This is a genomic window from Sodalis sp. RH24 (assembly GCF_047324145.1).
Taxonomy (GTDB): domain Bacteria; phylum Pseudomonadota; class Gammaproteobacteria; order Enterobacterales; family Enterobacteriaceae; genus Acerihabitans.
In genome coordinates this window covers 3,444,725-3,675,410 of sequence record NZ_CP178729.1, presented here as the reverse complement: position 1 = coordinate 3,675,410, position 230,686 = coordinate 3,444,725, and the positions used below count along the sequence as shown (strand labels likewise).

The following is a 230,686-nucleotide window of genomic DNA, read 5'->3' as shown; positions in this document are numbered from 1 at the left end:
GGCCAGCGTCAAATGGTTGCTTTGATGGCCCGCCATCAGATCGTCGCGCCCGATGCCGTCCAGCACCGCATTCAGCAGCGGCCATTCATAGTTGGTGGCGCGGCGGCGGCGCTCGAATTCCTCCGGCGGCAGCTCAACGGCGGTGCCGGTGCCCATATGCATGACCACCTGCGTGCCTTCGTAATGGGCGCGCGCCCAGATAAAACGCCCGGCTTTGCCCTGCCCGGCGATGGTGGAGCCGCCGTAGGGGAAAAACATCGCCGGCTGACGATAACCGGTGGCCCCGGCGATACCGCCCTTCAGGTGGGCAAACGGCACCGCGCCGGAGATTTCCAGATCCCAATAAAACGTACCCTGGTAGTCGCTGCCCCAGCGGATATCGTGCAGGGTGGTCTCGGCGGGCAGGCCCAGGCCATCCAGCAGGCGCCACATCATCACCTGCGGGATGGCGCTGCCCATATCCACTTCATTGATGCAGGGAATGGCCTTGCCCGGCCAGATAATCCCGCCCTGCTCATCCGGGATGGGAAACCGCTCGGCGTTGCCGATAGCGCCTTCGGCAAAATCGGACGCGGCGCAGCAATCCTTCAGGCCCTGCTGATATTGCACCCCCACCGCCGCCAGACCGAAGCGCTGCACGAAACGCGCCATGGCAATCATCATCGCGCACTGTTCCAATACCTGCTCACGCGTCAGCGACTGGGCGCCGTCCGTGCCGAAATCAAATGTCATGCCGCGCTGCTCATACCAGGCGAGGCACTCCTCGCGCAATGACGCCGGCACCTTGGCCATTTCCACCAACAGCGCCGATTGCGACAGGGATTCCAGCGGGATGCCCGCGTTTACCAGCGCCTGCTGCGGAAAGACCCCATTAATCATGCCCATGCAAAAGGTATCGAACAGGCCGATAATCGCCTTATGACGCAGAATGTATTCCCCCGCCGCCCGGCCGATTTGCCCGGCCGGGCTTGCCATCAGCGCATGGGTGGGCGCGATATCGCGCAAATAGCCGGTCTTATGGCTCAACGCGCTGTCGCGCAGCCAGGTGCTTAATCCCTGGTAGAACAACTCGTCGTCAAAATTTTCCGACCACAGGCGGGAATAGGCGGCGCCCAGGCTGGTCAGGGTGCCCGCCATGCAAAGCATACCCACCAGGCCCGGCCAGGTGCCGTCGAAATTGGCCAGCAGTAATACCGGGCCGCGATGATGCGCCAGCGATGGCGCGATATGATGGGAATACTGCCACGCGGTCAGCAGCACGATAACCGGCGCGTCGGGGTCAATGGCGGCGAACAAATCGCCGCCTTCTTTCTGGCTGCTGATAAAGCCATGGCCGCGATCGGCATGGACCGGATGGGCGCGCTTGATGCGGTATCCCAGCTTTTCCAGCGCCGCCTGCAGCTTTTGTTCATAATCCTGCTGGGTCGGCCAACAGGTGACATTAGCCGGTTCACGCAAATCGGCATTGGCGACCAGCAACACTTCCCGATTGCCTGCCTGGATCATCGCCGGTGAAGGCGGAAGGGTAAATTTCAACATGGTTTGCTCCTGGTAAATAATAAGGTCAGCGCCAAACGCGCATGTCGTTTTCGGCCCGCTGCGCATCGTCATAAAGCCGCAGGTAAACCTGGTATTTCGCCTGATGGAATGCCGCGCTGCCCGCATCGGCGCGGATCACCTCGCCGGGACGCACCAACGCGCGCGCCGCGTCGGTCAGGGTGGGAAAGACACCGGCCGCCACCGCGCCCAACAAGGCCGCGCCGAGAGTGACGGCGTCATCCTCGGCCGACAGCTCGATATCGCAGCCGGTGACGTTGGCGTATTCGCGCAGCCAGAGGGGGTTTTTGGTGGCGCCGCCGCAGATCAGCAGCCGGGTAATATGATGACCGGCCTGGTTCATGGCGTCGATAATATGGCGGGTGCCGTAGGCAATGGCCTGCAGGGTAGCCAGGTAGAGCCGGGCCAGCGCATCCGGTCCCTGCTCCAGCGTCAGGCCTATCACCGCGCCGCGGGCGAGCGGATTGGCGCGGGGCGAACGGTTGCCATGATGATCCGCCAGCACATGCAGATGGCGGGTGGGGAACGGATCGCGCCGTTCAAGGGCGTCCACCCAGGCATTAAGCAGCTCATAGTCGCTGCACTGCCGCTCACGGGCCTGCTGTTGCAGCAACGGCCAGGCGGCATGCCCCCGCAGCGTCCATTCCACCAGCGCGCCGGCGGCGCTCTGGCCGCCCTCGCTCAGCCACCAGTCCGGCAGCATCGCGCCCCAATAGGGTCCCCATACGCCCGGGACATGAATCTCACGCCGGTTAACCAGCATATGGCAATTCGACGTACCGCTGATAATGGCCAGGGCGCCCTCGGGTTGGGTTGCCACCAGCGCCAGTCCGCCCGCATGGGCGTCGATAATGCCGCCTGCCACGGTCACCGCGGTGGTCAGGCCGCACTCCCGCGCCGCCCGGTCGCTGAGTCGCCCTGCGGGCCGGCCCAGTTCCAGGATCGCCGGCGGCACCTTCTCCAGCAGGTCTTCCAGGTCAATCGCCCGCAGCAGCGGGGCGCTGAACTGGTTTTCATGGGCCAGGTAATTCCACTTACAGGTCAGCGTGCAGGTGCTGGCGGCATCCACGCCCGTGGCGCGCCAGACCAGGAAATCCGCCAGATCAAACAGTCGCCAGGTCCGTTGGTAACGCTCGGGAAAATGACGCTTCAGCCACAGGACTTTCGGCAATTCCATTTCCACGCTCACCTCGCCGCCGACATAGTCCAGCGCCCGATCGCCTGTGGCGTTGATATCCTGGGCTTCCCGCACCGCCCGATGATCCATCCACATAATAATATCGTGCCCGGCGGCGTTATCTTCGGCCAGCGAAACCCCCTCGCCGGCGCTATCCACCGCCACCAGCGAACAGGTCGCGTCAAAGGCCAGGGAAACCACCGATTCAGGCGCCACGCCTGCGGTGGCCACCGCCTCTTGAATCGCCGCGCAGGCCTGCGACCAGATTTCCTGTGATGATTGTTCGACCACATCCGGCCGGGGATGGAACTGACTGATAGGGCGCACGGCAAAGCCCAGCCGGGCGCCTTGCTTATCAAACACGCCGGCCCGGACGCTGGCCGACCCCACGTCCACACCGATAAAGCACTGGTTTTTCATGCTTGCCCCCTTTGCTAAGTCGAGTTAGCAATTTAAGCAAAGGTATTGGCGGTGACAAATGAATTTTATGGGATTTGTGAGCTGGATCGGGAAGCGAGACGTAAGGCGATGATAATCAAAAAATTATAACGGCCAGATCTTTCTTTACCGCCGGGCGCGGTAGGCTCTTTGCGCACCGGACCCGCCGGACAGGCCAAGCAGCACGCCATAACATTGATAGCCGGACCTTTCTCCCGCATTTAAATGCGGAGCAGCCAGCCTTGGCAGGGGTTTCTCTTGAGCTTGCGGGGGCTTATGTTGCCGCGGTGTGGGCTTCGCTTGCCGTGCGTTAAGGTGTTTTATGAGCGGCCAGGGGGACCCTGCATACGGCTCCCCTGGTCGCTTGCCCGCGCCGGGCAGTTCATCTCTCCGCCCGGCATATGGCAAGCGAAACCCGCGCCGAAGCGACATAAACGTGGCGGCATTCATCTTCGCGGGCACCCCATATTGCCAGGCCACATCAGCCCATAGCGCGCCAAGCGGATTAGTACGGCGCCACCGGCGTCAACAGCGGCTTGCCCGCCAAAAACGCCGCGATATTATCAAACACCAGATCCGACATCGCGCGCCGCGTATCATGGGTTGCGCTGGCCATATGCGGCGTAATCACCACATTCGGCCGGTTAAACAACGCCGCGGGCACCTCCGGCTCGTGGCTGAACACATCCAGCCCCGCGCCGCCGATAATCCCCCGCTCAACCGCCTCGATCAAATCACCCTCATCCACTACCGTACCCCGGGCGATATTAATCAAGATCCCCTGGGCACCGAGGGCGGCCAATACCGGCGCGTTCACCAGCGAACGGGTTTTCTCCCCACCGTTAACGCACACCACCAGGAAATCGCTGGCGGCCGCCAGTTCCACTACCGAGGTATAAAACGGCCAGGGACTGTCAGGCAACTGACGATAATCATGATATGAAATCGCCATATCAAAGGCCGCGGCCCGCCTGGCAATCGCCTGGCCGATACGCCCCATGCCGATAATCCCCAGCCGCCCGCCGGATACTTTTTTGGTCCAGGGATACCCCCCGTCCCGCCAGCCGCCCTGCTCGATAAACCGCTGCGCGCCCACGATCTGCCGTGAGGTCGCCAACAACAGCCCCATCGCCATATCCGCCACGTCCTCGGTCAGCACGTCAGGCGTATTGCATACCGCAATGCCCCGACGCGTGGCCGCGGCCACGTCAATACCGTCATAACCCACGCCGAAATCGGCAATCAGCTCAAGCTGCGGGAATTGCGCGATAAACGCCTCGGTGACGGTGGATTCGCCGTTCACCACCAGCACCCTGGCCTGCCGCGCGGCCGGCGGCCGTTCCGGCTCCGGCAGCGAGGAATAATCCACCATATGGAATTGCTCTTCCAGGCGGCGCGTCAGCGCGTCGGGTAACATGGCGGCCTTGATAACGGAATAAGTCATAAATAATCCCTGCGATTAATGTGATAACGGTGATACGGCGCCTGGCTTTACCGCAGGCGTCCGGGTCCGGCCGACAAAGATGCCCACCACGCCGCCAATCACCAGCGCGACGGCGATAATCATCAGCCCGTAATGATAACTATTGGTCAGATCCTTGATTTTCCCCAGCAGCGGCGGCAGGCCCAGGCCGGCGAAATTGGCGATGGCATTGATAAAGGCAATGGAGGCCGCCGCCGCCACCCCGGTCAGTTTCTCGGTGGTCACCGCCCAGAATATCGGCGTCAGGGCAAAGTTAAAGCCCACCGTCAATACCAGCAGAATATAGGCCAGCCACAGGTTGGCGGTAAAAATGGAGATGCCCAGCAGCAGCCCGGAGATGATCAGCGGTACGCCCAAATGCAGCGCGCGCTCTTTGGTTTTGTCCGAATGACGGCCGTTGAGATACATAAACAGGCAGGCGAAGACAAAGGGCACCGCCGCCAGCACGCTGATAACAAAATTGCTCTTGTCCGCCACCATGCTTTTTAATATCAAGGGCAGGAATAAGGTAATGCCGATGGAGCAAAACGCTTGCAGGAACCACACCAGGCTCAACAGCCACACCACTTTATTTTTCAGCGCGCTGCCCCAGGAATGGTCCTGGCCCACGACCGCGTCGGCGTTATCCGCCGCCAGGGTCGCCTTCAGCCAGCTTTTTTGCTCCGCACTCAGCCAGTGGGCTTTATCCGGGCTGTCGGAAAGGTAAAACAACACCATCACGCCCATCACAACCGCGGGGATGCCTTCAATAAAGAACAGCCAGCGCCATCCCTCGATACCGCCCAGGCCATGCAGACCCAGGAGACTGCCGGAAACCGGCAGGCCGATAATCGACGCCAGCACCGAACCCATATAAAAAAACGACATGGCCCTGGCCCGGTTGCTTTTCGGGAACCAGCAGGAAATATAATAAATAATACCGGGAGCAAAACCCGCCTCCGCCATCCCCAACAAGAAACGCATGACATACAGCTGGGTCGGGGTATGGATAAAGCCCATGCCGGTGCTGACCAGCCCCCAGGTTATCATGATGCGCGCAATCCATAATTTGGCGCCGACCTTCGTCATTAAAATATTGCTGGGCACTTCGAAGAGAATGTAGGAAATATAAAACATGCCCACGCCCAGCCCATACATGCTGGTGGTCAATCCCAGGTCGGCGTTCATTTGCAACGCCGCCACGGAAATATTGGTTTTATCCAGGTTGGAAATAAAATAGCACAAGATAATAAACGGGATTATTTTTAAATTCAGCTTGGCCAGGGTAGAGGTACTTAAATCGATATTCATATCATCACCTTTAGGCCACGCCCGGCCTGGGAGCACAGGACTCCTGACTGGGCGTGGTGAAGCAACGCGGGATGGTACTGCTTAATATTATGGCATTACTATAATGGCACTCATCTATAGCGGGTAATTACCACTCCGCCACCGCACCGTCAGGATAACGCCATACCGGATTACGCCATTCACCGGCGTTTTTACTGCGCTCAATCACCAGTTCCTCATTAATTTCCACGCCCAGACCCGGTTTATTTAATGGATAAAAATAACCGTCAGTCATTTTAAAGTCATCTTTATTAATCACATAATCCAGCAGTTCCGCACCCTGGTTATAATGAATACCCATGCTTTGTTCCTGCAAAACCGCGTTATAGGAAACAAAGTCCACCGCCAGACAGGACGCCAGGGCAATAGGGCCTAACGGGCAATGCGGCGCCAGCGTGACATCGTAAGCCTCCGCCATTGACGCGATTTTCAGGCATTCGGTAATGCCGCCCGCATGGGACAGGTCGGGCTGGGCAATCGCCAGGCCGCCGGCCGCCAGTACGCGTTTAAATTCAAAGCGCGAGAACATACGCTCGCCGGCGGCGATGGGGATCGAGGTTTGCGCCGCCAGGCGCGGATAGTACTCCGCCTGTTCCGCCAGCACCGGTTCTTCGATAAACAGCGGCCGGTAGGGCTCCAGCTCCTTGATCAGCAGCTTCGCCATTGGGGCGTTAACCCGCCCATGGAAGTCGAGGCCGAACTCGATATCATTACCCATGGCTTCACGCACCTGGGCCGCCACCGCCACCGCCGCATCCACCTTGCGTGAATTGTCGAGCAGGCCCATCTCTTCGCAGCCGTTCAGCTTAAAGGTATCAAAGCCAATCGCGGTGAGTTTTTTCATGCCCGCAATCACATCGGCCGGGCGATCGCCGCCGACCCAGCTATAGGCCTTGATGCGATCGCGCACCAGGCCGCCCAGCAGTTGATATACCGGTACGCCCAGCGCCTTGCCCTTGATATCCCACAACGCCTGATCGATGCCGGCGATGGCGCTCATCAAAATTGGCCCGCCGCGGTAAAAACCGGCGCGGTACATCGTCTGCCAAATATCGTTGATGCGCGCCGGATCCTGGCCGATGACATAATCCGCCAGTTCATGCACCGCGGCCTCGACGCTCTTGGCGCGGCCTTCAATTACCGGCTCGCCCCAGCCGACGATGCCCTCGTCTGTTTCGATTTTCAGGAACATCCAGCGCGGCGGCAGCCGGTAGGTGGTGAGTTTGGTGACTTTCATACTCTGTTTTCCTCTCAAGCCTGACTTTAATGACTCCAGCCTGCGGTGTGAAGCAGCGCTATCATGCCCATGATTGTAGCACCATCATTTTATATTGTACTACAATCTGGATCACACTTTAGGCAATCCAACGGCGGGAAAACGCCGGCGCCCGGGACTGAAAACGGCGTATTCTGGACGCCAGGCATAAAAAAGCCGGTCATATTCTGACCGGCGGGACGAAAAAGGTTTGCGGGCCGGGTGAAACCCTGCCCGGCGCCCAGGCGCGTTACAACACTGAAAGCCATCCGCCGTCGACATAGATGATCTGCCCGCTGACATAGTCGGACGCCGAAGAGGCCAGGTATATGGCGGTGCCGATCAGCTCTTCCGGTTTACCCCAGCGTTTGGACGGATTGCTGCTTTTAACCCAGGCGTCAAACTCCGCGTTGTTCACCAGATCGGTATTCATTTCGGTAATAAAATAGCCCGGGCCAATGCCGTTGGCCTGGATATTATACCCGGCCCACTCCGCCGCCATGGCGCGGGTCAGCATCTTGATGCCGCCTTTCGCCGCCGTATAGGGCGCAACGGTTGCGCGCGCGGCCTCGCTGGTCAATGAACAGATATTGATAATTTTACCGCCGCCGCCTTTGGCGATCATCCTGGATGCCGCCTCGCGGGATACGATAAATGCGCTGGTCAGGTTGGTGTCGATCACCCGCCGCCAGTCGGCAAGCTTCAGGTCGACCAGCGGCTGGCGATGCTGGATACCGGCATTGTTTATCAGGATATCCACGTGCGCGCCCTCGTCATCCAGCCGGGCGAATACCGCCGCCACCTGCTGCTCATCGGTGACGTCAAACGCCATACCGCGCACGGCCAGCCCTTGCCCGCGGAGCTCGGCCACCGCCGCCGCCAGGGTATCCTCATGCCGGCCGTTAAGGATCACGGCGGCCCCGGCCCCGGCCAGGCCCTTGGCATAGGCAAAACCCAGGCCGCGCGCCGATCCGGTGACCAGTGCGGTGCGCCCGGACAAATCAAATAAACCCGTCATGGTATTCCCCCCTTTCCGTTAAGCGTAACACAGCCTTGGTCGCTTCGCCGGGCGCACGGAAGAGCATCAAGCGGCTAGCCGCGCGCCGGACGGCGGGACTAGCGTGCCTGCGCCGCGGCCCGGTAAGCGGCGACAAAAGCCGCGGCCTGCTCCCGCGTGCGGCCGACCGGCTGGCCGGCGCGGTAAAGATCGCTACCCAGGCCCGCGCCGATACATCCGGCCTTCAGGTAGAGATGCAGATTTTCCGGCGTAATGCCGCCGACGGCGAATACCGGTATTTCCGGCGGCAGTACCGCTTTCAGCGCTTTAATATAATCCGGACCGAACGACACCGACGGGAAAATTTTCAGCGCCTGCGCACCGGCGTCCAGAGCGGTAAAAGCCTCGGTGGCGGTGGCGCACCCGGGACATACCGCCATGCCATGGCTTACGCCGCGGCGGATCACGTCAGGCTGGATATTGGGCGTGACCAGCAGCTTGCCGCCCAGCCATGCCAGCTCGTCCACCTGCGCGGGCTTCAGCACCGTGCCGCCGCCGATCAGCGCGCGGTCGCCAAACGCCTGCACCGTTTTGCCGATACTTTCCTGCCAGTTCGGCGAGTTCAAAGGGATTTCCACCGCGTCAAATCCCGCCGCCAGCAGCGCCTCGACATGCTCCAGCACTTCGCCGGGCGTAATACCGCGCAGGATGGCGATTAGGGGAAGTTTATCGTTCCAGTTCATTGACTATGCTCCTTATGCCGGCCTGGAATGACGCATCGCCATCCAGTAACCGGTCGTTAAGACCCGCATATTGCAGCGCCTGACGATAGCGGGCCGCAAGCGACGGATTGCCGATAATGGTAATGGTTTCACCGCCGCCGATGGCCCAGCCGCGCTGCATCTGCGCCACTTCATTGCCAATCAACAGGCCGGAGAGCCATTCGCTCACCGCGCTGGTATCCAGCTGGCCCAGCACGTGGGCGGCGCGGGTTTCGAACAGGCACCGCAGAATATGGCTTTCACGGAAGCCCTGCTCCATTCCCTGGCGGAAAATATCCGGGTTCGGCCGCTGTTCGCCGACGCCGACGCCCACCAGCGACTGCTTCATCAATAAATGGTGCAGTTCTCCGGTCATCACCGTGCGGAAATCATCGATCACGCCGTCATTGACGCGCACCCATTTACTGTGGGTGCCGGGCATCAGGTACAGGGCGCCGGGCTGGGAACAGTAGGCCCCGAGAAGCTGGGTCTCCTCGCCGCGCATCACGTTGCAGTTGCCGTCGCCGATAATGCTGATGCCGGGAATAATCCAGGCCTTCCGCGGCGCGGCCTGCGCCACCAGGGTCAGCCGTCCGGCCAGGTCGCCCAGCCGCGTGGGGCATGGCAGGTAGGGCACCGGCACCCAGCCGGCATTGCTGCCCACCATGCCGGCCATCACCACCGGCACATCGTGCTGCCGCCAGGGCGCCAGCACCTCATGGAATACCTGCTCCGCCGTGCGCGAGCCCAAACGGGTGACCCCGGCCTCGGACTGCTGGCTGCCGGCCAGTTCGCCGTCCAGGTACAGCCAGGCGCGTAAGTTTGTCGATCCCCAATCTATGGCGATATAACTGTTGCTCATGTTATGTCCTTCAGCCTTTTGGTCGAGCTGGCAATCATGGTGACCGCCGCCTGCTCCGCCGCCTCGCAATCCTGATGCCTGATGGCGTCGTATAAGTTTTTATGCTCTTGCAGCGTGCGCGGCATATTGCCTTCGTCCGCCATATAGGTGCGCTCGAACACCGCGCGTTGCAACGAGCTGATGGCCACGCCCAGCTGTTGCAGCACCGGATTATGCACCGCGCTCAGCACCGCCTGGTGGTAACGGATATCCGCCTCATTAAAGGCATCACGATCGTGACTGTTGGCAATCATCTCGTTCAGCGCCGTCTCGATAACCGCCAGTTCGCCGGAGGTGGCCCGCTCGGCCGCCCACCGCGCGATGGTCGGTTCCACCAGATGGCGCACCTCGGTCAGCGAGGCGATTAACCGCGGGTCATAATCCAGCGCCAGCACCCACTGCAAGACATCGGTATCCAGGTAATTCCACTTATTGCGCGCGCAAACGAAGGCGCCGCGATAACGAATAATCTCGATTAAATTCTTGGCCATCAGGGCGCGCAGCACTTCACGTATGATATTGCGCGAGGTTTCGAACTCCTCGCACAAATCCGCTTCCGACGGCAGTCCCGTTCCGGGGATATACTTACCGCTGACGATCTGCTGGCCCATTTCATGGATGATGCGATCGGTTTTGCTGAGAGCCTGACGGTCCATAACATTTCCCACAAAGTGATAAAAATAAGGCCACTTTATCATTTAATGGTTTTATGTCGCGGCACTGCTGCACAATTTTGCTTTAAGCGCTAAGAACCTGTGAACTATTGTAGCACCATATTTTTATATTGTACTACAATCTGGATCACGTTTTAGACATGCCATGGGCGGCGAACGCCACGCGCATGGCCGGAAGATGGAAAAGCGGGGAGGATACACTGCTACGGTAAACCGCCAATGCCGCGCGGGCTACTTCCCGTCGTCGAACAGGCGATCGTAGACATGCTGCAGATGCAATTCCATGCACAGCCTGGCACGCGCGGCGTCGCGCTCGATAATCGCCTGGGCGATATCATTGTGATCGCGATTCATGGACAACGGAAAATCGTTATCGGCATAATGGCTTTCCAGCCGGACAAAACGCGAGCTTTTACGTTTGTTCCACAGATATTCCATCATATCGCGCAGCACTTCATTGCCGGTCATTTCACTGATCAGCACATGAAAACGCTTATCCTCGCGCAGGAATTTTTCATCGTTGACATGCAGCTGGGTTAAATCGTGGGTCACTTCCCGCAATTCGGCGCGTTGGTCATCGGTGCCGTTGCGCGCGGCCAGTTCCGCCATCGTTGACTCGAAGATTTGCCGCGCCTTGATCAGGGATTTCAGGCTGAACTCTTCATCGGCGTGGGGCTGGGAGAGTTTGGGCAAGGGATCGGCGACAAAAACGCCGTTGCCGGTGCGGATTTCCACCCAGCCGGTAATTTCCAGCGCAATCAGCGCCTCGCGGATGGAAGAACGGCTGACGCCGAGCTGTTTCGCCAGTTCCCGCTCGGCGGGAATCATTTCGCCTGGCTTGAACTGACCGGTATTGATACACCCGATCAGTAAATTGGAAATCTGCCGGTAAAGACGTTCAACTTTAAGCGTAGGTAATTCCATATTGCCTCCAGCGCAAAACCCGTATCGCCGGCACGTCAGCCGTTAAATTGGCGAGAGCTTAACACAGCGGCCGGGACGGCAAAAAAAATTAATCGCCGCGGATCTCTGCGCTTAAGACGATTAATGAGATCTGCATCACGGAAATCAACCAAATGTTAAGGAATAGTAGCCAGGTCCAGTGGCCTGACCACCAGACCTTCAGTCCTTTTCCCTGTAACCATCGTGAAGTGATTCTCTTACAGGGTCAATAAGACAACAAAAAAATCGCTGTGAGGATCCTTGTATGCCCACCATTGCCCTTGATCAATTGCAGCCGCTGCAAAAAACGGCCCGGATCAAAAAGATCCAAACGGTCTCGCTGATTTTATTATTTATCGCCGGGATCATTAACTTTCTCGATCGCGGCTCGCTGTCCGTCGCCAACCAGGCGATCCGCGGCGATCTGGGATTATCCGCCACCGAATTCGGCGTCTTGCTGTCGGCCTTTTCGTTATCCTACGGCATAGCCCAATTGCCCAGCGGTATCCTGCTCGACCGCTTTGGCCCGCGCATCGTGCTTGGCGGCGGCCTGTTCTTCTGGTCGCTGATGCAGGCGCTGGCCGGTTCGGTGAATTCATTTTCCCATTTTATTATGCTGCGCATCGGCCTTGGCATCGGCGAAGCGCCGTTTATGCCCAGCGGTGTAAAGGTGATCGGCGACTGGTTCCATCCCAGGGAACGCGGCGTGCCGGTGGGCATATTCAATTCCTCCACCACCCTCGGGCAAGCTTTTGCCCCGCCGATCCTGGTTGCGCTCCTGCTGGCGTTCGGCTGGCGCACCATGTTTGTGATGATTGGCGTCGCCGGCATTGTCATCGCGTTATGCTGGTGCGTCTGGTATCGCAACCGTGAGCGCTTTCCGCTTACCGCCGAGGAGCAGCAATACCTGGATGCTTCCGCCACGCCGCGCAACGTCACCCGCCTGTCCTTCGGCGAATGGGGCGCGCTGTTTAAACGCCGCACGGTATGGGGCATGATCCTGGGTTTCAGCGGCGTGAACTATACCGGCTGGCTGTATTTGTCCTGGCTGCCGGGCTACCTGCAGGCCGAACGCGGGCTAAGCCTGGCCAATACCGGCTGGGTGGCGGCAATCCCCTTCCTGTTCGGCTCCATCGGCATGCTGGTCAACGGCGTGGTGGCCGACCGGCTGGCCAAGAAAGGCTATTCCCTGATTAAAAGCCGCAAGACGCTGATCTGCTTTGGCCTGGTGTGCTCCGCCGCCTGCACCCTGCTGGTGGTACAATCCACGTCCACCACCATGGCGGTGGCCTTTATCAGCCTGGCGCTGTTTTTTATCCATTTCGCCGGTACCTCCGCCTGGGGGCTGGTGCAGGTCATGGCGCCCTCGCGCATGGTGGCGTCGGTAAGCAGCATCCAGAACTTCGGCAGCTTTATCTGCGCCTCTTTTGCGCCAATTGTGACCGGCTGGGTGGTAGATACCACCCACTCGTTTAATCTGGCCTTGATTATTTGTTCATGCGTCACTTTCGCCGGCGCGTTATCTTATTTCTTTATCGTCAAAAATCCGATTGAAGAACAATCCGCTGCGTAGCCCTTTGCGGCTCAAAGCCCGGCTACGCACCGCTACGTTAAACAGCAAGGAGTGAATTATGGAACATACATGGCGCTGGTACGGCCCTAACGATCCGGTATCGCTGGACGACGCCCGCCAGGCGGGAGCCACCGGTATCGTTACCGCCCTGCACCATATTCCCAACGGCGAAATCTGGACCGTCGAGGAAATCAAGAAACGCCAGGCCATCCTGGCGGAAAAAGGACTGGTATGGTCGGTGGTGGAAAGCGTCCCGGTGCATGAGGATATCAAGACCCACACCGGCAATTACCGCCAGTATATCGCCAATTACCAGCAGTCCCTGCGCAACCTGGGCGCCTGCGGCATCGACACCGTTTGCTACAACTTTATGCCGATACTGGACTGGACCCGCACCGATCTGGCCTACCCGATGCCCGACGGATCCCGGGCGCTGCGCTTCGACGCTATCGCCTTCGCGGCATTTGAACTGCATATCCTCAAGCGTCCGGGCGCCAAAGAGGACTATAACGCCGATGAGCAGCGCCAGGCAGCGGAGTATTTTGCCGCCATGAGCCAGGAACAAATCGACCAGCTGACCGCCAATATCATCGCCGGCCTGCCGGGCGCCGAGGAAGGCTACACGCTGGAACAGTTCCTGGCGCAGCTGGCGCGCTACGACGGCATCGATAAAGCCAAACTGCGCGAACATATGGCCGAATTCCTCAAGGCCATCGTGCCGGCGGCGCAGGAATCCGGCATCGTGATGGCGGTACACCCGGACGATCCGCCGCGTCCGATCCTCGGCCTGCCGCGCATTGTCTCCACCATCGAGGATATGCAATGGCTGAAAGAGACCGTCGACAGCATCAATAACGGCTTTTGCATGTGCACCGGTTCCTACGGCGTGCGCGCCGATAACGATCTGGTTAAGATGGCCGAAACCTTTGCCGACCGCATCCATTTTGCCCACCTGCGCGCCACCCGCCGGGAGGAAAACCCGAAAAGCTTCCACGAGGCCGATCACCTGGACGGCGACGTGGATATGGTAGGCGTGGTTAAAGTCATCCTGGCCGAAGAGCAGCGCCGGCGCAAACAGGGCAATACCCGCGCCATTCCCATGCGCCCGGACCATGGCCACCAGATGCTGGATGATTTAAAGAAAAAAACCAATCCCGGTTATTCGGCTATCGGACGGCTGCGCGGATTGGCGGAAGTGCGTGGCGTCGAGCTGGCGCTTAAGCAGACTTTTTTTAACGACTAAGGCGTATCACCGCTGAATGCCGCCCGTTCCCGACCGGGGGCGGGCGCTCTCCGTTCCACACGCCTCACGCGTCCAGCACGAGCTGGCGAATGGCCACCGCCACGCCGTCTTCCCAATTGGTTTTAGTGACAAACTGGCTGGCCGCCTTGATCTCGTCGATGGCATTGCCCATGGCGACGCCGGTGCCGGCGTAGTTAATCATCGCCAGGTCGTTGGCCTGATCGCCAATGGTCATGACCTCGTCCGCCGTCAGGTGCAGATGCTCCGCCAGCGCTTTAACGCCCTCGCCTTTATTAGCCTGTTTATTCAGCAATTCCAGATAGTATTCGGCACTTTTCATAATGGTGTAGCGCTCATACGCCTGCGCGGGAATGTGGCTAATCGCACGATCCAGGATGGCCGGCGGGTCAATCATCATCACCTTCGGAAAGCGCATAGCGGGGTCCATTTCATCCACGCGGCGGAATTTAAACGGCATACCGGTTAGATAGGCTTCATGAACGGTATAAGGGCTGATATCCCGATTAGCGGTATAGAGGGTATCGAAGTCCAGCGCGTGAAAATGGACGTTCAGTTGTCGCGACAGCGCCTCCAGATAGCGGTAATCGTTGATATCGAGCGTGGTCTGCGATATGCATTCACCGTTTACCGTTTTCTGCACCAGGGCGCCGTTATTGGTGATGCAGTATTGTCCTTCGCCAAGCAGATTTAACTCCAGCAGATAGCGCTGCACCCCGATAAAAGGCCGGCCGGTGGCCAGCGCCACATAAACGCCTTTCTTTCGCGCCGCGTCTATGGCCTGCCTGACCGCCGGGGTGATCTCATGCTGCGGGTTCAGCAGCGTCCCGTCCATATCAATTGCTATCAGTTTTATCGCCATCTTATCCTCGTTATATAATATCATCACGACCTGAACACCGCCGTGGCGTACCGCTTTCAGATTAGCGCGCTAACGATATAATAATAGCTCAATTTGATGTTATAAAAATAGCAATTTATCACGCCGAATGCTGCGGGTTAAAGAATTCTCCGGCGCGTGGCATCTATATTCGGGGGTTCATTGCCGTGGATCTTTGATTGCTCGCATATCCTAACGCCCATTTGCGGCTATTCATTGCGACAGAATGGCTTTTTAATATTACCTCGATATCTTTGCGTTGGTTTTTTACCGCCAACCCTAAGGCTGTAAAGCCATTTTTTTCGGCGATATGTATATCAATTTCCTCACAGTCTAATAAATTCAACACCATTTTTGTTTCTCCCTTAACCACAGCCTGCATCAGGGCGGTAACGCCGAAGTTATTTTTACAATTTATAATAACATCAAGTTTATCCTTCACATAATCGTACGCATTATCGTCATTATGGCAGACGGCGGCATGAAGAAAGGTATTGCCATTTTTATCTTTATTAAGAGGATTTACCTTTCCATTAATGAAATACCATTTATACAACGCAAAAATATTTTCTTCCATAAAATCATTTAAAACACTGTAACGATCGCCGCACCAGTCTAAACAAAAATTATTGAGCAGCAATTCCGACGGTGTATTGATAATAGCAAAGCGGAGTAGATCGTCGTCTAAAACGCCTTGAACCTTTTCCGAACACAATGCCACCAAGGTTAACGGCCCTCTAAAGACACTTTCGTACTCCACCCAAAAAAAACCATTAAATGATTTTACAATAATTCTACCAAAAATAAGAACATGCTTAATATGAAATACAATCTCTTTATTATTTTCCGCCGCCAATGCTTCCGCTAAAGCGCCATAAATAGCATCGGCATCCTTAAGTAAGAAGGGCCGATTGTTATCCACATTGCGCGCCAGGACCGTGTTGAGATCGACCGGCGGGCTCGATAATTGCGCAAATTTTTCCACCGCCTGATGACCGCACTCGCTAAAATACCGCATCCCGTCGATGTCCAGGTGATGCCCCGGCTCATTAAGGATCTTCTCTATCCTATGGCGTATCATGTTGCCAATGTCTTTAATAACACTGACAATATCTACTGCCCGGTTAAGTTGTTCAAGCAAAGGCAAGAAATAAGGCTCCGTCTCGGATAGTATATACTTGCCGACAGTGTTATTTTTATATAAATATTGATATAACCAATTAGCTTTTGTCAAATGACCTTTGTACGCATTAATGTATTGCTTCCTTTTGCCATCATCAAAATATTGATGATGGCATGCGACATGTTGTGCCAGCATGGCGTTAATGATGTCGCACCTTCTGGTGTATACATGCCCGCTAACCGCTTTAAAGCCATCAATCGCCGAATCCGCAAGTAAGATGGCGGTCAAAACTTCCCCTACGTTTTTTTTCAAACTTTTGAAAATATCGCCAAACGAGTCTTTAATATGAACGTTTGCAATAGAAAAACAATTGGAATTTAACTGTCTAAAACTATGCAAACATTGGTTAAGATTGATGTACAGAAGCCTTTTTGATTCAGCACTGAAATTTTCATAATGATTTAATTTTTCGCAAAAACTGATGATATCTGTACGGAATTGATCATGGCACTCCAGAAGTTCCGCAATAGCGATTAAATCATTCTCTGTTTGCTTAATATAGTGTTTGAACGCGTCGCTCTTTTCAAAATGCTCATAACTGCCGTATTTTTCCGCCGTATAAGTTATTCTTTCCATCGGGTGATTCTGTTCCAGGGCTGAGTGTTCAGAGGCGGAAGGGGGGTAATAAACAGACGCTGTTATAACCTGCATAAGCTCTCCTGATGAGACATTTTAAATTAAACGGAAACGAAACAAATGATGCATTTTTAATTAATTTGACACGGTTAGACTGGTTGGAGATAAACGCAGATCTTACCCGTTTCATTATGATGTGCGTTACTAATAGTAAATACAAGATGTGATAGAACCCCAGATTGTTTCTTTTAAGGTTGTTGTTATATTATTTATTCTTTAATGCCCAGACAAAAAACAACCGCAGCATATAACGGATGCCAAAAAAAACCCGTGCAGCCAAAGGCGCACGGGCATTTTATCTTTAGCATAATATCAGATATCGATATTGGCCGCCTTCAGGGCATTCTCTTCAATAAAGGCGCGGCGTGGTTCCACCGCGTCGCCCATCAGCGTGGTAAACAGCAGGTCGGCGGCAATGGCGTCCTTGACCGTGACACGCAGCATACGGCGGCTTTCCGGGTCCATGGTGGTCTCCCACAATTGCTCCGGGTTCATTTCCCCCAGGCCTTTATAGCGCTGGATAGCCAGCCCGCGACGGGATTCCTTCACCAGCCACTCCAGCGCCTGCTCAAAGGTGGTCACCGTCAAACGGCGTTCGCCGCGTTCCACAAAGGCGTCTTCTTCCACCAGGCCGCGCAGTTTTTCACCCAGGGTGCAGAGCTTGCGGTATTCGCCGCCATGGACAAATTCAAAATCAAGCACATAGTCGGTATCGACGCCATGGGTACGGATGCGCAGCACCGCCTCATACTGCTGACGCTCGCGGTTTTCACGAACTTCAAAACTGTAGTTGCTACCGTGCTTTTCGTTCTGGTTCAAATCCGCCACCAGCGCGGCAATCCAGGCGGTCACGCGGTCCCGGTCGGCCAGATCCGCTTCATTGAGCGAAGGCTGGTAAATCAGGTGATTGAGCAGCGCGCGCGGGTAGCGGCGTTCCATGCGGCCAATCATTTTCTGTACCGCATAGTGTTCGGCCACCAGGCTTTCCAGCGGCGCGCCGGCCAGCGACGGAGCGTGCTCGTTGGTATGCAGGGCCGCGCCGTCCATCGCCAGGGCAATCTGGTATTGGTCCATGGCGTCATCGTCCTTGATGTACTGTTCCTGCTTGCCTTTTTTCACCTTATACAACGGCGGCTGGGCAATGAACACATGGCCGCGCTCGATGATTTCCGGCATCTGACGATAGAAGAACGTCAGCAGCAGGGTACGGATATGGGAACCGTCGACGTCGGCATCGGTCATAATGATGATATTGTGATAGCGCAGTTTATCGGGATTATATTCATCCCGGCCGATGCCGCAGCCCAGCGCGGTAATCAGCGTGGCCACCTCCTGGGAGGAGAGCATCTTGTCAAAGCGCGCTTTCTCGACGTTGAGGATCTTGCCCTTCAGCGGCAAAATCGCCTGGTTTTTACGGTTACGGCCCTGCTTGGCGGATCCGCCGGCCGAGTCCCCTTCCACCAGGTACAGTTCTGATAAGGCCGGATCGCGTTCCTGGCAATCCGCCAGCTTGCCCGGCAGGCCCGCCAGGTCCAGCGCGCCTTTGCGGCGGGTCATTTCACGCGCTTTGCGGGCTGCTTCACGGGCGCGCGCGGCGTCAATGATCTTGCCCACCACGATTTTGGCGTCGGTGGGGTTTTCCAGCAAATAGGCCACCAGACGCTCGTTCATCTGGGTTTCCACCGCGGTTTTCACTTCCGACGACACCAGTTTGTCCTTGGTCTGGGAAGAGAACTTAGGATCGGGCACTTTCACCGATACCACGGCAATCAGGCCTTCGCGGGCGTCGTCGCCGGTGGCGCTGACCTTGGCCTTTTTGCTGTAGCCTTCTTTATCCATGTACGAATTCAGGGTACGGGTCATGGCGGCGCGAAAGCCGACCAGATGGGTACCGCCGTCACGCTGCGGGATATTGTTGGTGAAGCAATAAATGTTTTCCTGGAAACCATCGTTCCACTGCAGCGCGATTTCCACGCCGATACCGTCTTTTTCCGTGGAGAAATAAAACACGGTGGGATGGATCGGGTTTTTATTCTTGCTCAGGTATTCCACAAACGCCTTGATGCCGCCCTGGTAGTGGAAGTGATCTTCTTTATCGTTACGCTTGTCCTTCAGGCGGATGGACACGCCGGAATTCAGGAAGGACAGTTCGCGCAGGCGCTTGGCCAGGATTTCATATTGAAATTCTACGTTATTGGTAAAGGTGGCGAAGCTCGGCCAGAAGCGGATGGTGGTGCCGGTCTGGTCGGTTTCACCGACCACCGCCAGCGGCGCCTGCGGAATCCCGCCCAGGTAGGTCTGCTCATGGACGCGGCCTTCGCGCCGCACCACCAGTTCCAGCTTTTCCGACAGGGCGTTGACGACGGAAATACCCACGCCGTGCAATCCACCCGACACTTTATACGAGTTATCATCGAACTTACCGCCGGCATGCAGTACGGTCATGATCACTTCTGCGGCGGAAATGCCTTCTTCTTCATGGATGCCGGTGGGGATCCCACGCCCGTCATCCTGGACCGATACGGAGTTATCTTCGTGGATTGTAACCACGATTTCTTTACAATGGCCGGCGAGGGCTTCGTCAATTGAGTTATCCACAACCTCGAATACCATATGGTGCAGACCGGTGCCGTCATCCGTATCACCGATGTACATCCCTGGGCGTTTACGCACCGCGTCCAGTCCTTTGAGTACTTTGATACTTGAGGAGTCATAAGAATTCGACATCAACGTTTCTCGCTCATTTTAAACTTCGGATTGAATACGTATTTTACCTTGTTCCACCTGGAACATCCTGCCCTTTTCGTCCGTAATATCACGGATTTGTTCAGCGCTCAGCGCGCTGACAAACACCTGTGCCCGGGTGGCTTTCAGGCGCTCCGCCAGTAACCGGCGCCGGCCGGTATCCAGCTCGGAAGCGAAGTCGTCTATCAGGTAGAGACACCGCCGCCCGCTCTGGCGGGTGAGAAATTCGCCCTGCGCCAAACGCAGGGCGCACATCAATAATTTAAGCTGCCCGCGCGAGAGGATATCCTCCACCGGCACCCCGTCGGCGCGAATGCGAAAGTCCGCTTTATGCGGGCCGGATGCAGTATAGGTCAAGGCCCGATCGCGCTCAAACTGACGCTCCAGCAGCTCGCCGTAATCGCTCTCGCGATCCCATCCGCGCTGGAAGCTGAAATCCAGCTGGAACTCCGGCAAAAACTGGGCGCAGGTGGCGGTGATATCCACCGCTATCGCCGCGCTGTAGTCGGCGCGCCATTGGCTAATCCTGGCGGTCAGGGGCACCAGTTCCTGATCCCAGGCGCGCAGCTGCGCGTACCGGCTGACCTGGCGCAGCGCCGCATTCCGCTGCCGGAGCAGGCGCTTGAGGTTGCTCCAGGCATTGAAAAAATCGGGATCGTGATGAAAGCACCCCCAGTCCATAAAGGCGCGACGGTATTTCGGCCCCCCGTTAAGCAGGGTGAATCCTTCGGGAGTAATCAGCTGCATCGGCAGCAGTTGGGCCAGTTCGGCGATTTTATGGCCGTCGCTGCCGTCGATGCGCACCCGGCTATCGCCCTGGCGGCTTTTACTTAAGCCCACCGAGGATTGGCGGTCGTCCGCCGTATTGCCGTCAATGCGGCCATGGAGGGTAAATTCCGGCTGCTCATGGCGGATAACGCGCCCGATCTGCAAACTGCGGAACGCCCGGCCGTGCCCGAGGGTGTAAATGGCTTCCAGCACGCTGGTCTTCCCGCTGCCGTTGGCGCCGACCAGAAAATTAAAATCGGCCGCCAGGGCCAGATCGGCGGACTCGATATTACGAAAATCACGGATAAGCAGGCGGGACAAGGCCATTTAACACACTACCTTACCACATCTCTAGAGACGCATCGGCATAACAACATATGCTGCCGCCTGGCTGGCGCAGTCTTCGATCTGCACGCTGGACACCCCATCGGTAAGCAATAAACGGACGTTTTCGCTTTTCAGGGCGTTAAGCACATCCAGTACGTAGCTGACGTTAAAACCAATTTCCATCTCGGTTCCCTGGTAAACAACGTCCAGGATTTCCTCGGCTTCTTCCTGTTCGGGATTGTTGGCGGTAATTTTCAGCTGATCGGTGCTGAGGTACAGCCGCACGCCGCGGAATTTTTCGTTGGAGAGAATGGCGGCGCGGGCGAAGGCCTGCTTAAGCACATCGCAGCCCGCTTCCAGGGTTTTATCGGGATTTTTCGGCAATACGCGGCGATAATCCGGGAAGCGTCCGTCAACCAGCTTGGAGGTAAAAATATAATCACCGACGCTGGCGCGAATATTGTTGGTGCCTATCTGCAGTTTCAGCGGCGTTTCGCCGCCGTCCAGCATCCTGACCAGCTCCATGACCCCTTTACGCGGCACGATCACCGAATGGGTGGGCAATTGCTGGCCGACCGGCATCGAACACACCGCCAGACGATGGCCGTCGGTGGCCACGGTACGCAACTCTTCGCCTTCGGTTTCAAACAGCATGCCGTTGAGGTAATAGCGCACATCCTGATGGGCCATGGAAAACTGAGTCGATTCAATCAGGCGCTTAAGCGTGGACTGGGGCAGGGTGAATTCGACATCGCTCTGCCAGTCGTCCAGATTGGGAAAATCGGTCGCCGGCAGGGTCGACAGCGAAAAACGGCTGCGCCCGGAGCGGATCAACATGCGATCGCTTTCCAATATCACCGTGATCTCCGCCCCATCGGGCAGGCCGCGGCAGATATCAAAAAATTTCCGCGCCGGCACGGTGGTCGCCCCCGGCTCATGGGGCTGGGACAGGGCCACTTTCGCCACCATCTCCATTTCCAGGTCGGTGCCGGTCAGCAACAGACTGTCTTCGGCGACCTGCAATAACAAATTGCCCAGGATCGGCAGGGTGGGACGGCCGCCCAGCGGGCTGCTGACCTGTTGCAGTGGTTTAAGCAGATGCTCTCGTTCAACGATAAATTTCATAGTTTAGGAAGATAATGTTCTGATTAAGTTGGAGTAATCTTCTTTGATATCGTGGCTCTCTTCACGCAGCTGCTCGATTTTCCGGCAGGCATGCAGCACCGTCGTATGATCGCGTCCGCCGAACGCGTCGCCGATTTCCGGCAGGCTATGGTTGGTCAGCTCTTTCGACAGCGCCATCGCCATCTGCCGCGGACGCGCCACGGAGCGGGATCGCCGCTTCGACAGCAGATCGGCCACCTTGATTTTATAATATTCCGCCACGGTTTTCTGGATATTATCGATGGTGACCAGTTTTTCCTGCAGCGCCAGCAGATCGCGCAGCGCCTCGCGCACAAAATCGATGGTAATGGCGCGGCCGGTAAAGTTGGCGTTGGCGATTACCCGGTTCAGCGCGCCCTCCAGCTCACGCACATTGGAGCGTAGCCGTTTGGCGATAAAAAAAGCCACTTCCCCCGGCAGGCGGATATCGTTCTCGTCGGCTTTTTTCATCAGGATCGCCACGCGGGTCTCCAGCTCCGGCGGTTCGATCGCGACCGTCAGACCCCAACCGAAACGTGATTTCAGACGATCCTCCACCCCGTTGATCTCCTTGGGATAACGATCGGAGGTCAGGATGATTTGCTGATTACCTTCCAAAAGCGCATTAAAGGTATGGAAAAACTCTTCCTGCGAACGCTCTTTATTGGCAAAAAACTGGATATCATCGATCAGCAGGGCGTCGACGGAGCGATAGTAGCGTTTAAATTCTTCAATGGCGTTGTTCTGCAGGGCCTTCACCATATCCTGCACAAAACGCTCGGAATGCATATACACCACCCGGGCATTGGCCTTACGCGCCATGATGCCGTTGCCCACCGCCTGCAGCAGATGGGTCTTGCCCAGGCCGGTACCGCCGTACAAAAACAGCGGGTTATAAGCGCCGCCGGGATTGTCCGCCACCTGCCGCGCCGCCGCGCGCGCCAGCTGGTTGGATTTACCCTCGACGAAATTATCAAAATTATGTTTCGGATTTAAATTTGAACGGTAGGACAATTCAGGCTGCACCGGCGAGCTGTCCCAGCTTGGCCGCGCGGGCCTGGGACGGGACGCCTGCACCGGCGCCTCGCTGGCATGGTTGACCGGCTGCTGATGGGCGACCACCACCGATAACGGCGGCTTGCTGCCGACTTCAAAACGCAGCAAAGGCGCATCGGTGCCGCAAAAATCGTTTAACAACCCATTGATATTATTCAGATATTTATCGCGCACCCAATCCAGGACAAAACGATTCGGAGCATATAGCGCCAGCGTGTTGTCGTTGAGCTCCGCCTGCAAAGGGCGAATCCACATACTGAATTCTGTGGCAGGTAATTCATCCTGTAGTCGGGCAAGGCATTGCTGCCAAAGCGAAAGTGACACGGCGGACTCCAATCGAACAAGATCAACAAAAGAAAAGAAACACAACTGTATGATTCAGGATCATCTTTTTGACACCGGCTACCGCGATGGCAGCCCGCGAACCGCCTTTAACGGTTTACCGCGACGAAATCCCCGGAGGATCCCCGTCAGGGACTGCGGATCATAACGCAAAGCGCGTCCAAGATCCTCCTCTTCTACACAGTTTTGATCCTTTTTATCCACAGGCTCCCAGGGGCGCGAAAGAGTGTAACCGATTCTCCATTCGCTGGATAAAATGTAACTCTTATATCAGTGAAATTAAGCATAGTCTGATTTCCGACCACTGCCCGCCGCCGCGGGATCCTAATAATAATGCGCTTGATCCCGGCAGATCCTTGCGCTTTGCCCCGGAACCCGTATAATTCTCAGCCCTACGCGTGACACCTGGTCAGCTTGTCTGGTTAAGTTTGATTTTCAGACGGGGTTGCCGGGATGGACACGGGTATCCAGGTGGGTAAAACGTGATGAGAATTGACTCAGGACTGTACAATTATTACAATCCCCGCCTCTTTGTCCTTTGATGCGATTGAGGCGTCGGTCTTTTTCACGCCGAGTAGCCAAACGCGTTTACTGTGAAGTCACACATTTGTTAGGTATAAATCGCTATGAAACGCACTTTCCAACCGTCCGTCTTGAAACGCAACCGTACCCACGGTTTCCGTACTCGTATGGCAACGAAGAATGGTCGTCTGGTTTTGGCACGTCGTCGTGCTAAAGGCCGTACACGTCTGTCCGTATCTTCTAAGTAATAAAGCTAACCCCCCCGGTGGTTAAGCTAGCATTTCCCAGGGAGTTACGGTTGTTAACTCCCAATCATTTTACTTTCGTCTTCCAGCAGCCACAACGGGCCGGCACGCCGCAAATCACCATCCTCGGCCGCCTGAATACGCTGGGGCATCCCCGCGTCGGTCTGACGGTCGCCAAAAAACATGTCAAACGGGCCCATGAACGCAACCGGATCAAGCGGCTTACCCGCGAAAGTTTCCGGACGCACCAGCACGCCCTGCCCGCCATGGATTTTGTCGTCATCGCCAAGAAAGGGGTGCAGGATTTGGATAACCATGCCTTGACGGAAGCGTTGGAAAAATTATGGCGCCGCCATTGTCGCCAGTCTCCTGGTTGTTAATCGGGTTGATACGCGGGTATCAACTGTTTATCAGCCCGTTGCTGGGATCTCACTGCCGGTTCCAGCCCAGTTGCTCGCAGTACGGTATTGAGGCGATACGCCGGTTCGGAATGTTAAAAGGCAGTTGGTTGACATTGAAACGCGTATTAAAATGCCATCCTTTGAACCCAGGTGGCGATGACCCCGTGCCGCCGAAAACCAACGATAACAGAGAACATTAAAGATGGATTCGCAACGCAATCTTCTTGTCATCGCTCTGCTGTTTGTGTCTTTCATGATCTGGCAGACCTGGCAGACGGACCACAATCCGCAGCAGCAGGCCGTCACGACAACGCAACAGACAGCGAACACGGCAACCGGTGACGCAGCAGTAACTCAGGGACTACCCGCCAGCGGGCAGGGGCAACTGATCAACGTGAAAACCGATGTGCTTTCACTGACCATCAATACCCGCGGCGGCGATATCGAGCAGGCCCATCTGCTGACTTATCCGGATAAACTGGGTTCCGATCAGCCGTTCCACCTGCTGGAAACCTCCCCCGAGTTTGTCTACCAGGCGCAAAGCGGCCTGACCGGCAAAAACGGCCCGGACAACCCGGCCAACGGCGAGCGCCCGCTGTATAACATCAACCAGGACACCTATGTGCTGGCCGATAACCAGGGCGAGCTGCGCGTGCCGCTGACCTACACCGGCGCCGACGGCGTGGTGTACACCAAGACCTTTATCCTGAAACGGGGCGACTACGCGGTGGGCGTCGAGTACGCTGTTAAGAACACCGGCGATAAGCCGCTTGAACTGGCCCTGTTCGGCCAGCTGAAGCAATCCGTCGATTTACCCAAGCATCGCGATACCGGCAGCAGCAACTTTGCCCTGCACACCTATCGCGGCGCGGCCTACTCGTCCAGCGACACCAAATATAAGAAATACAGCTTCAGCGATATTAAAGACGGGCCGCTGAGCATCAATACCCAGGGCGGCTGGGTAGCCATGCTGCAACAATATTTCGCCACCGCCTGGATCCCGGGCACCCAGGGCACCAATACGTTTTTTACCACCCATATGGATAACGGCCAGGCCGCGGTGGGGTTTAAATCCTCGCCGGTCACCGTTGCCCCGGGCGGTGAAAGCACCCTGGACGCCACGTTATGGGTCGGCCCCGAAATCCAGGACAAGATGGCGGCCATCGCCCCGCATCTGGATTTGACCGTGGACTACGGCTGGCTGTGGTTTATCAGCCAGCCGCTGTTTAAGCTGCTGAAGTTTATCCACAGCTATGTGGGTAACTGGGGCTTCTCGATCATCGTCATCACCTTTATCGTCCGTGGCATTATGTACCCGCTGACCAAGGCGCAGTACACCTCCATGGCGAAGATGCGCATGTTGCAGCCGAAGCTGGCGGCCATGCGCGAGAAAATCGGCGACGATAAGCAGCGCATGAGCCAGGAAATGATGGCGCTGTATAAATCCGAGAAGGTCAATCCGCTGGGCGGCTGCCTGCCGCTGGTGGTGCAGATGCCGATATTCCTGGCGCTGTACTATATGCTGATGGGCTCCATCGAGCTGCGCGGCGCGCCGTTTATCCTGTGGATACAAGACCTGTCCGCCCAAGACCCGTACTATATCCTGCCGATCCTGATGGGCATCACGATGTTCTTCATTCAGAAGATGTCGCCGACCACCGTCGCCGATCCGATGCAGCAGAAAGTGATGACCTTCATGCCGGTCATCTTTACGGTGTTCTTCCTGTGGTTCCCCTCCGGCCTGGTGCTGTACTATATCGTCAGCAACATGGTGACCATTATCCAGCAGCAGCTGATTTATCGCGGCCTGGAAAAACGCGGCCTGCACAGCCGGGACAAAAAGAAATAACCCCAGTCGGTTTTCCGGACGCTAAACCCTGCCAAGGCGGTCATCTGACCGCCTTGGTTTTTTTAAGCGCGCCAGCGGCGCGAAGAGAGAACAGTATGAGCCAAATGGATACCATCGTTGCCCAAGCGACGCCGCCCGGACGAGGCGGGGTAGGCATGCTGCGCGTTTCCGGGCCCATGGCCGCGGAGGTGGCGCGCCAGGTGCTCGGCACGTTGCCCAAGCCCCGTTATGCCGATTACCTGCCGTTTCGCGCGGTGGACGGCACCACGCTGGACCAGGGCATCGCACTGTTTTTTCCCGGCCCCCATTCCTTCACCGGCGAGGACGTGCTGGAGCTGCAGGGCCACGGCGGCCCGGTGATACTGGATATGCTGTTAAAACGCATCCTGGCCCTGCCAGGGCTGCGTATCGCCCGTCCGGGAGAGTTCTCCGAGCGCGCGTTTCTCAATGATAAGCTGGATCTGGCCCAGGCCGAGGCCATTGCCGACTTAATCGACGCCAGCTCCGAGCAGGCGGCCCGTTCGGCGGTAAACTCGTTACAGGGCGTATTTTCCCAGCGCGTGCATCATTTGGTGGAAGCACTTACTAACTTGCGCATCTATGTCGAAGCGGCCATCGACTTCCCGGATGAGGAAATTGATTTCCTTTCCGATGGCAAAATCGAAGGCAGCCTTAACCGCGTCATGGACGACCTGCGCCAGGTGCGCTCAGAGGCCCGCCAGGGCAGCCTGCTGCGCGAGGGCATGAAGGTCGTCATCGCGGGGCGGCCCAACGCCGGCAAATCCAGCCTGCTGAACGCCCTGGCCGGGCGCGAGGCGGCTATCGTCACCGCCATCGCCGGCACTACCCGCGACGTGCTGCGCGAACATATCCTGCTCAACGGCATGCCGCTGCATATTATCGACACCGCCGGCCTGCGCGAAGCCGGCGACGAAGTGGAGCGCATCGGCATTGAACGCGCCTGGCGGGAAATCGAGCAGGCCGACCACGTATTGCTGATGGTGGACGGCGCCCGCACCGCCGTTAACGACCCAGACCAGCTGTGGCCGGAACTGATTGCCCGCCTTCCGCCGGCCATGCCGCTGACGGTAATCCGCAATAAGGCCGACCTGACCGGTGAAGCACCGGGTATCACCGAAGTAAATGGCCACTCACTTATTACCCTTTCCGCCCAGTCCGGCGATGGCGTTGATCTGCTGCGCGCGCATTTACAGCAGAGCGTGGGCTTTAACGGCAGCCTTGAGGGCGGGTTCCTGGCCAGGCGGCGGCATTTACAGGCGCTGGATATCGCTGGCGCGCATCTGGTACAGGGTAAAGAACAGTTAGTAAGTGCTTACGCGGGGGAGTTGCTGGCGGAAGAACTGCGGCTGGCGCAGCAGGCGCTCAGCGAAATTACCGGGGAATTCAGCTCGGATGATTTGCTGGGGAGGATATTTTCGAGTTTTTGTATCGGGAAGTGAGAACGGAAAGGTAATCTTGGAAAAAATAACATCTTTTGCTTTGTTGGACGCCATCATGTCAACACCCGCTATCCCTCTCAAAATCGACGACAGGCTTAAAACGCGTGTCAAAGAGTGGGCGGATGCACGCGAGAGTTTTAAGCGGGAAGCCATCGACTCTTGGCATCACTACCAGGAGAGCGGTTTGCATCTGACCGGTGATGAAATCAACGCCTGGCTGCGTGATTGGGGAACAGAAGCGGGCAAGGATAGTCCTGAATGCCACAACTCATCATCTCAGAGCGAACCGCAACCCCGTTAATTCGCCGCCGTGAGTTTATTACCCAAAATAAATTTTTAAATCAATTGCATATACATTTTTTAGCTTCTGTAAGAAGGGACGCCCACGCTATGGCGTATTTGCTGCGCGAGTTCGCTCACTGCACGTGGAAGCTGTCCTTTCGCGTGGTAAAGATTGATGGCGAACAGGGGAAGTTTGGGCAGGTTCTCGCCAAAGGGCAGAATGCTGAAATCGGTCGGAACGGTCGAGGCCAGCCACACCGTTACCGCCAAATCAGCCTGAACCGTGGCCCGTGTCGCATCAATGCTGCCGCTCTCGAACATCGTTCGCCAGGCAAGATCGCATGCGCTGAGCGCCTGCAAAACAACGGGGCGAAAAGCGCAGGTTTCCGCGACCATGGAAACCGGAAGCGGGTTCTTCAGATACGCCGCGCCGCCCTTCGCGCCGACCCAGACCAGACGATCCACCGCCAGGCATTCTCCCCCCGACGTCCCGACCGGCTCCTCGATCAGGGCGAGATCTATTGCGCCATCAGTAATGGCGGTCAACAGTTCAGGGGAAGCAAGACAAACAAGTTTGATATCCACCTGCGGATACGCTTGCGAAAAAGCCTTCAGGATCGGAGGTAGCCAGGTTCCGACCAGATCATAAGGCGCGCCAAGGCGGACGAGGCCATCTATGGGTCCTTCCGCCATCTCGGCCCACAGCTCGTCATTCAAAGTGATAAGGCGCCTTGCCTTTGCCAGGAACCGCTCTCCGTTTGAGGTCAGGCGAAGAGCTCTGTTCTGACGTATAAATAATGCGCCGGATAAGTCCTCCAGCCGGGCAATCTGCTGGCTGACCGCGCTCTGCGTAAGATGCAAAGCATTACCGCCCGCTGTCATGCTGGCGTGATCGGCGACGGCGACGAAGGTGCGAAGTAGAACGATATCGAGATTGCGAGCCATGGCATGCATTATGACTTGTAATGCATGCCATGCACAATATGAGATTCAATTATGCATGGCGCCGCGATAGAGTTCCCCAATACGTTTGAGATGCGTGGGGAGAATTGCATGTCCATCGCTGAGTTTCTGCCATTGGTTCTGTTTGTCATGGTCTCGACGATAACGCCGGGCGGCGCCACGACGTTAGCTACCGCGTCCGGCGCCCATTTTGGCTATCGCCGCTCCTTGCCATTGATGTGCGGGATCGCGGTGGGTCTTGCCGCCATGGCCGCCGGTGCCGCTGCCGGACTAGGAAGCGTTATTTTGGCGTTTCCATCTCTCCAGCTTGCCATGAAGCTCGTCGGCACCCTTTACCTGTTATGGCTCGCATGGAAAATGGCGCGCAGCGGCCCGCCACACCTGCATTCGAACATTGCCAGGCCCACGGGATTCTTCGGCGCGGTCTGGCTGGTCTGGCACAACCCGAAAGGCTGGGCGATGACCTTAGGCGCCGCCGCCTCCTTCGCCTCGCTGGCGGCCGGGCCAATTCATCTCGCCCTCACCCTCGGAGGTTCGTTCGGGCTGGCGGCGATCCTTTCCCTGTCCCTTTGGTGCATCGCCGGCTTGCTACTCGCCCGCCTGCTTCGGACAGATACGCAATGGCATGCGCTCAACGCTTTATTGGGCATTCTGCTCGCTGTGTCCATTATTCCGATGTGGCTAGAATGAATAATACTCTTCGCCTTGAGCGGCGCGGCAAAACACGAGCGGAATAACACTGTCTGTGTTACCGATGAAGAAATGACAAACCCACTAAAATCAAAAAAGCCGATCGAACGACGAAAGTCAGCTATTAAATAATGGCATTATCGCATTAATTTAAAAAATAATTATCAAACATACAGGAGCGCGCGCATAGACGTTTCATTAAAATGCGCACCTCCCCACAAATTGATATCGGCCTCCCTCCCCCCGCAATGGCGTTTATATCCTGTATACCATAACGCCGCTACAGTACGCCGATGAAAACATTCCCCACACCCCATGATTCGTTATTCAGGCAATTTTTTAGCGATATCGGCGTCGTAACCGATTTCCTGCACATACATTTGCCGCCGGTGCTGCGGGAAATGTGCGACTTAGGGACGCTGGCCATCACCTCCGGCACCTTTATCGAGGACGATATGAGCACACAGTGCTGCGATATCCTTTACAGCCTGCGTACCACGGCGGGAGCGGGGTATATCTATTGCCTGATTGAGCATCAGTCCAGCGCCGATGAGATGATGGCGTTTCGCCTTCTACGCTATAGCGTGGCGGCGATGCACCGCCACCTTGCCCAGGGCAATAACACGCTGCCGCTGGTGATACCGCTGTTGTTCTACCACGGGACCCGCAGCCCCTATCCCTACAGCACCCGCTGGCTGGACGGCTTTCACGACCCGGCGTTGGCGCAGGCGCTGTATTGTCAGCCGTTTCCCCTGGTGGATGTGACGGTTATCCCCGACGATGAAATCAAAACCCACCGTAAAGCGGCGTTGCTGGAGTATGTACAAAAGCATATCCGGGACAGGGATATTAACCTTCGGCTGCGGGATATCGCCTTATTGCTGGAGTTGGCGCCTCCCGGCAAAGAGCTGGTGGTATGCCTGATGCACTACCTGGCGCAGGAAGCGAATAGCCTTGACCCGGAGATTTTTTTCCGTAATCTGGGAAGAAATACGCCACGCTACAAGGAGGAGATGATGACCATCGCAGAGCACTGGGTATTGAAAGGACGACAGGAAGGACGAAATGAAGGACGCAGCGAGCGAGATAAAGAAATCGCCCGTAACATGCTGGCCATGGGCCTGGATCGGGCCACGGTATCACAGGTTACCGGCTTGGGCGACGCGGAACTTGATGCCCTGGCGGACGCCGGGGCATAAAAGCGACATTTCCGCCCCGGGAACATGCCGCCAGCAGTCTGCCGCTGCCTCTTGATACAACTTATCATGGCGGCTCAATAACGTGAAAACGCCCCACGACCTATCCAGTAGTAAGATAAGCACAAGCCGCGTTTAGCCGCCGACCGCCCTACTGCTCCAGCAGCGCGACATCTTCCGCCGATAGCCGCACTTCGGCCGCCGCCAGATTTTCCCGCAGATGCGCCGGCGACGACGTGCCGGGGATCAGCAAAATATTCGGCGAGCGCTGCAACAGCCAGGCCAAAGCCACCTGCATGGGGGTGGCATTCAGCCGGCGCGCGACATCATTGAGCGCCCCGGATTGCAGCGGCGAAAATCCGCCCAGCGGGAAAAACGGCACCAGGGGAATACCCTGGGCGGCAAGCGTATCAATGAGGGCGTCGTCCTGGCGATTAGCGAGATTATAGAAATTCTGTACACAGGCGATGGGGGTGATCTTCCGGGCATCGTCTATCTGCGTTGGCGTGACGTTACTCAGGCCGATATGGCGAATCAGGCCGCGCTGCTTTAACTCGGCCAGCGCGGTAAGCGGCGCTTCCAGGGAGCCCTCCACCGGATGCTGAATATCCAGCATACTGCGCAGGTTGACCACCTCGATCACATCCAGCCCAAGATGACGCAGGTTATCTTCGACCGCTTGAGTGAGCTCTTCCTTTGAAGAGGCCGGGTGCCAACCCCCCTTGTCATCCCGGCGCGCGCCTACCTTGGTAACAATACACAGATCGGCGGCATAGGGGTGGAGCGCGTCTTTGATCAGCCGGTTGGTGATGTGCGGCCCATAAAAATCGGAGGTATCAATATGGTTGACGCCGGCGGCCACCGCGTCTTGCAGCACGCGCAGGCACATGGCGGGATCCTTGGGTGGGCCGAATACGCCCGGCCCCGCCAGTTGCATGGCCCCATAGCCGATACGGTTGACCTGGCGGTGGCCGAGTTGATAAGTGCCGGCGGCGGTGTTGTTGTTTGTCATAGTGGCTCTCCTGTGCAATATATCCACCATTGTAGGCGTTGCGGTCCTGTGCGACTATAGGGTTAAATAGAGACGGGCTGTGCGGGATTCTGGACAATGCAAATCGATCTTGGGCTGCTGAACGCGGTAATGGCAGTGGCCAAAGCCGGCGGTTTCCGGGAAGCGGCCCGGGCCATCAACAGCAATCCCTCGCGCCTGAGCGATGCCGTGCGCCGCGCCGAGCAGCAGCTCGGCGTGCGGTTGTTTAATCGCACCACCCGTTCCGTGGCGCTGACCGCCGCCGGAAAGATGTTATTGGATCGGTTGCTGCCGGCAATGAACGAAGTGGAATCGGCGCTTGATGCCGTCAACGCCTTTCGCGATACCCCCAGCGGCACCCTGCGGCTGAATGTGCCCGTCAGCGCGGTGCGTTTGGTCTTACCCGGCATCATCCCGGCGTTTCTGGCCCGATATCCTGAAATACAGCTCGAAATAATGGCAGACAGCAATGTGGTGGATATCTTTTCCGCCGGCTGCGACGCGGGCATACGCTACGACGAAAAGCTGGAGCAGGATATGATTGCCGTCCCCATCGGCCCCAGGCGACAGCGTTTTGCCGTCGCCGCGGCGCCCGGCTACCTTGACCGCCGGGGCCGGCCGGCGCATCCCCGGGACCTGCTGCGCCACGCGTGCCTGCGCGGTAAATATGCCAGCGGCATCATGCCGGAATGGGAATTTGCCAAAGATGGCGAAAGGGTCAGGGTGCAGCCCTCGGGACCGCTTATCGTAAGCGTAGGGGCGGCGGTGGATCTGGCGGTGGAAGCGGCGGTGGCGGGCATCGGGGTGATCCAGCTGTTCGAAGAGTGGCTGCGTCCCCATCTCGCCAGCGGCGCGCTGGAGCCGATACTGGAATCCTGGTGGACGGATTTTTCCGGTCCTTATCTGTATTACCCGGACCGGCGGCTGGTGCCGGCGCCGCTGCGCGCCTTTATTGATTTTATTCGCGAGTAGCAACAGTAACTCTATATAGCGACATAATAAGTCAGACCATTCATTAATAAAAATTGATATTTAAGAGACTAAAGAATAAATTTATTTAATAAACAGCCGCCCGTTTAATATTAATTGTGCTTTTACCGGCAAGCACCGTCCCCGTTCAACCAGGCTCACCGAAAAATATCCGGCTAATTAATTATTACACTCCTGTTAATAAGCTGACCGATCTCTCATTGATAACGGCATGAGGCTGTTATTATTAGGTTACTTTTCATCGCCTTTTTAATACCCAAACGCCGCCGTCGGCCGGGTGTGGCCACGCGGCGGGTCAATGTTATTTCGCTGCGGAATAAAACAACGCGTCATTGTCTTGTAAACATAATCTATTATTTGTTTGCCCTTTGGAGGTCATTACATGGCTACCGCACCGGTAAAACCATCTGTTTCACCAACGAACCCGGACCAAGCCTGGTACAGGCTGGATACGAAGGAAACGTTGCGCCAGCTTGACACCACCGATGCCGGATTAAGCGCGCATGAGGCCGCCGAACGCCTGCGCCGCCATGGCGCCAATGAACTGCCCGCGCGCAAAACCCGGCATCCGTTATTACAATTCCTGGCGCACTTTAATGATGTGCTGATTTATATACTGCTGATTGCGGCGGTATTAAAAGGGATTATGGCGCAATGGGTCGATATGGTCATTATCCTGGCGGTGGCGGTGATTAATGCGCTGATTGGTTTTGTGCAGGAAAGCAACGCTGAAAAATCGCTGAAAAGCATTCAGGGCATGCTGTCCAGCACGGCGGTGGTGATTCGCGCGGGGATTACCCAAACCATTGCAGCCCGGGATTTGGTGCCCGGCGATATCGTCGCCCTGCGCCCGGGCGACAAAATCCCGGCCGACCTGCGGTTATTGGAGGCCCATAACCTGCTGGTGGAAGAGGCCATTCTAACCGGTGAATCGACAGTGGTGGCCAAACATATCGGCGCGATTGATCGGGAGGTGACGATTGGCGATCGCGTTAATTTGCTGTTTTCCGGCACCACCATCAGCGCGGGCACGGCCAAAGGCGTGGTGATAGCCAGCGGCGGCGATACCGAGTTAGGCCATATTAACCAGATGATGGCCGCCATCGATCCGCACCGCACACCGCTGTTGACGCAAATGGATCGCCTGGGCAAAGGCATTTTCATGCTGATCCTGGTGATGATGGGGCTGCTGTTTATCTTCGCTTTTTTCCTGCGCGATATGCCGTTCACCGACTTGCTGCTGGCGCTGATAAGCCTTGCCGTCGCCGCGGTGCCCGAAGGATTGCCGGCGATCATCTCCATTATCCTGTCGCTGGGCGTACAGTCCATGGCGCGGGCGCGGGCGATTATCCGCAAGCTGCCGACGGTGGAAACCCTGGGAGCCATGACCGTGGTCTGCTCCGATAAAACCGGCACGCTGACGATGAATGAAATGACGGTAAAAGCGGTGGTGGTGGCGGATCGCAGCTATCGGGTGGCCGGGGAAAGTTATGAGCCGGTGGGTAAAATTTACCCGCAGGAAAGCGAGCAGGCGGTGGCACTGAGCGAGGATGCCGCCCTGGCGCGCTTTATTACCGCGGTGGAATTGTGTAATGACAGCCAAATCCGGCAGGACGAACGGGGCCTGTGGGGCATTACCGGCGGGCCGACGGAGGGCGCGCTGAAGGTACTGGCCGCTAAGTCCGGCCTGCGGCTTGGCGAGGTCAGCCTGCTGGATAAAATCCCCTTTGACTCCGCGTATAAATATATGGCGACCCGCCATCAGATCGGCGATGAGACCCTGGTTTTCCTTACCGGCGCGCCGGACGTGCTGTTTACCTTCTGTCACCAGGAACTGGCGCAAGAGGGATTACGCCCGTTTCGCCGTGATTTCTGGGAAGAGGAAATGGCGCGCTATGCCAGGCAGGGATTGCGGATGGTGGCCGCCGCCTTTAAACACCCCATACCAGGAGAGACGGGCCTGGAGCATGCGGATATCCAGCGGGGCATGGTATTTGCCGGCATCGCCGGCATGATGGATCCGCCGCGTCCCGAGGCCATCGAAGCCATCGCCCTGTGCCAGCGTGCCGGCATCCGCGTGAAAATGATTACCGGCGACCATCAGGAAACCGCCATGGCCATCGGCGCCATGCTTGGGATCGGCAATGGGGTTGAATCCATTACCGGCAGCCAGCTGGAGCATATGGATGACAACCAGCTGGCCGGCGCCGCGGTGCATTATGATATTTTTGCCCGCACCAGCCCGGAGCATAAGCTGCGGTTGGTCAAAGCGCTGCAGGACAAAGGCGGGGTGGTCGGCATGACCGGCGACGGCGTTAACGATGCACCGGCGCTGAAACAGGCCGATGTGGGTATCGCCATGGGAATTAAGGGTACCGAGGTCACCAAGGAAGCGGCGGACATGGTATTAACCGATGATAATTTCGCCACTATCGCCAACGCGGTTAAAGAAGGGCGACGCGTTTACGACAACCTGAAAAAAACCATCCTGTTTATTTTGCCCACCAACCTGGCGCAAGGGCTGTTGATTATCTTCGCCATCCTGGCCGGCGCGGTGATCCCCCTGACCGCCCTGCAAATATTGTGGGTGAATATGGCCACGTCCACCACGCTGTCGTTCGGCCTGGCCTTTGAACCGGCGGAAAAAGGCGTGATGCTGCGCCCGCCGCGCGATCCCGCCCGGCATGTGCTGGACGGCCATGCCATCTGGCGTATCGCTTTTGTCGGCACGCTTATCGCCTGCAGCGCCTTTTGGCTGGAATCATTGCTGCTGCCGCGCGGCTACAGCGGCGAATTTATCCGCACGCTGGTCATGCAAACGCTGGTCACCGCGCAATGGATTTATATGTTCAATTGCCGGGTAATGGACCGCTTCCCATTGAACCGGGAAATATTCCTCAACCGGGGATTATGGCTGGTCACCGGCGTGCTGATAGTGCTGCAACTGGCCATTATCTACCTGCCGTTTATGAATCGGGCGTTCGGCACCGAGCCGCTGCCGGCTTTTTACTGGGGCGTTACCCTGCAGGTCAGCATCGGTATATTCATTATTGTTGAAATTGAAAAATGGGTGTTTGCCCGGTTAAGAACCACGGCTAACGCGGCCTAAGTCCAAAGGCCCGGCCATCGGCGCCGGGCTGGCATACCAAACACAGGATTAACCGGATCTTTTCGTCCCGGCCGTCACTGTAAAAGGGGCGTGCCGGGCAATCATCCATAGACCCGTAAACAGGCGAACAGTAGCGCCAGCATCACGATAATAAGCCCGCTGATCAAAGCCAACTGTTCGGCGACACGTCGTTGCATAATCTATGTTCCTCAAGCGAAGTTATAGCGTTCGGTATGGTATTTGGCCATCGGCACATCCATCTCGGACAAGGCGTGTTCAATGGCATCCATCATCACGTTCGGCCCGCAAATAAAGTATTCATGCAAATTATACGGCGGCGGCAGGTGACGCCTGAACAAGGCGGCGTTAATAAAGCCGGTCTCTCCCGTCCAGCCCTCATGGGGGTGGGACAGAACATGCACCAGCGTCAGATCAAGCCGTGCCCGCAAGGCGTCCAGCTCCTCGCGAAAAGTAATGGATTCCCAGTCCTTGCTGCCGTATATCAGTACCACCGGGCGTTTATCGCCACGATCGGCCAGGGTGCGCAACATGCTCATCATGGGGGTAATACCCACGCCCCCGGCAATCAGCACATGCATGTCGGCCGGGTTGCCGATGGTGAATGCTCCGTAAGGACCGTCGAGATACACCCGTTGTCCGGCGGTAACCCGGGCGATTTTAGCGGTGAAATCGCCCAAGTTGCGGATCGACATCTCTACGCGTCCGCCTTCCGCCTCCGCGCTGGAGGAGAACGAGAAGGGATGGCCAGTAATATTAAACGGACCCTTCCACAGCGTCAGCCAGCCGAACTGGCCCGGCGTAAAACCAAACCCCTTATGTCCCTCCGGCATCATCACCAAGGTGGTGGTGGCGCCGCGTTCGGCTTTCACCTGCGTTACCCGGTAGGGCCGGCGTAGCATAAAAAGAGGTTTTACCAGGCGGACATACAGCAGCAACGCCAGCCAGAACAGCATCAGCCCGCACCACAACGCTTTTTTTACCGGGTCATTAAGATAAAAGCCCCATGCGGCCATATGCAAAAGTCCCGCCGCCACGGCCGCCACAGCCAGGATGATATGGGTGATGTGCCACACCTCATAGCTGAGCCTGAGTTTCACCCGCCATAGCGCCATGACGATCAGGGCAATCAGCGAATAGGTGGATATCGCCGCCAGCCTGGCGCGCCAGGGGGCCGCGAAAAAATTAAGCAGCGCGAGCAGCTCCGGGCGGATAATAAACAAAATCAGCGGATGGGCCAGCACCAGGCCAAGGGCGATTAACGAGATGCGCCGGTGGAAATGATAGATAACATCCTCGCCCCAGGGTTTGGTTACCCAGCGAAAGCGCGCCGTCAGGCCGAATTGCAGCCCCATGATCGCTAATCCCGAATATCCCAGGGCCATGGATAACTCGGTCCAGAAATCACGCGCGGGCGGCAGCGAGCCTAACAGCAGGACAAACAGCGGAGCCGAAATAAAGAACAGATAAACCAGCAGCCACAGGCTATTACGCAGCGCAAAGGTAAGCATGGTTAACTCCCCGCACAGATCATTATTATCAGATTTCGGTCAGTATAAGCCTGTTTAACCTGGCAAAAATTGCGTCAGCTCTCCGTTTGTAAATAATCTCTATTAAAAAATAGAGTTCATCTCGAGTAAAAATTAAATTGTGATCGCGGTATGGAATAAGAGTAATTATTCTTAATATTCCAATGGCAGAGAGAGTTAAATAAATAACCTTGTTATTAATATTCCATTGATAATTTTATTTATAAGCTTTTTTTATCGTTTATCCGGGTGGCATAACGCATTTTTTATAATATTACCGCCGGACGCAATGATGGCGTCAGACGTCCCCGGCCAGCGCCGTTACCCGCTGGTAAATAACGAAGATACTTGCCGCTGAGCCAGAAACTAATACATGCCGCCGGGCATTTTAGCCCCGCGGCATGGCAGAACGTAATCACCCGCGCGTTGTTCATGCGGCCATCCCGTCAAACGGGCTTAGCGCGGCAACGTCTTATCGGTAAAGGCGGACAGATCGCGGTTAAAGCGCTCCGGCTCCTCGATAAAAGGCGCATGGCCCGAATTGGCGTAAAGCTTCTTTTGTATCGCCGGATTCAGCGCCTGCGCGCGGGCCATGGTCGTCGTTGGCCGCACCAGCGCGTCCCGGGCGCCATAAATCAGCAGCACCGGCACCCGGACCTTGCCCAGGGCCCTGGCCGCATCGACCGTTATCGACATCACGGCTCGCTGCATATCCCATGAGGCCATGGCGGCATTGGCGTATAGACGCCCGAAAGTGGCCGCGTCCGGCTGGGTATAGAAGCACAGGCTGAGGAAATCACGTACGGCGTCGAGGTGGGCCTTTAAATCAGGCGCATTCAAATCGCGATAGACCGCAGGATGCGGCGGTAGCTGATCGGGCTTAAGTTCAATCACGCCGTCAACATAAACCGCGCCGGCGATAGGACTATCGCCGTACTCTTCCAGATAATTGGAGATAACGACCCCGCCCAGCGACCACCCCACCAGCACCGGTTTTCGCGCATGCGACGTTTTGATGACCGCGGCGAGATCTTCCGCCCAGCGCCGTCCGTCGGTGTAAGACGCGGCGTCGGTGGGCTTACCGGACAGGCCGTGGCCGCGCATATCGTAGGTAATCAGACGATAGCGCGCAAGCTGCGGGCTGTTGATTTGCCCCTCCCAGTTAAGATGGCTGCCAAGCAGGCCATGGATAAAAATAATGGCGGCGCCGTCGGGATTGCCCGCTTCCTGGACGGCTATTTTTACGCCGTCCGGCGCGGTAATAGTGTAGTTTTTCGTGTCGGCTAGCGCTGCCGGGGGAAAAGTGAACAGCGTGGCGGTCACCACCAGCGCGGACAAGATGCGGCTAAACGTAAATGTGGACATAAGCAATGCTCTTCGGTTGGACAAGAGCCCACAGACTCAACCCTCACACTGATGTCAGGGTCAAGGTAAAAATGTGCTATGCTGTTGCCATGAATAAAACGATTCCGCCAGACTCGCTGACCGTTGGCCAGCTCGCGCGCGCAACCGGCGCCAGCGTACGCTCTATCCGCCACTACGATGAGCAGGGGTTGCTCACGTCCATCCGCACCTGTAACGGCTACCGGTCATTTCCCCCGGCGGCGGTGGCTCAGGTCAGGCAGATCCAGCGCATGATCGCCACCGGCTTTAGCCTGGCGGAGATCCGCGCGTTCCCCGACTGCATGCGGATGATCGAAGGGGCGAGCGCCTGCCCCCAGACCACCGAGGTCCAGCGCAAGCGCCTGGATTCCATCGAGCGCCAGATAGCCGACCTCGAGCGCCGCCGCGCGCGCCTGCTCAAGACGCTGGCCGAGGGCGTTATCCCTCCCCTGGACTGATTTTCTTGCGGCTGGTCATCCCGACCGATCCGATCTGTCTTTGCTACTAACGCTATAACTTATGGCGAAAACGAATTTCACCCGCGCGGTGTTTATGCGCTACTTTCGAAGGGCCGTTCTCATATGCTGGTGCAATTGCGCGTGTTTACTCCGCGACAATAGCGGCTGATGGGCCTAAGTCAATGATTATTGATGTTTTATATTGTTGGCATAGAAATTGTATATACCTGTCTATTCACACAACTCATTCTACTCTGGAAAAAAATGCGCATAACCCCCCTTAAGCAGATGGTATTTTTCATTGCCGGATTAAGCGCCTTAGCGTCAGCGGCCCAGGCAGCGGATTTTATCGTCGGCAGCAAGAGCTTTACCGAACAGTATATTCTGGCGGAAATCTATGCCTCGGCATTGGAGCAGGCGGGTATTCCGGTTGAACGCAAAATTAACCTGGGCGGCACGCTGATAGCGCAGGCGGCGCTGGTAAAAGGCGATATCGATATGTATCCCGAATACACCGGTACCGCCCTGAGCGCGGTGGTGAAAGGTGAATTGTCATCCGACCCGGACAAAGTCTACCAGCAGGTCAAAACCGCCTACGCCGAGAGATATCAGCTTACCTGGCTGGCCCCGGCCAGGCTGAACAATGGCTATGCTCTGCTGGTCAGTAAAGCCACCGCCGATAAATATCGCTTAAAAACCCTCTCCGATCTCGCCAAGGTGGCGCCGCAACTGACCATCGGCGCGGGGGCGGAGTTCGGCGATCGCCAGGACGGCCTGAAAGGACTGGAGCAGGTTTACGGCATTAAATTCAAATCCTTCCGCCAGTTCGCTAAAGTCGGCCTGCGCTATGATGCACTGGCCGCCGGACAGATCGATGTCGCCAACGGTTTCGCCACCGACTGGCAAATCGCCGATGGACAATATGTCTCGCTTGCGGACGATAAGCATCTCTTCCCACCGTATTTCGTCGCCCCGGTGGTCCGCGACCAGGCGCTAAAGGCCTACCCCAACGCGGAAGCGGCGCTTAATAAGGTCAGCGCGCTGCTTGATAACGCCACCATGCAAAAACTTAACGCCGCGGTGGAAAAAGACAAAGAAGAACCGGCCGACGTCGCGCAAGCGTTTCTGCGTGAAAAAGGCATTGTGAAACCCTGACAACCGGGCAAAAGTGATCATGACGTTTCATCTCGGTGGCGACAGTGCTTTAACCGTGGCAACGCTTGCGCGCATAGCGCGGGAAAATCAGCCGGTGGCGTTTAGTCCGGCGGCGCTTGAGCGCATAAAAAACGGCTTTTCTTTTCTTTACCAGCGCATAGACGCCGGCGATCGGATCTACGGCGTGACCACCGGCCTGGGCGCCGGCGTGGATACCGCGGTGCTCAATGGCGCCGACGGGCGCCAGGATAGCGCGCGCCTGCACGCCATCCAGCAGCGTATTCCACTGGCGCGCGCGGTAGGCGTCGGCCCGCTTGCCGATAGCGTACAGGTCAGGGCGATGATGCTGGCGCGGCTTGCCGGCATTGCCGAAGGGTATTCCGGCATCTCATTGCCGAGCGCACAGGCCTTACTTAATTTATTAAATCTTGGCGTGCATCCGCAGGTGCCATTGCTGGGTTCGATCGGCGAAGCCGATCTGGCGCCGCTGGCGCATATCGGCTGCGCGCTGGCGGGCGACGGAGAGGCGGAATACCGGGGACAGGTCACCGATATCCGCGCGCTGGCGCGCACCCTGGGTTTCACCCTGCCGGCTCTGACCGGCAAGGATGGACTGGCGCTGGTTTCCTCCAATGCGGCAAGCGTCGGCCTGGCCGCCTTGCTGCTGGCCGATATTGCCCAACTGGTTAACGTCCAGGCCGGCGCCATTGCCCTGTCGTTTGAAGCGTTCCGCGCCAACATCTCCCCGCTGTCGTCATGGGCCAGCCGTATCCGCCGGCTGCCGGGAGGAGCGGAATGCGCGGCCCATCTGCTGTCGCTGCTGGCCGGCGGTGTTTTATGCCAGCCCGGCGGCGCGCGTCTGCTGCAAGACCCGCTGAGCTTCCGTTGCGCGGCGTCGGTGCTGGCAAGCGTCTATCAGGCCTTCAACCTGGCCCGGCAGGCGACTGAACTTGAGCTGAACAGCGCTGATGATAATCCGGCCCTGATAGCCGAGGCCGGGATGGTGTTGGCCAACGCCAATTTTGACGCCACGCATTTGGCGCTGGCATTTGAAGCCCTGGGTTTGGCGCTGGCGCGCCAGGCCAGCTGCGCCGCTGAACGCATGATGAAACTGATGTCCGAGGGGGCCAGCGGGCTGCCGCGCTTCCTGACGCCGCACCGCGGGCAGACGGGGTTTGCCACGCTGCAAAAAACCATTTCCGCGCTGACCGGCGATATTGTGCATCAGGCCAATCCGCTGTCCGCTATCACCATACCGGTGGCCGATCGGGTGGAGGACTACGCCTCGCAGGCCATGGCCGTCATCAGTAAAACGGCGCGCCTGGTGGAAAGCCTGCGCTATCTGGTAGCCATTGAATTGATGGTGGCGGCGCAGGCCGTCGATTTGCGCCAGGACCCACAGGCGCGGCTTGGCCAGGGCAGCGCGGCCGTTTATGCCCGCGTGCGCGGACGGGTCGCCGTATTGGATCAGGATCGCTCCACCGCCCGCGATATTGAAAATCTGGCTAAGGCCATTACCGCCCCCGGCTGGCTGAACGCCGGCGAACAGCTTCTGGAGACTGAGTGCCATGCGTTGGGCTCCCAAACACCTTGATGATATCGGCCTGGCCTTATGGCAACATCTTTACCTGGTGGGCATATCGATAAGCGGCGCCTTCATCATCGCCATGATATTAGGCATCTGGAGCGCCCGCCGGCCCAAAACCTATGCGCTGGTGCTGACCTTCACCGGCATGCTGTTTTCCATTCCCAGCCTGGCGCTGTTCGCGCTGTTTATTCCATGGCTGGGAATTGGCCTGCTGCCGGCGATTGTCGGCCTCACCGCCTACGCGCTGATGATCATGGTGCGTAATATCGCTACCGGCTTTCACGCCATTGCGCCCGACGTGCTGAATGCGGCGCGCGGTATGGGTTATGGCTACTGGCGCATGCTGTGGGAGATTGAGCTGCCGCTGGCGCTGCCGTTTATTATCACCGGGCTGCGCATCGCCACCACCACTCTTATCGGCATCGCCACGGTGGCCGCCTATATTAACGCGGGCGGTCTGGGCACCATTATTTTCGCCGGGCTGGACCAGCGTTATCCGGAAAAAATCCTGGTGGGCGGCGGCCTGACCTCTTTGCTGGCCATCGGTGTCGACGCGCTGTTCCTGCTGCTGCAACGGCGCCTGGCGCGACGCGTCCATGCCGTCGTTCGCGTGGAGGCAAACGCATGATTTTTTTGGATGCGTGGCGCTGGATTGCGGCTAATCCGGATCAGTTCCTCGACGCCCTGCGCCAACACCTGGTGATGTGCGGGCTGGCGCTGTTGTTTTCGCTGCTGCTGGCTATTCCGATTGGGGTGAAAGTGGCGGCCTCGCCGCGCGCCACGTTTATCGCCACCAATATCGCCAGCACCCTGAGAACCATTCCCAGCCTGGCGATCCTGGCGGCGGCGCTGCCGTTTTTGGGCATCGGGCTGCTGCCGTCGGTGGTGGCGCTGGTGATTCTCGCCCTGCCGCCGATCCTGCTGAATACCTGCACCAGCATTCAGGCGGTGGATAACGACACGCTCTCCGCCGCCAAGGGAATGGGGCTGACGCGCGCGCAAACAACGCGCCGGGTCATTCTGCCGCTGGCGGCGCCCGGCATTCTGGCGGGCGTGCGCACGGCCGCCGTGCAGGTGATCGGCGGCGCGGCGCTGGCCTCCTTTATCGGCGGCGGCGGGCTGGGTGATTTTGTCACCACCGGCATCGCCATTATGGATATGTCGCGCCTGCTGGTGGGCGCCATCCCCATCATCCTGTTGGCCATCGGCGCCGAACTGCTGTTCGGCGCCGTTGAAAAAATCGGGTTCAAACACGTCCCTAAAGGGTAAACCCCATGATCAGACTGGAAAATATTACCAAGATTTATCCCGGGACAACGGCAAAAGCGGTATTTGACCTGACGCTTGAGATTCCGGAAGGTTCCACCACCGCGCTGATTGGCCCCTCCGGCTGCGGAAAAACCACCACCATGCGGCTGATTAACCGGCTGGAGGACGCCACCCGGGGACGCGTCTTCGTTAATGGCGAAGATGTGACCGCCGTCGATCCCGTGCAACTGCGCCGCCAGATCGGGTATGTTATCCAGAACGTCGGCCTGTTTCCGCATATGAACATCGCGGACAATATCGCCACCGTGCCGCGTCTACTGGGCTGGGATCGCCGCAAAACCGACGCGCGTGTCGATGAGTTGCTGCATCTGGTCGGTCTCGATCCCGTCGATCGCGGCCGCTATCCGGCGGAACTGTCGGGCGGACAGCGCCAGCGCGTCGGGGTGGCCAGGGCGCTGGCGGCCGACCCGCCGGTCATGCTGATGGATGAGCCCTTCGGGGCCATCGATCCGCTGGTACGCGGCCGGTTGCAAAACGAATTTAAGCAAATCCTGCAGCGGGTTAAGAAAACCGTGGTAATTGTGACCCACGATCTCGACGAAGCCATCAAGATGGGCGATCGCATCGCCATTATGCGCGACGGTAAACTCTGTCAGTACGACACGCCCGTGGCTATCCTCAGCAAACCGGCCGATGACTTTGTCGCCGCGTTTATCGGCAGCGACGCGTCGTTAAAACTGCTGGCGCTGACGCCGGTCGGTCATGCGATGACGCCCGGCGCCCAAAGCGGCTATACCCTCTCGGTCAACGCCCGGGCGAGCCTGAAAGACGTGCTGGCCCTGATGCTGGCCCAGGATGCGCCAGGCGTGCGCATTACCGATGACCAACACCAGGTGCTGGGGGAATTAAACCGTCAGCAGCTTTTTCATTATCAGCAAACATTGCTTGCGGCCTGAGCGCCGGACTAAGGGAATTAAATGACTGCACACGTCAATATCAGTTACCTCAATGGCCCGGACATCCAGCAACTGGCGATGACCGACAGCGAAATCCTCGCCGCCGTCGAAGCCGGACTGCTGGCGCAGGGGCAAAACCAAACGGTCATCGAGCCCCGCATGCACCTGATCCCCGATCCGGCGTTTAACGGCCATTTCAACGTACTGCGCGGCTATATCGCGCCGCTTAACCTGGCGGGCGTGAAGGTGGTGGGCGACTACGTGAATAACTACCAACTGGGCCTGCCGTCCGAGATGGCGATGCTCAATCTATTTAACCCGCGCACCGGCATGCCGGTGGCCATCATGGACGCATCGGCCATTACCGATATGCGCACCGGAGCGATTACCGCGCTGGGCGCCCGCCATCTGGCGCGTAAAAACAGCAAAATACTCGGGCATATCGGCGCGCGCGGCACCGCTTACTGGAATGTACGCCTGCTGGACAGTCTGTATGACTTCGATGAAATCCGCGTTCACTCCCGCCGTCCGGAAAGTCGCAACGCCTTCGCGCAGCGCCTGGAACAGGATTTGGGCAAAAAGATTATCGTCACCGCCGATTGGGAAAGCTGTGTGCGCGATGCGGATATCGTGGTCGAGGCGTCACGGCTGGAAAAGCCGGCGCCCATGCTGAAAACCGCCTGGATCAAACCCGGCGCATTGGTCGTGCCCTACGGCACGATGAGCGCGGTTGAGCTGTCGCTGACCGACATCATGGATAAACTGGTGGTGGATGATTGGGGCCAGTGCAAAGGCGGCATGTTTGGCTCCCTGCGGGCGCACGTTGAAGCCGGCAAGCTTAGCGGGGAAACGCTGCATGGCGAATTGGGCCAGATCGTCGCCGGTGTTAAAAGCGGACGCGAGAACGACGATGAAACTATCCTGTTCTGGCATCGCGGTCTGTCGCTCAGCGATATTGCCCTGGGTCATGCGATGCTGGAAAAGGCGCGCAGGCTTGGTATCGGACAGGAGTTACGCTACGCATGATCGCCAACGGACGTATGTATTCGGTCACCGCGGCGGCGGCGGCGGGCTGGAAAACGCTGCTGCAGGCGGTCTACCGGCGCGCCGGCATCTCTGGGGAAGTGATTGATTATCCGGCCCCTGCCCCGCTGGAAGCGCTATGGCAACGTCCGGATCTGGCCGGGGTATTTATGTGCGGCCTGCCGTTTTCGCTCGGGCTGTTTCCCGTCGTGGCCATTGCCGCGCCGGTTCCGCTGCATTCGCTGCCCGATGGCCCCGGCAGCTACCGCAGCCGCCTGATCGTCGCCCGCGATGCGCCCTACCGGCAATTGCGGGATACCTTCGGCGGGCGCCTGGCGTTTACCAACCCGGAATCGCACTCCGGCTACAGCGCCCTGCGCTTTCACCTGCTGCCGTTCCTGCGCCCCGGGCAAACCACATTGTATCGCGAAACCACCGGCCCGCTGGTGACCCCGCGCCGGGTCGTGGAGGCCGTCGCCGGCGGCGACGCCGATATCGGCCCGGTGGACAGCTATGCCTATGAACTGCTGGCGCGCGACGAGCCGGCGCTGATAGAAAAAGTACGGGTGATAGATCACACCGCGCCGGCTCCGATGCCCCTGCTGGTGGCGTCGGCTTCACTGCCGCCGGCCGCGCTTGCCGCCCTGCAACGCGCGTTTATCGCCTTAGCCCAGGACAGTAACGGCTCCGCGCTGCTGGCGGCCCTGCAGCTGCAAGGATTTAAGATCCCCGACCCACGCGACTATCAGTTGCTGGCGCGGCGGGCAGCCGCCGCTGAACAGGCGGGATACCGGCTACTGCGCTGACGGGCCGCGCTCATCTTTATACGGCAGGTCATCACGGGTAAGGCCGATGTCCCGCAATTGCGCGTCATTAAGCGACCTCAGCGCCTTGCGGCTGCGGGAGTGTCGCCGCCACTGTTGATACCGGCCATATAACCGCCGCCACCAGCCGGTATTGCCGCAAGCGATGCGCTCAGGCGCGTTATCAGGGTCCGCCGTAATAAGATTCTTCATGGCTGTCGTCCATCCGCAATTGATGGCAACAGCATGAATCCTTTGCCTAAAAACGAGTAGATTCAACCGATTAATGGTTTGTCATAGACAGATGGCGTCACCATGACACATTATGTTATTTATAGAGGCCATCTGTATCCTTTTCCTGGCTGACCGCTACCAACATGGGTTAATTGACGACACGCATATGGCTATGACCCGCTACCACAATCTGGCCGCCCTGCTGGGCCAGCGTATTGAACAAGGTTTATATCCCATCGGTGTTCGCCTGCCCTCTATCAGGGTGCTCAGCAAAGAGCACGGGGTCAGCATCACCACCGTACAGCAGGCTTACCGCGAGCTTGAAGAACAACAGTTGGTCGAGGCACGGGCTAAATCCGGCTATTTTGTCGCTCACCGCAAACTGCGCCCCGGCCTGCCCGCCGGTTGTGATATGACCCAATGCTCGCTGGCCATCCCGCAGTGGGACCTGGTGCTTGGCATGGCCGGCCCGGCGCAGGCGGGCGAGACGGCCTTTGGGACCGCCGCGCCCGACGTTACCGCCAGTAGCCTCAAGCCGTTAACCCGGGCGTTGAGCCATGTGAGCCAGCGGCAACACCTGCGGACGTTCGATGACGAGGATATCCGGGGTAGCGTTGAGCTGCGCGGGCAAATCGCCCGGCTGATGATTGACGGCGGCAGCCGCATGGATGCCGGCAACATCCTGATTACCGACGGCGGCCGGGAAGCGCTGTCGATTGCGATTCGCTGCGTCTGCAAGCCAGGGGATCTGGTGGCGGTGGAAAAACCCTGTTTCCCGGCCGGTTTGCAACTGTTGCACGGACTGGGCATGCATATCCTGGAAATCCCCACCGACCCGGTAACGGGCATCAGCGTCGAGGCGCTGGAACTGGCGCTGGAGCAATGGCCGGTAAAAGCCATCCTGGTCACGCCCACGGGGCAAAACCCGCTGGGCTGCCATATGCCGATCGCGCGCCGCAAGGCGCTGCTGGAGCTGGCTCAGGGACATGATGTGGCCATCGTTGAAGACGATGTCTACGGCGAGCTGTCTTATCCCTATCCCCGGCCGGCCACGATTACGTCAATGGATTTTTCCGGCAATGTGCTGTTATGCAGCTCCTTTTCCAAAACCCTTGCGCCGGGCTTAAGGGTCGGCTGGCTTGCCCCCGGCAGCTATATGAACCGCGCCGTCCATATGAAATATATCGGCACCGGCCCCACCGCCAGCCTGCCGCAGCTGGCCATCGCCGATTTTATCAGGCAGGGGCATTACCTCAAGCATGTCAGGCGTATGCGTGGTCAGTACCAGCATAATCGGGATGTGATAACCGGATGGGTGACGGATTATTTTCCCTGCGGTACGCGGGTAAGCCGCCCGCAGGGGGGCTTTTTATTATGGATTGAGCTGGATCGCCGTATCGATGCCCAGCGACTGAACCAGGCATTATCAGACCAGGCGGTTTCCATAGCCATCGGCGCGGTGTTTTCCGCCGCCGGTAAATATGACAACTGCCTGCGGATAAATTACGCGCGCCCGCTTTCAGACGAGATAAAGCAGGCCATACGGCAGATCGGTATGAAGGTTCAGCAGTTGCTGGAGCAACCCTGATTTCGTCCAGACCTTAAACAGCCAATGATTTAGTCAGCGTGATAAGCGCCAGATCGTCGCGTAAAGGCACGCCCACGTTGGGATCATTATAGGGAAAGGGCTCCGTATCACCGGTTTTGGCAAAACCGCGCCGTTCGTACCACGCAATCAGCTTATCCCGCACATTGATAACGGAAATCTTGAGGCTCCCGGCACCCGCGTCGCGGGCAAATTTCTCCGCGCCCGCCATGATGCTTTTGCCGAGACCGGCGCTTTGCGCATGCGGGCTTACGGCCAGCATCGAGAGATACCATTCGCCTTGATCCAAGGGCGTGAGCGCCACGCACCCGCATAATTCGCCGCGAGCGGGCTCCACCGCCAGAAGAATGATCGACGCGCCATTCTCTATCATGTCGGCCAGGTCGCGCCGGCTGGTGCGCGGCCCGTCGATCAGCCCGACTTCAGTGGTCCAATCCGGCGCCGAGAGGCCTCTGTAGGCCTGGTTAACCAGTTCCGCCACGCCGTCCAGTTCTTGTGCCCCTGCGATGGATAGCTCCATGTTTTCCTCTGCTTTCTGGCCGTTTTCCAGTGCTTATTAAAGCCGCATTATCACCGGCCCGTCAATAAAATCGGTCATGAGCAGAGGCCGGTATGACGCCCCCTAGGCGGCCACATCAGCGCAGGCGCGCGGTTTTGCGCATTGTCGCCTGACTTACGGCTGTTCAGGCGTGGGAAACCGGCCCAACTGCTGAAACAAACCGAACCAGTCCTCGAGATGCCAGGTCCTCTTAATGCGCGCCCCTTCGAATTCGTGGAATTCATGGATAGCAAAACCGACCTGTTTGCCCGTCGCCGGAATGCCGAACAAAGGCCCTAGATGGGTGCCGGTAATTTCCGCCCGCACCCCCATGCGCCCGGCCGTCTGGATGACATCGAGGATAGTGATTTTGACGTCGGGCATCGCCGCGATAAAGGCGCGGATAATCGGCTTAAGACCATCGGGGCCGGGACCCTGGCCGGGCGCCAGGGGAATATCGTCCCAGTCGGCGGTGACGGCGATATCCAGCAAATCCGGGTTCTGGTCGTTAAACGCACGGTAGAGCATGTCGACCGTTTGCCGTTCAACACGCAGTTGTTCTGTTTCAGCGAGCGCGGTGGAGGATGTCATTTGCGGCCGTTCCTTTCTGATAAGTGGAAATATAAGGTTGGAGTCTGATGAATCCGCTATTATTTGTCCAACAGATATAAAATATGAATGAGTATTTGATTTATGGATTTCCACGGTATCGATCTGAATTTGCTGGCCGCCTTTGACGCGCTGATGGACGAGCGGAACGTCACCCGCGCGGCGGCGCGCGTAGGGGTAAGCCAGCCGGCGATGAGCGCGGCGCTGTCGCGTCTGCGCGCGTTATTTGGCGATCCGTTGTTCCTGCGCAGCGCCGAGGGGCTGCTGCCCACGCCGCGCGCCAGGGATATCGCGCAACCCATCGCTCAGGCGCTGCGGCAGATAGAAGCGGCCCTGGTGGCCAAACCGGCGTTCATGCCGGCGAAGGCGTCGCTGGCCTTTACCCTCGGGGTGCCCGACTATCCGGCCTTTGTGCTGCTGGCGGCCCTGGTCACGGCGCTGGAAAAGCAGGCGCCGGGCGTGTCGTTAAACGTGCGCGCCTTTACCGGCCGGGATAGCGCCGTCGATCTGCTGGACGCGGGCACTATCGACGTCGCGGTCGGGGTCATGCCCACCCGCCCGGAGACCCGAATAATGACCCGGCCCATCCTGCGGGACGAGTTTGTCACCATTACCCGCCGCGCCGGCGCGGCGGTGGAAGACGCGATGACATTGGCGCGCTTCCTGGCCCTGCGCCATGTTCTCGCGTCCCCGGAGGACGACCGGCACGGCCTGGTGGATCAGGCGCTGGCGCAGATGGGCAAACAGCGTATCCTGGCGCTGACGCTGCCCCAGATGTTCGCGGTGCCCGGCGTCGTGGCGCGGACCGCATTGACGGCAACCCTGCTGCGGCGGGTCGTGCTGAATTCGCCCGTCCGGCACGAACTGGCCTTGTTTGCGCCGCCGGTGGTCTTGCCGCCGATAGAATTCCACCTGATCTGGCACCGGAAAAGCGATCAGCACCCGGCCCAGCGCTGGTTCAGGGAACTGATCGCGTCACATGCTTTAGCGTTGCAATAACCATTTGCCTGGCGGGCAAACCGGCGTTACGGTAATTCAGCGATTATTTTTCCCGCGAGGACATGATGACGGCAAAAAACAGTGAAAACGACAACCCCGCTTCCTTATCGGCCATCGCCCTGGCGCAAAAATTACAGGCTTTGGCGCAAACCGGGCTGACCTATACCAAAGATCGTTATGATATCGAGCGTTACCTGGAGCTACGGAATATCGCCGCGCAGCTGACAGCCGACGTATTGGCGTTAGATAAGCCGCCGGTATTGGACATGTTCAAACAACAGGAAGGGTATGCCACGCCAAAGGTCGACACCAGGGCGGTAATTCTGCGCCAGGGTAAAATACTGCTGGTGAAAGAGGCCGATGATCGGCTGTGGAGCCTGCCCGGCGGCTGGGCCGATGTCGGCGATAGCCCGTCCGACGCGGTGTGTCGTGAGGTCTGGGAAGAAACCGGCCTTACCGCCAGCGTGGAGCGCTTGCTGGGCGTATGGGACCGTAATCAGCATGGCCATCCGCCTTATCCCTGGCATGTCTATAAGCTGATATTTCATTGCCGGGAACTGGGCGGTGAAATCCGCTTAAGCGAGGACTCGCTGGACGTTGATTTTTTCGACCCCCTCGACCTGCCGCCGTTATCGTTAACCCGCATCGTGCCGGTAGAAATTGCAACCAGCCTGGAGATTATAAAAAACAATAAAAGCACCTGGTTTGATTAGCGCCAGGGGAAGAATATCCGCGGGTAAACATCGCCACGGATTTCTTCCGGCGGGATATTATTCCCTATTTTCAGCGGTATTCCCGGCTTTGCGTTGCGATATTTCACCCGCCGGTTTCCGGCCCGTCTTCTGCCAATAAGGCGGTAGCAGAAAGCTGGCCACGGCAATAATGCCCAGCCCCGCCCCCGCCAGCAATAATGTTTGGGCGCCGTAGTGATCCATCCAGATTCCGCCCGACATGGCGCCGGCGCCGATGCCGATATTAAAGGTCATCACGTACAGCGCCGACGCCGCCTCCGCCTGCCCCGGCGCCAGCTCTATCACCCAGCTCTGCAGGCCGATAATCAGCATGGCGATGGATGCGCCCCATAGCGCCATTACCAGCCAGGAAATACCCGGCAGCCCGGCGAAGCACAGCATCAGCAGTTGGCTGATAACAATACCGATGGCGGAAACCACCGCCAGGCGCATCGGCCGTGGTCCCAGCCAGCCGGCCAGCAGCGTACCCGCGGCACCCGCCAGGCCGAAGACCAGTAACGCCAACGGCAGGCGCGCGCCGCGCATCCCCAGGGTCTCGGTCACCAGCGGGGTGATATAGGTATAGCCGTTAAAATGGGCGGTAATTATCAACAGCGTTACCGCGGCGGCCCCGTAGAGCGGCCAGTTGCGATGGGGAAACCCCGCGCCCTCGCCGCGCGCCGCCACGGCCATCGGCGGCAACCAGAAATAGCCCATGATAAGGATTATCAGCCCGAACGCGCCGAAGATCGCGAAGCCCTGCTGCCAGTCAAAAGCCTGCCCCAGGGCGGTTGATAACGGCACGCCGGCCACGATGGCCAGGGAAATCCCCGAGAACACCCAGGCGGTGGCGCGGCTGGCCGCCATGCTCGGCGCAATTCTGACCGCGTAGGACGCCAGGCTGGACCAGAAGACGCCATGCCCCAATGCCGCCACGATCCGCAGTCCCATCAGCTGTCCCCAGGAATGGGTTATCAGGGCCAGGCCGTTGCACAGGGTAATAATCCCCAGCAGGACCAGAAATAGCGGCCGGCGATCAATGCGGTTGGTCGAGAGCGTCAGGGGGATTACCGTCAGGGTAATGATCCAGGCATACCCCGTCACCAGCGAGCCGACCGCGGCGTGGGAAACCCGCAGATCCGCGGCAATGCGCGACAGCAGTCCAATAGGCAGGTACTCGGTGGTTTGGGAAACAAACGCGCCCAACATCAATACCAGCAACGCACGTATCATCTTTTGAATATCCAGTAATGCACGGGAGGTGCGTAAAGACCGACGGATGGCGTTAACCATAACCGCTAAAGGATTAAAGAAAAATACGATACTATTCACTTCTCAGATGACATTTAAGTCATGAATGGAGGGAGCATGGGCTCTTTAAACGGCCTGGAACTTTTTGTTCAGGTGGTCAGAGCGGGCAGTTTTGTCGAGGCGGCCCGTCTTTGCGGCCTGTCGCCCTCGGCGGTGAGCAAAGGCATCGCCCGGCTGGAGGCGCGTTTAAGCGTCCGTTTGCTGAACCGAAGCACCCGCAGCGTCGCCCTGACGGCGGAAGGCGCCCGCTTTTACGACAGCAGCCAGACTATCCTGCGCGCTGTTGAAACCGCGGAAAATGAGCTGACCCAGATAAAGGAATATCCCCGGGGCAAGCTTAAGGTCAGCCTGGCGGATGAAAGCATGGTATTGCCCCGCCTGGCCGACTTTGCCCTGGCCTGGCCGGCGATAGAGCTGGAACTGGATTTTTCCGATCGCATGGTGAATGTTATCGCGGAAGGCTTCGACGTGGTGGTGCGCAGCGGCGCTATCAGTGATTCCCAATTGATGGCCAAAAAACTGGCGGTCTTCAGTTCAAAAGTGGTCGCCTCGCCCGCTTATCTTGCCAGGGCCGGCATTCCTCTGCATCCGGATGATTTACAGCGCCATGCCTGCCTGCATTACCGTTTCCCCCACAGCGGCAAACTTGAATCCTGGCAATTGCTGGGCGTGGATCCGGCATCGGCCAACCCGCTGCCTGTCGCCATGGTGTGCAATAACACTCAGGGACGGCTGAGCTTTGCCCGGCGCGGCGCGGGGCTGGCATGGCTGCCGGATTATATTGTCCGCCCCGCGCTGGATGAGGGCGCCCTGGTCAGCGTACTGGATGAGTATGCCGTCAGGGCGGAGCCGTTATGGCTGTTATGGCCTTCCGGGCCGTACCTGCCGTTAAAGACCCGGGTTTTTATCGATTATCTGGCCGGGTGTTTCCAGCCCGGCGCGAACCTTGCCGGCGGATAGCGCTGTGATGGGCCAAGCTCATGCCGGCGCGCGCGCCGGGCCGGGCTCGGAATCACCCGCCACGGTCGGACGCCGGTGCGCGGCAAAACCGGACTGCCCCGGCGCAATCTCAGGCCGCAGCGTCAGTTCGGGGATAATATACTCGCCGCCGTTCTGCGCACGAAAAGAGAGGGGCGGGGTGCGCCACAGGTTGTCCAGGCGTTGCGCGAGCGTGTCGCTGATAGCCGAAAACCGCGCCTCGTCCATGCGGCCGGTGCGATAGACCAGGAAGGGCGGCAAGACGTCGAACCCGGGATAATAGAGGATCCCGTGTTGGATCGGGAACAAAATATCCTCCATCGGGCCATTGATGCCGCGCGGGCTATAATGCGGCTCCCATCCCCCCGTGGTCACGATCAGCATCGCCCGTTTTCCCGCCATGGCGCCTTCCCCGTAGCGATCGCCCCAGCGCGCGTCGGAGTGTTCTCCCACACCGTAAGCGAAGCCATACGCATAAACGCGCTCCACCCAGCCCTTCAGGATGGCCGGCATCGAGAACCACCACAGCGGAAACTGCAAAATCACCGCATCCGCCCAGCGCAACTTGTCCTGCTCCTGGGCGATATCCGCGCTTTGCCGGCCGTTTTCGAAGGCGAGCCTGGAGTCCAGCGAGGGATCGAAACGCGCGCCGGCCGGTCCGTCCAGGCTATCGTTGGCGTCAAGCGCGGCTTTCCACTTCATGGCATAGAGGTCCGATACCTGGACCTGGTGGCCCGCCTGTTCTAAATGGGTAACCGCGAAATTTTTCAGCGCGCCGTTTAAGGATTGAGGCTCGGGATGGGCATAGACGATCAGGATATTCATAGCAGGACCTTGGTGATGGCAAAAAGGCAGAATAGGCCGTGTTCAGGTATAGTAGAAATTAATTTATTCTATTCCGGGTATAGCGATGATTAATCTCCAACGACTGGATCTTAACCTGCTGGTGACGCTGGATGTGCTGCTCGCGGAACATAACGTTACGCGCGCGGCGCGGCGGCTGAACCTGTCGCAGCCCTCGGTCAGCGTCCACCTCGCCAAATTAAGGGAAACCTTTGGCGATCCCCTGCTGCTGCCGGGACCCAGGGGCATGATCCCCACGCCAAGGGCCGAAGAGCTACGCGCGCCGTTACGGCAAGCGCTTGACGCGCTTTCGCATGCGATGTCGCCCGGCGCGCCCTTCGACCCCGCCACATCCAGCCATACCTGGCGCGTCGCCGCCTCCGACTACAGCGAATCGACGGCGCTGCTGCCCGCGCTGCCGGGATTACGCCTGATGTCCCCCGGCAGCAGGCTGGCGGTGCTCGCGCCGGTGCCGTCGCTTATCGCCCGGCAAGCGGAACAGGGTGAAATTGACCTGGCCTTTCATACCAGCGAAGGATCGCCGCCCGGCCTGCATCGCCGGGTGCTGTTCGCGGAGCGCTATGTACTGGTCGGCCGCGCCGGTCATCCGCGCTTGAAAAAACCGCCGACCCTGGCGCAGTTCTGCGAACTCGATCAGGTGATCGTATCGCCGGACGGCGGGGGATTTTACGGCATTACAGACAAAACGCTTGCCGATCTGGGGCTGGCGCGCCGGGTGGTGCTGTCAGTGCCCCATTTCCTGCTGGTGATGGCGGTGCTGGCCCGCACCAATCTGGTGGCCATGCTGCCTTCGCGCCTGGTGCGCGACGCTACCGCGCTGCGGGTGACCGAACCGCCGGTGGAGGTCGAAGGATTCGAACTGGCCATGCTATGGCACGATCGCGCCCATCACGACCCGGCGCATCAATGGCTGCGCGGCCATATCGCGGCGTCGGTGTGAACAAGGGCCTCTTCTCATCCGGCCGGATATTTTGAGGCTTTATATCCCGCTGAAAAGTGATCTGTCGCAAAGGTTATTATGGCGATGGTTAAAGAATGTATACTGTAAATATAATCTATTGAATATAGATATTTTATTGAACCAACCCTATCCAGCCGTTTATTTATAAAAATTGTATTAGCCACATTATTTATTTTTTTGCGGAGGAATGATGAAAATATTAACCACTGTTGTGCTGGTCCTGTTAATCATTGGCGGACTGAACTGGTTACTGGTCGGACTGTTTCAATATGATCTGGTCGCCGCCCTGTTCGGCGGACAGGCCGCCGTCGTATCACGGATTATTTATGCGCTGGTGGGGCTATGCGCTATTTACACGATCGCGCTGTTGCCGAAACTGCGCACCGCCTGCCACCACGCATAACAACACCGCCTCCCGTCCGCGGCGGGACGGGAACAATAATGACTCTCCCGCCGCGCAGGATGGAAAAACCGATAAATACCCCCGCCCATTCCGGGCCGGGGATATTATTATCACGATTTAAAAATCGACGTTGACCCCCACTTGGAACGAGCGTCCCGGCTCGACGGCCAGCGCCTGGTTGGCGAAATCCTGCCGGGTGACATTGGTTAACTGGCGGCTGCTCAGATAATCCCAGTATTTGCGATCGGTCAGGTTATAAATGCCGCCGCTGAGTTTGACGTTTTTCGCCACCTGCCAATAGGCGGTAAGATCCACCAGGCCGTAACCGGGAATACGCATATAGTCCGTGGTGGCGTCGGTTAATGCGCCACCGCTATTGGTATAGCTTTGGCGGTTGGTGGCGGTGGCTTTTTTCCCCTTCTGGAATGTCGAGGTAAGGGCGGTGCCGTAGCGCCGGCCCGGATCGTCCCAGGCCAGTCCCACAATGGCTTTCATCGGCGCGACGCTGTCTAAATCGACATAGTCGTCGCCCATATAGCTGGATTTGGACTTGCCCTTATTATAACCGAACGCGACGGTGGCGCTTAAGCCATTGACCGATTCAAACCAGGTGCCGAAATTAAATTTACTGCTGAATTCTCCGCCGTAGATATAGGCTTTGTCGCGGTTCTCAGCTTTATAAGCGACAAAAATATTGCCCGGAACGCGGGTAAATTCCCCCGGATTGGCGCTGCGGGTATAGCGGGTATTGGCAATAAAGTTTTTATAGGTGTTGTAGAACAGCGCGCCGTTAAAGGTCACGCCGGGAGTAATATCGCCTTTCAGGCCCCATTCAAAGTTATTACTGGTCTCCGTTTTCAGATCGCTATTGCCAATCAGGGCATATTGCTGGCTGCCGGCATAGCTCGAGCCGAGATTCCACGACCCATATAACTGGCTGGCGTCGGGGAACTGCGCGCCGCGTTTATATTGCAGGTAGGTGGTCATGGCCGGGGTGAGATCGTACAGGAAACTCAGGGACGGCAGTATCTGGGTATCGCTGTTGGTCTTGCCGTACAGGGATTCCACCTCGCCCGGAGTGAGCACCGCGCTGCCCGAGGCCAGGCTGGACAGGTTGGTGGGTTTACTGTTCTGGTAGACCGCCCGCGCCCCGGGCACAATGGCAAAGCCGTGCCCGGCCAGGTCAAGGCTGATGCGGTCCTGAACAAAACCGCCCAGGGTGTAGGTGCGGCTGTCGGCCTCGGGCTGCATAATGGCGGTATAGATGCTCGGGGCCGGGAATTGCGCGAACGGCCGCTCTGTTTCTGATTGACGCGCATTAAGGCCGGCGCTCAGCGCATGAATGCCGACGGTTTTCAGCCAACGGCTATCAAAGCCCCAGGTATCGACATTGTAATCCGACTGCACCCGCTCGCGCGTGGCGGCGGTCAGCGGCATGTCGGTGTTGTCGTGGGCCTCGGCGTTCTGGTAATAGAGCTGCGTATCCAGCTGGTCTACCCAGCCCACGTCAATCGGCGTCCAGCGATCCTTCACGCTCAGGCTCCAGCGGCGGGTATCGCTTTGCTGCCGGGACGTGCCGATCACGCTGCTGCCCGCGCTGTTCCAGGTATCAAAGTGGGTATGGTTGGTCTTATCGTAATATTCCGCCGTCCCGGTGAACTGATGCTCTTCGTTGGGTTGCCAGATGCCGCTGGTCATGATGGCGGTGGAATGCCAGTTGGCCGGGAAGGCGTCGGCGCTGTCGCTATTGGTCCGCGTCTCCTGTCCGTCCCGACGGCTTATCACCACCAGGCCCCGCAGCTCCTCATCGCCCGCCGCGGCGGTAATGCCGTTGTGCCAGGCGCGGTTGGCCGAATCATAATCGCTTTGATAACCAAAATAGGTGTTCTTTTTATAGCTCAGGTAATCGTCAGGCGACTTGGGCAGGAAGGATACCGCGCCGCCGATGGCGGTGTTGGCGCGTGCGATGGGGGTGGCGCCGGAGGCGATATCCACCTGGCCGTACATATAGGGGTCGATATAGTCGCGGCCGATGCCGAAGGTTCCCAGGCCGGCGCGGCTGGCGTAGGCGCGGCCGGTGGCGTTGGGCAAGGGGATGCCGTCCACGTCGATGGCGACGCGGTTGCTTTCCAGTCCGCGGATGTTATAGCCGGTATAACCGCTGCGATCGAAGCCGCTTTTACCCGACGACGAACCGGCGCTTGAACCGGTGGCGCTGATTAACGGCTGGTAGCGCATAATGGTGCCGAAATCATTGCCGCCGTGGCGTTGCATATCCTCCGCGCTGATGCGCGTAGCGGTGCCGGCCTGTTTCACCAGGCGGGGCGCATTGACCTTCATGACATCCTCAACGGCGGCCGGTTCTTTTGCCGGCTGCCCCTTGGCGTCATTATCCGAAGCGGCCGGCGGCACTTTGTTTTCCACGGCGCTTGCATGCCAGGCCGGCAAGGTAAATAGCATCGCCGAAATAAGGGCGTTAAAAGGCCTGTTTCGCCTTTTTTCAGTGAACATAATAGAGCCTCAAAGCGGTCAAATTATAAGTTAATGCTCAACCATTGCCGGAGTATTAGTAAGGGAATAGCTATCCCAATTATTATTATTGCTAAAACGCACTGCATTTAATGACGTAAAAACCCTACGGAAATAAGCAGTATTAGTCTGGCTACCCGTTATAAAAGTCAGGTTTTTGCTTTCCTATTCGCTGACGATAACATTATTTTAATTACGGTTATCTGACGGCTTCAGGCGTTGACGCTTGCTGGCGTGGTGTTATATCCCTAATAAAAAGTGGTGAGCCGAAGGCATATTCACAATTGATAACGATAATCTTTACGATAACAGAAATCATTATCATCTTTATACATTTTTAAGTTATATTTGCAACAGTTTCACTGCGAATGATTTACACGCCCGTTAAGCAGGCCCATTCGCAGCCGTATCCCGCTAACATCCGCTTTCGCCGGCACAAAAAGGAACCCTGAATGAACCAGCGTTATCAGCATTACCTTGAGCTAAAACAGCAGCATCCGAAAAAATATGCCCGGGAATTGGCGCAGTTGCTGAATATCAGCGAAGCGGAGCTGGCCTGGGCCAGGGTCGGGCATGACGCGCGGCGCCTGGACGGCGATATGCCGGCGCTATTGCAGGCGCTGGCCGCCGTGGGCGAGACAAAATCCATTACCCGTAATGAATATGCGGTACATGAACAGATCGGCCATTACGACAACCTGCGTCTCGGCGAGCACGGCGGCCTGGTGTTAAACCCGCGGGCGTTGGATCTGCGCCTGTTCGTCGGCCAGTGGAACTGCGCCTTTGCACTTATCGAATCGGGTCCGCGCGGCGAGCGCCAAAGCCTGCAGATTTTTGATCATCAGGGCGACGCGGTACTGAAAATCTATGCCACGGAGCAAACCGATCGCCATGCCTGGGAACAGCTTATCGCGCGTTTCGTCAGTGAAGATAATGCGGCGCTGGCGCTGGCGGCGGCGGCGGATAAACCGGCGCACAACGACAGTCCGGATAACCGGCGCATCGAACTGGACTGGCGCGCCATGACCGATGTGCATCAGTTTTTCCCCTTGCTTAAACGCCACAACATTACCCGGCAGCAGGCGTTTCGCGCGGTGGGCGACGACCTGGCCATACGTGTGGATAACCGGGCGCTGAGCCGGGTATTGCAAGCGGCGCTTGCGGATGCCAACGAAATCATGGTGTTTGTTGGTAACCGCGGCTGCGTGCAGATATTTACCGGCGCCATAGAGAAAGTGGTGCCGATGGAAAAGTGGATCAATATCTTTAACCGCCGGTTTACGCTGCATCTGGTGGAAGACGCCATTGCCGAAACCTGGGTAACGCGCAAACCGACCCGGGACGGCATGGTCACCAGCCTGGAACTGTTTGCCGCCGACGGCACGCAAATCGCCCAATTGTTCGGTCAGCGCAGCGAAGGGCAACCCGAGCAGATCGCCTGGCGCGGACAAATGGCCCTGCTGACGCAAAAAGGCCTACCGGCATGAAAAAATGGCTTATCGTTTTGCTGGCCCTGCCGATGGCGGCGCTGGCGCAAACGCGGGTGGTCAGCATCGGCGGCGATGTAACGGAAATCATCTATGCCCTCGGCGCGGGCGACCAACTGGTGGCGCGCGACAGCACCAGCCAGCATCCCGCCGCGGCCGTCGCCTTGCCCGACGTGGGTTATATGCGCATGCTCAACGCCGAGGGCATCCTGGCCATGCACCCCGGGATGGTATTGGCCAGCGATCAGGCCAAACCGTCGGTGGCGCTGCAACAGGTAGCCGATAACGGCGTCACGGTGGTTACGGTGCCCGGTACGCCCGATATCGCCGTCATCGACATTAAAATCGCCCGCATCGCCTCGGCGCTGGGCCGGCAAACGCAGGGCGAGACGCTGCGCGCGGATATCCGCCGCCAGATGGCGGCCATCCCCGCCACGCCGCTGCCGGTAAAAGTCTTGTTTATTTTCAACCATAGCGGCATGACCACCATGGCCGCCGGCCAGGAAACGGCGGCCGATGCGGCCATTCGCGCCGCCGGCCTGCAAAATGCCATGCAGGGATTTAAACATTACCAGCCGCTGTCGCAGGAAGGCGTCATCGGCAGCGCGCCGGATCTGGTGCTGATTACCACCGACGGGGTAAAAACCCTGGGCGGCGAGGAGAAGGTCTGGGCGCTGCCGGGGCTGGCATTGACGCCGGCGGGCAAGGCGCGACGGCTGCTGGTGCTGGACGATATGGCGCTGCTGGGGTTCGGCCTTGAAACGCCGGCGGCCATTGCCCGCCTGCGCCAGACCGCTGAAACGCTGCCATGATGCGCCAAGCCCGACCGGGACGGTTTTTACTGTTGCTGGCACTGGTGCTGCTGGCCATGGCGGCGCTGGCGGTAAATGTCGGCGCGATGCATTTGTCGCTGGTTAGCCTCTGGCGCCGGCCTTTTGACGCGGCGCTCTGGCATATCTGGTGGCATATCCGGCTGCCGCGCATCCTGCTGGCGGTGATCATCGGCGCGGCGCTGGCGCTGTCCGGCGGCGTGATGCAGGGGCTATTCCGCAATCCGCTGGCCGACCCGGGCCTGCTGGGCATCAGCAGCGGCGCGGCGCTGGCGGTGGCCCTGTCGGTGGTCCTGTCCGTGACGCTGCCGCCGCTGCTGGCGCTTTATTCTCCCATGCTGGCGGCTTTTATCGGCAGCCTGGCGGTGACGCTTATTATTTTTTCCCTCGGACGTCCCGGTCATCGCTCTTTGTCGCGCCTGCTGCTGCTGGGCATTGCCATTAACACCCTGTGCGGCGCTGCCATCGGCGTCTTGTCCTGGATAAGCGACGACCGGCAGCTGCGGCAGTTGTCGTTATGGGGCATGGGCAGCCTGGGGCAGGCGCAATGGCCGACGGTACTGGCCTGCGCCTCCCTGGTGCTGCCCGCCGCCCTGCTGGTGCAGCGTCAGGCGGCGCGGTTAAATCTGCTGCAACTGGGCGACGAGGAAGCTCATTATCTTGGCGTGGACGTGAAACGCACCCAGCGGCTGTTGCTGATGCTCAGCGCGCTGCTGGTGGCGGCGTCGGTGGCGGTCAGCGGCATTATCGGCTTTATCGGCCTGGTGATCCCGCATCTGGTGCGCATGTGCCTGGGGGCCGACCATCGCTGGCTGTTGCCGGGCGCCACCCTGGCCGGCGCCGCCCTGCTGCTGCTGGCCGATACCCTCGCCCGCACGGCGGTGGCGCCGGCGGAAATGCCGGTGGGATTGCTCACCAGCCTGCTGGGCGGCCCCTGGTTTTTGTGGCTTATCCTGCGCCGGCGCGGAGGCGAAAATGAATAAGGGCTTAACCGCCGAAGGCGTGGGCTATCGCATATCCAACCGGACGTTATTAGAGGATATCTCGTTATCGCTGGCCCCCGGCGAGCTGGTTGCGCTGATAGGCCCCAACGGCGCCGGAAAATCCACCCTGCTGCGCCTGTTGACCGGTTACCTGACGCCAAGCGTTGGGGAATGCCGCCTGCTGGGCCGCCCCCTGCGCCAATGGCCGGCGCAGGAACTGGCACGGCAGCGGGCGGTCATGCGCCAGCAAAGCAGTCTCTCCTTTCCGTTTACCGTGGCCGAAGTGGTGGCCATGGGCCGCGCGCCCTGGCAAACGCAGCCAAACCGCGACCGCGTGGCGGAAATCATGGCGTTTACCGGCTGCGATGCCCTGGCGGGGCGCGATTTCCGTCGTCTGTCCGGCGGCGAGCAGCAGCGGGTGCAGCTGGCCCGCACCTTGGCGCAGCTGTGGCAGGACGACGGCCCGGCCGGCTGGCTGTTTCTGGATGAACCCACCTCCGCGCTGGACTTATATCATCAGCAGCATATCCTGCGCCTGCTGCGCCGGCTTACGCAGACCGGCCGCCTGACGGTCTGCTGCGTACTGCACGATCTGAACCTGGCGGCGCTGTGGTCCGATCGGATTTTGCTGTTGCATGAAGGCAGGCTGGCGGCAAGCGGCGCGCCGGGCGATGTCCTGACCGAAGCGCGGCTAACGCGGTGGTATCAGGCGGATCTGGTGGTGCGGCCCCATGCGGAGTATGGGGTGCCGCAGGTTTCGCTGAAACGGTAAATAAGAACGCTCTGGCATCTGTGACCAGTCATGACTCGCGCACAGATGCTGCGCCCTGTCCTCTACGATATTTTCTCCTGCAAACGCTGCGTTATGAAAGCTGTGGCGACCAGCCGCGATGCCGGAGCGTTAGTCTGGACATCATAGCCGTCGCCTATCGTCAGCCCTGGCGGGTACCGCCCACCACCAGGTTATCCACCTTAAGCGTCGGCTGTCCCACGCATACCGGCACGTTTTGCCCCGCCTTGCCGCACACGGCGGTGCCACGATCCAGCGCCAGGTCGTTGCCGACCATGCTGATTTGTTGCAGGGTTTCCGGGCCATTGCCGGTCAGGGTGGCGCCTTTGACCGGCGCGGTGATTTTGCCATCCTCAATCAGGTACGCCAGGGCGGTCTGGAAACTGTATTGCCCGCTGACGATATCCACCTGCCCGCTGCCCAAGTCAGCCAGATATAATCCGCGTTTGACCGAGGCGATAATCTCACCTGGATCATATTGCCCGCTGCGCATAAAGGTATTGGTCATGCGCGGCATCGGCAAATGCGCATAGGACTGGCGCCGGCCGTTGCCGGTGGGCGGCAGCTTCATCAGGCGCGCGCTCAGGCTGTCGTGCATATAGCCTTGTAAGACGCCATCCTCGATAAGGGACGTGCACTGTGTCGGCTGTCCCTCGTCGTCCACATTCAGCGACCCGCGTCGTCCCGCCACCGTGCCGTCGTCGACGATATTGACCCCCGGCTGCGCTACCCGTTCGCCGATGCGCCCGGAATAAACCGAGGTGCCCAATCGGTTAAAATCGCCCTCAAAGCCGTGCCCCATGGCTTCATGCAGCAACATACCGGGCCAGCCGGCTGCTATCACCACCGGCATGCTGCCGGATGGTGCCGCTACCGCCTCCAGGTTAATCAATGCCTTTTCAACCATAGCGCGCAATGAGACCTGCAGCGCGACGTCATTGAACATGCCGAAATCCCCGCGCCCGCCCATGCCGGTACCGGCCGATTCCTTATTGCCGCGCTGCTCGACCACCACGCCGACATGCAATACCAGCATCGGCCTGATATCCGCCGCCTGATGGAAATCATGACGCAGAATATAATTGACCGAATGGGTTAATTCCAGGCTGGCGGTAACCTGGACGACCCGCGGATCGAGAGCCCTGGTCATGCGGTTAATTTTTTGCAGCAAGCCGATTTTCTGCGCCGCGTCGCACGCCAGCAGCGGGTCATCGTCGATAAAACGCAGCCGTGCCGGGGGGTAAGCCGCAGGCGCTGGCAAAGAGAGCCGGCCCGGCACCGCGATACTTTTTACCGAGCGGGCGGCCTCTTGCAAATACTTAAGATCAATATGCTGAGAATAAGCGAACGCGGTCTGGTCATGTTCGACCGCACGCAGGCCGAAGCCCTGGTCGACGTCAAAAGAGCCGAAATTCACCACGCCGTTCTCCATGGCCCAGCTTTCACGTCTCAGACTCTGTACAAAAAGATCGGCGTAATCCACCCGGTGCGACAGCACCTGATCCATCACCTCCTGTAGTTGCCCATCGGATATGCCATGCGATTCCAGCAACTGCTGTTTAGCCGGCGCCAGATGGGAGGTGGCTAGTGTTTCAATCATGATAAAACTCCTTTGGCTTAGCGTCCTGCCACCTGCAGGCTGTTGATTAACACGGAACCGCTGGTAAAGGCGCCCTGGGTGAAATTATCGGTGCCGACAGCGGCAATATCGCGGAATATATCCGCCAGGTTGCCCGCCACGGTCACTCCATCGACGGCATGGCGTATTTCACCGCCCTCGACCCAAAAGCCACGCAGGCTGCGGGAGTAATCACCGGTTATCAAACGCGCTCCGCCGCCGCTAAATCCGGTAATCAGAAGACCTGTATGCAGTTTTTTCACCATGGCGGCAAAGTCATCGCCAGGCTGGGTCAGGCTGCTGCGCAGCGTCAAATTGCCCGGTCCCCAACCGTTGCCGGTGGGCGTCATTCCGAGGCGCCGCGCCGCATAGGCCGACAGAAAAAAGCCTGTAAGGTGTCCGTCGTCCACCACCCGCCGCACCGCACCGCCGATACCGTCGCTATCGAACGCCCGGCTGGCGAGCCCCTGCGGGATAAAGGGATTTTCCTCAACGGTGATATGCCCGCTAAAGATCGCCTGGCCAAGCCGTCCGGCGAGAAAACTGTTACGGCGATACAACGCCGCGCCGCCGGCGGCCTGCACCAAATGATCAAGCAGCGTGAGGGCGCAAAGGGGATCGAACAACACCGGACAGCGTCGACTACCGGCCAGCGGCGCGCTATCCAGGGCGGCCAGCGCACCGCTCGCGGCCCGGCGCCCAATAGCTTCCGGCGTCATCATCGTCGAAGCAAGATGGGAATGGGAATTACAGAAATCCAGTTGGCTGTGGCCCTGATTTTTGGCCAGCGCCTTGGCGCTCATCACATGGTCGGTTTGCCGCTGGCCCTGGGCGAAACCACGGCTGTTCATCAAAAACCAATGGGACTGACCGGAACGTATCCAAACACCGTCACTCATCGCGCCCTTGCCCGCTGATGAAATACCGGACTCGATACGATGAGCCAGCGCTTGCGCACCGGGCTCGTCCAGATCCCAGGGATGCCATAAATCGAGCTGTCGCGGCTCCCGACATAACAACTGCTCCGGTGGCAGGCCGGTAAATTCATCCTCGCCGGTATAACCGGCGATACGACATGCCGCCTGCACCGTTTCGCGCAGGCGCGCGGGTGAAAAATCGGTGGAGCCGGTGGTGCCCTGATGCTGTCCGCGATAGACGGTGAGCGACATGCTGGACTGCGCATCGCGGGTGCGCGCCCGCAGCCGGCCCTGGCGCATTTCAATCAGCAAGCCGTTGCTTTCGGAAAATATCACCTGCGCATCGGATGCGCCTTCCCGGACAGCCTGCGCTATGACGCTATCGGCCAGTTCAGCCAATTGCTGCTGGCTGTGCGCAAAAGTATTCGGCATGGATGCCTCCTGGTCAAAGGTCATGGTTTAAAAGTCCGGCGCCTCGGCCAGCAGCCGGTTCAACGCCCGCTGGATCTGGGTATTTATTGGTTCGCTGAGCTGGTTGTAATTTTGATGAAAGGCCTTTTCTTTGGCGATAAACGCCGGATTTTGCGCCAGCCACTCCTCTCTTAACAAAGTGATTTCCTCCTGGCTAAGCTTGCCGGCCGGGGACAAACGCTCTTTTTCGGTAAACCAGGCGAAACGTATATCGGGCGTGGCGCGATCATCGTCGCTCCACCCTGCTAGGATCTGCAATTGCTGGAACTGGGCCCAGCTTACGCCAAGGGCTATGTTGCCCCATTTTTCGTCATCGCCGGCGGCGGGCAACGACGAGAGGTGCTGCAAAAGCGTGGCGATGATTTTTTCCAGCTGGCGTTCCGGCTGCTGGTAATCATGCAGCAGCAGATCCGCCTGCGCCTTGATGGCCGACCAGTCGCCCGGTGCCGTCTCACGCCCCGCGAGCCGCCCGGCGCTCAATGCCAGCCAGCGCATGAGCAATTGCCCCAGCCTAGGATCGCGCAGGTAATGAGCCCATGGCGCCGATTCCTCACTCAGCCACCAGTGCATAAATCGCTGCGGCACCAGCCGGTAATCCTTGCCTGGGCGTAACGCGGCGAACAAACCGCCGATCTGCTCCGGGGTCAGGTAGCCGCAGCGGTCCAGCAGCCTACCCAGAGCAATCGGTAACCCGGTAATACGTTCAAAGGCAACGCTATCCGGCTGATGAATCATGGCCGCCATAGTAGTGCCTTTGCCGTCAAGCCAAAAGCTCCCGGGGGCAACAGTAATATCCCCGGCCTTAGCATGTCCGAGGGTGCGTTGCGCGATAAAACCATGCAAGCCCTCATCGCCGTAAAAACTGCTCCACTCCAGCGCCTCCGTCTGACGTACCGGCGGTTGCGAAACGACGTCCACCTCATGAGCCGCCAGCCAGGCATTCAACTGGCCCAGGGATTGGGCACCCACCTGGCGTACCGGTTCCGCCTCGCCTCTGAACAGCAACAGGGTGGGAATGCCGCGCACGCCATAGCGCTCCATGATGGCCGGGTATTTTTCCACATCAATCTTGGCGACCACTAACTTGCCTTTGGTATTATTGGCCAGCTTATCGATAACGGGCGCCATGGCGCGGCAAGGTACGCACCAGGGCGCCCAGAAATCCACCAGCACCGGCAGTCGCGCGCCCGCCAGGTAATTATCAAAATTGCTATCGGTTAACTCGTTGGGTTTGAGCGACATATAGGTTCCTATAAAATGTTAGCGACCCTGATCGGGTGTCAGGGTTAGGACATGCTGGTGGAAGTGTTCCAGCTCTTTGCGATGGGCCACGCTGATAATGGTGCTGCCGGGCAATTGATCGATCAGCGCCTGGTATAAACGGCGTTCTGTTTCCGGGTCCAGGGCGCTGGTCGCCTCGTCAAGGAAGAGAACCTCCGGGCGATGCAGCAGTACCCGCGCCATGGCCAGCCGCTGCTGCTCGCCGCCGGACAACACCTGCTGCCAGCGGTCGGACTGGGTAAGCGAATCGGCCCGTTCCGCCAGGCAACAGTCCGTCAGCGCCTGGCGGTACTGCCGATCGGTAAAAGCCTCCGGCTCATCGGGATAGGCCAGCGCGCTTTTTAATGTGCCCACCGGGATATAGCTCTTTTGCGGTATAAATAGACTACGCGCCGTATCCGGCCGGATGATGCTGCCTTCCCCAAAAGGCCATAACCCCGCGCAGGCCCGCAGCAAGGTGCTTTTGCCGCTGCCGGACTGCCCGCGAATCACCCAGCGTTCGCCGGCCTCGACCTGCCAGCGCGCCACTTGGCATAACGCCGCGCCGTCCGGACGCCGCAGGGTCAACGCCTCGCAGCAAAGCGCTGTGCCCTGGCGCATTAGCTGAATGCCATGGGGCTGGTCGCGGGCTTTGTTTAACGCCCACAGCATATCCCGCAGCCGGTTGGCCAGCGCTATCCAGTTAGTAAAGGATTGATAAGCCTGCGGGAAAAAGGCCAGGGTGCTCAATAGCGTACCGTAAGCCATGGTGATCTGGGTCAGGCCGCCGAGGGTAATTTTTCCCGACAGCAGTAAGGGCAGCGCCAGCAGGGTGGGCAGCGGGGAAAATATCTGGGAGAAAATGCTCTGGAAGAAATTCAGCTTAAAGGTTTTACGCATCATCAATAGGGTATTATTCCGTACCCGTATAAAACGGGACAGTAATCTTTCCCCCTCGCGCTCGCCGCCGCCAAAAAAAGCGATTTGTTCGGCGTTTTCCCGCACCTGCATGCCGAGAAAACGAAAATCGGCTTCTACGGTTTGTTTATTCATATTCACGCCGATCAGCACCTTACCCAGCCAGTGGGCCAGGGCGAGATGGGCAAATGAATAAAGGTACACGGCAAACACCATATAGCCGGGGATAGACCAGGTCCTGCCGCCAAGAGGAAACGACAACGTGCCGGAGAGTCCCCAAAGCATAATAGTGAAAGTGACGACGCTGACCACGACGTTGATAATATTGGTGGACAGGTTAATCGTCACATCGGTAAAGAGATTGATATCCTCGGCGATACGCTGATCGCCGTTGCTGATTAAATTGTCGCGCTCCAGTTGGTAATACGCTGGATGACGGGTCCAGCGTTCTACAAAGCGGGCGGTCATCCAGGTACGCCAGCGCAGCGTCAAGTAATTAATCGCCAACACACTGACCAGCGGCAATAATACCGTTATAGTGCCAATGGCCAAGCTTCTTACCATCGTAGCGCTGATGAGGCTCCAATTCAGCGCCACCAATGCGTCGGTTAACTGCCCCTGCAGTTTATTTAAAGCCACAAACGCATAGGTGGTGGTGAAATTAATGGTCAGGATGACGGCAATTAATAATATGGCCAGCCACTTTTCCGGCGATACCCAGAAAGGACGGATTAATTGCCATATCCCCGGTCGATTACCATCATTGGGTATTTCTTTTGTAAACTTTTGAGCCGTCATAATGTCCATTACTTAGAACGAATAGGTCACCGATAACCTGGCGGTACGGCCTGGCTTGACGCCGATATACGTTGGTGTGGTCGAGTAATAATACAGATCGCGGTCAAAGATATTTTTCACGCCCAGGGTGACGGTATATTTCGGCTGATGGTAAAAAATAGAGGCGTCGGTCTGGGCCCAGCCACCCATTTTGAAGTAATTACCCGTATAGCCGTTGACCGTGTTGCTGGCCGCCTCTACGCCTACGCCGGCGCCCAGGCCTTGCAAACTCCCCTGCTGTAGTTCGTAGGTAGTCCAGAGGCTACCGGAGTGTTTGGGCTGTGCGGTAACCTTGGTTTTATAGCCGGTAAGATCGGTGGTATCCGGATCCTTAGGCTGGGCAAAGGTGTAGCTGGTGGTGATATTCCATCCCGGTAAAATCTGGCCGTTTAAATCAAAATCGAAGCCTTTGGTTTCCCGCCCCTGCGCGCCGACCGCGTCGCCGGCGATATTGTAGACCACCACATTGTCCTGCACGATATGGAATACCGCTGTGGTAATGGTCAGGTTATCGTCCAGCAGGTTAAATTTAAACCCAGCCTCCTTGGATTTACCGGTCGACGGCGCCAACGGTTTACCGGTAAGGGTATTGATCGTGCCGACGGTTTCGAAGCTATTAAGCAGGTTGGCATAGACCGTCACTTCCGGCGTGATATCATAGCTGATGCCATAGCTGGGTATCCATTTGGTCTCATCTGAAAACGAGGTCACATGACGGGTGGCGGAGTAATTCGCCGTGCTTTGCATCGTCCATTCAGCCCGCTTAGCGGAAAGCTGGAGATGCAATTTTTTCCAGAAATCGATCTGGTCTTGCAATATCAGCCCCCTTTGATCCTGGGTGTTTTTATAGGATTTAAAGGTGGGGTCGGGGATATCGGGAAACGACAGGCTGTCGGGATCGTTGTAGTTGGCGGTGGTGAAAATCCTGCCGTCAGATAAATCCCAGCTGGTGGTTTTTGAATGCTGATAGTCGTAGCCGACCAAGATATTATGGGTTAACGGGCCCATATCAATCTTGCCGCGAATATCGTTTTGCAGGCTTAATGAATTTAAATCCTGCTTATTGCCCAGCTCATGAGTGACCAACGAGCCGTTGGGGTACGCCACGTAAGTCTCATGAATGCGATAATTAAGGGTATTATCAAGATAGGTGGCTTTACTGTTAAAAGACCAGTTGTCGCTTAAATTCTGGTTGAATTCATAATAGGCGGTTTTCGCATTGCCCGCAAAATGATTATCTTTATCCCCCAGACGATATTCCGGCAGGCGCTGAATACGGCCGTTGTTATACAGGGTCGCCGCAGGTCCTGAGGTTCTGCCGGTACTGAATTCCGCGCCTACTTTAAATTTGGTTTTATCCGTTACCCAGGCCAGCACCGGCGCGACATAATCGGCGCGCTTGCCGTTAAAATCAGGAAAGCTGTTATCTGCCCGCATAGTGGAAGCGTTAAAACGGTATTGAAAGGTTTTGTCATCGTTTATCGGGCCGCCGAGATCGATGGCGGTTTTCACTTCGCCATACTTGGCGACCTCGAATTTTAGCGTATGCAGCGGATCGGCCGTGGGGGCTTTACGCACTATGTTGACCGAACCGGCGGGAGAACTGTTGCCCGCCAGCACCGCCTGTGGCCCTTTCAGTACCTCGACACGCTCGATACCGTCGATATTGGAATAGCCGGTGGCGCTGCCGTTCATGGTGCTGTTGGGGTTGGAAACGCCGTCCGTAGAGCCGGAGGTGACGTTAAATCCACGAATATTTATCGAATTAATACCGCGATTACCGCCCTGCATCGTGACGCCGCCGGCGTTGCGCAACGCATCCTCCACCGAGACCGCCTGGCGGTCTTCGATCAGTTTGCGGCTGACCACCTGCACCGACTGCGCGGTATCCTGCAATGATAAATTAGTGCGGGTGGCGGAACTGGACATTGACGGATTATAGACCGTGGCGTCTTCGCTTTGCTCGGCGCCGCCGCTGACGGTAATAGTCGGCAGCGTCTGGCCGCTGTCCTGCGCCGCCTGTAAATCCGACGAGGCGGTGAGCGGCTTGGCCGTGGTGACGGCATCAATGGTCAGGGTGCCGTTGGCAGTGGTGGTGACAGACAGCGGCGTACCCTGCAACTGTTGTAAAATGACCTGTTCCAGGGTATAGCGGCCGTCAACGGGTTTAGCCTGGTAAGGGGCCACCAGTTTAGGATCAAATGAGATGGTCTGTTGGCTTTGCCGCGCTATGGTTAATAGCCCTTGCTCCAGGGAACCCGCCGGTACTGAATAATGAGCTAAAGCCGCCGGCGCGGCATAAGCCGTTTGCGGCAATATCAGCGCCATACCCGCCACGGCAAATGTTAAATCAATCGCCAACGCCAGCCGGCCTGGGGTAAAACGAGTTTTCCTTGCGCGTTGCAGTACTGCATTCATTGTTACGGCTCCCGGAGAAAAGGCAAAGGTTAAGCGACGCCAGTTTGGTAGGGGTCTGCGTTTCATCTCAGTGGGTATGTGCAATGAGGGAAAAAATGTGTCACCGGGTTATATTTATTTTTTTGCGACTTATCGGGATTTTTAACTTAATTTATTAATTACATTACTGTTTTTATTTTAACGGATAAAGTTGTTGCGCGTAGACTTTCGGTTAACGCTCAAAAGCTGAGGGTAAAATGGCTTCTGCGGTACTGAATTGGTGCAAAAAAACGTGCATTGATCGACAACAGTGCACGTTGGTTTTCGTTTGTTGTACAAAACGGCTTGCAGTTACGGCCTTATAACAAAAGCGGCCTTAGTTAATAAAAAAATATACTTATACTCTATGGATATAACCTAGATGTAAAAATTATTGGCTCGCTTATTGCTGGCCAGGCTTGAATGCTCATTCCACTCCCCCCGCGCTGACACGCAACGCAGGAAAGAGCGGCAAAACTGAGGATTGGCCGTAACGGTCCTTATTTGAAAGCCTGAGAAAGGTATTTACGTTAGATTTAGCAAGACGGACAAGACGATGCCTGGCGAATTTACCAACCGTTCAGATGTATTAACGTTTATTTTTCGCAGTGATTACCGTTGGCTCACTGACAAATTAAGACGGCGTATCAGCCATGGCACCGGCGCGGAGGATATTGCGTCCGAGGCGTTTGTACGGCTGGCGGCAATTCCTGAACTGCTCAATATCCGCGAGCCGCGGGCCATGCTCACCACGCTCGCCCAGCGGGTGTTGTATGAAAACTGGCGGCGCCGCGACCTGGAGCAGGCCTATCTGAAAGCGTTAGCGGGCAACCCGCAGCTCTGTCATCCTTCGCCGGAAGAACAGGAACTGGTAATTGAGTCTTTACTGGCCATTGACCGGGCGCTGGACGGTTTATCCATTAATGCCCGCAAGGCGTTCTTGTTTAATCAGCTTGACGGCATGACCTATGCGGAAATAGCACAAGAGCTGGGCGTCTCCACCAGTATGGTGCGCAAGTATGTGGCGAAAGCGCTCACCAGCTGTTATCTGATAACCGCTGGCCAACATGAATAACCGGTTGAACAACGCATGATAAAATTAACCCAGCATCCCGACGCCGCCGCCCAGCACGCCATTGAATGGATGGTGCTGCTGCGTTCCGGCGAAGCCACGGAGGAGGATTTCAGGGAATATGAACGCTGGCGTTATGCCGATGCCAGCCATGACGCTGCCTGCGCCAAAATTGAAACCACCCTGGGTAAAATCCAGTTCCTGACGCACGCCATGCCGCCGGAAAACGTGCGCCAGACTCTGCTGGCGCCTTCCAGCCGGCGTAAATTCCTGCAAAACGCGCTGGGCGTGGCCGCTATTGCCATGGTCGGCGGGACGGTGGTAAACCAAAAATACCCTTTGCCCTATCTGTTGACCGATGTGCATACCGACACCGGCCAACGGCGGCGTATTGAGCTCGATGACGGCAGCACCCTGGATTTGAACGCCCGCACGGCGCTGAATATTTCCCTCAGCGAGACCGTGCGCAGCGTTGAGTTACGCACCGGCGGCATTATTGCCCGCGTGGTGGGCGACGGCAATCGCCCGTTTAGCGTCAATACCGCCATGGGACAAATCCTGGCCGGGGAGGGACTTTTTCACGTACGCCAGGAATCCGGGGGTATTCATCTGGCGGTGCTGGAGTCGGTGGTAAAGGTGACGAACCGGCGCGGCGGCAGCCAACAAGTCGGGGCCGGCCACGGCCTGTGGTTTAATCAGCATACGTTGATGCCGGTGGGCATTTCCCCTTACGCGGAAATAGCCTGGACCCAGGGCAGGCTGGAAGTGAGGGATACGCCGTTAAGCTCGGTGATCGCTGCGCTGAAAAATTACAGCCCGGCGGTTATCCGCCTGGATCCGGCGATAGCCAATCTGCGCGTCAGCGGCAACTTCCCGCTGGACGATGTACCCTATGCGCTCGACGCCTTGGCTCAGACCATGCCGATTGCCATTACCCGCACCACCGGCTATTGGATCCGCATCACCGCGGCCGACGCATGATTTTTTTCAATTCTGCGCTTTTTTTTGCCAACGCCGGTGTCACTTTTTATTCCTCGTTGCACATAGAAAATAAGTCTTCCAGAGATTGCTGGTAATACATATTTGCGGGCAGTCAGGATTTATCACGAGGTAGGGGTGAAAGCACAGCACCGGATGTTGAAAGATAAAATCGAAGTGCCTGCACTGACGGCGACGGCGACGCTGTTGTCCGCGCTCGCCTCGGCGCCGAAAAAAAATCATCAGCCTAAATTAACCATTGCCGCCGTGGTGCTGGCGCATTTGGCGCTGATTGCCGTGGCGATTACCCATACCACGCAATATCGACCGCTGGACATCATCAATCCCGCCGAGCAGACCAGCGTCGAGGTGACCATGGTCGAAGCGCCGCAGCCCGAGGCGCCGCCGGTGCCCCAGGTTACTGAAACGCCGCCGGTGCTGACCGCGGATAACGGCGAACGCGACGTGGCGCAAACCGAGGCGGCTCCGGTTGTGGCTGCGCCGGAAATCAAGCCGGAAACACCGCCGCCGCCAAAACCGCAGCTCAAGCCGAAACCCAAAATCATCGTAAAACCCAAGCCTGAGCCGGTGATATCTCGTTCGCAAGCACAGGCAAAGCCGTCACCGCTACAAAATGCCAAGGTCGCCGACCAGGCGGCCCTGCCGGCGACCTCTCAGGGTGAAATGCTGAAAAGCGTGCCCAATGCCGTGCCGAAGACGGTTTCCACCGTCGGCTGCCAGGTACCGGCGCCAGACTATCCGCGCAAGGCAAAACGGCTGCAGGAGGAAGGCGAGGTACTGATCCGGCTGGTGATCAACGCCAACGGCACCCTGGGCCGCAGCGACGTTGCGCGCAGCAGCGGTTATGACGACCTGGATCAGGCGGCAATGGCGGCAGTATCCCGGATACGCTGCAACCCCTATGTGGAAAACGGCCAGGCGATCGCTGTTATGACGGTGCAGCCCATTACGTTTAAATTAACCCGCTAGCTCTCACGGGCGGCGCATGAATATTACCGATAGCCTTTTTTGATAATCGAGGTAGCAAAATGAATGAGTTTGGCATTGAGCACGTTTGGCAGCAGGGCGACATAATCACCCGCGCGGTGGCCCTGGTGCTGCTGGTCATGTCCGTAATGTCCTGGTCGGTGATTGTGATTAAATGCATCCAGGGAGCGGGACTGCGTAAAATCGCCCAGCGCACTAAAAACCGGTTTTGGAGCGAAAAGAATTTACCGTCCGCCATTGATTCATTGGGCGACGGCGGCAACAATCCGTTTCGCGAACTGGCGATCGCCGGCCATGCCGCGATGTCTCACCAATACAATGTAGAGACCAGTATCAGTAATAATCTGGATATTAGCGACTGGCTGGCGCGCGGCCTGAAAAACAGTATCGACGACAGCAGCGCGCGTCTGCAAGCGGGCCTTGGCATCCTTGCCTCCATCGGCAGCACCGCGCCGTTTGTCGGGCTATTAGGTACCGTCTGGGGCATCTATCATGCGCTGCAGTCCATCAGCCTGGCGGATCAGCCGGATCTGGCCCACGTCGCCGGCCCGGTGGGCGAAGCGTTGATCATGACGGCGTTCGGCCTGTTCGTCGCTATTCCGGCGGTGCTGGGATTCAACACCATCAGCCGGCGCAACCGCGGCCTGCAGCATGCCATCGCCCGCTTCGCCCACGATCTGCATGCCTACTATCTCACCGGCTCGCGTATTACCACCGGCGATGTCACCGAACTGCGGGCCGGCGACGCCACGGCCGGTAATCGTGTCCAGCCGTTTCGCGCCGGTCAGTCGATGTAAAGGCAAGTGAGAGGAGTAAAAATGAGCATATCCGGTAATTCACAATTCGAGATAGACGAAGAGCCCCTGGTCAACGATATTAATATGACGCCGTTTATCGATGTCATGCTGGTGCTACTGATTGTATTTATGATCACCCTGCCGGTGATCAATCACTCGGTAAAGGTAAATCTGCCCAAAGCCAATGCCAGCGTGGTGGATAAAGACGTTAAATCCGTTGATATCTCGGTCATGGCCGACGGCAGTATCGCCTGGGATAAGCAGGCGGTGGATGACGCTACCTTTAAATCCCGGCTGGAAGAGACCGCAAAACAGCCGCAACTTCCCCACCTGCGCATTTACGCCGATAAAGCGTCGGAATATGGCCGCGTCTCATTTATCATGACCAGCGCACAGAGCGTCGGTCTGACCAAGTTTGATTTTATCGTCGATAAACACGGTGCCTGAGCTCGCCGCCGTCAGCTTTGCGCCAACCCCATCCGCTGCGGGAAGTAGATCGACGGCGCATGACCCAGTTCGCGTCTGAACATGGTGGCGAACGCGGCGCTGCTTTCGTAACCGAGATCGAAGGCGATGGCGGTGACCGGTTCGCCGTCGGCGAGCCGGGCCAGCGCCAGTACGACACATGCCCTGCGGCGCCATTGCGCGCAAGCCATGCCGGTTTGCTGGCGGAAAAAACGCCTGAAGGTGCTGATGCTCATAAAAAACCGCGCCGCCCATTCTTCCGACGGCTGGTGTATGGTCGGGTGTTCGAGGAACTGCCGGCACAGCGCCAGCAGGCGCGCATCCTCCGGCAAGGGAATATCAAACGGTACGCCGGGCATTAGCGCCAGCTCATGCAGCAACAGGTTAATCAACTGTCCGTCGCGCCCCGCCGGATCATACAGCGGCGTTACGGCCACCGCCTCGATAAGCAGCTGGCGCAGCAAGGGGGATACCGTGACGATACGGCAACGGTCTATGGCAAACAGCGGCCGGACCGATTCCGGTTCGATATACAGGCTGCGGGTGGAAACCCCCTCGAAACGTACGCTGTGCTCCATCTCCGGCGGCACCCAGACCGCATGCTGCGGGGGCACGATCCAACTGCCGGTACGGGTGCGGACATGCATCACGCCCGACGCGCCGTACAGCAGCTGCGCGCGCCGGTGCCGGTGGGCGGGCAGGAAAAACCCCCGCGGATAATCAGTGCCGATGGCGACGACCGGACGCGCCACATGATCGACATCGTTTATGGCAATATTGTACATTCACCGCCCGGCATGACGTGAAATGACCGAATCTTGATGATAGTTGATTGGTAATATCAAGTAAACGCCGCCACGGACGCCTATTATCCCCCTGCCCCGTATAAACCCGCCCGGAATAACCCCAAGCCTTGCTTATTCACCGCCAGGGCTATCAGGCATCATTAACCGCAGGAAATAGGATATGAACGAAATCATCATCATACTCGCCGCCGGCTTGCTCACCGGTATTACCACCATTATGTTCGGCTTCGGCGGCGGTTTTGTGGTGGTGCCCTTCGTTTATCATCTGGTATCGGCCACGCCCGGGCTATCTCATGAGGCCATGCATATCGCGGTCGCCACCTCGACGGCGGTGATGGTGGTGAATTCAGGTTATGCCACTATCATGCAATGGCGCGCGGGGGGCCTGCTAAAAGAAACCGTATTGCCGATGATCTATTTTATTGCCGCGGGTGCGCTGGGCGGCGCGCTATTATCCTTAATATTAACGGATCGGATCATCCGGGTATTGTTTATTCTCTATATGCTGCTGACCCTAATGGATTGTGTTTTTCGCCGCGGTTTTCTCGACCGTCCGGCGGAAAAACGCTTGTCAGGCACCGTCTCGGCGGGAGCGGGTCTCGCCATCGGCGCCGTTGCCGCCATGCTGGGGGTGGGCGGCAGCGTTATGACGGTGCCTTTACTGCGCCGGCACGGCTACGCGATGAAGCATTGCGTCAGCGCCGCCAATCCTTTATCCCTGCCGGTGGCGCTGGCGGGTTCGGCGATATACGCCGTTGCGGCGTGGGGCCGCGACCGGGGCCTGGATTATATCGGTTTTATCAATCTCAAGATCCTGGGTTTGCTGATTATCGCGGGTTTTAGCGGCATCTGGCTGGCGAAAAAGTGTATCCCGCCGGTAAACGACGCGCTACATGCCGGGATATACGTCGGTTTACTGGCGGCGGTGCTGCTGGCCATCGCGCTCTAGGATGCGCGGCGACCGTCAGAGCGCCTGGATATCCTCCTCATGGATAGCGCCGTGCTCCAGGCGGAAAAGGCGATTGCACAACCGTTTGACCAATCCCAGGTCATGGGAGGCAAAAACAAAAATATCGGTCCCGGCAATCCAGTCCTGCATGCGCGTCTCGGCCTTATGCCGAAAAGCGGCGTCGCCCGTGCCGAACATTTCGTCAATCAGCAGGATATCGGGCCGCACCGAGGTGGCCACGGCAAACATCAGCCGCATGGTCATCCCCGATGAATAGGTGCGCACCGGCAGGGCCAGAAAGTTGCCCAGTTCGCTAAAATCCTCGATATCCGCCACGGCGGCCCTGGCCTGTGCCCGGGAATGCCCCATCAACAGCAGCATGCGCATGATATTTTCATAACCGGACAGTTCGGGGTCCATGCCTGCGCCCAGCTCGAACACCGTCGCCACCGACCCCGTGCGCGTCACCACGCCGGCGGTAGCGCTGTAAATGCCGGCCATGGTTCGCAGCAGGGTGCTTTTGCCTGCGCCGTTATGTCCAATCAACCCCACGGCATCGCCGCTCTGCAAGCGAAAACTCACCCGATCCAGCGCGGTCACCGTGACGATGGCGCCGGCGCCCTTGCCGATGCGGCCGCCGGTGCCGATCCTGACCAGCTGATTACGCAGGGATTGCGCATGGGCGTTGTAAATCGGATACGCGACCGTGACATTATCAAAGACAAGAGAAGCCATAAGAAGAGTTCCACCCCAAAGAACCGCGCGGTTAAATCCAAAATGCCAGACGCGGAGCGCGGCGGTTAAACAGTATCAGCGTCGCCGTCCAGCCCAGCACGGCCATGGCCCCCGCCGTCAGGTAGACAAAGGCCCCCGGCGCCGCGCCGAAAAGAGGTTCACGCACCAGGGCGATAAAATAGGTAAAAGGATTCATCCAGATAATCGCCTGGTTCACGCCGGCATGGCCCGCCTTATAGATAACCGGCGTCAGGAAAAAGACGATCGGCATCAGCGACTGCACGATTTGCTCCACGTCGCGGAACCGGGCGCCGATTAACCCCAGCAGCACCGACATCCACAGCAGGTTAACCAGCACCAGCGCCAGGCCGGGCAGGCAGAGCAACGTGACCCATCCCGCCGGCTGGGGATAGACCAGCAGCACCAGGACCAGCACTATCAGGTTATGCAGCAGCGTAATGGACTGGCGCGCCATCAGCTGGATGGGATGGATAAAAAAAGGCAATTGCAGGTTGCGGATAATCTGCGCCTGGCGCACAAACACCGAGGTGCTTTCCGTCACGCAGCCTGAGATGAATTGCCATAACAGCAATCCCACGGTCAGCGAAGGGATAAGCTGGCTGCGCTCCTGGTTGAGCAGCTGGCTCCAGACCAGGCCCAGGCCGACCACGCCGATGGCCGCGCCAAGCGTGAGCCACAGCGGCCCCAGCATGCTGCGCTTATACCGCGCTTTGGTGTCGCTGTAGGCCAAATGGCCGATCAGCGGCAGGTGGCGCAGACTGTTAAGCAAGTCGTTAAAAGCAAAGTCCATTGCGGCGGCTCATCCTAAAGCGCGGTGGTAGAAAGGATAAAAATTCACGTCCGGCATTGCCCGGACCCGGGGGCGTCATCAGGTCCCGCCTCCGTGGCACCCAGTGTAGTGATTTACCGGCACGCCACCAATTGCTATAGCCGCAATATCTTTTTCACCCGGGTAAACACTCTATTCCCTGCGCCGGCGACCATTCCTGTACTAGCATTTTCGCAATGGATGCCTGCCTCATCGCCGTATCGAGGCCATTATTTGCCGGAGAGGGAGAGGGACTCGTTTGGATACCTTGCAGCCGCAGAACGCCGACAGGAATAAGGTCGCAATAGTGATGGGCACCTACAACGCCCAGGAATTTCTTGCTATGCAATTGGAATCCATTGCGCGGCAAACCTGCAATGATTGGTCGTTATGGATTTCCGACGACGGCTCGCAGGACGCAAGCCTGGCGATAATTTCCACCTTCGCGCAACGCTGCGGCGCGCGCAGGCTTACCCTGCTGGCAGGTCCGCGCCAGGGCTTCGCCGGTAATTTCCTGTCGCTGATATGTAACCCGGCAATCAAGGCGGATTATTATGCTTACGCCGATCAGGACGATATCTGGGAGCCGGATAAACTGGCGCGGGCGCTGGCTATTCTCGCGCCCAAAGGACAGACGGAGCCTGCCATGTACTGCTCCAGAACCCGGCTGGTGGATGAATGCAACCGTGAAATCGGTTTTTCGCCGTTATTTCGCAAGCCGCCGAGTTTTGCCAACGCGCTGACGCAAAGCCTGGGCGGCGGCAATACCATGATATTTAACCACGCGGCGCGCGGCCTGCTGCTGGAAGCCGGGCGGGTCAATATTGTCTCCCATGACTGGTGGACCTATCTGCTGGTCACCGGCTGCGGCGGCTGCGTGATTTATGACGACTATCCGTCGGTACGCTATCGCCAGCATGCCAATAATCTGGTGGGCACCAATAAAGGCGTTAACAACAAAATACGCCGCCTCAAGATGTTATGGCGCGGCGAATTTCGCCAGTGGGTCGATCGCAATATCATGGCGCTGCTGCTGGCCAAAAATCAATTGAAGCGGGAAAATATCGGGCTGCTGCATACCTTTATCCGCGGCCGTGATGTGCCCTTGTTCGCCAGGTTGAAAGTGTTAAAGCAGACCGGCATCTATCGTCAGACTCTATTGGGAAATATAGGGTTATTTTTCGCCGTGATTTTCAGGAAGATTTGAGGCTATGAGTATATTGGTAACGGGCGGGGCGGGATTTATCGGCGCGAACTTTGTCCTGGATTGGTTGGCGCAGCACGACGAACGGGTAATCAACCTCGACAAGCTGACCTATGCCGGCAACCGGCAAAACCTGGCGGGACTGGCCGACGATCCGCGCTATATCTTTATCCGTGGCGATATTGGCGATCGCGATGTGGTCGACAGTCTGCTGAAAATCTATCAGCCCCGGTGCGTGGTCCATTTTGCCGCCGAAAGCCACGTCGATCGCTCCATTCTCAACCCCGGCGAGTTTATCCAGACCAATGTGGTCGGCACCTTCAATTTACTCGACAGCGTGCGGTTATACCTGGACTGCGCCGATAGCGCCGTCAGGACCGGTTTTCGTTTTATTCACGTGTCCACCGACGAAGTCTACGGCACCCTGGACGCCGGCGCGCCGGCCTTTCGTGAAACCGATAACTATCTGCCCAATAGCCCCTATTCCGCCAGCAAGGCGGCAAGCGATCTTTTGGTGCGGGCCTATTGCCATACCTACGGCCTGCCGGCGATTACCACCCATTGTTCGAACAACTATGGCCCGTATCATTTTCCGGAAAAGCTGATCCCGCTGGTGATCCACCAGGCGCTGGCCGGCAACCCCCTGCCGGTCTACGGCGACGGACGGCAAATCAGGGACTGGCTATACGTGAAGGATCACTGCGCGGCCATTCGCTGCGTCCTGGCCTCCGGCCGGGTGGGGGAAACCTATAACATCGGCGGATGGAACGAGCATAGCAATATCGATGTAATAACTAAAATCTGCTTCCTGCTTGATACGCTGCGGCCAAGGGCGGACGGCAAGCCTTACGCCGGGCAAATCCGCTTTATCAAAGACCGGCCGGGGCACGATCGCCGTTATGCCATCGACGCCACGAAGATCGAGGCCGAGCTGGGCTGGCGGCCGGCGGAAACCTTCGAGACCGGCATCCGCAAGACCGTACAATGGTATCTGGACCATCAGGACTGGGTCGGCAACGTCGTCAACGGCGCGTATACCCGCTGGGTGGAGAAACAGTATTTATGATGTTGCCCCTGATGTCCGTGGATACGCGTCGGGACGTATAGAAAAATGGCTTCGCCTTGTGTTGGCGCGGTAATCGTCACCTATCATCCCGACCCGGACGTGCTGTCCGAACTGCTCGCCGCCGTCGGCGGGCAGGTACAGGAAGTGGTGATCGTCGATAACGGATCCGCCGCCGCATGCGTAGCGGGCCTGCTGGCATTCGCCCACGGCTCGCCGCGCCGGCATATCCTGCCCCAGCCCGGCAATCTCGGCATCGCCGCCGCCCAGAACCGTGGCATCAGGCGGGCGCTGGACCTGCATTGCACCCATGTGTTGCTGCTGGATCACGACAGTATCCCGGCCGCCGATATGGTGGCGCAGCTGTTGCTGCTGGAAACCCGGCTCTTAGCCGACAATATCCAGGTCGGCGCGGTCGGTCCGACCCAAGTGGACAGACGCACCGCCACCCGTTCAGGCTTCGTGCGCAAACAAAGCCTGTTTATTCGCCGCCGCTATCCCCGCCGCGGGGGCTACGCGGAAACAGATTTCCTTATCTCCTCCGGCATGCTGATCCGCGCCACGGCGCTGCGGGAGATTGGCCTGATGAACAGCGGCTTTTTTATCGATCACGTCGATACCGAATGGTGCTTTCGCGCCGCTCACCGCGGCTACCGCCTGTTTGGCGCGCAGCAGGCGGTTCTGCGCCATACGTTAGGCCACGGGGTAGTCAAAATCTGGTGCGGCCGCTGGCGCGAGGTGCCGCAACATAACCCGCTGAGAAATTATTATCTCTTCCGCAATACCCTTGTTATGGTACGCCGCACGCCGATGAGCATGACCTGGCGTCTCGCCCATCTTTATCGCCTGGCGCTGTTCCTGGTCTTCTTCCTGCTTGCCGGCAAGCGTCGGGCGCGGCGCCTGCGCATGATGCTGCGCGGCATCCGGGACGGCGTAATGGGGGTGGAGGGTATGATTGACCGCGGCAAGATTACGCCGGGCGAATAGGCCCGGCGCGGTTGTCCCGCGCCAAGCCGGGTGGGAAAACAGGCTCTGTCATCCGCTATTAGCCGCGACGTACTCATAGATGTCCGTCATCTGCCCTTCCCAGTCCAGCGGCGCCATGGCGGCCAAACCGCCGTCCGCCAGGGTTTGCCGCAGCATGCGATCGTGATAGAGCGCGGTAAACGCCTCCAGCATGGCCTGCGGGGTGGGATCCGCCAGCCAGGCGTTGACGCCGTGGCGGCAAAACCACTCCACCTGCGGTCCATTATTGGAAATAACCGGCACGCCGCAGGCCATTAACTCCACCGGCAGGTACGACAGATTAGTACCGGAGAACGCCATGCCCAGATCGCAGGTGCGATACAGATCCCCGGTGTCTTTAAGCGTCATATTGCCCAGCAGGGTGGCCGGGAACGGCGGGCGGGCTTTTAAGTCCAGGCCGGCAATCACGATGTCGACATCGGGGAAATGGCGGGCGATTTTCTTCAGCGACGCCATGCCCAAATCGAAGCAGCGGCGCTCCGTAGACGGCCGGCCGTAAAAGAACAGCCTAGATACCGTCTTGCGCACCCTCGGTTCGCCCGCCGCCGGATAAAAGATGTTGCGATCGGCGGCAAACACATAGTTCCGCGCGCGGCCGCCATGGGACTCGTAACATTGCTTAAGCCAGCCCCCGCCGGTAATACCGGTAAAACCAAAACCATAGGTGGCGTTGGCCTGCATGGACGCCGTGCCATAGGCATAAAACAGGCTTTCATAATCCTGCATAAAATAGAATTTCTGGCGCGCGAAAGGGAATGCCCGCACCTGGTATGCGGATTGCCAGGTGGTGGCGATAGCGCCGGCGCACGCGGGAAGCAGGGCGGGGTCGGTAATCACTTCCAATAAACAGCCGGGCAAGGCTTGCATTAACTCCTCCTGTAATTGCGCCGGAGAAGCGTGGCGTTCATTGTTATAAATAAATATAATATTCCGGGTATCATATTTAGCAAAATGGTTGGCAAAACGAAATAAGGTATAATGGCCCCCGCCCCAGACATTAGACCAATCCGGGACAAACCAGATAAAGGCCGGCCGTTCCTCTTTACTGCGGGCGGCAACCGGCGCGCCGCCATAGGCGGTCCAGGGGATATAATCCAGCACGGCGTTAGCAGAAACGACAGGGTCCACCGTCGCCATTTCCGGCCACACCGTATTCGTGCCGGCATTGACTTTTTGATGCAATAAAACAAAAAAGCGGGGACAGAGCTTGAATAACGAAAATATCAGCGCGTTGCCATAGCCAAATTCACGGGCATAGTGAAAAAAATAGTGCATTTTACTTTTTATCATGCCGTTTCATCCCTGAAATGAGGCAACATAGCTTGCCAGATCATCCTTCCAATAACCCGGTGCGCACGCAGTATCCAACGACGGAAGATAAATGGATTGGATGCCCTCGGAAAAGGGACGCGGCGCGGACAAAGGGAATCGGGACGACTCCACCGGCACGATATCGCCCTGGAACTTTAATATATCGCCGATGGCGCGCGCGATATCAAAACGACTGATGGTACCGTGGCTGGCAAAATGAAAGGTTCCCGTCTGGCGATGGGCCATCGCATTCATAATAAAAGCGCTCAACTGACCGGCGGAGGTAATACTGCCCAGACGATCGCTGACCGCTTTAAGTTCGGTAGCGCCGTCCTTGATTTGCCGGACAATCTTGCCGACAAATTTATGATCCTTCCCCGGACCGCCACCTATCATCCAGCCGGCGCGCAATATCAGGTGATTATCCGGACAGTTGGACCTGACCGCCTCTTCGCCGTTAAGTTTCGAGCGTCCGTAATAATTGGTCGGCAGGGGGATATCCAGTTCGTTATAGCTTATCTTGCCCTCGGCGCCAAAAACGTTCGACGAGGAAATATATAACATCCAGGCACCGCAGGCCTGGGCCGCCCTGGCGATTTGTTCCGTTGCCAGGTGATTGCAGATGCCGGCCCGCGCCGGTTCGCGCTCACAGAGATCCACATCGGTTTCGGCGGCAAAATGCAGGACCACATCCGGCGCGATCTCTTTTACGTAGTCATAGATGGCCTTGTGATTGGCTAAATCGAAATGGCGGCGATCGGCAACGATAATCTCGTAGCCGCGATCGTTAAGCGTGACGGTGACATAGCTACCGAGCATGCCGGTACCGCCGGTAAGGAATATTTTTTCCATAACGTTAAAATACCTCGGCATCGGCCAGCAGGTTGCCGCGCTGGTCCTTGGCGGATAATGTCGGTTCAACGGGTCCGCCGTCGGGCGCCGTGATCTCCCGCCATGTCACCCGGATATCGGGATCGTCGAAACGGATGCAGCGGTCGTATTGCGGACACCAGTAATCGGTCACCATATATTGCAGTTTGGCCGTGGCGGACATGACCTGGAATCCGTGGGCAAACCCCTGCGGGATCCACAGCTGGTGGTGATTGTCCGCGGACAGCAGCGCTCCCGTCCAGCGGCCGAAAGTCGGTGACTGGCGGCGCAAATCCACCGCCACATCAAACACCTCTCCCGCCACCACGCGCACCAGTTTGCCCTGCGGCCGGTGAATTTGATAATGCAAGCCGCGAATCACATGCTGCCCGGAAAAAGATTCATTGTTCTGGACAAAACACAGGTCGCGCTTAACGGCCCATTGGAATTTCTCCAAATTAAAACTTTCATAAAAATAACCGCGTCCATCTGCAAATAACGTGGGTTCAATTAACACGACGTCGGAAATAGACTGGGGGGTGAATTTCATGGCGTATTTTCTTCCAGTAAAAATTTCAGATATTGTCCATAACTATTTTTCATTAACGGCCGGGCCAGCGCGGCAAGCTGCCGTTCGTCGATCCACCGCTGTTTGTAAGCAATTTCCTCCGGGCAAGACACTTTTAATCCCTGCCGGCTTTCAAGCGTGGCGATAAATTGCCCCGCCTCCAATAACGCCGTATGAGTGCCCGCGTCCAGCCAGGTGTATCCCCGGCCCATGACGTGCACCGTCAGCGCCTCTTTTTCCAGATAGAGCCGGTTTAAATCGGTAATTTCCAATTCACCGCGCGGTGAAGGTGTTAACGTTTTAGTTAATTCACAGACCTCCTCATCGTAAAAATACAGTCCGGTTACCGCGCAGGTGGAATTAGGATTGATCGGTTTTTCCTCGAGACTGACGACTTTTCCTCCCGGGCCGAATTTTACGATACCGTAGCGTTGCGGGTCATGGACGTGATAAGCGAAGGCGCAGGCCCCCTTATCGCAACCCATGGCTGTATTCAGTAGTTTTGGCAAATCATGACCGTGAAAGATATTATCCCCCAGGATCAGCGCGCAGGGGTGGCCATTCAAAAATGATTCCGCCAGGATAAACGCCTGCGCGAGGCCATCGGGGGAGGGCTGTACCTGGTAATTCAGATTGATTCCCCATTGTTCCCCGCTGCCTAACAATTGTTGGAAGCGCGGCGTATCCTGCTCGGTGGAGATAATTAATATATTTTTTATACCGGCAAGCATCAGGGTGCTTAGCGGATAATATATCATCGGTTTATCGAATACAGGCAAAAGCTGTTTAGAGATGGCCAAGGTGGCAGGATGCAAGCGTGTGCCCGCACCGCCGGCGAGAATGATTCCTTTCCGTTCCATTTAAATAGTCCTCAACGCTCGGAGCGCACCCTGCCCAGGATATGGGGATAGAGTTTACGGAAATATTGCAAAAAATTGATGATTAACTATTCGTTACCTATTTTCTTTAAATACAATTTTATTGGTTGCGGTGCAATTCCCTTAATATAGCGTATTTGGCGAGAATAAATACCCGCGCGCCGGAAACTTATTATTATCTCAATCGGCCGGACGTAATAACGGACCGAATTCCGCGGCCGCCTTATTCAGCGCAATGGATGCCGGGGCGAGGGCGCTGAACCGCGCCTTAAGATCGCTAAGCGGGGCAAAATAGCCGATGCTGATGGCCGCCAGCTGCTGGCGGGAGCCGGGATCCAGCGCCTCGATTTCCACCGACGCCCCGCCCCGGTCCAGGGGCGCGGCAAACATCGCCACGCTCAGCACGTTTAATGAGGGGGATACGGTGGCGATATCGGTGATCGCGGCGCGGATTTCCGCCGGGCGGCCTTCAGCCGCCGCCGGCAGGCGGTTGATCTGCGCCTGGAGTCCCGCGCGCAGTTCGTTGAGCAGCCTGGCGCGCTCGAGCGGGGACAGCGAATCGCCCTTCTTTACCCGCCATTCCACCGTGGCGATAACCGTATGCGCCGGATCCAGCGCATACGGCGTGCGCAGCCTGCGTTGGCTGCCGTCGGGCGATGGCGCCAGGCGATCGTAGGAACCGAGAAACCCACTGGCTTTGGTCGGCATGGTGGTGCTGCAGGCCGATAACAGCAGGACCGCCGCTGCCAGGCTTAATGTCCGCTGACGCTGATAACGCATATTGACTCCGGTGATAATGCCTGGCCGCTTGCCGCGCCGATGCCCACCAAATTATCATCCGCCGCCGGAGAAAGCGACCCCGGCCGCCGGCGCCGGCGAATTACCGCCATGGGGCGCGTCCGGCCAACCCCTGGCACCCGCCAGGCATTGGCCGCGTGAGCTGTTTCACACATTCCCACCCGCCCCGCCCCGTTTACTTGAGTGGCCTCACAAAAGCGGCGCAAATGAATGGAAACCGGTTTCCGTTTTGTGTCCAATTGCGCTCGTAACTTCCCTTTCCCCAGAGGCTGAAAATGAAAAGCATTATGTTGTGCTGTTCCGCCGGGATGTCCACCAGCATGCTGGTGAGAAAAATGCAGGCCGAGGCTGAAAAACGCGGGCTGGATGTGAAAATCGACGCCTACGGCGTGAGCGAATTCGACGGGCAGTTCGCCCGCTACCAGGTGGTGCTGCTGGGTCCGCAGGTCAAATATATGTTGGCTTCGCTTTCGGCCAAAACGGCGGCGCAGGATATCCCGGTGGCCGCCATCGATATGATGGATTACGGCATGCAGCGCGGCGACAAGGTGCTGGATTTCGCCCTTTCCCTGATTAAATAACCGCGCATAATCAAAACAGGACGACACCATGAGTACTCTTTACCAAGCTATGGTCGAGGTCATTGAGCGTTATATCACCCCCATGGCCGGTCGCGTCGGCCAGCAAAAACACATTATCGCCATCCGCGACGGCTTTCTGGCCGCGCTGCCGTTTATGATTATCGGCTCGTTTATGCTGGTGTTTATTTTTCCGCCGTTTTCACCCGATACCCAGTGGCGTTTCGCCCGCGGCTGGCTGGATTTTTCCGTGCGCTATCGCGACCAGCTGATGCTGCCGTTTAATCTCAGCATGGGCGTGATGACGTTTTTTATCTCGGTGGGCATCGGCGCCAGTCTCGGCAAGCATGATAAGCTTGACCCCATCATGACCGGCCTGCTGTCTTTTATGGCCTTCCTGCTGGTGGCCGCTCCCTATCACGACAAACAGATTTCGGTGGCCTATTTCTCCGGCCAGGGCATTTTTACCGCCATTCTTGCCGCCATCTACGCCAGCGAAATGTACGCCTGGCTAAAACGCCGCCATGTCACCATCCGGCTGCCGAAAGAGGTGCCGACCGGCGTGGCGCGCTCGTTTGAAATCCTGATCCCGGTGGTGGTCATCGTCGCCACCCTGCATCCGCTGAACCTGCTGGTGGCGCATTTCACCGGCATGATCATTCCCGAAGCCATTATGCAGCTGCTGGCGCCGCTGGTGTCCGCGTCGGACTCGCTGCCCGCCATGCTGCTGTCGGTGCTGGTATGCCAGATCCTGTGGTTTGCCGGTATCCACGGCGCGCTGATCGTCACCGGCATCATGAATCCCTTCTGGATGACCAACCTGGCGCTGAACCAAAGCGCCCTGGCCGCGGGAACCCCCTTGCCGCATATCTACCTGCAGGGGTTCTGGGATCATTACCTGCTGATAGGCGGCGTCGGGTCCACCCTGCCGCTGGCGTTCCTGCTGCTGGTCAGCCGTTCGGTCCATCTGCGCACCATCGGACGCATGGGCGTGGTGCCGAGCTTCTTTAATATCAACGAACCCATTTTGTTCGGCACGCCGATTATCATGAACCCGGTGATGTTCCTCCCGTTTACCCTGGTGCCGATGATTAACGCCACCTTCGCCTGGACCGCCACCAGACTGGGCTGGGTCGCGCAGGTGGTACAGCTGACCCCCTGGACGACCCCGGCGCCCATCGGCGCGTCCTGGGCCGCCAACTGGACCCTGAGCCCGGTGATCATGTGCCTGTTTTGTATGGTGATGTCGGCGGTAATGTACTACCCGTTCCTGAAAGCCTACGAACGCGCGCTGCTGAGAAAACAGGACGAGAGCCTGGCCGCGGACGCGCGCATGGCGCTGGATTCGTGACGGCGTGACGCCATAAAACCCCGGCAGATCCAGCCGGCGGGAAGGGAGCAGGCAAGACGCCCGATGCCGCCGGCATAACATGGAGACCTTTTTATGCAGTATCAATTTCCGGATGATTTTTGGTGGGGCAGCGCCAGCTCGGCGCCGCAAACCGAGGGGGAGAGCCTGGGCCACGGCAAAGCCGCCACCGTCTGGGACCACTGGTATGCCTTGCAGCCCGAACGTTTTTTCCAACGGGTCGGGCCGGGGGATACCTCGACCTTTTACCGCCACTGGCGCGACGATATCGCCCTGCTCAAACAAACCGGCCATAACAGCTTTCGCACCTCGATATCCTGGGCGCGGCTGATCCCGGACGGCCGGGGCGACTGCAATCCGCAGGCGGTGGCGTTTTATAACCAGGTTATCGACGAACTGCTGGCGCAGGGCATTACGCCTTTTATTAACCTGTTCCATTTCGATATGCCGATGAGCATGCAGGCGCTGGGCGGCTTTGAAAACCGCCAGGTGGTGGACGCCTATGCCGATTATGCCGCCCGGTGTTTTGCCCTGTTCGGCGATCGGGTCAGGCGCTGGTTTACCTTTAACGAACCGATCGTGCCGGTGGAAGGGGGGTATTTATATGATTTCCACTATCCCAACGTGGTGGATTTCAAACGCGCCGCCACCGTGGCCTATCACACCATGCTGGCGCACGCCGCGGCGGTACGGCGTTTTCGCCAGGACGGCCGGGACGGCGACATCGGCATTATCCTCAACCTGACCCCCTCCTATCCCCGCTCGCAGCACCAGGCGGATCTGGCGGCGGCGAATAACGCCGATCTGCTGTTTAACCGCAGCTTCCTCGACCCGGCGCTGCGCGGGCATTATCCGCAGGAGCTGATCGCGCTGCTGGCGCGTTACGATCAACTGCCGGCCTGCCGTCCCGGCGACGACGAACTGCTGGCCGCGGGCATCGTGGACCTGCTCGGCATCAATTATTACCAGCCGCGCCGGGTGCAGTGCCGGATGAACCAGGTCAACCCCGACAGCCCGTTTATGCCCGAATGGCTGTTCGATCATTACCAGATGCCTGGGCGTAAAATGAATCCCTGGCGCGGCTGGGAAATCTACGAGCGCGGCGTCTACGATATTCTCACCAACCTCCGGGAAAACTATCATAACCCGCGTTGTTTTATTTCCGAAAACGGCATGGGCGTAGAGGATGAACTGCGTTTTATGCAAAACGGCAGGATCGAGGATGACTATCGCATCGATTTCGTACGCGAACATCTTATCTGGGTACACCGCGCGCTGGCGGAGGGCAGCCGCTGCCTCGGTTATCATATGTGGACCTTTATCGATAACTGGTCCTGGAGCAACGCCTATAAAAACCGTTACGGCCTGGTGCAGCTCGACCTCGCCACGCAGCGGCGCACGGTGAAAAAAAGCGGCCGCTGGTTTGCCGGCGTGGCGCGCAATCACGGCTTTGACGGAGAAAGTACATGATAGATATGGAAACCACGATAATGACCCTGCTGGTCAACGCCGGCGAAGCCCGCAGCCTGTGCATGACGGCGCTGGCCTGCGCCCGCGACGGCGATGTCGACCGCGCCGGGATGCTGCTGGCGGACGCGGATAACTTTATCAAAGCCGCCCATCGCCTCCAGACCGGCCTTATCGGCGCGGACCAGGGCGAAGGCAAAATCCCCATGACCCTGATTTTGGTGCATGCGCAGGATCATTTAATGAATGCCATCTTGGCGCGGGAATTGATTAATGAGATGGTGATACTTTATCAACGGCAACAAGCACAGCAGGATTATGGCGACCATAAATGATGTTTCCCGTTTGGCGCGGGTATCAAAAGCCACGGTATCCCGTGTGCTCAGCGGTAATCGCGGCGTCAGGGAAGAGAGCCGCCAGGCGGTGCTGAAGGCCGCCCAGGCGCTGAACTACCAGCCCAACCTGATTGCCCAGTCCCTAAGCGCCCAGTCCACCGGTTGCGTGGGGGTCATCTGCGCGATGGAGTCCATGCAGCATGCGGTGAATTACCTGCCGGCGCTGGAAAAACAGTTCCGCCGCCATAACAAGCATCTGCTGCTGCGCTTTGCCGATAGCGCCGCCGGCGTCGAGAGCGCCGTATCGTCGCTGGGACGGGGGTTATGCGATGCCATGATTGTTATCGGCGCGCGTTTCGAACTGCCGCCATTGGACGGCAGCGTGGTGCTAATCGACTGCCTGAACGCGCCGGGCGCGCTCAGCATCAGCTTCGATCACGCCTTTGCCGCCGAAACCGCCTGCCAGTACCTGATAAGCCACGGCCGCCGCCAGTTGGCGCTGCTGAACTACCCCGACGGCGAAACCGCGGAAAACGTACTGCACGGCTACCGCCAGGGGCTCGAATACCATCTGGTGCCCTATAACCGCCGGTTGGTCGCCTGCCGCGCGCCCTCGCCACGCGCGGCGCTCCAGGCGCTGATCAACAGCGGTACCCCGTTCAACGGGCTGGTCGTCATGAACCAGGCCGACGCCCAGGAGGCCATCTCGGTACTGCACGCCTACCGGCGCGACGTACCTGAGCAATTGGCCATCATCAGCCTGGATGGCGCCACGCCCCTGCCCGGATCCCTGCGGCCGCTGCCGGCCATTGAATACCCCCTGGAAAAACTGGCGGAACAGGCGCTGGCGATGATAACCGATGCCGACGGCCGCGGCCCGCTGGTGATCCGCGGCGATCTGGTGGCCGGATAAAACGCCCGCGCCGGCGGCGGCGGGCCTGCATCGGTTATCACCTCGTTATTGAACATACCCGTACCTGTAAATGATAACTGTTAATTGCGGGCGGTCCTTCACCCCTAAATAGCGATATTTACATCCCCGGCCCGGTTGTTTATGATGTTTACGCCGCAGCGGACATCATCAGGATAAAACTATTTCTTTAGCGGCTTTCCATCAGCACGTTAATTTTTTTATTAGTCTAATAAACTGACCTAAAGAAATTTTACCGACACCATTAATACTTAAATCATTTACAGGGAAATGTAGAAAATGAATCTTTTAAAACCGGCCGTTGTTTTTTTTGTGTGCATTCTCGCCCTGGCCGGCTGCGCCCGCACCGCCGCCATCGCCAACGTCAATACCCCGCTGGCGGCCCACTATTCCGACGATCGGGTAAAAAACGCTATTTTACAAGCGGGCCTGGCGCGGCAATGGAAAATGACCCCGGTCCAGCCCGGTATCATTAACGGCCGGCTTGACCTGCGCGGCCATCAGGCCGATATTCAAATCGTCTACAGCGCTACCGGTTATAAGATCAATTATATTACCAGTAAAAATCTGTTGGCAGACGGCAAAGGCCATATTCACCGCAATTATAATAACTGGATAAATAACCTCGATAAGGATATCCAGTTAAAATTGTCCGCAACCGCGCAATAAGTCAAGCCAGTGATTTCAGGGCCGGTCTATAACCGGCCATTTTTGCAGGCCTTGACCTTTCCTGGTTTCTCATCACGGCAAGCTGCCCGACAGTCCGGCTAATTCTCGCCGGAGCGGCCGGATTGCGCCAAACAGCCATGCTATCCTGCCGTCGGCATGCGCGGGTTGGCGGCCAACGGCGCATTTATGCATTGTAAACAAATGTAAACGTGGCATCAACGTATCGGCTATGATAGATAAGAGACCTGAAAGGGTGATGCCAGTGAGATTATATGCAAATATCGTTAAACATCCTTGACTGGCAGGCCTCGGCGCCCGGCTTGTCCGGGCGGGACGACTGGCGGCGCTGGAGCGTTGCCGCGCCGCTTATCGCCCGCGATGCGCCGCTGCCGGACTGCCCTCACCTGCCGATGATGACGGCCCGGCGCCTGAGCGCGGGCAGCCGGCTGGCGGTAGACAACGGCCTGGCGTTGTTGCAGCGCCATCAGCCCGATGCGGTAATTTTTTCCAGCCGTCACGGCGAGCTGGAGCGCAACCAGCGTATACTCGAGGCGCTGGCGGGGCTCACGCCGCCGTCTCCCACCGATTTCGCCATGTCGGTACACAATGCCGCCGTCGGCAGCCTGACGATAGTGGCGAAGGCGCCGCTGGCATCCGCCTCTCTTTCCGCCGGGGAAGACAGTTTCCAGCAGGGCCTGGTTGAAGCGCAGCTATTTTTGCACAGCGGTTATCAGCGGGTGCTGCTGGTGGATTTCGATAATACCATCCCGGCATTCTACCGCCCGTACCTGGCGGAACAGACCCCGGATTATCCTTATGCAGTGGCGCTGTTGCTGACGCCGGGCGCTACGCTGCGCTGCCGATCGCAGCGCCTGGATAAGCCCGTTTCTCCCGGCATGCTGCCGCAAAGCCTGGCTTTCCTGCACGGCTGGTTAAGCGGCGCGCCGGCGTTTACCCTGACCAGCGAGCGCCTGAGCTGGCACTGGAGTTGTTAATGAGCACCCGCGTGGCCACACCCGCCGTCCGCCGGCCCGATAATCAACTGAAGTTTGTCTGGCGCATGCTGATGACCGGCTGTTGCTTCGCTTTATTCGGAATCGGCGGATTGCTGCTGACGGCGTGGTTTCATATCCTGTGCCTGCGGCAAAAAGATCCGCATGCGCGCACCCGCCGCGCGCGCGCGGTCATTTCCGGCAGCTTCCGGTTATTCCTCGGGGTCACGCGGCGGCTGGGCGTTCTGGATTACCATATCCACGGCGCGCATCTGTTGCGCGAAGATAGCGGTAACCTGGTACTGGCGAATCATCCGACGCTGCTTGATTACGTACTGCTGGCCTCGGTCATGCCGCAATGCGATTGCATCGTCAAGCGGGCGCTATTGGATAACATTTATGTCCGCGGGGCCATCAGGGCGGCGGATTACCTGATTAATACGCAGGCGGAGCTGCTGCTCATGGAAAGCAGTAAACGGCTGCACGCGGGGAGCAGCCTGCTGATTTTTCCGGAAGGAACGCGATCGCGCCCCGGCGTACCGATGAAGCTGCACCGCGGGGCGGCGAACCTGGCGGTGCGCAGCGCATGCGATATCCGTATTGTCCATATCCACTGCAGCCAGCTGTTTCTCAGCAAGGGCAGCAAGTGGTACCAGATCCCGCGGACCAAGCCGCTGTTCACCGTTGAGGTCAAGGCGCGGTTTTCCGCCGGTGATTTTTTTGCCGGTGGGGACCCGTCGCCCGCGCTGGCGGCGCGGCGTCTGACCCGGCATTTGGCCGGGATCCTGGCACCGGAACATAGCTAAATTTTTTGAGATAACATCATGGAACAGCTTAACCAGGAAATTAAACAGTTGATAATCGACACCCTGAATCTGGAAGGGATCGGCAGGGACGACATCGACACCGACGCACCGCTGTTTGGCGATGGGCTGAGCTTGGACTCTATCGACGCCCTGGAATTGGGGCTGGCGGTAAAAAACCGTTATAACGTCGTACTTTCGGCGGAAAACCAGGAAATACGCAGGCACTTTTTTTCGGTGGCTACCTTGTCGGCGTTTATTCAGTCGCAACGCGCCGCCGGATAAGTATTCTTCAAAGCAGTGCTTATAAAAACAGGTCCAAAGATGGATAAACACGCAATTTACCAAGACGTGACGCAACTGCTGATCGCATTATTTGAAATCGACCCGGCACTTATCACGCCACAGGCGCGCCTGTATGAGGATTTGGATCTCGACAGCATCGACGCCGTGGATATGGTGGTGCATTTGCAGAAAAAAACCGGCAGGAAAATCAAGCCCGAGGCATTTAAATCCGTACGCACGGTGCAGGATGTGGTGGATGCGGTGGCCATACTGCTGGCGGAATAACGCCGTGACTGCCCGTTGCGCGGCTGTCCCGGCCCGCTTCCTGGCGCTCGGGGCGGCCCGCCTGTTCAGCCTGGGGGGGATGATACTGTATCCGTTCGCCGTGTGGTACGGCAGCGCCCACGGGCGACCCGGCCTGACGGCGCTGGCGCTGGCCGCCGTTTTCCTGCTGCGTCTGCTGGTGCTGCGGGGCCTGCTGCCGGCGCTGGACTGGCTGGCCAAAGCGCTGGCGCTGTTCGGCATCCTGCTGTGCGCGGCCAGTTGGCTGCTGCGAAGCCATCATTTACTGCTCTGGTATCCGGTGATGATGAACCTATTGATGCTGCTGCTGTTTGGCGCATCGCTGCTCAGCCGGGCCAGCGTGGTGGAACGTCTGGCCCGGCTGCGGCGACCCCGGCTGCCGCCGCGGGCGATAGCCTATACACGGCGGGTGACGCAGGCCTGGTGCCTGTTTTTTATGATTAACGGCGGCGTGGCGCTGTTTACCTGCCTGTACGGGAATATGTCCTTATGGGCGCTGTATAACGGCGTCATCAGTTATCTGCTGATGGGGCTGCTGATGGGAACGGAATGGATAATCAGGAAACGGACACAAGCCGGCTAGCGCCTTTGCCATTTTTCCCTCCCGCGCGCTGGCTGAGCCGGGAGCGCCCCGATGCCACGCCTGTCGCCTGGCAGGGCGATCGATGCCTCGACCTGGGGCAATTGCGCCATGACGTCACGGTATTATGGCATGCCCTGGCCGATGCCGGCGGCACTCGGTGGGCGCTGTGCTTCGACGATGCCTACGGCTTCCTGGTGGCGCTGCTCGCGCTTTGGCATAGCGGCAAAACGCCGGTCATTCCCGGCCATAACCGGCAGGCGCTGCTGGCGGAGCAACGGCATTTATTCGACGGCGTCATCAGCACCCTGCCGCTGGCCCTGGACTGCCCGCTGCTTGACCCCCGGCAGCATCAACAGCCCGCCGCCCTGCCCCTGCCGCCGCTGGCGGAAGACGCCCGTCTGGTATTGTTCACCTCCGGCTCCACCGGCCGGCCGAAAGAGGTGACCAAAACGCTGCGCGCCATGGAAACCGAATCCCGCTGGCTGGCGGCGCTGATGCGCGACCAGGCGGGCGGGGATACGCTTGCCGGGTGCCGGGTGATCTCAAGCGTTACCCATCAGCATTTATACGGACTGACCTTCGCCCTTTTTCTACCGATGAGCCTGGGCCTGCCCTTTACCCTGGAAATCGCGCGTTATCCGGAACAATTTATCCGCCAGTGCGCCGGGCACCCGGTGCTGTTTATCAGCAGTCCGGCCTTTCTGGCGCGCATCGACCCCCGGCTGCCCGCGCCGCGCTGTATTGCGCTATTTTCCGCCGGCGGGCCGCTGTCCTGGCCCGACGCACGGGCCGCCGGTCAATGGCTGTCGGCCGCGGTGACCGATATTTACGGCGCCACCGAAACCGGAATTCTGGCCTGGCGGCGCCGCTTTGGCGAGACTGATTTATGGCAACCGTTCGACGGCGTTGAATTTCATGCCGCCGCGGGCGGGATCAGGGCGACTTCGGCGCTGATAGCCGGGCCTGAAGGGCAATTACTGGACGATCGGCTGGTATTCGGCGAAGATGGCCGTCAGTTTTCCCTGGCGGGACGCGACGATCGGGTGGTCAATATCGAAGAAAAGCGGCTGTCGCTGGCCGACATCGAGCAGCGCCTGAACGCGCTGCCGGATATCGCCGAGGCGGTGGCGCTGCCGCTGACCAGGCACGGCCGCCACACCCTCGGCGCGGTGATCGTGCTGTCGCCGGCGGGAAAAGAACGCCTGGCCGCAGGCTCCATGCCGGCGCTGGTGCGGCAATACCGGCGCGCGCTCGGCGCCTGGCTCGAACCGGTGGCCGTGCCGCGTTACTGGCGCGTGGCCGGCGCGCTGCCGCGTACGGCGCGAGGCAAATACGACTGGGATCGGCTCAAGGAGTTGTTTTTTATTATGCTTCCCACTGAGATTTCCCGCCTGACGCCGGACTGGAACCGGGCCGAACTGCTGCTGCGGCTGGATCCGGCTCTGTTCTGGTTTCGCGGCCATTTTCCCGCACGGCCGATATTACCGGGGGTGGCGCAGGTAGATTGGGCGCTGCACTATTTCCGGGAGCTGCTGGCGCGTGAAGCGCCGGGCGGCGATCAGCCGGCGCCCGCCGTTCAGTTCAGCGGCATTGAGAACGTTAAGTTCCAGCTTCCGGTTAAACCGGGCCAAACGCTGCGCCTGCATCTGGAGTGGCAGGCGCCGCACCGGTTATTACGCTTTCGCTATACGCTTTGCGATGCCGATCTCATGGACGGGCCCACGGTCAGCAGCGGGAAAATAATGCTATGTCCCTGACCGATGCCCGCGCCGCGGAGCCGACGACCTGTGTCATCATCCCCTGTTTCAACCATGGTCCCATGCTGACCGGGGTACTGACGCGCCTGCGGCCCTACGGCCTGCACTGCTTTATTATCGACGACGGCAGCGGCGCCCCTACCCGGAACATCCTTGAGCGGCTTTGCGCCGGGCAAGACGGCATCACCCTGCTGCGCCTGGCGGCAAACCAGGGTAAGGGCCGGGCGGTAATGACGGGACTTGCCGCCGCGGCGGCGGCCGGTTATACCCATGCGCTGCAGGTGGACGCCGACGGCCAGCATCAGCTGGAGGACATCCCCCTGCTGCTGCGCGCCGCCGCCGCCGCGCCGGATAAGCTGATTTCCGGCCGGCCGGTATACGATGATTCGGTGCCGCGCGCCAGGCTGTATGGCCGCTATATTACCCATGTCTGGGTATGGATCGAAACGCTGTCGCTGTCGCTGCAAGACAGCATGTGCGGCTTTCGCGTCTATCCCATCGCCGCCACCCTGTCGCTGGGCCGGCGGGTTACGCTTGGCGCGCGCATGGACTTCGATACCGAGGTGATGGTCCGCCTTTATTGGCAGGGCAACGAGAGCCTGTTTGTGCCGACCCGGGTCATCTACCCCGTGGACGGATTATCCCATTTTGACGGGCTGCGCGATAACTGCCGCATTTCCTGGATGCATACCCGGCTGTTTTTCGGCATGTTGCCGCGTATTCCCACGCTGTTGCGGCGCAACTGGCGGCGGCGCCCGCCGTCCCTGCATTGGTCCGGCATGGCCGAGCGGCACGGCGCCATGGGTATGCGTTTTATGCTGGCCGCCTACCGTTGCGGCGGCCGCAGGCTATTTAACGCCTTGCTCTATCCGGTTATCGGTTATTTTTGGCTCACCGGCCGGGCCCAGCGCCGCGCGTCCGGGCAGTATTTGCACCGGCTGAGACAGACCGCCGCCCTCCAGGGTATTGAGCTGCCGGGCAGCTTGTCCAGTTTTCGCCATTTTATGCGCTTCGGCGACGCGATGCTGGATAAGCTGGCCGGCTGGCAAGGCGATATCAGGCTCGGGGAGCAGATTGATTTTGCCGAACAGTCCCCGGCGCAGCCGGATATCGACCGCCAGCGCGGCCTGCTGATCCTGGCCTCCCACCTGGGCGATATTGAAGTCTGCCGCGCCCTGGCGCAGGGCGGCGGCCGGGTCAAGATCAACGCGCTGGTATTCAGCGCCCACGCGCAGCGTTTCAGGAGGCTGCTGGAACAGATCAACCCGGATGCGGGCATCAACCTGATCCCGGTGACGGATATCGGGCCGGAAACCGCCATCCTGCTGCGCGAGAAGCTGGATCTGGGGGAATGGGTGGCCATCGTCGGCGATCGCACGCCGGTACAGGCGCAGCAACGGGGCGCCGGACGCCGGGTAATATGGAGTGAATTCCTCGGCCGGCCCGCGCCGTTCCCCCAAGGCCCGTTTGTGCTGGCGGCGGCCCTGCGCTGCCCTGTAGCCCTAATGTTTGCCCTGAAAGAGCAGGGCAAGCTACGTATTTATTACGAACATTTCGCCGACCGGCTCGAACTGCCGCGCCAGCAGCGGCAGCAGGCGCTGCAGCAAACCGTCGACAGGTATGCGGGGCGGTTGCAGCACTACTGCCTGCGCTCGCCGCTCGACTGGTTTAATTTTTTTGATTTCTGGCGCCTGCCCGACGAGCAGGCGCCGCAGCCACCCGAGGCCTGATATGCTGTTAACCGATCCGCGGTTTAGCGCGGAAATAGAGATAACCGTTCCGTTTCATGATGTCGACGCCATGGGCGTCGTTTGGCACGGCCACTATTTGCGGTATATGGAGATCGCGCGCGAGGCGCTGCTTAATCAGTTCGATTACGGCTACCGGCAGATGGAAGCTTCCGGTTATCTGTGGCCGGTAGTGGATGCGCGCGTCAAATACCGCGCGCCGCTGACCTTTGAGCAATCCATCCGCGTTCAGGCGCGCATTGAGGAATACGAGAACCGCCTGCGCATCGGCTACAGCATTTTCGACCGGCCGAGCGGTAATAAAACCACCACCGGCTACACCATCCAGGTGGCGGTGGAGCGCCACAGCCGCGAGCTCTGTTTTGTCAGCCCGCAGGCACTGTTGCAACGCATGGGGATAGTATGATGAAAAAGCTGTTGCCGGGCCTGCTGCTTTGCTGCCTTGCCGCCGTCAACGCCCGGGCGGTTACGCTTGATGCGCTGCAGCAGCGTTTCGCCGGGCAGCCGGTGGTGCGCGCGCATTTTGATCAGCAGCGCAGCATCAGCGGCATCGCCCGCCCGCTGCGCTCATCGGGCGAGCTGCTTATCGCCCGGCAAAACGGTCTGTGGTGGCAGCAGCAGCAGCCGTTTCTGCTAACCCTGATCCTCAACGACAGCAAAATGGTGCAAATCACCGGCAACCAGCCGCCTGAGGTGGTCACCGCCGCCGGTAATCCGCAGATGTTCCGCTTTAATCATCTGCTGCGCGCCCTGTTCCAGGCCGACCGCGCGGTGCTGGAGCAAAACTTTACCCTGCAATTCACCGATAAAGGCCAGGAAAACTGGCAACTGGTGCTGGTGCCAAAGACTTCACCGCTGGATAAGCTCTTCACGGCCATCACGCTTACCGGCCAAACCTATCTTGATCATATCCTGCTGGAGGATAAGCAGGGAGACAGCACCGCCATTACCTTCAGCCGGCAGCGCACGCAGCCCGGGGTACTGAGCCATGACGAGCAGCAGCGCTTTGAGCAGTGAATCCTTCAGTAAATTCTACCTGCGCGCGGCGGCGGCCTGGCTGCTGATCTGCCTGGGGCTGTTGCTGGCGTTGGCGCTGCTGCTGCCGCGCAGCCAGATTAACAGCAGCGTATTGGCGTTGCTGCCGCGCCAGGCCATGGGCCCGTTGCCGCCGGCGGTGTACGACGGTTTTATGCAACGCCTCGACCGCCAGCTGGTCTGGATGGTCAGTCCCGCCGACGGGCAGGGATTGGCGCCGGTGCAATGGTGGGCGCAACAGGTGGCTGCCCTGCCCGGCATGGGCGCGGTGAAAGGCCCGATGACCGAACAGCAGCAGCAGCAATGGGGCCGGTTTTATTTCCAGCATCGTAACGCCATGATTGACGACCAGACCCGCGCGCGGCTGCAACAGGGCGGCGGCGCGCAGGCCGATTGGATTGCCGGCCAGCTTTACTCCGCGTTTGCCGGGGTCGGCGGCCAGGAACTGCAGCACGACCCGCTGCTGCTGGTGCGCGGGTCCCAGCTGGCGCTGCAACAGTCCGCCGGCCGCCTGACCCTTGACCAGGGCTGGCTGATGAGCCGGGACCCGCAGGGCGCCGCATGGTATCTGATCCACGCAGAGCTGGCCGCCTCCTCCTATGATATGCAGTCGTCCCATCAGGTGGCCCTGCGGCTGGCGCAACTGCGCCAGCAATTGGAAACGCGCTGGCCGGGCGCGCGGCTGTTATCCCGCGGCACGCTGTTTTACAGCGACTACGCCAGCCAGCAGGCCAGGCATGATATTTCCACCCTGGGACTGGCGACGGTCATCGGCGTGCTGCTGCTGATCGGGCTGGTATTCCGTTCGCCGCTGCCCCTGCTATGCTGCGCCCTGTCGGTGGCCGTCGGCGCGCTGGCGGGCACCGTGGCCTGCCTGCTGCTCTTTGGCGAGCTGCATGTCATGACGCTGATGATGAGCATCAGCATCGTCGGCATTTCCGCCGACTACACGCTCTACTACCTGACCGAGCGCCTGGTACACGGCCGGCAAAATACACCGATGGCCAGCCTGCGCAAGGTACTGCCGGCGCTGTCGGCGGCGCTGGCGACCACGGTGGCGGCCTACCTTATCATGGTGCTGGCCCCCTTCCCCGGCCTGCGTCAGCTGGCGGTGTTCGCCGCCGCCGGGCTGAGCGCCGCCTGCCTGACGGTGATCTGCTGGTACCCGCTGCTCACCAGGCGTTTGCCGGTGCGGCCCACCCCGGCGTTGCCGCTTATCCGCGCCTGGCTGTCCGCCTGGCGGCATCGTAAGGTCCTGCGCGTCGGCCTGCCGCTGGCGCTGGCCGTATTTACCCTGGCCGGGCTGCTGCAACTGCGGATTGACGATGATATCGCCCAATTGCAGGCGCTGCCGCAGCAGATTCATCAGCAGGAAGAAGACATCGCCCGGCTCTCCGGTCAGGAACAGGATCAAAAATGGTTGGTGGTTACCGGCGCCAGCGCGGAGCAGACGCTGCAGCGCATGGAGCAACTGGCGCCGGCCCTGGCGCAGGCGCAAAGCCGGGGCATTCTGGCGGGCTACCGGATGCCGCCGTTGTCGTCGCAGCGGCGCCAGCGCGAGGATCTGGCCTTGCTGACCCGGGCGGCGCCGGCGGCGGTCGAGCGCCTGGGGCAAATCGGGGTGGGCGCCGCGGCGCCCGATCTCAGTCCGATGCCGGTATCGCCCACGGACTGGCTGGCGAGCGTGGTCAGCGAAGGCTGGCGCCTGTTATGGCTTAGCCTGGCCGACGGGCAAAGCGCGGTACTGATCCCGGTAAGCGGCGTGACCGACAGTGCGGCGCTGCGACACCTTGCCCAATCCCGGCCCGGCGTCAGCTGGGTGGATCGCAAGGCGGACTTCGATGCGATGTTCGCCGCCTACCGGCATAAGCTCGGCTGGCTGCTGCTGGCCTCGATTGGGGTGATTGCCGCGAGCTTTATCGCGCGCCAGGGCTGGCGGCAGGGCCTGCTAAGCCTGATCCCGACGCTATTATCCCTGGGGGCGGGCCTGTCGGTGCTGGCGTTAAGCGGCCATGCGCTGAATTTATTTTCCATGCTGGCGCTGGTATTGGTGCTGGGCATCGGCATCAACTATCAGCTGTTTTTCGCCAATCCGCGCGGCACACCCTCCACGTCGATGCTGGCGGTGACCCTGGCGGTGATGACCACTTCCCTGACCCTGGGCATGCTGGTGTTCAGCCACACCCAGGCCATCGCCAGCTTCGGCATCGTTCTGTGCAGCGGTATTTTCACCGCCTTTTTATTGTCGCCGCTGGCTTTGCCGCCCGGGCGGGGGGATTATTGATGAAAGCATTATCCGCACTGGTGCTGCTGCCGGCCCTGCTGCTTGCCGCCTGCGCCGCCGGACCGAAAGCGCCGTCGGCCTGGCTAAAACCCGGGGTGTCCGTAAGGCTGCCGCAGCCCGGCATAACACCGGCCATCAGCGAACAGCAGTTACTGACCGCCACAGTACCGGGACACGGTGCGCAATCCCTGCTGGTGCTGCTGAATGCCGATGGGCAGCGGTTAACCCTGGTGGGGCTGTCATCGCTCGGTATCCGCCTGTTTAAAGTCGCCTACGACCGGCAGGGGATCCATACCGAGCAATCGGTGGTGCTGCCGCAGCTGCCGCCGGCGAGCCAGGTTTTGGCGGATATCATGCTAAGCTATTGGCCGGCCGCGGCCTGGCGCGAGGTGCTGCCGCCAGGCTGGACGCTGGTGGACCAGGCCGACCGGCGGGTGCTGGCGGATCCCGGCGGCCATAGCGTAACCGAGATACGCTATGGGTTAATTGCGGGCCGGCGTCAGCCGGTCGAGCTGCATAACCTGGTTTTCCATTACCAGATCGCCATTCAACATCTGGACGACTAAACGATGATTTCAATTTCAGCGGTCGGCATGCTAAATGCCCTGGGTAACGATATGGCGGAGATCGCCGCCAATCTTACGCGCGGCGTGGCGCCGGGGATGAAACTGAGCCATGACTGGCTATTGCGGGGGCGTCCCTGCTGGCTGGGAGCGGTTACCGGCCCTCTGCCGCGGATACCCGCCCGGCTTCAGCGCCACGATAGCCGTAATAATCGCCTGCTGCTGGGGGCGCTGGCGCAAATCCGCGCCCAGGTGGACGACGCCGTGGCCGCCTTTGGCGCGGAGCGCGTGGCCATCGTGCTGGGCACCAGCACCTCGGGGCTGGATGAATGCGATCGGCAGGTTACCGCCGCCGCGCGCGGGGAAACATCGCCAGGATATTATTATCAGATGCAGGAATTAGGGGATCCGGCGCGTTTTCTCGCCGCGTTCCTGCAATTGGAGGGCCCGGCCTATACCTTATCCACCGCCTGCTCTTCCAGCGCGCGGGCGATTATCAGCGGACGCCGGCTGATTGAAACCGGCATGGCGGACGCGGCCATCGTCGGCGGCGCCGATAGCCTGAGCCGGATGCCGATCAACGGGTTCGACAGCCTGGAATCGTTATCCGCGGAACGCTGCCGGCCGTTCAGCGCCGAGCGCGACGGCATCAGCATCGGCGAAGGCGCGGCGCTGCTGCTGCTGACCCGGGCGCAGGGCGCCGTTGCCCTGCGGGGCATCGGCGAATCCTCCGACGCCTGGCATATGTCAGCGCCCCATCCCGAAGGCAGCGGCGCGATCCGCGCCATTGAAATGGCCCTGGCGGACGCCAATCTCGCGGCGTCGGATATCGGTTACATTAATCTACACGGTACCGCCACCCCGCTGAACGACCGCATCGAAGCGCTGGTGATTCACCGTCTGTTCGGTCAACAGGTTCCCTGCAGTTCAACCAAACACCTGACCGGCCATACGCTGGGCGCCGCCGGGGCAATCGAGGCGGCGCTCGGCTGGTTATTGCTGACCGACTCCCTGCCGCTGCCGCCGCAGGATTTCTCCGCCGCCACCCTCGATCCCGGCCTGGCGGAGTTCGGCCTGCTGACCGCGCCCGCCCGCCTGGCCCGGCGTTATATCATGTCCAACTCGTTCGCCTTCGGCGGCAATAATACCTGCCTTATTCTGGGCGATAACGAGGTAAGCCATGTTGCCTGAAACACCCGTCATGCCCGATGCCTTGCCCGCCGCGCACTATCTGCCGCACGACACGCCGATGGTGCTGATCGAACACGTCTGCGCTATCGACGATCTGCATGCCCGCTGCCGGGTCGCCGTCGGCCGCGAAGGCGTGCTGGGTCCCTTTCTGAATAGGCACGGCGATTTGCCCGCCTGGTACGCACTGGAGATGATGGCGCAAACCATCGGCGTCTGGTCCGGCTGGCATGGGCGGCAGCGCGGCGAGCCGCCCCGTCCCGGCCTGCTGTTGGGCGCGCGCGCCTTACACTGCGCCCGGCCGGTATTTCCCCATGGCAGCGAGCTGGATATCAGCATCAGCCTGTTGCTGCGGGATGAGCGTATCGGCAGCTTTGAATGCCGGATAGAGTGCGCCGGCGACACCCTTGCTTCCGGGCGGCTGAATACTTATCAGCCCGATGAAAATGAAATTAACCCATTATTACAGGAATAAGACGATGACACGCTCGGTATTGGTGACGGGAGCCAGTAAGGGAATAGGACGCGCGATAGCCTGCCAGCTGGCGCGGGACGGCTTTACGGCAATCGTTCACTATCATCATGACCGGGCAGGGGCGGAGGAAACGCTGCTGCGGATAACGGCGCAGGGCGGCCGGGGACGGATTATCGCCTTTGATGTCGCCGACCGCGACGCATGCCGTCAGGCGATAACGGCGGATATCGACCGGCACGGCGCGTATTACGGCGTGGTCAGCAATGCCGGCATGACCCGCGACGGCGCCTTCCCGGCGCTGGACGGCGAGGATTGGGACAGTGTAATGCATACCAATCTCGACAGTTTCTATAACGTATTACATCCCTGCATCATGCCGATGATCGGCCTGCGCGGCGGCGGGCGCATCATCACCCTGTCCTCGGTATCCGGTCTCATCGGCAACCGGGGACAGGTCAACTACAGCGCGGCCAAGGCCGGCATTATCGGCGCCACCAAGGCGCTGGCGGTTGAGCTGGCGAAACGGCATATCACCGTTAACTGCATTGCGCCGGGGCTGATTGATACCGGCATGATCGACCTGGACGCGCGCGCCCTGGACCAGGCCATGGGCCTTATCCCGATGAAACGCATGGGGCAGGCGGATGAAGTGGCGGGACTTGCCGGCTACCTGATGTCGGACATGGCCGGTTATATCACACGCCAGGTCATCTCCATTAACGGAGGCATGCTATGAACCGCCGCGTGGTGATTACCGGCATGGGCGGCGTCACCGCCTTTGGCGAAAGCTGGCAGGCGGTGGCGCAAGGCCTTAAGCGCCTGGAAAACGCCGTGGTCGCCATGCCGCAGTGGCGCGAGTTCGACGGGTTGAATACCCTGCTGGCCGCCCCGCTGCCCGCCTTTGCGCTGCCCGAACATTATACCCGCAAGCGCATCCGCTCCATGGGCCGGGTATCGCTGCTGGCGACCCGGGCCACCGAACTGGCGCTGGAACAGGCGGGGCTGCTGAATGATGCCATCCTGACCGGCGGCGAAACAGGCATTGCCTACGGCTCGTCCACCGGCAGCACCAAACCCATCAGCGATTTCGCCACCATGCTGACGGAGAAACACACCCACAATATCACCGGCACCACCTATGTGCAGATGATGCCGCATACCACGGCGGTCAATGCCGGATTGTTCTTCGGCCTGCGCGGCCGGGTAATCCCCACCTCCAGCGCCTGCACCTCCGGCAGCCAGGCCATCGGGTATGCCTATGAAGCCATCAAGCATGGCTACCAAACGGTCATGGTGGCCGGCGGCGCCGAGGAACTCTGTCCTTCCGAGGCGGCGGCCTTCGATACGCTGTTTGCCACCAGCCAGCTTAACGACGCGCCTAAGCTCACACCCGCCCCCTTTGATGTCAACCGGGACGGACTGGTCATTGGCGAAGGCGCGGGCACGCTGGTATTGGAAGCGCTGGATTTTGCCCGGGCCAGGGGCGCCACTATTTATGGCGAGCTGGTGGGGTTCGCCACCAACTGCGATGCCAGCCATATTACCCAGCCGCAGCAGTCCACCATGCAAATCTGCATGGCGCAGGCGCTGCAAAACGCCGGCGTATCCAGCGGTGACATCGGCTATATCAGCGCGCACGGCACCGCCACGGAACGCGGCGACATTGCCGAGAGCCGCGCCACCGCCGCGCTATTCGGTAATACCACGCCGATATCCTCGCTGAAGAGCTATTTCGGCCACACGCTGGGGGCCTGCGGCGCGCTGGAAGCCTGGATGAGCCTGGAAATGATGCGCGAGGGCTGGTTTGCCCCAACGCTTAACCTGCGCCAGCCGGACCCGGAATGCGGCGATTTGGACTATATCACCGGCCAGCCCAGGCTCATCGACACCGGTTATATCCAGTCCAATAACTTTGCCTTCGGCGGTATTAATACTTCACTGATTATTAAACGCTGGGCACACTGACGCCGCCCGCGCGCTCATCCACCAAGCCGATGCCCGTTCCATTGGTGCCGCCGGTCGCGGCATTGGCAAGAATATAGCCCCATAACACGGCCATGGCATGCAGTGAATCGCCAAATTTTTTAGAACCGGAACACGACAAATCCATACGGCCTATTTCCATGGCCAGAACGAGCAGCGACACGGCAAAACTTTTCTGCCCTTTGCAGCTGCTATCTATATGCCTCAGCATACCGATGCCCGGATGGTCATCACCCTTATTTATTATTTCACATGCCTTTTTCTTTGCGCGGCCATGAATTAAGTTCTGCGCTTTCGATTCAGCCAGCCGTATAACGGCAATCCCGATAAAATAAACCTTTTCTTCAACTGTCTGTTGTTTATCTCCCAGGGACGGCAAAGGGACCATAAGGTCGTTAATGATAAGGGTAGCTCTTGCCATTGACGGCTCATCAAGTAATGGTACGATAGCGCCCATCTTGGGGTGAGAACTGTTTGTGGCGCCAAAAGACCACTGTTGGTCGCCATGATGAAAATAATTGCCGACATAAGCCAGCATATCGGCCATGCGCTGCATTACGCGCCGGAAAAAAGGCTTGTGAACGGGCATATTAGTAGCGCTAGCATTTATAGATATTTGACTATTACTGATCGAGTTTACCTCGGATATAAGCGGTTGATTGGCCTCCTCAGCATAATCAAGGTAATCATTATTTATATCATGCCGTATATTGGTTGCCGAAAAATACCACATAACCTTCCTTGGTAACGATAAATTAAATATAAGCACCTTTTCCCGGCCCATTTAATGATAAACCAACGCGGTTGTACATGTACTTTTATGCAATGATAATTTGACGATCCTTGCTTAATATTGCTTAAACCAAACAAACCGGGACAGCAAGCGAACACCGGACGCCTATTTTTTAGGTTTTGCCGCGATCATCTCCACCTGAACGGAAGGATCCATGGCCTCCACCGCCTTTTGCAGCTCCGCCAGGGCGAATTTCAGGGAGGCGATCTCCTGCTGCAGCGCCCGCACTTCGAGCGAAGTGCGGTTGGCTTTGGGAAACGCGTCAAGCACGTCATGTTCATGAAACATGCGCACCTGACGGTTATCCAGGTTAACCATCTGATATTTCAGGCGGCCGCTGTTGATGGCGTTATAAACCGTCTTGCGGCTGACCATTGCTATCTCAATCACCTGGCTTATTCTTAACATCGCATTTCTCTGAAGGCGTAGGGAGATTCCGGCTTCATTCTAACGGGTAGTGATGGATTCAGTGAACAGTTTCGCGATGCCCTCCGGCGAGTTTCCGCCGATTTTGTTAACCTGCTCAATATCCCCCAGCAATGCAAACAGGGATTGGATAATGGCCACTTTTTCGCACGACGGATCGATGGCCATTAACACCACGACGGCCGGTTTTACCACCGCTTGTGGCTCATCGGTGCGATGGAACTCCACCCCCGCCTGGTTTACCGCGACGGCAAAGCCGGTGGCGAGCACATGTTCAAACTCGGTATGGGGTATGGCGATACTGTGCGTCTCCATATCGATGCCGGTGGGATAAACCGCTTCCCGATCAAGCACGCCCTGGCGAAAGCTTGCTTTGACCAAGCCGTCCGCGTACAGGCTGTCCGCCATCAGGGTCAGCAGTTCATCACGGCTTATCGGCTGGGTAATGGTGAAGACGCGCTCGGCGCTGAACATCATGATTATTCTCCCATCTCTGTGCCGGCGGCGCCCGTTTGCGCCGCCAACCGGTCCTCACGGAGGATTTTTTTGCGGTTCCATAGCGCCAGCAGCAGCGCCAAGAGGATCAGCACGCCGACGCCGATGGCCTTGAAATAGAACCCCTGGATAATGACCCAGGGCAGCATTGCGCCGGCATAATCAACGCTGCTGATACTGGTTGCGCCATGGGGTAACGAGAACCCGGTGCTGACGGCGGTACTGGTCACCAGCGGCGCCAGGCTGGTGCCGATTAACAGCGCCAGGCTCAGGGTAAGCAGGCCGGTGAGCAGGGTGCGGAACATATCGCCCCGGCATACGGCGGTCACCAGCACAAAGGCAAACGGCAGGCCCGTCAGCGAGGCGAACGGCAGAAACTGATTACCGGGGATAATCGCCGCCAGCACCAGCATAATCGGGATCATCAGCATCGACACCGACAGGGTAACCGGATGGCCGACGCTGACGGCGGAATCCAGCCCGATGGAAATTTTGCCGAACGAACCGGCCCGGGACTGCGCAATTTCCTGGATACGCTCGCTGATGGGATAGACCCCTTCCATCAACATCTTGGCCATGCGGGGGATAATGGTCATCACCGCGGCCATGGTGATGGCGGTTTGCAGGATGGCCTTCACATCAACCCCGGCGATAACGGCCAGGATGGCGCCGATAATCGCGCCCAGGCAGGCGGGATCGCCTAATATCGATAAGCGCTTTTGAATCACATCGGTATCGATTTTAATATCGCGCACGCCGGGGATACGATCGACTATCGCGTTAACCAGCCAGGCGGCGGGCACAAACGACGCGGAAAAACCATGCGGCACCGAGATACCCGGCAAATTGAGGTATTTTTCCACATCGGCGGTGGTGCGATCGGCTATCACCATGGTGACGATACAGTTCAGCCCGGCGGCCAGCACCCCCAGCCAGAGGTTACCGGTGATAATGGCCACCAGCGAGCCGGTAAACGCGTGATGCCACAGGTTCCAGATATCCACGTTCAGGATACGGGTGGTCTTGGTATAGAGCATCAGGACATTGATGGCGACGCACACCGGGATCACCAGCGCGCCGACCCGGGTACCCATGGCCACGGCGGCGGCGGCGGGCCATCCCATGTCCAATACCGTCAGGTTCAGGCCGAACCGCTCGACAATGGCATGGCTGACGGGCGTTAACGAATCAATCATCAGGTTAACGGTAATGCTTAATCCGATAAAACCGATCCCCACCATCAGCCCGGCTTTAATCGATTTGGCGATGGATAAACGCAGCAGCAATCCCAGCAGAATGAAGATCAGGGGCATCATGACCGAGGCCCCCATGCTCACGATATAATCGATAACAAACATGGTATTAACCCTCGGCGAGAATCAATTCTTTAACGCTGCTGAATACTTTGTCGGTCCCCATGCCGGTCAACAGGGGCAAAGCGTTAATGACCGGTACGGACACTTTCACCGGCGAGGTGGAAACGATAAAGTCCACATCGTCGCGGGTGGCGGCTTCCGCCACGGTACCCTGTGATATGCGCACCTTATCCAGCAAGTTTTCCCCCTGCAGGTAAGCTTCCAGTTTTTTCAGCGCCACGGTGCTGGTGGCAACGCCGGCGCCGCAGCAAATCATCATATGTTTCATAGTCAGTTCCCAGTCGAAGAAGTGGGATGATTAAAACATGTTAATGAATCGCTAAATGTGATCGATGTGTAATTTTACACACTGAGATGACAATATATTTTTAACTACACTATTATCCTTATATATGTTGTTGATATATAATTGTTTATATTATAAAAAACATTATGGCCGTGTGTTCCACTGTGTAACACCCACCAGCCGGGTTAAGCGGGTATCCACCGCTGCCCGCGGCCGGGGCCAAAAAACAGGCGCGGCAACGGGTTAAGCGATCGCTTGTCCGCCCTGATCGGGTAAAGTAAGAGCGGATATTCCCGGCAACGGTATAAGGACAGGGTTAATGACGGACAAAACATGCGTATTATTTGATTGTGACGGCACGCTGGTGGACAGCGAGATCTTGTGTTGCGAGGCCTATGTGCTCCTGTTCGCCCAATACGGCATTGCGCTGACGCTTACCGATGCCATCAGGGATTTCAAAGGCGTAAAACTCAATGACATCTTCGATCGTATGAGGGAACAGCACGGCCTGCGCCAGCGGGCGGATATCCTGGAAGCCGAGTACCGCGCGCATGTAGCCCGGCTGTTTGATGAGCGGCTGGTTGCCATCGAGGGCGTGCGCGAGCTTTTGCAGCGGATCGTCGTACCGATGGCGGTGGTGTCCAACGGTCCGGTCAGTAAAATGGAGCACTCGCTTGGCCTGACGTCGCTGCTGCCGTTTTTTGCGCAACGTCTGTTCAGCGGTTACGATGTGCAGCGCTGGAAGCCCGACCCGGCGGTGATCCATCATGCCGCCGCCCAGCTGGGGGTACCGGTGGCGCAATGCATTTTAGTCGAGGATTCGGTGTCCGGCGTCCAGGCGGGCATCGCCGCCGGCATGCCGGTATTTTACTATTGCGCCGATGCGCATAATCCGCCGATTGACCACCCGCTGGTCACCCGCTTTGATGATATGGGTCAGCTGCCGGCGTTATGGCGCGCGCGGGGATGGGCGTTGACCGGCGCACCGGAAGTATTGGTATGATCGGCCAGGATTATTATTCCTTCGGCGGACTGGCCTCGCCGCCGGCATCCGCGGCCTTATCTTTACCCGTGCCCGTCAGCAGCGTTTCCAGCGCGTCGCCGCCCACATGGCGGAAGTCCTGTCCCTTAACAAAATAGAAAATATATTCGCAGATATTCTGGCAGCGATCGCCGATACGCTCGATGGAGCGGGCGCAAAACAGCGCCGTCAGCACGCTGGGAATAGTGCGGGGATCTTCCATCATATAGGTCATCAGCTGACGGACGATACCCTCGTATTCCTGGTCGACTTTTTTATCCTCGCGATAAATCCGGATCGCCTCATCCAAATCCATGCGCGCAAAGGCGTCCAGCACGTCATGAAGCATCTGCACCGTATGGCGTCCAAGCGACTCCAGGCTGACCAGCATCTGCAAATGCTGCTGGGAGTATTTTTCCAGCGCGGTACGGCAGATTTTATCCGCGCCGTCGCCGATACGCTCCAGTTCGGATATGGTTTTGATGATCGATATCACCAGGCGTAAATCGCTGGCGGTAGGCTGGCGCTTGGCAATAATACGCACACAGGCCTCATCAATGGCCACCTCCATCGCATTCACCTTGACGTCCCCGGCGATGACCCGTTTGGCCAATTCTTCATCCTGGCTGTGCATCGCGCTGATGGCGTCGGTAAGCTGTTGCTCCACCAGGCCGCCCATCGCCATCACCTGGGTGCGTATGTGTTCCAGTTCGGCGTTAAACTGGCCGGAAATATGCTTATTGAGATTCAGGTTTTCCATGATATATCCCGTTATTAACCATAGCGGCCAGTAATATAATCTTCGGTTTGTTTGTTCTTCGGTGCGGTGAAAATGCTATCCGTATCGTTGAATTCAATTAACTCGCCGAGATACATAAATGCCGTGTGATCGGAGCAACGCGCCGCCTGCTGCATATTATGCGTCACTATCACCACGGTATAATCCGCTTTCAATTCTGAAATCAGCTCTTCGATACGTCCGGTCGAGATCGGATCCAGGGCTGAACAGGGCTCATCGAGCAACAGCACATCGGGGCGAATGGCAATGCCGCGCGCGATACATAAACGCTGCTGCTGGCCGCCGGACAGGCTATAACCGCTCTGGTGCAATTTGTCCTTGGTTTCGTTCCACAGCGCCGCTTTGGTCAGCGACCACTGCACGCGCTCCTCCATCTCGCTGCGCGACAGTTTCTCAAACAGGCGCACGCCGAACGCGATATTGTCATAAATAGACATCGGAAAGGGGGTCGGCTTCTGGAACACCATGCCGACCCGGGCGCGCAGCAGGGAAACATCGCGCTTATCGGTGAGGATATTGTCCCCGTCCAGCAGGATCTCCCCTTCGGCGCGCTGCTCCGGATAAAGCTGGTACATTTTATTAAAGCAACGCAACAGCGTGGATTTACCGCAGCCGGACGGGCCGATAAAAGCCGTCACCTGGTTACGGGCAATGTCCAGGCTGATATTTTTCAGCGCATGAAATTTACCGTAATAAAAATTCAGATCGCGAACCTGTACTTTGCTGTCGTTGGCGTTGTTGATCCCGCTCATGCAACACTCTCTCTTTCGATCAAAGACGCGTCGGCGCCTGACGCTTAATAGGTTTTTTTGGCGAAAATAATCCGCGCGATAATGTTCAGCAACAGCACGCACAGGGTAATCAGCAGCACGCCGGCCCAGGCCAGCTGTTGCCATTCGGCAAACGGGCTCATGGCGAATTTGAAAATCGTCACCGGCAGGTTGGCGATGGGCTGCATGAGATCGGTACTCCAGAACTGGTTGGAGAGCGAGGTAAACAGCAGCGGCGCCGTTTCGCCGGCAATGCGCGCCACCGCCAGCAATACGCCGGTGATGATGCCGGAAACCGAGGCCTTAAGCGTGATGGCGGAAATCATTTTCCATTTCGGCGTACCCAACGCATAGGCAGCCTCACGCAGCGTATCGGGCACCAGCCGCATCATGTTTTCCGTGGTACGGATAACAATCGGCACCTGCAGCAGCGCCAGGGCGATCACCCCGGCCCAGCCGGAGAAATGCTCCATTTTCGCCACCACCAGCGTATAGACAAACAAACCGATAACGATGGACGGCGCGGACAGCAGGATATCGTTAATAAAACGGATCACTTCCGCCAGCGCGGACTTACGCCCGTATTCCGCCAGGTAAATCCCCGCCATGATGCCCAGGGGCGTGCCGAAAACAGTGGCCCAGAGAATCAGCAATCCGCTGCCGGCCAGGGCATTGGCCAGCCCTCCGCCGGCGGTATTGGGCGGCGGCGTCATTTCGGTAAACAACGCCAGCGACATACCGTCAAAACCCCGGCTTACCGTGGTCAGCAAGATCCAGCATAACCAGAACAGGCCGAAGGCCATGGTGATCATGGATAATAACAGCGCCAGACGGTTCTTCTGCCGCCGCCAGGACTGCATTTTACGCCGCGCTTCCATTTGTGGCGCGGTATGGGTCATTTGGTGCTCGACGGTCGCCATTATTTGACCCCCTCGTTTTTCGCCAGGCGCATTATCATGAATTTGGAGCAGGCCAGCACGATAAAGGTAATCACAAACAGGATTAACCCCAGCTCCATCAGCGCGGCGGTATGCAGACCCGCCTGGGCTTCGGCGAACTCATTGGCCAGCGCCGAGGTAATGCTGTTGCCCGGGCTAAACAGGGAAATGCTGTCCAGCTGGTTGGTATTGCCGATGATAAAGGTCACCGCCATGGTTTCGCCCAGCGCCCGTCCCAGGCCCAGCATCACGCCGCCGATCACGCCGTTTTTGGTGAAGGGCAGCACGATACGCCAGATCACTTCCCAGGTGGTGCAGCCGATACCGTAGGCCGACTCCTTCATCAACACCGGCGTTTGCTCAAACACATCGCGCATCACGGCGGCAATATACGGGATGATCATGATAGCCAGGATAATACCGGCGGCCAGGATGCCGATACCAAACGCCGGCCCCGAAAACAGGACGCCGATAAAAGGGATGGTCGACATCACATCGCCCAGGGGCTGTTGAAAATACTGGGCGAACAGGGGAGCAAAAACAAACAACCCCCACATGCCGTAGACAATGCTTGGGATGGCCGCCAACAGCTCAATGGCGACGCCAAGGGGACGCTTCAACCAGTTGGGGGCAAGCTCGGTAAGGAACAGGGCGATGCCGAAGCTGACCGGAACGGCAATCAGCAACGCGATAAAAGAGGTCACCAGGGTGCCGTAGATAGGAACCAGCGCGCCGAATTTTTCACCGGGCGGATCCCACTCCTTGGTCCACAGGAACGCGAAGCCGAACTTTTCCATGCTCGGCCACGAAGCGACAATCAGCGAAACGATAATTCCGCCCAACATCAATAAGGTAATCAATGCGGCCAACCTGACCAACGTACCGAATATCAGGTCGCCTTGTTTACCGGGGGCATGCCGTGCCGGCGTATTGTCAGCCATAGAGTACTCTTTTTGTTGGTTCGTAATCCCTTCCCGTAAGGGAAGGGACGAAACACAAGGACTTAGTAGAGCGCTTTACCGTTACTGTCTTTGATATTGGCCTTCCAGGCGGCGCGGATCTGTTCGACCACGTCCTTTGGCAAGGTGGCGTAGTCAAGGGCGTTAGCCTGGTCGGCACCCTTGTTGTAGGCCCAATCGAAGAATTTCAGGGTTTCGCGGCCCTGCTCAGGCTTGGTTTGGGTAGTATGCAACATAATAAACGTGGTGGAGGTGATCGGCCAGGCATTGTTGCCCTTCTGGTTAGTCAGATCCTGGGCAAAAGATTGCTGCCAGTTGACGCCTTTCGCCGCCGCGCTGAAGTTATCCTGCGTCGGCATTACCGGCTTGCCGTCGGCGGAAATCAGCTTGGTGTAGGCCAGGTTGTTCTGCTTAGCGTAGGCGTACTCCACATAACCGATGGAACCCGGCAAACGCTGGACAAAGGCGGCGATGCCGTCATTGCCCTTGCCGCCCAGTCCGACCGGCCAGTTAACCGTGGAACCGGCGCCGATTTTTTCTTTCCAGGTCGCATTCACCTTGGACAGATAGCTGGTGAAGACAAACGACGTGCCGGAACCATCGGCGCGGCGTACCACGGCGATATTCTGATCAGGCAGCTTCAGGCCCGGGTTCAGCTTGGTGATGGCCGGGTCGTTCCATTTTTTGATGTTGCCCAGGTAAATTTCACCCAGGGTATGGCCGTCCAGGGTCAGTTCGCCGCTTTTGATTCCCGGTACGTTGATGGCCAGCACCACGCCGCCAATCACGGTCGGAAATTGGAATAAACCTTCTTTCTTCAGGTCGCCATCGCTTAAAGGAGCATCGGACGCGCCGAAATCAACGGTATTGGCGATAATCTGTTTAATGCCGCCGGAAGAACCGATGCCCTGGTAGTTAACCTTTACGCCGGTTTCTTTTTGATAGGTATCAGCCCATTTAGCATAAACCGGGGCGGGGAATGTGCCGCCGGCACCTGTCAGGTTGGCGGCAGCGAACGAAGAAATACTCGCCAGGGCGAACGTAGCTGCTACAACACTGGCAACGGTGGTATGCATCAGTCTCATAATCCCTCCTGTGGGATATTTAAAATCGGCCCATGGCCGTTTTCTTCAATTATTATAATTGCTGCAGGAGGGAAAATAGGACAATTAGGTTACAGATACATGTCGGTAATATGACATTTTTATGACAACGGGATGGGTACCTATTTTAATGGCATATTAGCCTTTTTTTTCAATCCCCGCCTCCGCAATCCGATCAATATCGCGCATAATGCCGGCGGCCGGCCGATGGCGCGCCAGTTCGCCGGCCATATACGCCATATAGGGCGCGATATGGGAAAAAATAGCTTTATAGCCGGCGCAAAGATGATTATGCCACTGGCCCCCGATGCGGTGAATACGGTGCTTAGGACAGCCGCCGTGACAGGCAAACCGATAGTCGCATGACAAACACGGCGTCGCCACATTGGCTTTTAGCTGGCCGAACTGGCGCTGTTTTTTCCCACCGGCCATGGCGGCCAGGTTCCCTGTCATCAGGTTGCCCAGTCTATGCTCAGGGTAGACGAAATGATCGCAGCTATAGATATCGCCGTTCTGCTCGACGATCAGGCCCTGGCCGCAGGTGGGCTGCATCACGCACAGGCTTGGCATCACGCCGCACCAGGCGGCCAGCGCATTATCGAATAGCTGCACAAACACCCTGCCGACATCATGCCGTACCCAGTAGTCAAACAGGGTATTGATAAACGTGCCGTAGGCTTCGCCGCTCACCGACCATGGCGTCAGCGTTTTATCCGCCGTCGACCGGGGATAAATCAAGTCCCCCCGCGCGGCTCCGGACAACCTTTGTTCCACGGCCGGGATAAATTGCACATACTGCGCGCCCAGCTCTTGCGTGATAAAAAGATATATTTCCAGCGGCGCCTGGGCGGTTTTATCGTTCACCACGCTCAATACATTGTAATCTATATGATATTCCTTAAATATCCGGATGGCGTTGATCACGCTGTCAAATACCGGCCGGCCGCTGGCGGTATGGCGATAATGATTATGCAGCCTGGCGGTGCCGTCCACGGAAATACCCAGCAGGAAATGATTATCGGCAAGAAAACGGCCCCATTGATCGTTTATCAATACGCCGTTGGTTTGCATGCTGTTGGTAATCCTTTTTCCCCGGGCGTAACGCTGCTGATAGCGCAGCGCGGCGGCATAAAAGTCAATTCCGGCCAGGGTCGGCTCGCCGCCCTGCCAGGCAAACATGACCTCGTCGCCAGCGCTGGCGTCAATATACTGCTTAATAAATTCCCTGAGCACATCGTCGGCCATATGCTTCGACGCCGATGCTCCGGCGGGTAACAGGGTATTTTTTTTGTCCACATAAAAACAATAATCGCAGTGAATATTGCATTGATAACTGGTGGGTTTCGCCATCAGGGAAAACGGGCGTTTCATAACCGCGACTCCAAACAATATTGCGCGTCAAATACCATGCCGCACCGGCAGCGGCGGCAGTTAACCGGTAAATTCATCCGGCAACAGTCCCTGTAGCTTGAGCTCACTGCCATGGCGGATAGCGGTTTCCGTTTCGCAACCCGCGTATTCGGCAATTTCACGCCAGGTCCATTCATAGCCCGGCCATTGCCGGTATAAATAGTGAATGCCCAGTAATACCCGTTGCTGGGATTTATCGTAGGCCATGCTGGCCAGCCTTTTTTCCGCCTCGCCCAGATCACGCGCCAGCCGCATGAACAAATAGACATTCAGGCGCGGATAGCGGCATAAAAACCGCTGCGGCTGATAGGGGGTAATGCGCGTTACCGTAGCGGTGCGCTGCACGCGCGAGGAACAGTGGTAAAACGTATTACCGAACAGGCTGCGGTAGCCGAAAAAATCACCGGGGCCGAACAGGCGGATCAGGCACACCTTACCGTTCTCCAGCATATGGTACAGCCCCACCAACCCACTGTGCAGGTAATAAAAAGAGAGGGCCTCATCCTCCTGGGGATAAATGCGCGTTTGCTTCGGCAACTGATCCAGCCGGGTAAACATGGCGTGTTCGCTGCCGGACAATTCTGCGAATACGGCGCGGCCCTCGTCCCCATCCTCAGAATTTTTGTCTTTTTTCCTCAATTTTTACTCCCTTGGTCGGCAGGCCGGTATCGTAATCCCTGACCACCGGCGAGACGTAATCATCCGGTTTAGGACGAAACGCGCCCAGCCATTGCTCATGCCTGTCGGGCCGCCACGGGCGCATGGCCCAGCGATAGCTGCGAAACGGATCGCGAATACTATCCATATAGTCTAATAAGCTATCATGCAATGCATTACGCCGTTCCGCATAGTCGTCCCGGCCAATCAGGTTTATCAGTTCCTCGGGATCGTTGCGCCGGTCATAGAGTTCATCATCGTCAAACAGATTAATCACCAGTTTTAAATCATTGGTGACCCAGGCGCGCATCGGGATAAAACCGCCGAAGCTGTCATGTTCTATTTCATAACGGTTAAATTCCACCATGACCGACCGCTCCCGTTCCCGCTCCGCCGACGACAGCATAGGCAGCAGGCTTTCGCCGTGCAGCGACGGCGGCACCGGGATACCGGCAATCGATAATAACGTCGGCAACAGGTCGATATGGCTCACCGGTGTATCAATCTCCCGCGCCGGCAGGCCGGGCCCGTGGATGATAAAGGGAATGCGGCAGATGTCGTCATAGCCTGCCGAGCCTTTGCTGATAAGTTGATGCGCTCCCATCATTTCACCGTGATCGGAGGTATACACTATCCAGGTATTTTCCCATTCGTCGGGGGTAAGGTGGTTCAGCACGCGTCCTATCTGGTCGTCGACAAAATCATTGCAGGCAAAATAAATCGGATGATGATAGGTGGCGCCATCCGTTACCGGCGACGGCATCGCCCTGGCCCACAAACGCTGGTGCATCGGTTTATCGCTGAGATCATCGGTTCCTTTTGCGCCCAGCGGGTAATGGAAATCGGCAAAACGGTCGAGATAACGCGGCGGGCAGGTAAAGGGATGATGCGGCTCATCGTAAGAAAGCACCAGCAGGAACGGTTTCTCGCGCCGCAGGCGCTGCTTATCGATAAAATGTATCGCGCGCTGGCTGATGCGATAGCCCCAGGTAAATTCATCATCAATCTGATGTTGTTCAAGTTCTTCCTTTGAATTCAGCTCGTTGCGCCATAAGCTGATTTTTTCTTCCGGCAGGTCATGCAGGTAATTAGCGCCATCGTACCAATATTCCGCCGCCCATTCCGGCGGACAGATGCCGGTGCCGAAATAGTCGTGGCCATCAAGATGCCATTTACCGATATAGGCGGTTTGCCAGCCGGCATCCTGAAAATAGTTGCCCAGGGTGCGCATATTCTTACCCGGCGCCAGATTATTGGTCCAGGGACCGCTTTGGTTGGAATACAGGCCGGTGAACAGGCCCGCGCGCGCCGGGGTGCACAGCGGCGCGGTGGTAAATGCCGAATTGAATTTGGCCCCGCGCCCGGCCAGCGCATCGATATGCTCGGTATGCAGGGGAAGGCCGGTATAGCACCCGACCATATTGGTGGCCTGCGTATCGGTCATGATAAAAATAATATTAGGTTGCATCAGGCGATTTCCTCCCTGGTTTTGGTTTTTCTCAAACCGGCGAATATCAGCCAGCCGGAAATGGCGACAACGGTTATGCCCGCGATCCAGCATAACCAGAGGCTGTGCCAGCCGCCGAAGCGGGCGAGAAAGGCATAAATAAATATCATCGCCGCAATAACGCCGACGGAGGCGATTTTTACCGACCGCCACGGCGACATATCCACCGCCAGGGAATCATGGAAGACAAACGGGGTGGCGCGCGGCGCAAGTTTACCGATAACCAGCATCACCAACGCGTTCAGGCAAAACGTTATCGCCAGCACATACAGGAAATGAATAGGGAAATGGAAAACGTAATTGATCAGGATATAGCTGACGATACCTAACAGCAGCGCCAGCTTGGCCGCCATGGCCGGGATACGCGGGAAAAAGAACCCCATGATGATAATGGTGACCAGGGGAACGTTGTACACCCCGTTAAGCTGCTTCATCCAGCTGTATAATCCTTCGGGGGCATTGGCAATGCCGGGGGCCACCACCACCGACACCAGCGCCAGGATCAGGGCGAAATAACGCCCCACCAACACCTGTTTCTTGGACGTGGCGTCAGGATTGATAATACGGCTGTAGATACCCATGCTGAATAAGGTGCTGGCGCTGTTTAAAAACCCGTTGAACACGCTGATAATGGCGCCGAACAGCACGGCGCCGAAAAAACCGACCAGGGGCGCGGGCAGGATCTGGTTGACCAGCACCGGGTAGGCCATATCCGCCTTGGGCAGCCCTTGATACAGGTGATAGGCGATAACGCCGGGCAGGACCAGGATTATCGGGTCGAGCATTTTCAGCAGCGCCGTCAGCAGCGCGCCTTTTTGCCCTTCGGCCAGGTTCTTGGCGGCCAGGGTACGCTGGACGATGCCCTGGTTGGTACACCAGTAAAAGGTATTCACCAGCACCAGGCCGGTCAAGGCGGCGCCGATGGGCACCGGGTCATGGGCGCCACCGATGGAGTTGAGGCGCTCGGCATGATCCGCCGTCAGTGTATTCAGGCCGGCGATAACACTGCCGCCGCCAAGCGCCATCAGCCCGAAAAACGGCACCATCAGCCCGCCAATCACCAGGCCGATGCCATTGACGACATCGGCGACGGCAATCGCGCGCAGTCCGCCGATAACCGCGTACAGGGTGCCTATCACGCCAAGGGCTATCACCATGACTATCGTCGCGCTGCCCTGGCTCAGCCCGGTAAGGTCGCTGAAATGAAACAGGCTGTTGAGCGCCAGCGAGCCGGAATAGAGTACTATGGGCAGAAAACAGACGCCGGTGGCGATTAAAAAACAGCAGTCCACCATAATACGCGTGGTTTTGTCGTAGCGTTCTTCGATAAAATCCGGAATGGTAATAATGCCCCGCTGCAAATAACGCGGTAAAAACACCAGCGCCAGCAGGACCAGGGGAATAGCTGAAATCACCTCCCATGCCATCACCGACATGCCGAATTTATAGGCCTGTCCGCTCAGGCCGACCAATTGTTCCGTTGAAAGATTGGTCAGCATCAGCGATGCGGCAATTATTGGCGCTTTAAGGGAACGACCGGCCAGGAAATAGCCCTGCTGGGTATGGGTATCGTTTTTCCTTACTTTCCACCAGGTAACAATAGCGACAAGGCACGTAAAAAATACAAAAGAAAATATCTGTAGGCTATTCATAAATCGCACCTTTTAGTTATAAAAATATCAGCATAGATGTGACCCTTCCAATAAAATCAGAATAGTGGGCGGTCGATTAATGAGAGAAATACGCAGCTTAAGCCGTTACGATTATTCCGTTCGGTACAGGCAAGCGGCGAGCGGAACCATGCCGCACGTCAGGCGGCATTTCCCGCGGTAAAAACCCAGGAGAAAGTCGTCGCAGGCCAGACAAGCCGGTAATAGTGTATTGTTGACATGACAGATGTTTTACACTTTTCAGCACCCTATTTTTATGACCGTTGTCATAAGCCGGCATGACCCCGCTCACATAATCATTATTGTTATATTCCGGGTGGGAACAAGAAGTTTCTCGTAAATAACCATGCGTAAATTAATTAAGCTTATTTGAATTACGCATTTGCAATATCAATATAAGGAAAAGGATTTATTGGGGTGTGATCGGGCAAAAAAAAATCCGCTGGGGCTTTGCCATCCCCACCGGATCCGATTAACGCTGTGTCGGTTTTTGCGATCACTTTGCAAGCGGCGGCTTAGGTGCCGCCGCAGACGCGGGTTACTCCACCGTCACCGATTTTGCCAGATTACGCGGCTGGTCGACATCGGTGCCTTTGATCAGCGCAATATGATACGCCAGCAGCTGCAACGGCACCGTGTAGAATATCGGCGCCACAATCTCTTCTACGTGCGGCAGCGGGATGATTTTCATATTTTCGCTGTCGGTAAAACCGGCGTTCTCTTCGGCAAAGACATATAACAGGCCGCCGCGGGCGCGCACTTCCTCAATGTTCGACTTGAGTTTTTCCAGCAATTCATTATTGGGGGCAATAACGATTACCGGCATATCGGCGTCGATCAGCGCCAGCGGGCCGTGTTTCAGCTCGCCCGCCGCATAGGCTTCGGCGTGGATATACGAAATTTCCTTGAGCTTCAGCGCGCCTTCCATGGCGATGGGGTAAAGCTCGCCGCGCCCGAGAAACAGGGCGTGATGTTTATCAGAGAACCCTTCCGCCAGCTGTTCAATCGGCTTATCCAGCGCCAGCATTTGCTCGATACGGGCCGGCAGGGCCTGCAGCGCATGCACAATCTGCTGCTCGACCTGGCTATCCATGCCCTTCAGGCGGCCCAGGCGCGCCACCAGCATCAGCAATACCGTTAACTGGGTGGTGAAGGCCTTGGTGGAAGCCACGCCGATTTCCGTCCCGGCGCGGGTCATCAGCGCCAGATCGGATTCGCGCACCAGCGAGGAGCCGGCCACGTTACACACCGCCAGCGAGCCGAGGTAGCCCAGGGTTTTGGTCAGGCGCAGGGCCGCCAGGGTATCGGCGGTTTCGCCGGATTGCGACAGGGTAATGATCAGGCTGCCCGGCCGCACGGCGGATTTGCGATAGCGGAACTCGGAGGCGATTTCCACATCGCAGGGCACGCCGGCCAGCGCCTCGAACCAGTATTTCGATACCATGGCCGAATGGTACGAGGTGCCGCAGGCGATGATTTGCACATGCTGTACCTGCTCCAGCAAACGATCGCCGGCCTCGCCCAGTTCGGATAACGTGATCTGGCCGTGTAAAAAACGGCCCGCCAGGGTGTTTTTAATCGCCTGCGGCTGTTCAAAAATCTCTTTTTGCATGTAGTGGCGATAGATGCCCTTATCGCCGGCGTCGTATTTTACCTGGGACTCAATCTCCGCCCGTTGCACCGGGTTGCCGCGCGTATCCCATACGCGCACCGTGCGGCGGGTAATTTCGGCGATATCGCCCTCTTCCAGGAACATAAACCGGCGGGTGACCGGCAGCAGCGCCAGCTGATCGGACGCCAGGAAGTTTTCGCCCACGCCCAGGCCAATCACCAGCGGACTACCGGATCGCGCCGCCACCAGCACGCTTGGGTCCTTGCTGTCCATGATAACTGTGCCATAGGCGCCGCGCAGCTGCGGGATCACGCGCAGGATCACTTCAGCCAGCGTGCCGCCGCCCTGGCGCTGTTCCCAATGCACCAGGTGGGCGATAACCTCGGTATCGGTTTCGGACGCGAATACATAGCCGCGCTCCACCAGCAGTTTACGCAGCGGTTCATGGTTTTCAATGATACCGTTATGCACCACCACGATATGCCCGGAGACATGGGGATGGGCATTATTTTCCGAGGGTTCCCCGTGGGTGGCCCAACGGGTATGGGCGATGCCCGTGCCGCCGGTCAGCGGATGCTCCGCCGCCGCCTGCGACAACGCGGCAACCTTGCCGACCCGGCGCAGCCGTTGCAAATGCCCCTCGTTATCCACCACCGCCAGGCCGGCGGAATCATACCCACGATACTCTAGCCGGCGTAATCCCTCTAACAGGATTTCGGCAATATCACGCTGCGCAACCGCGCCTACTATTCCACACATCAGTGTTATTCCTAAATGAACGGCATGCTCCGCCGTATCGATGTCTTTGACCTGACAGAGACCGGTTTTTCCGGTTTCCCCGAGCCTGTAGAACTGGGGATTATTATGTTTTGTCAGCCACTCTCGTGAAAATGGCTGACAAAACCATGATAACGGGCATGATGGGCAAGATGGTAAAGACGCCCTATCTCTCTTCCCGGCGCCAGGCTTTACTCTCATTGCGCATCATACCCGCGGCAAACTCATGCCCAGATTTGACAAACTGCGCGTAATACCATTAACGATGCTTCTTAACCGGCCGTTGCCAGCCGGTGATATGCACCTGCCGCACCCGGCTAAGCACCAGTTCGTTTTCCCCCACGCTGCGCGTAACTGTGGTGCCGGCGCCGATGGTGGCGCCGTTGCCTATGGTAACCGGCGCCACCAGTTGGGTATCCGAGCCGACAAAGACATCATCGCCGATCACGGTCTGGTGTTTATTGGCGCCGTCATAATTGCAGGTAATGGTGCCGGCGCCGATATTCACACCGGCGCCAATTTCCGCATCACCCAGATAGCTCAGGTGCCCGGCCTTGGATCCGCGCCCCAGGCGCGCTTTTTTCATCTCGACAAAATTGCCGACATGGGCGCCCTCTTCCAGCTCCGCACCGGGCCGCAGGCGGGCGAACGGCCCGACGGTACAGTCCGCACGCAGCCGGGCTTGATCTATGACCGTGTAGGGGCTGACCACCACGTTATCGCCAATGTCGCAGTCTTTTAATACGCAGCCGGTACCGATAACCACATTGTTGCCCAAGGATACCCGGCCCTCAATAATGACATTGGTGTCAATGGTCACATCACGGCCGTGCGTCAGCTCGCCGCGCAAATCAAAACGCGCCGGGTCGAGCAGCATGACCCCGGCCAACAGCAGATTTTCGGCCTGCTGGCGCTGATAAACCCGCTCAAGGGTTGCCAGCTGCAAACGATTATTCACGCCCTCCACTTCGCTTAGGCGATCGGGGTTAACGGTATTGATACGCCGGCCCTCGCCCCAGGCCAGGGCGATAATATCGGTAAGGTAATACTCTCCCTGGGCGTTATTGGTGGTCAGCCGGCTTAACCAGCGCTTCAGGTCGGCGCCATTGGCCACCAGGATGCCGGTATTGATTTCGCGGATGCCCCGCTGCGCCTCGTCGGCGTCTTTGTGCTCGACGATACCGCATACATTGCCGTTTTCCCGCACGATGCGGCCATAGCCGGTAGGATCGTCCAGGGTAACGGTCAGCAGGCCGATACCGCCCTCGGGCTTGGCGGCCACCAGGCGCTCAAGGGTTGACGGCGCTATCAACGGCACATCGCCGTACAGCATCAGGATATCTTCATCATCCTGGAAAAACGGCGCCGCCTGCTGCATGGCATGGCCGGTGCCGCGCTGTTCGGCCTGCAATACCCAGCTCAGTTCCGGACCAGGGCCGGCCAACGCCTGCCGCAGTCGCTCGCCGCCGTGGCCGTAAACCAAATGGATACGCGCCGCGCCCAGGGCGGCGGCGGCGTCAATAACATGCCTGACCAGCGGTTTGCCAGCCAACGGATGCAAGACCTTGGGCAGATCGGAATACATGCGGGTGCCCTTGCCGGCGGCAAGGATCACTACGCTCATCAATCGATTCGACATAACCATCCTGATGAACCTGATTCAATAGACGAAAGTAAACCCGTTCAGAGAAGGGATTACCACATATTTTGGGCCGAAAAACACATTATGGCCGCATAATGACGTAAGCCGGGATCATTTTACCCGGTTTAGGACGCAATGCGGAAATAGTGGGCGTTTCGGGGCCAATTACCGCAGGTACAGGCTGGAATTAGCGGTTTAGGTAGGCGAAGAAGGTGAAACTTATTTCAGATCGAAAAATAAGAGCGTCAAGTTGTGACACTCTATGCGTGGAAGAGAATGAATTCCAATAAAAAAGCCAGTCACAAAGGACTGGCTTTTTAATCACACTAGCTTGATTACATTGCTTTTCTGGTCAATTCAATGACCCGCAGCTTGGCGATGGCCCTGGACAGTTCGGCCGAGGCCTGAGCATAATCCACGTCACCATGTGAATTATTGATATGCTCTTCCGCCATGCGCTTGGATTCCATTGCGCGCGCTTCATCAAGATCTTTGCCACGAATGGCGGTATCGGCCAAAACGGTAACGATGTCCGGTTGCACCTCGAGGATGCCCCCCGACAGGTAGATATACTCTTCTTCGTTATGTTCTTTGACGATACGCACCATACCGGGCTTAATGGCAGTGAGCAGCGGGGCATGGCCGGGAAAAATCCCCAGTTCGCCTTCGCTTCCCGTCACCTGGATTTTTTCCACCAGCCCGGAAAACATTTTCTGTTCCGCGCTGACGACATCCAGATGGTAAGTATTTGCAGCCATATCACCCTCCTATCACAGCGTTACAGTTTCTTGCCTTTTTCCACTGCTTCATCAATGGAACCGACCATATAGAACGCCTGCTCGGGCAGGTGATCGTATTCACCGTCCATGATGCCTTTAAAGCCGCGGATAGTGTCTTTCAGGGAAACATATTTACCCGGCGAACCGGTGAACACTTCGGCGACGAAGAACGGTTGCGACAAGAAACGCTGGATCTTACGTGCGCGGGACACCACCAGTTTGTCATCTTCTGACAGTTCGTCCATACCCAGGATGGCGATAATATCTTTCAGCTCCTGATAACGCTGAAGGATGGACTGCACGCCACGGGCCACGTCGTAGTGTTCCTGGCCGACAACCAACGGATCCAGCTGACGGCTGGTGGAGTCGAGCGGGTCAACCGCCGGGTAGATACCCAGTGAGGCGATTTGACGGCTCAATACCACGGTGGCGTCAAGGTGGGCGAAGGTGGTCGCCGGCGACGGGTCGGTTAAGTCATCCGCAGGCACATATACCGCCTGTACCGAGGTGATGGAACCGGTTTTGGTGGAGGTGATGCGTTCTTGCAGCACGCCCATTTCTTCCGCCAGCGTCGGCTGGTAGCCTACCGCTGAAGGCATACGGCCCAGCAGCGCGGATACTTCGGTCCCGGCCAGGGTATAACGATAAATGTTATCGATAAACAGCAGGACGTCGCGGCCTTCATCACGGAATTTTTCCGCCATGGTCAGCCCGGTCAGCGCCACGCGCAGACGGTTTCCCGGCGGCTCGTTCATCTGGCCGTACACCAGGGATACTTTGTCGATAACGTTCGAATCGGTCATTTCGTGGTAGAAGTCGTTCCCTTCGCGGGTACGTTCGCCCACGCCGGCAAACACCGAATAACCGGAATGCTCGATGGCGATATTACGGATAAGCTCCATCATGTTGACGGTTTTACCCACGCCGGCGCCGCCGAACAGGCCGACTTTACCGCCTTTGGCAAACGGGCACATCAGGTCGATAACCTTGATGCCGGTTTCCAGCAGTTCCTGCGAACTGGACAAATCTTCATAGCTCGGCGCCGGACGATGGATGGACCAACGTTCTTCCTCGCCGATCTCGCCTTTCATATCGACCGGTTCGCCCAGCACGTTCATGATGCGGCCCAGCGTGGCTTTACCCACCGGCACTTCGATCGAACGTTCCAGGTTGGTCACTTTCAGGCCGCGACGCAGACCGTCGGACGAGCCCATGGCGATGCAACGGACAACGCCGCCGCCTAACTGCTGTTCTACTTCCAGCACCAATTTGGCGGCGCCGTTTTCCACTTCAAGGGCGTTGTACACCTTAGGTACAGCATCCTGCGGGAACTCGACGTCAACCACGGCGCCGATAACCTGGATAACATTTCCAGTAGCCATCTTGAATCCTCTACGTAATTCGTAACCCTAAACCTAAACCGCGGCGGCTCCCGAAACGATCTCGGTGAGTTCCTGAGTGATGCTGAATTGACGAGCCTTATTGTAAACAAGTTGCAACTCTTTGATCAGGTTGCCACCGTTATCCGTTGCGGCTTTCATCGCTACCATTCGCGCGGCCTGTTCGCTGGCCAGGTTTTCAACGACGCCCTGATAAACCTGCGATTCCACATAACGGCGCAACAATGTATCCAGCAGCGCCTTGGGATCGGGTTCATACAGGTAATCCCAGGTTTTCTTCTTCAGCTCTTCCCCATCTTCCGCGGGCGGCAAGGGCAGGACCTGAAGCAGTTGCGGTACCTGGGACATGGTATTAACGAATTTGTTGCTGACAATATAGAGCTTATCCAGGCGGCCTTCGTCATACGCCTGCAGCATGACTTTAACCGGCCCAATCAGTTCAGACAGCGTGGGGTTATCCCCCATGCCGGTGACCTGGGCAACCACGTTGCTGCCGACGGCGTTAAAGAACGACACCGCCTTGGAGCCGATCAGCGCCAGTTCCGCATCAACGCCCTTTTCACTCCAGGCTTTCATGTCCGTCAGCACTTTTTTGAACAGGTTAATGTTCAGGCCGCCGGCCAGACCACGGTCGGTGGCCACCACCAGATACCCGACGCGCTTGACGTCGCGCTCTTCCAGGTAAGGATGTTTATATTCCAGATTTCCCAAAGCAAGGTGACCAATCACATTACGCATAGTTTCTGCATAAGGACGGCTGGCCGCCATACGCTCCTGCGATTTGCGCATTTTGGATGCGGCAACCATCTCCATCGCTTTGGTGATCTTCTGCGTGTTTTGCACGCTGGCGATCTTAGTACGTATTTCTTTGGCGCTGGCCATCTCTGCTTCTCCTCATGGCGTCATGGCCTGCCGAAACAGGCCATAGCGCGTTACCAGGACTGGGTTGCCTTGAAGTTATCGAGGATGCCTTTCAGCTTGCCTTCGATTTCATCGTTATAAGCGCCGGTCTGGTTGATTTGTTGCATCAAATCGCCTTGCTCGCGGTCTACGTAGGCCAGCAGCGCGGCCTCGAAGTCGCCGACCTTTGCCAGTTCGATGTCTTCCAGGTAACCACGTTCAGCGGCGAACAACACCAGGGACTGCTGCGATACCGACATGGGAGCATATTGTTTCTGCTTCAACAGTTCGGTCACTTTTTGTCCATGATTCAGCTGCTTACGCGTTGCTTCATCCAGATCGGAAGCAAACTGGGAGAACGCGGCCAGCTCACGGTACTGAGCCAAAGCCGTACGAATACCGCCCGACAGTTTTTTCATAATCTTCGTCTGGGCTGCGCCGCCCACACGGGATACGGAAATACCGGGGTTAACGGCGGGACGAATACCGGCGTTGAACAGGCTTGATTCCAGGAAGATCTGGCCATCGGTGATGGAAATCACGTTGGTCGGAACAAACGCGGAAACGTCGCCCGCCTGGGTTTCGATGATCGGTAATGCGGTCAGCGAGCCGGTCTTGCCCTTCACTTCACCCTTGGTAAAGGCTTCTACGTATTCGGCGTTGACGCGCGACGCACGTTCCAGAAGACGGGAGTGAAGATAGAATACGTCCCCGGGATAGGCTTCACGTCCAGGCGGACGACGGAGCAACAGGGAAATCTGACGGTAAGCCACGGCTTGTTTGGACAAATCATCATAGATGATCAGCGCATCTTCGCCGCGATCGCGGAAATACTCGCCCATGGCGCAGCCTGAATACGGCGCCAGGTATTGCAGGGCGGCGGATTCGGACGCGGTGGCAACCACGACAATGGTATTGGCCAGGGCGCCGTGCTCTTCCAGCTTGCGCACGACGTTCGCCACGGTGGAGGCTTTCTGGCCGATGGCGACATAGACGCACTTGATGCCGGATTCGCGCTGATTGATAATCGCATCGATCGCCAGAGCCGATTTACCGGTCTGGCGGTCGCCGATGATCAGCTCGCGCTGGCCGCGGCCGATGGGAATCATGGCATCCACGGATTTATAACCGGTCTGTACCGGCTCATCCACGGATTGGCGTTCAATAACGCCCGGCGCAATAGCCTCGACGGCGGAAAAACCGTCGTTCTCTACCGGACCCTTGCCATCGATGGGCGCGCCCAGCGTGTTGACCACGCGGCCCAGCAGGCCACGGCCAACCGGCACTTCCAGAATGCGGCCGGTGCACTTGACCTTCATGCCTTCGGCCAGATCTTCATAGGGTCCCATCACCACGGCGCCGACGGAGTCGCGTTCCAGGTTCAGGGCGATAGCGAAGCGGTTGCCCGGCAGGGCGATCATTTCACCCTGCATGACTTCGGCCAGGCCGTGAATACGGATAATCCCGTCACTCACGGAAACGATAGTACCTTCATTGTGAGCTTCGCTCACCACATTGAACTGAGCAATGCGCTGCTTGATCAGTTCGCTGATTTCGGTGGAATTCAGTTGCATGCTCCAGTCCCCTTAAGACTGCAATACGTCTGCCAGTCGTTCGAGACGACCGCGTACGCTGCCGTCTATCACCATATCGCCCGCGCGAATAATCACGCCGGCAATGACAGACTTATCAATTTTGCAATTCAGCTTAACTTTGCGTGACAGACGTTGTTCCATCGCGGCAGTAATTTTCGCCAGTTGCTCGTCTTTTAGATGGCTTACGGAAATGACGTCCACTTCCACAGTCGATTCGTGCGCGGCGCGCATCTCCATAAACTGTTCCAGCACATCCGGCAAAACTGCTAATCGTCCGTTTTCGGCCATGACCTTGATAAGATTCTGGCCCGCCTGGTCGAGTTGATCGCCGCATACCGCGATAAACGTTTCCGACAGTGTTTCTGGTGCAACCGCACCGGATAACAGTTCAGCCATCTGATCGTTGCGGCTAACCTCGGCGGTAAACGACAGCATAGCCTGCCACTGTTCAACGCTTTGATGCTCGACGGCAAAGTCAAAAGCTGCTTTGGCGTAGGGGCGAGCTACCGTTACTAATTCAGACATCAGCCCCTCCCTCCCTACAGTTCAGCGACCAGTTTATCTACGATGTCGCTGTTGGCAGCTTCATCCACGGAACGTTCGATGATCTTCTCGGCACCCGCTAAAGCCAGCAGCGCGACCTGTTTCCGCAGCTCTTCACGAGCCCGTTTGGTTTCGGCCTGAATTTCTGCCTGAGCCTGCGCTACGATTCTGTTACGTTCGTCTTCCGCTTCCGCTTTCGCTTCGTCCATAATCTGAGCTTTGCGCTTGTTGGCTTGCTCGATGATTGCCTGGGCTTCGGCTCTGGCCTTCTTCAGTTGATCGGTCGCATTGGCTTGCGCGATATCCACCTCTTTTTTCGCCAGATCCGCAGAAGCGAGGCCATCAGCAATTTCTTTCTGACGCTTCTCTATGGCTGCGATAAGCGGCGGCCATATGTATTTCATGCAGAACAGGACAAACAGGATGAACGCGATGGCCTGGCCGAGGATTGTTGCGTTAAGATTCACAGCACAATGCCTCTTATAAAGTTAACGGTTTGATGTTGTATTAATTTCACGCAATGCTACACACTACGCTACGGCAAACATCACGTACAGTCCCAGACCCACGGCAATCATCGGGATGGCGTCGACCAGACCCATAACGATAAAGAACTGAGTACGCAGCAGAGGGATCAGATCCGGCTGACGCGCTGCACCTTCCAAAAATTTACCACCCAGGATGCCGATACCGATCGCAGCACCGATTGCCGCCAGACCCATCATCACAGCGGCAGCCATGTACAGCAGATCGAGATTCAGGTTTTCCATGACAGTCTCCAGTTTGTTTCAGATTAAACGCAACAGTATTGTAAAAATATCAGTGTTCTTCGGACGCCATCGCTAGATAGACAATCGTCAGCACCATAAAGATAAAGGCTTGCAACGTAATGATCAGTATGTGGAAAATGGCCCAGGGCACATTCAGGATCCACTGCGACCACCACGGTAACAGACCGGCAATCAGAATGAAGATCAACTCACCCGCATACATATTGCCGAACAACCGAAGGCCTAAGGAAACTGGTTTGGACAGTAAGCTCACGCCTTCGAGAATCAGGTTGATGGGTATAAACGCCCAATGGTTAAACGGCTGCATGGTGAGTTCTTTGACAAAACCACCGATCCCTTTCATCCGCACGCTATAGATGAGAATGAGGATAAAGACCCCCAGCGCCATGGATATGGTGATATTCACGTCGGCGGAAGGCACCACGCGCAGCGCCGGTAGTCCCATATAACGCTCGGCGATGGTCGGCAGCAGATCGATAGGCAGCAAATCCATCAGGTTCATCAGGAAAACCCAGACGAAGATGGTCAGCGCCAGCGGCGCGATAAGTTTGCTTTTACCGTGGAACATATCCCGCACGCTGCCGTCGACAAACCCGATAATCAGTTCAACCGCCGTCTGCAGTTTACCGGGAACGCCGCTGGTAGCCCTTCTGGCGACGCGCGAGAAAATCGTAATAAAAATCACGCCGAGCAGAACGGAAAAGAACATGGAGTCAATGTTCAGCGTCCAGAATGTTGCCGGGCCGTTATGGGGATTAACCAGTTCAAAAGTACGCAGGTCCAACTGAAGGTTGTTCAGGTGGTGGCCTATGTATTCCTGTGGAGTAGAGATTTCTCCTGATGCAGACATGATGCCTCTTACCCTTTGTTGTTAATTACGGCCGGTGCCAATATCTGCACAATCAGCACCGATAAATAGGTCAGGCCCAATGGAACAAACGCGGCCCTGAACATCCCAAGCGCTACGATAAGCAAAGCTATGGTAGCGACGACCTTGAGCGCCTCTCCGATGGCAAAAGACCAGGCAACACGCCCCGCGGCCGGAACTTTCACCTGATGGCGCCAGGTAAAGAGTACAAACAACACGTTCGGCAGCCAGGCCGCCAATCCTCCGCCCAGGGCGGATGCGGCCCACTGCGGGCTGCGCAAGGCGAACAACGCGCCCAGCAGGCCCAACGTCAATAACTGGATAAACAACACTTTTCCAGCAACTTTCCCACTGTAGAGGGAAAAGGACATTATTTCACTTCCCCCATACCTGTTCCGGTCAGGCTGAAGGTGTATAAAACTGCCTTTAGCGCGATGAGTCAAGTAGCGAAAAACGTGCAAATTATACGGGTAGACACTACGAATTCAATGCATAAGTAGCGAAAAGGTGAACAATAATTTAAATTCCTTCGTTTTACCCGTTTTCCCCGCTAAAGCGCGGGAATGATACCATGCATAACTTTATACTGCTTGGGCAATTATTGCTTCTGAAACTGTGCGTCTGATCACGTTATAGTTCGCTAATTTTTATGGCTCGTCGGCGGGCTTTTTTTGCCTCTGATTAAAATAACTATAAAAACACATTAATTTTCAAACAGTTATATATTAACGTGTCCTTAAAAAGCCTTATATCATCACAATCGCGCCGGAGTGTGATGAGGCGGCTTATTCTCCGCCAAAGCCGGCGGTAATATCACTGACATTTTTGGACACATATATTTTACACAGTGACTATTAGCCTTAGAACTAAATGAGCGACAATACAATATGATAAAATAATGTAAAATTTAAGTAACCGAGATTTGAAATTACACCGCCGGGAAATGCGGCCGTCCGGCAAAAACCGCGATAATTCTATTCAATCTTTTATTGATAAAAAACAAATTTAACGCACCCCGATCACCACTAAATGCCGCTCGCCCTGCAATTGCGGCACGGACAGCGTAATCACTGATTCCAGCACGTATTTTTCCGGCAACGCGGACAATTCCTCCGCCGGCACCTGCCCTTTCAGCGCATAAAAACGGCCTGCCGGCACGGCGGGCAAATGATGACACCAGGCCAGCATATCGCCCACCGAAGCAAAGGCGCGGCTGATAACGCCGTCAAAACCCATGACCGGCGCATAGTCCTCCACCCGGCTCTGCACCGGTTCGATATTGTCCAGCCGCAGTTCGTGTTGCACCTGGCGCAGGAAGCGAATGCGCTTGCCCAGGCTATCGAGCAGGGTAAAGCGGGAATCGGGGCGGACGATGGCCAGCGGAATGCCGGGCAAGCCGGCGCCGGTGCCCACATCGATAAAATGCCGGCCGCGCAGATGCGGATCGACCACGATGCTATCCAGAATATGGCGGATCAGCATTTGCGCTGGATCGCGCACTGACGTCAGGTTATACGCCTTGTTCCATTTATCCAGCAGTTCAACGTAGCGTACCAGCTGCCGCTTTTGCCCATCGGGCAGCGCAATGCCGGCGGCGTTGAGTAAGACTTCCAGTTTGGCCAGCATGGCGGGATCCTTAAAAATAAGCGGGGTGGCGGACATGTCATCTCAGGCGCTGCGGCGCAGCATGCCCTGCTTTTTCAGCCATACCAGCAAAATGGAAATCGCCGCCGGGGTGATGCCGGAAATGCGTGAGGCCTGCCCAATGGAATTGGGTTTGTGATCGTTAAGCTTGGCGATCGCTTCATTGGACAAGCCTGATACCTGCCGGTAATCCAGCTCCGCCGGCAGCAGGGTATTTTCATTACGCAGCTGGCGGTCGATCTCTTCCTGCTGACGGGTGATGTAACCCGCATATTTAATCTGGATTTCCACCTGCTCCGCCGCCTGCGGATCGGTAAGCGCGGGCGAAAACATCGGTAGCCCGGTCAGGACGCCGTAAGTCATCTCCGGACGCCTGAGTAGTTCTTCGCCGCTGGCTTCGCGTGACAAAGGCGCCTTAAGCAGCAGGTTGATCTGTTCAACCTCGGCGGTGCGGGGATTAACCCAGACGTCGCGCAGGCGCTGGCGCTCCCGCTCGATATTGTCCAGTTTCTCGCTAAAGCGCGCCCAACGCTCATCGTCCACCAGCCCCAGCTGCCGGCCGGTTTCGGTCAGGCGTAAATCCGCGTTATCCTCGCGCAGCAGCAGCCGGTATTCAGCGCGCGAGGTAAACATACGATAGGGTTCCTTGGTGCCCAGGGTGCAAAGATCATCCACCAGCACGCCCAGATAGGCCTGATCGCGGCGTGGGAACCACCCTTCCTGGTCATTGGCCAGGCGGCCGGCGTTGATGCCCGCCAGCATGCCCTGGGCGGCGGCTTCTTCGTAGCCGGTGGTGCCGTTGATCTGCCCGGCGAAGAATAATCCGGCAATGTATTTGCTCTCAAGCGTCTGCTTCAAATCGCGCGGATCAAAAAAATCATACTCGATGGCATAGCCGGGCCGAACGATGGCGGCGTTTTCCAGTCCTTTCATCGAATGCACGATTTTCATCTGCACATCAAACGGCAGGCTGGTGGAAATACCGTTGGGATAAACTTCATTGCTGGTCAGCCCTTCAGGTTCAAGGAAAATCTGATGGGAGTCGCGATCGGCAAAACGCATGACCTTGTCTTCGATGGAAGGACAATAGCGCGGTCCCACGCCTTCGATGACGCCGGCGTACATCGGGCTGCGATCCAGGTTCTGCCGGATCACCTCATGGGTGTTCTCATTGGTGTAGGTAATATAACAAGGCACCTGGCGCGGATGCTGTTCAACCGAGCCCATAAACGAGAATACCGGTAACGGCACATCGCCCTGCTGGGTCGCCAGCTGGCTGAAGTCGATGGTTCTGGCGTCCAGGCGCGGCGGGGTGCCGGTTTTCAGGCGTTTTACCCGGAACGGCAGCTCACGCAGACGTTTGGACAATGAGATCGACGGCGGATCGCCCGCCCGGCCACCGCTGTAATGATCCATGCCGATGTGGATCTTGCCGTCCAGGAAAGTCCCGACGGTCAGTACCACCGCCCTGGCCCTGAATTTCAGGCCCATCTGGGTCACCGCCCCGACCACGCGATCGTTTTCGACGATAAGATCTTCCACCGCCTGCTGGAAGATCATCAGGTTGGGCTGGTTCTCCAATGCGGTTCGGATCGCCAGGCGATACAGCAGCCGATCCGCCTGGGCACGGGTGGCGCGCACCGCCGGCCCTTTGCTGGCGTTTAGTATCCTAAACTGTATCCCCGCCAGGTCGATCGCCTTGGCCATCAGGCCGCCCATGGCGTCGATTTCCTTGACCAAATGGCCTTTGCCTATCCCGCCGATTGCCGGATTACAGGACATTTGTCCAAGCGTATCAATATTATGCGTCAACAGCAGGGTCTTGCGGCCCATCCTGGCCGCCGCCATGGCAGCTTCGGTGCCGGCATGGCCGCCACCGATGATGATGACGTCAAATTGATCGGGATAAAACATGATAACTCTTCCTCGCATGGGGCCATCGCCTGGGGCGAACGATCGTCAAGGGCGGTTGGGAAAGTGGATTCTACTCAACTTTGCGGGTGATACAAGCCCTGGGGATCCGCAGGTAATTAAAGAAAGATCTTTTTATTTAAAGATCTCTTTATTATGTCTACTACTATGATCGCGATCCTCTGTGGATAAGCCTTTAAACAGCCGCAATATCAGATCGTTGTCGACGATCGTTTGCTGTGAATGATCGGTGATCCCAAACGGTATAAGCTGGGATCAAGATCGGTACTTATCCACTGATTGAAAAACGCACAAGGGTTATACAGTGGATAAATACCGGTTATAGGCGGGTTTTAAGCATACTTATACACAAAAAATCAGCGATCTTTTTTAGTTTTTATTAAGTCGATCCAGCTTTCCGCCCATTCTTCCGCCGGATCCTCGGGAATTTCATGTTGCGTGATATCGATCTTTAATATTTCGCCGATGCGCACCGCGCCGCGCGCGATCATGTGACGATCGATAGCATCGATCGCCCCGCAAAAGGTATCGTATTCACTGCTGCCGATGCCGACCGCGCCATATCTAACATTGGCCAGCGACGGCTGCTCGGTTTCCAGTTGTTCAAACAGCGGCTGCAAATTATCCGGCAGATCCCCGGCGCCGTGGGTCGAGGATACGATCAGCCACAGGCCTTCCAGAGCCATCTCTTCCAATTCGGGACCGTGCAGCACAGTGGCGGTAAATCCCTGATTTTCAAGAATACCGGCAAGGTGTTCCGCCACGTATTCGGCGCTGCCCAGGGTGCTGCCACTGACGATCGTTATATCGGCCATATTCTTTCCGTCTGATCAAAGAGCCGATATTGTACGCTGTGTATCGCCTGGGATCTACCTGTGGACAATAGGGGTATAACAATTTGCCGTCAGGGGACGATCGTACGGCTGATGGGGTTTTGCAGCGAGATCAGCGTTTCCGTGGATTGGATTTCATCAATGGTCTGGATCTTGTTGATAAGTACTTCCTGCAAGGCATCGATGGAGCGGCACATGACTTTGATAAAAATGCTGTAATGCCCCGTGGTGTAATAGGCTTCCACCACTTCCTCCAGCGCATCGAGTTTTTTCAGCGCCGACGGGTAGTCCTTGGCGCTCTTGAGAATGATGCCGATAAAGCAGCAGACGTCATAACCCAGGTGCTTGGCGCTGACGTCTACCCGGGCGCCGGTAATAATACCCGCCTGCTTCATTTTCTCCACCCGCACATGAATGGTGCCGGCGCTGACCGCTAATTGCTTGGCAAGCTCGGCATAGGCGGTACGGGCATTGGCCATCAGCGCCTGCAAAATGGCGCGATCGAGCGCATCTATCTGATAATTTTCCGGCATTATTTCCTCTTTGGTGACAACAGGCGACCCCTGCTGCCGGCGGTCAGTCCTGACGGCGCCAGCGTCGTAGCAAACGGTTTTTCAGGCCGGTATCGAAGCGCCAGATATGATCGAATATCTTCAGGATACCCGGTTTTCCCAGGGACGACAGCGCAACGGCATGAAACCGCTGAAGCTGCCGCTGCCGCTGCTGTTTTATCCTGGCGGCCAGGTTGTCCGGCAAACGCTGGGCGATAAAATCGGAGATCACTACCGCGTCCGCGTCCCGCCACTCGGGCGTATCCAGCCGATCGGCCAGGGCGGCGATGCAGGCGGTCAAGTCGGTGCCGCCGCTAAAGCGCTGGCCGAGAAAACGGATCGCCTGTTCCAGCCCGGATAGGGCGCTAAGCTCATAGCTGACCATGCCGGTGGAGAACAGCGTAATATAGCAGCGCCGGTTATCCGCCAGCGCAATACGCATCAGCGCCAGGCAGAACGCCTTTGCGCATTGCTCGTTAAATCCGCCCATCGAACCGGACGTATCGACGCAGACGATAAACGGCCCCCGCGGCTGCGGTTGCCGCTGCTCGCCCTGCGCCGACTGTTTTACCACCCGCTCCCGCCAGCCCTCGCCCTGCAGGCGATAGGTCAGCAAGCGTTTCTCCAGCAACCGCCGGTAGAATTCATACTCCAATTCATCAATACCCAGTGTTGCCAGCTCGGTGGGCAGCAACCGCAACAGATCGTCGCTTTGGTGAATACCGCCGACTTCCTCGGGTTGTACCATGGGTTCGCGCACCCGCAGCCGCATCCATTGCTGCGGCGCCTCGGGAGCGGCGGCGGCGTGGGCTTCCCGGCTGCGTCCCAAGCTTTCGGCCAGCCGGCGTAATTCCGGTTGCCGACGTAAAAACTCGCCGTAATGGACCAACTGGCGGTAATCCTGCTGCTGCCTTTGCGCGGCGGCCATGTCCCACAAACGTCCGGCCGCGGCTTCGTTTTCCGCCATCAGGGGCGCCAGCGCGCCGCTGGTCGCCAGCTGCTGCGCGAGCTCGTCAAGCAGCAGCTCGCGTTCCGTATCCAGCAACTGATGGTGCAGGGTGACCGCCCTCAGCGTCAGGTCGATGCGCCAGCGCTGTAAAAACAGGGGATGAAAGCTTTCCTGCGGGCGCGCCCGGGCAAAGGTCGCCGCCGCGGCCAGGCTTGCGGCCTCCGGATAAAAAGGCGAGGAAAGCCGCTGCAGCAGTTCCAGGGTGGGGGTAAGCGCGTCCCTGAACTCGCCTGGCGATAGCAGTTGGCAGTGTTGGAAGTGGTAAAACTCCGTGGCCAGTTCGGATGAAACCCGGGTTTCCATCAATACCCGTGCCAAACGTTGCCGGATAACCGGCATGCGCTTGAGCAAAACGGTTTTGAACAGCGGGTATTTTTCCATGAACACGGCTAACTGCGGGCTGGCAAGCAGCGTCAGGATAAAATCGTCCAGCAGCTCGCCTTCGTTGATGGATAAAAATAAATCCAGAGTGCTCAAGGCCAGCATGATGGGTTAACCTTGTCCGGCTTGCGCGAGCTGGCGGGACACTTCCAGCAGGCTATCTTCTATTTTAGCCACCCAATCGCGCGGGATGAACAGACAGGCTTGCTGTTCGCTGAACCGGGCGCGCTGCTGGCGATACTGCCTCTCCACCAAGGCCAACGCCTCTTGCAGCGCTTGCGGCGGTGCCGCCGGCGGGAGTTGCTCCTCCAGCGCCAATAGCGAGGCTTGCCGGCTGATATCCAATATTTCCAGCTGTCGCTCGGCGTTGATGCGTACCTCCAGGGGCTGGGCAAAGCCGATATTATTGAGCCGCCCTTTTAAAACCGTATCTTTAAGCAGCCACTGTCGCAGCGCCTCACGCTCGACGGCGATATGGGTCACGTTGACGTCATGCAATACCAGCGGTGTTTGCAATACCAGCCGCAGGGTGCCGTCGGTTATCGCTGCGGGCAGGGAATAGACCGGTTTACGATTTATCAATCCTTTGCGCGACTCGAACGCCAGGGCCTGCCGTTGGTTTTGCCGGCGACGGTGCGCCAGGCTTTCCCGCTGTATATCCTGGATTTTCAACAGCATGGTTTGCTGTTGATAGCCTTGCTCGATAAGCAACAATTCAACCTGGCGTTCCACCAGTTGCAGACTGTCCGGATCGTGCCACAGGCAATCCTTTAACAAGATGATGTCTATCGGGGCGATGGCCTGCCGGTCGCTGAAAAACGCGCTTGCCCGCAGCAGGCGCAACGCTTTTTTCCACCGCCGGTCGGAGACATAAGGCGCCTGAGTCACGGCATCCAGGCGCTGGCGCAGCAGGTAAATCAATTCAAAACATTCCGCCGGCAGGCTGATGAGATCTATTTTCGGCTGCCATGCCAGATATTCTTCGTCGGTAACGCCCAGGCCGTCGGGTAAAGCCTGCTCCCCGCTATCAGCCGTGTGAATCAGCAACGCGTGGAAATTGGCTTTCTCTTTGACCTTATGCAGCCACAAACGGATCAGCATACGGTCATACAGGGCTTCCAGGCCGCTGTCATTATCCGGGAGTTCATTGGACGCGGTTATCAGCAGCCGCATCGGCAATACCTGCTCGGTATCGCCGTTGCGAAAACGCCGCTCGTTAATGGCCGTCAGCAGGGTATTCAAAATGGCCGGTCCGGCTTTCCATATTTCATCAAGAAAGACAATTTCCGCCTCCGGCAGGTAGCCTTTGGTCAGGCGATGGTAACGCCCGTCTTCTTTCAGGGCCTGGATGGACAGGGGGCCGAACACTTCTTCCGGTGTGGAAAAGCGCGTCATCAGATAATCAAAGGCCCGCGCATGGCTGAACGCCAGTTTAAGACGGCGCGCGATAAGACTTTTGGCGATGCCGGGCGGACCCAATAAAAACACGCTTTCGCCGCATAACGCCGCCAGCAGGCACAGGCGCACGGTATGCTGCCGTTCGTACAGCCCGCTTTCCAGCGCGCTGCTCAGGCGATAAATTCTCTCAACCAGCGGGGATGAATGAGCCATAATAAATGTCTGATCCCGAGTAATTATGATGACGCAACAATAAACTACCGCTTTTTATAATGATAGGACTGAAAACAGGCGGGAGGCAGGGTCATTTCTTCCCGACGGGCTGATATCGATGCGAAGAAAGATGATATTAGATTAGGTATTCTGCTAGTTTCATGCATACTGTGCGCTTTTTGATGAGCTATGGATTAAGCCCACCAAACGCTACGGATACATTACAGCGCGAAAGAGGTTATGAGTAGAGAGAATAAGCAATCCCTATCGGCGGTAACATTGGCCGCTATCGGCGTGGTTTATGGAGATATCGGCACAAGTCCTCTATATACCCTCAGAGAATGCCTGGCAGGGCACTATGGTTTCGGCGTTGAACGGGGCGCGGTGCTTGGTTTCCTGTCGCTCATCTTCTGGCTGCTGATCCTTATTGTTTCCTTCAAATACCTGTCTTTCGTCATGCGGGCGGATAACGCCGGGGAAGGCGGTATTTTAACCCTGATGTCGCTGGCCGGCAGGAATACGTCGGCGCGCATGACCTCGGTGCTGGTTATCATGGGGCTTATCGGCGGCAGTTTCTTTTACGGCGAGGTTGTGATTACGCCGGCCATCTCGGTGTTGTCGGCCATTGAAGGGCTGCAAATCGCCGCGCCGTCGCTTGATGCCTATATCGTCCCCTTATCCGTAGCTGTCCTGACGCTGCTGTTCCTTATCCAGAAAAAAGGCACCGGCGGCATAGGCAAATTGTTCGCGCCGGTCATGGTGGTGTGGTTTCTGGCCCTGGCGGTGTTGGGCGCGCGCGGCATCATGGACAATCCCGAAGTGCTGTACGCCCTCAATCCCAAATGGGCGGTAAGCTTTTTTATTCAATATAAAACCATTTCGTTTTTTGCCCTTGGCGCGGTGGTGTTGTCGATTACCGGCGTGGAAGCGCTGTATGCCGATATGGGCCATTTCGGCAAGCTGCCGATCCGTATCGCCTGGTTCAGCGCGGTTCTGCCCTCGCTGGTATTAAACTATTTCGGCCAGGGCGCGTTATTGCTGAAATACCCCGCCGCCATCAAGAACCCTTTCTTTTTGCTGGCGCCGGACTGGGCGCTGATTCCCTTATTGATATTGGCCACCCTCGCCACGGTGATTGCCTCCCAGGCGGTGATATCCGGCGTCTTTTCCCTCACCCGACAGGCGGTGCGCCTGGGTTACCTGCCGCCGATGCGCATCGTCCATACTTCCGAGATGGAATCCGGCCAGATCTATATCCCCTTTATTAACTGGCTGCTGTATGTTGCCGTGGTGCTGGTGATCATGAGCTTCGAGCATTCCAGCAATCTGGCGGCGGCGTACGGTATCGCGGTTACCGGCACCATGGTGCTGACCAGCATCCTGTCCTGCACCGTCGCCATAAAAAACTGGCATTGGAACCGTTTGCTGGTGTTGGTATTGCTGATATTGCTGCTGGGCATGGATATTCCCATGTTCGCCGCCAACGCCCTGAAGATTTTCTCCGGCGGCTGGCTGCCGCTGCTGCTGGGTTTCCTGATGTTTATCGTCATGACCACCTGGAAGAGCGAACGCTTCCGGCTGTTGCGCAGGATGCATGAGCACGGCAATTCCCTGGAGGCGCTGATCGCCTCGCTGGAAAAATCGCCGCCGGTCAGGGTAGCGGGCACGGCGGTATTTATGTCGCGGGCGATGAACGTCATTCCTTTTGCGCTACTGCACAATCTCAAGCACAACAAGGTGCTGCACGAACGCGTGGTGCTGTTGACGCTGCGCACCGAAGACGCGCCATTTGTACACAATGTGCGGCGCGTCACCATCGAGCAGCTTTCGCCGACCTTCTGGCGGGTGGTTGCGAGCTACGGCTTTAAAGAAACGCCGGATATGGAGGAAATTTTCCATCGCTGCGGCCTGGAAGGGCTGTCGTGCCGGATGATGGAGACCTCTTTCTTTATGTCCCACGAATCGCTGATCCTGGGTAAACGCCCCTGGTATCTGCTGGTGAGGGGCAAGCTGTTCATCGCCTTAAGCCGCAACGCCCTGCGTGCGCCCGATCAATACCTGATTCCACCTAACCGGGTTATCGAGCTGGGCACCCAGGTGGAAATCTAAGTCGCCGGCTGATCTGTACTCCAGGCGAGCCAGCCCGGCAGGCCGTTTGTTAACGGCGGCGCGGGGGCCGCTTGCCGTCTTGCGCCGCTGACTAATCGTTTCCTGCCAGCAGCCGCTGGCAGGCCGCCATCGCCTCCCGCGAATCGCCGGCCAGAATGGCATCCACGATAGCCTGGTGCGGGTCGGCCTTCACGTTTTCATCGCTGACGATGGCGCGAAAATAGTTCTGATAGATGGAACTGAACAGATTGGCAAAAGATGAAAGGAAGGGATTGCCGCTGATTTCATAGATATGCCGGTGGAACTGGGCATCGACGTGTATCCAGCGTTCACGGTCAAAATGCGCATGCAGCAACTGCATCTCCTCCATCAGCATCACCAGCCTGTTTTTTTCCTCATCGGTGGCATTCACCGCCGCCAGCGCGCAGGCCTGCGGCTCAAGGCTGGTGCGCATGACCAGGAAGTGATCCATCACGCCGTCAAAATTCTCGCGGGTGACCCACCACCCTAGTAATTCCTGATCCAGAAAATTCCACTGGTGGCGCGGTAAGACGCGCGTGCCGATACGCGGCCGGGGCAAGAGCATGCCTTTTGCCGCCAATATTTTCACCGCCTCCCTGACCGCGGTACGGCTGACGCCAAACAGATCGCCCAGCTCAATTTCACCCGGCAAAATGTCGCCGGCGGCATATTCTCCCGCCAGGATGCGTTGTCCCAGCTTCTCGGCCAGAATATAGGAAAGGTTTCGTTGTGCGGCTTGTTGTTGCGGTGTCAAATGCATCGCGTCCCGTCCCATGTGTTTTAATTGACTCTATATTATGCCTGCGCACGGGCATATGGCGGGGTAAATGTCGTAAATGCAGTCCCGATCCCTGAATTTATCCAAGATTTGCTGAAAAATAAACCGATTGGCTTATTTTTACCAATTAACCCTTGTCAGGCTGGGGAAAGTCCCTATAATGCGCCTCCACTGACCGGGAACAAACGCTAACGCGATGCCGGGTCGGGAAGGGAAAAGCGCCCGGTACGGGCAAATAAAAGCTTGACTCTTCAGCGGGAAAACGTAATATACGCAACCCGCGCCAGGTGAGATTAATGCACGCTGGCCATGCTCTTTAACAATTTATCAGACAATCTGTGTGGGCACTCACAAGACCGTATCGAAACACAAAATACCAAGTCTTGAAGAGTGAACAAACAGTTAATTCATAAGATTAACAGTATGACAATCTTTGAGCATCAAGCTTTTAATTGAAGAGTTTGATCATGGCTCAGATTGAACGCTGGCGGCAGGCCTAACACATGCAAGTCGAGCGGCAGCGGGAAGTAGCTTGCTACTTTGCCGGCGAGCGGCGGACGGGTGAGTAATGTCTGGGGATCTGCCTGATGGTGGGGGATAACTACTGGAAACGGTAGCTAATACCGCATAACGTCGCAAGACCAAAGTGGGGGACCTTCGGGCCTCACGCCATCGGATGAACCCAGATGGGATTAGCTAGTAGGTGAGGTAATGGCTCACCTAGGCGACGATCCCTAGCTGGTCTGAGAGGATGACCAGCCACACTGGAACTGAGACACGGTCCAGACTCCTACGGGAGGCAGCAGTGGGGAATATTGCACAATGGGCGCAAGCCTGATGCAGCCATGCCGCGTGTGTGAAGAAGGCCTTCGGGTTGTAAAGCACTTTCAGCGGGGAGGAAGGCGACAAGGTTAATAACCTTGTCGATTGACGTTACCCGCAGAAGAAGCACCGGCTAACTCCGTGCCAGCAGCCGCGGTAATACGGAGGGTGCGAGCGTTAATCGGAATTACTGGGCGTAAAGCGTACGCAGGCGGTCTGTTAAGTCAGATGTGAAATCCCCGGGCTTAACCCGGGAACTGCATTTGAAACTGGCAGGCTAGAGTCTCGTAGAGGGGGGTAGAATTCCAGGTGTAGCGGTGAAATGCGTAGAGATCTGGAGGAATACCGGTGGCGAAGGCGGCCCCCTGGACGAAGACTGACGCTCAGGTACGAAAGCGTGGGGAGCAAACAGGATTAGATACCCTGGTAGTCCACGCTGTAAACGATGTCGATTTGAAGGTTGTGGCCTTGAGCCGTGGCTTTCGGAGCTAACGCGTTAAATCGACCGCCTGGGGAGTACGGCCGCAAGGTTAAAACTCAAATGAATTGACGGGGGCCCGCACAAGCGGTGGAGCATGTGGTTTAATTCGATGCAACGCGAAGAACCTTACCTACTCTTGACATCCAGAGAAGTTTGCAGAGATGCGAATGTGCCTTCGGGAACTCTGAGACAGGTGCTGCATGGCTGTCGTCAGCTCGTGTTGTGAAATGTTGGGTTAAGTCCCGCAACGAGCGCAACCCTTATCCTTTGTTGCCAGCGAGTAATGTCGGGAACTCAAAGGAGACTGCCGGTGACAAACCGGAGGAAGGTGGGGATGACGTCAAGTCATCATGGCCCTTACGAGTAGGGCTACACACGTGCTACAATGGCGCATACAAAGAGAAGCGAACTCGCGAGAGTAAGCGGACCTCACAAAGTGCGTCGTAGTCCGGATTGGAGTCTGCAACTCGACTCCATGAAGTCGGAATCGCTAGTAATCGTGGATCAGAATGCCACGGTGAATACGTTCCCGGGCCTTGTACACACCGCCCGTCACACCATGGGAGTGGGTTGCAAAAGAAGTAGGTAGCTTAACCTTCGGGAGGGCGCTTACCACTTTGTGATTCATGACTGGGGTGAAGTCGTAACAAGGTAACCGTAGGGGAACCTGCGGTTGGATCACCTCCTTACCGAAATAGATACTAATTGTGTAGTGTCCACACAGATTGTCTGATAACTGTAACGAGCAAGAAAAACCTTCTATAGGCTTGTAGCTCAGGTGGTTAGAGCGCACCCCTGATAAGGGTGAGGTCGGTGGTTCGAGTCCACTCAGGCCTACCATTCCTTCCCATGCTGCGTTGCGGCGCCACTCGTTTATTTCAATAAACTTCGTGACCCCACGCCTTGCCTGGAAACGAATGGGCTATCAAGTTGTTCTCCTTTCTAAATGCCATTGCTTTGTAGCTTAATTGATGCACAGCAATTTCAGTGCGGGAAAGAGTCTGGTTGATGTTAAAAGGTTAAACGACTTGGGGCTATAGCTCAGCTGGGAGAGCACCTGCTTTGCACGCAGGGGGTCAGCGGTTCGATCCCGCTTAGCTCCACCATTTCCTGATGGGATGGGTGGTAAGATTGTCTGGTTTTTCTTATTTATTTCAGAGCACACTCTTATGAGTATGCTGCGAAATACATGCTCTTTAACAATCCGGAACAAGCTGAAAATTTGAAAAAAACATGCTGAGCAAAATCAGTATGCGATTCTCTCAAAGCAAGCAAACCTAATAAGGTCGCCGTGTCGATGGCGCCCTTGTTGAGGAATGAGCGAGAAAGTCCCGGCCAAGGCGCACGGCGCGCAGCCAGCGGAGTGGACTGTATGTCCATGAGCATGGCGAGCACCGCGCAACACCGGCAGGGACCTTTCGCAGCCATTCCGAAGACACTTTAGGGTTGTGAGGTTAAGTGAATAAGCGTACACGGTGGATGCCTAGGCAGTCAGAGGCGATGAAGGACGTGCTAATCCGCGAAATGCGCCGGTGAGCTGATATGAAGCGCTATCAGCCGGCGATGTCCGAATGGGGAAACCCAGTGCAATTCGTTGCACTATCATTACGTGAATCCATAGCGTATTGAGGCGAACCGGGGGAACTGAAACATCTCAGTACCCCGAGGAAAAGAAATCAACCGAGATTCCCCTAGTAGCGGCGAGCGAACGGGGAACAGCCCAGAGTCACCATCAGCGCCTGCATCAGGAGAACGGTCTGGAAAGTCCGGCAACACAGGGTGATAGCCCCGTATCCGAAGGTGCAAGTGCTGTGAGCTCGATGAGTAGGGCGGGACACGTGATATCCTGTCTGAAGATGGGGGGACCATCCTCCAAGGCTAAATACTCCTGACTGACCGATAGTGAACCAGTACCGTGAGGGAAAGGCGAAAAGAACCCCGGCGAGGGGAGTGAAATAGAACCTGAAACCGTGTACGTACAAGCAGTGGGAGCCTTGATTTATCAGGGTGACTGCGTACCTTTTGTATAATGGGTCAGCGACTTATATTCTGTAGCAAGGTTAACCGAATAGGGGAGCCGTAGGGAAACCGAGTCTTAACTGGGCGTTAAGTTGCAGGGTATAGACCCGAAACCCGGTGATCTAGCCATGGGCAGGTTGAAGGTTGGGTAACACTAACTGGAGGACCGAACCGACTAATGTTGAAAAATTAGCGGATGACTTGTGGCTGGGGGTGAAAGGCCAATCAAACCGGGAGATAGCTGGTTCTCCCCGAAAGCTATTTAGGTAGCGCCTCGTGAATTCATCTTCGGGGGTAGAGCACTGTTTCGGCTAGGGGTCCACCCCGGATTACCAACCCGATGCAAACTGCGAATACCGAAGAATGTTACCACGGGAGACACACGGCGGGTGCTAACGTCCGTCGTGAAGAGGGAAACAACCCAGACCGCCAGCTAAGGTCCCAAAGTCATGGTTAAGTGGGAAACGATGTGGGAAGGCACAGACAGCCAGGATGTTGGCTTAGAAGCAGCCATCATTTAAAGAAAGCGTAATAGCTCACTGGTCGAGTCGGCCTGCGCGGAAGATGTAACGGGGCTAAACCATGCACCGAAGCTGCGGCAGCGGACATATCACTTAAGACAATTGTACGGAAAACGATTGACGGAGCGCAGCGACGTCAATGCGTTCATCACGTCGAGTTGGCTTAAGGATATGTCCGTTGGGTAGGGGAGCGTTCTGTAAGCCTGCGAAGGTGGCCTGTGAGGGTTGCTGGAGGTATCAGAAGTGCGAATGCTGACATAAGTAACGATAAAGCGGGTGAAAAGCCCGCTCGCCGGAAGACCAAGGGTTCCTGTCCAACGTTAATCGGGGCAGGGTGAGTCGACCCCTAAGGCGAGGCCGAAAGGCGTAGTCGATGGGAAACAGGTTAATATTCCTGTACTGGGTGTGACTGCGAAGGGGGGACGGAGAAAGCTAGGTTCGCCGGGCGACGGTTGTCCCGGTTTAAGCGTGAAGGTGGAAAGAGCAGGTAAATCCGCTTTTTCATTCAACACTGAGGCGTGATAACGAGCCACTACGGTGGTGAAGGAATTGATGCTACGCTTCCAGGAAAAGCCTCTAAGCTCCAGGTCACATCGAATCGTACCCCAAACCGACACAGGTGGTCAGGTAGAGAATACCAAGGCGCTTGAGAGAACTCGGGTGAAGGAACTAGGCAAAATGGTGCCGTAACTTCGGGAGAAGGCACGCTGGCATTAGGTGGAGGGACTTGCTCCCCGAGCTGAAGCCAGTCGCAGATACCAGCTGGCTGCAACTGTTTATTAAAAACACAGCACTGTGCAAACACGAAAGTGGACGTATACGGTGTGACGCCTGCCCGGTGCCGGAAGGTTAATTGATGGGGTTATCCGTAAGGAGAAGCTCTTGATCGAAGCCCCGGTAAACGGCGGCCGTAACTATAACGGTCCTAAGGTAGCGAAATTCCTTGTCGGGTAAGTTCCGACCTGCACGAATGGCGTAATGATGGCCAGGCTGTCTCCACCCGAGACTCAGTGAAATTGAACTCGCTGTGAAGATGCAGTGTACCCGCGGCAAGACGGAAAGACCCCGTGAACCTTTACTATAGCTTGACACTGAACATTGAGCCTTGATGTGTAGGATAGGTGGGAGGCTTTGAAGTGTGGACGCCAGTCTGCATGGAGCCAACCTTGAAATACCACCCTTTAATGTTTGATGTTCTAACTCCGGCCCGTAATCCGGGTCGAGGACAGTGTCTGGTGGGTAGTTTGACTGGGGCGGTCTCCTCCTAAAGAGTAACGGAGGAGCACGAAGGTTAGCTAATCACGGTCGGACATCGTGAGGTTAGTGCAAAGGCATAAGCTAGCTTGACTGCGAGAGTGACGGCTCGAGCAGGTGCGAAAGCAGGTCTTAGTGATCCGGTGGTTCTGAATGGAAGGGCCATCGCTCAACGGATAAAAGGTACTCCGGGGATAACAGGCTGATACCGCCCAAGAGTTCATATCGACGGCGGTGTTTGGCACCTCGATGTCGGCTCATCACATCCTGGGGCTGAAGTAGGTCCCAAGGGTATGGCTGTTCGCCATTTAAAGTGGTACGCGAGCTGGGTTTAGAACGTCGTGAGACAGTTCGGTCCCTATCTGCCGTGGGCGTTGGAAGATTGAGAGGGGCTGCTCCTAGTACGAGAGGACCGGAGTGGACGCACCACTGGTGTTCGGGTTGTCATGCCAATGGCATTGCCCGGTAGCTACGTGCGGAAGAGATAACCGCTGAAAGCATCTAAGCGGGAAACTTGCCTCGAGATGAGTCTTCCCTGTGGCTTTAAGCCACCTGAAGGGACGTTAAAGACGATGACGTTGATAGGTCGGGTGTGTAAGCGCAGCGATGCGTTGAGCTAACCGATACTAATGACCCGTGAGGCTTAACCTTACAACACCTAAAGTGTTTGACGCGAAGAGAGCGTTGCCCCGAGGGGTGGCGAGAGAATTTTCAGCGAAGTTCCGGATAAAGGCCGATGGTCATCAGTAACAGGATGACGGTTGGTAAACGAATTTGCCTGGCGGCACTAGCGCGGTGGTCCCACCTGACCCCATGCCGAACTCAGCAGTGAAACGCCGTAGCGCCGATGGTAGTGTGGGGTCTCCCCATGCGAGAGTAGGGAACTGCCAGGCATCCAATTGACGAAGCCCTCTGTGAGAACAGAGGGCTTTTTCATGTCCGTAACCCTGGCGGTTCGCTACTCGAGTAAGAGAGTAGGACCACCGGCAACGCCGGTGGAACGGAGCCGCAGGCGACGGCCCGCAGGGTGCCTGACGCAGTCAGGCATCCACTGCCAGGCATCCCATTGACGAAGCCCTCAAAGAAAACAGAGGGCTTTTTCATGTGCGTAACCCTGGCAGTTCGCTACTCGAGTCAGAGAGCAGGACAACAGGCGGAGCCTGTTGAACGCCGCTTGCGGCGGCCCGCAGGGTGGCCGCCGCAGGCGGACATCAACTGCCAGGCATCCCATTGACGAAGCCCTCAAAGAAAACAGAGGGCTTTTTCATGTCCGTAACCCTGGCGGTTCGCTACTCGAGTAAGAGAGTAGGACCCCCGGCAACGCCGGTGGAACGGAGCCGCAGGCGACGGCCCGCAGGGTGCCTGGCGCAGTCAGGCATCAACTGTCAGGCATCCCATTGACGAAGCCCTCTGTGCAAACAGAGGGCTTTTTCATAGCGATAAAACAGGCAAGCCAGCAGGGCAAAAGGGTACCCATTGGTAATAAAATAGCATCTGGCTGGCCTGACGTATTTTATACTATTATCGGTTGAACAAATATTGGTTTATTAGCGTCCACCTGCGTCGCGGAAATAACCTCAGTACTAACTTCATCACCATTATGTTTATCATCAATATCTTCATTTTTATCACCAATTACATGTCCTCGACGGCGAGCAAGTGTTTCAATAAGACTTTCATCAAGTTTTTTTGCGGAGTGAGAAGGATCTTTTGACTCATTTGATGGAATATCCTTTTTAAGCACCTGGGGCACTGAGGCTTTAATTTTAGAAAGTAAATCATGCTCAGACGGTTGCCGCCCCAATTGGTCATGATGTTCATTCGAGAAATTACTGGGCTGCCCCGATACTTTTCTTAACCCCTCCCGCGCTTTCTGAATAACATCCAATGTTATCTCCGGCCGGTGCGGTGGCTGTTGCCCAGAGCTTTTTTTGAGAATTCGCCTTTCCTTGGATTCACTATTGAAAGGCGGCGGTGGTGGCGGCGGCGGCGGTGGCGGCGAACCATTGGTACCGCTAGTGTCAGTGGCGATTCCATTATCTTCTGTCTGTGAAGACACTGACTTAGAATTATTTTTTCCTCTGTCGCTCATATCACTATTAATATCGCTAGCGTCAGTGGGGATGCCATCATCATCTGTCTGTGAAGACACTGACTTAGAATTATTTTTTCCTCTGTCGCTCATATCACTATTAATATCGCTAGTGTCAGTGGGGATGCCATCATCATCTGTCTGTGAAGACACTGACTTAGAATTCTTTTTTCCTCTGTCGCTCATATCACTATTAATATCGCTAGTGTCATCGGGGATGCCATCATCATCTGTCTGTGAAGACACTGACTTCACATCCTTTTTTTCATTTCCGCCCGGATTAACTATAGGCTGGATAATCTCAGGTTGATTTATATTATCCTGCGTTGATATAACCATCTTGCTCTCATCTGCGGTATTTTGTTCGTTAAGCTGACGCCACGGGTAGGGCTCGGTGTTTATGGTCATCTCACTGCGATTTGACGCATTTCCCCGCTTATCATACGCAACGGCTGAGACGACATACTGGTTGGTACCATGGCTGCTGAAGTCCGGAAATTGTACCTGGTAAGCATTATTGTTGAGGGTAACGACTTGACCCCCTGCAGGCTTCAGCGCGCTGTCGTCCCATTCAATACGGCTAATATCATGTTTAGCCGAGACCCTAAAATTAATGTGTTTTCGTTCGCCTTCAACCCCGCTCAGCTCCGTGGGTAGCTGGAAATGAATTTGTTCCCTGCGCTGATACTCAAGCACAATATTATTATTACGCGCCACAACATCCAATCGGCTGCCGGCCAGGCTGCGCCGCAGCGGCGTATAATGCGGATCCAGCTGTTTTGCTAAAGGTACATTAAAATGATAATTTAATGAAAGATTGGCTTTACCCTCTGTTTTGCCATTATTCCAACGCGCATGATCCGCGCCAAATGTAATCAGCGGTACCGGAGAATAGGTCAAGCCCGCGGTAAGCGCCGAGGGGTTTCGATACCGTTCATTGCGGCTGAGGGTTACGACCTCAGCGCCGAAATAGCGCTCATATTTTACTTTGGCGCCCACCTGGGGGTATGCCGGTAAAAACGTCTCCGCTACAAGATCAAAACCATTCGCGGCGCGTTCCTTGGTACCTGTGAGTAATGAAGACGTTTTCCAATCCGACAGGCGATAATAGCCGTTAGCCGCAAGCTTAATATTATCTCCCCAGACTTCAAATCCGATACCTGCCCGTTGATGATGATTGCCTGAGATTTGCGCGTCGTAAAAGGCGTTATATCCCAGCATCCAGCTCTCGAAAAAATGACGCTGCCCCACACCAATATTGATGATACTTTTGGCATTATGCCGTCTTATACCGAGCTGGCTGAAGAGCATCCGCTCGTCCCTGTTTGTCAAGGGCACCAGGAAATCAAATGAGGCGCCAGTCAATAAATTGTGTTTTATTGGCAAATTGACTGCCGAGGTGCCAGACGGCGTTCCGTGTTTAACGCGCGGGGCTGTCGTGTTGTCCTTGGAGGAAAGGGCATTTTCATTGAGCGAAGGGATTGATAGTAAAGATTCATGTAATGTATGGTCGTTAAAATTGGGTTGGGGTAATTTTTCCCTGATGGTAATATCTTCGCCTTTATGGGTGCTGGTTTTTTTAAGTTCCTTTTTTTTGTCAGTTGAAAAACAGCCGGCCAACAAGGCCGCTATACTAATAACGGTAACGTGCCATTTTGTATAAATCATATATAATGCCGTAAAGTAAATATTTCAAGCAGTTGCCAATACTGCCACATGATTATATTTATATGCAGGAAGTTATAAATTAAAAGAGAATGAATAATCAGTTTTCTCTGGCAGGCTTCACTGCATGTTTAATGATTATTTAATCTATGATTAAAACACAGGTTCGCTCCTTTCAGGGCCGCTTAGCAGCAAAACAGGCACGATCAAGGAAATGCCCCCATCGGCATGCCGGGACCAGTATAATAAATAAAAATAAACTCATCCCTCGATGGCCTGTTATAAAGCCATCTTGGGATTTTTTAAAATACGATTTATCTGAATGAAACGATGATAATTCTCGTCTTGACCTGATGATTGTAATTTAATCTATATAAACAGTTGATAACTTATTTGAAGAAATATCTTTTTTAGGCAAGTGATGAAAATCCAATCCACTCTTAAAACTTATTTAAAAGGGATTTCAATGCCCCATCCGTCTGCGTCCGGGATCGCCGTTCGCGCGCCGTTCGCGCCGGCGTTGCCCAATCAACCTACGCCGGACTGCTGCTGTACACGCAGCCAGTTGGCGATAAAAATCGCGATAGCATCGGGTTGGTTGATATCCAGCAGCGGCAGGTTGACGTCAATCTGCACGTCGCAGGCCACGGCAATGACATGGCCGTCAATCAATGGCCGCCACTCTTTGCCGGTATCCTGGCGAAACAGGGCGATTTTAGGCACCGGCTCGTCTTTGAACCCTTCGACCAGGATCACATCGATAAGCCCGCTGTCCATTTGACCGGCCAGCCAGGGTAATGTCGGCATCGCCAGGTCCGGTGTTTCGGTCATCAACGCCCAGCGCGCCTCGCTTGCCACCATGGTTTGCCTCGCGCCTGCCTTACGCAGTTCATAGCTGTCTTTCCCGGGTGTATCGACATCCACGTTATGATGGGTGTGCTTGATGATGCCCACGCGTATGCCGGCCTGGTTAAGCCGGGGAATGAGCTGGGTCAGCAAGGTGGTCTTTCCAGTGCCGCTGAAGGCGGTAAACGCCAACAAAGGGGGAACGGCATGCGACATAAAATAGTCCTTAGGTTTTTACCCAGTTCTGCACGTCAAGGGGGGTATTGAGATTATGGAAATTCGGGTTTTTCACCGGGAATATCACTCTTTCGGCGGCGATGCGGTTAAAAAACAACATTACCTTGCGTTCTCCCTGCGCCAGGAAGGCCTCCAGCTGAGAAATCAATACCCGGTGGAGCAGCGCAAAAGCCGGATGTTCCCGCCCTCCTGCGCTGGCAAAGGCGGCAAGAGCTTCCCGCTTACCATCCCATAACCGTTGCACTAAATCCCCCGGGAAAACCGGCACATCGCAAGGGGCGAACACCACCCATTGGGTCGGCGCTGCTTGTAACCCCGCCAGCATGCCGGCAAGCGGTCCGGGATAACCGGGCATGCTATCGCTCACAACCCGCAACCCGCTTTGCCGGTAGAGAGCGATATTGCGGTTGGCGTTAAGCAGCACGGTACCGACCTGGGGCGCCAGGCCGTCCAGGACATAGCGATAAAGGGGGATTTGATTGACCATAACCAACCCTTTGTCTTTGCCGGCCATACGTGTTGCTTGGCCGCCGGCCAGGATTACGCCTGTGATGTCCGCTTTTATAATAACTCTCCTCCAAAGCCTAATCATTGATAGGCAGGCTCACATATTAAGATACAATGTTTCACATGTTACAGAACAATCATGTTTATCCTGCCTGGTGGATCTTGATACATTAACACTGGGACCTATAGAGAGGGATTGCGTTATGAAATATCACCGCCTTAATGAGCTTATCGAACTGCTGCATCCGGCATGGCAAAAAGAGCCGGATTTGAATTTGCTGCAATTCCTGCATAAATTGGCGCAAGAGGCCGGTTATGACGGTGATTTAACCGCTTTGTCGGATGATACGTTAATTTATCACTTAAAAATGCGCGGTGCCGACAAAACGCAAGCTATCCCGGGTCTGCAAAAGGATTATGAAGAGGATTTCAAAACCGCGATTCTGCGGGCGCGCGGCATCATTAAAGACTAGGCAAGGGCGACGAAATGAGCGTTTTATGAATATAACCGCATTTAATTTCAAGACGTTGATGCCGGAGCTTATAATGGATGCCCTGGAAAACGTCGGTTTACGCATAGATTCTGGGCTTACCGCCCTCAATAGCTACGAAAACCGCGTTTACCAATTCCTGGATGAAGACAGAAAACGCTACGTGGTGAAATTTTATCGACCTGAGCGCTGGTCGGTTGAGCAGATCCTTGAGGAACATGAGCTTTCATTGGGATTGAACGAGGCGGAAATCCCGGTGGTGCCGCCGATGCTTATCAATGGATCCACGCTTTTGCAGCATGAAGGCTTTCATTTTGCCGTATTTCCAAGCGTCGGCGGCAGGCAATTTGAACAGGATAATGACGAACAGCTTGAATGGGTGGGGCGTTTTATCGGACGTATCCATCGCAATAACGGCGATAAATGCTTCACTACCCGTCCGACTATCGGCCTGGATGAGTATCTGTATGAGCCAAGGCGTGAATTTGAACGCAGCACGCTTATCGCGGGCAAACAAAAAACCGCTTTTTTACAATCCGTTGACACCCTAATAGCCGAAGTTAAGTTATGTTGGACGACGCAATGGCGTCCGCTGCGTCTGCATGGCGATCTGCATGCGGGTAATATTATGTGGCGGGACGGTCCGATGTTTGTTGACCTGGATGATGCCAGAAACGGACCCGCGGTTCAGGATCTTTGGATGCTGCTTAATGGCGATCGTATCGAACAGCAATATCAGCTGTCGCTTTTGCTTGAGGCTTATAGTGAATTCATGGATTTTAATCCGCGCGAATTGGCGTTGATAGAACCATTACGCGCGATGCGGATGATCTATTACCTGGCCTGGATTAGTCGGCGGTGGGGCGATCCCGCATTTCCCTATAGTTTCCCCTGGATGGTGGAAGCTGAGTTCTGGTCACAGCAAACACTCATCTTTACAGAGCAGGTGAAGCTATTGCATGAACCACCTTTACAGCTTATGCCTACGTATTAAACATTTGGAGAATAACTTAATGAAGAAGATTTGGTTGGCGCTTATGGGGCTCGCGTTGGCGTTTAGCGTTTCGGCCGCGCAATTTACCGAAGGGCAGCAATATATCCAACTTGATAAGCCAGCGACCGGTGAGCCGCAGGTATTGGAATTTTTCTCGTTTTATTGCCCGCACTGCTATGAATTTGAACAAAACTTCCATGTTTCCAGTACCGTAAAACAGGCTTTGCCCGCAGGAACCAAAATGATCAAATATCATGTGGATTTCCTGGGCGGCGATATGGGCAAGCAGGTTACCCAGGCCTGGGCCGTTGCCATGGCGTTGGGCGTGGAGGACAAAGTCAGTCCGCTGTTGTTTGACGGTATTCAAAAAACTCAGACGGTGCAAACACCCGCCGATCTGCGTAATGTCTTTATCCAGGCCGGTGTGAGCGGCGAGGAATATGACGGCGCCTGGAATAGCTTTGTGGTCAAATCCCTGGTGGTACAGCAGGAAAAAGCCGCGTCCGATTTGCAATTACGCGGTGTTCCAGCCATGTTCGTGAATGGCAAATATATGGTCAAGAACGATGGTCTGGATATGTCGTCAAAGGATGTCTACGTCAAACAATTTGCCGACGTGGTAAAATTCCTGCTAACGCAGAATTAAATACTTTAATGTATTACTTCAAAACGCCGGCCATGTCCGGCGTTTTTTATGCAATTGATTAACTTGCCTCACTAAGTTATTTCCCGCGTTGCGCCTGTCGGTCTGGAGGTTTTGTGTATATCCTTTTTTAGCCAAAAGCGCTTATCATTTTATGCAGGACTTTAAGCGGCGGGTTATATCCACAAACGCGAAATGCTACTGATAAATATGGGATTAGTGAAAAAATACCCATAACGCACTGATAAAGAAAGGTTTTTTTGTAAATCTCAACGTTATTAAAGATATAAACATATTAGCGGTTTTTTTTACTCACAAAGTTATCCACAGCACGATCGCGCGGATCAAGTCCAATCGCCAGTTTTTTTATCGTCCTTTTGCTACGCAAACATTCGTCTCAGGCGGCCAGCTGTGGCATGCTACCCCCTATGATGGCTGACTAAAAAGATCGAATTACGCTATGGCTCATATTGCAGACAATCCGTTAATCCTGGTTGATGGTTCCTCCTATCTCTATCGTGCCTACCACGCCTTTCCGCCGTTAACCAATAGCGCGGGAGAACCGACCGGCGCCATGTACGGCGTGTTGAATATGCTGAAAAGCCTGCTCACGCAGTATAAGCCCAGTCATGTGGCGGTGGTGTTCGACGCCAAGGGTAAAACTTTTCGCGACGAATTGTTCGAACACTACAAAGCTCACCGCCCCTCGATGCCGGATGATTTGCGCAGCCAAATCGAGCCGCTGCACAGCATGGTCAAGGCGATGGGATTACCCTTGCTGGCGGTATCCGGCGTCGAGGCGGACGATGTGATTGGCACGCTGGCGCTCGAGGCGGCGCGTACCGGCCGCGAAGTTCTGATCAGCACCGGCGATAAAGATATGGCGCAGCTGGTATCGCCGACGATTACGCTTATCAATACTATGTCCAACACCATTCTCGGGCCGGAGGAAGTGCGGGAAAAATTCGGTGTTCCACCGGAACTGATCATTGATTACCTGGCGTTAATGGGCGACAGTTCGGATAACATTCCGGGTGTGCCGGGCGTAGGCGAGAAAACCGCCCAGGCGCTGCTGCAGGGACTGGGTAGCCTGGATAATATTTACAGCGACCTGGCAAGCGTGGGCGGGTTGCCATTTCGCGGCGCCAAGACGTTGGCGCCAAAGCTGGAACAAAATAAAGAGCTGGCGTATTTATCTTATCAATTGGCGACGATTAAGACCGATGTGCCGCTTGATTTGCCTTTCGATAAGCTCATCGTGACCGAACCCGACGCGGCGGCATTGCTGCTGCTGTTCAAGAAATACGAATTCAAACGCTGGCTGGCGGATTTGGAAGCGGGCAAATGGCTGCAAGGCCGCATCAGCTCGGCCCCCGTCGCGCGCACCCCGTTTAATGCCCCGCCGGCCCAGGCCGATGAGGATGTTGAGGAGGCGGTGCAGCTTTCCCAGGAGGGTTACCAGGTCATCTACGCGCTGGCGGACCTCAACAGCTGGATAGAGCGGATAAAACAGGCGGGGCAGTTCACCTTCGATACCGAAACCGACAGTCTGGATACCCTGAGCGCCAACCTGATCGGGCTTTCTTTCGCCATTGTCCCCGGCGACGCCGCTTATTTGCCGGTGGGCCACGATTATCTCGACGCGCCGGACCAGCTAAATCGCGACGACGTGCTCAGGCTGCTGAAACCGGTGCTTGAAGACCCGGCCATTCGCAAAATCGGCCAGAACCTGAAATTCGATCGCGGCGTGTTGCAACGTTATGATATCGAACTGGCCGGCATCGCCTTTGACACCATGCTTGAATCCTATGTGCTTAACAGCGTGTCGGGCCGTCATGATATGGATAGCATGGCCGATCGTTTCCTGAAACACACCACTGTGACCTTTGAAGACATTGCCGGCAAAGGCAAAAACCAGCTGACCTTCAATCAAATCGCTCTGGAGCAGGCGGGCCCCTATGCCGCTGAGGATGTGGACGTGACGCTGCGGCTGCATGAAAAACTCTGGCCGCAGATTGAGCGCGAGGACGGCCTGAAAAAGGTCTTCGAGGAAATCGAAATGCCGCTGGTGCCGGTGCTGTCGCGCATTGAGCGTACCGGGGTATTGATCGACGAGAAGATCCTGGCTGCACATTCGGTTGAGCTGACGAAACGGTTGGGCGAGCTGGAAACCGAGGCGCATGAACTGGCGGGGGAAGCCTTTAATCTCTCCTCCACCAAGCAGTTGCAGGCGATTTTATATGATAAGCAGAAACTGCCGATCTTGAAAAAAACGCCGGGCGGCGCGCCGTCGACCAACGAGGAGGTGCTGGCGGAGCTGGCGCTGGATTACCCGCTGCCGAAGCTTCTCCTCGAATATCGCGGCCTGGCCAAGCTGAAATCGACCTATACCGATAAATTGCCGCTGATGATTAACCCGCACTCAAAACGCGTGCATACGTCTTATCAGCAGGCGGTTACCGCCACCGGCCGGCTGTCCTCAACCGATCCGAACCTGCAAAATATCCCGGTGCGCAATGAGGAAGGACGGCGGATCAGGCAGGCATTTATCGCGCCGAAAGATGCCGTTATCGTGGCGGCGGACTATTCGCAAATCGAACTGCGCATCATGGCGCATCTCTCGCGCGACCAGGGCCTGCTCAAGGCCTTCGCCGAGGGCAAGGATATACATCGGGCCACCGCCGCCGAAGTCTTCGGCCTGGCGCTTGAGAAGGTGTCTAATGAGCAGCGCCGCAGCGCCAAGGCGATTAACTTCGGCCTGATTTACGGCATGAGCGCGTTTGGTCTGGCGCGCCAGCTTTCGGTTGGCCGCGCGGAGGCGCAGCGTTATATGAACCTTTACTTCGAGCGGTATCCGGGCGTGCTGGAATATATGGAGCGTACCCGCAGGCAGGCAGAGGAACAGGGCTATGTTTCCACCCTCGACGGCCGCCGGCTGTATCTGCCCGATATCCATTCCCGTAACGGGACGCGCAAAAAAGCCGCCGAGCGCGCGGCGATAAACGCCCCCATGCAGGGCACCGCCGCCGATATCATCAAACGCGCGATGATCGCCATTGACGCCTGGCTGCAAAAAGACCGGCCGGAGGTGCGCATGATTATGCAGGTCCACGATGAACTGGTGTTCGAGGTGCGGCGTGACGCCGTGGAGTCGGCCACGCCGCGCATCAAATCCCTGATGGAAGGCTGTTTCGCCCTGGATGTGCCGTTGCGGGTCGATGTGGGTATGGGGGAAAATTGGGATCAAGCGCACTAAGTGGCGATACACTAAGCATTTTTCGTAATTAAGCTACATAAAAAGGTGATTTGGGCTGGGATTATGGCGCTGGGAACACCAAAAAAGTGAAATTAAACTACAAAAAATTCTTTTGCACAGCGATAATTTGATGTAAAGTTACAGATGTAGGGTACAGAGGTAAGATGTTCTATCTTTCAGACCTTTTACTTCACGTAATCGGATTTGGCTAAATATTAGCCGCCCCAGTCATTATTGGCTGGGGCGTTTTTTATTGTGCGCCATACCGGCGCCGCGGGTTATTCCGTATACGGCGGTTCTTCATCCGTCGCCGGCGGGGTTTCACTGAACCAGGTGTCCAGCTTAAGGCGCAGCTTGTCGACGCCGGTTTTTTTCAGCGACGAAAACGCTTCCACCTGTATATCTCCCTCAAAAGCCGCCGCGGCTTCCCGCACCAGGTTCAACTGGGCTTTGCACGCGCCGGAAGCCAGTTTATCGGATTTGGTCAGCAGCACCAGGACCGGGATATCCACCCCAACGGCCCACTGCACCATTTGCTGATCCAGGTCTTTCATCGGATGGCGGATATCCATCAGTACCACCAACCCTTTTAAACTATGACGTTTTTGCAGGTATTCGCCCAGGGCGCGCTGCCACTTACGTTTCATTTCTTCAGGCACTTCGGCGTAGCCATAGCCCGGCAGATCCACCAGGCGTATTTCCGGCTCGACCTCGAACAGATTGATGAGCTGTGTGCGTCCGGGCGTTTTACTGGTCCTGGCCAGGCTTTTTTGATTGGTCAGGGTATTCAGGGCGCTGGACTTGCCGGCGTTGGAGCGCCCGGCAAACGCGACTTCGATGCCGGTATCCGCGGGCAAATGGCGGATATCGGGAGCGCTCATGACAAAATGCGTCATATGGTAGTTGTATGAGGTGATCAAATTTTCCTCTCCCTCGGGATGACTTATTGCCGCCAATTATACGGGGTAAACGCTAAAAAGCGGTTTTTATCTTTATCCGCAACCGCGCCGCCGCCATTGTTATGGCCCGATGTGAACAACCAGGCCGGTTCACGTGAGTAATCGGCATTTTGTCTTTGTAAGAGATCGGCTCGCTACTCACTAAGCATTCTCGTTTAAATTAGAATTAATTAATTATAAATCATAACGTTAAATAATCATCGCGTTAACAAGAGCCCGTTGGCGCGCGCGGAGCGTATTGCGGGTAAAGCTCATTAGGCTACATTAGCAGACAAGGCATGGAGCGCCTGAAAGTGGCACTTTGCAGCGCGCAAAGCGCCATACTTGGCCCAGTGCTCCGCTTTAGCCCGGCACAAAGCCCTTTTCCTACCTTTCCCAGGGATGAATTCTGCTCAGGATGAGCGCGTAAGGGAATACACCCTAACCAATCCGCTTCGTATAGCGTAGAATAAAACATCATCGCAGCGACGACCCGATACACAGGATGTGGACCGTCAGGTTCATTGCCGTGGGGACTGTTTTTCTCGCGAAGCACCTTTACTTTATGGTGGCAGATTAACTGCCACCTTTTTTATTGGCAGGGTTTCTGATAGATTTCGCCGCAATTCCATACTTAATGACACTTACGACAGAGCAGACAACATGAATCCATCAGCAAAAGGCGGGCGCGGTAAACCCGTCGTCGCCAAGAACAAGCGCAAAAGCCGCGAAGAGTTGAATACCGAAGGGCGCGCCCGCCAGCGTCAGAAAAAACGGCGCGGCCTGGCTTCCGGCTCGCGGGCGCAGGAAGGTAATAAAAGCGGGAGCCGTAATACTCAGGCGCACGCCCCCGATCGCCGCATCGGCAGCAAAAAACCCGTGCCGCTTCTCGCCGACGGCCCCACGGTAAAAAAACCGGTGGCGCCGGACATCGTTATTCCCGTCACCACCGCTATCCTGCCGGAAGTGGAGCTGGAGAATCTGGAAAACGACGAACGCCTGGATGAATTATTGCAACGTTTGGAGCAAGGCAAAGAACTGTCGGCGCCCGAACAGGCCTATGTGGATAAGACGCTGGATCGCATCGATGAGCTGATGACCCAACTGGGCATTGAGATCGAAGATGATGAAGACGACGACGCCAAAAATGAAGATATGCTGCAATTGCTCAAGCGCGGCCAGAAAGATTCCTTTTAATCTTTGAACCCGCTGCTGCTGCTGATCGCGACGCCGTTGACATGTTATTTAGTGTGGTTATTGAGTAAACTATGGCGGCTCTCGCGACGTAAAGAACGGTTACGTTTGGCCCGGGTCGCCAGGCGAAAACCGGCCGCGCCCGTAAAACGGCGGGGACGGCGTAAATTTGGTAAGGAGTAAGCAGCCATGTCAGTGCCAGCGATAGAATGGGATTCGGCCCTCATTCAAAAATATAACCAATCCGGGCCGCGCTACACGTCCTACCCCACTGCCCTGGAGTTTAGCGAAGGGTATGGCGAGCCGGCTTTCCTCCAGGCGGTGGCGCGCTATCCCGCCCGGCCGCTGTCGCTGTATCTGCATCTGCCTTTTTGCCATAAGATCTGTTACTTCTGCGGCTGTAATAAAATCGTGACCCGCCAGCCGGAAAAAGTCGATCGTTACCTGGATGTGCTCGAGCAGGAAATCCGGCGCCGGGCGCCGTTGTTCCAGGACCGGCTGGTTACCCAGATGCACTGGGGCGGCGGCACGCCTACCTTTTTGTCGCCGGCGCAAATATCGCGCCTGGTGGCGGTGGTGCGCGCGCAATTCCGCTTTGCCCCCGGCGCGGAAATGTCCATTGAAATCGACCCGCGCGATATCGCGCTGGACATGATGGATCATCTGCATGGCGAAGGGTTTAACCGCATCAGCATGGGTGTGCAGGATTTTAACCCTGAGGTCCAGCGGCTGGTTAACCGTGAGCAGGACGAGCAGCTGATTTTCGACCTGATCGGCCGCGCCAAGGCGCTGGGTTTCCTTTCCACCAATATCGACCTGATTTACGGGTTGCCGCGCCAAACGCTGGCAAGCTTCCGGCACACCCTGGAACGGGTGATAGCGCTTAACCCCCAGCGCCTGAGCGTATTCAATTATGCGCATATGCCGGCGCTGTTTGCCGCCCAGCGAAAAATCAACACCGCTGATTTACCCGATGCCGCGCAGAAAATGGACATTTTACAGTATTCCATTGCTGCGCTATGCGACGCGGGCTACCAGTTTATCGGCATGGATCACTTTGCGCGCCCCGACGACGAATTAGCCCTGGCGCAGCGCGCCGGCAAGCTGCATCGCAATTTCCAGGGCTATACCACCCAGGGCGACTGTGATTTGTTGGGGCTGGGTATCTCGGCGATAAGTATGATCGGGGATAGTTATGCGCAGAACCAGAAAGAGATGAAAAGCTACGTGGCAAGCGTTGCGCGCCAGGGCAACGGCTTATGGCGCGGCGTGGCGCTGTCGGAAGACGACTGTCTGCGGCGTGATGTGATCAAGGCGTTGATTTGTCAGTTTTATATCGATTTTAATGTGCTGGAAAGCCGCTATGGCATCGTTTTTAACGAGTATTTCGCCGATGACATCGCCCTGCTGCGGCCCCTGGAGCGCGACGGGCTGGTGGCTGTGGCCGACCGAGCGATTACGGTCACGGCCAAAGGTCGCCTGCTGATCCGCAACATTTGCATGTGCTTTGACGCTTACCTGCGCACTAAATCGCGCCAGCACCAGTTCTCGCGGGTGATTTGATCAGCTGAAAAAGTTAAGCAGCGCGGCGCAAAGGATGGCGGCCAGCGCGGTTTGCGGTGCATGGCCCACCGCGGCGGTCATATCCGCGCCCTGGGACAGCAAATTGATTAATGAATCTAACATGGTCTTCCTCCCGGTCAGCGACAAGATCATACTGTCTGCAATCGGGATGTAAAGGGCAAAATAACGCCGTTTTGCACGTTATTTTGCTTTTTTCTACGCCGCTATTCCGCCAGGTTATAAAACCTGGACTTTTATTCCATGCCCAGCTCTTTTAGCTTACGCGTCAGGGTATTGCGGCCCCAGCCCAGCAGCCTGGCCGCTTCCTGTTTATGACCTTGGGTGTGGCGCAGGGCGGTGGTCAGCAGGGTTCTTTCCATCTCCGGCTGGGCTTCGGAAAGCAGGTTCTGGTGACCGGAACGCAGGGCGCGGTCCGCCCATTGCGCCAGCAGGGTGGCCCAACTGTCCGGCAATGATTGAACCGTGGCGTCCGGTGCCGTGCTTTCAAATAATTCCGGCGGCAGATCCTGGATCAACACTTCCTGGCCGGCGGCCATGACGGTTAGCCAGCGGCAGGTATTTTCCAACTGACGGACATTGCCTTGCCATGGCAGGCGGGTCAGCGCGGTTTCGGTTTCCGGATGCAGGTTTTTCGGTTCAACGCCCAGCTCCTTGGCCGCCACCTGCAGGAAATAGCGCGCCAGGCGGGGAATATCCTCCCGCCGTTCCCGCAGCGGCGGTAAATGCACCCGGATAACGTTCAGGCGATGGAACAAATCCTCGCGGAATTTGCCCTCTTGCACCCGTACCTCCAGATTCTGATGGGTGGCGGCGATAATCCTGACGTCGACTTTGACCGGCGCATAACCGCCGACCCGGTAAAACTGGCCGTCCGCCAATACGCGCAGCAGGCGGGTCTGGACATCCAGCGGCATATCGCCGATTTCGTCCAGGAACAGGGTACCGCCGTCCGCTTGCTCAAAACGTCCCTGGCGTACCTGATTGGCGCCGGTAAAGGCGCCTTTCTCATGGCCGAACAGTTCCGATTCAATCAAATCCTTCGGGATTGCCGCCATATTCAGCGCGATGAACGATGCCTTGGCGCGCGGGCTATGGCGGTGCAGGGCATGGGCAACCAGTTCCTTACCGGTACCGGATTCACCGTTAATCAAGACGCTGATGGAGGAGCGGGACAGGCGTCCGATAATGCGGAAGACGTCCTGCATGGCCGGCGCCTCGCCAATGATATCGGTAGTCGGGCCATTAGGCGGCTGCGCGCGCGCCGGCTGCTGCTGTTCCAGATAGTGGCTGACCGCGCGCTCAACCAGCGCCACCGCCTCATCGATATCGAACGGCTTGGGCAGGTAATCAAACGCGCCCTGCTGGTAAGCGCTGACCGCGGCGTCCAAATCGGAGTGTGCGGTCATGATGATGACCGGCAGCATCGGATGGCGCTGTTTAATCTGTTTAAGTAATGCCAGGCCGTCCATGCCTGGCATGCGGATATCTGATAACAATACGTCCGGAGTTTGGGTGGAGAGCGCTTCCAGCACTTCATTGCCGCCTTCAAAAGTGGCGCAAGTCAGTCCGGCTCCAGTGAGGGCGCGTTCAAGCACCCAGCGGATGGAGCTATCGTCGTCGACGATCCAGACTATCCCTCGTTGCATAGTGACCTCACTGGCGAATAGGCAGGAACACCGAAAATTCGGTATGCCCCGGCCAACTGTTGAATTCAATTTTACCCGAATTTTGATCGATAAGACTGCGGGCAATGGATAACCCTAAACCGGTCCCGCCCTCACGGCCGCTGACCATGGGGTAGAACAGCGTATCCTGTAATTGCGCCGGTACGCCCGGGCCGTCGTCTTCTATATCAATTCGCGCTACCAAACGATAACGAACGCCGTGCAACGTTAACTGGAACGCGGTACGGGTGCGTATCGTGATCGTGCCACCGTCTTCACCCAGCGCCTGCAGCGAATTACGGGTAATATTCAGCAATACCTGTTCCATTTGATCGGGATCGTGAGCCAGTTCAGGCAGGCTGGGATCGTAATCCCGCAGGAGAGTGACGTTATCCGGCTTTTCCAGCGAGACCAGTTGGAAAACCCGCTCGGCCACCTGGTGAATGCTTTGCGTAACGTGCATGCCGGGCTGCTGCGGCCCGAGCAATCGGTCGACCAGGTTGCGCAGGCGGTCGGCCTGTTCAATGATCACCTTGGTGTATTCCAGCAGCGAGGGATCGGGCAATGCTTTGGCCAGCAGTTGCGCCGCGCCGCGCAGACCGCCCAGCGGGTTTTTGATTTCATGGGCCAGGCCGCGCACCAGATCCCGTGCCGCCACCTGCTGGGCATGCTGAATCTGTTCCTGGCTGAGGCGGCGCTGATTATCCATCGGCGCCAGCTCCATCAGGAAAAAATCCTCGGGCAGGCGTTGCACGGTAAGGGAAAGGATATGCGCCCGCCCGTCAACCACCAACGTGACCTCGTTATCGGTAAACCCCTGGCCGGCGTTAAGGCTTTCGCGCATCAGTTCGACGTTGAGCGAAAAATAGCCCAGCAGCTCAGGCAACGGCGTGCCAAAAAGCTTGCGCGAGCTTTGCGCTAAAAGTTGTTGCGCCGCCGGATTGGCGTAATGAACGGCAAGGTCATTATCCAGCAGCAATATGCTGTTGATCAGGGAATTAAGGATCTGCCCAGCATCGGGCAATGAGCCTGTAGCCATAAAGCAGTCTCCCGCACTCTACCAGTGCATTTAGTCCGTTATGTCGTCATGCGCATGGCTGCGCGCAAGCTTTGCTGGAGAAAAAAGCCCATCCGAAGATGGGCTGAAAGTTTCCACGGCAACAAAAAAACGTCAAGTTATACGCTGTAATACAGCTCGAATTCCACCGGATGCGGCGTCATGCGAATACGGTCTACTTCTTCCGTGCGTAAAGTGATATAGGCGTCGATGGAGTCGTCGGTGAAAACACCGCCACGGGTCAGGAACTCGCGATCCGCGTCCAGCGCCTTAAGGGCTTCTTCCAGCGAACCGGCCACCTGTGGGATTTCTTTCGCTTCTTCCGGCGGCAGATCGTAGAGGTTTTTGTCCATGGCATCGCCAGGATGGATTTTGTTGATAACCCCGTCCAGACCGGCCATCAGCAGGGCGGCAAACGCCAGGTATGGGTTGGCGGCCGGGTCCGGGAAGCGCACTTCGATACGACGGGCTTTCGGGCTGGCGACCACCGGGATACGGATGGAGGCTGAGCGGTTGCGGGCGGAGTAGGCCAGCATAACCGGCGCTTCATATCCCGGGACCAGACGCTTGTAGGAGTTGGTGGTCGGGTTGGTCAGGGCGTTGATGGCCTTGGCATGTTTGATGACGCCGCCAATGTAGAACAAGGCGGTTTCGGACAGGCCGCCGTACTTGTCGCCGGAGAACAGGTTATTGCCGTCTTTGGTCAACGACATATGGCAGTGCATGCCCGAGCCGTTATCGCCGAACATCGGTTTCGGCATAAAGGTCGCCGTTTTGCCGAAGGCATGGGCAACGTTATGCACGACATATTTATAAATTTGGATCTCGTCGGCTTTTTTCGTCAGGCTGTTGAAGCGGGTGGCGATTTCGTTCTGGCCGGCGGTGGCGACTTCATGGTGATGAGCTTCAACCACCAGGCCCATTTCTTCCAGGGTCAAACACATGGCGGAACGCAGATCCTGTGATGAATCCACCGGGGGAACCGGGAAATAACCGCCTTTGATGCCGGGACGATGGCCTTTATTGCCGCCTTCGTAAACTTTATCGGTATTCCATGCGGCTTCAACGTCGTCAATAGCGACATGGGAACCGGAAATGGACGAACCAAAGCGGATATCGTCAAACAGGAAAAATTCAGGTTCCGGCCCAAACAGCACGGTATCGGCAATGCCGGAGGTTTTCAGAAACTCTTCGGCGCGTTTGGCGATGGAACGCGGGTCGCGATCGTAGCCTTGCATGGTGGCAGGCTCAAGGATGTCGCAACGGATAATCAGGGTGGTTTCTTCATAGAAGGGGTCGAGCATCGCCGTGCTGGCATCGGGCATCAGCACCATGTCGGACTCGTTAATGCCTTTCCAGCCGCCAATGGAGGAGCCGTCAAACATTTTTCCATCTTCAAAGAAGTCGGCATCTACCTGATGGGCTGGTATAGTGACGTGCTGTTCTTTACCTTTCGTATCAGTGAAACGCAGGTCGACGAATTTTACTTCGTGCTCGTTAAGCATCGTCAAAACGTGTTCAGCGGACATAACTTGTATTCTCCCGGATGTGCCATTGTCGTCGTGGAACGAAATCGTATGGATCGAATTTTATTTAACTTAGCTGGGCTAGGCTAAACTGGACTGGTATAAACAGTAGCTAAAAGTGTGCCAACATTGCCAAAATGATGAGAAGGGCCGCGTTTCCGGCCTTATTAACCAAAGTCCGCCTGCACCAGATTGGTGGGATAGCGCTATATTAGTGCATTTGGGCAGTAAGTGGGCACTATTTTGGTGCAATAAATGGGGCGAGGTGAAATAATGCACTGAGAAAGGGATGACGAAGCGTCAAAAATGACGCAAATGCAGAGATCGTCGCGATCTTGTTTAGTCCCTCGCTTATTACGTGTACAATAACGCGCTATTTCTAATGCCTGAGGCAAAGTTGTGATCGAAAATTTGCGTAACATCGCCATCATCGCGCACGTCGACCATGGTAAAACTACCCTGGTCGATAAGCTGTTGCAACAATCCGGAACATTGGGTGACCGCAACGACGCCACCGAGCGCGTCATGGACTCCAACGATTTGGAGAAAGAGCGCGGGATTACCATCCTCGCTAAAAATACCGCTATTAACTGGCACGACTACCGTATCAACATCGTTGATACCCCCGGACATGCCGATTTCGGCGGCGAGGTTGAGCGCGTGATGTCCATGGTTGACTCGGTATTGCTGCTGGTCGACGCCATGGACGGACCCATGCCGCAAACCCGGTTCGTGACCCAGAAAGCCTTTGCCTATGGTCTCAAACCCATTGTGGTCATCAATAAAGTCGACCGTCCCGGCGCCCGCCCTGATTGGGTAGTGGACCAGGTGTTTGATTTATTTGTCAACCTCGGCGCAACCGATGAGCAACTGGATTTTCCGATCATATATGCCTCCGCGTTAAACGGTGTTGCGGGCTATGAGCACGAGAACATGGCCAGCGACATGACCCCGCTGTTTGAATCCATCGTCAAGAACGTCGAAGCGCCGAACGTCGACAGCGACGGCGCGTTCCAGATGCAGATTTCGCAGCTTGACTACAACAGCTATGTTGGCGTCATCGGTATCGGCCGCATCAAACGCGGCTCGGTTAAACCGAACCAGTCTGTTACCATCATCGACCATGAAGGTAAGCGTCGCAACGGCAAAGTGGGCCAGGTGCTGGGCCATATGGGCCTGCTGCGCATCGAGTCCAAGCTGGCGGAAGCGGGTGATATCATCGCCGTTACCGGCCTTGGCGAGCTGAATATCTCCGATACCATTTGCGATCAGGCCCTGGTCGAAGCGTTGCCGCCGCTGACGGTGGACGAACCTACCGTTTCCATGTCGTTCGGCGTCAACACCTCGCCGTTCTGCGGCAAGGAAGGCAAATACGTCACCTCCCGCCAGATCCTTGAGCGCCTGAACAAAGAGCTGGTGCACAACGTGGCCCTGCGCGTGGAAGAAACCGTCGATCCGGATACCTTCCTGGTCTCGGGCCGCGGCGAGCTGCATTTGTCGGTGCTGATCGAAAACATGCGGCGTGAAGGTTTTGAAATCGCCGTATCGCGCCCGAAAGTTATCTATCGTACCGTCGACGGCAAGAAACAAGAGCCGTTCGAACAGGTTACCCTGGATATCGAAGAACAGAACCAGGGCCCGGTTATGGAAGCCATGGGCATCCGTAAAGGTGAAATGCGCGATATGCTGCCGGATGGCAAAGGACGCATCCGTCTTGATTACATCATCCCCAGCCGCGGCTTGATTGGTTTTCGTACCGACTTTTTAACCATGACGTCCGGCACCGGCCTGCTGTATTCGTCGTTCAGCCATTATGACGATGTCCGTCCGGGTGAAATCGGCCAACGCCAGAACGGCGTGATGATTTCCAACGGCCAGGGCAAAGCGGTAGCCTACGCCTTGTACAGCCTGCAGGATCGCGGCCGTTTGTTCCTGGGCCACGGCGCGGAAGTGTATGAAGGCCAGATTATCGGCATCCACACCCGTTCCAACGACCTGACGGTAAACTGCCTGACAGGTAAAAAACTGACCAACATGCGTGCTTCCGGCACCGATGAGGCCACGACGCTGGTGACCCCGATCAAGATGTCGCTGGAACAGGCCCTGGAGTTTATCGATGATGATGAACTGGTGGAAGTGACTCCGCTGTCCGTGCGTTTACGTAAACGTCATTTGACCGAAAATGACCGTAAACGCGCTAACCGTTCGGGTAAAGAAGCTTAAACCCGTCGGCCCAGGCGGCGATAACGTAACAATGCCGGTCTGCGTAAGCAGCCCGGCATTTTTTTGCCCGTCGTTCAGCTATTCCCGGCGATAAAGCAGCCTGATGTCATGCTGTTGGCAATACTCATGAAATTTCGGCGGCGGCGATTGGTCGGTTATCAGGGTATGAAACAAGGATAAAGCACCGATAAAGGCGGGTTTGATGTTGTCGAATTTACTGTGATCGGCCACCAGGATCGCCTGCTGCGACATGGACAACGCGCGATGCTTCATGGTGAGTTCGTCAAAATTAAAGCAGGTGGCGCCGAAACCGATATCAATACCCGCCGCGGAGATAAACGCTTTATCGGGGCGGATATTATCCAGGATGGAATATTGGGTCAGCGGCGTAAAGATGCAGTTGGCGGGGTGGAACTCGCCGCCGCATAAAATAACTTTGCAATTAGGATGATCCTGTAACGCCAGGAAAGTATTCAGGGAATAGCAGACGGCGGTAAACGCCAGGTCATCGTCAATCGCATCGATGATAAACGGGGTGGTGGTGCCGCAGTCGAAAAAAACCGTGTCGTCCGGCTCGATCAGCGCCGCCGCCAGGCGGCCGGTAAGGGTTTTTTCCTCAACGTGCTTAGCTTTTTGATCCGAAACAAAATAGTGGGTAACGTTATTATTGCGCGGATCGTTAACCACGTAACCGCCCAGCAGTACGACCTGCGCGGGTTCGGCGCTGAGATCGCGGCGGATGGTCATCTCCGAGACGCCCAGCAGGACGGCGGCATCTTTCAAATGAAGCTTATCTTCCCGCTTCAGGGCGAGTATCAGTTTATTAATCCTTTCTTCGCGCCGCGTTTCCATATGACATCCTGCGTTATCAGACCCGATTTCCGCCGGGTTCTCAGAAATTAATAGTCGCTGGCGGACGCCTTGCCCGATACGATCGCGACACCTGAACTGGTGCCGATTCGGGTGGCGCCGGCCAGGATCATGGCGGTGGCGGTCTGGCGATCGCGTACGGCGCCGGAGGCCTTTACGCCCATACCCTCGCCGACGGTTTCGCGCATCAGCCTGACATGTTCTTCTTTTGCGCCGCCGGTGCTGAAGCCGGTGGATGTTTTCACAAACGCCACCTTCAGTTCGCGGCATATCCGGCAAACCGCGACAATTTGTGGTGAACTCAACAAACAGGTTTCCAATATTACCTTCAACGGAATAGCCGCGCAAACCTCGCGGACCGCGCGGATATCGGCGGTTACCGCGTCAATATTGCCGCTTTTGAGCCAACCGACGTTAATCACCATATCTATTTCCTGCGCACCCGCCGCAATCGCCGCCTGCGCCTCGAACGCCTTGGCGGCGGTCAGGCCGGCGCCCAACGGAAAACCGATCACCGAGCAGACTTTTACCGGGCTGTCGCGCAGCAAGCGCGCGGCAAGCGGCACATACCCGGAATTGACGCAGACCGCATAAAATCCGCACTGTTTAGCCTCGCCGCATAACGTGGTGATCTGCGCTTCGGTGGCATCCTGCGCCAGCAGGGTATGGTCGATGTAAGGGGCAAAATCGATTTCAGGGGAAGTCATGTTAATGTCCTTTATGTGTATTATCACGATAATAATGTGAGAATAATAACATTACAGAAGCCTCTTACAATAGGCATGTGGCAATTTAATTTTCATTAAACGATGTGATCATTGTCATGTTACTAACATTTTTGTCTTGTTAGTGTTAATAAAATAACATTGAATAAGGTTAAAAATATGAGGGCTAATAATTATGGATATCGCAGTTATCGGTTCCAACATGGTGGATTTAATCACCTATATCAAAGAGATGCCTAAAACCGGGGAAACGCTGGAAGCCCCCGGTTTTGAAATCGGCTGCGGCGGCAAGGGCGCCAATCAGGCGGTAGCCGCCGCCAAGCTGGGGGCGGAGGTGATGATGATCAGTAAAGTCGGCGAGGATCTCTTTGCGGACAATACCGTTAACAACCTGGTGCGCCATGGGGTCGATACCCGCTATGTGGAAACGGTGGCGGGCGTATCCAGCGGCGTAGCGCCGATTTTTGTCGATCCAGATTCACATAATCGCATCCTGATTATCAAAGGCGCCAACGATCACCTCGGCGCGCAGGACATCGATCGGGCGGCGGAACAGCTCAAGGGCTGCCGGCTGATTATCCTGCAGCTGGAAATTCCGCTCGCCACCGTCTATCACGCCATTGATTTTGCCGCCCGGCATCAGGTTCCCGTAATCCTTAATCCGGCGCCCGCCACCCGGGAACTGGATATCGCGTATGCCTGCCGGTGCGACTTTTTTATGCCTAACGAGACAGAGCTGGAAATTCTGACCGGCATGCCGGTGGACAGCGAGGAGCATATCCTGCTGGCCGGCCGTTCGCTGCTGGCCAAAGGATTGAAGAACCTGATTATTACCATGGGGCATCGCGGCTCGATGTGGCTAAGCGGCAACGAGGTGTACCGGGTCGATCCGGTACCGGTCGACGCCGTGGATACCAGCGGCGCCGGCGATGCGTTTATCGGCTGTTTTGCGCATTATTTTGTCGCGCGCGGCGATATCAAACAGGCCATGCGCTACGCGTCCGCCTATGCCGCCTACAGCGTCCGGGGTAAAGGCACCCAGCGTTCCTATGCCGAGGCTTCCCAGTTCCATGATTTCCTTGCCACCCTTCATCAGGAATAACATCATGCGCCACAATACGGTACAAATGCCTGACGGCTATTTAAACAAAACACCGTTGTTTCAATTTATCCTGCTGTCCTGCCTGTTTCCGCTATGGGGCTGCGCCGCCAGCCTTAACGATATCCTGATCACCCAGTTCAAAACGGTGTTCGCATTGAGCGATTTTGCCAGCGCCCTGGTGCAAAGCGCCTTTTACGGCGGTTATTTCCTGATTGCCATCCCGGCGTCGATGGTTATCCGCAAAAGCAGCTACAAAATGGCCATTATGATCGGCCTGTCGCTGTATATCATCGGCTGCGTACTGTTCTATCCCGCCTCCCATATGGCCACCTATACCATGTTCCTGGCGGCCATTTTTGCCATCGCCATCGGCTTAAGCTTTCTTGAGACCGCGGCCAATACCTACAGCTCGATGATCGGTCATCGCGATTACGCGACCCTGCGGCTGAACATCAGCCAGACGTTTTATCCCATCGGCGCGCTGATGGGTATTGTGCTGGGGAAATACCTGGTGTTTCAGGAAGGCGGCAGTTTAAGCAGCCAAATGGCCGCCATGACGCCGGAGCAGGTGCATCAGTTCCGTCTCAATATGCTGGAACTGACCCTGGAACCCTATAAATACCTGATTATGGTGCTGGTGGTGGTGATGGTGCTGTTTATGCTCACCCGGTATCCCCACTGCAAACCGCAGCCCGATAAGCAAAACCGCCGCGCCGCGCCCGGCATGGGCGAAACGCTGCGTTATCTTGCCGGCAATGCGCGCTTTCGCAAGGGCATCGCGGCGCAGTTTCTCTATGTGGGCATGCAGGTGGCCGTATGGTCGTTTACCATCCGTTTGGCGCTGAACCTGGGGGCGGTAAATGAGCGTGACGCGTCCAACTTTATGATTTACAGCTTTATTTGTTTTTTTATCGGTAAATTTGTCGCCAATTTCCTGATGACGCGCTTTACCCCGCAAAAAGTCCTTATCGCCTATTCTATCCTGGGCGTGGCGACGTTGGCCTATGTGGTGCTGGTGCCGAACTTCACCGCCGTCTATGCCGCGGTATTTGTCAGCGTACTGTTCGGACCCTGCTGGGCCACCATTTATGCCGGCACGCTCGATACGGTGGATAATAAATATACCGAAGTGGCCGGCGCGGTGATCGTTATGGCCATCGTCGGCGCCGCCGTGGTGCCGGCAATCCAGGGGTATGTCTCCGATCATCTCGGGTCGATGAAACAGGCGTTCGGCGTGTCATTATTGTGCTTTGCCTATGTCGGTTACTATTTCTGGGGCGAACTGCGCAATAAACAACCGCGAATCGCGACCGCGGAATCGATGATGGATAACCAACTTTAAGCAAGGAGTCGATATTATGGCCGCTGTTATTCATCTTACGCGCCAGCAATTCACCGGACAGCCGTTTCGTCTGGTGGAGAATGGTGAACTTAGCGTCACGTTATTTACCTATCCTTCGGGTATCGAAGCCGTGACCCTGCGCAATAGCCGGGGGTTTATCACCCTGCTGCCCTTTTACGGGCAAATGGTATGGGACGCGCAGTTCGACGGCCATAGCCTGCGCATGGAGAACCCCTTTAGCGAACCCAAATGGGGCGAGTCGGTGGTGGATACCTATGGCTGCTTTGCGTTCCACTCCGGCCTGCTGAGCAACGGCTGCCCGGCGCCGGAAGATACCCATCCCCTGCATGGCGAAATGCCCTGCGCACGTATGGATAGCGCTTTCCTGCTGGTGGATGGCGACAGCGTAACCCTGGGCGGCGGCTATGAATATGTTAAAGGCTTTGGTGATCATTACCTGGCGTCGCCCTCGGTCAGGCTGGGCGCCGGCGCGACACTGATGACCATCGCCATGCGGGTCACCAATCTGGCCAGCGTGCCGATGCCGCTCCAGTATATGTGCCATATGAACTACGCCTATGTTCCCCTGGCGACCTTCAGCCAGAATATTCCTGCCGCGGCGTTTGCGCTGCGTACCTCGATTCCAGGCCATGTGCACCCCACGCCGCAATGGCTGGAATATACCGCCGGGCTGGCCCGCGATCCGTCGGCGCTTAAGGCGCTGGACCAACCGCAGTTCTACGATCCGGAAATTGTCTTTTTTGCCGACAACCTGGCAACCTATACCGATCGGGTGGAATGTGTTATGCAGGCGCCGGGGACGGGGCCGCGCTTTGTCACCCGTTTCGATACGGCGCAGTTTAACCATGCCACGCGCTGGATACTCCATAACGGCGATCAAAAAGTGGCGGCGTTTATCCTGCCGGCCACCTGCCGTCCCGAAGGCCATATCGCCGCCAGCCGGGCCGGCACACTGATTGCGCTGGAGCCGGGCGCGACGCGGGAATTCAGCGTGGAGACCGGACTGGCCGGTTAGCCTTCAGGACGCGGCACAACCGAATCAGCATGGCTGAGGTCAACGGCCGGCCGGCGAAAGCATCCGAATGCGTGTTCATGGCTGTTCAGTTGGCCCTTTTCCCGCTACAGTGGGAACATGAGTAAAGATCGGGAGGGAGCCATGCTTTATATCTTTGATTTAGGTAATGTCGTGATAGATATCGATTTTAACCGCGTTTTGGGTGTATGGAGTAATCTCAGCGGTGTGCCCCTGGCCCGTCTGAAGAAACAGTTCGTCATGGGCGATGCTTTCGAGCAGCACGAAAGGGGCGATATTACCGATGAGGCGTTTGCCGCCCTGATCTGCAATGAATTGGGCATCGCCCTGAGTTTTGAGCAGTTTACCGCCGGCTGGCAGGCGGTGTTCGTCGGCGTGCGTCCCGAGGTTATCGACATCATCCATCGCCTGCGCGAACAGGGCCACCGGGTAGTGATATTGTCCAATACCAACCGTTTGCACTGCGACTATTGGCCGAGCCAGTATCCCGAGATCCAGCAGTGCGTGGATAAGCTCTATTTATCGCAGGACCTGGGCATGCGCAAACCCGACCCGGCGATTTATCGCGCCGTGCTCGAGCAGGAAGGGGTAAGCGCCCAGGACGCGGTTTTCTTCGATGATAACGCCGAGAATATCAAGGGCGCGCAAAGCATTGGCTTACAGTCGGTTCATGTAACGGATCCGGGCGTAATACCCGCTTATTTTGCGTAAGTGGCGTATTCATCGGGGAGGCTGTGGCGATGAGAGCTGCTTATCGGAAAAAATTTATCCGTTTTTTCTCGTTCTGTTCCCTGTTATATAAACGTATCGACCATGACGGGATGACGGTGCTGGCCGGCCATCTGGCCTATGTATCCCTGCTTTCGCTGGTGCCGCTGGTTACCGTCGTATTTGCGCTTATCGCCGCTTTTCCGGTCTTTTCCGGCGCCAGCGTCCAGCTGAAGTCGTTTATCTTCCATAACTTCATGCCGGCCACCGGCGACGTTATCCAGCGCTATCTCGAGCAGTTTATCCTTAATACCAGCCAGATGACGGCGGTGGGAACCTGCGGGCTTATCGTGACCGCGCTGTTGCTGATTTATTCGGTCGATACGGTGCTGAACACCATCTGGCGCAGCAAAAACAAGCGGCCGATCATTTTCTCTTTCGCGGTTTACTGGATGGTGTTGACGCTGGGGCCGATACTGACCGGCGCCAGTATGGTGATAAGCTCATATTTAATCTCCCTGACCTGGCTTAACAATACCGGCACCACGACATTCGTCACCCTGGTGCTGCGGATATTCCCGTTGGTGCTTTCCTGCGCCTCATTCTGGTTATTGTATTGCGTCGTGCCCACGGTGCGCGTTCCCGGCCGGGATGCCCTGATCGGCGCGGTGGTGGCGGGCGCGCTGTTCGAACTGGGTAAAAAGGCCTTCGGCTTATATGTCACCATGTTCCCATCGTATCAGCTGATTTACGGCGTGCTGGCGGTGATACCCATCTTATTTCTTTGGGTCTATTGGAGCTGGTGTATTGTATTACTGGGGGCGGAGATCACCGCCTCGCTGACGGAGCACCGGCGGTTGCGGCAAGAGGAGCGGTTATCGCGATGATTGCCTTGATACAACGGGTGTTGCGCGCGGATGTCGCCATCGGGGGCTTAAGCGTGGGCGCCATCGGCCCCGGTTTGCTGATCCTGCTCGGCGTCGAACGGGATGACGACAGGCAAAAGGCGGCAACGTTATGCGAGCGCGTTTTGGCCTACCGCATCTTCGGCGACGGGCAGGGTAAAATGAATCTTAATGTCCGCCAGGCCGGCGGCGACGTGCTGGTAGTTTCCCAGTTCACGCTGGCGGCGCAAACCGATAAGGGGCTGCGCCCCGGCTTTTCGCACGCCGCGCCGCCCGCCCTGGCCGAAGAACTGTATGAGTATTTTAACGACTGCTGCCGTAAGAAGGATATCAGGACCGAGACCGGCCGCTTCGGCGCTGATATGCAGGTCTCGCTGGTGAATGACGGCCCGGTGACCTTCTGGCTTCAGGTATAAGACGTTAAAGCCCTTTATAGAGAGAACATGGCATGTATCACCTGCGCGTTCCACACACCGAACAAGAACTCAGCGACTACTATCAGTTCCGCTGGGAAATGCTACGCAAGCCGTTGCATCAGCCGCAAGGCTCCGAAAGGGACGCCTATGACGCGACGGCGCATCACCAGATGGTGGTCGACGAAAACGGCAAGCCGGTGGCCATCGGCCGGCTGTACATCAATGCCGACAATGAAGCCTCCATCCGGTTCCTGGCGGTCGACCCTCAGGTACAGGATAAAGGCCTGGGCACGCTGGTGGCCATGACGCTGGAGTCCGTGGCGCGCCAGGAAGGGGTCAAACGGGTGGTCTGCAGCGCGCGCGAGGACGCGGTGGACTTCTTCGCCAAGCTGGGGTTTATCAACCAGGGCGAAATCACGGTGCCGTCCACCACGCCGATACGCCATTTTTTAATGATCAAGCCCATCGTGACCCTGGATGATATTTTGCACCGGCCGGACTGGTGCGGCCAATTGCAGCAGGCCTGGTACCAGCATATTCCGCTCAGCGAAAAGATGGGCGTGCGCATCAGCCAGTACACCGGCCAGAAGTTTATGACCACCATGCCTGAAACCGGTAACCAGAATCCCCACCATACCCTGTTTGCCGGCAGCCTGTTTTCGCTGGCGACCCTGACCGGCTGGGGGCTGATATGGCTATTGCTGCGTGAGCGCCAATTGGGCGGCACCATTATCCTGGCCGATGCCCATATCCGCTATCTCACCCCGGTGACCGGCCGGCCCTGCGCCGTGGCGGATCTGGGTTCGCTGAGCGGCGATCTCGATCGCCTGGCGCGCGGACGCAAGGCGCGGGTACAGCTTGAGGTCGAGTTGTTCGGCAATGAAGATAAAGGCGCCATATTCAAAGGCGTTTACCTGGTATTGCCGCCAGCGCCGGACAAGCCGCTGGAGCGCGGCGGCTCCCAGGCCGGCTAATATGGGCAAAAAGTGGGCATGAGGGACAAGTCATGCCGTTTACGGCGCTGCCGGCGCCAGTTCTCCGTTGACCATGGTTTGATCCACCGTTTGGCCCTGTACGTTCAGCGCATGCAGCCTGCCGTTCAGGGTGGGTTTAAACGGCGCGTTGGCGGGCATTTTCCCGGCCAGCGTGAGCTGCGTATTGCCGTTGCCCGGCAAGGGCGCCACGGGCCAGCCCCAGCGCTGCAGTATGTTTAACGGCACCGCCCGTCCGTTAAGATTCAGGGTAAATCCCCGTTCGCCCTGCTGGTTGATCACCGCCGTGGCCTCAAACAGCCCCTCGCCGGCAAAGGCGCTCAGTTCGGTGACGGCGATCCTGCCCTGGTCGGCGGTTAACGCCAGCGACGGGCGCCGGACATCGATTTTATTAAAGGTGGCGTCGCTGCCGTTAAGGGTCAGGCTGCCGGACCAGATGCCCCATTGATGATCCCGCGCCAATACCAGGTTTTTGCCATAGCCGTCCAGCGCGGTGATTTGAAATGGAAACGCGGGATTAATATCTATCAGCAGATTGCGGTTGGCGGTAAATTTGTTCACCTGCACGTCGGCCAGCCACGAGGGCAGGGGTTGCAGCCAACTGTCCAGCCATTGCCCGGGCAAGGTATATTCCAGCCCAGCCACCATGAATTCGTCCAATTCCAGACGCTGGCCGTCCCGCAGCCAGCGACCCGAGGTGCGCATCAGTCCCCCCTGCCAGCGCCCGCTGAACTGGCGTATTTCGATGCCCTGCGGCGACAGGGTCATATTGGCTATGGGATCGTTTAAATGCACGGCGCCGTTAATCAGGTCGCTGGCGTTAAACGACAGGCTACCGTCATCCGACGACCAGTCGCCATCCTGAAAGGTAATATTGCGCAGGGTTAAATCCAGATCGCTAAAGGCCCAGTTCTTGCCTTCCATACGCGCATCAATCAAATCGAAGCGATGGATGGTGATTTTAGGCACCTCCGATAGCTGGCGCAGAAACTCATCCAGGCTTTGCGTGGTCTGCATGCGTACATTGCTCAGGCGCAGGTTATCCACCTGCCAGGCGCCGTCTTCGTCCCGCCGCGCATTGCCGGTTAATTCCCCCTGGGATAAATCGGCGCCCAGATTATCCAGCCGCAGCTGGTTATTATTGATTTCGCCCTGCACCAGGACGTTTTCCGCCGGGATGCCGTTAAGGGTGAGGGAACGGGCGCTGATCTGGAAACGGGCGTTACGCCCCAAGGGAAAGCCGGTCTGCGGTTGCCAGGGAGTGATGCCGGCATTGACGTTTTGACCGTTCAGCTCCCAGCCGCCGTAAGGGGACTGGATGGCCATGCCATTGAGCTGCAGCACATCCGCCTGCAGCGGGAATGCCAGCGAGGCGGGGTCCAGGTTTAGGGTGCCGTCCTGCAGCTGGATGCGGTAGAAGTGATAGGGATCGGTGAATTGGCGGATGCTGAATCCGGCCACCAGCCGTTTGGCCACAAGCGTAGCCCGGCGTTCTTTTTGCCCGAAAGAGATGTTGTCGAAATAAATGTCGCCCGGATCGGACCAGTTGTGGGTGATCTTATTAAACGATAATTGGTAGCCGGTATGCTGGGTGACTAACCGGCTAACCCAGCCGGCGCCCCAGGTGGTTTGCAGCAACACGTAGATCAGGATAATTATCAATAGCACTATCAAAAGTATTGATAATAAGAGTTTCCCAATAAATTTCATTGCTCAAATCCATCGCTGTCATAAAGGTTACCCAGTTTATGCCGTAATTAACGGGGCTTCTCAATAGCCAATGTGCTTCAGACAAAAAAAAGCCGCCGTATTGATACGGCGACCGCAAAAAAATGATAGCTAACTAATTAATTATGTTCCGGCGGGAACAATAAATTCAAGATGATGGCGGTAATGCCGCCGGCGGCAATGCCGGAGGACATCAGGGTCTTCAGCCACTGCGGCGCGAACTGCAAAATCAGCGGCTGCTGCGACACGCCCAGCCCTACCGCCAACGATAGGGCGATAATCATAATGGCGCGGCGATTAAGCCGTTCACGGGATACGATACGTACGCCGGACGCGGCGATGGTGCCGAACATGACGATAGTCGCGCCGCCCAGCACCGGCTCGGGAATATGCTGTACAAAGCCGCTGACCACCGGAAACAGCCCCAGCGCAATCAGCATCAGCGACACCACAAAGCCGACATAGCGGCTGGCGACGCCGGTCAGTTGGATGACGCCGTTATTTTGACCGAAACAGGAGTTTGGGAAAGTGTTGAACACGGCCGACAGCATTGAATTCAGGCCGTTGGCCAGCACGCCGCCTTTCAGGCGCCGCATATAGATGGGGCCGCGTACCGGCTGTTCCGAGACGTCGGAGGTGGCGGTAATATCGCCGATGGTCTCCAGCGAAGTGACCATAAATACCAGCATCAGCGGGATAAGCAGATCCCAGTCAAAACCCAGGCCGTAATACAGCGGGGTCGGCACCATGATTATGGATTGCGCCGGCGCGGGAGCGGTCTGCGGCAACATGCCCATCATCCAGGCCGCCAGATAGCCCACCGCCATGGCGATCACCAGCGAGGCGACCCGCAGATAGGGATTGCGCTGACGATTGAGCAGGATGATGACCAGCAGCACCACGCCCGCCAGCATCAGGTTTTTCGGCGCGCCGAAGGTATGATCGCCCATGGCGGCGAAACCGCCGCCGATGGAAGTCAGGCCGACCTGGATCAGGGAAATGCCGATAATCATCACCACGATACCCGATACCAGCGGCGTAATGATGCGCCGGGCCAGGTGCAGCACGCGGGATAATAAAATTTCCGTGCAGGACGCCACCATCAGCGTGCCGAACAGGGCCGCCATCATCGTGGGCACATCGGCGCCGCCGTTTTTCAGCGCCAGGCCGCCCATGATAAGCGGCGTGACAAAGTTAAAGCTGGTGCCCTGGATGGACAGCAGGCCCGATCCCACCGGTCCCCAGGTCTTGATTTGCAGCAGCGAGGCCAGGCCGGAGGCAAACAGCGACATGCTGATAATATGCTGCGTGTCCTGCGCCGGGAGCCCCAGCGCCTGGCAGATTAACAGGCCGGGCGTAATCACGGCGACAAACATGGCCAGCAGATGCTGGCAGGCGGCAAACAGGGTTTCCGCCAGCGGCGGACGATCGTCGAGGTGATAAATCAGCTCGCTTTTGGCAACGGGAATCGGCGCGTCATCAACGTCAGTGGCTGGCATGGTCATGGGGGGAAACATTCCTGGGCGGCAAAGGAGGCATTTTAATCATCCTGTTTTTAAAAGCAAACGATTGCTCGCGACCTGCGCCCGCGCCGGTTGATATAGGTCAATGCCGGCGCAGATTTCAGGCCGGCGCCCCGGGTGCCGATGCCGGCAGGAGGGAACAAGAGGGAATACTTATGGCTCAGGCGTTGGTATAGCGCACGCGCTCCGGCATCCAGCGCTCAATCAGCGCCTGGGCGGCGGCGGGATAGTGTTGGTGGATATGGCGCGCCAGCCGCTGGACTTCCGGGATCATGGCCTGGTCGCGCAGCAGATCGGCCACTTTGAATTCCGCGTTGCCGGTCTGGCGCGTGCCCAGCAATTCCCCGGGGCCGCGGATCTCCAGATCTTGTTGCGCGATGATAAAACCGTCGTTGGTATCCCGCAGCACCTGTAGACGCCGCTGCGCGGTTTTGCTCAGGGGCGATTTATAGAGCAGCACACAGTGCGAGGCCACCGCGCCGCGTCCCACGCGGCCGCGCAGCTGATGCAGCTGCGCCAGTCCCAGGCGTTCCGGGTTCTCGATAATCATCAGGCTGGCGTTGGGCACATCGACGCCAACCTCAATAACGGTGGTCGCCACCAGCAAGTGAACCTCACCGGCCTTGAATGCCTGCATAATCTGCTGTTTTTCCTGTGATTTCATGCGCCCATGCACCATCCCGACGGTCAGTTCCGGCAGGGCGGCGGCGAGCCCCTCCCAGGTGGCCTGCGCCGCCTGGGCTTCCAGCAGATCGGATTCCTCGATGATGGTGCAGACCCAATAGGCCTGGCGCTGCTCCTGTAAGCAGGCTTGGCGCACCCGCTGGATGACATCTTCGCGCCGGGTGTCGGGAATGGCCACCGTGGTCACGGGCGTGCGGCCGGGGGGCAGCTCATCAATAACCGAGGTATCCAGATCGGCATAGGCGGTCATGGCGAGCGTGCGCGGGATGGGAGTGGCGGTCATGATGAGCTGGTGGGGATGGAACCCCTGCGCCAGGCCCTTCTCCCATAATGCCAGGCGCTGATGCACGCCAAAGCGGTGCTGCTCGTCGATAATCACCAGCGCCAGCCCCGAGAATTGCACCTGTTCCTGGAAAATGGCATGGGTACCCACCACCATCGCCACCCTGCCGGCGGCGATGGCATCTTGCTGGGCAATACGCGCCTTGCCTTTTTGTTTGCCGGCCAGCCAGCCCACCTCAATGCCCAATGGCTCAAACCAGTTGCGAAACGTTTGCGCATGCTGCTCGGCCAGCAGTTCGGTGGGCGCCATCAAGGCCACCTGCTTGCCCTGGGCAATGGCTCGCAGCGCCGCCAGGGCCGCCACCAGGGTTTTACCCGAGCCGACGTCGCCCTGCACCAGACGCATCATCGGCACGGGTAGAGCCAGGTCGCTCTCGATTTCCGTCGCCACCCGTTGCTGGGCGCCGGTGGGCGCGAAGGGCAGCCGGCCGAGGAATTGCTGCTTGAGATGATGATCGGCGGTCAGCGCCAGCGCCAGCTCCTTGCGTACCCCAGCCCGCACCGCCAGCATACTGAGATTATGGGCCAGCAGCTCCTCCAGGATCAGCCGCCGTTGCGCCGGGTGTTTGCCCAGTTCCAGATCGGCGAGCGAAATGTCCGGCGCCGGACGGTGCAGAGTGCGCAGGGCGTCGGGCAGGCTTATCAGGCCCCGGCTCAGCTCCGGCGGCAGCAGCTCGGCAATCGGGCAGGTATCAAGCAGGGTCAGCGCCTGGTCTGTCAGGCTGCGCAACGTCGCCTGGCGCACGCCTTCGGTGGTGGGATAGACGGGAGTTAACGACGGCGCGAGGGTGACGTCGTCATGATCGCCGAGCACATGATATTCAGGATGGATAATTTCGGCGCCCTGCTGGCCGCGGCGGATTTCGCCATAGGCGGTAACGCGCCGGCCGGGAGCCAGGCTATTTTTCATCGCGGCGTTAAAGTTGAAAAACCGCAGGGTCATCATGCCGCTGTCGTCGCGCATGCGGCAGGTCAACATGCGCCGCCGGCCAAAACTGATATCGCAGGCCAGCACCTCGCCCTGCACGGTGACAAACATGCCGGGCAGCGCATCGCCAATGGGGTAGAGACGGGTGCGATCCTCGTAGCGCGAGGGCAGATGCAGCAGCAGGTCCTGCAGGTTTTCCAGGCCAAGCCGCGCAAGCCTTGCCGACTGGGCGGGGCCGACCCCTGAAAGCGAACTCAGCGGTATGGCATTCAGCAGACGGCCTTCCATCATTCAGCACTCCGTGGCAGGTAAACTGGCCCGCAATGGCGGAACGGCCATGATGTCGCGCCGGTTGGCGGCCAGGTTGTTAGTTGCGGTTACGGGTGACCCGGATGACATCCGGCATAACGCGTATTTTACGCATAATATTCGCCAGATGGACACGGTCGCGCACGGTCAGGCGGATAAACGCGCTATAGACCCGCCCGTCTTTCTCTTCGGTGTTCAGGCTTTGGATATTGGAATCGGCGGCATTGATAGCCGCGGTCAGGTTGGCCAGCGCGCCCTGGTGATTAAACATATCCGCTTTAATCTCGGCGATAAACTCCTGCTCGGTATCCAGATCCCATTCCACCGCCATGAATTTTTCCGCTTCTTTCTGGTAGCCGCGGATATTGCGGCAGGATTCATGATGAACCACCAGCCCTTTACCCGGGCTGACATGGGCGATAATCGGATCGCCGGGAATAGGGCGGCAGCATTTGGCAAAGGTGATAAGCACGCCTTCCGCGCCTTTGATCGGCAGGGTTTTGGGACCGGAAACGGAGGCGCCGGACGGCGCCATATTGGACTGGTCGCCCTGCAGATTACGGGCAATCACCACGCTCATGGCGTTGCCCAGGCCGATTTCCGCCAGCAGATCGTCCAGGGAGGCCAGTTTCATCCGGTCCAGTTCATGCTGGATATTTTCCGGCGGCACCTCGGCCAGTTTACGGCTGCCGCCAAGGGCGTGGTTCAATAAACGCCGGCCCAAACTGACGGAATCGTCGCGTTTGAGGTTTTTCAGCATCTGGCGAATTTTGGCCCGCGCCTTGGAACTGACGACAAAATTCAGCCAGGCGGCGTTGGGACGGGCGCCGGGGGCGGTAATAATTTCCACCGCCTGTCCGCTGGTCAGGGCCTGGGACAAGGGGTAAGGCTGGCGATCGACCCTGGCGCCGACGCAGGCATGGCCGATATCGGTATGCACCGCGTAGGCAAAGTCCACCGGCGTGGCGCCCGCCGGCAGTTCTACGATGCGTCCTTCCGGGGTAAAGACGTAAATTTCGTCCGGAAACAGATCGGACTTAACGCTTTCAATAAATTCAAACGAGCTGCCGGCGCTTTGCTGCAGCTCCAGCAGGCTTTGCATCCAGCGCTGCGCGCGGATCTGCGCCGTGGTGCCGGTTTCACCCTGTTCTTTATAAGCCCAGTGCGCCGCCACGCCCATTTCCGCCATCTGGTCCATGTCCTCGGTGCGGATTTGTACTTCCACCGGTACGCCGTGGGGGCCGATCATCGAGGTATGCAGGGATTGATAGCCATTGGCCTTGGGAATGGCGATATAGTCCTTCACCCGTCCCGGGCGCGGTTTATACAGGCTGTGCATCTGTCCCAGTACCCGGTAGCAGGTATCCACTTCGCCGACGATGACCCGGAAGGCGTAGATATCCATAATGGAGTGAAAGCGCTGCTCTTTGAGATGCATTTTGCAATAAATGGAGTACAGATGTTTTTCGCGTCCGCTGACGCGACAGGGAATGCCCGCTTCGGTCAGCCGTCCTTCAATTTCCGCCAGGATTTTCTGGATCATCTCTTTGCGGTTGCCGCGCGCCGACTTGACCACTTCCTTGATCACCCGGTAGCGGTTGGGATACAGCGCCTCGAAGCCCAGTTCCTCAAGTTCGGTCTTAAGGTGATGGATACCCAGCCGGTGGGCCAGCGGGCTATAGATTTCCAGGGTTTCGCGGGCGATGCGGCGGCGTTTATCAGGACGCAGCGCGCCAAGGGTGCGCATATTGTGGGTCCGGTCGGCCAGCTTTATCAGCACCACCCGGATATCCTGCACCATGGCCATGATCATTTTGCGGAAATTTTCCGCCTGGGCTTCTTTTTTGTCGCGAAACTTAAGCTTATCGAGTTTCGACACGCCTTCGACCAACTCGGCCACGGTTTTACCGAACAACTGCTCCATGTCCTGGTAGGTGGCCGGGGTATCCTCAATCACATCATGCAGCAGCGCCGCCATCAGCGTCTCATGGTCAAGACGCATTTCGGCCAGAATACAGGCCACGGCCACCGGATGGGTGATATAAGGCTCGCCGCTGGAGCGTGACTGTCCCTCGTGAGCATCACGGGCGACAAGGTATGCCTGCCGGAGGAGTTTAATCTGATCCTCGGGCAGGTATCGTTGAATCAGCAGATTCAGGCTTTCAAACAGATACAATTGTGAACCGTTGTCCGAATTTAGCGACGACCTTCAGCAATAGCGGTTACCGCCTGGATTTCCGCGGCTTCCTGCTCCTGCTGTTCCTGGCGATCCCGCAAGTCGAGGATCTGATTGGTAATCAGGCCTTCTTCTATTTCACGCAGGGCGATAACGGTGAATTTGTCGTTTTCTTCCGCCACCAGGGGATCTTTACCGCCGACCTGAAGTTGGCGAGCGCGACGGGCAGCGACCAGCACCAGGTCAAAACGATTACCAATTTTTTCAACGGCGTCTTGTACAGTTACGCGTGCCATATGTGAGCTACTCCGCAAATAGAGAAATGACTGGGCATCATACTGAAAGTTGTTTCAGTCCGCCAACAGTTTGGTGATTAAAGCGTCATGCCGTAATTTTTGCCGGCCCAGACGCAGACGTTCGGCACGAATAATGGTTTTTAAATCCATCAGGGCCGTATTGAACTCGTCATTCACAATCAGGTAATCATACTCGGCATAATGCGACATTTCCGCCACCGCCTGCGCCATACGGCGGGCAATGACCTCTTCGCTATCCTGCCCGCGGCCGCGCAGGCGCCGATCCAGCTCTTCCCTGGACGGCGGCAGCACAAAGATGCTGCGGGCCTGGGGCATGCGCTCGCGAATTTGCTGCGCGCCCTGCCAGTCGATATCCAAAAACACGTCCACGCCGGTGGACAACACCTGTTCGATGGCCTCGCGCGACGTGCCGTAATAATTGCCGAAGACGTTGGCGTATTCGAGGAAGCACTCCTCCCCGATCATGCGCTTGAACTCAGCCTCGGAAATAAAAAAATAATGTTCCCCGTCTTTTTCCCCCGGACGTATGGGCCGCGTGGTGTGGGAGATCGATACCTGGGTGTCGTAAAGCGGTTGTGTTTTAAGCAACGCCTGGATCAGGCTTGATTTTCCCGCGCCGCTGGGAGCGGAAACAATGTAAAGCGTACCATGAACCATAGTGGGAATTTTTCGGCTGTAGTTGATGTCTTTAGTGGATAACCGTCGTTGATGAATCGACGCGTGAAGACGATATCGTCTCACATTATACACGGCATTGATGCAGGTTGCAGCTTCCCTTGCTGTTTAGCGCCGGGCTTTTGCGCCCTTGGCGCCAGGGTGACGGCGGCGGCAAGCATAGCGGGCGCTCAAATAATGGATGTGGTTTACGCTTTTTCGATTATTACATAAAGAAAACTTAAGTGATGAGCCGCTAACTATTTCAGAATCATAGGGGGATGGGATGTCATGGCCAACGTTGCCCCGATCGTAGTCGCATATATCCAGCGAGGTTGGGCTTTATTAACGGCCAGTTTTCCATTCAACCCGGTGTGGCCGAAAAAGCAATAGACATGCATTTATCAAGAATTGCTTATACTTTTGCTACCCGAAGGCGTTCCCTCATCGACAAATAACGCCCTGTGGATGAGGGAAATTTGATACTGCTTATATTTTAGAGCGGCATGGTTTATGCCGCCCATTAAATAGGATATGCAGCGGTCTAAACCGACAATTAACGCTGGCCTGCTTCGAGGGTATTGCAAATTTCACCGAATTTTTCCAATTGCGCTTCAGATAAAGGCGCCAGAATACGCTCAAGGATAGTACGATGAGTCTGCTGGGCAATTTCCAGTTTATCGCGTCCTTTTTCTGTAATATAAACATGTTTAACCCGGCGGTCGGTCGGGCTTTGCTGGCGCTGCAGCATTTCGTCTTTCTCCAGGGCGTCCAGCACCGTCACTACCGTACGGGAAGAAAATCCCATATAATTTTTGATATCCGTGGCGCTGGTCTTGCCATGGGTAATCAATTGCAGGATCTTCATTTTGGACAATGAAAGTCCTTCATTGACCAATTGGCCGTTCACTTCTTTTCTCAGGCGATGATAGATGCGAGATAAAGATTCTACGGTAACTGACATGTCTATTTTTTTGTCCATTGTCGTTCCTCTCTGTAAATTAAGACGATTTACTCGCCGCGATGGCAGGTTAAAAGCTGTTATATTGATACAGGGATTAATTTATCCCTCCGGCATTGAGTTAGTGAAAAACGCCTTGCACAGCAATAACGTTCTACCCGCAATCCACCGGTAGCAAAGAAACCGTCAATATAGTTCGCGCAAAGCGCTACAAGAATCATGAATTGCCCTTCCCTAAGAAGAGCCATTTACAATATTGATTGTTAAAGCCAGTGCAGTTTATATGAATATTTTCTATTTTGAAACATGGCTAATAGAAAAATACGCATGTAATATTGAAATATCACGGCAGTGATATTTTATTTTATTTTATTACTTTTGTATTAACTTTATAGCCTGCTATCTTTATATTTTTACAAAAAGCAAAAAATAATAACTTCATGATATATATAGGTATTTTACAAACGACATCAATTAAAAAAGTGACTCACTTATATTGTTAAGTAATAAAATAATAAAGATTTAAAAAAATTAATTTAAATAAATTCCTCACAAAAACATCACCGCGGAATAATTTCCGGGAAATTTTCATTTAAATAACTGATTTATAATCATAATTTTTTCGTTTTACCAAAACCCGGCTAAGACGTCGACGAATAACCGTGAAGTATCAAGGCGTTATTATTTTATACTCCAGCGCCAGGCTGTAAATGCGTCGGGGATAAATCTATTGTCGCGCCGCGAATAGGGGTGGGTAGGGCCGGGACACCTATAATCAATACGTATCTGTTCATTTCGGAGGATAGCCGATGTTTAGCCATATCCAGCTGGGCGCACGGGAGCTGCCGCGCATGATTGCCTTTTATGATCGCGTTCTCGCCGAGCTGGACTTAGTAAGGATGACGCCGCAGGAGCTGGACTGCCCCGCCGGCATTATCTGGAGCAAAGCCGGTCAGCGCTGGCCGCAGTTTGTGGTCCGGCGTCCCATCAACGGCCTGCCCGCCACCTGGGGCAACGGTTGCCAGGTGAGTTTTGCCGCGCCATCGCAGGACGCGGTGGCCTCAGCCTGGTCGGTGGCCCTCAGCCAGGGCGGAATCGACGAGGGCGAGCCCGGTGTCCGCGCCATCTATGCCGATGATTTTTACGCCGCCTACTGCCGCGATCCCGAAGGCAATAAACTCTGCTTCGTCCATGCCGGCGGGGTAAATCCCTAGCGGGAAGCGCGGCGAGGCATACGGCGTTCTTATATGTCGTTTTTTTGCTAAAACGCGTCGTAATAACGACGTTCAATGGGTGTAAACACTGGCAAGCTTGCTTACGTTTCCTGCTGCCATCAAGCAGAATCCGGCCTGTCCACCGCGGCCTTACCGGTGTGCCGGCGGATGTTCCTTAGCGAAAACTTAAACAGGCTGGGCTTATGTTTTTTTACCTGCTTCGGCGGCTTATGCTGGCGGCGTCAGTGATGTTGCTCGCCATCTCGTTACTTTTTTGCCTGGTGTTCCTGGTGCCGGGCGATCCGGCGTCGGTGGCGCTGGGGCCGCGCGCCAGCGAAGCGCAAAAACAGGCGCTGCGCGAACATATGGGGCTGGACCGGCCGGCCGTCGTGCAGATCGCCCGCTTTATCGCTAACGTGGCCACCGGCGATCTGGGCGAAGACGTCCTCACCCACCGGCCGGTGGCCCAATTGATTGCCCGCGCCCTGCCAAATACCCTGATTCTGGCGCTGTCGGCCATCGCCTGGGCCGTTCTCCTGGGCATCCCGCTGGGCTGCTGGGCGGCGCTGCGCCAGAACAGCCTGGCCGACCGCCTTATCGGCCTGATGTCCACCAGCGTTATCGCCCTGCCGGCCTTTGTGGTGGCTATCTATGCCCTGCTGATTTTCGCGGTCACCCTGAAATGGTTTCCCGCCATTGGCGCGGGACAGCGGGACGATCCCGTTTCCCAGCTGAATGCCCTGGTACTGCCGTCGCTGACGGTGGGCCTGAGCTGGATCGGTTATCTATCGCGGCTGGTGCGGGCGTCCATGCTGGAAGTGCTTAAGGAGAACCATATCCGCACCTATCGGGCGTTCGGCATCGGCGAGCGGCTTATCGCCATGCGTTATGCGCTGCCGATTGCGGTAGTGCCGGTGGTATCTGTGCTGGGGGTCGGCATCGGCTCGCTGTTATCCGGCGCGGTGCTGACTGAAATCGTTTTTGCCCGTCCCGGCCTGGGCAAGCTGGCCTTTGATTCGGTGATTTCACGTAATTTTCCGGTGGTGATGGGCACGGTGGTGGTAACTTCCGGCTTTTATGTGCTGGCCAACCTGATTGCCGATTTGATTAACACTTTTCTCGATCCGCGCGTGCGGCAGGAGCTTTGACCATGGCTCTTATCACCACCAATACCCCGGCCGCGGCCACCCCGGTTTCCGCCGCCGCGCCGCGTCCCGGCGCCTTTCGCGTGCTGCGCCAGGTCTGGTCGGGCGGGATGGGCCGTTTTGCCCTGATCTGCGTCGCCGCGCTGCTGGCCTGTGCCGTTTTCGCCCCGTGGCTGGCCCCGCACGATCCCATCGCCATCAAGGCGGCGCTCAGGCTGAAGGGGCCAAGCATGGAATATTGGCTGGGCAACGATCAGCTGGGGCGCGATATTCTCTCGCGCCTGATTTATGGCAGCCGTATCGCCATGACGGTGGCGTTTATCGGCACCGGCGGCGCGCTGTTGATCGGGTCCATGCTGGGGCTGCTGGCCGGGTATGGCCCACGGCAAGTCGATACGCTGCTGATGTTGTTTTGCGACGCGCTGATGTCGATTCCGATGATTTTATTCGCGCTGGCGGTGGTGACGCTTATCGGCTCAAGCGTCGTCACCATCATCATGATCATTGTCACCTTTATGGTGCCGGGGTATTTCCGGGTCGTGCGCAGCCAGACGCGGGTGCTGAAACGTATGGAATATATTGTCGCCGCCCGCGCCATGGGCGCCTCTCCCCTGAGCGTGGTATTCCGCCACCTGATCCCCAATCTGGTGGGTACCCTGCTGGTACTGGTGGCCATGGATATCCCAGCGGTGATCGCCATCGAATCCGGCCTGAGTTTCCTCGGCCAGGGCGTGCAGCCTCCCGACGCCAGCTGGGGCACGGTGCTCAACGACGGTTATTCCTATATCCGCCAGGCGCCGCATATCGTTATCGCCGCCGGCATCCCCATTATCCTGGCCACCCTGGGGTTCACCTTTCTTGGCGAGGCGCTGCGCGACGCGCTTGACCCGCGCACCGCCCGGCAATCCAGAGGAGAGAGCTGATGGCCCTGCTGGACATCCACGATCTGTCGGTCACCTATGACTCGGCCAAAGGTCCGCTGAAAGCGGTGCGTAATATTTCCCTGTCCGTGGACAAGGGCGAGGTATTGGGATTGGTGGGGGAGAGCGGCTCGGGCAAATCGACGCTGGTCGGCGCCATGCTGACCCTGCTGCCGGCCAACGCCCATGCGAGCGGTCAACTGCGCTACAAGGACCAAAACCTGCTCGACCTGCCGGAATACGCCAAGCGACGGCTGCGCGGCAACGGCATCGCCACGGTTTCCCAGGACCCGTTTACGGCCCTGAATCCGGTGATTACCATCGGCAGGCAACTGCTGGCGTTTCAGCACCATAAATCGGGATCTAAAGCGGAAAAACTGGCGCGCGCCCTGGTAATGCTTGAGCGCGTCGGAATTTCCGACCCCAAAGGGCGGTTAAAGCAATACCCGCATGAGCTGAGCGGCGGCATTCGCCAGCGCATCGCCATCGCCGCCGCCCTGCTGACCGAACCGGAACTGCTGATCGCCGACGAACCCACCACCGCGCTGGACGCCACCACCGAAATGCAGGTGGTGGAGGTGCTCAGGGCCAGCCGGAAGCTGGTGGACGGCGCCATTATTTTTGTCACCCACGATTTACATCTGGTCAGCGCCCTGTGCGACAAGGTGGCGGTGATGTACGCCGGGGAAATTGTCGAAGCCGGGCCGATAAAGCAGATTTTTTCCGCGCCGTCCCATCCGTATACCCAGGCGTTGCTGGCCTGTGATCCTGAACGTATCGAGGTGGCGACGCGGGAACTGCCGTTTATCGCCGGCTCGGTGCCCATGCCCAGCATCAATCGCGTCGGCTGTCCTTTCCAGCCCCGCTGCGGTGTGGCCTTTGCTCCGTGCGGCGTGCAAAACCCGCCCGACACCCTGCTTGACGCCGACGGTTGGGTGGTTCGTTGCCATAAGGTGAATGCCCATGCTTGAGATCCGGGATTTAGTCGTCCGCTACAAGACGGGCACCCTGCTGAGCCGCCTGCGGCCCGGCGCGGTCCGCCATGTCGATGTGCTGGCGGGCGTCAGCCTGCATGTGCCGCCGGGTAAGACGTTGGGCCTTATCGGTGAAAGCGGCAGCGGCAAAACCACCCTCGGCCGCGCGGTTATCGGCCTGGCGCCTACGGCGCGCGGCAGCATTCAGGTCAACGGCCGCGAACCGCATGACGCCAGCGATTTGTCCTGGCGCGCCATTCGACGGGAAACCGGGCTGATATTCCAGGACCCGATGGCCGCGCTCGACCCGCGCATGACCGTCGAACATCTGGTTACTGAGCCGTTTACCGTCAACGGCCGGGAGATTAAACGCCGGGTGGAGGCCTCCCGGCTGCTCGACCTGGTGGGGTTGCCGTCGCTGTTCCTCGACCGCTATCCCCATCAGCTGTCCGGCGGCCAGGCGCGGCGGGTGGCGGTGGCGCGGGCGCTGGCACTGCGTCCGAAGCTTATCATCGCCGACGAACCCACGGCGGGGCTGGATCTGTCGGTGCAGGGCGAGTTGCTGAACCTGTTGACCGCCCTGCAGCGCGAGCTGGGCATGAGTTACCTGATCATTACCCATAACCTGGCCATCACCCGCCACGTTACCGACCGTATCGCCATTATGTATCTAGGGCGCATCGTGGAAACCGGTCCGACCGACGTGGTGTTCCGCCAGCCGGCCCATCCCTATACCCGGGCGCTGCTGAGCGCGAAAAGCAAACATAATCCGCCCAATGCCGGCGTGCTGACCGGCGAGGTGCCCACCCTGGCGCGCCGGCCTTCCGGCTGTGAATTCCATACCCGTTGTCCCCTGGCGACCCTGCTGTGCCGGACCGCCGCACCCGTATTACGTCCCCTCAGCGGGGAGCACCAGGTTTCCTGTCATACCCCTTTGATTAACGCGCAACCCCAACAGGCTCAGCCCAGCCGCATCATAGTTAAGGAGATGCATCCATGAAAGGCCCCTCGATGAACAGACGTTCCCTTCTCAAGACGATGGCGATTCTCGCCGCGGGGGCTTCCAGCTCGCTGATGATCGGCGGCCAGAGGCTGGCCTTTGCCGCGGATAATAAAAATAAGATCCTGCGGGTGCAAAACGACCTGGATATTACCAACCTCGATCCGGCCAACCGCAGCGGCTGGTATGACGAAATGGTGATGTTCGCGGTGTACTCCGGCCTGTGCCAGTACAAGGCGGGCACCGAGTGGGGCTGGCAGTTGGATGCGGCTGAATCGCTGGAGCAGGTGGACCCGCTGACGGTGCATTTCAAGCTGAAGCCGGGCATAAAATGGACCGGCGACTTCGGCGAGATGACGGCGGAGGATGTTAAATACTCTTATGAACGTTTCCTTGACCCAAAACTGTCCGCCATCTATGCCTCCGACTGGGAGGCGTTGGATCACGTGGAAATCAAGGGCACCTATGAGGGCGTTATCCATCTCAAGCACCCGTTTGCGCCGTTGTTCACCAGCACTCTGCCGCACGCCTCAGGCCTGATCGTCTGTAAAAAAGCGGTGGAAGCCGCCAAGGACAAAAAAATCGCCACCGATCCGCTGGCGTCTTCCGGCCCGTATAAGATTGGCGAATGGCTGCCGCGCGAGCGGCTGACCCTGGTGCGCAATGAAAAATGGAGCGGCCCGCACAGTTTTTATGATCAGATTCAACTGGTGCCGATTGGCGATTTGAACACGGCGGAAATCGCCTTTGAAGCCGGCGATCTGGATATGACCAAAATCAACATCAGCGCCATACCCAAGTACCAGGGCGGCGTTGAAGGCACCACGCTTACCGTGCGGCCGGCGCTGGCCTATACTTGGCTCGGCATGAACGTTGATCATCCGCTGCTGAAAGACCTGCGGGTGCGCCGGGCCATCCAGCAGGCGATCGACGTGCCGTCCATCCTGGATGCCGCCTTCGGCGGCGCGGTGAAACCGGCGTTTGGCCTGGTGCCGCCGCCGCTGCCCGGCGCGCGCGGCAAAAATATCTATCCGTACTCCCCGGAGGCCGCCAAAAAGCTGCTCAAGGAAGCGGGCGTGTCCAATCTGCAACTGCGGCTGGACTTAACCACCTCCACCGACGGCGGCACCGTGGCGCAGGTGATCCAGGCGCAGCTGGCCGAAGTGGGCATCACGCTTAAAATCAATCAGATGGATGGCGCCGCTTTTGTCGCCGCGGGCCAGGAGTCCGAAGGCACCGCCTGGAAGGACGCGCAGCTGCGCATGACCACATTCACCACCGCGCCGGACGCCAGCTGGGTTACCGCGTGGTTTACCTGCAGCCAGGTGGGCATCTGGAACACCCAGCGCACCTGCGACAAGGCATGGGATCAGTTGAATCTTGAGGCGGCCAATGAGCTGGATCAGGCTAAACGGGCCGCCATGTACGTCAAGCTGCAGGATCAGCTGGAAGAGACCGGCGCCTATGTCTTTTTATATCACGGCAGTAACGCCTGGGTGACACCCGCCGCTATCCATGGCGCCTGGACGCCCGACGGCCAGTGGCCGTTGTTCCGCGAAATCAAAAGCGTCTGATCGGCCGGTTTTACCGCCCGGGCGGGTAGCGCCGGGCTTTATCACTGAAAAAAAGAATATCGGCCCGGGCTGTTGAGTGCGCCCGGCGCCGGATGTGGGAGCTTCCTTGACTACTGCCCGTATTCCCCTCGCCCCGAAAAAAAGCGTACGCACCGCCGCCAGCGCACTGAGACATCCCAACTACCGACGGTTTTTCGGCGGTCAGCTGTTATCGGTGATTGGCAGCTGGATTCATACCATCGCCCTGGGCTGGCTGATTTGGCGGCTGGGCGTGTCGTCGCCGGTGATGCTCGGGCTGCTGGCGTTTTGCAGCCAGGGACCCATTCTGCTGTTTGGTTTGTTTACCGGCGTTATCGTCGATCGCTGCGATCGGCGCCGTCTGGTGCTGGCCACGCAAATCGGCCTGACGCTGCTGGTGGCGCTGCTGTCGATACTGACGTTAAACCATTGGATTACCGGGGAAATCGCTATTGTCATCGCCCTCGGCCTGGGCCTTATCAGCGCGTTTGATCTGCCGGGCCGGCAGTCACTGGTGGTCGACCTGGTGGAATATAACGACCTGGGCAACGCGCTGGCGCTGAACTCGGTTATTTTTAACGGCGCCCGCCTGATTGGACCGGCGCTGGGCGGCGTGCTGGTGGATACCGTCGGGGAAGGGTGGTGTTTCGCCTTTATCGCCGCCTCTTATGTGCCGCTGATTCTGTTTTTATCCACCATGCGTATTCCTCAGCGTCCACCGGTAACGCGCGACGGCAACCTGCTGACGGAAATGGCGGAAGGGTTGGCCTTTCTGCGCCAGGATCCCGACGCCCTGCGCATCCTGCTGCTGGTCGGGCTGTGCAGCCTGACCAGCGTGCCCTATTTTTCCTTTCTGCCCATGCTGGCGGATACGGTGTTGCAAGGGGGCCCCGCCGGGTCGGGCATTTTAATGAGCATTACCGGCGTTGGCGCGCTTATGGCCGCCCTGCGCCTGGCATGGAGCAGCGATATCGGCAAGATGCGCCCCTGGCCGATGTGGGCGGCGCTGATGCTGGGCATCTCGCAGATATGCCTGGGCCTGTCGCATCTGTTCTGGCTCAGCGCCCTGATAGCCGCGCCGATAGGCTATGCCATATTGACCCAGAACCTCAGCTCGAACTCGCTGCTCCAGCACCGGGTGCCCGACGCCCTGCGCGGCCGGCTGATGTCGTTTTATTCCATGATGCTGATAGGCACCGTGCCCATCGGCGCCATCATCTGCGGCGGCGCGGCCGAACTGCTCGGCCTGCCGCTGACCATGATCATCGGCGGCCTGGCATGCCTGGCGGGAGTCGCCGCCATTGCCGGCTGGGACCATTTCGGCGCCCGGCGCAACGCATGATTTCCCCTTTTCAGCCCTTATCGCCGGGAGGCACCCGCATGTCTGACATCGTTGAACCATCACTCGTGGTACCGCCATATCGCCAAATCGTTATTCCGCTGTCGGATGGTGTGCAGCTCGCCGCCCGGCTATGGCTGCCGGAAGGCGCGGCGCGAGTCCCCCTGGTGCTGGAATGGATCCCGTACCGCCAGTCCGATAATACGGCGGTGGGGGATGCGATGATCCATGGTTTTTTTGCCGCCCACGGCATGGCCGCCATGCGTATCGACCTGCGCGGCAGCGGCAACTCCACCGGGTTGCTGCAAGACGAGTATCTGGCCCGTGAGCAGGACGACGCGGTGGAAGTTATCGCCTGGATTGCCGCCCAGGAATGGAGCAACGGCAGTGTCGGCATGATCGGCATCTCCTGGGGCGGTTTTGCCGCGCTGCAAATCGCCGCCCGCCGCCCGCCGGCGTTGAAGGCCATTATTACCTGCTGCTCCACCGACGATCGTTATGCCGACGACGTGCATTTTATGGGCGGGGCGCTGCTGACCGACGGGCTGCAATGGGGCAGCGGCTTGTTTACCCAACTGGGACGGCCGCTGGACCCGGCCCATGTGGGCGAAAGCTGGCGCGATCTGTGGCTGGAACGCCTTAACGGCATGGAGCCGCCGCTTGGCCGGTGGCTGGCGCATATGGAGCGCGACGATTTCTGGCGGCATGGTTCGGTGTGCGAAAACTACGATGATATCCAATGCGCGGTCTATGCGGTGGGCGGCTGGACCGACGGTTATTCAGACGCCATTCTGCGCCTGATGGCTAATCTGAAGGTGCCGCGCAAAGGGCTAATCGGTCCCTGGACCCATATCTATCCCAACTGGGGCACGCCGGGGCCGGCTATCGACTTCCTCGGCGTTTGCCTGCGCTTCTGGCGGCAATGGCTGCTGGGGGAGGAGACCGGCATCATGGACGAGCCGATGCTGGATCTCTGGCAGGGGGAAAACCTGCGTTCCGAACCGTCGTCGCTGACCCTGGACGGTCATTGGATCAGCGCGCCGGGCTGGCCGGTGGGATCGCAACCCCGGGATTTCTACCTGTCCGGCGGCGGGCTAGCCGACAGCGCGCCCGCGCCCGCCTCACCGCGGGTGATAGCCACGCCCATGCACTGCGGCCTGATGGGCGGCGAATGGTGCCCGCTGGACGGCGGCGGCAATGCCCCTGAATTCCAGGCCGATCAGCGCCAGGACGACGGCCTGTCGGTCTGTTTTGATACGCCGGTCCTCGGCGAACCGCTGACCCTGTGCGGCAAAGCCGGGCTGGAGGTGGATATCGCCTTTGACAGCCCCTCCGCCATGCTGATATTGCGCCTTAACGAGGTGGCGGCCGACGGCCGCTCAGCCCGCATAACCTTTGGCATTCACCGGCTGGTGCGTCCCGATGTGCCGGCGGGGCAGGCTTTCCGCGTGGTTTTGCCGTTGAAAGGCGTGGCCTACCGTTTCTCCGCCGGTTGCCGGATACGTCTGGCGCTCTCCACCACCTATTGGCCGATGGCCTGGGCGGAACCGGGGCAGGGGCCGGTTACGCTGTGGCCGCACGGCGCGGTGTTGCGCCTGCCGTCCCGGCCTGCCGGCGTAGTGGATCGCGCGCGGCCGTTTGGCCCCGCCCGCTCGGCACCCGCGCTTGCGCATGAAGTGCTGGCCCCGGAAATCACGTCGCGCCAGGCGCTGTGGGACGCGGCCAGCGGCACGCACCGCCTGACCATGGATGCCCAGCGACAGCAAACCCGTATCGGCGAGCTGAGTTTTGACGGCGAGGGCCATGAGTCTTACGTCATTGGCGCCACCCCTGAAAGCGCCCGCTGGGAGGCGGTGCGGATGCAGCGTTACACCCGGCCCGGCTGGCATATCGCGCTACGCAGCGAAACCTCCCTGGCCTGGAAGGACGGCGGCCTGATCCTGACCTCGGCTTATGAGGCGCGGGAAAACGGACAGGTGGTGTTCGAGCGGCGGTGGGAACAACACTTCGCCGCCAGAATTAGCGGCAAACGCGGCTGATTACGTTACTATGGTGAACATGACGGGCTTATTGGTGCGTAACCGGATTCAGTAATATGCAGTCAAACGACCCCATCGTGTTCACTTTCCTGCTGGGTCATGATTTTTCCATGATGAGCCTGGCATCGGCTATCGAGCCGCTGCGCTCCTATAACCGGCTCTACGAGGCGAAAACCTTCGCCTGGCACCTGGCCAGCCTGGCCGGGGAGCCGGTCGAGGCGGCCAACGGCATTCCCTTTCCTACCGTGCCGGTTAACGATGTGCTGCCGGTGTCCCACTATCTGTTTATCTGCGGCGGCGAACGCGTGGTGGCGCCCAGGTTCGAGCGCGGCTACCTTAAGGCGGTGCGGCAGGCGGCCCGGGCCGGACTGTTTATCGGCTCGCTGTCCACCGGCACCTTTCTGTTGGCCAAATGCGGCCTGCTGAAGGGATATCGCTGTACTATCCATTGGGAAAGCCGCACGGCGTTCGGGGAAAGTTATCCGGAGATTAACTGTACCCGCAAAATCTTCGAGATCGATCGCAACCGGCTGACCTGCTCCGGCGGAACGGCGGCGATGGATATGATGCTGACCCTGATTGCCGAGCGTTATGGCGACGATCGCGCCACCGCCGTCGCCAATCAGTTCCATCATGAACGCATCCGCAGCGCCGCCGACGATCAGCGGGGCGGCCGCCCCACCCAGGGACCGATCCCGGCGACGCTCGCATCGGCCATCGCCATTATGCAGACCCATATCGAAGACCCCCTACCGCTGCCGGATATCTCGGCACGGGTGGGTATCGGCAGCCGCCAGCTGGAACGGCTCTTCGCCCGCTATTTCGCCAGGACGCCGCAGCGTTATTATCTGGAACTGCGCCTGGAGCAGGCGCGGGAAATGCTGATCTATTCCGACCTGTCGATTATCGATATCGCGGTATCCGTCGGCTTCAGTTCCACATCGCACTTCGCCGGCGGCTTCAGGCGCGCGTTCGGCGTCCTGCCGTCGGATATGCGGCGCGCCAGGCATGCCCGAAACCGCTGATGCCGCTCAATACCGCGGCGGACCTGCCGCTGTGGCGCCAGCCCGCATCCCGCGGCAACGCTTGGCCGGCGCTCGGCCGGTCATATCGAAAGTCAAATCCGGACGGATTTAATAAAGATCGGCCCTGCGGTCCGCCAGATAAGGATGGTCGCGCCGCCAGGCTTTTAACGTTTCCAGGCTGATTTGCGCCGTGATAAACGCCGCTGCGCCGGAGGACGCCGTCGCGATAATGGCGCCGTCCGGGCCGGCTACGCGGCTTTGCCCGACGCAGGGGAACGCGCCGCTGTCGTCGCCGCGATTGGCAAACGCGACAAAACAGCCGTTTTCATAGGCGCGGGCGGGCACCGTATGGCGCGGCACCACGTCATAACCGACGCTGGTGGCGCTGACGCACAGCAGGCAATCCATGCCGTTTGCCGCCAGAAAACGCGCCGCTTCGGGAAAATCCAGGTCGTAGCAGATAAGCAAACCAAAGTTCACCCCCTCAAGCACCACGTTGACCAGGCGTCCGCCGGGACGGAACAGCGTGGTTTCATAACCGGACCACAGATGGACCTTACGGTAATTCGCCAGCACCCGGCCATGGCGATCGATCAGGCGCAGCGCATTGTACAATCCGTCGGCGCCCTGCTCGGCATAACCGAAGGCCAAGGCCTGCCGTTTTTCCCGCGCCAGCTCCGCCAGCGCCCGCAGGATGGCGTCGCCCTGCGCCAGCGCCATTTGGCGGATGCGTTCGGGTTCGTCATAACCGCACAGGGCCAGCTCCGGCAGCATCACCAGATCGGCATCCGGCAGGGCCTCCATCGCCGCGCGTACCCAGGCCACGATCTCCTCCCGCCCGCCGGGCGCGCCGGCGATCTGGGCGATACCGATGTTCATGGCGTCTCTCCGTCAGGAAGGGTGGCGGGGAAAAAGGGAAAATACTCATCCCAGCGGCGCGAAAAGAAGGGCTGGTCATGATCAAACGCGTCCAGGCTGGATTCGAGCCGCCACCCGTCGTTATCCGCGCTCAGGCGGTGGGTCACCTCCAGCCTGGCATGCCAGTCGCCGCGCTGGAAACCGGCGCTGCGCACCGCCTGCGAGGTGGCGGATAACGGGTCGAGGGCATTCACTTTATAGGTTTCCCGGCCCAGGGCATCCAGGCGCAGGCCGGTTTCTTCCAGCATCAGCGCCCCCAGGTTGCGCACCACTTCCAGGGTGGTGTCGCCGTCATCCATATCCCGGATCAGGCGCAGGCGCCCCCGCTGCGGCGGCACCAGAACCCGTGCGGGCACGGCCGGCGGCGACCAGGGCGCGCCCAAATCCGGCGCGGCGCAGGGGGCCGTGGCCTCGCCGCGCAGCGGCAGGTCAATAGCGCCGCCGTGCAGCGTCAGGACCGCGCGCGCCGGGAGAGGCGCGGCCAGCGGCCAGTAGGCGGTGGAAACGGCCACGCGCAGGCGAAAGCCGGCGGGCAGCTCAAACGCGACGGCCTTAAGCGGCAGCCGGACGGTATAACGCTCGCCGGGCACCAGCGGCTCGCAGCGATCGTGGCCGTTACGCTGGGTCAGGTTAAGCAGACCGTAGGTGATACGGATAGAGACGCCGTCCGGGCCCACCGCGTTCAGGCGTACCGCTATCATGGCCTGCCGGCGATCGGCGGCCAACTGAATATTGATGACCGGCCGGCCCACGATTTGCAGCGCCGCCGCCGTTGCCGGGCCGTCAAAACAGGCGGAGCCGGCATCATCCCCGCGCTGGTCGCCGGGCATATCCGGGCCCCACCCATAGGGGCACCATTCGCCCGAGGCGATACCGGTGGTGGCCGGCGAGCAGACGCTGACGGCAAACGGCTCCGGCGCGTCCTCGCGCAACCTCCCGGGAGAGAGGTGCAAGCGCCGCGGGACTGTAGCGCCGGCGGGCCATTGACGCTCGGCGGCCCACCGGCCACGCCGCACGGTATAACGGGCGCGGGGAGGTTCCGCCTCCTGCAGCCAGTAGGTCAGCATCGGTTCGTCCATGATGCCGGTCGGTTTATTGCCGAGCCAGTGATCGAACCAGCGGGTGACATAACCGATAAAATCAATTTGCGGCCCCGGCGTGGCGATATGGGGGAAGGCGTGTCCCCAGGGGCCGATCAGCCCTTTACGCGGTCCGGACAGGTTTTCCAGCAGGCGCAGTACGGTATTGGTATAGCCGTCCGCCCAGCCGCCGATCGCCAGTACCGGTATCTGGATAGCGGAATAGTCCTCGCACACCGATCCGCTGCGCCAATAGTCATCACGCACCGCATGTCGCATCCAGCGCGCGGCGGGCGGCGGGTCCATGGCCTGGAGCCGTTCCAGCCACATCTCCCGCCAGCGTTCACCGACGATGGCGGGATCGGGCGGTGTCGGCGTCCAGGTAAACAGCGTGGCGCCGTATTGCAGGTTATCGTTAAGCAGCACGCCGCCCATATAATGCATATCGTCGGCATAGCGGTCATCGGTCGAGCAGGCGGTGACAATTGCCTTCAGCGCAGGCGGGCGCAGGGCGGCGATTTGCAGCGCGTTAAAGCCGCTCCAGGAAATGCCTATCATACCCACCGCGCCCGCGCACCAAGGCTGCGCGGCAATCCAGGCAATCACTTCACAGGCATCCGCCCATTCCTGCGCCGTATATTCGTCGTTCATCAGGCCGTCGGAATCGCCCGCGCCGCGCATATCGACCCTGATCGCGGCATAACCGGCGCCGGCCAGCGCCGGATGCAGGATGGCATCGTCGCCGCGATGGCGATCCCGCCGCCGGTAGGGCAGGTATTCCAGTATCGCCGGCACCGGTTCCGGGCTGTCCGGCAGCCAGAGGCGCGCCGCCAGCCGGCAGCCGTCCGCCAGGGTAATCCATACCGTTTCCTCTATCCGCATGGGCATTTTTCCGCGCTGGTCGTCATGGTTCTATCTTTACACAGCGGCAGGCGCGGGCCATGATGAATACGACAAGATTTGCCATAAATACGACACATTTTCCAGCCGGGGCCGGGCCGAGGGGGAGGTCGTCCCCGCCGCGTGCGCGGCCTGGTAAGCATACCCTATTGTCCCGCGGGAAATTGACGTACTATATTCGGCGGGACGCATCGCGCCTTAGGGACGGCATGCCCTGCCAAGCGAGTGCGCGCCGGATTTGCGGCCATCTCAAACAGCGCCGGCGTTAATGACACCGCGCCGGCATCTCTTCAAGCCCGACCCTTGCTGTAGGAATCCGATGAACCTGGACTGGTATGACTGGCACCAAAGCGAACTGACGCCACAGAGACTGTATGACATCCTGGCCTTGCGTAACGCGGTGTTTATTATCGAGCAAAATTGCATTTACCAGGATGTGGACGGCCGGGATCTGGTGGGCGACAACCGCCATGTGGCGGGTTATCTGGACGGTGAGCTTAGCGCGTATGCCCGTATTCTGGATGAGGGTGACCAATTGGCCATCGGCCGCGTCATCGTGGCGGCCAAGGCCCGCGGCATGAACCTGGGCCTGCAGTTGATGGCGCGTGCGCTGTCGGCATGCGCGGCGCATTGGCCTGAACGGACCGTTCATCTGTCCGCCCAGGCGCATTTGCAGCCGTTTTATGCCCGGTTAGGTTTCCGCGCGGTAACGGAGGTGTATGACGAAGACGGCATACCCCATATCGGCATGGATAATTACCGGCCGCCGTCAGCGTAAGCAGGGTCCCGCTAAACCAGCAGCCCGCGGTGCAGGCTTCTCGATGACAGCCTTATCATCGTCGGGCCGCGCCGCCGGCCCGGGATAAATATATCGGCATTATTCCCATTGCGATAAGCTCATTTCAGCGACGATGCCCGGCCCGAAACCCGCGATTATTGCTTTGCCCCCTGCGCTGAATACGCTGGATTCATGCATTCGCCGGTAGGCTTCGAATACCACGGAACTGGCGATATTGCCGCAATTCACCAACGTGTCGCGGCTAAATGAAAATTGCTCCCTTTGTACGCCCAGATATTTACACAAATCATCCAGTATTCTTGGTCCGCCCGCATGGATAATATAATAATCAAGCTTGTCGATCTCCCAGCCATGCTTCTGGGCAAACTCCGTCATCACCGGCGCCAGGGGTTTCATCGTACCCGGCACGCGTTTATCCAGCCGGAAATGGAAGCCGGTATCTTTTACGGCGTAGCGGATCCATTCATCGGTCTGCGCAATGAGATAACTGCAGTTGCGCTGTAGCTCCAGCCCGTGGCCGGAATGGGAGGTGACCGCCGCCGCGGTTATCGCATCGCCAAACAGGCCGTCGGAAAGAAGACTGCCGATATCATCGTCGGTAGGCTGGTAGCTTAGCGAACAGAATTCGCAGCTGACGATCAACACATTGCTGCCGGGATGCGCGCTGATAAAATCAAGCGCCCGGTTTATCGCAGCGCCGCCCGCGGCACAGCCCATTTGTGATATAGGGATTTGCACGGTATCAAGCGGCATGCCCATTTTATTGATAAGCCATGCGGTCAAGGACGGCATCAAAAAGCCCGAGCAGGAAACATAAATTATCGCTGAAACATCCCTGGCGGAAATATCCGCATGGCTCAGGGCTTCTTCAATCACACCCGGAACAAGCCGTTTTGATTGATATTCAAAAATCGCATTCCTGTAACCAAAGCCAGGATGAAGGGATGCAAGCTCAATGGGTTGAATGATATGTCTTTTTTTAACTCCGGTGTGGGTGATGAGTTCGATTGCCTTGTCCAGGTTGGGACTGTCCTTGAATTCCCTTTTCGCTAATTCAATCGTATCTTCCAAGGTAATAACATATTCCGGAAGGTAAATGGCTGGTTTGTGCAGTGTAGGCATTTTTTGTATGGCTCCATAATATCTTTATAATAAGTTAATGCGCTGAATGACATCTCTAATTAATAAAAATTAACCGCTTTAAGATTGGTTGTCCGCAATCAGTTTGTCAATCCTGATAATCCATTGCAGATGGAAAAAATGTTATTTTAAAAATGGCACAATTTTTATTAAATGAGTTGTGTTGACCTGTTTTTTCAGGAGAGAGCTGATTAAGGATCGGGAATAAATATCGGCTTAACTCGTCAGAAATAATTCTTTGCACATAATATTTTCTTATGGAATATGCCTTATTTTTATATATCGGCATTATGTGTTAAATAAACTCATTAGCAATGATATTGGCAATAATAACAGAGGTTAACCAGTCGAATATACCATTGCCGATATGAAAAATAGGGTAAAATATAGGCTCTGTTAAGCGAGAAATGGCGTGCATGGTGTGGAGATATTATAAAAAATATATATTGATATTTTCATGATAAGTTAATTAATTATTAATATGTCATGGTGTGAAACCCGCTACCGTTGCCTGAAAAAGGGTGAAACCACCACCGCCAACACGCCAACACGCCAACACGCCAACACGCCAACACGCCAACACGCCAACACGCCAACACGCCAACACGCCAACACGCCAACAAAGGCGGATGGCGGTGGCTTAATCGTTACCCAGGCGAAGCAGCGCGATCAGGCCCATCAGGACGATGGTAAACGTAATGGCCAGGCTGGCGTCGGCATTGCGGGTCAGCCAAAAAATAGCCTGAGTGCCGCCTTCACCCAGCGCGCCGGAAAATGATAATAATCCGAGGTAAAATGTCTTGCGCTGGGTAAATCGGGTCCGCATGGCCAGACCGTACAACTGCCCGAAGGCGAGATAGCCGCCGAAGGCCAAGACCGACAGCGCAAACAGCAGAATATAAAAATTATGCTGACACAGTACGAATAACAGCAATGCCGCCAGAATCGCCATCAAGCCGATACCGGCATTAAACGTCGTGTTATGCTGGAATAGATTGATATGTTTGAGCAGGAAGAACAGCGCCACAACGACGACGGCATCAAACGATAGCCAGATATTTACACCGTCCCGCCCCAGGAAATGTGCATCAAGCGAGGGCAAAATGATATAAACAACAGAACAGGCCGCCCATACGGAAAGCACCGCGACCCAAATAAGGAAAAACCTTTTATCAAAACTTGGCAGCTTATCGCATCCCATGATGCGATGCTCCTGTGAGCCAACCTGGCCGAGACGGAAAAAATTACCAATAAACATCATTAAAATTAATAGAATAACCGTCATCATGCCCTGGTAGAACCGGGTGGGAAAAAAAGCGAAAAATGGACTAATAAATGCCGACGCATTTATCAGCATTAAGTGAATATTGAAAATATCATGATTGACGCTATTCCCCGCCAGCATTTTGGCATCCCGATCGGCTGATTCAATCAAGCTCACCATCATCGTGGCGGCGGCCCCGCCGCCAATGCCCGCCAGCAGCGCGAAGCCATATGACCAATGCGGAACCTGGACGTAGGCCATAAACAGTAAGGATGCCGATTCAATTATTATCCCAGTGATAAAGATCAGTTCCCGCCGGATAAACCGGCTCAGGTAACTGAACAGTAGCGGCGTGCAGCGGTACATAAATAGGAGAAATGAGTAAAATAATCCCGTTTGTGCAATACTCATTTGTCCGGCGCCTGTCATTTTCAACGGTAAAACAATCGCGACGCCGAGAAAGAGCAGGCGTTCTAGAAAATGCGCGGATAGCAAATTAAACAAACGGTATCCCGCAAGCCTGATGGCCCTTTCATTTTTTCCGGCAACATTTCCTTTGTTTAATAAGTTTAACATCAGTAATTATACACTCTTCTCAGGTCGTTTTTTTGGCTATAAAAATCGACTATCTGCCTATCCTCCTCATTGAGCATTTCAATGAGGCTGCAAATATGTACTAATATCACATTCTGCTCTTCAGCGGAGATGACCGGGATCTCCTTCAGCAGGTTCAGCGTTATAAGGCCATGCTCTCCTTCTTCATTGATATCAGAATGTTTTATTATTGGCGTATAGAAATTTTCCGGAAGGCCATTTTTAATGCAAGCGTTAATGAATGCTTCATTAAAAATATGGCTTGGCGTTTCAAACAACAACAGCGCACAAATGAAGCTTAATAAATGCTGCCTGGCATAGACGCCAAGGCTGGCATTGGCCATAAAAGTAGCAGGTAACGGCTGGCGGGCTGATAAAACCGATTCATCAATGCCAACCGTATCAAGGCAGGCTATTAGCATTTTATCATGATCATATTCCTCGACAAACAGGTTTAACAGCCGGCTGCGGATAGGGTTATTGACGTTATGGCTTAAGGCGGGCGCAATAATCGCCGGGGACATGTGTACCAGATGATAGTACTCCATGGCAAAACCTATTATTTCATTATTGGTAATTTTACCAGAAAGCATTCTGCTATAAAATGGTGAATCACCAGCATTGTATTGCCACTTTCTGATGACGGGTATCAGGCGAGAGTAATAAAAATCATCCCCGCTGAGCGCTCCGGAGGGTTGTGTTTGCATACCGTCGTCTATCAACCCCAGTTGGTCGAGGTGTTTGATAACGTCATTGCAGCTGAAACTTTCTTCTTCAGGGAATTTTTCTATCAATTGCAAGATATTGTATTTACCTTTGGCTAAGGTTTTCAGAAAGGCAAGCAGGCTGTTTTTGGCCTGCGTTTCTACGGTAATGTCGCAACCCTGCTCATGGTAGTGCAACGAAATCCCGCTATCAATAACCGTAATGGCGACCCCTTTCCTGAGCCGTGGTAAACAGAAAAAATTGTTCATAAGAGATATCCTCCCTTGCTGGGTTATATCGATCGCACAAGGCTGGTGGCATCAGAATAATGCTCCCAAATGGCACGATAATAGGCGTCGTATAATTCTACAAAAAGGTGGGTTTGCCTTTTCATCCTGATCAAATTTTCTCTAGATACTACGGGGATGGTTGATAGTAACTGTCGGCCAAAGCTGGCATGGTTATGTTCAATATTTATCAGCGAATGAGATTTTATTTTTTCGATAAATTGGGCATCCATCTTGCCGGATTTTTCCATGGCAATGACATAGCTGTCTACCGCGCAGTCTTTACCCTCCAGTACTTCCATGGTACTAAAGAAGAACAGCGGATCGCTGGCCGACCAATAGGCGAGGGAATTGGCCAGCCCCAGCGTTTCCGGCAGCGGGACCGACGCGATGATGTTGTTTTCGTCAATACCGAGTAATGCCAACGCTGAAAGGATAATCTCAGCATGGCCATGCTCGCTGCAAAAGACGGCGTTCATTGCCTGCCGGGTCTTCCTGCATCCGTGGAAATAAAGGGCATGGGCATCGAACGAGCTGCCACGGGCAAGCAAATGATAATTTTCAATCGCCATACCGATAAAGACATTTTCCGGCACGTCATCGGGTTCATTACATTTTTGCCAGAATATGTTGTTATATAATGATTTATCCATCAGACGATTTTGGAGATCTTCTATTTCGAGTATGGCCTGTTTTCCGGTGATAAACTCTGTTGGAATGTTTCTGGTGAGCAACCCAGATTCAGACAGGCATTCTATCAGCAAGGTGGCGTCTTCACAGGTCAGGTGGGTTTTGTTTTTCTTAATGATGTCAGGAATGGATGTTTTTCCATCTAATAATAACAAGAATTCATAGGCTTCGTTTGGCGTCACCGGTAATACGTTAATGGTGAACTCATCTTCATCAGTGATCGCCAATAAATGATTGTTAGACAATGAAAGCGTACAATTTAAATGGGGACAGTAGTTTAAGTCGCTCATGACAATGACTCCATGAAGAAAGGCATCTCATGGAGATGCCTTATTGGTTTGGGTTATCATAGGTGCGATGGCATCAGGACAGGACGGGTTTTTTTAGCCACAATGATAATTTTGCGTTTAGTCATATTCATGATTGCTTCTCCTTTGGGTTAAAATGCGTGCCGGCTATCAACACGCACGTGATATTTAATTTATTTTGCAATGTAAAGTGGTAAAATATCTATTTGAATTATTATTGAAGTCAATATGCGCGTAAAAATACACAGTTATTTATAAAGATAATAATAAATAAGTAATAATGATAGTATTTATTTTATTGTAATAAACTTTGCTTTTGTAATGACTTATGATGGATAACCCTTAAATGTGGCCAATGACTTTACCCTAAATCATAGGAATGAAGATTGCAATATCAAAATTAAATTAACTGCTCTGATAGAGGAAGTGTTAATTTTTACCCTTTCTTCCGCGAGTATTCTCAAATCAAGTGAAACATAATTTATGTGATTATATAATTTGCTAATTGAATAGAGTGCTGTTGCAGGCCGGATTAATTTTCTTGCAGCGCGAGATGAATCATCTCATTATTCACTGTGTGGTACGCTTGTTACGCTGCCTGTACTTATGCACGATAAACAACCCATCAGCTGCTGCCATGGCCTTGTCGTGGGCACGCCGCGGGCGGCATTTCACCGTATGAAGGTTTTTGCGCGCCACTCGCCGGCTATCTACCCTTTTTGGAACAGTTCGAACCGGCCCAAGGCCTCGTCGATGGCAATGCGCAGATCCGGCCGCGGCTCCGTGAACCAGGTCCACTTTTGTACCATTAGCCTGCCCGCCGGACGATCCATCTTGAGATCGAGCGCGGCCACGATCTCATCCCCTACCAGCACCGGCAGCGCAAAATAACCCAGTACCCTTTTATCGGCGGGCACATAGGCCTCGAACCGATGTTCATACCCAAAAAACAGGTGTAGCCGCTTGCGCTGGATGATCAGGGGATCGAAGGGTGACAGAATGGCGGTACGGGGAGTCACTAACGGTTCAATGCTATTTTCCAGCGCCGCCGGGACGACCCAATGCTGGCTTTTCGCGTGGTTCCCGATATGGACCGGCACCAATTGCTTTTTCTTTACCGCCGCGTCAATCAGCGTACGCACCGCCGCCTTGGCCCCGGCATTGCCGAAACAAATGGAATCCAGGCTGACCATGCCCTGGGAACGCACGGCGCGCGCCAAAAGATAGTGGGCGAACTGCTGGGCGGTTGCCGGACGGGGCCGGCGGGGCCAAGCGAAATGGCGGGCGGATAAATCATAGCTTTTTAGCATGCCGGTGCGTTTGCTCACCGTCAGGTCGCCGCTGAAAAAGCCATAACGCAGCGCGCGCCGTGATGGCTTGCGGCTGCCCCACGGATGCGTCTTCTCAACCAGCACGTCATCGTTGATATCCCGGATCGACAGCGCCCCGTCGTCACGGATGCGTTTTAGCAGCGCGGCGTAATGCTGTGCATCCATGTCGGCATACGACGCATGAGGCCTGGCGCGAAACTGATTCATGGCCGGCAGGTACATGCGGTAATCCGACGTCGGCACGTAGGCCAGGGCATGTGTCCAGTATTCAAAGACCGATTTAGCCTCCGACTGGGACTGCTCAAGGTCGACGCGTCGATAGGCGGGAATACGGGTATGGAGAATATGATGGTGGCTGCGCTCGATGACGTTGATGGTATCGATCTGCACATACCCGAGATGTTCGGTGGCTAAACGTACGGCGTCAGGCCCTTCGCCGAAAGGGGCGGGCATATCGAGCCGCTGCGCCCGCAGCCAGATCGCGCGGGCCTGCCGTGCGGTTACCGGGATAGAAGATAGGGTCATAATGTTAGCTTTTCACCATGATGGGAAAAATGCCGGGCATGGTTCACCTGAGCGTGATTGACGGGTTAAACAGGTTATGCGGGTCAGCATCAGGCGGTTTTATTTCGCCGACTGTATGACGGTATATTACTGGCCTATTTTACGCTTGTCTGCACCCTCCGCGCTTTTCACCACGGTGGTGCGTCCGTCCCTTTTTAGTGCAGACATCCCTTTTGTCGCGCGTTTTAAAGAGGTTAATAACCCGAGGGTACCCAGGTAAAAACCAGCATTCCCGTGTAATGGGATTCTGTTCCCATACTGTGGCATGGATCCTGCTTGCCAAGGTTACGTCCTTTGCTTAATACGAAGCCGCCGATGTCCATTAACTCAGCATCCATGCCGGTCCAGGGTCGGGAAAATATTTCCTCCCATGAACGTGTTTTAATGATTTTAAAAGTGCTGGCGCAATTTGGCCATCCGGTCAACGCGGCGGAGTTAATGAAGGCGACCGGCCTGGCCAAGAGTACGCTTTACCGCCAGTTGGTGATGTTGAAGCGTTGGGGGTTTGTTTTTGAATCAGGCAATTTATATGCCCCCGGCCCGGTCAGCCTGCAGCTCGCCCTGGGCTTTAACACCGTGTCGCTGCTGACGCACCATGGCCGGCCGGAAATGCAATGGCTCTCGGATCTTGCACGCGAAACGGTGGCCATCACGGTTGCCGTGGATGCCCAGGCGGTCTGCGTCGATATGATCGAGGCGCCCCAGTCTCTGCGCTGCTCTTTCGAAAAAGGACGCAGCCTGCCGTTAAGGGATGGCGCCACCGCTAAATGTCTGTTGGCCCACCTGCCTGACCTGCAACAGCAATCTATCCTGCAGGCGGAATTTCCCGATCCGGCCGAGAGAAACGACAGGCTGGCGCAATTACAGGACATCCGTACCCAAGGTTATGCCTGCAGCCAGGGTGAGGTTGACGACGGCGTCTGGGGGATTAGCGCACCCTTGTTTGCCTCCGGCGCGTTTGTGCTGGGCGTGTTATCGCTGATGGCGCCTTGGCAACGGGCCGTTGACCGGCAGTCGCAATTGATAAGCATCGCCATCGAGGCCGCGGGACGTATCAATAAGCGCCTGCGGACAAGCTGATTTTTACTCTTTTATTCATTCAAAAGGAAAGAACCATGTCCATTATCCGTCCCGTTTTAGCCCGCCTGTTTGTCGCCGGCATGTTATGCCTGTCCGCAACGTCTTTTACCCAGGCCGCCGAACCGATTAAAGCGGTAACAGACGCCACTTTCCCGCCCATGGAATATATGGAAAACGGAAAGTTTGCCGGGTTTGATATCGAGCTGGTCGAGGCGATTGGCAAGGTACTTAACCGGCCCATCGCCTGGACCAATGTGGATTTTAAAGGACTGGTGCCCAGCGTGACCGCCAACCGGGCCGATATCGCCGTCTCCGCTATCTATATCACCCCGGCGCGCGCGGAAGTCGTCGACTTTACCCACGCTTACCTGAGCGGCGGCCTGGTGGCGATGGTCAAAGAGGACAACACGACGATCAAAACCCTGGATGACCTGAAAGGCAAAAAAATAAGCGTCCAGGTGGGGACCAAATCGGTGCAATGGCTGCACGACAATATTCCGTCGGCCCAATTGGTCGAGGTGGAGAAAAACCAGCAGATGTTCAGCCTGGTGGATATCGGACGTGTCGATGCCGCGGTCACCGGCAAACCGGCGGCGTTCCAATATGCGCGCACCAAAGGCGGCGTCCGGATATTGGCCGATCAGCTGACATCCGAAGAATATGGTATTGCCGTACAGAAGAACCAGCCAAGGCTTACGGCGGAGATCAACGGGGCGCTTGACCAGCTCAAGGCCAACGGTACTTATGCCGCCCTGGTGCAAAAATGGTTCCCTACCGCTGCCAAGTAAGCATGGCGCGATGAGGCATTGGCATCCTGTCTTCGGCTGTTACGCTTTGATGTAACTCTTTGTATCCGAGGCACAATCGACGGAAATACTATGACCCTAGACCTGAACTTTTCACCCGTCTTTGCCGGGGCCGGACTGTTGCTTCAAGGCACGATAGTGACCGTTGAAATCACGCTTTGCGCATTGCTGTTGAGTTGTACGCTTGGATTGCTGTTAGGCATCGGCCGTCTCAATCCCGAACGGCGCGTTATCTATGCCCTGTGCAGCGCCTACGTCGCGTTGATCAGGGGCACGCCGCTTCTGGTGCAGCTGTTTATTTGGTATTACGGCCTTCCCCGGCTTGGCCTGGTGCTGCCGTCGTTTTTCTGCGGTGTTATCGGCTTGGGATTGTATTCGAGCGCCTACGTGGCGGAAGTGGTGCGCGGCGCGATCCAGTCCATCGAAAAAGGGCAGAATGAAGCGGCGCGATCGTTGGGTATGTCCGGCGGCCAGGCAATGTACAAGATTATCCTGCCGCAGGCGGTTATCCGGATGATACCGCCGCTCGGCAATGAGTTTATCGCGTTAATCAAGAATTCGGCGCTGGTGTCGCTTATCACCATCCAGGATGTGATGCAGGCGGGCTCGACGATTATCAGTAACTCTTACCGGGATCTGGAAACCTATCTGGTGATTGCCGCCGTGTATTTTTTCCTGACCGGAATCTCAGTGCTGGCGTTGCGTTATTGTGAACAACGGCTCAAATCGAAGGGGGCGCTGCAATGACAGAATCACGCGCTATGGGCAATCCCATTATCAGGATCCGCCGTCTCGGCAAACGCTTTGGCGCCAACCGGGTGCTTAACGGTATCGATTTTGAGGTCTTCCCCGGCCAGGTGGTCGTGATTATCGGGCCCAGCGGGTCGGGCAAAAGCACTTTCCTGCGCTGCTGCAACGGGCTTGAGCAAGCGGAAGAAGGCGACATTGAGATTTGCGGCAGCACCCTGATAAAACAGGGGAAAATGTTGCCTGACGTTGAGCTTAACGAACTGCGCAAAAACGTCGGCATGGTTTTCCAGTCGTTTAATTTATTTCCTCATCTGAGCGTACTGGACAATATTTGCGTCGCTCCCCAGATGCTGCGTAACCTTAAAAAAACCGACGCCCGGGCGCAGGCGGTTAAACTGTTGGGCAAAGTCGGTTTGGCAGCCAAAGCGGATGCCATGCCCAACAGCCTGTCCGGCGGTCAAAAACAGCGGGTCGCCATTGCCCGCGCGCTGGCGATGGAGCCGCTGGTGATGCTGTTCGACGAGCCGACGTCCGCGTTGGATCCCGAACTGGTGGGCGAGGTGCTGCGGGTCATGAAAATGTTAGCCCAGGACGGCATGACCATGATTGTGGTGACGCATGAAATGGCCTTCGCCCAGGAAGTGGCCGATGTGGTGGTGGTCATGGACGGCGGGGTGATAATCGAGGCGGGCCCGCCCGCCGCTATTTTCGGCGCGCCGAGGGAAGCGCGGACCAGGACCTTCCTGCAAAGCGTACTGTCCCGCGCATGACAGCCCCGGCGCCGCTGCGCCATCGGCCGGCGGTCTGCCATGAGCGCTCCCGACCTGATGTGCCGCCGCCTGCTTCCGCGCTGCGCAAGGGCGTATTCAGCACGTCAGCACTATTTTTCCGAACGGGCCGCGATCGAGATGATCCAAGGCATCGGGCAGTTGATCGAATCCGTATTGCCGGTCGATCACCGGCTTCAGGCCGATAGTATCCACGGCGCGCACCAGATCTTCCAGCGCGCGTCGGTGGCCGACGCCAATGCCCTGGATGACCGGCGATTTCAGCAGCAATGGGCCGCCGGGGCCGCTGATGTCAAATCCCTCAAACACGCCGATCACTGAAATAGTACCGTGGACGGCCACGGCGCGAATCGAATTCGCCAGGTTGGGGCCGCCGACGGTATCGATAATATGGTCGATGCCCCGGTCCTGCGTCAGGCTATAAACCGATTCCACCCAATCGCCGTTCAGGCGGTTGATGCCGTAATCGGCGCCCAGGGCCTTGGCGCGGGCCAGCTTTTCATCGCTGCCGGAGGTGACGTACACCGTTGCGCCGTGCGCTTTGGCAATCTGCAGGGCCAGCAGCGCCACGCCGCCGGTGCCCTGCACCAGCACCGAGTCCCCGGCGCGCAGGCGGCCGCGCTCCACCAGGGCGAACCAGGCGGTCAGACCGGCGCAAGGCAGGGTACTGGCCTGCGCGTCGTCAAGCGTGGCGGGGGAGGCGGATACCCAGTCTTCATGCAAAATCACATATTCCGCCAGTACGCCTTGCAGGGCGCCGCCCAGGGTAATATAGGGCGGCGTGCGGGCATTACCCCCTGGCTTCCCGTCGATCCAGCCGGGCGTAAAATTCGATATCACCCGATCGCCGGCCTTGAACCGGGTGGTGCCCGCGCCGGTGGCATCAATCACGCCGGCCATATCCGACGCCGGGGTAAACGGCAGCGGCAGATCCAGCCCCATGCCGGTTTCGATAGCCAGCTTATCGCGGTAATTGAGGGAAACGGCGTTCACTTTTACCCGGATTTCACGCGGTCCCGGCTGCGGGACGGCGATCTCGGTCAGCTTAAGATTTCCACGCCCAATAGCGTCCATCGTCCAGCGTTGCATGGTGTCGGCCATGATGTCCTCCTGATAATAAAATGTGTTACGTCAGGATAGCGTTGATATCACGTCGCCAGTGGCGATAATATTTCCAATTATTGTTTCCAAAAAGGCGACAACCTATGACGGATCGGCTGAAAGGTATTTCGGTGTTTGTCACCTCGGTCGAAGCGGGCAGTTTTGCCCTGGCGGCCAGCCGGCTGCATCTCTCCCGTTCGGCGGTGGGCAAGACCATAGCCCGGCTTGAGCAGCGCCTCGGCGTACGTTTGTTCCAGCGCACCACCCGCAGCCAAAGCCTGACCGCTGACGGCGCGTTATTTTACGAACGCTGCCAGCGGGCGCTGGAGGAGATCCACACCGCCGAAACCTTGCTGGAAACCGGTAAACAGCAGGTCAGCGGTCGCTTACGGGTATCAATGCCGGTGCTGTTCGGCCGTCTGTGCGCCGCGCCGCTGTTGATCGAGCTGACACGGGAGCATCCCGGGCTGGAGCTGGAGCTTTCGTTCAGCGATCGTATCGTGGATTTGATCGAGGACGGCTACGATTTGGCTATCCGCAACGGGCCTTTACCCGACAGCGCCCGGCTGGTGGCGCGCCGTATCGGCGATCACCGCATGACCTTCTGCGCCTCGCCCGGTTACCTGGCACGGGCCGGCACGCCGCATACCCTTGCGTCACTGGCCCGCCTTGAGACGGTGGCTTATTTGCGCGCGGGAATGTTACAGCATTGGCAGGTTAGTCTGCCCGACGGCACGGTGGAAGAAGTGGTGCCAAAAACGCGTCTGTTAATGGATGATTTACAGGCGATCGCGGATACCGCCGCCGCCGGCTTCGGTATTGCCTGGCTGCCCTGCTGGCTGGTACGGCAACGATTGCAGCAAGGTGAATTGGTCCAGGTACTGGCGGAATACGCGGGCGTTTTTTTTCAGTCCTATGCCGTATGGCCCAAGACCACTCACCTGCCGCTGAAGGTCCGGCTGGCGGTGGACCGTCTGGCGGAGAGATTGGCGACCAGTATGAGTTTGTAGCCTGATCTCTCGGCCGCGGCTGAATAGAAACAGCGTCCAATGCTTGCCGGACAATGGCTTGCCCGCACTGAACGACCGCCAATGGAGGCCAGGATCAACGCGCCGGCCAAAGATGTCTTGCGTGACGCCGGGTTTCCGTCGTGTGGACAAAGCGTTATTTAACGGGCCGGTATCTCGTTGTCAACGTACCTTTTCTGCGGGGTATAAAACGTCATCAGCACGGAGAGAACGGCAAACATCGTAAGGGCGAAGGCGGCTCCCGTTTCGGTATAGAGCATACCAAAGACCACCGACCCCGCGACCTGCCCCGCCGCCAGCATGAAAAACACCGCTCCTGCGCCTGAGGCCGGGGCGTCTTGCGCCGCTGAGGTCCCGCAGACCAGCAATACGCCGGTCAGCGTGACATAGCCGGCGCCGCACAGCGCAACCGCCGGAAAGAACCACCACGAGAACCCGTGGCTGAACGCCAGCAGCAGAAGCGGCGCCGCCATAAACAGCTGTGAAATACGGTAAACCTGATTAAGACCGGCATACGTGGCCATGGGGCCGGTCATTGCGCCGAGTATGCCCGCGCCGCCGCTGACCAGCCAGAGCATACTCGCGGTATTTTCATCCACGCCGGAATGATGGCGCAGCACGTCCGGCCCAAAACTCCACCAGGCCGCGCTGGCCATTCCGCTGGCGAAGGCGATGATGACCAGCCGCGCTACCGGACGCCGGAGAAGCGTTTCGCGCCGGTTTTTTTCCCCCAGACGGATATTGAGGCGACCGCCGGGCAGGCAGCATATCACCGGCGCCAGGCTGGCCAGCGCCACGATGCCGAATACCGTGCAGGCTGCGCGCCATCCGCCCGGCAGATAGAGCAACACCGGCACGGACAGGATAATGCCCGCCCCGGAACCGGCGTTGATGACGGTATTCACCAGCGGCTGTTGTGTGACGGAAATAACCCGGCTGACCGCGGCGGCAAGGGATGGCGAGGCCAGGCCTGAACCCAGGCCGGCAATAAAAAGCCCGGCCGCGAGCATACCAGGAGAAAAAGCGAGGGCAAGCAGCATCAGGCCGGCGGCGGCGCAACAGGCCGCCGCCGCCGCCGGCAAGCGCGGGCCAAAACGTGCGGCCAGTACCGATGCGCATAGGGTGGACAGACAATAAGCCGCAAAGCTGCAGGCGGAAATGATGCCGGCCACCCGGGGGCTGAAGGGAATATCGCTCATGATGGCGGGCAGCATCAGTCCCCATGAGAACCTGGCCATGCCGTAGGTGACGGCGATCAGCGAGAAACCGGTGATTCCGAGCGCCACGGACGCTTTCATCGCCGTTCCCCGCCGGCGATAAGCAGCGCGGCGGCTTCCCCCGCGCGGGTCGCGGCTTCGGGACCGATAATCAGTGCCGACGTGATGGCGCCTTCAAACAGCATCCATATGGCGTCGGAAAGGGCGGCGCCGGCCGCGCAGGGCGAATTCCCGCTACAGGTCGCGATGTAGTCCCGCATCGCATAGCGATAGTCAAGAGCCTGCGCCGCCAGCCTGATATCCTGCTGCGCATATTCGCCCCAGGCCTTCAGGAAGAAGCATCCCGATGTGCCGTAGTCCCGCATCCACTGCCCGAGCACCGCGAAAAGCCTGCTGACCGCCTCCGGATGCCGCGCAGGATACAGCGCCGAAAAAAACCGGTTTTTACGATCGTGCATCACCGCCGCCGTCAATGCCTCGCGTGAAGGAAAATAACGATACAGGGTGCGCGTTGATACGCCCGCCTCGCTGCAGATCCGGTCCGTACTGGTGGCGTGGAAACCGTTGGTATAAAACAGCCGCTCCGCGGCCTGGATGATGTCTTGTTTTTTGTGCATAACCGCAAAAGTAAACCGATCGTTTTACTTTTGCAATGATTACCGCAAACATTTACCGCGTTGGGCGATAAGCGGGTGTTTTCGGGATTGACTATAACCCTCCGGGCTTGCCAATCGTCTCCGCCATCGCCTCCACACGCCTGATGGCCGCATACAGATCCGCCGCCGTAACCTTCCCCGGCATATTTGCCATATCCGGCGCATGTACCGACGCCCGCACAATGCTGTCCAGCTCTTCAGCGGTCAATTCCGCTATCTCGTTTAACCGCAGCGGCACCGCGCAGGCTTGCGCCAGCGTGATGGCCGCGCGCAGTTCGTCGTCGCAACGGTTTTCCAACGCCAGCAGGCAAAGATTGCCGAACCCCACCAGCAGGCCGTGGCCGAAATCACGGGTTTTATGGCAGACGGTAAAGCCTTCGTAAATGGCGTGGGCGGCGGCGGCATGGGCGCCGTTGCTCATCAGCGACGTCAGGCCCGCGAACATAAAAATGGCGTCCAGCACCTGATCCAGCTCCGCATTGGCCCGGCCGTCACGCACCGCCTGGCAAGCCGCCGGCCCGTAGGCGGCAATCAGGTCGTAACAAATTAAACTATTGGCCTGGGACGAGCGCTGGATCCCTATCAACCGGGTCTGTTGCGCGCTGATGGCGCGGAATTCGTACCATTTCGCCAGCGTATCGCCAAGGCCGGCCGCCAGCCAGCGCATCGGCGCGCGTGCCAGCAAATCACTGTCGATAATCACCGCCGCCGGCGCCTGCGGCAGCGAATAAAGATCCTGGAACCGGCCGTCATCAAAATAGCGTATCGACAGCGGTGTAACCGCCGCGCAGGTGGCGGCGATAGTGGGGACGGCGACCACCGGCACGGCGGCGGCCACGCCCACCGCTTTACAGGTATCCAGCGCCTTGCCGCCGCCGGCGCCAATGATCAAATCGATACCCAGCTCAGTCACCCTTTGCGTTAACCGGTGGATGTGCGTTGCGCTGCATTCGCCGCCGAACCATGCGCTGTCGACCAGCGTCACCGGGCCGGCGGCCAGCTGTGTTTTAACGGCCGCGTCCACCGCCGCCAGCGCCTGGTGGCCACCTATAAGCAGCGCGCGCCGCCCGAGTTTGCCGCACACCTCACCCAGCCGGGACAGGGTGCCGGGACCGCGCAGGATCTGCGCCGGGAAAATAATGGATTGTGCCTGCATATGTCCTATCTCCGATGACATGTTGTTCTCAATAAAGGCTAATAAGTTAACCGGCATGTCATGCATAAGCCGGATCGTCCGGCTGCTTGCGCCTGCGGCCGGCCCTGTGCGCGTCCGGGGTGATGCGCGTGATCCTGATATTCCCACGCTCTGCCCGGGGGTTCTTGGCGGCGCTCAGATAACATCATGACTGGGGATCAGCAGTCTGGCCAGCGCGCCGATATCCGTTTCATGCTCCAGATCCATTCCCCTGGCCCACAACGTCTGCGCCTGGGTGGCCGGCAACGCATGAGCCGCCAGGGATAAAAATTTATCCCGCAGCTGCCGGTCGCTGACGGGATTGGCCGGATTGCCGAGCGCGATGTCCACCCGCAGCGTCAGGCGATCGCCCTCGCGGGTATGCAGGGTAATTTCCGGTTCGCCGTCCGCGCTTAGCGCCGGATCCACCCGTAATTCAATGCGGGACATCATGGCCAGCAGCCGGGGGTCCCGACGCTGCTGTTCCCCATAGGCGTCCAGGCCCGCGTGACCCAATACCAGCCGCGCCGCCACCGCATAGGGCAGGCTCATCTGCGCGGCCGCCAGCGTCTGCAGATGCATATTGCCGCACATATCGTTAAGAAACGGGCAGAGACGGACCTCGATTTTTTCAATTTCCTGATAGCCGGCATTAAGCCTGCCGAGCAACAAACCGGCGGCGTCAATCGCCGCATGGGTGCCGCGACAGGAGGCATAGGGTTTTATCGAGCAGCGCTCCAGCTTCCATATCCGCGCCAGCTCATGTGTTAGCGCCCCGGGAGCGGCGCCGGCGGCGGCGAAGGTGGACAGGAAACCGCCCCAGCGATCGTCAAACAGCGCCCCGGGACCGGTGATACCCCGGCGCGCGCTGAGCGCCGCCAGTACGCCGCCCTCGGCGGCGCGGCCGGCATGCAGTTTTTTACTTTGCGAGCCGTCGTGAATAAATCCCCACAGTCCGCCGCTGAAGCTGCCGGCAATACCCAGCGCGGAGCTGGCCTGCGCGGCGTCCAGCCGCAGCAGGCTGGCCGCCGCCGCCGCCGCGCCGAACACGCCGCAGGTGGCGGTGGAATGCCATCCGGCGCCGTTATGGGCGGCATAACCGCCGCAGGCTTCCAGTACCCGGCGGGCAATGTCATAGCCTATGACGGTCGCCAGGATCAAGGCCTTGCCGCTGACCGGCTGCGGGCACAGCGGCAACACCGCCAGCAGGGCGGGGATCACTACCGCGCCGGAATGGTCGCAGCCGCCGGTATCGTCAAGCTCCAGCGCATGGGCGGCCACGCCATTGAGCAACGCCGCGTTGCGGGCCGAGGTTGCCAGTGAGGTGCCCCAGACTACCGCCTGCGGCGCGGCGCCTTCCTCCGCCAGCAGCCGGGTCATCTCCTGCGCCACCTGGCTGCCCGCGCCCGCCAGGCCCGCCCCCAGGGTATCAAGAATATGCCGTTTACAGCGCGCCACCAGCGCCGGCGGCAGCCGATCGAAGGAGGTATTAGCGATAAAATCCACCAGCGCCTGCTGGGGATTGGCCGCGACGGGCGCGCCGGTGTTCTGCAGTGGTGCGTCAGTCATGGGGCATCCTCTTCGGTAACTCCCCTGCGGGGAAGGGGCCGGCAGGATTTTCCCGCCCGCGATGGCGCCGCCAGACTTCGGCCGGATGCGCGGGATCGTTATCCGGCTGGCTGCGCCGCCACCAGTCGGCAACGTCGCCGGCGGTGGCGACCCAGACGTCGGAATGCGCGGCAATATAATCAAGCAGTTCGCCCAGTACGCCGATGCGGCCGGCGGTGCCGATCACCTCGGGATGCAAACGCAGGACATAGCACAGGCCGAAGCGGTAAAATCCGTCGAAATCCATCTTCATATTGCCCAGGGTCTGGCTATAGGACGCGATGCGCGACTGCGCCGGCGGCACCGCCGGGCTGAGGTTAAAGGCAAAATAGGGTTCGTCTTCCAGCTCATAGTGCAGCGGCAGTTCCACCAGCCGGGGCGCGGGTACCGCATCCGCAGGCGAGTGTAAGGGAATAAAAAAAGGCAGATCGTCGCCGCGCCAGCCCGAGGTCCAGCATAGGCCTTCAGCCACCAGGGCATCGGGCAGGCCGTCGGCCCAATTGCCCGCCGGCAGGCGAAAACCCCGCGGCGCGGCGCCGGTTATATTGGCGATGGCGGCGTTGCCGCGCCGCACGCTTTTTATCTGCTCCGCCAGCGTCAGGGCGTCAAACGATTCAAACCGATAGCCGCGGCCGGCAAGCTCATGGCCGCCCTGCCGGATTTGCCTTATCCGGTCGGGATGTTCTTCCGCCACCACGCCCGGCACGCACCAACTGGCGGGGACGTTTTTTGCCGCCAGCAGCGCCAGTAAACGATCGATGCCGCGCAGGGTGCCGTAGCGCCATACCGACAGCGTTTTTTCCCGGCCGGCCACCGCCGGCACCTGGCTCAGGATGCCGTGGATATCATTAAAATCAACCGTCACCGCCACGGCGCAGCGTTTGCCGCCGGGCCAGCGTCCCGGGGATAAACCCGCGTCATTATTCATTGCCATGCTCCTGTAGCCACCAGCGCGCCACATCGCGGCAGCGGGCGAACCACACGTCGTCGCGCCGGCGCAAATGGTCAAAAAACCGGTCGAGCAGCATAATGCGGCCCGGTTTACCGGAAATCTTCGGATGGAATAATGTGGTCAGGCTCAGGCCTTCGTCCATCGCGCCGTCAAATTCGCGGCACCAGTTATCCAGCGTCAGCGCATAACCGGCGGTGCGATCCAGGCCCGAGGGAAAGTTCGGCTCGCGGGTATAGGCCAGGGAGGAATAATCGTCCATCTCCCAGCGTCCGGGGATTTCCACCAGCGGCCGCGGCTGTCCCGGCACCCGTATCAGATAAGGCCGGTCATCACCGCGCATGCTGCTGGAATAGGTTACGCCCGCGTTGAGCAGCATCGCCGGGGTTTCCTGGTGCCAGTCGCCGGACGGCGTACGAAAGCCCTCGGCGCGAACGCCCAATACCTGCTGGAAAATATCCCGGGATGTGTCCATCACCCAACGCTGCTGTTCAGGACTCAGGGCATAGAACGACTCATGCCGGTAGCCGTGGTAGGCCACCTCGTGACCCTGCTCCACAATGGCCCGGCACTGTGCCGGCCAGTTCTCCACGACCCAGGCCGGCACAAAAAACGTGGCGGGCAGCTGGTGCGCCTTGAGCAGATCGAGGATGCGCCCCAGCGCGCGGAAAGGACCGTAGCCGCCGAAGGTAAAATAATCCGCTTTGCGCCAAATGCTGCCGTCCAGCATGGCATCGCCGGTAGGGCCGTCGACATCGAACGCCAGCGCCATACAGCCCGTTTTACCCCCGGGCCAGCGGGTGGAAGTAGAAGACATGATTACGCGCTTTCTCCGCTAACAGGCCGCGCGGCCGCAAACCGTCCACGCGGTAAAACCACGACCGGTTATTTGCCGTCGTTGATGGTGACCTCGGTTACCGCGCCGTCCTGCATGCCCCATTTCGTCAGTATTTTCATGTAGGTGCCGTCGGCAATCATCGCGGTCAGGGCCGATTTCACGCCGTCGATAAGGGCGCTGTCGTCCTTGGCGATGCCCATGCCGGTGACCTGGTAGGCAAACGCCTTGCCCAGCGGTTTATAGGTATTTTTCTCCAGGTTCATGATATACGGCAGGGTTTCGCTGCCCTGCACCACGCCGTCGATGCGGCCCTGGCGCAGCTGGGTACGGGCATCGGCAGTGCCTTCCGCGCCCACCACCACGATGGCTGGTTTACCGGCGGCCTCGCAGTTGGCCTGGCTCCAGGCGGCAATTTCCGCTGGGAAGGTGGTGCGCCGGCTGGTGCCGACCTTCTTGCCGCACAGATCCAGCATCTGGTTTATTTCACTGTGGGCGACGGTGGTGTAGAACTGCGGCCCGCTGTGGTAATAATCCACGAAGGTCGCTATGGGCTGGCGGGCTTTGGTATCGGTCATGCCGGAGAGGATCATATCGATGCGCTTGGTCGCCACCGCATTGACCATTTGTTCAAAGCCGATTTCCTGCCAGTTGATTTTGCGGTTCAGGCGTTTGCCGATCTCCATGCCCAGATCGTAATCCATGCCGGTCAGCTCGCCGGTGGCGGGATCCTTGAATTCCAGCGGCGGATAGTTAGGCATCATGGCCACTTTGATTTCGTCTTTTTGCGTCAGTTCCGCGGCACCGGCAGTCGTGATGCCGGCCGCCGTATTGAGCAACACGCCGGCGGTTAACAAGGACAACAGCGTTTTTTTCATGATCAGGTTCTCATTATGTAATGATGTTTAAATCAGGACGGCAGAGATAAAATTCTGGGTCCGCGGATTCTGGGGATGGAGCAAAACATCTTCCGGATTACCACTCTCAATGATCCCGCCTTCATCCATAAAGACCACGCGGTTGGCGACTTCCCGGGCAAAACCCAACTCATGGGTGACCACGATCATCGTCATTCCCTCGGCGGCGAGGCCGCGCATCACCGCCAGCACCTCGCCCACCATCTCCGGATCCAGCGCGGAGGTGGGTTCGTCAAACAGCATCAGCTTGGGTTTCATGGCCAGCGCGCGGGCAATCGCCACCCGCTGCTGCTGTCCGCCGGACAGTTCCAGCGGATAGGCGTCGCGCTTGTGGGCCAGCCCCACCCTGTCCAGCAGCGCCATGGCTTCCTCGGTGGCTTCTTTTGCCGGCCGCAGCAGCACCTGCGTCGGCCCCTCGATAATATTTTCCAGGGCGGTTTTATCGGGAAACAGGTTAAAGCGCTGGAATACCATGCCGGTCTTCAGGCGCTGGCGGGCCACCTGACGGTCATTGAGCGGATAGAGCTTTTTACCCACGATGCGGTAGCCCACCAGCTCGTCATCCACCCAGATGCCGCCGCTGTCGATGCGCTCCAGCTGGTTGATACAGCGTAAAAACGTGCTTTTCCCCGAGCCGGAAGGGCCGATAACGCACATGACCTCGCCGTGGTCTACAGACAGGTTAATGTTCTTAAGGGCCTGAAATTGGTCGAAATACTTATTCACATTGACGGCGTTGATGATGTTTTTCATCGGTCCTCCCGTTAGCGATCGCGGCGCCGGGTGCCACGGCCGAAATACCGTTCCAGACGCACCTGTCCAAGCGACAGCAGAGTCACCGCCACCAGATACCAAATGCCGGCGACAAACAGCAGTTCCATTACCCGGGCGTTGGCGAAATAGATGGTCTGGGCGTTATACAGCAGCTCGGAATACTGGATCATGCTGGCCAGGCTGGTGGTCTTCACCATGCTGATAAATTCGTTGCCGATGGGGGGGATAATCACCCGCATCGCCTGGGGTAAAATAATGCGCCGCAGGGCATGCAGGCGGGTCATGCCAATGGTTTTAGCGGCTTCATACTGGCCCTGGTCCACCGACAGCAGGCCGGCGCGCACCACTTCCGAGGTATAGGCGCCCTGATTGATGCTCAGGCCGAGCAGCGCGGCCATAAACGGCGTCATGATATCGACGGTGTGAACGCTGAATAGCCCGGGAATGCCCATGACCGGGAAGATCAGCGCCAGGTTGAACCACAGCAGTAATTGCAATATCAATGGGGTACCGCGGAAAATCCAGGTGTAGCCGATAGCAACGGCGCGCAGTACCGGGTTTTGCGACATGCGCATCACCGCGATAACGACGCCGAAGATGACGCCCAGCAGCATCGCCAGGACAGACATCACGATAGTATTGCCCAGGCCGAACAGAATGGCTTTGGCGGTCAGGAACTGGCCGACGAAGCGCCACTCGATTTTGCCGTGGGCGAAGGCATTGATCAGCAACGCCAGCAGCGCCAGAATAATCACCGAGGAGAAAATCCGGCCATAATAGCGCTGCGGCACGTGCTGATATTCGCTGAGATCGATCCTGGCGGACGGGTCGCCGCCAGGATAGCGCTGTTCGTTCATAGCCACTCCCGCCGGTTATTCAACAGAGGTTAACGTCAGACCGGCATAGCTGGTCACCCAGGCGGCCTGGGCCGCCAGTTTCAGGCGTAGCCGGGCGATTTGTTCGGCTACGCGGACCGGCGCGGTTCCGCCCCAGGCGCAACGCGCGTTGATAGCCGCCTCCAGGGTCAGGCACTGGCGCACCTCGCCGGTCAGGCGGGCATCCACCCCGGCCAGCTGATCGTCGCTGAGCTGGTGCAACGCCAGTTGTTGCTGTTCGCACAGCTGTACCAGCCGGCCGGTGATTTCATGGGCTTCTTTAAACGGCACACCCCGGCGGGACAGCCAGTCCGCCACCTCGGTGGCCAGGGTAAAGCCCTCCGGCGCCTGCTGCAGAAGTCGTTCGCGGTCGACGACCAGGGTCTCGATCATGCCGGCCATGGCCGGCAGAACCAATAACAGCTGTTCAACCGTATCCATGGCATTGCGCTTGTCTTCGATCAGATCGCGGTTATAGGACAGCGGCAGGCTTTTCATGGTGGCCAGCATCGCCGTCACGTTGCCGATTAAGCGCCCGCTTTTGCCGCGGGTCAGCTCGGCGATATCGGGGTTTTTTTTCTGCGGCATAATGGAACTGCCGGTGGCGTACGCATCATGCAGCGATACCCAGCGGAACTGGCGCGAGGCCCACAGGCAGACCTCTTCGCACAGCCTGGAGAGATTGACGCCGAGCATGCCGCCGGCAAACAGAAATTCCGCCACATGATCGCGGCTGGCCACCGCGTCGATGGAATTTTCGCAGGGGCCGTCGTAACCCAGATCCCGCGCCGACAGCTCGGGGTGCATGGCAATCGCCGAACCGGCCATGGCGGCGGCGCCCAGGGGGGACAGCGCGCAACGTTTATCCCAGTCCTGCAAGCGCTCGACGTCGCGGGCAAACGATTGGGCATGGGCCAGGAGCTGATGACCGAACACGATGGGCTGGGCCTGCTGCAGGTGGGTAAAGCCGGGGGCGATGCTGTTGATATGCTGCTGCGCCTGCTGCACCAGCGCCGTTTGCAATCCCAGCAGGGCGAGGACGATTTTCCGCGCGTTATCGCGCAGGTAAAGGCGCAAATCGTTGGCGGTCTGGTCATTGCGGGACCGGCCGGCGCGCAGTTTACCGCCCAGTTCCCCCAGCCGCTCGGTCAGCATGCGCTCAATAAAGGTATGCACATCCTCATCATCAATACTGGGCTGGATACGGCCCTGGCGGTGGTCATCGGCCAATTGCCCGATGGCCGCCACCATCAGGTCGGTTTCCCGCGCGTCCAGCAGCCCGGCGCGCTGCAATTCGTAAGCATGGGCGCGGCAGCCTTCCAGGTCGTAGGCGGTGAGGGCAAAATAGGCGTCGGGGCTGCGCGACAGCGCGCTGAGCGCGGCGGCGGGGCCGCTTTTGAAGCGTGCTCCCCATAAACGTTCTACCGGTTGTGGCATGGCATGCTCCTTTCATGGCATGGATGTTGCAATCTTTGCTTTATCCGCGGTCGGTGATGAAGACCGGAAGAAAAGAGGACAAACATCCGCTGGCCATGGCGAAATGAGATAAAAGAGGCTGTTAAATTGATAATGGAGAACGAGGGCGTGGGGGTAAATAGTTATTATGGAAAGTCCACTTTCCAAATTTGGAAACACGTCGCCAGTCAAAAGTGATATTAATCAGCAGAACATTGGCGTTGCCGATTTAAAGCTTTTGCGGGTATTCAAAACGGTAGTTGAGGCCGGAGGGTTTACCGCGGCCTGCAATGAATTAAATATCGGACTGGCGGCGATAAGTAAACAAATATCCGATCTTGAAATCCGTTTCGGCATGAAACTGTGCACCCGGGGACGTGAAGGATTTTATCTTACCGAGCATGGTAAAGTGGCTTATCTGGCGTGTCTTGATTTGTTCTCATCGATAAATCAGTTCCGGGATACGTTAAATCATGCCCGCCATGAAATATTCGGTGAATTAAATATCGGCATTATCGATAATACCATCACCGACGCGCAGTCACCGGTGGTGGGGGCGCTAAGCGAGATACACCGCCAGGCGCCCAAGGTCAGCGTGCGTCTCCATGCCACCCAGCTTGAGGAAATCGAGCGCGGCGTTATCGACGGCCGTTTCACCTGTGGCATAATACCCGTCTACCAGGAAAAACCCGATTTTGATTATTTCTTCCTTTATCATGAAATAGCCTATCTTTGCTGTTCAAACCGGCATGAGCTGTTTTCTTTGGCGCCTAACGCATTAACCAATGAGCGTATTGCCAGCGCCAGTTTAATCAGGCATTTCTACACCAATCATGGCCATCAAAATCCCGGGCTTCATTTTTCCTCTTCCAACGCCGTGGCGGTACAGGTCGAAGCGGTTACCATGCTTATCCTTACCGGTAATTATGTCGGATTTTTGCCCGCACATTATATCAGCCGCTATGAGCGCGAAGGAAAAATCAAAGCGCTCAAACCGGAGAATATCTCGGTGACCACGCCGTTTAATCTGGTGGTAAAAAGAGGCGCGGCGTTAAATTCCGTGGTGAAGTTATTTCGTGATGCGCTTAAAAATGCCGCCATCGCCCCGGCGGATCATACCGGGGCAGAATAATGCACCGGCCCCGCGGCATTGCACCACCCCTGGGCAATCGCTTAAAAGATTTATCACCCACTTGGAAAATATCCCGCAGCGCCAGTCACCTTACCGATTCCGCCCGCCGAACTGACATTGGTTAAATTTATTTACATATGTAAAGCTAATGAGTAGTATTCTCATTATCTTCTTTGCGCGCCCTTCTATGCCAGACTCATCAGGCTGCGCGGGGCGGGCAAGAATCATAAAAGTAGCGGTTAAATCATTGATTTAAAACAATAACGGTCTTGTGGAGAAAGAGAATGTCGGCAGTGCCAGGGGTAATGAAACGCAGCGCGGGGCAACGGGTAACTCATTCAGGCTGGACATGCTCTTTGTCCCTTATTGCCACGTTGATTTCATCCTTTGTCAATCCGGCATGGGCGGATGAGCCGGCCGGCGAAAAAGCGTCTTCTGATGAAACGATGGTGGTCAATGCCCAGGCAAGCGGCGCAACCGATGCCGCCCGGCAGGATTACAGTGTGCCGGTCACCCGCGCCGGAACAAAAATGCTGCTGGTGCCGCGTGATATTCCTCAGTCCGTCAGCATTATCAGCAAACAGCGCATGCAGGATCAAGACCTGCAAACCGTGGGCGAGGTGCTGACCAATACCACGGGCATAACCGCCAATAATATCGACTCCGATCGTTCAACGTATTATTCCCGCGGTTTTTTCATCAACAATTTTCTTTATGATGATATTCCCACCACCCTGAGCGACGTTTGGAACTTCGGCGACGCCGGTTCGGATACCGCCATTTATGATCGTATCGAAGTGGTGCGCGGCGCAACGGGGCTCCTGACCGGATCGGGCAATCCCTCCGCCGCTATCAATATGGTGCGCAAACGTGCCGATAGCCGCGAATTCCAAGGCTCTGTTTCCGGCACTTACGGCACGTGGGATAAGCAACGGATGGTAGCCGATCTTTCCGCGCCGCTGACGGAATCAGGCAATGTGCGCGGCCGCGTTATTGCCGGCTACCAGGATAACGATACCTGGCTTGATCGCTATCATAACCGCAAAAAATTCATTTATGGCGTTATTGACGCCGACCTGACGGATTCCACCACGCTATCACTGGGCTATGATTATCAGGAAAGCGATACCAGCAATCCCACCTGGGGCGGGTTGCCGACCTGGTACAGCGACGGCAGCCGCACGCATTTTGACCGCAGCTTTAATCCGGCGCCGGACTGGAGCTACTCCAGTCATGAGTCGAAAAAAGTCTTTGCCGATCTGACCCAGCGTTTTGCCAACGGCTGGCAGCTGCGCGTCAACGGCACCCATGCCGAAACCGATTTCGACTCCAAGCTGATGTATGCCGACGGTTTCCCGGATAAGGACACCGGCGAGGGCGTTTCCGCCTACGGCGGCTGGAATAAAGGCAAACGTAAGCTGGATTCCGTCGATACCTACGCCACGGGACCCTTTGAGCTGCTGGGCCGACAGCATGAGCTGGTGGCCGGCGCCAGCTACAGCAAACAAAATAATCATTTTTTTAACTCCCAGGCCACCATCACCGAGTCCGATATCGGCAATTATAACAACTGGAACGGCCATATCGCCGATGCGGACTGGAGTCCATGGGTTGATTATTCCAACGACACCATCCGGCAAAAATCGGTCTATACCGCGGCCCGTTTTTCGCTGGCCGATCCGCTGCACCTGATCGTCGGCGCGCGCTACACCGACTGGCGCGCCAATGGTTCGACCGCCACCAGCGATAAAGACGACGTCACGCCCTACGCCGGCCTGATTTATGATATCAACGACACCTGGTCCGCTTATGCCAGCTATACCGCCATCTTCCAGCCGCAGACCTACCGGGACGCCAGTAAAAACTATCTGGACCCGACGACGGGTAAAAACTATGAAGCCGGCCTGAAAGGCGACTGGTACAACAGCCGCCTGACCGCGTCTTTGGCGATTTTCCGTATCGAGCAGGATAATGTGGCGCAAAGCGAAGGCACCTATATTCCCGGTACGACGGAAATGGCCTATCGCGGCGTCGACGGCACCGTCAGCAAAGGCGTCGAGTTCGAACTTAACGGCGCGGTAACCGACAACTGGCAAGTCACTTTTGGCGGCGCGCGTTATGTGGCCGACGATCAGGACGGCAACGCCATCAACGCCGAACTGCCGCGCACCTCGCTGAAATTGTTTACCCGTTATCAACTGCCGATGCTGCCCGATCTGGCGGTGGGCGGCGGCGTAAACTGGCAGAACCATACCTGGCAGGATGCCGCCGGCCCGCAGGGTACGATGCGCGCCGATCAGGGCAGCTACGCGCTGGTCAGCCTGTTCAGTCGCTACCAGGTTACCCGCCAGCTTTCGGTGCAGGCCAATATCAACAACCTGTTCGACAAAGAGTACTATGACTACCTCGGTCCTTACGCGGTATATGGCGCGCCGCGCAATATGTCGGTAACGGTGGGTTACACCTTCTGATCATAGACAGGGCGGGAGATATCCCGCCTTGTCTTCTGGCATCCATACCCGTTAAACCGCGGTTTTAACAGCGGCGTCAAATCGTTCCTCCTTTAAAAATCTGGTAGCCTAGGTCAATAGAGTAATTGACATCTTCATGGCGGATTTTTTTCAGCACCATTTCCGCCGCGCATTTTCCCATGCCGATGCGCGGGGTAATGACGCTTGCCAGGCGGGGGGTTATGGCCCGGCCGATATCCAGCCCATGGAAACCGGCGATGGCGATATCGCCGGGGACGGGGATATTTTGCCGCAGGCATTCCAGCAGCGCGCCCACGGCGATGTCGTCATTGGTGCAAAACAGACCGTCCAGATCGGGGAAGCGTTTTAGCGCCTGGTTAAAAATATCGGCGCCGAGGGAAAACGAGGATATTTCATTGGCGGTGAGCATCAGCGGGGTTAAATCGTAAGACTTCATCGCCTGGGCATACCCCTGGTAGCGCTGGCGGTCGCGCAGATCATCCCGCGAACCAAGATAGACAACCCGGCGTTTGCCGCTGGCCAGCATGGTCGACATCATATCGAAAGCCGCTTCCTGGTTATCATAGCCCACCTGGATATCCATAAATTCCTCACGGGTATCCATCACTTCAACAACGGGGATTTTAGCGGCCAGCAGGCTTTTTATACTGCGCAGGGTATGTTCTTTTTCCATCAAAATAATGCCGTCGATGCTGTAGGAAAGCAGATTAACAATCTGCTGCTCTTCCGTTTCCTTGCTGTAATTATAATTGGCGATTAATGTCTGGTAATTATTAACCGAGGTTACGGACTCGATACCGGCCAGCACGTCGGAAAATACCTGATTATTAAACGACGGCACCAGGATGCCGATGGAGTGGCTGATGGAATTCAGCATCATCTCCGGCGCCCTGTTTGGAATATAATTCAACTCTTCGATAATACCGGCTATTTTGGTCCCGGTCGCCTTGGCAACTTTTTCCGGCGTGCGCAGATAACGGCTGACCGTGGTTTTGGTGACGCCGGCAAAGGTGGCGATGTCTTGCATGCTGACCCGGTATTTTTTCATTCCACCCTCTCTGATGATCCCGGTCCGGCAGCCATGGCCGGCAGACCGGGAATATCCTTTCGCGTTACGCTCCAAAAAATCTGTGCCAACTAATGGATAATCATATTGAGCAATAGTACACCGGCTAATCCGATAAACGAGATCAGTGTTTCCATGACCGTCCAGGTTTTCAAGGTTTCAGCCACGCTCAGGTTAAAATAACCCTTAAACAGCCAAAAGCCCGGGTCGTTGACATGGGATGCGATCACGCTGCCCGCGCCGGTCGCCAGCACCATAAGCGCCGGATCGGCATGGGTGACGGCGATAATCGGTAAAACAATGCCCGAGGTGGTGATCGCCGCCACGGTGGCCGACCCCAGCGCGATGCGCAATAACGCCGCGACGCACCAGCACATGACAAGCGGCGACAGCGACGTGCCGCGCATGATATTGGCGATAAAATCACCGACGCCGCTGTCCACCAGTACCTGTTTAAAGGCGCCGCCGCCGGCGATAATAAAGATGATCATGGCGATGGCGGCAATGGAATCGCCCAGGATATCCATCACCTGGCCGATCTGGCGCCCGCTGCGCAGGCCGAGAGTAAAAATACCCAGTACGATGGCGGCAAACAGCGCCACGGCGGGATTACCGATAAATTCCAGCAACAGACGCACGCCGTCGTCTTTCGCCATGGTCATATCGGCGATCGCAGCCAATGCCATCAGAATGACCGGGATAATGGCCACGGTCACACTGACGGCAAAACCGGGCATTTCCTGTTCGGTAAAAATTTTCGGGTTGAATAATCCCGCCGGCGGTTCTTTTTCAAATTTTTTCAGCAGTTTGGAAAAAAGGGGGCCGGCGATAATAACGGTCGGAATAGCGATGATCAGGCCATAAATCAGCGTGGTGCCCAGGTTGGCGTTAAAAATGATGGCGATAGCGGTAGGGCCGGGATGCGGCGGCAAAAAGCAGTGGGTCACCGACAGGGCGGCAACCATCGGAATGCCCACATACAGCAAAGGCAGCCCCGAGGCGGCCACAATGGTAAATACCAACGGCAACAAGAGGACGAAACCGACTTCATAGAACATTGCCAGGCCGACCACCAGCCCGGTTATCACCAGCGCCCACTGGATGCGTTGTTTGCCAAAAAACTGTATCAGCGTCGTGGCGATGCGCTGGGCGGCGCCGGTATCGGAGATCAGGCGTCCGAGCATAGCGCCGAATCCCAGGATCATCGCCAAACCACCCAAGGTGCCGCCAATACCGTTTTGAATCGAGTGCATGACCGCCAGCGGTTTCATGCCCTCGGCGATACCCACCACCGCCGCCACAAACACCAGGGCGATAAAACCATTGACTTTAAATTTGATCATCAATATCAGGAGTAATATTACCCCTAATGCAATAATTATAATCGGCATATCCAATCCCCATGCTAATGACGAAAAGTCGCCCGCGGGCGGCTCCCGTCATTTATTTATTATTCGTTATTTTTTTTACTTTCAGACTGCCGCCAACATACCGCCGTCAACAAAGATCAGGTGACCGTTGACAAAATCAGAGGCTTTCGCCGCCAGGAATACCGCGGCGCCGATAAGTTCCTGCGGGTCTCCCCAGCGGGCGGCCGGGGTGCGTTTGGTCAGCCAGGCGGTAAATTCCTGGTTATCGACCAGGGCCTTGGTCATTTCGGTATTAAAATAGCCGGGGGCGATGCCGTTAACCTGAATATTATAACGGGCCAGTTCCACACACATGCCGCGGGTCAGCATTTTAACCGCGCCCTTTGACGCCGCATAGGGGGTAATGGTGTCACGGCCGAGTTCGCTTTGCATGGAGCAAATATTGATGATTTTACCCCGGTTGCGTTTGATCATGTTACGGGCAACCGCTTGTGAAACCAAAAATACCGCCGTTTGATTTACCGCGATAATATCGTTCCAGTCTTTCTCAGGAAATTCGGTAAACGGATGGCGTCGCTGGATGCCGGCATTGTTAATCAAAATATCAATAGGGCCGATATCGGACTCAATTTGCTCAATAGCGCTATTAACGGCCTGGCTTTTCGTCACATCAAATGCGACAGAATAAGCGGTATACCCTTGGTCCCGTAACTGCTGCGCCGCTTTTTCCGCGCGGGCGGCGGTAATATCATTGATGATGATTTCCGCACCCGATTGCGCCAGTCCGTTGGCCAATAAAAAACCAATGCCTTGGGCGGAGCCGGTAATCAGCGCTTTTTTATTTTTTAATGAAAAAATATCGTTCATTTTGGATCCCTATTTTCAAAAAACCAACTGTACTTTTGACGCTAACGATTTGTCCGCCGCGAAGATCAACGCCTGTTCAAGTTCGGCCTGCGGATATTCACCGGATAACAACGGCAGCGGGTCGATGGTGCCGTTGCCCAGCCAGGCCACGGCGGTATTAAATTCGGTGGTGAAACGAAAACTCCCCACCAGCCTGATTTCCTTGGCTATGACCATCATCATGGGGAACTCCGGCGTCACGCCGCCCATGCCGACCTGGACTAAGGTACCCCTGGCCCGGGTTAATTCCAGGCAGCGCGTAATGGACTGGGGATGGCCCGAGGCTTCGAACGCGATATCGAAGTAGCCTTTTTGATCGGCATACGCGGAGAAATCACCGGCCGCCGCATGCAGGGTTTTGGTGGCGCCCATTTGGGCGGCGATATCCAGGCAACGCTGGCTCAGGTCGGCGCAGATGATTTCCCGCGCGCCCGAGGCCTTGGCGGCCGCCACCAGCAAGCTGCCGATAGGCCCGACGCCGGAGACAAAAACGGTTTTACCCTTAACGTCCCCGGCCTGATTCACGGCGTGAATGGCCACCGCCAGCGGTTCGGCAAAAGCCATGACGCGTTCATCGAGGGCATTGTTAAAGGGGATGCATTGTTCCGTATCCACGACTTTAAATTGCGTGAATCCGCCATCCACATGCGGGAAATACATGGCGCTGCCGAAAAAGCGCATATTAATACATTGATTTTCCTCACCGGACAGGCAATATTTACACTGTTTACAGGGCTTGCTGGGGTTAATGGCCACGCTCTGGTTAACGGATAACCCCGGGG

General features: G+C 57.2%; 203 protein-coding genes, 2 tRNA genes and 3 rRNA genes (2 of these 208 cut by a window edge). 98 read left to right on the top strand and 110 right to left on the bottom strand.

Features of this window, described 5'->3' with window-relative positions:
- From ACL2XG_RS16695 to ACL2XG_RS16650, 10 genes are all read right to left on the bottom strand, one after another.
- Window positions 1-1,539, bottom strand: partial view of a signal transduction protein gene (locus ACL2XG_RS16695; RefSeq protein WP_413721707.1) — the 5' portion only. It extends 123 nt beyond the left edge of the window; 1,539 of the gene's 1,662 nt are visible here — the first part of the coding sequence; its start codon is at window positions 1,537-1,539; its stop codon lies off the left edge, out of view.
- Window positions 1,540-1,564: 25 nt separating this feature from the next.
- On the bottom strand, window positions 1,565-3,154 hold the full coding sequence (locus tag ACL2XG_RS16690) for an FGGY-family carbohydrate kinase (protein ID WP_413721708.1): 1,590 nt from the start codon (window positions 3,152-3,154) through the stop codon (window positions 1,565-1,567).
- Between the two features lie 523 nt (window positions 3,155-3,677).
- Window positions 3,678-4,616, bottom strand: a complete 939-nt coding sequence (locus ACL2XG_RS16685; protein ID WP_413721709.1) for a 2-hydroxyacid dehydrogenase — start codon at window positions 4,614-4,616, stop codon at window positions 3,678-3,680.
- A gap of 15 nt (window positions 4,617-4,631) precedes the next feature.
- Complete coding sequence (locus tag ACL2XG_RS16680) at window positions 4,632-5,945, bottom strand: MFS transporter (protein ID WP_410012948.1); 1,314 nt, start codon at window positions 5,943-5,945, stop codon at window positions 4,632-4,634.
- Between the two features lie 127 nt (window positions 5,946-6,072).
- Entirely contained in the window at window positions 6,073-7,221 is a 1,149-nt protein-coding gene (gene dgoD, locus ACL2XG_RS16675; RefSeq protein WP_410012947.1) for a galactonate dehydratase, read from the bottom strand.
- A gap of 268 nt (window positions 7,222-7,489) precedes the next feature.
- The gene (locus tag ACL2XG_RS16670) at window positions 7,490-8,257 is read right to left on the bottom strand and encodes an SDR family oxidoreductase (RefSeq protein ID WP_413721710.1); all 768 of its coding nucleotides are present in this window, start codon (window positions 8,255-8,257) and stop codon (window positions 7,490-7,492) included.
- A 98-nt stretch (window positions 8,258-8,355) separates the two neighbouring features.
- Window positions 8,356-8,979, bottom strand: coding sequence for a 2-dehydro-3-deoxy-6-phosphogalactonate aldolase (locus ACL2XG_RS16665; RefSeq protein ID WP_410012945.1), 624 nt, complete (start codon window positions 8,977-8,979; stop codon window positions 8,356-8,358).
- Window positions 8,963-9,859, bottom strand: a complete 897-nt coding sequence (locus ACL2XG_RS16660; RefSeq protein WP_410012944.1) for a 2-dehydro-3-deoxygalactonokinase — start codon at window positions 9,857-9,859, stop codon at window positions 8,963-8,965. Before ACL2XG_RS16660 ends, ACL2XG_RS16665 begins: the two co-directional genes overlap by 17 nt.
- Entirely contained in the window at window positions 9,856-10,554 is a 699-nt protein-coding gene (locus tag ACL2XG_RS16655; RefSeq protein ID WP_410012943.1) for a FadR/GntR family transcriptional regulator, read from the bottom strand. The genes ACL2XG_RS16660 and ACL2XG_RS16655 overlap by 4 nt, the downstream gene beginning before the upstream one ends.
- Window positions 10,555-10,803: 249 nt before the next feature.
- The gene (locus tag ACL2XG_RS16650; RefSeq protein ID WP_410012942.1) at window positions 10,804-11,496 is read right to left on the bottom strand and encodes a FadR/GntR family transcriptional regulator; all 693 of its coding nucleotides are present in this window, start codon (window positions 11,494-11,496) and stop codon (window positions 10,804-10,806) included.
- Between the two features lie 283 nt (window positions 11,497-11,779).
- On the opposite strand from ACL2XG_RS16650, the gene ACL2XG_RS16645 reads away from it, so the two are divergent.
- On the top strand, window positions 11,780-13,087 hold the full coding sequence (locus ACL2XG_RS16645) for an MFS transporter (protein ID WP_410012941.1): 1,308 nt from the start codon (window positions 11,780-11,782) through the stop codon (window positions 13,085-13,087).
- A 58-nt stretch (window positions 13,088-13,145) separates the two neighbouring features.
- Complete coding sequence (uxuA, locus tag ACL2XG_RS16640) at window positions 13,146-14,330, top strand: mannonate dehydratase (RefSeq protein ID WP_413721711.1); 1,185 nt, start codon at window positions 13,146-13,148, stop codon at window positions 14,328-14,330.
- A gap of 64 nt (window positions 14,331-14,394) precedes the next feature.
- On the opposite strand, the gene yidA is transcribed toward uxuA, so the two are convergent.
- From yidA to dnaA, 6 genes are all read right to left on the bottom strand, one after another.
- Window positions 14,395-15,210: a sugar-phosphatase gene (yidA, locus tag ACL2XG_RS16635; protein ID WP_413723517.1), complete on the bottom strand. Its 816-nt coding sequence runs from the start codon at window positions 15,208-15,210 to the stop codon at window positions 14,395-14,397.
- A 163-nt stretch (window positions 15,211-15,373) separates the two neighbouring features.
- The gene (locus ACL2XG_RS16630) at window positions 15,374-17,062 is read right to left on the bottom strand and encodes an ankyrin repeat domain-containing protein (RefSeq protein WP_413721712.1); all 1,689 of its coding nucleotides are present in this window, start codon (window positions 17,060-17,062) and stop codon (window positions 15,374-15,376) included.
- 297 nt (window positions 17,063-17,359) lie between these two features.
- The gene (gene gyrB / locus ACL2XG_RS16625) at window positions 17,360-19,774 is read right to left on the bottom strand and encodes a DNA topoisomerase (ATP-hydrolyzing) subunit B (RefSeq protein ID WP_410012937.1); all 2,415 of its coding nucleotides are present in this window, start codon (window positions 19,772-19,774) and stop codon (window positions 17,360-17,362) included.
- A gap of 18 nt (window positions 19,775-19,792) precedes the next feature.
- On the bottom strand, window positions 19,793-20,887 hold the full coding sequence (recF, locus tag ACL2XG_RS16620; RefSeq protein WP_410012936.1) for a DNA replication/repair protein RecF: 1,095 nt from the start codon (window positions 20,885-20,887) through the stop codon (window positions 19,793-19,795).
- A gap of 24 nt (window positions 20,888-20,911) precedes the next feature.
- A complete protein-coding gene (dnaN, locus tag ACL2XG_RS16615) occupies window positions 20,912-22,012 on the bottom strand; it encodes a DNA polymerase III subunit beta (protein ID WP_410012935.1) in 1,101 nt (366 codons plus the stop codon).
- 3 nt (window positions 22,013-22,015) lie between these two features.
- Window positions 22,016-23,410 carry a chromosomal replication initiator protein DnaA gene (gene dnaA / locus ACL2XG_RS16610; protein ID WP_413721713.1) on the bottom strand — a complete coding sequence of 465 codons (1,395 nt, stop codon included), beginning with the start codon at window positions 23,408-23,410 and terminating at the stop codon, window positions 22,016-22,018.
- 644 nt (window positions 23,411-24,054) lie between these two features.
- Between dnaA and rpmH the strand changes: the two genes are divergently transcribed.
- From rpmH to ACL2XG_RS16580, 6 genes are all read left to right on the top strand, one after another.
- On the top strand, window positions 24,055-24,198 hold the full coding sequence (gene rpmH, locus ACL2XG_RS16605; RefSeq protein WP_162368595.1) for a 50S ribosomal protein L34: 144 nt from the start codon (window positions 24,055-24,057) through the stop codon (window positions 24,196-24,198).
- A gap of 17 nt (window positions 24,199-24,215) precedes the next feature.
- Window positions 24,216-24,575 carry a ribonuclease P protein component gene (gene rnpA / locus ACL2XG_RS16600; RefSeq protein WP_162368594.1) on the top strand — a complete coding sequence of 120 codons (360 nt, stop codon included), beginning with the start codon at window positions 24,216-24,218 and terminating at the stop codon, window positions 24,573-24,575.
- Entirely contained in the window at window positions 24,539-24,796 is a 258-nt protein-coding gene (gene yidD, locus ACL2XG_RS16595) for a membrane protein insertion efficiency factor YidD (RefSeq protein WP_410012933.1), read from the top strand. Before rnpA ends, yidD begins: the two co-directional genes overlap by 37 nt.
- 2 nt (window positions 24,797-24,798) lie before the next feature.
- Window positions 24,799-26,445: a membrane protein insertase YidC gene (gene yidC / locus ACL2XG_RS16590; protein WP_410012932.1), complete on the top strand. Its 1,647-nt coding sequence runs from the start codon at window positions 24,799-24,801 to the stop codon at window positions 26,443-26,445.
- Window positions 26,446-26,540: 95 nt separating this feature from the next.
- Window positions 26,541-27,905 (top strand): tRNA uridine-5-carboxymethylaminomethyl(34) synthesis GTPase MnmE, encoded by a 1,365-nt coding sequence (gene mnmE / locus ACL2XG_RS16585; RefSeq protein WP_413721714.1) that lies wholly within the window; start codon window positions 26,541-26,543, stop codon window positions 27,903-27,905.
- A gap of 16 nt (window positions 27,906-27,921) precedes the next feature.
- Window positions 27,922-28,206 (top strand): CopG family transcriptional regulator, encoded by a 285-nt coding sequence (locus tag ACL2XG_RS16580; protein WP_413721715.1) that lies wholly within the window; start codon window positions 27,922-27,924, stop codon window positions 28,204-28,206.
- A gap of 59 nt (window positions 28,207-28,265) precedes the next feature.
- Here ACL2XG_RS16580 and ACL2XG_RS16575 read toward each other — a convergent pair whose 3' ends face one another.
- The gene (locus tag ACL2XG_RS16575) at window positions 28,266-29,132 is read right to left on the bottom strand and encodes a LysR substrate-binding domain-containing protein (protein WP_413721716.1); all 867 of its coding nucleotides are present in this window, start codon (window positions 29,130-29,132) and stop codon (window positions 28,266-28,268) included.
- Window positions 29,133-29,240: 108 nt separating this feature from the next.
- On the opposite strand from ACL2XG_RS16575, the gene ACL2XG_RS16570 reads away from it, so the two are divergent.
- A complete protein-coding gene (locus ACL2XG_RS16570; protein ID WP_410012928.1) occupies window positions 29,241-29,840 on the top strand; it encodes a LysE family translocator in 600 nt (199 codons plus the stop codon).
- Window positions 29,841-30,133: 293 nt separating this feature from the next.
- A complete protein-coding gene (locus ACL2XG_RS16565) occupies window positions 30,134-31,039 on the top strand; it encodes an Rpn family recombination-promoting nuclease/putative transposase (RefSeq protein ID WP_413721717.1) in 906 nt (301 codons plus the stop codon).
- A 148-nt stretch (window positions 31,040-31,187) separates the two neighbouring features.
- Here ACL2XG_RS16565 and ACL2XG_RS16560 read toward each other — a convergent pair whose 3' ends face one another.
- Entirely contained in the window at window positions 31,188-32,048 is an 861-nt protein-coding gene (locus ACL2XG_RS16560) for an aldo/keto reductase family oxidoreductase (RefSeq protein WP_410012925.1), read from the bottom strand.
- Window positions 32,049-32,144: 96 nt separating this feature from the next.
- Between ACL2XG_RS16560 and ACL2XG_RS16555 the strand changes: the two genes are divergently transcribed.
- Together ACL2XG_RS16555 and ACL2XG_RS16550 are read left to right on the top strand one after the other, a co-directional pair.
- Window positions 32,145-33,038 (top strand): LysR family transcriptional regulator, encoded by an 894-nt coding sequence (locus ACL2XG_RS16555; protein ID WP_413721718.1) that lies wholly within the window; start codon window positions 32,145-32,147, stop codon window positions 33,036-33,038.
- A 400-nt stretch (window positions 33,039-33,438) separates the two neighbouring features.
- Window positions 33,439-36,165: a cation-transporting P-type ATPase gene (locus ACL2XG_RS16550; RefSeq protein WP_413721719.1), complete on the top strand. Its 2,727-nt coding sequence runs from the start codon at window positions 33,439-33,441 to the stop codon at window positions 36,163-36,165.
- A 209-nt stretch (window positions 36,166-36,374) separates the two neighbouring features.
- Here ACL2XG_RS16550 and ACL2XG_RS16545 read toward each other — a convergent pair whose 3' ends face one another.
- Together ACL2XG_RS16545 and ACL2XG_RS16540 are read right to left on the bottom strand one after the other, a co-directional pair.
- The gene (locus ACL2XG_RS16545) at window positions 36,375-37,694 is read right to left on the bottom strand and encodes a ferric reductase-like transmembrane domain-containing protein (protein WP_413721720.1); all 1,320 of its coding nucleotides are present in this window, start codon (window positions 37,692-37,694) and stop codon (window positions 36,375-36,377) included.
- Window positions 37,695-38,168: 474 nt separating this feature from the next.
- Window positions 38,169-39,077, bottom strand: a complete 909-nt coding sequence (locus tag ACL2XG_RS16540; protein ID WP_413721721.1) for an alpha/beta fold hydrolase — start codon at window positions 39,075-39,077, stop codon at window positions 38,169-38,171.
- Window positions 39,078-39,166: 89 nt separating this feature from the next.
- Here ACL2XG_RS16540 and ACL2XG_RS16535 point away from each other — a divergent pair, with 89 nt between their 5' ends.
- From ACL2XG_RS16535 to ACL2XG_RS16500, 8 genes are all read left to right on the top strand, one after another.
- Window positions 39,167-39,553 (top strand): MerR family transcriptional regulator, encoded by a 387-nt coding sequence (locus ACL2XG_RS16535; protein ID WP_410012920.1) that lies wholly within the window; start codon window positions 39,167-39,169, stop codon window positions 39,551-39,553.
- Between the two features lie 264 nt (window positions 39,554-39,817).
- A complete protein-coding gene (locus ACL2XG_RS16530; RefSeq protein ID WP_410012919.1) occupies window positions 39,818-40,708 on the top strand; it encodes a glycine betaine ABC transporter substrate-binding protein in 891 nt (296 codons plus the stop codon).
- A gap of 19 nt (window positions 40,709-40,727) precedes the next feature.
- The gene (locus ACL2XG_RS16525; protein ID WP_410012918.1) at window positions 40,728-42,302 is read left to right on the top strand and encodes a histidine ammonia-lyase; all 1,575 of its coding nucleotides are present in this window, start codon (window positions 40,728-40,730) and stop codon (window positions 42,300-42,302) included.
- Window positions 42,277-42,924, top strand: coding sequence for an ABC transporter permease (locus ACL2XG_RS16520; protein WP_410012917.1), 648 nt, complete (start codon window positions 42,277-42,279; stop codon window positions 42,922-42,924). Before ACL2XG_RS16525 ends, ACL2XG_RS16520 begins: the two co-directional genes overlap by 26 nt.
- Window positions 42,921-43,565, top strand: coding sequence for an ABC transporter permease (locus ACL2XG_RS16515; RefSeq protein WP_410012916.1), 645 nt, complete (start codon window positions 42,921-42,923; stop codon window positions 43,563-43,565). Before ACL2XG_RS16520 ends, ACL2XG_RS16515 begins: the two co-directional genes overlap by 4 nt.
- 5 nt (window positions 43,566-43,570) lie before the next feature.
- Complete coding sequence (locus ACL2XG_RS16510; RefSeq protein WP_413721722.1) at window positions 43,571-44,521, top strand: ABC transporter ATP-binding protein; 951 nt, start codon at window positions 43,571-43,573, stop codon at window positions 44,519-44,521.
- Window positions 44,522-44,542: 21 nt separating this feature from the next.
- A complete protein-coding gene (locus tag ACL2XG_RS16505; RefSeq protein WP_413721723.1) occupies window positions 44,543-45,547 on the top strand; it encodes an ornithine cyclodeaminase family protein in 1,005 nt (334 codons plus the stop codon).
- Complete coding sequence (locus tag ACL2XG_RS16500) at window positions 45,544-46,350, top strand: phosphate/phosphite/phosphonate ABC transporter substrate-binding protein (RefSeq protein ID WP_410012913.1); 807 nt, start codon at window positions 45,544-45,546, stop codon at window positions 46,348-46,350. The genes ACL2XG_RS16505 and ACL2XG_RS16500 overlap by 4 nt, the downstream gene beginning before the upstream one ends.
- On the opposite strand, the gene ACL2XG_RS16495 is transcribed toward ACL2XG_RS16500, so the two are convergent.
- On the bottom strand, window positions 46,339-46,560 hold the full coding sequence (locus ACL2XG_RS16495) for a DUF1127 domain-containing protein (protein WP_410012912.1): 222 nt from the start codon (window positions 46,558-46,560) through the stop codon (window positions 46,339-46,341). The two genes, ACL2XG_RS16500 and ACL2XG_RS16495, sit on opposite strands and share 12 nt — an antisense overlap.
- 193 nt (window positions 46,561-46,753) lie before the next feature.
- On the opposite strand from ACL2XG_RS16495, the gene ACL2XG_RS16490 reads away from it, so the two are divergent.
- Window positions 46,754-48,169 carry a PLP-dependent aminotransferase family protein gene (locus tag ACL2XG_RS16490; RefSeq protein ID WP_413723518.1) on the top strand — a complete coding sequence of 472 codons (1,416 nt, stop codon included), beginning with the start codon at window positions 46,754-46,756 and terminating at the stop codon, window positions 48,167-48,169.
- Between the two features lie 13 nt (window positions 48,170-48,182).
- Here ACL2XG_RS16490 and ACL2XG_RS16485 read toward each other — a convergent pair whose 3' ends face one another.
- Together ACL2XG_RS16485 and ACL2XG_RS16480 are read right to left on the bottom strand one after the other, a co-directional pair.
- Entirely contained in the window at window positions 48,183-48,707 is a 525-nt protein-coding gene (locus tag ACL2XG_RS16485) for a GNAT family N-acetyltransferase (protein ID WP_413721724.1), read from the bottom strand.
- A 153-nt stretch (window positions 48,708-48,860) separates the two neighbouring features.
- Window positions 48,861-49,316, bottom strand: coding sequence for an ester cyclase (locus tag ACL2XG_RS16480; RefSeq protein WP_410012910.1), 456 nt, complete (start codon window positions 49,314-49,316; stop codon window positions 48,861-48,863).
- 102 nt (window positions 49,317-49,418) lie between these two features.
- Between ACL2XG_RS16480 and ACL2XG_RS16475 the strand changes: the two genes are divergently transcribed.
- Window positions 49,419-50,333: a LysR family transcriptional regulator gene (locus ACL2XG_RS16475; protein WP_413721725.1), complete on the top strand. Its 915-nt coding sequence runs from the start codon at window positions 49,419-49,421 to the stop codon at window positions 50,331-50,333.
- 62 nt (window positions 50,334-50,395) lie between these two features.
- Window positions 50,396-51,046: an NUDIX hydrolase gene (locus ACL2XG_RS16470; RefSeq protein WP_410012908.1), complete on the top strand. Its 651-nt coding sequence runs from the start codon at window positions 50,396-50,398 to the stop codon at window positions 51,044-51,046.
- A gap of 57 nt (window positions 51,047-51,103) precedes the next feature.
- Here ACL2XG_RS16470 and ACL2XG_RS16465 read toward each other — a convergent pair whose 3' ends face one another.
- Window positions 51,104-52,297 (bottom strand): MFS transporter, encoded by a 1,194-nt coding sequence (locus ACL2XG_RS16465; protein WP_413721726.1) that lies wholly within the window; start codon window positions 52,295-52,297, stop codon window positions 51,104-51,106.
- Window positions 52,298-52,432: 135 nt separating this feature from the next.
- Here ACL2XG_RS16465 and ACL2XG_RS16460 point away from each other — a divergent pair, with 135 nt between their 5' ends.
- A complete protein-coding gene (locus ACL2XG_RS16460; RefSeq protein WP_413721727.1) occupies window positions 52,433-53,335 on the top strand; it encodes a LysR family transcriptional regulator in 903 nt (300 codons plus the stop codon).
- Window positions 53,336-53,353: 18 nt separating this feature from the next.
- Here ACL2XG_RS16460 and ACL2XG_RS16455 read toward each other — a convergent pair whose 3' ends face one another.
- Window positions 53,354-54,178 (bottom strand): NAD(P)H-dependent oxidoreductase, encoded by an 825-nt coding sequence (locus tag ACL2XG_RS16455; protein WP_413721728.1) that lies wholly within the window; start codon window positions 54,176-54,178, stop codon window positions 53,354-53,356.
- A gap of 85 nt (window positions 54,179-54,263) precedes the next feature.
- Between ACL2XG_RS16455 and ACL2XG_RS16450 the strand changes: the two genes are divergently transcribed.
- Window positions 54,264-55,157, top strand: coding sequence for a LysR family transcriptional regulator (locus tag ACL2XG_RS16450; RefSeq protein ID WP_413721729.1), 894 nt, complete (start codon window positions 54,264-54,266; stop codon window positions 55,155-55,157).
- A gap of 208 nt (window positions 55,158-55,365) precedes the next feature.
- Complete coding sequence (locus tag ACL2XG_RS16445; protein WP_410012903.1) at window positions 55,366-55,581, top strand: DUF378 domain-containing protein; 216 nt, start codon at window positions 55,366-55,368, stop codon at window positions 55,579-55,581.
- A gap of 117 nt (window positions 55,582-55,698) precedes the next feature.
- On the opposite strand, the gene ACL2XG_RS16440 is transcribed toward ACL2XG_RS16445, so the two are convergent.
- Window positions 55,699-58,092, bottom strand: a complete 2,394-nt coding sequence (locus tag ACL2XG_RS16440; RefSeq protein ID WP_413721730.1) for a TonB-dependent receptor domain-containing protein — start codon at window positions 58,090-58,092, stop codon at window positions 55,699-55,701.
- 470 nt (window positions 58,093-58,562) lie between these two features.
- Between ACL2XG_RS16440 and ACL2XG_RS16435 the strand changes: the two genes are divergently transcribed.
- Genes ACL2XG_RS16435 through ACL2XG_RS16420 form a run of 4 tightly spaced genes read left to right on the top strand, consistent with a single transcriptional unit; the run spans window position 58,563 to window position 62,182 of the window.
- Entirely contained in the window at window positions 58,563-59,597 is a 1,035-nt protein-coding gene (locus ACL2XG_RS16435; RefSeq protein ID WP_413721731.1) for a hemin-degrading factor, read from the top strand.
- Window positions 59,594-60,409, top strand: a complete 816-nt coding sequence (locus ACL2XG_RS16430; RefSeq protein ID WP_413721732.1) for a heme/hemin ABC transporter substrate-binding protein — start codon at window positions 59,594-59,596, stop codon at window positions 60,407-60,409. The genes ACL2XG_RS16435 and ACL2XG_RS16430 overlap by 4 nt, the downstream gene beginning before the upstream one ends.
- On the top strand, window positions 60,409-61,410 hold the full coding sequence (locus ACL2XG_RS16425; RefSeq protein ID WP_410016678.1) for a FecCD family ABC transporter permease: 1,002 nt from the start codon (window positions 60,409-60,411) through the stop codon (window positions 61,408-61,410). Before ACL2XG_RS16430 ends, ACL2XG_RS16425 begins: the two co-directional genes overlap by 1 nt.
- Window positions 61,403-62,182: a heme ABC transporter ATP-binding protein gene (locus ACL2XG_RS16420; RefSeq protein ID WP_413721733.1), complete on the top strand. Its 780-nt coding sequence runs from the start codon at window positions 61,403-61,405 to the stop codon at window positions 62,180-62,182. Before ACL2XG_RS16425 ends, ACL2XG_RS16420 begins: the two co-directional genes overlap by 8 nt.
- 160 nt (window positions 62,183-62,342) lie before the next feature.
- Here the strand turns inward: ACL2XG_RS16420 and tldD are convergent, their stop codons facing one another.
- Genes tldD through ACL2XG_RS16395 form a run of 5 tightly spaced genes read right to left on the bottom strand, consistent with a single transcriptional unit; the run spans window position 62,343 to window position 70,639 of the window.
- The gene (tldD, locus tag ACL2XG_RS16415) at window positions 62,343-63,800 is read right to left on the bottom strand and encodes a metalloprotease TldD (protein WP_413721734.1); all 1,458 of its coding nucleotides are present in this window, start codon (window positions 63,798-63,800) and stop codon (window positions 62,343-62,345) included.
- A gap of 17 nt (window positions 63,801-63,817) precedes the next feature.
- Window positions 63,818-65,167 (bottom strand): TldD/PmbA family protein, encoded by a 1,350-nt coding sequence (locus tag ACL2XG_RS16410; RefSeq protein ID WP_413721735.1) that lies wholly within the window; start codon window positions 65,165-65,167, stop codon window positions 63,818-63,820.
- A 27-nt stretch (window positions 65,168-65,194) separates the two neighbouring features.
- On the bottom strand, window positions 65,195-66,448 hold the full coding sequence (trxA, locus tag ACL2XG_RS16405) for a thioredoxin (RefSeq protein WP_413721736.1): 1,254 nt from the start codon (window positions 66,446-66,448) through the stop codon (window positions 65,195-65,197).
- Window positions 66,449-66,466: 18 nt separating this feature from the next.
- A complete protein-coding gene (locus ACL2XG_RS16400; protein ID WP_413721737.1) occupies window positions 66,467-68,182 on the bottom strand; it encodes an ABC transporter ATP-binding protein/permease in 1,716 nt (571 codons plus the stop codon).
- 12 nt (window positions 68,183-68,194) lie between these two features.
- The gene (locus ACL2XG_RS16395; protein WP_410012895.1) at window positions 68,195-70,639 is read right to left on the bottom strand and encodes a TonB-dependent siderophore receptor; all 2,445 of its coding nucleotides are present in this window, start codon (window positions 70,637-70,639) and stop codon (window positions 68,195-68,197) included.
- A gap of 574 nt (window positions 70,640-71,213) precedes the next feature.
- Here ACL2XG_RS16395 and ACL2XG_RS16390 point away from each other — a divergent pair.
- From ACL2XG_RS16390 to ACL2XG_RS16370, 5 genes are all read left to right on the top strand, one after another.
- A complete protein-coding gene (locus ACL2XG_RS16390; protein WP_410012894.1) occupies window positions 71,214-71,732 on the top strand; it encodes a sigma-70 family RNA polymerase sigma factor in 519 nt (172 codons plus the stop codon).
- Between the two features lie 18 nt (window positions 71,733-71,750).
- Window positions 71,751-72,710, top strand: coding sequence for a FecR family protein (locus ACL2XG_RS16385; RefSeq protein WP_410016677.1), 960 nt, complete (start codon window positions 71,751-71,753; stop codon window positions 72,708-72,710).
- A gap of 135 nt (window positions 72,711-72,845) precedes the next feature.
- On the top strand, window positions 72,846-73,697 hold the full coding sequence (locus ACL2XG_RS16380; RefSeq protein ID WP_413723557.1) for a TonB family protein: 852 nt from the start codon (window positions 72,846-72,848) through the stop codon (window positions 73,695-73,697).
- Between the two features lie 59 nt (window positions 73,698-73,756).
- Complete coding sequence (locus tag ACL2XG_RS16375) at window positions 73,757-74,512, top strand: MotA/TolQ/ExbB proton channel family protein (RefSeq protein ID WP_413721739.1); 756 nt, start codon at window positions 73,757-73,759, stop codon at window positions 74,510-74,512.
- 21 nt (window positions 74,513-74,533) lie between these two features.
- Window positions 74,534-74,959, top strand: coding sequence for an ExbD/TolR family protein (locus ACL2XG_RS16370; RefSeq protein ID WP_413721740.1), 426 nt, complete (start codon window positions 74,534-74,536; stop codon window positions 74,957-74,959).
- Between the two features lie 11 nt (window positions 74,960-74,970).
- Here the strand turns inward: ACL2XG_RS16370 and ACL2XG_RS16365 are convergent, their stop codons facing one another.
- Entirely contained in the window at window positions 74,971-75,762 is a 792-nt protein-coding gene (locus ACL2XG_RS16365) for an AraC family transcriptional regulator (protein WP_410012890.1), read from the bottom strand.
- Window positions 75,763-75,943: 181 nt separating this feature from the next.
- Between ACL2XG_RS16365 and ACL2XG_RS16360 the strand changes: the two genes are divergently transcribed.
- Window positions 75,944-76,732: a sulfite exporter TauE/SafE family protein gene (locus ACL2XG_RS16360; protein WP_413721741.1), complete on the top strand. Its 789-nt coding sequence runs from the start codon at window positions 75,944-75,946 to the stop codon at window positions 76,730-76,732.
- A 15-nt stretch (window positions 76,733-76,747) separates the two neighbouring features.
- On the opposite strand, the gene ACL2XG_RS16355 is transcribed toward ACL2XG_RS16360, so the two are convergent.
- Both ACL2XG_RS16355 and ACL2XG_RS16350 read right to left on the bottom strand, forming a co-directional pair.
- Window positions 76,748-77,467 carry an ABC transporter ATP-binding protein gene (locus tag ACL2XG_RS16355; protein ID WP_410012888.1) on the bottom strand — a complete coding sequence of 240 codons (720 nt, stop codon included), beginning with the start codon at window positions 77,465-77,467 and terminating at the stop codon, window positions 76,748-76,750.
- Window positions 77,468-77,498: 31 nt separating this feature from the next.
- On the bottom strand, window positions 77,499-78,278 hold the full coding sequence (locus tag ACL2XG_RS16350) for an ABC transporter permease (RefSeq protein ID WP_410012887.1): 780 nt from the start codon (window positions 78,276-78,278) through the stop codon (window positions 77,499-77,501).
- Window positions 78,279-78,555: 277 nt separating this feature from the next.
- Here ACL2XG_RS16350 and ACL2XG_RS16345 point away from each other — a divergent pair, with 277 nt between their 5' ends.
- From ACL2XG_RS16345 to ACL2XG_RS16335, 3 genes are read left to right on the top strand one after another with little or no spacing between them, the layout of a single operon-like run.
- On the top strand, window positions 78,556-79,503 hold the full coding sequence (locus ACL2XG_RS16345) for a glycosyltransferase family 2 protein (protein ID WP_413721742.1): 948 nt from the start codon (window positions 78,556-78,558) through the stop codon (window positions 79,501-79,503).
- Between the two features lie 4 nt (window positions 79,504-79,507).
- Window positions 79,508-80,566, top strand: coding sequence for a dTDP-glucose 4,6-dehydratase (gene rfbB / locus ACL2XG_RS16340; RefSeq protein WP_413721743.1), 1,059 nt, complete (start codon window positions 79,508-79,510; stop codon window positions 80,564-80,566).
- A gap of 45 nt (window positions 80,567-80,611) precedes the next feature.
- Entirely contained in the window at window positions 80,612-81,550 is a 939-nt protein-coding gene (locus ACL2XG_RS16335) for a glycosyltransferase family 2 protein (protein ID WP_410012884.1), read from the top strand.
- Between the two features lie 48 nt (window positions 81,551-81,598).
- On the opposite strand, the gene ACL2XG_RS16330 is transcribed toward ACL2XG_RS16335, so the two are convergent.
- From ACL2XG_RS16330 to ACL2XG_RS16310, 5 genes are all read right to left on the bottom strand, one after another.
- Window positions 81,599-82,879: a glycosyltransferase gene (locus tag ACL2XG_RS16330; RefSeq protein WP_413721744.1), complete on the bottom strand. Its 1,281-nt coding sequence runs from the start codon at window positions 82,877-82,879 to the stop codon at window positions 81,599-81,601.
- Between the two features lie 6 nt (window positions 82,880-82,885).
- Window positions 82,886-83,752, bottom strand: coding sequence for an SDR family oxidoreductase (locus ACL2XG_RS16325; protein ID WP_413721745.1), 867 nt, complete (start codon window positions 83,750-83,752; stop codon window positions 82,886-82,888).
- Window positions 83,753-83,756: 4 nt separating this feature from the next.
- On the bottom strand, window positions 83,757-84,320 hold the full coding sequence (gene rfbC, locus ACL2XG_RS16320) for a dTDP-4-dehydrorhamnose 3,5-epimerase (protein ID WP_410012881.1): 564 nt from the start codon (window positions 84,318-84,320) through the stop codon (window positions 83,757-83,759).
- Window positions 84,317-85,198 carry a glucose-1-phosphate thymidylyltransferase RfbA gene (rfbA, locus tag ACL2XG_RS16315; protein ID WP_410012880.1) on the bottom strand — a complete coding sequence of 294 codons (882 nt, stop codon included), beginning with the start codon at window positions 85,196-85,198 and terminating at the stop codon, window positions 84,317-84,319. Before rfbA ends, rfbC begins: the two co-directional genes overlap by 4 nt.
- Before the next feature lie 198 nt (window positions 85,199-85,396).
- A complete protein-coding gene (locus ACL2XG_RS16310) occupies window positions 85,397-85,996 on the bottom strand; it encodes a DUF3313 family protein (protein WP_413721746.1) in 600 nt (199 codons plus the stop codon).
- A gap of 293 nt (window positions 85,997-86,289) precedes the next feature.
- Here ACL2XG_RS16310 and ACL2XG_RS16305 point away from each other — a divergent pair, with 293 nt between their 5' ends.
- From ACL2XG_RS16305 to ACL2XG_RS16205, 21 genes are all read left to right on the top strand, one after another.
- Window positions 86,290-86,595 (top strand): PTS sugar transporter subunit IIB, encoded by a 306-nt coding sequence (locus ACL2XG_RS16305; RefSeq protein WP_410012878.1) that lies wholly within the window; start codon window positions 86,290-86,292, stop codon window positions 86,593-86,595.
- A gap of 28 nt (window positions 86,596-86,623) precedes the next feature.
- On the top strand, window positions 86,624-87,943 hold the full coding sequence (locus ACL2XG_RS16300; protein WP_413721747.1) for a PTS sugar transporter subunit IIC: 1,320 nt from the start codon (window positions 86,624-86,626) through the stop codon (window positions 87,941-87,943).
- Between the two features lie 93 nt (window positions 87,944-88,036).
- Window positions 88,037-89,431: a glycoside hydrolase family 1 protein gene (locus tag ACL2XG_RS16295; protein WP_413721748.1), complete on the top strand. Its 1,395-nt coding sequence runs from the start codon at window positions 88,037-88,039 to the stop codon at window positions 89,429-89,431.
- Window positions 89,428-89,763: a PTS lactose/cellobiose transporter subunit IIA gene (locus ACL2XG_RS16290; protein ID WP_410012875.1), complete on the top strand. Its 336-nt coding sequence runs from the start codon at window positions 89,428-89,430 to the stop codon at window positions 89,761-89,763. The genes ACL2XG_RS16295 and ACL2XG_RS16290 overlap by 4 nt, the downstream gene beginning before the upstream one ends.
- Window positions 89,747-90,676: a LacI family DNA-binding transcriptional regulator gene (locus ACL2XG_RS16285; protein WP_410012874.1), complete on the top strand. Its 930-nt coding sequence runs from the start codon at window positions 89,747-89,749 to the stop codon at window positions 90,674-90,676. Before ACL2XG_RS16290 ends, ACL2XG_RS16285 begins: the two co-directional genes overlap by 17 nt.
- Before the next feature lie 297 nt (window positions 90,677-90,973).
- Window positions 90,974-91,363 (top strand): hypothetical protein, encoded by a 390-nt coding sequence (locus tag ACL2XG_RS16280; protein ID WP_413721749.1) that lies wholly within the window; start codon window positions 90,974-90,976, stop codon window positions 91,361-91,363.
- Window positions 91,364-91,635: 272 nt separating this feature from the next.
- The gene (locus ACL2XG_RS16275; RefSeq protein ID WP_413721750.1) at window positions 91,636-92,358 is read left to right on the top strand and encodes a beta-ketoacyl synthase chain length factor; all 723 of its coding nucleotides are present in this window, start codon (window positions 91,636-91,638) and stop codon (window positions 92,356-92,358) included.
- On the top strand, window positions 92,358-93,161 hold the full coding sequence (locus tag ACL2XG_RS16270; RefSeq protein ID WP_413721751.1) for a lysophospholipid acyltransferase family protein: 804 nt from the start codon (window positions 92,358-92,360) through the stop codon (window positions 93,159-93,161). The genes ACL2XG_RS16275 and ACL2XG_RS16270 overlap by 1 nt, the downstream gene beginning before the upstream one ends.
- A gap of 18 nt (window positions 93,162-93,179) precedes the next feature.
- Window positions 93,180-93,443 carry a phosphopantetheine-binding protein gene (locus ACL2XG_RS16265; RefSeq protein ID WP_413721752.1) on the top strand — a complete coding sequence of 88 codons (264 nt, stop codon included), beginning with the start codon at window positions 93,180-93,182 and terminating at the stop codon, window positions 93,441-93,443.
- Between the two features lie 39 nt (window positions 93,444-93,482).
- Window positions 93,483-93,728, top strand: a complete 246-nt coding sequence (locus tag ACL2XG_RS16260; RefSeq protein ID WP_410012869.1) for an acyl carrier protein — start codon at window positions 93,483-93,485, stop codon at window positions 93,726-93,728.
- Between the two features lie 4 nt (window positions 93,729-93,732).
- Window positions 93,733-94,329, top strand: a complete 597-nt coding sequence (locus tag ACL2XG_RS16255; protein ID WP_410012868.1) for a hypothetical protein — start codon at window positions 93,733-93,735, stop codon at window positions 94,327-94,329.
- Window positions 94,296-96,086, top strand: a complete 1,791-nt coding sequence (locus tag ACL2XG_RS16250; RefSeq protein WP_413721753.1) for an AMP-binding protein — start codon at window positions 94,296-94,298, stop codon at window positions 96,084-96,086. The genes ACL2XG_RS16255 and ACL2XG_RS16250 overlap by 34 nt, the downstream gene beginning before the upstream one ends.
- Window positions 96,077-97,816 (top strand): glycosyltransferase family 2 protein, encoded by a 1,740-nt coding sequence (locus tag ACL2XG_RS16245; RefSeq protein ID WP_413721754.1) that lies wholly within the window; start codon window positions 96,077-96,079, stop codon window positions 97,814-97,816. Before ACL2XG_RS16250 ends, ACL2XG_RS16245 begins: the two co-directional genes overlap by 10 nt.
- A gap of 4 nt (window positions 97,817-97,820) precedes the next feature.
- Window positions 97,821-98,240 carry an acyl-CoA thioesterase gene (locus ACL2XG_RS16240; protein ID WP_410016676.1) on the top strand — a complete coding sequence of 140 codons (420 nt, stop codon included), beginning with the start codon at window positions 97,821-97,823 and terminating at the stop codon, window positions 98,238-98,240.
- On the top strand, window positions 98,240-98,851 hold the full coding sequence (locus ACL2XG_RS16235; protein ID WP_410016675.1) for a LolA family protein: 612 nt from the start codon (window positions 98,240-98,242) through the stop codon (window positions 98,849-98,851). Before ACL2XG_RS16240 ends, ACL2XG_RS16235 begins: the two co-directional genes overlap by 1 nt.
- Window positions 98,823-101,153, top strand: a complete 2,331-nt coding sequence (locus ACL2XG_RS16230) for an MMPL family transporter (RefSeq protein ID WP_413721755.1) — start codon at window positions 98,823-98,825, stop codon at window positions 101,151-101,153. Before ACL2XG_RS16235 ends, ACL2XG_RS16230 begins: the two co-directional genes overlap by 29 nt.
- Window positions 101,153-101,719 carry a DUF3261 domain-containing protein gene (locus ACL2XG_RS16225; RefSeq protein ID WP_410012864.1) on the top strand — a complete coding sequence of 189 codons (567 nt, stop codon included), beginning with the start codon at window positions 101,153-101,155 and terminating at the stop codon, window positions 101,717-101,719. The genes ACL2XG_RS16230 and ACL2XG_RS16225 overlap by 1 nt, the downstream gene beginning before the upstream one ends.
- 3 nt (window positions 101,720-101,722) lie before the next feature.
- On the top strand, window positions 101,723-102,907 hold the full coding sequence (locus ACL2XG_RS16220; protein ID WP_413721756.1) for a beta-ketoacyl-[acyl-carrier-protein] synthase family protein: 1,185 nt from the start codon (window positions 101,723-101,725) through the stop codon (window positions 102,905-102,907).
- 10 nt (window positions 102,908-102,917) lie between these two features.
- Entirely contained in the window at window positions 102,918-103,379 is a 462-nt protein-coding gene (locus ACL2XG_RS16215) for a 3-hydroxy-fatty acyl-ACP dehydratase (protein WP_413723519.1), read from the top strand.
- A 4-nt stretch (window positions 103,380-103,383) separates the two neighbouring features.
- Window positions 103,384-104,115 carry a 3-ketoacyl-ACP reductase FabG2 gene (locus ACL2XG_RS16210; RefSeq protein WP_413721757.1) on the top strand — a complete coding sequence of 244 codons (732 nt, stop codon included), beginning with the start codon at window positions 103,384-103,386 and terminating at the stop codon, window positions 104,113-104,115.
- Entirely contained in the window at window positions 104,112-105,344 is a 1,233-nt protein-coding gene (locus ACL2XG_RS16205) for a beta-ketoacyl-ACP synthase (protein ID WP_410012861.1), read from the top strand. Before ACL2XG_RS16210 ends, ACL2XG_RS16205 begins: the two co-directional genes overlap by 4 nt.
- Here ACL2XG_RS16205 and ACL2XG_RS16200 read toward each other — a convergent pair.
- From ACL2XG_RS16200 to ACL2XG_RS16180, 5 genes are all read right to left on the bottom strand, one after another.
- Entirely contained in the window at window positions 105,325-106,095 is a 771-nt protein-coding gene (locus ACL2XG_RS16200) for a hypothetical protein (RefSeq protein ID WP_413721758.1), read from the bottom strand. The genes ACL2XG_RS16205 and ACL2XG_RS16200 overlap by 20 nt on opposite strands.
- 165 nt (window positions 106,096-106,260) lie before the next feature.
- On the bottom strand, window positions 106,261-106,545 hold the full coding sequence (locus ACL2XG_RS16195) for a DNA-binding protein (protein ID WP_413721759.1): 285 nt from the start codon (window positions 106,543-106,545) through the stop codon (window positions 106,261-106,263).
- Window positions 106,546-106,602: 57 nt separating this feature from the next.
- A complete protein-coding gene (locus tag ACL2XG_RS16190) occupies window positions 106,603-107,058 on the bottom strand; it encodes a PTS sugar transporter subunit IIA (protein ID WP_410012858.1) in 456 nt (151 codons plus the stop codon).
- Between the two features lie 2 nt (window positions 107,059-107,060).
- Complete coding sequence (locus ACL2XG_RS16185) at window positions 107,061-108,434, bottom strand: PTS galactitol transporter subunit IIC (protein ID WP_410012857.1); 1,374 nt, start codon at window positions 108,432-108,434, stop codon at window positions 107,061-107,063.
- 4 nt (window positions 108,435-108,438) lie between these two features.
- The gene (locus ACL2XG_RS16180) at window positions 108,439-108,720 is read right to left on the bottom strand and encodes a PTS sugar transporter subunit IIB (RefSeq protein ID WP_410012856.1); all 282 of its coding nucleotides are present in this window, start codon (window positions 108,718-108,720) and stop codon (window positions 108,439-108,441) included.
- Window positions 108,721-109,057: 337 nt separating this feature from the next.
- Between ACL2XG_RS16180 and yieH the strand changes: the two genes are divergently transcribed.
- A complete protein-coding gene (gene yieH / locus ACL2XG_RS16175) occupies window positions 109,058-109,741 on the top strand; it encodes a 6-phosphogluconate phosphatase (protein WP_413721760.1) in 684 nt (227 codons plus the stop codon).
- 13 nt (window positions 109,742-109,754) lie between these two features.
- Here yieH and phoU read toward each other — a convergent pair whose 3' ends face one another.
- From phoU to ravA, 26 genes are all read right to left on the bottom strand, one after another.
- Complete coding sequence (gene phoU / locus ACL2XG_RS16170; protein ID WP_410012854.1) at window positions 109,755-110,519, bottom strand: phosphate signaling complex protein PhoU; 765 nt, start codon at window positions 110,517-110,519, stop codon at window positions 109,755-109,757.
- 14 nt (window positions 110,520-110,533) lie between these two features.
- Window positions 110,534-111,310, bottom strand: coding sequence for a phosphate ABC transporter ATP-binding protein PstB (pstB, locus tag ACL2XG_RS16165; protein ID WP_410012853.1), 777 nt, complete (start codon window positions 111,308-111,310; stop codon window positions 110,534-110,536).
- Between the two features lie 44 nt (window positions 111,311-111,354).
- Entirely contained in the window at window positions 111,355-112,248 is an 894-nt protein-coding gene (gene pstA, locus ACL2XG_RS16160) for a phosphate ABC transporter permease PstA (RefSeq protein ID WP_410012852.1), read from the bottom strand.
- On the bottom strand, window positions 112,248-113,207 hold the full coding sequence (gene pstC, locus ACL2XG_RS16155) for a phosphate ABC transporter permease PstC (protein ID WP_410012851.1): 960 nt from the start codon (window positions 113,205-113,207) through the stop codon (window positions 112,248-112,250). The genes pstA and pstC overlap by 1 nt, the downstream gene beginning before the upstream one ends.
- Before the next feature lie 62 nt (window positions 113,208-113,269).
- The gene (pstS, locus tag ACL2XG_RS16150; protein ID WP_410012850.1) at window positions 113,270-114,310 is read right to left on the bottom strand and encodes a phosphate ABC transporter substrate-binding protein PstS; all 1,041 of its coding nucleotides are present in this window, start codon (window positions 114,308-114,310) and stop codon (window positions 113,270-113,272) included.
- Between the two features lie 156 nt (window positions 114,311-114,466).
- Window positions 114,467-115,699 (bottom strand): anaerobic sulfatase maturase, encoded by a 1,233-nt coding sequence (locus ACL2XG_RS16145; RefSeq protein ID WP_413721761.1) that lies wholly within the window; start codon window positions 115,697-115,699, stop codon window positions 114,467-114,469.
- Window positions 115,700-115,759: 60 nt separating this feature from the next.
- Entirely contained in the window at window positions 115,760-116,377 is a 618-nt protein-coding gene (locus ACL2XG_RS16140) for a Crp/Fnr family transcriptional regulator (RefSeq protein WP_410012848.1), read from the bottom strand.
- Window positions 116,352-117,866, bottom strand: a complete 1,515-nt coding sequence (locus tag ACL2XG_RS16135) for a sulfatase-like hydrolase/transferase (RefSeq protein WP_413723520.1) — start codon at window positions 117,864-117,866, stop codon at window positions 116,352-116,354. Before ACL2XG_RS16135 ends, ACL2XG_RS16140 begins: the two co-directional genes overlap by 26 nt.
- Window positions 117,863-119,554, bottom strand: coding sequence for a solute:sodium symporter family transporter (locus ACL2XG_RS16130; protein ID WP_410012847.1), 1,692 nt, complete (start codon window positions 119,552-119,554; stop codon window positions 117,863-117,865). Before ACL2XG_RS16130 ends, ACL2XG_RS16135 begins: the two co-directional genes overlap by 4 nt.
- A gap of 556 nt (window positions 119,555-120,110) precedes the next feature.
- Entirely contained in the window at window positions 120,111-121,943 is a 1,833-nt protein-coding gene (gene glmS / locus ACL2XG_RS16125) for a glutamine--fructose-6-phosphate transaminase (isomerizing) (RefSeq protein ID WP_413721762.1), read from the bottom strand.
- 277 nt (window positions 121,944-122,220) lie between these two features.
- Window positions 122,221-123,600, bottom strand: coding sequence for a bifunctional UDP-N-acetylglucosamine diphosphorylase/glucosamine-1-phosphate N-acetyltransferase GlmU (gene glmU / locus ACL2XG_RS16120; RefSeq protein ID WP_413721763.1), 1,380 nt, complete (start codon window positions 123,598-123,600; stop codon window positions 122,221-122,223).
- Between the two features lie 338 nt (window positions 123,601-123,938).
- Window positions 123,939-124,361, bottom strand: coding sequence for a F0F1 ATP synthase subunit epsilon (locus ACL2XG_RS16115; protein ID WP_410012844.1), 423 nt, complete (start codon window positions 124,359-124,361; stop codon window positions 123,939-123,941).
- Between the two features lie 20 nt (window positions 124,362-124,381).
- Window positions 124,382-125,764 carry a F0F1 ATP synthase subunit beta gene (gene atpD / locus ACL2XG_RS16110; protein WP_410012843.1) on the bottom strand — a complete coding sequence of 461 codons (1,383 nt, stop codon included), beginning with the start codon at window positions 125,762-125,764 and terminating at the stop codon, window positions 124,382-124,384.
- 33 nt (window positions 125,765-125,797) lie between these two features.
- Entirely contained in the window at window positions 125,798-126,664 is an 867-nt protein-coding gene (gene atpG, locus ACL2XG_RS16105; RefSeq protein ID WP_410012842.1) for a F0F1 ATP synthase subunit gamma, read from the bottom strand.
- Between the two features lie 50 nt (window positions 126,665-126,714).
- On the bottom strand, window positions 126,715-128,256 hold the full coding sequence (gene atpA, locus ACL2XG_RS16100; protein ID WP_410012841.1) for a F0F1 ATP synthase subunit alpha: 1,542 nt from the start codon (window positions 128,254-128,256) through the stop codon (window positions 126,715-126,717).
- A gap of 12 nt (window positions 128,257-128,268) precedes the next feature.
- Window positions 128,269-128,802 (bottom strand): F0F1 ATP synthase subunit delta, encoded by a 534-nt coding sequence (atpH, locus tag ACL2XG_RS16095; RefSeq protein ID WP_410012840.1) that lies wholly within the window; start codon window positions 128,800-128,802, stop codon window positions 128,269-128,271.
- Between the two features lie 14 nt (window positions 128,803-128,816).
- Entirely contained in the window at window positions 128,817-129,287 is a 471-nt protein-coding gene (atpF, locus tag ACL2XG_RS16090) for a F0F1 ATP synthase subunit B (RefSeq protein WP_410012839.1), read from the bottom strand.
- Between the two features lie 63 nt (window positions 129,288-129,350).
- Entirely contained in the window at window positions 129,351-129,590 is a 240-nt protein-coding gene (gene atpE / locus ACL2XG_RS16085; RefSeq protein WP_132924133.1) for a F0F1 ATP synthase subunit C, read from the bottom strand.
- 49 nt (window positions 129,591-129,639) lie between these two features.
- Complete coding sequence (atpB, locus tag ACL2XG_RS16080) at window positions 129,640-130,461, bottom strand: F0F1 ATP synthase subunit A (RefSeq protein WP_410012838.1); 822 nt, start codon at window positions 130,459-130,461, stop codon at window positions 129,640-129,642.
- Between the two features lie 8 nt (window positions 130,462-130,469).
- Window positions 130,470-130,850, bottom strand: coding sequence for a F0F1 ATP synthase subunit I (gene atpI / locus ACL2XG_RS16075; protein ID WP_410012837.1), 381 nt, complete (start codon window positions 130,848-130,850; stop codon window positions 130,470-130,472).
- Between the two features lie 634 nt (window positions 130,851-131,484).
- Window positions 131,485-132,105, bottom strand: coding sequence for a 16S rRNA (guanine(527)-N(7))-methyltransferase RsmG (gene rsmG / locus ACL2XG_RS16070; RefSeq protein ID WP_413723521.1), 621 nt, complete (start codon window positions 132,103-132,105; stop codon window positions 131,485-131,487).
- Window positions 132,106-132,147: 42 nt separating this feature from the next.
- On the bottom strand, window positions 132,148-134,037 hold the full coding sequence (gene mnmG / locus ACL2XG_RS16065) for a tRNA uridine-5-carboxymethylaminomethyl(34) synthesis enzyme MnmG (protein WP_410012836.1): 1,890 nt from the start codon (window positions 134,035-134,037) through the stop codon (window positions 132,148-132,150).
- A gap of 374 nt (window positions 134,038-134,411) precedes the next feature.
- Window positions 134,412-134,870 (bottom strand): FMN-binding protein MioC, encoded by a 459-nt coding sequence (gene mioC, locus ACL2XG_RS16060; RefSeq protein ID WP_413721764.1) that lies wholly within the window; start codon window positions 134,868-134,870, stop codon window positions 134,412-134,414.
- Window positions 134,871-134,959: 89 nt separating this feature from the next.
- Window positions 134,960-135,421 carry a transcriptional regulator AsnC gene (gene asnC, locus ACL2XG_RS16055; protein WP_410012834.1) on the bottom strand — a complete coding sequence of 154 codons (462 nt, stop codon included), beginning with the start codon at window positions 135,419-135,421 and terminating at the stop codon, window positions 134,960-134,962.
- A gap of 43 nt (window positions 135,422-135,464) precedes the next feature.
- A complete protein-coding gene (viaA, locus tag ACL2XG_RS16050) occupies window positions 135,465-136,934 on the bottom strand; it encodes an ATPase RavA stimulator ViaA (RefSeq protein ID WP_413721765.1) in 1,470 nt (489 codons plus the stop codon).
- A 6-nt stretch (window positions 136,935-136,940) separates the two neighbouring features.
- Window positions 136,941-138,440: an ATPase RavA gene (gene ravA / locus ACL2XG_RS16045; protein ID WP_413721766.1), complete on the bottom strand. Its 1,500-nt coding sequence runs from the start codon at window positions 138,438-138,440 to the stop codon at window positions 136,941-136,943.
- A 240-nt stretch (window positions 138,441-138,680) separates the two neighbouring features.
- Between ravA and kup the strand changes: the two genes are divergently transcribed.
- The gene (kup, locus tag ACL2XG_RS16040; RefSeq protein ID WP_410012831.1) at window positions 138,681-140,549 is read left to right on the top strand and encodes a low affinity potassium transporter Kup; all 1,869 of its coding nucleotides are present in this window, start codon (window positions 138,681-138,683) and stop codon (window positions 140,547-140,549) included.
- Between the two features lie 91 nt (window positions 140,550-140,640).
- Here the strand turns inward: kup and ACL2XG_RS16035 are convergent, their stop codons facing one another.
- Complete coding sequence (locus ACL2XG_RS16035; RefSeq protein WP_410012830.1) at window positions 140,641-141,330, bottom strand: FadR/GntR family transcriptional regulator; 690 nt, start codon at window positions 141,328-141,330, stop codon at window positions 140,641-140,643.
- A gap of 467 nt (window positions 141,331-141,797) precedes the next feature.
- Between ACL2XG_RS16035 and ACL2XG_RS16030 the strand changes: the two genes are divergently transcribed.
- From ACL2XG_RS16030 to rrf, 5 genes are all read left to right on the top strand, one after another.
- Window positions 141,798-143,340 (top strand): 16S ribosomal RNA (locus ACL2XG_RS16030).
- A 74-nt stretch (window positions 143,341-143,414) separates the two neighbouring features.
- Window positions 143,415-143,491 (top strand) — tRNA-Ile (locus tag ACL2XG_RS16025).
- A gap of 190 nt (window positions 143,492-143,681) precedes the next feature.
- Window positions 143,682-143,757 (top strand) — tRNA-Ala (locus ACL2XG_RS16020).
- Window positions 143,758-144,103: 346 nt separating this feature from the next.
- Window positions 144,104-147,096 (top strand): 23S ribosomal RNA (locus ACL2XG_RS16015).
- Between the two features lie 126 nt (window positions 147,097-147,222).
- A 5S ribosomal RNA gene (rrf, locus tag ACL2XG_RS16010) occupies window positions 147,223-147,338 on the top strand.
- Together the 16S, 23S and 5S rRNA genes with 2 tRNA genes alongside form the textbook arrangement of a ribosomal RNA operon.
- A gap of 620 nt (window positions 147,339-147,958) precedes the next feature.
- Here the strand turns inward: rrf and ACL2XG_RS16005 are convergent.
- From ACL2XG_RS16005 to mobA, 3 genes are all read right to left on the bottom strand, one after another.
- Window positions 147,959-150,205 carry an inverse autotransporter beta domain-containing protein gene (locus ACL2XG_RS16005; protein ID WP_413721767.1) on the bottom strand — a complete coding sequence of 749 codons (2,247 nt, stop codon included), beginning with the start codon at window positions 150,203-150,205 and terminating at the stop codon, window positions 147,959-147,961.
- Between the two features lie 525 nt (window positions 150,206-150,730).
- The gene (gene mobB / locus ACL2XG_RS16000; protein WP_410012828.1) at window positions 150,731-151,264 is read right to left on the bottom strand and encodes a molybdopterin-guanine dinucleotide biosynthesis protein MobB; all 534 of its coding nucleotides are present in this window, start codon (window positions 151,262-151,264) and stop codon (window positions 150,731-150,733) included.
- Between the two features lie 10 nt (window positions 151,265-151,274).
- Window positions 151,275-151,850, bottom strand: a complete 576-nt coding sequence (gene mobA / locus ACL2XG_RS15995) for a molybdenum cofactor guanylyltransferase MobA (protein ID WP_410016671.1) — start codon at window positions 151,848-151,850, stop codon at window positions 151,275-151,277.
- 145 nt (window positions 151,851-151,995) lie between these two features.
- Between mobA and ACL2XG_RS15990 the strand changes: the two genes are divergently transcribed.
- The 4 genes from ACL2XG_RS15990 to polA all read left to right on the top strand — a co-directional run bounded on the left by ACL2XG_RS15990 (window position 151,996) and on the right by polA (window position 157,176).
- Complete coding sequence (locus ACL2XG_RS15990) at window positions 151,996-152,265, top strand: YihD family protein (protein ID WP_410016670.1); 270 nt, start codon at window positions 151,996-151,998, stop codon at window positions 152,263-152,265.
- A 25-nt stretch (window positions 152,266-152,290) separates the two neighbouring features.
- Window positions 152,291-153,277, top strand: coding sequence for a serine/threonine protein kinase (locus ACL2XG_RS15985; RefSeq protein ID WP_410016669.1), 987 nt, complete (start codon window positions 152,291-152,293; stop codon window positions 153,275-153,277).
- Window positions 153,278-153,296: 19 nt separating this feature from the next.
- The gene (gene dsbA / locus ACL2XG_RS15980) at window positions 153,297-153,923 is read left to right on the top strand and encodes a thiol:disulfide interchange protein DsbA (RefSeq protein ID WP_410012827.1); all 627 of its coding nucleotides are present in this window, start codon (window positions 153,297-153,299) and stop codon (window positions 153,921-153,923) included.
- A gap of 457 nt (window positions 153,924-154,380) precedes the next feature.
- On the top strand, window positions 154,381-157,176 hold the full coding sequence (gene polA, locus ACL2XG_RS15975; RefSeq protein WP_410012826.1) for a DNA polymerase I: 2,796 nt from the start codon (window positions 154,381-154,383) through the stop codon (window positions 157,174-157,176).
- A 278-nt stretch (window positions 157,177-157,454) separates the two neighbouring features.
- On the opposite strand, the gene yihA is transcribed toward polA, so the two are convergent.
- Window positions 157,455-158,072, bottom strand: a complete 618-nt coding sequence (gene yihA / locus ACL2XG_RS15970) for a ribosome biogenesis GTP-binding protein YihA/YsxC (protein ID WP_410016668.1) — start codon at window positions 158,070-158,072, stop codon at window positions 157,455-157,457.
- Window positions 158,073-158,777: 705 nt separating this feature from the next.
- On the opposite strand from yihA, the gene yihI reads away from it, so the two are divergent.
- Window positions 158,778-159,311, top strand: coding sequence for a Der GTPase-activating protein YihI (yihI, locus tag ACL2XG_RS15965; protein ID WP_410012825.1), 534 nt, complete (start codon window positions 158,778-158,780; stop codon window positions 159,309-159,311).
- 186 nt (window positions 159,312-159,497) lie between these two features.
- On the top strand, window positions 159,498-160,871 hold the full coding sequence (gene hemN / locus ACL2XG_RS15960; RefSeq protein ID WP_413721768.1) for an oxygen-independent coproporphyrinogen III oxidase: 1,374 nt from the start codon (window positions 159,498-159,500) through the stop codon (window positions 160,869-160,871).
- Here hemN and ACL2XG_RS15955 read toward each other — a convergent pair whose 3' ends face one another.
- From ACL2XG_RS15955 to glnA, 4 genes are all read right to left on the bottom strand, one after another.
- Window positions 160,872-160,994 carry a YshB family small membrane protein gene (locus ACL2XG_RS15955; RefSeq protein WP_410012823.1) on the bottom strand — a complete coding sequence of 41 codons (123 nt, stop codon included), beginning with the start codon at window positions 160,992-160,994 and terminating at the stop codon, window positions 160,872-160,874.
- A gap of 131 nt (window positions 160,995-161,125) precedes the next feature.
- Entirely contained in the window at window positions 161,126-162,538 is a 1,413-nt protein-coding gene (glnG, locus tag ACL2XG_RS15950) for a nitrogen regulation protein NR(I) (RefSeq protein WP_410012822.1), read from the bottom strand.
- 7 nt (window positions 162,539-162,545) lie between these two features.
- Window positions 162,546-163,595 (bottom strand): nitrogen regulation protein NR(II), encoded by a 1,050-nt coding sequence (glnL, locus tag ACL2XG_RS15945; RefSeq protein WP_410012821.1) that lies wholly within the window; start codon window positions 163,593-163,595, stop codon window positions 162,546-162,548.
- A 137-nt stretch (window positions 163,596-163,732) separates the two neighbouring features.
- Window positions 163,733-165,142, bottom strand: coding sequence for a glutamate--ammonia ligase (glnA, locus tag ACL2XG_RS15940; protein WP_410012820.1), 1,410 nt, complete (start codon window positions 165,140-165,142; stop codon window positions 163,733-163,735).
- Between the two features lie 396 nt (window positions 165,143-165,538).
- Here glnA and typA point away from each other — a divergent pair, with 396 nt between their 5' ends.
- Window positions 165,539-167,362: a translational GTPase TypA gene (gene typA / locus ACL2XG_RS15935; protein ID WP_410012819.1), complete on the top strand. Its 1,824-nt coding sequence runs from the start codon at window positions 165,539-165,541 to the stop codon at window positions 167,360-167,362.
- A gap of 78 nt (window positions 167,363-167,440) precedes the next feature.
- On the opposite strand, the gene deoR is transcribed toward typA, so the two are convergent.
- The gene (deoR, locus tag ACL2XG_RS15930) at window positions 167,441-168,214 is read right to left on the bottom strand and encodes a DNA-binding transcriptional repressor DeoR (RefSeq protein WP_410012818.1); all 774 of its coding nucleotides are present in this window, start codon (window positions 168,212-168,214) and stop codon (window positions 167,441-167,443) included.
- Between the two features lie 47 nt (window positions 168,215-168,261).
- Window positions 168,262-168,939: a deoxyribose-phosphate aldolase gene (gene deoC, locus ACL2XG_RS15925; RefSeq protein WP_410012817.1), complete on the bottom strand. Its 678-nt coding sequence runs from the start codon at window positions 168,937-168,939 to the stop codon at window positions 168,262-168,264.
- A 193-nt stretch (window positions 168,940-169,132) separates the two neighbouring features.
- Here deoC and rbsK point away from each other — a divergent pair, with 193 nt between their 5' ends.
- The 7 genes from rbsK (at window position 169,133) to fabY (ending at window position 175,458) form a co-directional block, all read left to right on the top strand.
- A complete protein-coding gene (rbsK, locus tag ACL2XG_RS15920; RefSeq protein WP_410012816.1) occupies window positions 169,133-170,059 on the top strand; it encodes a ribokinase in 927 nt (308 codons plus the stop codon).
- A 4-nt stretch (window positions 170,060-170,063) separates the two neighbouring features.
- A complete protein-coding gene (gene fucP, locus ACL2XG_RS15915) occupies window positions 170,064-171,401 on the top strand; it encodes an L-fucose:H+ symporter permease (protein ID WP_410012815.1) in 1,338 nt (445 codons plus the stop codon).
- A 16-nt stretch (window positions 171,402-171,417) separates the two neighbouring features.
- Window positions 171,418-172,437, top strand: a complete 1,020-nt coding sequence (locus ACL2XG_RS15910) for an aldose 1-epimerase family protein (protein ID WP_410012814.1) — start codon at window positions 171,418-171,420, stop codon at window positions 172,435-172,437.
- Between the two features lie 141 nt (window positions 172,438-172,578).
- Window positions 172,579-173,166: a glucose-1-phosphatase gene (gene yihX, locus ACL2XG_RS15905; RefSeq protein WP_410012813.1), complete on the top strand. Its 588-nt coding sequence runs from the start codon at window positions 172,579-172,581 to the stop codon at window positions 173,164-173,166.
- 29 nt (window positions 173,167-173,195) lie between these two features.
- Window positions 173,196-174,050, top strand: coding sequence for a virulence factor BrkB family protein (locus ACL2XG_RS15900; protein WP_410012812.1), 855 nt, complete (start codon window positions 173,196-173,198; stop codon window positions 174,048-174,050).
- Window positions 174,047-174,484 (top strand): D-aminoacyl-tRNA deacylase, encoded by a 438-nt coding sequence (gene dtd / locus ACL2XG_RS15895; RefSeq protein ID WP_410012811.1) that lies wholly within the window; start codon window positions 174,047-174,049, stop codon window positions 174,482-174,484. Before ACL2XG_RS15900 ends, dtd begins: the two co-directional genes overlap by 4 nt.
- Window positions 174,485-174,516: 32 nt before the next feature.
- Window positions 174,517-175,458, top strand: a complete 942-nt coding sequence (gene fabY / locus ACL2XG_RS15890) for a fatty acid biosynthesis protein FabY (protein WP_410012810.1) — start codon at window positions 174,517-174,519, stop codon at window positions 175,456-175,458.
- A gap of 39 nt (window positions 175,459-175,497) precedes the next feature.
- Here the strand turns inward: fabY and ACL2XG_RS15885 are convergent, their stop codons facing one another.
- The 7 genes from ACL2XG_RS15885 to ACL2XG_RS15855 all read right to left on the bottom strand — a co-directional run bounded on the left by ACL2XG_RS15885 (window position 175,498) and on the right by ACL2XG_RS15855 (window position 185,119).
- Window positions 175,498-177,186, bottom strand: coding sequence for an AsmA family protein (locus tag ACL2XG_RS15885; RefSeq protein ID WP_410012809.1), 1,689 nt, complete (start codon window positions 177,184-177,186; stop codon window positions 175,498-175,500).
- A gap of 137 nt (window positions 177,187-177,323) precedes the next feature.
- Window positions 177,324-178,703: a nucleobase:cation symporter-2 family protein gene (locus ACL2XG_RS15880; RefSeq protein WP_410016667.1), complete on the bottom strand. Its 1,380-nt coding sequence runs from the start codon at window positions 178,701-178,703 to the stop codon at window positions 177,324-177,326.
- A gap of 184 nt (window positions 178,704-178,887) precedes the next feature.
- On the bottom strand, window positions 178,888-180,969 hold the full coding sequence (recG, locus tag ACL2XG_RS15875) for an ATP-dependent DNA helicase RecG (protein ID WP_410016666.1): 2,082 nt from the start codon (window positions 180,967-180,969) through the stop codon (window positions 178,888-178,890).
- Window positions 180,970-181,048: 79 nt separating this feature from the next.
- Window positions 181,049-183,166: a bifunctional GTP diphosphokinase/guanosine-3',5'-bis pyrophosphate 3'-pyrophosphohydrolase gene (spoT, locus tag ACL2XG_RS15870; RefSeq protein WP_410012808.1), complete on the bottom strand. Its 2,118-nt coding sequence runs from the start codon at window positions 183,164-183,166 to the stop codon at window positions 181,049-181,051.
- Between the two features lie 20 nt (window positions 183,167-183,186).
- Entirely contained in the window at window positions 183,187-183,462 is a 276-nt protein-coding gene (gene rpoZ, locus ACL2XG_RS15865; protein WP_132924177.1) for a DNA-directed RNA polymerase subunit omega, read from the bottom strand.
- A 54-nt stretch (window positions 183,463-183,516) separates the two neighbouring features.
- Entirely contained in the window at window positions 183,517-184,140 is a 624-nt protein-coding gene (gene gmk, locus ACL2XG_RS15860; RefSeq protein ID WP_410012807.1) for a guanylate kinase, read from the bottom strand.
- A 553-nt stretch (window positions 184,141-184,693) separates the two neighbouring features.
- On the bottom strand, window positions 184,694-185,119 hold the full coding sequence (locus tag ACL2XG_RS15855; protein WP_410012806.1) for a MarR family winged helix-turn-helix transcriptional regulator: 426 nt from the start codon (window positions 185,117-185,119) through the stop codon (window positions 184,694-184,696).
- A 788-nt stretch (window positions 185,120-185,907) separates the two neighbouring features.
- Here ACL2XG_RS15855 and ACL2XG_RS15850 point away from each other — a divergent pair.
- The 9 genes from ACL2XG_RS15850 (at window position 185,908) to ACL2XG_RS15810 (ending at window position 196,346) form a co-directional block, all read left to right on the top strand.
- Window positions 185,908-186,312: a VOC family protein gene (locus tag ACL2XG_RS15850; protein WP_410012805.1), complete on the top strand. Its 405-nt coding sequence runs from the start codon at window positions 185,908-185,910 to the stop codon at window positions 186,310-186,312.
- Window positions 186,313-186,515: 203 nt separating this feature from the next.
- Window positions 186,516-187,460 carry an ABC transporter permease gene (locus ACL2XG_RS15845; RefSeq protein WP_410012804.1) on the top strand — a complete coding sequence of 315 codons (945 nt, stop codon included), beginning with the start codon at window positions 186,516-186,518 and terminating at the stop codon, window positions 187,458-187,460.
- A 2-nt stretch (window positions 187,461-187,462) separates the two neighbouring features.
- Entirely contained in the window at window positions 187,463-188,380 is a 918-nt protein-coding gene (locus ACL2XG_RS15840; protein ID WP_413721769.1) for an ABC transporter permease, read from the top strand.
- Window positions 188,380-189,348 carry an ABC transporter ATP-binding protein gene (locus ACL2XG_RS15835; protein ID WP_410012802.1) on the top strand — a complete coding sequence of 323 codons (969 nt, stop codon included), beginning with the start codon at window positions 188,380-188,382 and terminating at the stop codon, window positions 189,346-189,348. Before ACL2XG_RS15840 ends, ACL2XG_RS15835 begins: the two co-directional genes overlap by 1 nt.
- Window positions 189,341-190,351, top strand: coding sequence for an oligopeptide/dipeptide ABC transporter ATP-binding protein (locus tag ACL2XG_RS15830; protein WP_413721770.1), 1,011 nt, complete (start codon window positions 189,341-189,343; stop codon window positions 190,349-190,351). Before ACL2XG_RS15835 ends, ACL2XG_RS15830 begins: the two co-directional genes overlap by 8 nt.
- Window positions 190,352-190,362: 11 nt before the next feature.
- Window positions 190,363-191,925: an ABC transporter substrate-binding protein gene (locus ACL2XG_RS15825; protein ID WP_410012800.1), complete on the top strand. Its 1,563-nt coding sequence runs from the start codon at window positions 190,363-190,365 to the stop codon at window positions 191,923-191,925.
- A gap of 106 nt (window positions 191,926-192,031) precedes the next feature.
- Window positions 192,032-193,285: an MFS transporter gene (locus ACL2XG_RS15820; RefSeq protein ID WP_410012799.1), complete on the top strand. Its 1,254-nt coding sequence runs from the start codon at window positions 192,032-192,034 to the stop codon at window positions 193,283-193,285.
- Window positions 193,286-193,323: 38 nt separating this feature from the next.
- A complete protein-coding gene (locus tag ACL2XG_RS15815; protein ID WP_413721771.1) occupies window positions 193,324-195,321 on the top strand; it encodes a CocE/NonD family hydrolase in 1,998 nt (665 codons plus the stop codon).
- A 56-nt stretch (window positions 195,322-195,377) separates the two neighbouring features.
- Entirely contained in the window at window positions 195,378-196,346 is a 969-nt protein-coding gene (locus tag ACL2XG_RS15810) for a GlxA family transcriptional regulator (protein WP_410012797.1), read from the top strand.
- A 108-nt stretch (window positions 196,347-196,454) separates the two neighbouring features.
- On the opposite strand, the gene ACL2XG_RS15805 is transcribed toward ACL2XG_RS15810, so the two are convergent.
- Both ACL2XG_RS15805 and ACL2XG_RS15800 read right to left on the bottom strand, forming a co-directional pair.
- Window positions 196,455-197,225, bottom strand: coding sequence for a nitrilase-related carbon-nitrogen hydrolase (locus ACL2XG_RS15805; RefSeq protein ID WP_413721772.1), 771 nt, complete (start codon window positions 197,223-197,225; stop codon window positions 196,455-196,457).
- On the bottom strand, window positions 197,222-199,225 hold the full coding sequence (locus ACL2XG_RS15800) for a CocE/NonD family hydrolase (protein WP_413721773.1): 2,004 nt from the start codon (window positions 199,223-199,225) through the stop codon (window positions 197,222-197,224). The genes ACL2XG_RS15805 and ACL2XG_RS15800 overlap by 4 nt, the downstream gene beginning before the upstream one ends.
- A 337-nt stretch (window positions 199,226-199,562) precedes the next feature.
- Between ACL2XG_RS15800 and ACL2XG_RS15795 the strand changes: the two genes are divergently transcribed.
- Window positions 199,563-200,021: a GNAT family N-acetyltransferase gene (locus ACL2XG_RS15795; protein WP_410012794.1), complete on the top strand. Its 459-nt coding sequence runs from the start codon at window positions 199,563-199,565 to the stop codon at window positions 200,019-200,021.
- 99 nt (window positions 200,022-200,120) lie between these two features.
- Here ACL2XG_RS15795 and ACL2XG_RS15790 read toward each other — a convergent pair whose 3' ends face one another.
- The 5 genes from ACL2XG_RS15790 to ACL2XG_RS15770 form a co-directional block, all read right to left on the bottom strand.
- Window positions 200,121-201,164 carry a type III polyketide synthase gene (locus ACL2XG_RS15790; protein ID WP_410012793.1) on the bottom strand — a complete coding sequence of 348 codons (1,044 nt, stop codon included), beginning with the start codon at window positions 201,162-201,164 and terminating at the stop codon, window positions 200,121-200,123.
- 658 nt (window positions 201,165-201,822) lie between these two features.
- A complete protein-coding gene (locus tag ACL2XG_RS15785; RefSeq protein WP_410012792.1) occupies window positions 201,823-202,857 on the bottom strand; it encodes a hypothetical protein in 1,035 nt (344 codons plus the stop codon).
- 164 nt (window positions 202,858-203,021) lie between these two features.
- The gene (locus ACL2XG_RS15780) at window positions 203,022-204,014 is read right to left on the bottom strand and encodes an iron-containing redox enzyme family protein (protein WP_413721774.1); all 993 of its coding nucleotides are present in this window, start codon (window positions 204,012-204,014) and stop codon (window positions 203,022-203,024) included.
- A 23-nt stretch (window positions 204,015-204,037) separates the two neighbouring features.
- Complete coding sequence (locus ACL2XG_RS15775; protein ID WP_410012790.1) at window positions 204,038-205,012, bottom strand: hypothetical protein; 975 nt, start codon at window positions 205,010-205,012, stop codon at window positions 204,038-204,040.
- Between the two features lie 728 nt (window positions 205,013-205,740).
- A complete protein-coding gene (locus tag ACL2XG_RS15770; protein WP_413721775.1) occupies window positions 205,741-206,886 on the bottom strand; it encodes a winged helix-turn-helix domain-containing protein in 1,146 nt (381 codons plus the stop codon).
- Between the two features lie 354 nt (window positions 206,887-207,240).
- Here ACL2XG_RS15770 and ACL2XG_RS15765 point away from each other — a divergent pair, with 354 nt between their 5' ends.
- From ACL2XG_RS15765 to ACL2XG_RS15750, 4 genes are all read left to right on the top strand, one after another.
- Window positions 207,241-208,005, top strand: coding sequence for an IclR family transcriptional regulator (locus ACL2XG_RS15765; RefSeq protein WP_413721776.1), 765 nt, complete (start codon window positions 207,241-207,243; stop codon window positions 208,003-208,005).
- A 35-nt stretch (window positions 208,006-208,040) separates the two neighbouring features.
- A complete protein-coding gene (locus ACL2XG_RS15760) occupies window positions 208,041-208,793 on the top strand; it encodes a transporter substrate-binding domain-containing protein (protein ID WP_413721777.1) in 753 nt (250 codons plus the stop codon).
- 90 nt (window positions 208,794-208,883) lie between these two features.
- The gene (locus ACL2XG_RS15755) at window positions 208,884-209,558 is read left to right on the top strand and encodes an amino acid ABC transporter permease (protein ID WP_410012786.1); all 675 of its coding nucleotides are present in this window, start codon (window positions 208,884-208,886) and stop codon (window positions 209,556-209,558) included.
- A 26-nt stretch (window positions 209,559-209,584) separates the two neighbouring features.
- Window positions 209,585-210,331, top strand: a complete 747-nt coding sequence (locus ACL2XG_RS15750) for an amino acid ABC transporter ATP-binding protein (RefSeq protein WP_413723522.1) — start codon at window positions 209,585-209,587, stop codon at window positions 210,329-210,331.
- A gap of 96 nt (window positions 210,332-210,427) precedes the next feature.
- On the opposite strand, the gene ACL2XG_RS15745 is transcribed toward ACL2XG_RS15750, so the two are convergent.
- Window positions 210,428-211,450, bottom strand: a complete 1,023-nt coding sequence (locus tag ACL2XG_RS15745) for a zinc-dependent alcohol dehydrogenase family protein (protein WP_410012785.1) — start codon at window positions 211,448-211,450, stop codon at window positions 210,428-210,430.
- Window positions 211,451-211,554: 104 nt separating this feature from the next.
- Between ACL2XG_RS15745 and ACL2XG_RS15740 the strand changes: the two genes are divergently transcribed.
- The gene (locus tag ACL2XG_RS15740) at window positions 211,555-212,460 is read left to right on the top strand and encodes a LysR substrate-binding domain-containing protein (protein ID WP_410012784.1); all 906 of its coding nucleotides are present in this window, start codon (window positions 211,555-211,557) and stop codon (window positions 212,458-212,460) included.
- 158 nt (window positions 212,461-212,618) lie between these two features.
- Here ACL2XG_RS15740 and ACL2XG_RS15735 read toward each other — a convergent pair whose 3' ends face one another.
- The 10 genes from ACL2XG_RS15735 to argH form a co-directional block, all read right to left on the bottom strand.
- Complete coding sequence (locus tag ACL2XG_RS15735) at window positions 212,619-213,776, bottom strand: MFS transporter (RefSeq protein WP_413721778.1); 1,158 nt, start codon at window positions 213,774-213,776, stop codon at window positions 212,619-212,621.
- Entirely contained in the window at window positions 213,773-214,312 is a 540-nt protein-coding gene (locus ACL2XG_RS15730) for a TetR/AcrR family transcriptional regulator (RefSeq protein ID WP_413721779.1), read from the bottom strand. The genes ACL2XG_RS15735 and ACL2XG_RS15730 overlap by 4 nt, the downstream gene beginning before the upstream one ends.
- A 91-nt stretch (window positions 214,313-214,403) precedes the next feature.
- Window positions 214,404-215,507: an iron-containing alcohol dehydrogenase family protein gene (locus ACL2XG_RS15725; protein WP_413723523.1), complete on the bottom strand. Its 1,104-nt coding sequence runs from the start codon at window positions 215,505-215,507 to the stop codon at window positions 214,404-214,406.
- Between the two features lie 174 nt (window positions 215,508-215,681).
- Window positions 215,682-217,094 (bottom strand): MmgE/PrpD family protein, encoded by a 1,413-nt coding sequence (locus ACL2XG_RS15720; protein WP_413721780.1) that lies wholly within the window; start codon window positions 217,092-217,094, stop codon window positions 215,682-215,684.
- Entirely contained in the window at window positions 217,087-218,061 is a 975-nt protein-coding gene (locus ACL2XG_RS15715) for a polysaccharide deacetylase family protein (RefSeq protein WP_413721781.1), read from the bottom strand. The genes ACL2XG_RS15720 and ACL2XG_RS15715 overlap by 8 nt, the downstream gene beginning before the upstream one ends.
- A complete protein-coding gene (locus tag ACL2XG_RS15710) occupies window positions 218,054-218,899 on the bottom strand; it encodes a polysaccharide deacetylase family protein (RefSeq protein ID WP_413721782.1) in 846 nt (281 codons plus the stop codon). The genes ACL2XG_RS15715 and ACL2XG_RS15710 overlap by 8 nt, the downstream gene beginning before the upstream one ends.
- Window positions 218,900-218,967: 68 nt before the next feature.
- Window positions 218,968-219,795 carry an ABC transporter substrate-binding protein gene (locus tag ACL2XG_RS15705; protein ID WP_413721783.1) on the bottom strand — a complete coding sequence of 276 codons (828 nt, stop codon included), beginning with the start codon at window positions 219,793-219,795 and terminating at the stop codon, window positions 218,968-218,970.
- Between the two features lie 27 nt (window positions 219,796-219,822).
- Window positions 219,823-220,587: an amino acid ABC transporter ATP-binding protein gene (locus ACL2XG_RS15700; RefSeq protein WP_413721784.1), complete on the bottom strand. Its 765-nt coding sequence runs from the start codon at window positions 220,585-220,587 to the stop codon at window positions 219,823-219,825.
- Between the two features lie 11 nt (window positions 220,588-220,598).
- Window positions 220,599-221,465, bottom strand: a complete 867-nt coding sequence (locus ACL2XG_RS15695; protein WP_413721785.1) for an amino acid ABC transporter permease — start codon at window positions 221,463-221,465, stop codon at window positions 220,599-220,601.
- A gap of 15 nt (window positions 221,466-221,480) precedes the next feature.
- A complete protein-coding gene (argH, locus tag ACL2XG_RS15690; RefSeq protein WP_410012772.1) occupies window positions 221,481-222,920 on the bottom strand; it encodes an argininosuccinate lyase in 1,440 nt (479 codons plus the stop codon).
- A gap of 166 nt (window positions 222,921-223,086) precedes the next feature.
- On the opposite strand from argH, the gene ACL2XG_RS15685 reads away from it, so the two are divergent.
- Both ACL2XG_RS15685 and fhuE read left to right on the top strand, forming a co-directional pair.
- A complete protein-coding gene (locus ACL2XG_RS15685; protein ID WP_410012771.1) occupies window positions 223,087-224,070 on the top strand; it encodes a LysR family transcriptional regulator in 984 nt (327 codons plus the stop codon).
- Window positions 224,071-224,375: 305 nt separating this feature from the next.
- Window positions 224,376-226,541: a ferric-rhodotorulic acid/ferric-coprogen receptor FhuE gene (gene fhuE, locus ACL2XG_RS15680; protein ID WP_413723524.1), complete on the top strand. Its 2,166-nt coding sequence runs from the start codon at window positions 224,376-224,378 to the stop codon at window positions 226,539-226,541.
- A 76-nt stretch (window positions 226,542-226,617) separates the two neighbouring features.
- Here the strand turns inward: fhuE and idnR are convergent, their stop codons facing one another.
- The 4 genes from idnR to idnD all read right to left on the bottom strand — a co-directional run.
- Entirely contained in the window at window positions 226,618-227,610 is a 993-nt protein-coding gene (gene idnR, locus ACL2XG_RS15675; RefSeq protein WP_410012769.1) for a DNA-binding transcriptional regulator IdnR, read from the bottom strand.
- 89 nt (window positions 227,611-227,699) lie between these two features.
- The gene (locus ACL2XG_RS15670) at window positions 227,700-229,019 is read right to left on the bottom strand and encodes a gluconate:H+ symporter (RefSeq protein WP_410012768.1); all 1,320 of its coding nucleotides are present in this window, start codon (window positions 229,017-229,019) and stop codon (window positions 227,700-227,702) included.
- Between the two features lie 81 nt (window positions 229,020-229,100).
- Entirely contained in the window at window positions 229,101-229,865 is a 765-nt protein-coding gene (gene idnO, locus ACL2XG_RS15665; RefSeq protein ID WP_410012767.1) for a gluconate 5-dehydrogenase, read from the bottom strand.
- A gap of 15 nt (window positions 229,866-229,880) precedes the next feature.
- Window positions 229,881-230,686: the 3' portion of an L-idonate 5-dehydrogenase gene (gene idnD / locus ACL2XG_RS15660; protein WP_413721786.1), read on the bottom strand. Its footprint extends 226 nt past the window's final position; 806 of the gene's 1,032 nt are visible here — the last part of the coding sequence; its start codon lies off the right edge, out of view; the stop codon is at window positions 229,881-229,883.

What these genes read in the sequence shown, in the direction of transcription:
- ACL2XG_RS16690 (WP_413721708.1), bottom strand. Translation starts at nt 3,154, where the DNA reads ATGAAAAACCAGTGCTTTATCGGTGTGGACGTGGGGTCGGCCAGCGTC.
- ACL2XG_RS16685 (WP_413721709.1), bottom strand. Translation starts at nt 4,616, where the DNA reads ATGACTTATTCCGTTATCAAGGCCGCCATGTTACCCGACGCGCTGACG.
- ACL2XG_RS16680 (WP_410012948.1), bottom strand. Translation starts at nt 5,945, where the DNA reads ATGAATATCGATTTAAGTACCTCTACCCTGGCCAAGCTGAATTTAAAA.
- dgoD (WP_410012947.1), bottom strand. Translation starts at nt 7,221, where the DNA reads ATGAAAGTCACCAAACTCACCACCTACCGGCTGCCGCCGCGCTGGATG.
- ACL2XG_RS16670 (WP_413721710.1), bottom strand. Translation starts at nt 8,257, where the DNA reads ATGACGGGTTTATTTGATTTGTCCGGGCGCACCGCACTGGTCACCGGA.
- ACL2XG_RS16665 (WP_410012945.1), bottom strand. Translation starts at nt 8,979, where the DNA reads ATGAACTGGAACGATAAACTTCCCCTAATCGCCATCCTGCGCGGTATT.
- ACL2XG_RS16660 (WP_410012944.1), bottom strand. Translation starts at nt 9,859, where the DNA reads ATGAGCAACAGTTATATCGCCATAGATTGGGGATCGACAAACTTACGC.
- ACL2XG_RS16655 (WP_410012943.1), bottom strand. Translation starts at nt 10,554, where the DNA reads ATGGACCGTCAGGCTCTCAGCAAAACCGATCGCATCATCCATGAAATG.
- ACL2XG_RS16650 (WP_410012942.1), bottom strand. Translation starts at nt 11,496, where the DNA reads ATGGAATTACCTACGCTTAAAGTTGAACGTCTTTACCGGCAGATTTCC.
- ACL2XG_RS16645 (WP_410012941.1), top strand. Translation starts at nt 11,780, where the DNA reads ATGCCCACCATTGCCCTTGATCAATTGCAGCCGCTGCAAAAAACGGCC.
- uxuA (WP_413721711.1), top strand. Translation starts at nt 13,146, where the DNA reads ATGGAACATACATGGCGCTGGTACGGCCCTAACGATCCGGTATCGCTG.
- yidA (WP_413723517.1), bottom strand. Translation starts at nt 15,210, where the DNA reads ATGGCGATAAAACTGATAGCAATTGATATGGACGGGACGCTGCTGAAC.
- ACL2XG_RS16630 (WP_413721712.1), bottom strand. Translation starts at nt 17,062, where the DNA reads ATGCAGGTTATAACAGCGTCTGTTTATTACCCCCCTTCCGCCTCTGAA.
- gyrB (WP_410012937.1), bottom strand. Translation starts at nt 19,774, where the DNA reads ATGTCGAATTCTTATGACTCCTCAAGTATCAAAGTACTCAAAGGACTG.
- recF (WP_410012936.1), bottom strand. Translation starts at nt 20,887, where the DNA reads ATGGCCTTGTCCCGCCTGCTTATCCGTGATTTTCGTAATATCGAGTCC.
- dnaN (WP_410012935.1), bottom strand. Translation starts at nt 22,012, where the DNA reads ATGAAATTTATCGTTGAACGAGAGCATCTGCTTAAACCACTGCAACAG.
- rpmH (WP_162368595.1), top strand. Translation starts at nt 24,055, where the DNA reads ATGAAACGCACTTTCCAACCGTCCGTCTTGAAACGCAACCGTACCCAC.
- yidD (WP_410012933.1), top strand. Translation starts at nt 24,539, where the DNA reads ATGGCGCCGCCATTGTCGCCAGTCTCCTGGTTGTTAATCGGGTTGATA.
- yidC (WP_410012932.1), top strand. Translation starts at nt 24,799, where the DNA reads ATGGATTCGCAACGCAATCTTCTTGTCATCGCTCTGCTGTTTGTGTCT.
- mnmE (WP_413721714.1), top strand. Translation starts at nt 26,541, where the DNA reads ATGAGCCAAATGGATACCATCGTTGCCCAAGCGACGCCGCCCGGACGA.
- ACL2XG_RS16575 (WP_413721716.1), bottom strand. Translation starts at nt 29,132, where the DNA reads ATGGCTCGCAATCTCGATATCGTTCTACTTCGCACCTTCGTCGCCGTC.
- ACL2XG_RS16570 (WP_410012928.1), top strand. Translation starts at nt 29,241, where the DNA reads ATGTCCATCGCTGAGTTTCTGCCATTGGTTCTGTTTGTCATGGTCTCG.
- ACL2XG_RS16565 (WP_413721717.1), top strand. Translation starts at nt 30,134, where the DNA reads ATGAAAACATTCCCCACACCCCATGATTCGTTATTCAGGCAATTTTTT.
- ACL2XG_RS16560 (WP_410012925.1), bottom strand. Translation starts at nt 32,048, where the DNA reads ATGACAAACAACAACACCGCCGCCGGCACTTATCAACTCGGCCACCGC.
- ACL2XG_RS16555 (WP_413721718.1), top strand. Translation starts at nt 32,145, where the DNA reads ATGCAAATCGATCTTGGGCTGCTGAACGCGGTAATGGCAGTGGCCAAA.
- ACL2XG_RS16550 (WP_413721719.1), top strand. Translation starts at nt 33,439, where the DNA reads ATGGCTACCGCACCGGTAAAACCATCTGTTTCACCAACGAACCCGGAC.
- ACL2XG_RS16545 (WP_413721720.1), bottom strand. Translation starts at nt 37,694, where the DNA reads ATGCTTACCTTTGCGCTGCGTAATAGCCTGTGGCTGCTGGTTTATCTG.
- ACL2XG_RS16540 (WP_413721721.1), bottom strand. Translation starts at nt 39,077, where the DNA reads ATGTCCACATTTACGTTTAGCCGCATCTTGTCCGCGCTGGTGGTGACC.
- ACL2XG_RS16535 (WP_410012920.1), top strand. Translation starts at nt 39,167, where the DNA reads ATGAATAAAACGATTCCGCCAGACTCGCTGACCGTTGGCCAGCTCGCG.
- ACL2XG_RS16530 (WP_410012919.1), top strand. Translation starts at nt 39,818, where the DNA reads ATGCGCATAACCCCCCTTAAGCAGATGGTATTTTTCATTGCCGGATTA.
- ACL2XG_RS16525 (WP_410012918.1), top strand. Translation starts at nt 40,728, where the DNA reads ATGACGTTTCATCTCGGTGGCGACAGTGCTTTAACCGTGGCAACGCTT.
- ACL2XG_RS16520 (WP_410012917.1), top strand. Translation starts at nt 42,277, where the DNA reads ATGCGTTGGGCTCCCAAACACCTTGATGATATCGGCCTGGCCTTATGG.
- ACL2XG_RS16515 (WP_410012916.1), top strand. Translation starts at nt 42,921, where the DNA reads ATGATTTTTTTGGATGCGTGGCGCTGGATTGCGGCTAATCCGGATCAG.
- ACL2XG_RS16510 (WP_413721722.1), top strand. Translation starts at nt 43,571, where the DNA reads ATGATCAGACTGGAAAATATTACCAAGATTTATCCCGGGACAACGGCA.
- ACL2XG_RS16505 (WP_413721723.1), top strand. Translation starts at nt 44,543, where the DNA reads ATGACTGCACACGTCAATATCAGTTACCTCAATGGCCCGGACATCCAG.
- ACL2XG_RS16500 (WP_410012913.1), top strand. Translation starts at nt 45,544, where the DNA reads ATGATCGCCAACGGACGTATGTATTCGGTCACCGCGGCGGCGGCGGCG.
- ACL2XG_RS16495 (WP_410012912.1), bottom strand. Translation starts at nt 46,560, where the DNA reads ATGAAGAATCTTATTACGGCGGACCCTGATAACGCGCCTGAGCGCATC.
- ACL2XG_RS16490 (WP_413723518.1), top strand. Translation starts at nt 46,754, where the DNA reads ATGACCCGCTACCACAATCTGGCCGCCCTGCTGGGCCAGCGTATTGAA.
- ACL2XG_RS16485 (WP_413721724.1), bottom strand. Translation starts at nt 48,707, where the DNA reads ATGGAGCTATCCATCGCAGGGGCACAAGAACTGGACGGCGTGGCGGAA.
- ACL2XG_RS16480 (WP_410012910.1), bottom strand. Translation starts at nt 49,316, where the DNA reads ATGACATCCTCCACCGCGCTCGCTGAAACAGAACAACTGCGTGTTGAA.
- ACL2XG_RS16475 (WP_413721725.1), top strand. Translation starts at nt 49,419, where the DNA reads ATGGATTTCCACGGTATCGATCTGAATTTGCTGGCCGCCTTTGACGCG.
- ACL2XG_RS16470 (WP_410012908.1), top strand. Translation starts at nt 50,396, where the DNA reads ATGATGACGGCAAAAAACAGTGAAAACGACAACCCCGCTTCCTTATCG.
- ACL2XG_RS16465 (WP_413721726.1), bottom strand. Translation starts at nt 52,297, where the DNA reads ATGATACGTGCGTTGCTGGTATTGATGTTGGGCGCGTTTGTTTCCCAA.
- ACL2XG_RS16460 (WP_413721727.1), top strand. Translation starts at nt 52,433, where the DNA reads ATGGGCTCTTTAAACGGCCTGGAACTTTTTGTTCAGGTGGTCAGAGCG.
- ACL2XG_RS16455 (WP_413721728.1), bottom strand. Translation starts at nt 54,178, where the DNA reads ATGAATATCCTGATCGTCTATGCCCATCCCGAGCCTCAATCCTTAAAC.
- ACL2XG_RS16450 (WP_413721729.1), top strand. Translation starts at nt 54,264, where the DNA reads ATGATTAATCTCCAACGACTGGATCTTAACCTGCTGGTGACGCTGGAT.
- ACL2XG_RS16445 (WP_410012903.1), top strand. Translation starts at nt 55,366, where the DNA reads ATGATGAAAATATTAACCACTGTTGTGCTGGTCCTGTTAATCATTGGC.
- ACL2XG_RS16440 (WP_413721730.1), bottom strand. Translation starts at nt 58,092, where the DNA reads ATGTTCACTGAAAAAAGGCGAAACAGGCCTTTTAACGCCCTTATTTCG.
- ACL2XG_RS16435 (WP_413721731.1), top strand. Translation starts at nt 58,563, where the DNA reads ATGAACCAGCGTTATCAGCATTACCTTGAGCTAAAACAGCAGCATCCG.
- ACL2XG_RS16430 (WP_413721732.1), top strand. Translation starts at nt 59,594, where the DNA reads ATGAAAAAATGGCTTATCGTTTTGCTGGCCCTGCCGATGGCGGCGCTG.
- ACL2XG_RS16425 (WP_410016678.1), top strand. Translation starts at nt 60,409, where the DNA reads ATGCGCCAAGCCCGACCGGGACGGTTTTTACTGTTGCTGGCACTGGTG.
- ACL2XG_RS16420 (WP_413721733.1), top strand. Translation starts at nt 61,403, where the DNA reads ATGAATAAGGGCTTAACCGCCGAAGGCGTGGGCTATCGCATATCCAAC.
- tldD (WP_413721734.1), bottom strand. Translation starts at nt 63,800, where the DNA reads ATGATTGAAACACTAGCCACCTCCCATCTGGCGCCGGCTAAACAGCAG.
- ACL2XG_RS16410 (WP_413721735.1), bottom strand. Translation starts at nt 65,167, where the DNA reads ATGCCGAATACTTTTGCGCACAGCCAGCAGCAATTGGCTGAACTGGCC.
- trxA (WP_413721736.1), bottom strand. Translation starts at nt 66,448, where the DNA reads ATGTCGCTCAAACCCAACGAGTTAACCGATAGCAATTTTGATAATTAC.
- ACL2XG_RS16400 (WP_413721737.1), bottom strand. Translation starts at nt 68,182, where the DNA reads ATGACGGCTCAAAAGTTTACAAAAGAAATACCCAATGATGGTAATCGA.
- ACL2XG_RS16395 (WP_410012895.1), bottom strand. Translation starts at nt 70,639, where the DNA reads ATGAATGCAGTACTGCAACGCGCAAGGAAAACTCGTTTTACCCCAGGC.
- ACL2XG_RS16390 (WP_410012894.1), top strand. Translation starts at nt 71,214, where the DNA reads ATGCCTGGCGAATTTACCAACCGTTCAGATGTATTAACGTTTATTTTT.
- ACL2XG_RS16375 (WP_413721739.1), top strand. Translation starts at nt 73,757, where the DNA reads ATGAATGAGTTTGGCATTGAGCACGTTTGGCAGCAGGGCGACATAATC.
- ACL2XG_RS16370 (WP_413721740.1), top strand. Translation starts at nt 74,534, where the DNA reads ATGAGCATATCCGGTAATTCACAATTCGAGATAGACGAAGAGCCCCTG.
- ACL2XG_RS16365 (WP_410012890.1), bottom strand. Translation starts at nt 75,762, where the DNA reads ATGTACAATATTGCCATAAACGATGTCGATCATGTGGCGCGTCCGGTC.
- ACL2XG_RS16360 (WP_413721741.1), top strand. Translation starts at nt 75,944, where the DNA reads ATGAACGAAATCATCATCATACTCGCCGCCGGCTTGCTCACCGGTATT.
- ACL2XG_RS16355 (WP_410012888.1), bottom strand. Translation starts at nt 77,467, where the DNA reads ATGGCTTCTCTTGTCTTTGATAATGTCACGGTCGCGTATCCGATTTAC.
- ACL2XG_RS16350 (WP_410012887.1), bottom strand. Translation starts at nt 78,278, where the DNA reads ATGGACTTTGCTTTTAACGACTTGCTTAACAGTCTGCGCCACCTGCCG.
- rfbB (WP_413721743.1), top strand. Translation starts at nt 79,508, where the DNA reads ATGAGTATATTGGTAACGGGCGGGGCGGGATTTATCGGCGCGAACTTT.
- ACL2XG_RS16335 (WP_410012884.1), top strand. Translation starts at nt 80,612, where the DNA reads ATGGCTTCGCCTTGTGTTGGCGCGGTAATCGTCACCTATCATCCCGAC.
- ACL2XG_RS16330 (WP_413721744.1), bottom strand. Translation starts at nt 82,879, where the DNA reads ATGATAAAAAGTAAAATGCACTATTTTTTTCACTATGCCCGTGAATTT.
- ACL2XG_RS16325 (WP_413721745.1), bottom strand. Translation starts at nt 83,752, where the DNA reads ATGGAAAAAATATTCCTTACCGGCGGTACCGGCATGCTCGGTAGCTAT.
- rfbC (WP_410012881.1), bottom strand. Translation starts at nt 84,320, where the DNA reads ATGAAATTCACCCCCCAGTCTATTTCCGACGTCGTGTTAATTGAACCC.
- rfbA (WP_410012880.1), bottom strand. Translation starts at nt 85,198, where the DNA reads ATGGAACGGAAAGGAATCATTCTCGCCGGCGGTGCGGGCACACGCTTG.
- ACL2XG_RS16310 (WP_413721746.1), bottom strand. Translation starts at nt 85,996, where the DNA reads ATGCGTTATCAGCGTCAGCGGACATTAAGCCTGGCAGCGGCGGTCCTG.
- ACL2XG_RS16305 (WP_410012878.1), top strand. Translation starts at nt 86,290, where the DNA reads ATGAAAAGCATTATGTTGTGCTGTTCCGCCGGGATGTCCACCAGCATG.
- ACL2XG_RS16300 (WP_413721747.1), top strand. Translation starts at nt 86,624, where the DNA reads ATGAGTACTCTTTACCAAGCTATGGTCGAGGTCATTGAGCGTTATATC.
- ACL2XG_RS16295 (WP_413721748.1), top strand. Translation starts at nt 88,037, where the DNA reads ATGCAGTATCAATTTCCGGATGATTTTTGGTGGGGCAGCGCCAGCTCG.
- ACL2XG_RS16290 (WP_410012875.1), top strand. Translation starts at nt 89,428, where the DNA reads ATGATAGATATGGAAACCACGATAATGACCCTGCTGGTCAACGCCGGC.
- ACL2XG_RS16285 (WP_410012874.1), top strand. Translation starts at nt 89,747, where the DNA reads ATGGCGACCATAAATGATGTTTCCCGTTTGGCGCGGGTATCAAAAGCC.
- ACL2XG_RS16280 (WP_413721749.1), top strand. Translation starts at nt 90,974, where the DNA reads ATGAATCTTTTAAAACCGGCCGTTGTTTTTTTTGTGTGCATTCTCGCC.
- ACL2XG_RS16275 (WP_413721750.1), top strand. Translation starts at nt 91,636, where the DNA reads ATGCAAATATCGTTAAACATCCTTGACTGGCAGGCCTCGGCGCCCGGC.
- ACL2XG_RS16270 (WP_413721751.1), top strand. Translation starts at nt 92,358, where the DNA reads ATGAGCACCCGCGTGGCCACACCCGCCGTCCGCCGGCCCGATAATCAA.
- ACL2XG_RS16265 (WP_413721752.1), top strand. Translation starts at nt 93,180, where the DNA reads ATGGAACAGCTTAACCAGGAAATTAAACAGTTGATAATCGACACCCTG.
- ACL2XG_RS16260 (WP_410012869.1), top strand. Translation starts at nt 93,483, where the DNA reads ATGGATAAACACGCAATTTACCAAGACGTGACGCAACTGCTGATCGCA.
- ACL2XG_RS16250 (WP_413721753.1), top strand. Translation starts at nt 94,296, where the DNA reads ATGGATAATCAGGAAACGGACACAAGCCGGCTAGCGCCTTTGCCATTT.
- ACL2XG_RS16245 (WP_413721754.1), top strand. Translation starts at nt 96,077, where the DNA reads ATGTCCCTGACCGATGCCCGCGCCGCGGAGCCGACGACCTGTGTCATC.
- ACL2XG_RS16235 (WP_410016675.1), top strand. Translation starts at nt 98,240, where the DNA reads ATGAAAAAGCTGTTGCCGGGCCTGCTGCTTTGCTGCCTTGCCGCCGTC.
- ACL2XG_RS16230 (WP_413721755.1), top strand. Translation starts at nt 98,823, where the DNA reads ATGACGAGCAGCAGCGCTTTGAGCAGTGAATCCTTCAGTAAATTCTAC.
- ACL2XG_RS16225 (WP_410012864.1), top strand. Translation starts at nt 101,153, where the DNA reads ATGAAAGCATTATCCGCACTGGTGCTGCTGCCGGCCCTGCTGCTTGCC.
- ACL2XG_RS16220 (WP_413721756.1), top strand. Translation starts at nt 101,723, where the DNA reads ATGATTTCAATTTCAGCGGTCGGCATGCTAAATGCCCTGGGTAACGAT.
- ACL2XG_RS16215 (WP_413723519.1), top strand. Translation starts at nt 102,918, where the DNA reads ATGCCCGATGCCTTGCCCGCCGCGCACTATCTGCCGCACGACACGCCG.
- ACL2XG_RS16210 (WP_413721757.1), top strand. Translation starts at nt 103,384, where the DNA reads ATGACACGCTCGGTATTGGTGACGGGAGCCAGTAAGGGAATAGGACGC.
- ACL2XG_RS16205 (WP_410012861.1), top strand. Translation starts at nt 104,112, where the DNA reads ATGAACCGCCGCGTGGTGATTACCGGCATGGGCGGCGTCACCGCCTTT.
- ACL2XG_RS16200 (WP_413721758.1), bottom strand. Translation starts at nt 106,095, where the DNA reads ATGTGGTATTTTTCGGCAACCAATATACGGCATGATATAAATAATGAT.
- ACL2XG_RS16190 (WP_410012858.1), bottom strand. Translation starts at nt 107,058, where the DNA reads ATGATGTTCAGCGCCGAGCGCGTCTTCACCATTACCCAGCCGATAAGC.
- ACL2XG_RS16185 (WP_410012857.1), bottom strand. Translation starts at nt 108,434, where the DNA reads ATGTTTGTTATCGATTATATCGTGAGCATGGGGGCCTCGGTCATGATG.
- ACL2XG_RS16180 (WP_410012856.1), bottom strand. Translation starts at nt 108,720, where the DNA reads ATGAAACATATGATGATTTGCTGCGGCGCCGGCGTTGCCACCAGCACC.
- yieH (WP_413721760.1), top strand. Translation starts at nt 109,058, where the DNA reads ATGACGGACAAAACATGCGTATTATTTGATTGTGACGGCACGCTGGTG.
- phoU (WP_410012854.1), bottom strand. Translation starts at nt 110,519, where the DNA reads ATGGAAAACCTGAATCTCAATAAGCATATTTCCGGCCAGTTTAACGCC.
- pstB (WP_410012853.1), bottom strand. Translation starts at nt 111,310, where the DNA reads ATGAGCGGGATCAACAACGCCAACGACAGCAAAGTACAGGTTCGCGAT.
- pstA (WP_410012852.1), bottom strand. Translation starts at nt 112,248, where the DNA reads ATGGCGACCGTCGAGCACCAAATGACCCATACCGCGCCACAAATGGAA.
- pstC (WP_410012851.1), bottom strand. Translation starts at nt 113,207, where the DNA reads ATGGCTGACAATACGCCGGCACGGCATGCCCCCGGTAAACAAGGCGAC.
- pstS (WP_410012850.1), bottom strand. Translation starts at nt 114,310, where the DNA reads ATGAGACTGATGCATACCACCGTTGCCAGTGTTGTAGCAGCTACGTTC.
- ACL2XG_RS16145 (WP_413721761.1), bottom strand. Translation starts at nt 115,699, where the DNA reads ATGAAACGCCCGTTTTCCCTGATGGCGAAACCCACCAGTTATCAATGC.
- ACL2XG_RS16130 (WP_410012847.1), bottom strand. Translation starts at nt 119,554, where the DNA reads ATGAATAGCCTACAGATATTTTCTTTTGTATTTTTTACGTGCCTTGTC.
- glmS (WP_413721762.1), bottom strand. Translation starts at nt 121,943, where the DNA reads ATGTGTGGAATAGTAGGCGCGGTTGCGCAGCGTGATATTGCCGAAATC.
- glmU (WP_413721763.1), bottom strand. Translation starts at nt 123,600, where the DNA reads ATGTCGAATCGATTGATGAGCGTAGTGATCCTTGCCGCCGGCAAGGGC.
- ACL2XG_RS16115 (WP_410012844.1), bottom strand. Translation starts at nt 124,361, where the DNA reads ATGGCTGCAAATACTTACCATCTGGATGTCGTCAGCGCGGAACAGAAA.
- atpD (WP_410012843.1), bottom strand. Translation starts at nt 125,764, where the DNA reads ATGGCTACTGGAAATGTTATCCAGGTTATCGGCGCCGTGGTTGACGTC.
- atpG (WP_410012842.1), bottom strand. Translation starts at nt 126,664, where the DNA reads ATGGCCAGCGCCAAAGAAATACGTACTAAGATCGCCAGCGTGCAAAAC.
- atpA (WP_410012841.1), bottom strand. Translation starts at nt 128,256, where the DNA reads ATGCAACTGAATTCCACCGAAATCAGCGAACTGATCAAGCAGCGCATT.
- atpH (WP_410012840.1), bottom strand. Translation starts at nt 128,802, where the DNA reads ATGTCTGAATTAGTAACGGTAGCTCGCCCCTACGCCAAAGCAGCTTTT.
- atpE (WP_132924133.1), bottom strand. Translation starts at nt 129,590, where the DNA reads ATGGAAAACCTGAATCTCGATCTGCTGTACATGGCTGCCGCTGTGATG.
- atpB (WP_410012838.1), bottom strand. Translation starts at nt 130,461, where the DNA reads ATGTCTGCATCAGGAGAAATCTCTACTCCACAGGAATACATAGGCCAC.
- atpI (WP_410012837.1), bottom strand. Translation starts at nt 130,850, where the DNA reads ATGTCCTTTTCCCTCTACAGTGGGAAAGTTGCTGGAAAAGTGTTGTTT.
- rsmG (WP_413723521.1), bottom strand. Translation starts at nt 132,105, where the DNA reads ATGCTGGCCAAACTGGAAGTCTTACTCAACGCCGCCGGCATTGCGCTG.
- mnmG (WP_410012836.1), bottom strand. Translation starts at nt 134,037, where the DNA reads ATGTTTTATCCCGATCAATTTGACGTCATCATCATCGGTGGCGGCCAT.
- mioC (WP_413721764.1), bottom strand. Translation starts at nt 134,870, where the DNA reads ATGGCCGATATAACGATCGTCAGTGGCAGCACCCTGGGCAGCGCCGAA.
- asnC (WP_410012834.1), bottom strand. Translation starts at nt 135,421, where the DNA reads ATGCCGGAAAATTATCAGATAGATGCGCTCGATCGCGCCATTTTGCAG.
- viaA (WP_413721765.1), bottom strand. Translation starts at nt 136,934, where the DNA reads ATGCTGGCCTTGAGCACTCTGGATTTATTTTTATCCATCAACGAAGGC.
- ravA (WP_413721766.1), bottom strand. Translation starts at nt 138,440, where the DNA reads ATGGCTCATTCATCCCCGCTGGTTGAGAGAATTTATCGCCTGAGCAGC.
- kup (WP_410012831.1), top strand. Translation starts at nt 138,681, where the DNA reads ATGAGTAGAGAGAATAAGCAATCCCTATCGGCGGTAACATTGGCCGCT.
- ACL2XG_RS16035 (WP_410012830.1), bottom strand. Translation starts at nt 141,330, where the DNA reads ATGCATTTGACACCGCAACAACAAGCCGCACAACGAAACCTTTCCTAT.
- ACL2XG_RS16005 (WP_413721767.1), bottom strand. Translation starts at nt 150,205, where the DNA reads ATGATTTATACAAAATGGCACGTTACCGTTATTAGTATAGCGGCCTTG.
- mobB (WP_410012828.1), bottom strand. Translation starts at nt 151,264, where the DNA reads ATGTCGCATGCCGTTCCCCCTTTGTTGGCGTTTACCGCCTTCAGCGGC.
- ACL2XG_RS15990 (WP_410016670.1), top strand. Translation starts at nt 151,996, where the DNA reads ATGAAATATCACCGCCTTAATGAGCTTATCGAACTGCTGCATCCGGCA.
- ACL2XG_RS15985 (WP_410016669.1), top strand. Translation starts at nt 152,291, where the DNA reads ATGAATATAACCGCATTTAATTTCAAGACGTTGATGCCGGAGCTTATA.
- dsbA (WP_410012827.1), top strand. Translation starts at nt 153,297, where the DNA reads ATGAAGAAGATTTGGTTGGCGCTTATGGGGCTCGCGTTGGCGTTTAGC.
- polA (WP_410012826.1), top strand. Translation starts at nt 154,381, where the DNA reads ATGGCTCATATTGCAGACAATCCGTTAATCCTGGTTGATGGTTCCTCC.
- yihA (WP_410016668.1), bottom strand. Translation starts at nt 158,072, where the DNA reads ATGACGCATTTTGTCATGAGCGCTCCCGATATCCGCCATTTGCCCGCG.
- yihI (WP_410012825.1), top strand. Translation starts at nt 158,778, where the DNA reads ATGAATCCATCAGCAAAAGGCGGGCGCGGTAAACCCGTCGTCGCCAAG.
- hemN (WP_413721768.1), top strand. Translation starts at nt 159,498, where the DNA reads ATGTCAGTGCCAGCGATAGAATGGGATTCGGCCCTCATTCAAAAATAT.
- ACL2XG_RS15955 (WP_410012823.1), bottom strand. Translation starts at nt 160,994, where the DNA reads ATGTTAGATTCATTAATCAATTTGCTGTCCCAGGGCGCGGATATGACC.
- glnG (WP_410012822.1), bottom strand. Translation starts at nt 162,538, where the DNA reads ATGCAACGAGGGATAGTCTGGATCGTCGACGACGATAGCTCCATCCGC.
- glnL (WP_410012821.1), bottom strand. Translation starts at nt 163,595, where the DNA reads ATGGCTACAGGCTCATTGCCCGATGCTGGGCAGATCCTTAATTCCCTG.
- glnA (WP_410012820.1), bottom strand. Translation starts at nt 165,142, where the DNA reads ATGTCCGCTGAACACGTTTTGACGATGCTTAACGAGCACGAAGTAAAA.
- deoR (WP_410012818.1), bottom strand. Translation starts at nt 168,214, where the DNA reads ATGGAAACGCGGCGCGAAGAAAGGATTAATAAACTGATACTCGCCCTG.
- deoC (WP_410012817.1), bottom strand. Translation starts at nt 168,939, where the DNA reads ATGACTTCCCCTGAAATCGATTTTGCCCCTTACATCGACCATACCCTG.
- rbsK (WP_410012816.1), top strand. Translation starts at nt 169,133, where the DNA reads ATGGATATCGCAGTTATCGGTTCCAACATGGTGGATTTAATCACCTAT.
- fucP (WP_410012815.1), top strand. Translation starts at nt 170,064, where the DNA reads ATGCGCCACAATACGGTACAAATGCCTGACGGCTATTTAAACAAAACA.
- ACL2XG_RS15910 (WP_410012814.1), top strand. Translation starts at nt 171,418, where the DNA reads ATGGCCGCTGTTATTCATCTTACGCGCCAGCAATTCACCGGACAGCCG.
- yihX (WP_410012813.1), top strand. Translation starts at nt 172,579, where the DNA reads ATGCTTTATATCTTTGATTTAGGTAATGTCGTGATAGATATCGATTTT.
- ACL2XG_RS15900 (WP_410012812.1), top strand. Translation starts at nt 173,196, where the DNA reads ATGAGAGCTGCTTATCGGAAAAAATTTATCCGTTTTTTCTCGTTCTGT.
- dtd (WP_410012811.1), top strand. Translation starts at nt 174,047, where the DNA reads ATGATTGCCTTGATACAACGGGTGTTGCGCGCGGATGTCGCCATCGGG.
- fabY (WP_410012810.1), top strand. Translation starts at nt 174,517, where the DNA reads ATGTATCACCTGCGCGTTCCACACACCGAACAAGAACTCAGCGACTAC.
- ACL2XG_RS15885 (WP_410012809.1), bottom strand. Translation starts at nt 177,186, where the DNA reads ATGAAATTTATTGGGAAACTCTTATTATCAATACTTTTGATAGTGCTA.
- ACL2XG_RS15880 (WP_410016667.1), bottom strand. Translation starts at nt 178,703, where the DNA reads ATGCCAGCCACTGACGTTGATGACGCGCCGATTCCCGTTGCCAAAAGC.
- recG (WP_410016666.1), bottom strand. Translation starts at nt 180,969, where the DNA reads ATGGAAGGCCGTCTGCTGAATGCCATACCGCTGAGTTCGCTTTCAGGG.
- rpoZ (WP_132924177.1), bottom strand. Translation starts at nt 183,462, where the DNA reads ATGGCACGCGTAACTGTACAAGACGCCGTTGAAAAAATTGGTAATCGT.
- gmk (WP_410012807.1), bottom strand. Translation starts at nt 184,140, where the DNA reads ATGGTTCATGGTACGCTTTACATTGTTTCCGCTCCCAGCGGCGCGGGA.
- ACL2XG_RS15855 (WP_410012806.1), bottom strand. Translation starts at nt 185,119, where the DNA reads ATGGACAAAAAAATAGACATGTCAGTTACCGTAGAATCTTTATCTCGC.
- ACL2XG_RS15850 (WP_410012805.1), top strand. Translation starts at nt 185,908, where the DNA reads ATGTTTAGCCATATCCAGCTGGGCGCACGGGAGCTGCCGCGCATGATT.
- ACL2XG_RS15845 (WP_410012804.1), top strand. Translation starts at nt 186,516, where the DNA reads ATGTTTTTTTACCTGCTTCGGCGGCTTATGCTGGCGGCGTCAGTGATG.
- ACL2XG_RS15840 (WP_413721769.1), top strand. Translation starts at nt 187,463, where the DNA reads ATGGCTCTTATCACCACCAATACCCCGGCCGCGGCCACCCCGGTTTCC.
- ACL2XG_RS15835 (WP_410012802.1), top strand. Translation starts at nt 188,380, where the DNA reads ATGGCCCTGCTGGACATCCACGATCTGTCGGTCACCTATGACTCGGCC.
- ACL2XG_RS15830 (WP_413721770.1), top strand. Translation starts at nt 189,341, where the DNA reads ATGCTTGAGATCCGGGATTTAGTCGTCCGCTACAAGACGGGCACCCTG.
- ACL2XG_RS15825 (WP_410012800.1), top strand. Translation starts at nt 190,363, where the DNA reads ATGAACAGACGTTCCCTTCTCAAGACGATGGCGATTCTCGCCGCGGGG.
- ACL2XG_RS15815 (WP_413721771.1), top strand. Translation starts at nt 193,324, where the DNA reads ATGTCTGACATCGTTGAACCATCACTCGTGGTACCGCCATATCGCCAA.
- ACL2XG_RS15810 (WP_410012797.1), top strand. Translation starts at nt 195,378, where the DNA reads ATGCAGTCAAACGACCCCATCGTGTTCACTTTCCTGCTGGGTCATGAT.
- ACL2XG_RS15805 (WP_413721772.1), bottom strand. Translation starts at nt 197,225, where the DNA reads ATGAACATCGGTATCGCCCAGATCGCCGGCGCGCCCGGCGGGCGGGAG.
- ACL2XG_RS15800 (WP_413721773.1), bottom strand. Translation starts at nt 199,225, where the DNA reads ATGCGGATAGAGGAAACGGTATGGATTACCCTGGCGGACGGCTGCCGG.
- ACL2XG_RS15795 (WP_410012794.1), top strand. Translation starts at nt 199,563, where the DNA reads ATGAACCTGGACTGGTATGACTGGCACCAAAGCGAACTGACGCCACAG.
- ACL2XG_RS15790 (WP_410012793.1), bottom strand. Translation starts at nt 201,164, where the DNA reads ATGCCTACACTGCACAAACCAGCCATTTACCTTCCGGAATATGTTATT.
- ACL2XG_RS15785 (WP_410012792.1), bottom strand. Translation starts at nt 202,857, where the DNA reads ATGAGTATTGCACAAACGGGATTATTTTACTCATTTCTCCTATTTATG.
- ACL2XG_RS15780 (WP_413721774.1), bottom strand. Translation starts at nt 204,014, where the DNA reads ATGAACAATTTTTTCTGTTTACCACGGCTCAGGAAAGGGGTCGCCATT.
- ACL2XG_RS15775 (WP_410012790.1), bottom strand. Translation starts at nt 205,012, where the DNA reads ATGAGCGACTTAAACTACTGTCCCCATTTAAATTGTACGCTTTCATTG.
- ACL2XG_RS15770 (WP_413721775.1), bottom strand. Translation starts at nt 206,886, where the DNA reads ATGACCCTATCTTCTATCCCGGTAACCGCACGGCAGGCCCGCGCGATC.
- ACL2XG_RS15765 (WP_413721776.1), top strand. Translation starts at nt 207,241, where the DNA reads ATGTCCATTAACTCAGCATCCATGCCGGTCCAGGGTCGGGAAAATATT.
- ACL2XG_RS15760 (WP_413721777.1), top strand. Translation starts at nt 208,041, where the DNA reads ATGTCCATTATCCGTCCCGTTTTAGCCCGCCTGTTTGTCGCCGGCATG.
- ACL2XG_RS15755 (WP_410012786.1), top strand. Translation starts at nt 208,884, where the DNA reads ATGACCCTAGACCTGAACTTTTCACCCGTCTTTGCCGGGGCCGGACTG.
- ACL2XG_RS15745 (WP_410012785.1), bottom strand. Translation starts at nt 211,450, where the DNA reads ATGGCCGACACCATGCAACGCTGGACGATGGACGCTATTGGGCGTGGA.
- ACL2XG_RS15740 (WP_410012784.1), top strand. Translation starts at nt 211,555, where the DNA reads ATGACGGATCGGCTGAAAGGTATTTCGGTGTTTGTCACCTCGGTCGAA.
- ACL2XG_RS15735 (WP_413721778.1), bottom strand. Translation starts at nt 213,776, where the DNA reads ATGAAAGCGTCCGTGGCGCTCGGAATCACCGGTTTCTCGCTGATCGCC.
- ACL2XG_RS15730 (WP_413721779.1), bottom strand. Translation starts at nt 214,312, where the DNA reads ATGCACAAAAAACAAGACATCATCCAGGCCGCGGAGCGGCTGTTTTAT.
- ACL2XG_RS15725 (WP_413723523.1), bottom strand. Translation starts at nt 215,507, where the DNA reads ATGCAGGCACAATCCATTATTTTCCCGGCGCAGATCCTGCGCGGTCCC.
- ACL2XG_RS15720 (WP_413721780.1), bottom strand. Translation starts at nt 217,094, where the DNA reads ATGACTGACGCACCACTGCAGAACACCGGCGCGCCCGTCGCGGCCAAT.
- ACL2XG_RS15715 (WP_413721781.1), bottom strand. Translation starts at nt 218,061, where the DNA reads ATGAATAATGACGCGGGTTTATCCCCGGGACGCTGGCCCGGCGGCAAA.
- ACL2XG_RS15710 (WP_413721782.1), bottom strand. Translation starts at nt 218,899, where the DNA reads ATGTCTTCTACTTCCACCCGCTGGCCCGGGGGTAAAACGGGCTGTATG.
- ACL2XG_RS15705 (WP_413721783.1), bottom strand. Translation starts at nt 219,795, where the DNA reads ATGAAAAAAACGCTGTTGTCCTTGTTAACCGCCGGCGTGTTGCTCAAT.
- ACL2XG_RS15700 (WP_413721784.1), bottom strand. Translation starts at nt 220,587, where the DNA reads ATGAAAAACATCATCAACGCCGTCAATGTGAATAAGTATTTCGACCAA.
- ACL2XG_RS15695 (WP_413721785.1), bottom strand. Translation starts at nt 221,465, where the DNA reads ATGAACGAACAGCGCTATCCTGGCGGCGACCCGTCCGCCAGGATCGAT.
- argH (WP_410012772.1), bottom strand. Translation starts at nt 222,920, where the DNA reads ATGCCACAACCGGTAGAACGTTTATGGGGAGCACGCTTCAAAAGCGGC.
- ACL2XG_RS15685 (WP_410012771.1), top strand. Translation starts at nt 223,087, where the DNA reads ATGGAAAGTCCACTTTCCAAATTTGGAAACACGTCGCCAGTCAAAAGT.
- fhuE (WP_413723524.1), top strand. Translation starts at nt 224,376, where the DNA reads ATGAAACGCAGCGCGGGGCAACGGGTAACTCATTCAGGCTGGACATGC.
- idnR (WP_410012769.1), bottom strand. Translation starts at nt 227,610, where the DNA reads ATGAAAAAATACCGGGTCAGCATGCAAGACATCGCCACCTTTGCCGGC.
- ACL2XG_RS15670 (WP_410012768.1), bottom strand. Translation starts at nt 229,019, where the DNA reads ATGCCGATTATAATTATTGCATTAGGGGTAATATTACTCCTGATATTG.
- idnO (WP_410012767.1), bottom strand. Translation starts at nt 229,865, where the DNA reads ATGAACGATATTTTTTCATTAAAAAATAAAAAAGCGCTGATTACCGGC.